The 226,561-nt window shown below is 61.7% G+C and carries 206 protein-coding genes, 1 tRNA gene, 1 other RNA gene and 2 pseudogenes (1 of these 210 cut by a window edge); 95 read left to right on the top strand and 115 right to left on the bottom strand.

All coding sequences use genetic code 11. The annotated features are described in order from the left end of the window. Nucleotides 1-609: the 3' portion of a GNAT family N-acetyltransferase gene (locus tag U5G49_RS18900; protein ID WP_193444323.1), read on the top strand. Its footprint begins 87 nt before the window's first position; 609 of the gene's 696 nt are visible here — the last part of the coding sequence; its start codon lies beyond the left edge, outside the window; the stop codon is at nt 607-609. Continuing rightward, nucleotides 606-812 (top strand): hypothetical protein, encoded by a 207-nt coding sequence (locus U5G49_RS18895; RefSeq protein WP_017962148.1) that lies wholly within the window; start codon nt 606-608, stop codon nt 810-812. The genes U5G49_RS18900 and U5G49_RS18895 overlap by 4 nt, the downstream gene beginning before the upstream one ends. Nucleotides 813-869: 57 nt before the next feature. Here U5G49_RS18895 and U5G49_RS18890 read toward each other — a convergent pair whose 3' ends face one another. The 3 genes from U5G49_RS18890 to U5G49_RS18880 form a co-directional block, all read right to left on the bottom strand. Further along, nucleotides 870-1,946, bottom strand: coding sequence for a nickel/cobalt transporter (locus U5G49_RS18890; RefSeq protein WP_018243605.1), 1,077 nt, complete (start codon nt 1,944-1,946; stop codon nt 870-872). Further along, nucleotides 1,940-2,581 (bottom strand): DUF1007 family protein, encoded by a 642-nt coding sequence (locus U5G49_RS18885; protein ID WP_018446031.1) that lies wholly within the window; start codon nt 2,579-2,581, stop codon nt 1,940-1,942. The genes U5G49_RS18890 and U5G49_RS18885 overlap by 7 nt, the downstream gene beginning before the upstream one ends. Nucleotides 2,582-2,751: 170 nt before the next feature. Next, the gene (locus U5G49_RS18880) at nt 2,752-3,645 is read right to left on the bottom strand and encodes a LysR family transcriptional regulator (RefSeq protein ID WP_171377090.1); all 894 of its coding nucleotides are present in this window, start codon (nt 3,643-3,645) and stop codon (nt 2,752-2,754) included. A 527-nt stretch (nt 3,646-4,172) separates the two neighbouring features. Between U5G49_RS18880 and odc2 the strand changes: the two genes are divergently transcribed. From odc2 to U5G49_RS18860, 4 genes are all read left to right on the top strand, one after another. After that, entirely contained in the window at nt 4,173-5,306 is a 1,134-nt protein-coding gene (odc2, locus tag U5G49_RS18875; RefSeq protein ID WP_018517632.1) for an ornithine/lysine decarboxylase, read from the top strand. A gap of 94 nt (nt 5,307-5,400) precedes the next feature. Then, entirely contained in the window at nt 5,401-5,991 is a 591-nt protein-coding gene (locus U5G49_RS18870; protein WP_020051676.1) for a GNAT family N-acetyltransferase, read from the top strand. A gap of 228 nt (nt 5,992-6,219) precedes the next feature. Next, nucleotides 6,220-7,248, top strand: a complete 1,029-nt coding sequence (locus tag U5G49_RS18865; protein ID WP_193444364.1) for a serine hydrolase domain-containing protein — start codon at nt 6,220-6,222, stop codon at nt 7,246-7,248. A 161-nt stretch (nt 7,249-7,409) separates the two neighbouring features. Further along, the gene (locus U5G49_RS18860) at nt 7,410-8,567 is read left to right on the top strand and encodes a GGDEF domain-containing protein (protein WP_193444322.1); all 1,158 of its coding nucleotides are present in this window, start codon (nt 7,410-7,412) and stop codon (nt 8,565-8,567) included. Nucleotides 8,568-8,598: 31 nt separating this feature from the next. Here U5G49_RS18860 and cysE read toward each other — a convergent pair whose 3' ends face one another. From cysE to U5G49_RS18835, 5 genes are all read right to left on the bottom strand, one after another. Next, nucleotides 8,599-9,414 (bottom strand): serine O-acetyltransferase, encoded by an 816-nt coding sequence (gene cysE, locus U5G49_RS18855; protein ID WP_193444321.1) that lies wholly within the window; start codon nt 9,412-9,414, stop codon nt 8,599-8,601. A 96-nt stretch (nt 9,415-9,510) separates the two neighbouring features. Further along, entirely contained in the window at nt 9,511-10,008 is a 498-nt protein-coding gene (locus U5G49_RS18850; protein WP_193444320.1) for a GNAT family N-acetyltransferase, read from the bottom strand. A 15-nt stretch (nt 10,009-10,023) separates the two neighbouring features. Further along, entirely contained in the window at nt 10,024-11,013 is a 990-nt protein-coding gene (locus tag U5G49_RS18845; RefSeq protein ID WP_018243596.1) for a WD40 repeat domain-containing protein, read from the bottom strand. After that, nucleotides 11,013-12,125, bottom strand: a complete 1,113-nt coding sequence (locus tag U5G49_RS18840; protein ID WP_018243595.1) for a CobW family GTP-binding protein — start codon at nt 12,123-12,125, stop codon at nt 11,013-11,015. The genes U5G49_RS18845 and U5G49_RS18840 overlap by 1 nt, the downstream gene beginning before the upstream one ends. A 148-nt stretch (nt 12,126-12,273) precedes the next feature. After that, nucleotides 12,274-13,062: a creatininase family protein gene (locus tag U5G49_RS18835; RefSeq protein ID WP_112905185.1), complete on the bottom strand. Its 789-nt coding sequence runs from the start codon at nt 13,060-13,062 to the stop codon at nt 12,274-12,276. Nucleotides 13,063-13,147: 85 nt separating this feature from the next. Between U5G49_RS18835 and U5G49_RS18830 the strand changes: the two genes are divergently transcribed. The 3 genes from U5G49_RS18830 (at nt 13,148) to U5G49_RS18820 (ending at nt 15,786) form a co-directional block, all read left to right on the top strand. Then, complete coding sequence (locus U5G49_RS18830) at nt 13,148-13,660, top strand: MarR family winged helix-turn-helix transcriptional regulator (RefSeq protein WP_018243593.1); 513 nt, start codon at nt 13,148-13,150, stop codon at nt 13,658-13,660. 117 nt (nt 13,661-13,777) lie between these two features. After that, nucleotides 13,778-14,800 (top strand): LacI family DNA-binding transcriptional regulator, encoded by a 1,023-nt coding sequence (locus U5G49_RS18825; RefSeq protein ID WP_003542973.1) that lies wholly within the window; start codon nt 13,778-13,780, stop codon nt 14,798-14,800. Between the two features lie 29 nt (nt 14,801-14,829). Beyond that, a complete protein-coding gene (locus U5G49_RS18820; RefSeq protein ID WP_112905183.1) occupies nt 14,830-15,786 on the top strand; it encodes a 2-hydroxyacid dehydrogenase in 957 nt (318 codons plus the stop codon). Between the two features lie 69 nt (nt 15,787-15,855). Here U5G49_RS18820 and U5G49_RS18815 read toward each other — a convergent pair whose 3' ends face one another. Then, on the bottom strand, nt 15,856-16,635 hold the full coding sequence (locus tag U5G49_RS18815) for a gamma-glutamyl-gamma-aminobutyrate hydrolase family protein (RefSeq protein WP_193444319.1): 780 nt from the start codon (nt 16,633-16,635) through the stop codon (nt 15,856-15,858). Nucleotides 16,636-16,927: 292 nt separating this feature from the next. On the opposite strand from U5G49_RS18815, the gene U5G49_RS18810 reads away from it, so the two are divergent. Next, a complete protein-coding gene (locus U5G49_RS18810) occupies nt 16,928-18,034 on the top strand; it encodes a TRAP transporter substrate-binding protein (RefSeq protein WP_193444318.1) in 1,107 nt (368 codons plus the stop codon). Nucleotides 18,035-18,118: 84 nt separating this feature from the next. Here the strand turns inward: U5G49_RS18810 and U5G49_RS18805 are convergent, their stop codons facing one another. Further along, the gene (locus U5G49_RS18805) at nt 18,119-19,612 is read right to left on the bottom strand and encodes a TRAP transporter large permease (protein ID WP_112905177.1); all 1,494 of its coding nucleotides are present in this window, start codon (nt 19,610-19,612) and stop codon (nt 18,119-18,121) included. 21 nt (nt 19,613-19,633) lie between these two features. Beyond that, nucleotides 19,634-20,173: a TRAP transporter small permease subunit gene (locus tag U5G49_RS18800; protein ID WP_193444317.1), complete on the bottom strand. Its 540-nt coding sequence runs from the start codon at nt 20,171-20,173 to the stop codon at nt 19,634-19,636. 328 nt (nt 20,174-20,501) lie between these two features. On the opposite strand from U5G49_RS18800, the gene U5G49_RS18795 reads away from it, so the two are divergent. The 6 genes from U5G49_RS18795 to U5G49_RS18770 all read left to right on the top strand — a co-directional run bounded on the left by U5G49_RS18795 (nt 20,502) and on the right by U5G49_RS18770 (nt 27,272). Next, nucleotides 20,502-22,805 carry a putative bifunctional diguanylate cyclase/phosphodiesterase gene (locus U5G49_RS18795; RefSeq protein ID WP_193444316.1) on the top strand — a complete coding sequence of 768 codons (2,304 nt, stop codon included), beginning with the start codon at nt 20,502-20,504 and terminating at the stop codon, nt 22,803-22,805. A gap of 142 nt (nt 22,806-22,947) precedes the next feature. Further along, nucleotides 22,948-23,700 carry an N-acyl amino acid synthase FeeM domain-containing protein gene (locus tag U5G49_RS18790; RefSeq protein WP_003542957.1) on the top strand — a complete coding sequence of 251 codons (753 nt, stop codon included), beginning with the start codon at nt 22,948-22,950 and terminating at the stop codon, nt 23,698-23,700. Between the two features lie 244 nt (nt 23,701-23,944). Next, complete coding sequence (locus tag U5G49_RS18785; RefSeq protein ID WP_018243586.1) at nt 23,945-24,169, top strand: aa3-type cytochrome c oxidase subunit IV; 225 nt, start codon at nt 23,945-23,947, stop codon at nt 24,167-24,169. Nucleotides 24,170-24,324: 155 nt separating this feature from the next. Next, nucleotides 24,325-25,473, top strand: a complete 1,149-nt coding sequence (locus tag U5G49_RS18780; RefSeq protein ID WP_193444315.1) for a Re/Si-specific NAD(P)(+) transhydrogenase subunit alpha — start codon at nt 24,325-24,327, stop codon at nt 25,471-25,473. Continuing rightward, on the top strand, nt 25,473-25,871 hold the full coding sequence (locus tag U5G49_RS18775; protein WP_003542949.1) for a proton-translocating transhydrogenase family protein: 399 nt from the start codon (nt 25,473-25,475) through the stop codon (nt 25,869-25,871). The genes U5G49_RS18780 and U5G49_RS18775 overlap by 1 nt, the downstream gene beginning before the upstream one ends. Before the next feature lie 6 nt (nt 25,872-25,877). Then, the gene (locus U5G49_RS18770; protein WP_018243584.1) at nt 25,878-27,272 is read left to right on the top strand and encodes an NAD(P)(+) transhydrogenase (Re/Si-specific) subunit beta; all 1,395 of its coding nucleotides are present in this window, start codon (nt 25,878-25,880) and stop codon (nt 27,270-27,272) included. A gap of 88 nt (nt 27,273-27,360) precedes the next feature. On the opposite strand, the gene U5G49_RS18765 is transcribed toward U5G49_RS18770, so the two are convergent. From U5G49_RS18765 to U5G49_RS18745, 5 genes are all read right to left on the bottom strand, one after another. After that, the gene (locus tag U5G49_RS18765) at nt 27,361-27,843 is read right to left on the bottom strand and encodes a DUF992 domain-containing protein (RefSeq protein WP_193444314.1); all 483 of its coding nucleotides are present in this window, start codon (nt 27,841-27,843) and stop codon (nt 27,361-27,363) included. Between the two features lie 100 nt (nt 27,844-27,943). Beyond that, nucleotides 27,944-29,599 (bottom strand): sensor histidine kinase, encoded by a 1,656-nt coding sequence (locus U5G49_RS18760; protein WP_193444313.1) that lies wholly within the window; start codon nt 29,597-29,599, stop codon nt 27,944-27,946. Between the two features lie 447 nt (nt 29,600-30,046). Beyond that, a complete protein-coding gene (locus U5G49_RS18755; protein WP_018446048.1) occupies nt 30,047-30,916 on the bottom strand; it encodes a tetratricopeptide repeat protein in 870 nt (289 codons plus the stop codon). A gap of 134 nt (nt 30,917-31,050) precedes the next feature. Further along, the gene (gene rpsU, locus U5G49_RS18750; protein WP_003585885.1) at nt 31,051-31,263 is read right to left on the bottom strand and encodes a 30S ribosomal protein S21; all 213 of its coding nucleotides are present in this window, start codon (nt 31,261-31,263) and stop codon (nt 31,051-31,053) included. Between the two features lie 178 nt (nt 31,264-31,441). Continuing rightward, nucleotides 31,442-33,043, bottom strand: coding sequence for an adenylate/guanylate cyclase domain-containing protein (locus tag U5G49_RS18745; RefSeq protein ID WP_193444312.1), 1,602 nt, complete (start codon nt 33,041-33,043; stop codon nt 31,442-31,444). Between the two features lie 275 nt (nt 33,044-33,318). Between U5G49_RS18745 and U5G49_RS18740 the strand changes: the two genes are divergently transcribed. After that, nucleotides 33,319-35,490 carry a CHASE2 domain-containing protein gene (locus U5G49_RS18740; RefSeq protein ID WP_193444311.1) on the top strand — a complete coding sequence of 724 codons (2,172 nt, stop codon included), beginning with the start codon at nt 33,319-33,321 and terminating at the stop codon, nt 35,488-35,490. Between the two features lie 5 nt (nt 35,491-35,495). Here the strand turns inward: U5G49_RS18740 and U5G49_RS18735 are convergent, their stop codons facing one another. After that, nucleotides 35,496-36,512 (bottom strand): FecR family protein, encoded by a 1,017-nt coding sequence (locus U5G49_RS18735; RefSeq protein ID WP_193444310.1) that lies wholly within the window; start codon nt 36,510-36,512, stop codon nt 35,496-35,498. Nucleotides 36,513-36,764: 252 nt separating this feature from the next. Between U5G49_RS18735 and U5G49_RS18730 the strand changes: the two genes are divergently transcribed. The 6 genes from U5G49_RS18730 to U5G49_RS18705 are packed head-to-tail and all read left to right on the top strand — an operon-like array spanning nt 36,765 to nt 42,747. Next, nucleotides 36,765-38,018 carry a sarcosine oxidase subunit beta family protein gene (locus tag U5G49_RS18730; RefSeq protein ID WP_193444309.1) on the top strand — a complete coding sequence of 418 codons (1,254 nt, stop codon included), beginning with the start codon at nt 36,765-36,767 and terminating at the stop codon, nt 38,016-38,018. Then, a complete protein-coding gene (locus U5G49_RS18725) occupies nt 38,018-38,419 on the top strand; it encodes a hypothetical protein (protein ID WP_018243576.1) in 402 nt (133 codons plus the stop codon). The genes U5G49_RS18730 and U5G49_RS18725 overlap by 1 nt, the downstream gene beginning before the upstream one ends. 12 nt (nt 38,420-38,431) lie before the next feature. Next, entirely contained in the window at nt 38,432-38,773 is a 342-nt protein-coding gene (locus tag U5G49_RS18720) for a sarcosine oxidase subunit delta (RefSeq protein WP_018243575.1), read from the top strand. Continuing rightward, complete coding sequence (locus U5G49_RS18715; protein WP_193444308.1) at nt 38,770-41,763, top strand: sarcosine oxidase subunit alpha; 2,994 nt, start codon at nt 38,770-38,772, stop codon at nt 41,761-41,763. Before U5G49_RS18720 ends, U5G49_RS18715 begins: the two co-directional genes overlap by 4 nt. Next, nucleotides 41,756-42,304 carry a sarcosine oxidase subunit gamma gene (locus U5G49_RS18710; protein WP_130653059.1) on the top strand — a complete coding sequence of 183 codons (549 nt, stop codon included), beginning with the start codon at nt 41,756-41,758 and terminating at the stop codon, nt 42,302-42,304. Before U5G49_RS18715 ends, U5G49_RS18710 begins: the two co-directional genes overlap by 8 nt. Nucleotides 42,305-42,348: 44 nt before the next feature. Further along, on the top strand, nt 42,349-42,747 hold the full coding sequence (locus U5G49_RS18705; RefSeq protein WP_028733969.1) for a VOC family protein: 399 nt from the start codon (nt 42,349-42,351) through the stop codon (nt 42,745-42,747). Between the two features lie 15 nt (nt 42,748-42,762). Here U5G49_RS18705 and U5G49_RS18700 read toward each other — a convergent pair whose 3' ends face one another. From U5G49_RS18700 to U5G49_RS18635, 14 genes are all read right to left on the bottom strand, one after another. Further along, a complete protein-coding gene (locus tag U5G49_RS18700) occupies nt 42,763-43,251 on the bottom strand; it encodes a MaoC family dehydratase (protein WP_018446055.1) in 489 nt (162 codons plus the stop codon). Between the two features lie 90 nt (nt 43,252-43,341). Beyond that, the gene (gene glgX / locus U5G49_RS18695) at nt 43,342-45,321 is read right to left on the bottom strand and encodes a glycogen debranching protein GlgX (protein ID WP_193444307.1); all 1,980 of its coding nucleotides are present in this window, start codon (nt 45,319-45,321) and stop codon (nt 43,342-43,344) included. A 12-nt stretch (nt 45,322-45,333) separates the two neighbouring features. Continuing rightward, nucleotides 45,334-46,965: an alpha-D-glucose phosphate-specific phosphoglucomutase gene (locus U5G49_RS18690; RefSeq protein ID WP_018243570.1), complete on the bottom strand. Its 1,632-nt coding sequence runs from the start codon at nt 46,963-46,965 to the stop codon at nt 45,334-45,336. Nucleotides 46,966-46,971: 6 nt separating this feature from the next. Continuing rightward, on the bottom strand, nt 46,972-48,414 hold the full coding sequence (gene glgA / locus U5G49_RS18685; protein ID WP_193444306.1) for a glycogen synthase GlgA: 1,443 nt from the start codon (nt 48,412-48,414) through the stop codon (nt 46,972-46,974). 3 nt (nt 48,415-48,417) lie between these two features. Beyond that, complete coding sequence (glgC, locus tag U5G49_RS18680; RefSeq protein ID WP_193444305.1) at nt 48,418-49,680, bottom strand: glucose-1-phosphate adenylyltransferase; 1,263 nt, start codon at nt 49,678-49,680, stop codon at nt 48,418-48,420. 19 nt (nt 49,681-49,699) lie between these two features. After that, complete coding sequence (gene glgB / locus U5G49_RS18675; protein ID WP_193444304.1) at nt 49,700-51,907, bottom strand: 1,4-alpha-glucan branching protein GlgB; 2,208 nt, start codon at nt 51,905-51,907, stop codon at nt 49,700-49,702. Continuing rightward, nucleotides 51,904-54,366 (bottom strand): glycogen/starch/alpha-glucan phosphorylase, encoded by a 2,463-nt coding sequence (locus U5G49_RS18670; protein WP_193444303.1) that lies wholly within the window; start codon nt 54,364-54,366, stop codon nt 51,904-51,906. Before U5G49_RS18670 ends, glgB begins: the two co-directional genes overlap by 4 nt. A gap of 277 nt (nt 54,367-54,643) precedes the next feature. Continuing rightward, nucleotides 54,644-55,870 (bottom strand): TadE/TadG family type IV pilus assembly protein, encoded by a 1,227-nt coding sequence (locus U5G49_RS18665; RefSeq protein WP_193444363.1) that lies wholly within the window; start codon nt 55,868-55,870, stop codon nt 54,644-54,646. Between the two features lie 115 nt (nt 55,871-55,985). Then, nucleotides 55,986-56,864 (bottom strand): transglutaminase family protein, encoded by an 879-nt coding sequence (locus U5G49_RS18660; protein WP_115157645.1) that lies wholly within the window; start codon nt 56,862-56,864, stop codon nt 55,986-55,988. A gap of 5 nt (nt 56,865-56,869) precedes the next feature. Next, nucleotides 56,870-59,287, bottom strand: a complete 2,418-nt coding sequence (locus tag U5G49_RS18655) for a circularly permuted type 2 ATP-grasp protein (RefSeq protein ID WP_193444302.1) — start codon at nt 59,285-59,287, stop codon at nt 56,870-56,872. Between the two features lie 39 nt (nt 59,288-59,326). Continuing rightward, complete coding sequence (locus U5G49_RS18650) at nt 59,327-62,653, bottom strand: transglutaminase family protein (protein WP_193444301.1); 3,327 nt, start codon at nt 62,651-62,653, stop codon at nt 59,327-59,329. 103 nt (nt 62,654-62,756) lie between these two features. Beyond that, nucleotides 62,757-64,139, bottom strand: coding sequence for a sensor histidine kinase (locus U5G49_RS18645; protein WP_065278067.1), 1,383 nt, complete (start codon nt 64,137-64,139; stop codon nt 62,757-62,759). Beyond that, nucleotides 64,136-64,813, bottom strand: coding sequence for a response regulator (locus tag U5G49_RS18640; RefSeq protein ID WP_003542898.1), 678 nt, complete (start codon nt 64,811-64,813; stop codon nt 64,136-64,138). The genes U5G49_RS18645 and U5G49_RS18640 overlap by 4 nt, the downstream gene beginning before the upstream one ends. Before the next feature lie 97 nt (nt 64,814-64,910). Next, nucleotides 64,911-66,779, bottom strand: a complete 1,869-nt coding sequence (locus U5G49_RS18635; RefSeq protein WP_018243560.1) for an adenylate/guanylate cyclase domain-containing protein — start codon at nt 66,777-66,779, stop codon at nt 64,911-64,913. A gap of 426 nt (nt 66,780-67,205) precedes the next feature. Between U5G49_RS18635 and U5G49_RS18630 the strand changes: the two genes are divergently transcribed. From U5G49_RS18630 to U5G49_RS18600, 7 genes are all read left to right on the top strand, one after another. Continuing rightward, nucleotides 67,206-68,078: an ornithine carbamoyltransferase gene (locus U5G49_RS18630; protein WP_193444362.1), complete on the top strand. Its 873-nt coding sequence runs from the start codon at nt 67,206-67,208 to the stop codon at nt 68,076-68,078. A gap of 191 nt (nt 68,079-68,269) precedes the next feature. After that, a complete protein-coding gene (locus U5G49_RS18625; RefSeq protein ID WP_193444300.1) occupies nt 68,270-68,782 on the top strand; it encodes a GNAT family N-acetyltransferase in 513 nt (170 codons plus the stop codon). Between the two features lie 94 nt (nt 68,783-68,876). After that, nucleotides 68,877-69,923: an ABC transporter substrate-binding protein gene (locus U5G49_RS18620; RefSeq protein ID WP_018446068.1), complete on the top strand. Its 1,047-nt coding sequence runs from the start codon at nt 68,877-68,879 to the stop codon at nt 69,921-69,923. 382 nt (nt 69,924-70,305) lie between these two features. Next, on the top strand, nt 70,306-71,250 hold the full coding sequence (locus U5G49_RS18615) for a Bug family tripartite tricarboxylate transporter substrate binding protein (protein WP_018243556.1): 945 nt from the start codon (nt 70,306-70,308) through the stop codon (nt 71,248-71,250). Next, entirely contained in the window at nt 71,247-71,738 is a 492-nt protein-coding gene (locus U5G49_RS18610) for a tripartite tricarboxylate transporter TctB family protein (protein WP_193444299.1), read from the top strand. Before U5G49_RS18615 ends, U5G49_RS18610 begins: the two co-directional genes overlap by 4 nt. 88 nt (nt 71,739-71,826) lie before the next feature. Next, nucleotides 71,827-73,344 carry a tripartite tricarboxylate transporter permease gene (locus tag U5G49_RS18605; RefSeq protein WP_018243554.1) on the top strand — a complete coding sequence of 506 codons (1,518 nt, stop codon included), beginning with the start codon at nt 71,827-71,829 and terminating at the stop codon, nt 73,342-73,344. Between the two features lie 260 nt (nt 73,345-73,604). Next, nucleotides 73,605-73,775 (top strand): hypothetical protein, encoded by a 171-nt coding sequence (locus U5G49_RS18600; RefSeq protein WP_018243553.1) that lies wholly within the window; start codon nt 73,605-73,607, stop codon nt 73,773-73,775. Nucleotides 73,776-73,869: 94 nt separating this feature from the next. Here U5G49_RS18600 and U5G49_RS18595 read toward each other — a convergent pair whose 3' ends face one another. After that, a complete protein-coding gene (locus U5G49_RS18595; protein ID WP_018243552.1) occupies nt 73,870-74,961 on the bottom strand; it encodes a DUF475 domain-containing protein in 1,092 nt (363 codons plus the stop codon). A gap of 354 nt (nt 74,962-75,315) precedes the next feature. Between U5G49_RS18595 and U5G49_RS18590 the strand changes: the two genes are divergently transcribed. After that, nucleotides 75,316-75,546, top strand: a complete 231-nt coding sequence (locus tag U5G49_RS18590; protein WP_018243551.1) for a hypothetical protein — start codon at nt 75,316-75,318, stop codon at nt 75,544-75,546. Nucleotides 75,547-75,605: 59 nt separating this feature from the next. Then, nucleotides 75,606-75,788 carry a hypothetical protein gene (locus U5G49_RS18585; RefSeq protein ID WP_018243550.1) on the top strand — a complete coding sequence of 61 codons (183 nt, stop codon included), beginning with the start codon at nt 75,606-75,608 and terminating at the stop codon, nt 75,786-75,788. A gap of 56 nt (nt 75,789-75,844) precedes the next feature. On the opposite strand, the gene U5G49_RS18580 is transcribed toward U5G49_RS18585, so the two are convergent. Continuing rightward, on the bottom strand, nt 75,845-76,357 hold the full coding sequence (locus U5G49_RS18580; RefSeq protein WP_018243549.1) for an MgtC/SapB family protein: 513 nt from the start codon (nt 76,355-76,357) through the stop codon (nt 75,845-75,847). Nucleotides 76,358-76,591: 234 nt separating this feature from the next. On the opposite strand from U5G49_RS18580, the gene U5G49_RS18575 reads away from it, so the two are divergent. Next, nucleotides 76,592-77,317 carry a hypothetical protein gene (locus U5G49_RS18575; RefSeq protein WP_026188526.1) on the top strand — a complete coding sequence of 242 codons (726 nt, stop codon included), beginning with the start codon at nt 76,592-76,594 and terminating at the stop codon, nt 77,315-77,317. 156 nt (nt 77,318-77,473) lie between these two features. On the opposite strand, the gene U5G49_RS18570 is transcribed toward U5G49_RS18575, so the two are convergent. The 5 genes from U5G49_RS18570 to cpdR1 all read right to left on the bottom strand — a co-directional run bounded on the left by U5G49_RS18570 (nt 77,474) and on the right by cpdR1 (nt 80,914). Beyond that, entirely contained in the window at nt 77,474-77,968 is a 495-nt protein-coding gene (locus U5G49_RS18570) for a hypothetical protein (protein ID WP_020572931.1), read from the bottom strand. Between the two features lie 443 nt (nt 77,969-78,411). Continuing rightward, entirely contained in the window at nt 78,412-79,455 is a 1,044-nt protein-coding gene (locus U5G49_RS18565) for a porin (protein WP_018243546.1), read from the bottom strand. Between the two features lie 554 nt (nt 79,456-80,009). Beyond that, nucleotides 80,010-80,204 (bottom strand): hypothetical protein, encoded by a 195-nt coding sequence (locus U5G49_RS18560; protein ID WP_018243545.1) that lies wholly within the window; start codon nt 80,202-80,204, stop codon nt 80,010-80,012. A gap of 188 nt (nt 80,205-80,392) precedes the next feature. Then, nucleotides 80,393-80,467, bottom strand: a tRNA-Val gene (locus U5G49_RS18555). 84 nt (nt 80,468-80,551) lie between these two features. Next, nucleotides 80,552-80,914, bottom strand: coding sequence for a response regulator CpdR1 (gene cpdR1 / locus U5G49_RS18550; RefSeq protein WP_003542883.1), 363 nt, complete (start codon nt 80,912-80,914; stop codon nt 80,552-80,554). 187 nt (nt 80,915-81,101) lie between these two features. Between cpdR1 and U5G49_RS18545 the strand changes: the two genes are divergently transcribed. Further along, nucleotides 81,102-81,983 (top strand): N-formylglutamate amidohydrolase, encoded by an 882-nt coding sequence (locus U5G49_RS18545; protein WP_193444298.1) that lies wholly within the window; start codon nt 81,102-81,104, stop codon nt 81,981-81,983. A 276-nt stretch (nt 81,984-82,259) separates the two neighbouring features. After that, the gene (gene hisN, locus U5G49_RS18540; protein WP_018243544.1) at nt 82,260-83,033 is read left to right on the top strand and encodes a histidinol-phosphatase; all 774 of its coding nucleotides are present in this window, start codon (nt 82,260-82,262) and stop codon (nt 83,031-83,033) included. 39 nt (nt 83,034-83,072) lie between these two features. Here hisN and U5G49_RS18535 read toward each other — a convergent pair whose 3' ends face one another. After that, on the bottom strand, nt 83,073-84,047 hold the full coding sequence (locus U5G49_RS18535; protein WP_018243543.1) for an alpha/beta fold hydrolase: 975 nt from the start codon (nt 84,045-84,047) through the stop codon (nt 83,073-83,075). A gap of 426 nt (nt 84,048-84,473) precedes the next feature. Between U5G49_RS18535 and U5G49_RS18530 the strand changes: the two genes are divergently transcribed. Further along, on the top strand, nt 84,474-84,944 hold the full coding sequence (locus tag U5G49_RS18530; protein WP_018243541.1) for an Hsp20 family protein: 471 nt from the start codon (nt 84,474-84,476) through the stop codon (nt 84,942-84,944). Nucleotides 84,945-85,107: 163 nt separating this feature from the next. On the opposite strand, the gene U5G49_RS18525 is transcribed toward U5G49_RS18530, so the two are convergent. Continuing rightward, a complete protein-coding gene (locus tag U5G49_RS18525; RefSeq protein WP_018243540.1) occupies nt 85,108-86,157 on the bottom strand; it encodes a bile acid:sodium symporter family protein in 1,050 nt (349 codons plus the stop codon). Nucleotides 86,158-86,202: 45 nt separating this feature from the next. On the opposite strand from U5G49_RS18525, the gene U5G49_RS18520 reads away from it, so the two are divergent. Beyond that, nucleotides 86,203-87,057 (top strand): LysR substrate-binding domain-containing protein, encoded by an 855-nt coding sequence (locus tag U5G49_RS18520; RefSeq protein ID WP_018243539.1) that lies wholly within the window; start codon nt 86,203-86,205, stop codon nt 87,055-87,057. A 55-nt stretch (nt 87,058-87,112) separates the two neighbouring features. Here the strand turns inward: U5G49_RS18520 and U5G49_RS18515 are convergent, their stop codons facing one another. Next, complete coding sequence (locus U5G49_RS18515; protein ID WP_193444297.1) at nt 87,113-88,165, bottom strand: threonine aldolase family protein; 1,053 nt, start codon at nt 88,163-88,165, stop codon at nt 87,113-87,115. A gap of 538 nt (nt 88,166-88,703) precedes the next feature. On the opposite strand from U5G49_RS18515, the gene gltB reads away from it, so the two are divergent. From gltB to U5G49_RS18500, 3 genes are all read left to right on the top strand, one after another. After that, nucleotides 88,704-93,428, top strand: a complete 4,725-nt coding sequence (gltB, locus tag U5G49_RS18510) for a glutamate synthase large subunit (RefSeq protein WP_193444296.1) — start codon at nt 88,704-88,706, stop codon at nt 93,426-93,428. Between the two features lie 227 nt (nt 93,429-93,655). Continuing rightward, entirely contained in the window at nt 93,656-95,110 is a 1,455-nt protein-coding gene (locus U5G49_RS18505) for a glutamate synthase subunit beta (protein WP_026188524.1), read from the top strand. Nucleotides 95,111-95,378: 268 nt separating this feature from the next. Continuing rightward, nucleotides 95,379-96,011, top strand: coding sequence for a hypothetical protein (locus U5G49_RS18500; protein ID WP_018243535.1), 633 nt, complete (start codon nt 95,379-95,381; stop codon nt 96,009-96,011). A gap of 37 nt (nt 96,012-96,048) precedes the next feature. On the opposite strand, the gene U5G49_RS18495 is transcribed toward U5G49_RS18500, so the two are convergent. Both U5G49_RS18495 and U5G49_RS18490 read right to left on the bottom strand, forming a co-directional pair. Further along, nucleotides 96,049-97,281, bottom strand: a complete 1,233-nt coding sequence (locus tag U5G49_RS18495; RefSeq protein ID WP_018243534.1) for an SGNH/GDSL hydrolase family protein — start codon at nt 97,279-97,281, stop codon at nt 96,049-96,051. A gap of 174 nt (nt 97,282-97,455) precedes the next feature. Further along, a complete protein-coding gene (locus U5G49_RS18490) occupies nt 97,456-98,679 on the bottom strand; it encodes a lytic murein transglycosylase (protein WP_018243533.1) in 1,224 nt (407 codons plus the stop codon). A 204-nt stretch (nt 98,680-98,883) separates the two neighbouring features. Between U5G49_RS18490 and galU the strand changes: the two genes are divergently transcribed. Beyond that, nucleotides 98,884-99,771: a UTP--glucose-1-phosphate uridylyltransferase GalU gene (gene galU, locus U5G49_RS18485; RefSeq protein ID WP_018072820.1), complete on the top strand. Its 888-nt coding sequence runs from the start codon at nt 98,884-98,886 to the stop codon at nt 99,769-99,771. A 71-nt stretch (nt 99,772-99,842) separates the two neighbouring features. Here galU and U5G49_RS18480 read toward each other — a convergent pair whose 3' ends face one another. Next, nucleotides 99,843-101,381, bottom strand: coding sequence for an outer membrane beta-barrel protein (locus tag U5G49_RS18480; RefSeq protein ID WP_193444295.1), 1,539 nt, complete (start codon nt 101,379-101,381; stop codon nt 99,843-99,845). 143 nt (nt 101,382-101,524) lie between these two features. Between U5G49_RS18480 and U5G49_RS18475 the strand changes: the two genes are divergently transcribed. Further along, nucleotides 101,525-102,520 (top strand): KpsF/GutQ family sugar-phosphate isomerase, encoded by a 996-nt coding sequence (locus U5G49_RS18475; protein WP_018243531.1) that lies wholly within the window; start codon nt 101,525-101,527, stop codon nt 102,518-102,520. Nucleotides 102,521-102,534: 14 nt separating this feature from the next. On the opposite strand, the gene U5G49_RS18470 is transcribed toward U5G49_RS18475, so the two are convergent. The 12 genes from U5G49_RS18470 to U5G49_RS18415 form a co-directional block, all read right to left on the bottom strand. Next, entirely contained in the window at nt 102,535-102,990 is a 456-nt protein-coding gene (locus U5G49_RS18470; protein ID WP_018243530.1) for an NfeD family protein, read from the bottom strand. Nucleotides 102,991-102,993: 3 nt separating this feature from the next. Next, a complete protein-coding gene (locus tag U5G49_RS18465) occupies nt 102,994-104,034 on the bottom strand; it encodes an SPFH domain-containing protein (protein WP_003542866.1) in 1,041 nt (346 codons plus the stop codon). Between the two features lie 285 nt (nt 104,035-104,319). Continuing rightward, nucleotides 104,320-105,354, bottom strand: coding sequence for a ferrochelatase (hemH, locus tag U5G49_RS18460; RefSeq protein ID WP_018243529.1), 1,035 nt, complete (start codon nt 105,352-105,354; stop codon nt 104,320-104,322). 125 nt (nt 105,355-105,479) lie between these two features. Beyond that, on the bottom strand, nt 105,480-107,441 hold the full coding sequence (locus U5G49_RS18455; RefSeq protein WP_193444294.1) for a bifunctional metallophosphatase/5'-nucleotidase: 1,962 nt from the start codon (nt 107,439-107,441) through the stop codon (nt 105,480-105,482). Nucleotides 107,442-107,616: 175 nt separating this feature from the next. After that, entirely contained in the window at nt 107,617-107,937 is a 321-nt protein-coding gene (locus tag U5G49_RS18450) for a hypothetical protein (RefSeq protein ID WP_193444293.1), read from the bottom strand. A 27-nt stretch (nt 107,938-107,964) separates the two neighbouring features. Beyond that, entirely contained in the window at nt 107,965-108,333 is a 369-nt protein-coding gene (gene omp10, locus U5G49_RS18445; RefSeq protein WP_018243526.1) for an outer membrane lipoprotein Omp10, read from the bottom strand. Between the two features lie 171 nt (nt 108,334-108,504). Then, on the bottom strand, nt 108,505-109,956 hold the full coding sequence (locus U5G49_RS18440; RefSeq protein ID WP_018243525.1) for a homospermidine synthase: 1,452 nt from the start codon (nt 109,954-109,956) through the stop codon (nt 108,505-108,507). Between the two features lie 195 nt (nt 109,957-110,151). After that, nucleotides 110,152-110,517 carry a nuclear transport factor 2 family protein gene (locus tag U5G49_RS18435; RefSeq protein WP_193444292.1) on the bottom strand — a complete coding sequence of 122 codons (366 nt, stop codon included), beginning with the start codon at nt 110,515-110,517 and terminating at the stop codon, nt 110,152-110,154. A gap of 17 nt (nt 110,518-110,534) precedes the next feature. After that, nucleotides 110,535-110,819 carry a YciI family protein gene (locus U5G49_RS18430; RefSeq protein WP_018243523.1) on the bottom strand — a complete coding sequence of 95 codons (285 nt, stop codon included), beginning with the start codon at nt 110,817-110,819 and terminating at the stop codon, nt 110,535-110,537. A gap of 2 nt (nt 110,820-110,821) precedes the next feature. Further along, nucleotides 110,822-111,451: an aminotransferase class IV family protein gene (locus tag U5G49_RS18425; RefSeq protein WP_166480830.1), complete on the bottom strand. Its 630-nt coding sequence runs from the start codon at nt 111,449-111,451 to the stop codon at nt 110,822-110,824. After that, nucleotides 111,448-112,608, bottom strand: coding sequence for an aminodeoxychorismate synthase component I (locus U5G49_RS18420; protein ID WP_193444291.1), 1,161 nt, complete (start codon nt 112,606-112,608; stop codon nt 111,448-111,450). Before U5G49_RS18420 ends, U5G49_RS18425 begins: the two co-directional genes overlap by 4 nt. A gap of 92 nt (nt 112,609-112,700) precedes the next feature. Beyond that, nucleotides 112,701-114,557 (bottom strand): M3 family oligoendopeptidase, encoded by a 1,857-nt coding sequence (locus tag U5G49_RS18415; protein ID WP_018445975.1) that lies wholly within the window; start codon nt 114,555-114,557, stop codon nt 112,701-112,703. Nucleotides 114,558-114,867: 310 nt separating this feature from the next. On the opposite strand from U5G49_RS18415, the gene U5G49_RS18410 reads away from it, so the two are divergent. After that, nucleotides 114,868-116,412 carry a sigma-54-dependent transcriptional regulator gene (locus tag U5G49_RS18410; protein ID WP_018243519.1) on the top strand — a complete coding sequence of 515 codons (1,545 nt, stop codon included), beginning with the start codon at nt 114,868-114,870 and terminating at the stop codon, nt 116,410-116,412. A 178-nt stretch (nt 116,413-116,590) separates the two neighbouring features. Then, a complete protein-coding gene (locus U5G49_RS18405; RefSeq protein WP_193444290.1) occupies nt 116,591-118,438 on the top strand; it encodes a DUF882 domain-containing protein in 1,848 nt (615 codons plus the stop codon). A 160-nt stretch (nt 118,439-118,598) separates the two neighbouring features. Here the strand turns inward: U5G49_RS18405 and U5G49_RS18400 are convergent, their stop codons facing one another. From U5G49_RS18400 to U5G49_RS18390, 3 genes are all read right to left on the bottom strand, one after another. Then, nucleotides 118,599-118,862, bottom strand: a complete 264-nt coding sequence (locus U5G49_RS18400; RefSeq protein WP_008533181.1) for a DUF2312 domain-containing protein — start codon at nt 118,860-118,862, stop codon at nt 118,599-118,601. Between the two features lie 91 nt (nt 118,863-118,953). After that, entirely contained in the window at nt 118,954-119,259 is a 306-nt protein-coding gene (locus U5G49_RS18395; RefSeq protein ID WP_003582233.1) for a DUF1244 domain-containing protein, read from the bottom strand. Between the two features lie 15 nt (nt 119,260-119,274). Continuing rightward, nucleotides 119,275-120,063 carry an N-formylglutamate amidohydrolase gene (locus U5G49_RS18390; protein WP_193444361.1) on the bottom strand — a complete coding sequence of 263 codons (789 nt, stop codon included), beginning with the start codon at nt 120,061-120,063 and terminating at the stop codon, nt 119,275-119,277. 201 nt (nt 120,064-120,264) lie between these two features. On the opposite strand from U5G49_RS18390, the gene U5G49_RS18385 reads away from it, so the two are divergent. The 3 genes from U5G49_RS18385 (at nt 120,265) to U5G49_RS18375 (ending at nt 122,964) form a co-directional block, all read left to right on the top strand. Next, on the top strand, nt 120,265-120,750 hold the full coding sequence (locus tag U5G49_RS18385; RefSeq protein ID WP_017967841.1) for a DUF1036 domain-containing protein: 486 nt from the start codon (nt 120,265-120,267) through the stop codon (nt 120,748-120,750). Further along, complete coding sequence (gene pyk, locus U5G49_RS18380; RefSeq protein WP_018243516.1) at nt 120,750-122,189, top strand: pyruvate kinase; 1,440 nt, start codon at nt 120,750-120,752, stop codon at nt 122,187-122,189. The genes U5G49_RS18385 and pyk overlap by 1 nt, the downstream gene beginning before the upstream one ends. Nucleotides 122,190-122,328: 139 nt before the next feature. Then, complete coding sequence (locus U5G49_RS18375) at nt 122,329-122,964, top strand: LysE family translocator (protein WP_193444289.1); 636 nt, start codon at nt 122,329-122,331, stop codon at nt 122,962-122,964. Between the two features lie 2 nt (nt 122,965-122,966). Here the strand turns inward: U5G49_RS18375 and U5G49_RS18370 are convergent, their stop codons facing one another. From U5G49_RS18370 to U5G49_RS18360, 3 genes are read right to left on the bottom strand one after another with little or no spacing between them, the layout of a single operon-like run. Next, nucleotides 122,967-123,524: a DUF4865 family protein gene (locus U5G49_RS18370; protein ID WP_193444288.1), complete on the bottom strand. Its 558-nt coding sequence runs from the start codon at nt 123,522-123,524 to the stop codon at nt 122,967-122,969. Continuing rightward, nucleotides 123,521-123,925, bottom strand: a complete 405-nt coding sequence (locus tag U5G49_RS18365; RefSeq protein ID WP_193444287.1) for a cupin domain-containing protein — start codon at nt 123,923-123,925, stop codon at nt 123,521-123,523. Before U5G49_RS18365 ends, U5G49_RS18370 begins: the two co-directional genes overlap by 4 nt. Further along, on the bottom strand, nt 123,922-124,341 hold the full coding sequence (locus U5G49_RS18360) for a tautomerase family protein (protein ID WP_193444286.1): 420 nt from the start codon (nt 124,339-124,341) through the stop codon (nt 123,922-123,924). Before U5G49_RS18360 ends, U5G49_RS18365 begins: the two co-directional genes overlap by 4 nt. 117 nt (nt 124,342-124,458) lie before the next feature. On the opposite strand from U5G49_RS18360, the gene U5G49_RS18355 reads away from it, so the two are divergent. Together U5G49_RS18355 and U5G49_RS18350 are read left to right on the top strand one after the other, a co-directional pair. Next, complete coding sequence (locus U5G49_RS18355; protein ID WP_193444285.1) at nt 124,459-125,355, top strand: LysR substrate-binding domain-containing protein; 897 nt, start codon at nt 124,459-124,461, stop codon at nt 125,353-125,355. 229 nt (nt 125,356-125,584) lie between these two features. Further along, a complete protein-coding gene (locus U5G49_RS18350; RefSeq protein ID WP_193444284.1) occupies nt 125,585-126,391 on the top strand; it encodes a phytanoyl-CoA dioxygenase family protein in 807 nt (268 codons plus the stop codon). Nucleotides 126,392-126,429: 38 nt separating this feature from the next. Here U5G49_RS18350 and U5G49_RS18345 read toward each other — a convergent pair whose 3' ends face one another. Continuing rightward, the gene (locus U5G49_RS18345; RefSeq protein WP_130759001.1) at nt 126,430-127,374 is read right to left on the bottom strand and encodes a GlxA family transcriptional regulator; all 945 of its coding nucleotides are present in this window, start codon (nt 127,372-127,374) and stop codon (nt 126,430-126,432) included. Between the two features lie 116 nt (nt 127,375-127,490). Between U5G49_RS18345 and U5G49_RS18340 the strand changes: the two genes are divergently transcribed. Next, nucleotides 127,491-128,288 carry an SDR family NAD(P)-dependent oxidoreductase gene (locus tag U5G49_RS18340; RefSeq protein ID WP_018445963.1) on the top strand — a complete coding sequence of 266 codons (798 nt, stop codon included), beginning with the start codon at nt 127,491-127,493 and terminating at the stop codon, nt 128,286-128,288. A gap of 84 nt (nt 128,289-128,372) precedes the next feature. Here U5G49_RS18340 and U5G49_RS18335 read toward each other — a convergent pair whose 3' ends face one another. The 3 genes from U5G49_RS18335 to U5G49_RS18325 all read right to left on the bottom strand — a co-directional run bounded on the left by U5G49_RS18335 (nt 128,373) and on the right by U5G49_RS18325 (nt 132,234). After that, nucleotides 128,373-129,347 carry a threonine ammonia-lyase gene (locus tag U5G49_RS18335; RefSeq protein ID WP_193444283.1) on the bottom strand — a complete coding sequence of 325 codons (975 nt, stop codon included), beginning with the start codon at nt 129,345-129,347 and terminating at the stop codon, nt 128,373-128,375. Nucleotides 129,348-129,503: 156 nt separating this feature from the next. Continuing rightward, nucleotides 129,504-131,240, bottom strand: a complete 1,737-nt coding sequence (gene ggt, locus U5G49_RS18330) for a gamma-glutamyltransferase (protein WP_193444282.1) — start codon at nt 131,238-131,240, stop codon at nt 129,504-129,506. A gap of 136 nt (nt 131,241-131,376) precedes the next feature. Next, nucleotides 131,377-132,234 carry a helix-turn-helix transcriptional regulator gene (locus U5G49_RS18325; protein ID WP_130758999.1) on the bottom strand — a complete coding sequence of 286 codons (858 nt, stop codon included), beginning with the start codon at nt 132,232-132,234 and terminating at the stop codon, nt 131,377-131,379. A 116-nt stretch (nt 132,235-132,350) separates the two neighbouring features. Here U5G49_RS18325 and U5G49_RS18320 point away from each other — a divergent pair, with 116 nt between their 5' ends. Next, nucleotides 132,351-133,067 (top strand): SDR family oxidoreductase, encoded by a 717-nt coding sequence (locus U5G49_RS18320; RefSeq protein WP_193444281.1) that lies wholly within the window; start codon nt 132,351-132,353, stop codon nt 133,065-133,067. 58 nt (nt 133,068-133,125) lie between these two features. Here U5G49_RS18320 and U5G49_RS18315 read toward each other — a convergent pair whose 3' ends face one another. From U5G49_RS18315 to U5G49_RS18290, 6 genes are all read right to left on the bottom strand, one after another. After that, on the bottom strand, nt 133,126-134,181 hold the full coding sequence (locus U5G49_RS18315; RefSeq protein ID WP_193444280.1) for an alpha/beta fold hydrolase: 1,056 nt from the start codon (nt 134,179-134,181) through the stop codon (nt 133,126-133,128). A 192-nt stretch (nt 134,182-134,373) separates the two neighbouring features. Continuing rightward, nucleotides 134,374-135,009, bottom strand: coding sequence for a tetratricopeptide repeat protein (locus tag U5G49_RS18310; protein ID WP_193444279.1), 636 nt, complete (start codon nt 135,007-135,009; stop codon nt 134,374-134,376). A 111-nt stretch (nt 135,010-135,120) separates the two neighbouring features. Further along, nucleotides 135,121-135,246, bottom strand: coding sequence for a type B 50S ribosomal protein L36 (ykgO, locus tag U5G49_RS18305; RefSeq protein WP_003566454.1), 126 nt, complete (start codon nt 135,244-135,246; stop codon nt 135,121-135,123). Between the two features lie 164 nt (nt 135,247-135,410). Then, nucleotides 135,411-136,487, bottom strand: a complete 1,077-nt coding sequence (locus U5G49_RS18300; RefSeq protein ID WP_193444278.1) for a 5-(carboxyamino)imidazole ribonucleotide synthase — start codon at nt 136,485-136,487, stop codon at nt 135,411-135,413. Next, nucleotides 136,484-136,978, bottom strand: coding sequence for a 5-(carboxyamino)imidazole ribonucleotide mutase (gene purE, locus U5G49_RS18295; protein ID WP_011653459.1), 495 nt, complete (start codon nt 136,976-136,978; stop codon nt 136,484-136,486). Before purE ends, U5G49_RS18300 begins: the two co-directional genes overlap by 4 nt. A gap of 18 nt (nt 136,979-136,996) precedes the next feature. Further along, the gene (locus U5G49_RS18290) at nt 136,997-137,200 is read right to left on the bottom strand and encodes a YdcH family protein (protein ID WP_017968168.1); all 204 of its coding nucleotides are present in this window, start codon (nt 137,198-137,200) and stop codon (nt 136,997-136,999) included. A gap of 228 nt (nt 137,201-137,428) precedes the next feature. On the opposite strand from U5G49_RS18290, the gene U5G49_RS18285 reads away from it, so the two are divergent. Beyond that, nucleotides 137,429-137,602, top strand: a complete 174-nt coding sequence (locus tag U5G49_RS18285) for a YdcH family protein (protein WP_003542831.1) — start codon at nt 137,429-137,431, stop codon at nt 137,600-137,602. Between the two features lie 206 nt (nt 137,603-137,808). Here U5G49_RS18285 and U5G49_RS18280 read toward each other — a convergent pair whose 3' ends face one another. Together U5G49_RS18280 and U5G49_RS18275 are read right to left on the bottom strand one after the other, a co-directional pair. Then, nucleotides 137,809-138,069 carry an ArsR/SmtB family transcription factor gene (locus U5G49_RS18280; RefSeq protein ID WP_003542830.1) on the bottom strand — a complete coding sequence of 87 codons (261 nt, stop codon included), beginning with the start codon at nt 138,067-138,069 and terminating at the stop codon, nt 137,809-137,811. 181 nt (nt 138,070-138,250) lie between these two features. Next, entirely contained in the window at nt 138,251-139,015 is a 765-nt protein-coding gene (locus U5G49_RS18275) for a sulfite exporter TauE/SafE family protein (RefSeq protein WP_018243500.1), read from the bottom strand. A gap of 107 nt (nt 139,016-139,122) precedes the next feature. Between U5G49_RS18275 and U5G49_RS18270 the strand changes: the two genes are divergently transcribed. Both U5G49_RS18270 and U5G49_RS18265 read left to right on the top strand, forming a co-directional pair. Further along, nucleotides 139,123-139,776 (top strand): thiamine phosphate synthase, encoded by a 654-nt coding sequence (locus U5G49_RS18270; RefSeq protein ID WP_018243499.1) that lies wholly within the window; start codon nt 139,123-139,125, stop codon nt 139,774-139,776. Between the two features lie 10 nt (nt 139,777-139,786). Then, nucleotides 139,787-140,869 carry a tetratricopeptide repeat protein gene (locus U5G49_RS18265; protein WP_193444277.1) on the top strand — a complete coding sequence of 361 codons (1,083 nt, stop codon included), beginning with the start codon at nt 139,787-139,789 and terminating at the stop codon, nt 140,867-140,869. Between the two features lie 15 nt (nt 140,870-140,884). Here the strand turns inward: U5G49_RS18265 and U5G49_RS18260 are convergent, their stop codons facing one another. Continuing rightward, on the bottom strand, nt 140,885-142,627 hold the full coding sequence (locus tag U5G49_RS18260) for a chemotaxis protein (protein WP_130717798.1): 1,743 nt from the start codon (nt 142,625-142,627) through the stop codon (nt 140,885-140,887). A 339-nt stretch (nt 142,628-142,966) separates the two neighbouring features. On the opposite strand from U5G49_RS18260, the gene U5G49_RS18255 reads away from it, so the two are divergent. The 10 genes from U5G49_RS18255 to U5G49_RS18210 all read left to right on the top strand — a co-directional run bounded on the left by U5G49_RS18255 (nt 142,967) and on the right by U5G49_RS18210 (nt 154,613). Further along, the gene (locus U5G49_RS18255; protein ID WP_193444276.1) at nt 142,967-143,296 is read left to right on the top strand and encodes an STAS domain-containing protein; all 330 of its coding nucleotides are present in this window, start codon (nt 142,967-142,969) and stop codon (nt 143,294-143,296) included. Further along, nucleotides 143,293-143,661, top strand: a complete 369-nt coding sequence (locus U5G49_RS18250; protein ID WP_003552634.1) for a response regulator — start codon at nt 143,293-143,295, stop codon at nt 143,659-143,661. Before U5G49_RS18255 ends, U5G49_RS18250 begins: the two co-directional genes overlap by 4 nt. After that, nucleotides 143,658-145,697: a chemotaxis protein CheA gene (locus U5G49_RS18245; RefSeq protein ID WP_193444275.1), complete on the top strand. Its 2,040-nt coding sequence runs from the start codon at nt 143,658-143,660 to the stop codon at nt 145,695-145,697. The genes U5G49_RS18250 and U5G49_RS18245 overlap by 4 nt, the downstream gene beginning before the upstream one ends. Further along, complete coding sequence (locus U5G49_RS18240) at nt 145,694-146,206, top strand: chemotaxis protein CheW (protein ID WP_193444274.1); 513 nt, start codon at nt 145,694-145,696, stop codon at nt 146,204-146,206. Before U5G49_RS18245 ends, U5G49_RS18240 begins: the two co-directional genes overlap by 4 nt. A gap of 33 nt (nt 146,207-146,239) precedes the next feature. After that, nucleotides 146,240-147,946, top strand: a complete 1,707-nt coding sequence (locus tag U5G49_RS18235) for a methyl-accepting chemotaxis protein (protein ID WP_193444273.1) — start codon at nt 146,240-146,242, stop codon at nt 147,944-147,946. A 247-nt stretch (nt 147,947-148,193) separates the two neighbouring features. Beyond that, complete coding sequence (locus U5G49_RS18230) at nt 148,194-150,116, top strand: HAMP domain-containing methyl-accepting chemotaxis protein (protein WP_193444272.1); 1,923 nt, start codon at nt 148,194-148,196, stop codon at nt 150,114-150,116. A gap of 163 nt (nt 150,117-150,279) precedes the next feature. After that, nucleotides 150,280-152,088 (top strand): methyl-accepting chemotaxis protein, encoded by a 1,809-nt coding sequence (locus U5G49_RS18225; RefSeq protein ID WP_193444271.1) that lies wholly within the window; start codon nt 150,280-150,282, stop codon nt 152,086-152,088. Next, on the top strand, nt 152,085-152,567 hold the full coding sequence (locus U5G49_RS18220; protein WP_018072866.1) for a chemotaxis protein CheW: 483 nt from the start codon (nt 152,085-152,087) through the stop codon (nt 152,565-152,567). The genes U5G49_RS18225 and U5G49_RS18220 overlap by 4 nt, the downstream gene beginning before the upstream one ends. Before the next feature lie 30 nt (nt 152,568-152,597). Then, a complete protein-coding gene (locus U5G49_RS18215) occupies nt 152,598-153,455 on the top strand; it encodes a CheR family methyltransferase (protein ID WP_047622707.1) in 858 nt (285 codons plus the stop codon). A gap of 60 nt (nt 153,456-153,515) precedes the next feature. After that, on the top strand, nt 153,516-154,613 hold the full coding sequence (locus U5G49_RS18210; RefSeq protein ID WP_047622706.1) for a protein-glutamate methylesterase/protein-glutamine glutaminase: 1,098 nt from the start codon (nt 153,516-153,518) through the stop codon (nt 154,611-154,613). 107 nt (nt 154,614-154,720) lie between these two features. Here the strand turns inward: U5G49_RS18210 and U5G49_RS18205 are convergent, their stop codons facing one another. Together U5G49_RS18205 and U5G49_RS18200 are read right to left on the bottom strand one after the other, a co-directional pair. Then, nucleotides 154,721-155,461, bottom strand: coding sequence for a 3-oxoacyl-ACP reductase family protein (locus U5G49_RS18205; RefSeq protein ID WP_193444270.1), 741 nt, complete (start codon nt 155,459-155,461; stop codon nt 154,721-154,723). 72 nt (nt 155,462-155,533) lie between these two features. Beyond that, the gene (locus tag U5G49_RS18200) at nt 155,534-156,112 is read right to left on the bottom strand and encodes a TetR/AcrR family transcriptional regulator (protein ID WP_193444269.1); all 579 of its coding nucleotides are present in this window, start codon (nt 156,110-156,112) and stop codon (nt 155,534-155,536) included. Between the two features lie 218 nt (nt 156,113-156,330). Here U5G49_RS18200 and U5G49_RS18195 point away from each other — a divergent pair, with 218 nt between their 5' ends. The 3 genes from U5G49_RS18195 to U5G49_RS18185 all read left to right on the top strand — a co-directional run bounded on the left by U5G49_RS18195 (nt 156,331) and on the right by U5G49_RS18185 (nt 159,381). Then, nucleotides 156,331-157,131, top strand: coding sequence for an inositol monophosphatase family protein (locus tag U5G49_RS18195; RefSeq protein ID WP_018243486.1), 801 nt, complete (start codon nt 156,331-156,333; stop codon nt 157,129-157,131). A gap of 111 nt (nt 157,132-157,242) precedes the next feature. After that, on the top strand, nt 157,243-158,346 hold the full coding sequence (locus tag U5G49_RS18190; protein ID WP_028733512.1) for a MotA/TolQ/ExbB proton channel family protein: 1,104 nt from the start codon (nt 157,243-157,245) through the stop codon (nt 158,344-158,346). 3 nt (nt 158,347-158,349) lie between these two features. Further along, the gene (locus U5G49_RS18185; RefSeq protein ID WP_193444268.1) at nt 158,350-159,381 is read left to right on the top strand and encodes a peptidoglycan -binding protein; all 1,032 of its coding nucleotides are present in this window, start codon (nt 158,350-158,352) and stop codon (nt 159,379-159,381) included. A gap of 84 nt (nt 159,382-159,465) precedes the next feature. Here U5G49_RS18185 and U5G49_RS18180 read toward each other — a convergent pair whose 3' ends face one another. The 5 genes from U5G49_RS18180 to U5G49_RS18160 all read right to left on the bottom strand — a co-directional run bounded on the left by U5G49_RS18180 (nt 159,466) and on the right by U5G49_RS18160 (nt 164,759). Next, nucleotides 159,466-160,731 (bottom strand): RNA polymerase sigma factor, encoded by a 1,266-nt coding sequence (locus U5G49_RS18180; protein WP_193444267.1) that lies wholly within the window; start codon nt 160,729-160,731, stop codon nt 159,466-159,468. A 7-nt stretch (nt 160,732-160,738) separates the two neighbouring features. Further along, nucleotides 160,739-161,077, bottom strand: a complete 339-nt coding sequence (locus tag U5G49_RS18175) for a YciI family protein (RefSeq protein WP_026188521.1) — start codon at nt 161,075-161,077, stop codon at nt 160,739-160,741. 267 nt (nt 161,078-161,344) lie between these two features. After that, nucleotides 161,345-161,533, bottom strand: a complete 189-nt coding sequence (locus U5G49_RS18170) for a YegP family protein (protein ID WP_017968150.1) — start codon at nt 161,531-161,533, stop codon at nt 161,345-161,347. 287 nt (nt 161,534-161,820) lie between these two features. Beyond that, entirely contained in the window at nt 161,821-162,813 is a 993-nt protein-coding gene (locus U5G49_RS18165) for a Bug family tripartite tricarboxylate transporter substrate binding protein (protein WP_166480846.1), read from the bottom strand. Between the two features lie 143 nt (nt 162,814-162,956). After that, nucleotides 162,957-164,759 carry an ABC transporter transmembrane domain-containing protein gene (locus U5G49_RS18160; protein WP_193444266.1) on the bottom strand — a complete coding sequence of 601 codons (1,803 nt, stop codon included), beginning with the start codon at nt 164,757-164,759 and terminating at the stop codon, nt 162,957-162,959. Nucleotides 164,760-164,952: 193 nt separating this feature from the next. On the opposite strand from U5G49_RS18160, the gene rpmE reads away from it, so the two are divergent. Continuing rightward, the gene (gene rpmE, locus U5G49_RS18155) at nt 164,953-165,174 is read left to right on the top strand and encodes a 50S ribosomal protein L31 (protein ID WP_003542805.1); all 222 of its coding nucleotides are present in this window, start codon (nt 164,953-164,955) and stop codon (nt 165,172-165,174) included. A gap of 188 nt (nt 165,175-165,362) precedes the next feature. Here the strand turns inward: rpmE and rcdA are convergent, their stop codons facing one another. From rcdA to U5G49_RS18140, 3 genes are all read right to left on the bottom strand, one after another. After that, a complete protein-coding gene (gene rcdA, locus U5G49_RS18150; protein ID WP_018243478.1) occupies nt 165,363-165,878 on the bottom strand; it encodes a protease adaptor protein RcdA in 516 nt (171 codons plus the stop codon). Between the two features lie 391 nt (nt 165,879-166,269). After that, on the bottom strand, nt 166,270-166,461 hold the full coding sequence (locus U5G49_RS18145; protein WP_018243477.1) for a DUF1192 domain-containing protein: 192 nt from the start codon (nt 166,459-166,461) through the stop codon (nt 166,270-166,272). A gap of 86 nt (nt 166,462-166,547) precedes the next feature. After that, nucleotides 166,548-167,846 (bottom strand): MFS transporter, encoded by a 1,299-nt coding sequence (locus tag U5G49_RS18140; RefSeq protein ID WP_018445941.1) that lies wholly within the window; start codon nt 167,844-167,846, stop codon nt 166,548-166,550. A 173-nt stretch (nt 167,847-168,019) separates the two neighbouring features. On the opposite strand from U5G49_RS18140, the gene U5G49_RS18135 reads away from it, so the two are divergent. Next, entirely contained in the window at nt 168,020-168,184 is a 165-nt protein-coding gene (locus U5G49_RS18135; RefSeq protein ID WP_018243475.1) for a hypothetical protein, read from the top strand. Between the two features lie 45 nt (nt 168,185-168,229). On the opposite strand, the gene U5G49_RS18130 is transcribed toward U5G49_RS18135, so the two are convergent. The 8 genes from U5G49_RS18130 to tkt all read right to left on the bottom strand — a co-directional run bounded on the left by U5G49_RS18130 (nt 168,230) and on the right by tkt (nt 178,378). Then, entirely contained in the window at nt 168,230-169,153 is a 924-nt protein-coding gene (locus U5G49_RS18130) for a PhzF family phenazine biosynthesis protein (protein WP_193444265.1), read from the bottom strand. A 157-nt stretch (nt 169,154-169,310) separates the two neighbouring features. Next, nucleotides 169,311-170,336, bottom strand: coding sequence for a class I fructose-bisphosphate aldolase (locus U5G49_RS18125; protein ID WP_018243473.1), 1,026 nt, complete (start codon nt 170,334-170,336; stop codon nt 169,311-169,313). A gap of 224 nt (nt 170,337-170,560) precedes the next feature. Next, nucleotides 170,561-171,763, bottom strand: coding sequence for a phosphoglycerate kinase (locus U5G49_RS18120; protein ID WP_193444264.1), 1,203 nt, complete (start codon nt 171,761-171,763; stop codon nt 170,561-170,563). 70 nt (nt 171,764-171,833) lie between these two features. Next, nucleotides 171,834-173,708, bottom strand: coding sequence for a potassium/proton antiporter (locus U5G49_RS18115; protein WP_193444263.1), 1,875 nt, complete (start codon nt 173,706-173,708; stop codon nt 171,834-171,836). Nucleotides 173,709-174,199: 491 nt separating this feature from the next. Next, nucleotides 174,200-174,379 carry a hypothetical protein gene (locus U5G49_RS18110; protein ID WP_018445937.1) on the bottom strand — a complete coding sequence of 60 codons (180 nt, stop codon included), beginning with the start codon at nt 174,377-174,379 and terminating at the stop codon, nt 174,200-174,202. Nucleotides 174,380-174,645: 266 nt separating this feature from the next. Then, nucleotides 174,646-174,960 carry a hypothetical protein gene (locus U5G49_RS18105; RefSeq protein WP_018243469.1) on the bottom strand — a complete coding sequence of 105 codons (315 nt, stop codon included), beginning with the start codon at nt 174,958-174,960 and terminating at the stop codon, nt 174,646-174,648. Nucleotides 174,961-175,311: 351 nt separating this feature from the next. Then, nucleotides 175,312-176,322: a type I glyceraldehyde-3-phosphate dehydrogenase gene (gene gap, locus U5G49_RS18100; protein WP_026188518.1), complete on the bottom strand. Its 1,011-nt coding sequence runs from the start codon at nt 176,320-176,322 to the stop codon at nt 175,312-175,314. An 82-nt stretch (nt 176,323-176,404) separates the two neighbouring features. After that, a complete protein-coding gene (gene tkt / locus U5G49_RS18095) occupies nt 176,405-178,378 on the bottom strand; it encodes a transketolase (RefSeq protein WP_113543669.1) in 1,974 nt (657 codons plus the stop codon). 333 nt (nt 178,379-178,711) lie between these two features. Here tkt and U5G49_RS18090 point away from each other — a divergent pair, with 333 nt between their 5' ends. The 3 genes from U5G49_RS18090 (at nt 178,712) to ssrS (ending at nt 179,608) form a co-directional block, all read left to right on the top strand. After that, nucleotides 178,712-178,987, top strand: a complete 276-nt coding sequence (locus tag U5G49_RS18090; protein WP_012758879.1) for a DUF4164 domain-containing protein — start codon at nt 178,712-178,714, stop codon at nt 178,985-178,987. A 15-nt stretch (nt 178,988-179,002) separates the two neighbouring features. Continuing rightward, the gene (locus U5G49_RS18085; RefSeq protein WP_018243466.1) at nt 179,003-179,380 is read left to right on the top strand and encodes a cell division protein ZapA; all 378 of its coding nucleotides are present in this window, start codon (nt 179,003-179,005) and stop codon (nt 179,378-179,380) included. 69 nt (nt 179,381-179,449) lie between these two features. Beyond that, nucleotides 179,450-179,608: non-coding RNA, 6S RNA (ssrS, locus tag U5G49_RS18080), on the top strand. A gap of 81 nt (nt 179,609-179,689) precedes the next feature. On the opposite strand, the pseudogene U5G49_RS18075 reads toward ssrS, so the two are convergent. The 4 genes and pseudogenes from U5G49_RS18075 to U5G49_RS18060 form a co-directional block, all read right to left on the bottom strand. Continuing rightward, nucleotides 179,690-179,986: pseudogene (locus U5G49_RS18075) on the bottom strand (esterase-like activity of phytase family protein); the annotation flags it as partial. Between the two features lie 123 nt (nt 179,987-180,109). Continuing rightward, entirely contained in the window at nt 180,110-181,093 is a 984-nt protein-coding gene (locus tag U5G49_RS18070; RefSeq protein ID WP_166480849.1) for an NAD-dependent epimerase/dehydratase family protein, read from the bottom strand. A 97-nt stretch (nt 181,094-181,190) separates the two neighbouring features. After that, nucleotides 181,191-181,726 (bottom strand): annotated as a pseudogene (locus U5G49_RS18065) (helix-turn-helix transcriptional regulator). Nucleotides 181,727-181,802: 76 nt separating this feature from the next. Beyond that, on the bottom strand, nt 181,803-182,135 hold the full coding sequence (locus tag U5G49_RS18060) for an ArsR/SmtB family transcription factor (RefSeq protein WP_112904944.1): 333 nt from the start codon (nt 182,133-182,135) through the stop codon (nt 181,803-181,805). 70 nt (nt 182,136-182,205) lie between these two features. Here U5G49_RS18060 and U5G49_RS18055 point away from each other — a divergent pair, with 70 nt between their 5' ends. The 3 genes from U5G49_RS18055 (at nt 182,206) to U5G49_RS18045 (ending at nt 186,175) form a co-directional block, all read left to right on the top strand. Then, nucleotides 182,206-182,688 (top strand): SRPBCC domain-containing protein, encoded by a 483-nt coding sequence (locus U5G49_RS18055; RefSeq protein WP_130758973.1) that lies wholly within the window; start codon nt 182,206-182,208, stop codon nt 182,686-182,688. 135 nt (nt 182,689-182,823) lie between these two features. Beyond that, nucleotides 182,824-183,855 (top strand): phosphogluconate dehydrogenase (NAD(+)-dependent, decarboxylating), encoded by a 1,032-nt coding sequence (gnd, locus tag U5G49_RS18050; protein WP_018243460.1) that lies wholly within the window; start codon nt 182,824-182,826, stop codon nt 183,853-183,855. Nucleotides 183,856-184,063: 208 nt separating this feature from the next. Then, nucleotides 184,064-186,175: a mechanosensitive ion channel family protein gene (locus U5G49_RS18045; protein WP_193444262.1), complete on the top strand. Its 2,112-nt coding sequence runs from the start codon at nt 184,064-184,066 to the stop codon at nt 186,173-186,175. A 6-nt stretch (nt 186,176-186,181) separates the two neighbouring features. Here the strand turns inward: U5G49_RS18045 and U5G49_RS18040 are convergent, their stop codons facing one another. Further along, entirely contained in the window at nt 186,182-186,559 is a 378-nt protein-coding gene (locus U5G49_RS18040) for a DoxX family protein (RefSeq protein ID WP_018445930.1), read from the bottom strand. Between the two features lie 236 nt (nt 186,560-186,795). On the opposite strand from U5G49_RS18040, the gene mprF reads away from it, so the two are divergent. Together mprF and U5G49_RS18030 are read left to right on the top strand one after the other, a co-directional pair. Continuing rightward, on the top strand, nt 186,796-189,399 hold the full coding sequence (mprF, locus tag U5G49_RS18035) for a bifunctional lysylphosphatidylglycerol flippase/synthetase MprF (RefSeq protein ID WP_193444261.1): 2,604 nt from the start codon (nt 186,796-186,798) through the stop codon (nt 189,397-189,399). Then, a complete protein-coding gene (locus U5G49_RS18030; protein WP_018243456.1) occupies nt 189,396-190,778 on the top strand; it encodes a virulence factor family protein in 1,383 nt (460 codons plus the stop codon). The genes mprF and U5G49_RS18030 overlap by 4 nt, the downstream gene beginning before the upstream one ends. 50 nt (nt 190,779-190,828) lie before the next feature. Here U5G49_RS18030 and U5G49_RS18025 read toward each other — a convergent pair whose 3' ends face one another. The 8 genes from U5G49_RS18025 to ruvC form a co-directional block, all read right to left on the bottom strand. Further along, the gene (locus U5G49_RS18025) at nt 190,829-191,392 is read right to left on the bottom strand and encodes a DinB family protein (protein ID WP_193444260.1); all 564 of its coding nucleotides are present in this window, start codon (nt 191,390-191,392) and stop codon (nt 190,829-190,831) included. 91 nt (nt 191,393-191,483) lie between these two features. Continuing rightward, a complete protein-coding gene (locus U5G49_RS18020; protein ID WP_018243454.1) occupies nt 191,484-191,996 on the bottom strand; it encodes an NUDIX hydrolase in 513 nt (170 codons plus the stop codon). Nucleotides 191,997-192,003: 7 nt separating this feature from the next. Beyond that, the gene (locus U5G49_RS18015) at nt 192,004-192,906 is read right to left on the bottom strand and encodes a metallophosphoesterase (protein WP_018445924.1); all 903 of its coding nucleotides are present in this window, start codon (nt 192,904-192,906) and stop codon (nt 192,004-192,006) included. After that, the gene (gene ruvB, locus U5G49_RS18010; protein WP_017968121.1) at nt 192,907-193,947 is read right to left on the bottom strand and encodes a Holliday junction branch migration DNA helicase RuvB; all 1,041 of its coding nucleotides are present in this window, start codon (nt 193,945-193,947) and stop codon (nt 192,907-192,909) included. Beyond that, nucleotides 193,944-194,342 (bottom strand): PIN domain-containing protein, encoded by a 399-nt coding sequence (locus tag U5G49_RS18005; protein ID WP_017968120.1) that lies wholly within the window; start codon nt 194,340-194,342, stop codon nt 193,944-193,946. The genes ruvB and U5G49_RS18005 overlap by 4 nt, the downstream gene beginning before the upstream one ends. Next, a complete protein-coding gene (locus tag U5G49_RS18000; RefSeq protein ID WP_018445922.1) occupies nt 194,339-194,599 on the bottom strand; it encodes an AbrB/MazE/SpoVT family DNA-binding domain-containing protein in 261 nt (86 codons plus the stop codon). The genes U5G49_RS18005 and U5G49_RS18000 overlap by 4 nt, the downstream gene beginning before the upstream one ends. 54 nt (nt 194,600-194,653) lie before the next feature. Further along, nucleotides 194,654-195,268: a Holliday junction branch migration protein RuvA gene (gene ruvA / locus U5G49_RS17995; RefSeq protein ID WP_018243450.1), complete on the bottom strand. Its 615-nt coding sequence runs from the start codon at nt 195,266-195,268 to the stop codon at nt 194,654-194,656. Between the two features lie 41 nt (nt 195,269-195,309). Next, nucleotides 195,310-195,819 (bottom strand): crossover junction endodeoxyribonuclease RuvC, encoded by a 510-nt coding sequence (ruvC, locus tag U5G49_RS17990; protein ID WP_018243449.1) that lies wholly within the window; start codon nt 195,817-195,819, stop codon nt 195,310-195,312. Between the two features lie 244 nt (nt 195,820-196,063). Between ruvC and U5G49_RS17985 the strand changes: the two genes are divergently transcribed. Both U5G49_RS17985 and U5G49_RS17980 read left to right on the top strand, forming a co-directional pair. Next, entirely contained in the window at nt 196,064-198,379 is a 2,316-nt protein-coding gene (locus U5G49_RS17985; protein WP_193444259.1) for a methyl-accepting chemotaxis protein, read from the top strand. Between the two features lie 125 nt (nt 198,380-198,504). Beyond that, nucleotides 198,505-199,506: an LLM class flavin-dependent oxidoreductase gene (locus U5G49_RS17980; protein WP_168298776.1), complete on the top strand. Its 1,002-nt coding sequence runs from the start codon at nt 198,505-198,507 to the stop codon at nt 199,504-199,506. Between the two features lie 209 nt (nt 199,507-199,715). Here the strand turns inward: U5G49_RS17980 and U5G49_RS17975 are convergent, their stop codons facing one another. Further along, complete coding sequence (locus U5G49_RS17975) at nt 199,716-200,462, bottom strand: YebC/PmpR family DNA-binding transcriptional regulator (protein ID WP_193444258.1); 747 nt, start codon at nt 200,460-200,462, stop codon at nt 199,716-199,718. Nucleotides 200,463-200,603: 141 nt separating this feature from the next. Between U5G49_RS17975 and U5G49_RS17970 the strand changes: the two genes are divergently transcribed. Then, complete coding sequence (locus U5G49_RS17970) at nt 200,604-201,107, top strand: pyridoxamine 5'-phosphate oxidase family protein (protein WP_018445919.1); 504 nt, start codon at nt 200,604-200,606, stop codon at nt 201,105-201,107. Nucleotides 201,108-201,243: 136 nt separating this feature from the next. On the opposite strand, the gene U5G49_RS17965 is transcribed toward U5G49_RS17970, so the two are convergent. The 7 genes from U5G49_RS17965 to U5G49_RS17935 all read right to left on the bottom strand — a co-directional run bounded on the left by U5G49_RS17965 (nt 201,244) and on the right by U5G49_RS17935 (nt 207,532). Then, nucleotides 201,244-202,086, bottom strand: coding sequence for an MBL fold metallo-hydrolase (locus U5G49_RS17965; protein WP_168298778.1), 843 nt, complete (start codon nt 202,084-202,086; stop codon nt 201,244-201,246). A gap of 162 nt (nt 202,087-202,248) precedes the next feature. Beyond that, the gene (locus U5G49_RS17960; RefSeq protein ID WP_011653409.1) at nt 202,249-203,073 is read right to left on the bottom strand and encodes a TIGR00282 family metallophosphoesterase; all 825 of its coding nucleotides are present in this window, start codon (nt 203,071-203,073) and stop codon (nt 202,249-202,251) included. Between the two features lie 3 nt (nt 203,074-203,076). Then, nucleotides 203,077-203,664, bottom strand: a complete 588-nt coding sequence (locus U5G49_RS17955; RefSeq protein ID WP_028733490.1) for a 5-formyltetrahydrofolate cyclo-ligase — start codon at nt 203,662-203,664, stop codon at nt 203,077-203,079. A gap of 119 nt (nt 203,665-203,783) precedes the next feature. Continuing rightward, nucleotides 203,784-204,491 carry an AAA family ATPase gene (locus U5G49_RS17950; protein WP_193444257.1) on the bottom strand — a complete coding sequence of 236 codons (708 nt, stop codon included), beginning with the start codon at nt 204,489-204,491 and terminating at the stop codon, nt 203,784-203,786. Nucleotides 204,492-204,550: 59 nt separating this feature from the next. Continuing rightward, complete coding sequence (locus U5G49_RS17945) at nt 204,551-205,468, bottom strand: NAD-dependent epimerase/dehydratase family protein (protein ID WP_193444256.1); 918 nt, start codon at nt 205,466-205,468, stop codon at nt 204,551-204,553. After that, entirely contained in the window at nt 205,465-206,301 is an 837-nt protein-coding gene (locus tag U5G49_RS17940; RefSeq protein WP_193444255.1) for a glycosyltransferase, read from the bottom strand. Before U5G49_RS17940 ends, U5G49_RS17945 begins: the two co-directional genes overlap by 4 nt. A gap of 10 nt (nt 206,302-206,311) precedes the next feature. Next, nucleotides 206,312-207,532, bottom strand: coding sequence for an NAD-dependent epimerase/dehydratase family protein (locus U5G49_RS17935; protein WP_018243439.1), 1,221 nt, complete (start codon nt 207,530-207,532; stop codon nt 206,312-206,314). A gap of 119 nt (nt 207,533-207,651) precedes the next feature. On the opposite strand from U5G49_RS17935, the gene ybgC reads away from it, so the two are divergent. From ybgC to serA, 14 genes are all read left to right on the top strand, one after another. Beyond that, a complete protein-coding gene (ybgC, locus tag U5G49_RS17930; RefSeq protein ID WP_018243438.1) occupies nt 207,652-208,107 on the top strand; it encodes a tol-pal system-associated acyl-CoA thioesterase in 456 nt (151 codons plus the stop codon). Nucleotides 208,108-208,482: 375 nt separating this feature from the next. Beyond that, entirely contained in the window at nt 208,483-209,202 is a 720-nt protein-coding gene (gene tolQ, locus U5G49_RS17925) for a protein TolQ (RefSeq protein WP_003542733.1), read from the top strand. 18 nt (nt 209,203-209,220) lie between these two features. Next, the gene (tolR, locus tag U5G49_RS17920) at nt 209,221-209,673 is read left to right on the top strand and encodes a protein TolR (RefSeq protein WP_193444254.1); all 453 of its coding nucleotides are present in this window, start codon (nt 209,221-209,223) and stop codon (nt 209,671-209,673) included. 8 nt (nt 209,674-209,681) lie between these two features. Continuing rightward, nucleotides 209,682-210,818 (top strand): hypothetical protein, encoded by a 1,137-nt coding sequence (locus U5G49_RS17915; RefSeq protein ID WP_112904920.1) that lies wholly within the window; start codon nt 209,682-209,684, stop codon nt 210,816-210,818. Between the two features lie 21 nt (nt 210,819-210,839). Next, nucleotides 210,840-212,150 (top strand): Tol-Pal system beta propeller repeat protein TolB, encoded by a 1,311-nt coding sequence (tolB, locus tag U5G49_RS17910; protein ID WP_026188517.1) that lies wholly within the window; start codon nt 210,840-210,842, stop codon nt 212,148-212,150. A gap of 153 nt (nt 212,151-212,303) precedes the next feature. Beyond that, nucleotides 212,304-212,837 carry a peptidoglycan-associated lipoprotein Pal gene (gene pal, locus U5G49_RS17905; protein WP_018243435.1) on the top strand — a complete coding sequence of 178 codons (534 nt, stop codon included), beginning with the start codon at nt 212,304-212,306 and terminating at the stop codon, nt 212,835-212,837. A gap of 162 nt (nt 212,838-212,999) precedes the next feature. Further along, complete coding sequence (gene ybgF / locus U5G49_RS17900) at nt 213,000-213,989, top strand: tol-pal system protein YbgF (protein ID WP_130717742.1); 990 nt, start codon at nt 213,000-213,002, stop codon at nt 213,987-213,989. An 11-nt stretch (nt 213,990-214,000) separates the two neighbouring features. After that, nucleotides 214,001-215,404 carry a tRNA lysidine(34) synthetase TilS gene (tilS, locus tag U5G49_RS17895; RefSeq protein ID WP_193444253.1) on the top strand — a complete coding sequence of 468 codons (1,404 nt, stop codon included), beginning with the start codon at nt 214,001-214,003 and terminating at the stop codon, nt 215,402-215,404. 96 nt (nt 215,405-215,500) lie between these two features. Beyond that, nucleotides 215,501-217,432 (top strand): ATP-dependent zinc metalloprotease FtsH, encoded by a 1,932-nt coding sequence (gene ftsH, locus U5G49_RS17890; RefSeq protein ID WP_017989342.1) that lies wholly within the window; start codon nt 215,501-215,503, stop codon nt 217,430-217,432. A gap of 241 nt (nt 217,433-217,673) precedes the next feature. Next, the gene (gene glmM / locus U5G49_RS17885; protein WP_193444252.1) at nt 217,674-219,026 is read left to right on the top strand and encodes a phosphoglucosamine mutase; all 1,353 of its coding nucleotides are present in this window, start codon (nt 217,674-217,676) and stop codon (nt 219,024-219,026) included. Between the two features lie 307 nt (nt 219,027-219,333). Beyond that, on the top strand, nt 219,334-219,573 hold the full coding sequence (locus tag U5G49_RS17880; protein WP_018243432.1) for a hypothetical protein: 240 nt from the start codon (nt 219,334-219,336) through the stop codon (nt 219,571-219,573). Between the two features lie 297 nt (nt 219,574-219,870). Next, nucleotides 219,871-220,707, top strand: a complete 837-nt coding sequence (locus tag U5G49_RS17875) for an outer membrane protein (RefSeq protein ID WP_032980655.1) — start codon at nt 219,871-219,873, stop codon at nt 220,705-220,707. 190 nt (nt 220,708-220,897) lie between these two features. Further along, entirely contained in the window at nt 220,898-222,076 is a 1,179-nt protein-coding gene (locus U5G49_RS17870; protein WP_047622671.1) for a phosphoserine transaminase, read from the top strand. 83 nt (nt 222,077-222,159) lie between these two features. After that, complete coding sequence (serA, locus tag U5G49_RS17865; RefSeq protein WP_003542699.1) at nt 222,160-223,755, top strand: phosphoglycerate dehydrogenase; 1,596 nt, start codon at nt 222,160-222,162, stop codon at nt 223,753-223,755. A 157-nt stretch (nt 223,756-223,912) separates the two neighbouring features. Here serA and U5G49_RS17860 read toward each other — a convergent pair whose 3' ends face one another. After that, entirely contained in the window at nt 223,913-224,176 is a 264-nt protein-coding gene (locus U5G49_RS17860) for a hypothetical protein (protein WP_018068984.1), read from the bottom strand. Between the two features lie 163 nt (nt 224,177-224,339). Between U5G49_RS17860 and U5G49_RS17855 the strand changes: the two genes are divergently transcribed. Continuing rightward, nucleotides 224,340-226,493 (top strand): putative bifunctional diguanylate cyclase/phosphodiesterase, encoded by a 2,154-nt coding sequence (locus U5G49_RS17855; protein ID WP_193444251.1) that lies wholly within the window; start codon nt 224,340-224,342, stop codon nt 226,491-226,493. The last annotated feature ends 68 nt before the right edge of the window (nt 226,494-226,561 follow it).

The following is a 226,561-nucleotide window of genomic DNA, read 5'->3' as shown; positions in this document are numbered from 1 at the left end:
CGCGCCGAACATCTTGAGGCGCTGTGGGATGGGCTTGGCGGCATGGGCATCAATCCGCTGCTTCTCTATTTCGCGCAGGACGACTTCTCCGGTATCGACGATTTCGCCAGCTGGCTGGAAACCGTCAACACCAAGTCCGGCTGGCTCACCCATATCTTCCGCGACAATGCCACCGGCAAGATTGTGGGCATGGCGAATTACATGCGCGCCGACCCGGCAAACGGCGTCGTCGAGATCGGCGGGGTGGCACATGGGCCTGAGATGAAGCGGTCGCCGCTTTCGACCGAGGCGCATTATCTGATGGCCAAGCATGTCTTCGAGGATCTCCGCTACCGCCGCTACGAATGGAAATGCGACAATAAGAATGACGCGAGCAAGACGACGGCCGCCCGTTACGGCTTCAGCTTCGAAGGCATCTTCCGCCAGCACATGATCTCCAAGCATCGCAACCGCGACACCGCATGGTTCTCGATGATCGACAGTGAATGGCCGCTGATCAACGATGCCTTCGAAGCCTGGCTTTCGCCTGAGAATTTCGATGCCGAGGGCAACCAGATCCGCCGCCTGCAGGACATCCGCGTCGATCTTGAAAAGGAAAGGCTGGTATGAGCCCGGAAAGCCGCTCGCAGGCGACCGCCGCTGGCATCATCCTGCTTAGCGCCGCCCTCGTCATCTATTTCCTGCCGACCATCGTGCTGTGGATCGGCAATTTCTCGCCGACGCTGGCGATCGTCGTCGGCGTCTGCCTGATCATGGCGTTTTTCGCAGTTTTCTGGCTGCGGGCGCGCTACCAGCGCAGCCGGGGGAAATAAGTCTACAGCATTGCGCAATTGCGGACGCAAAACCGCTGCGCACTTGTGCTGGAATTGTTACCCCTGCAGCGAGGCCCCGAGCAGCAGGGCGCCCATCAGCATGACGAGCACGGCGCCGAGGATTTCGATGGCGTTGCCGATCCAGATCGAGGCGGTCGAGCCGCGTCCGGAGAGGCGGACGGCCGCACTCTTGGCGGTGACGGCAAGTGTGGCAAGCAGGGAAACGGTGATCGCCGTGCCGAGCGACATGGCGGCGACCGAAAGCACGCCGCCGAGATAGAGCCCGTTGAGCAGCGAGAAGGTCATGACCAGCAATGCGCCGGAGCAGGGGCGCAGTCCGACGGCCACGATCGCCGACCAGGCCTCGCGGGCGCTGAACCTGTCGCCGGCGAGCAGGGACGGATCAGGCACATGGGCATTGCCGCAGGTCTCACAGACCATGCCGGGAACGAAGGTGTGGCCGGCTTCCACAGCCTGCGCCTTGCCGTTGAAGGCATAGGCCTGGCGTTCGGCGGCATTGTCCTTCCAGTCGAGCATCATGCTGACCGGACCGGCCGGCGTCGCCATCAGCCGGCGGCGCGGCATGTTGCCCACCAGCGACCGCAGTTTGCGGAACAGCAGCCAGCCGCCGAAGAGGATGACCATGACGAAGCTTGAGATCTCCATCGCGTGGGTCGCCGCCGTCAACGTAATGCCGGTGCCGCGCAGCACCAGCCAGGCGCCTCCGACCAGCGCCACCGCCATCACGCCCTGGACGAAGGCCGAAATGAAGGAAATCACCACGCCGCGCTTCAGCTCCACCTCGTTGGCGATCATGTAGGAGGAGATGACCGCCTTGCCGTGGCCCGGGCCGGCGGCATGGAAGACGCCATAGGCGAAAGAGAGGCCGATCAGCGATGCCAGCTGCCAGGGGTCTTGGCGCATTGCCTTCAAGGCACCGGTCAGCGCCCGGTAGAAAGCTTGCTGCTCGTAATTGACGTAGAGAAATAGTGGCGCAAACGGCCCGCCAGTCGGCTGGAAGCTCGGCTCCGCCGTGCCGATGCCAAGCGGCGATTGCGCATGAGCGAGGCTTGCAGCCGTCACCAGCGCAAGGGTCGCAGCGGAAAGGATGAGGGGCAGGCGTTTCGTCAGCATGTGACCTCCAGCCGGGTGGCGAAGAGTTTGGACATGTTGGTGCCGGTGGGATCGTTGAAGAAGGCGTCCGTCAGCGACTGTTTGTTTTGCGAGATCACCTCGTCGGCATCCGGCCGCACCACCTGATGTTTGCAGGCCTTGAAGCCGTCTCCGACGATCGCAAGCTCGTTGTCTGTCGGAAAATCGATCGAGGTGTAGAGCGTCGGATCGTAGACGCCGAAGGTGAGCCTGCCCTTCAGCGGCATCTTTTCCACCGGCTTTACCGCGAAGAACATCAGCAGCTGGCCATCCTTGTAGTCGACATGGATGATGTCGGGCTTCTGGACGGTGATGTTTTTCCCGTTGATCGTCAGGTTCATGTAGTAGTCGTAATCAGCAAGCGACTTCTTGACCGTGTTGCCGACGTCGGTCAGCTCGTTCGGCTCCAGCTTCAGGTCGGTGTTCTTGTCGAAATCCATGACCACGGAGGACGAAAAGACCTCGTCGAAGCGCCAGACGTTGCGCAGTTCCTCGACACTGCCGTCCTTGCCGGCCACGACTTCGAGACGCGCCTCCACGAAGATGTGCGGATGAGCAAAGGCGGCGGTCGGCGCCAGCGAAAGAAGTGCGGCGATTAGTATCTTCGAATGTCTCATCTATCTCGCTGCCCTGTTCGCTGCCCCTGACTTCTTGCCAGAAATTGGGACGGAATTGGGACCGGGCTCGGCATCGGTTTCGCGGGGCCGGATGTTGATGCAGGGCGGAATGTCGCATCGCTTCGCAAGGGCACTGCGCTAAAGCACGTCACACTTTTGCGCGACATGCTCTACGGATGCTTCTTGAACCAGTTGTGCAGGTAGTCGACGAAGATCCTTACCTTGGCCGGCAGGTAGCGCCGGTGTGGATAGACGGCATAAATGCCGCGGTCGGTCGGGATGTAATCGTTGAACAGCGTGACCAGTTCGCCGCTCTCGATCGGCTTGCGGGCGATGAAATCCGGGATGAAGGCTATGCCGATGCCGGCGAGTGCTGCGCGTAATGTTGCATGCGGACTGTTGACCTCTATCGGTCCGGATACGGCGACGGCGAACGAGGTGTTGTCGGGATTGTGGAAGCGGATGCTCGCCTGGGTGCGCGCGTTGGTGTCGACGATGAAGGGGACGTTGGAAAGGTCCGTCGGATGCTCGAGGTTGGGATGACGCTCGAGAAACTCGGGGGTGGCGCAGATATGGATGCGGAAATCCGAGATCTTACGGGCGATCATGCCGGAATCTTCGAGCTTGGTGATGCGGATCGCCACGTCGAAGCCTTCCTCGATCAGATCGACGAACCGGTCATCGGCGGCGATCTCCAGCGAAAGGTCCGGATTCTCCTTGGCGAAATCGATCAGCGACTGGCCGACATCGGCATCAACGAAGGTGCGCGGCACGGAAATGCGCAGCCGTCCTTTGAGCTGTGCATTGTTCTCACGCACGAGATCGGCGAGGTTGTCGATCTCCTTTAAGATATCGGAGGCGGTGCGGTAATAGGTATGGCCGGCTTCGGTCATGGAGAATTGTCGGGTGGTGCGGTTGAGCAGCAGGGCGCCGAGCTCATCCTCCAGTTCGCGCACATATTTGGAGAGCAGCGCCTTTGAGCGGCCGGTGCGTCTTGCCGCGGCGGAGAAGCCTTCGGCCTCGACGACATCGATGAAGGCACGTATGCGGGTCAAGGTATCCATGGCACCCCTCAGGCTGTTTCGGAATGTTGAACAAATTGGCTCGTCTTGTTCAATTATTTTTTTAGCCCGAGATCAAAAAATCGCTTGATTATGAAGGCGAATATTCTTATTTCCCACTCAGCCCAAAGTCGCACGTGCCCATGGGTGTCCGCCGAACCCTCGAATTGGTGAGGAAATCGGTAAGGTACCTGGAATTAACCCCTCCAGTCGCTATTCCGGCCAACCGGAAAATGCGAGGACGCCTGAAGCAACGACGGTGCGGGCCTTTTTGTTCTCTCCCTGCTTTCCATCAGCGGGGGTTACTGAAGAGGCACACCATCATTGCCGGAAGTGCGGTTGGGACTCTCCCTCCAATCCATGGCAGACAAAGCCGAACTTACACCGCACCGCGGCGTTGGTTCACCATCCGCGCATCGAGCGCTTGCTATGGTTCCGGGGTCTCCACCGGCTGGTTCCAATGCGAGCTATCGTATGCCCTTTGTCCTCCGGTTCATGCCGGAGCTCTGGAATTGGAAGAGGGAATCGATATGACCACCCAGCGCATCCGCGACTTTCTCGCAACCCGACGTCCCGATGGTCCCTGCCTTGTGGTTGACCTCGACGTCGTTCGCGACAATTTCCACGCCTTCCGTCACGCTATGCCGGACAGCGCCATCTATTACGCCGTGAAGGCCAACCCGGCTCCGGAAGTGCTCAAGCTGCTCGCAGGCCTCGGCTCCAATTTCGATTGCGCATCCGTTGCCGAAATCGAAATGGCGCTCGAAGCCGGTGCGACCGCCGCCCGTATCTCCTACGGCAACACGATCAAGAAGGAACGTGACGTTGCCCGCGCGCATGCGCTCGGCGTCAGCCTCTTTGCGGTCGACAGCCACGAGGAAGTCGAGAAGATCTCGCGCGCCGCTCCCGGCGCCCGTGTCTTCTGCCGTGTGCTCACGGATGGTGAAGGCGCTGAATGGCCGCTGTCGCGCAAGTTCGGCTGCGTCCCGCAGATGGCTGTCGACGTTCTCGTCTACGCCCATCAGCTTGGCCTGCAGTCCTATGGCGTCTCGTTCCATGTCGGTTCGCAGATGACCAAGGTCGATGCCTGGGATTCGGCACTCGCCGATGCCAAGCGCGTCTTTGTATCGCTTGCCAAGCAGGGCATCCACCTGCAGATGGTCAACATGGGCGGCGGCTTCCCGACCAAGTACCTGCGTGACGTTCCGTCCGCAGAAGCTTACGGCAAGTCGATCTACCAGGCGCTGCGCACGCATTTTGGCAACCAGATCCCGCAGACGATCATCGAGCCGGGCCGCGGCATGGTCGGCAATGCCGGTGTGATCAAGGCGGAAGTCGTGCTGATTTCGAAGAAGTCGGACAATGACGATGCCCGTTGGGTATTCCTCGACATCGGCAAATTCGGCGGTCTCGCCGAGACGATGGACGAAGCCATCCGCTATCCGATCCGCACGGATCACGACGGCGACGAGATGGAGCCCTGCGTCATCGCCGGCCCGACCTGCGATTCGGCAGACGTGCTCTACGAGAAGAACCTCTATCCGCTGCCGATCTCCCTTTCGATCGGCGACGAGGTCCTGATCGAAGGCACCGGCGCCTATACGACGACCTATTCGGCGGTCGCTTTCAACGGTTTCGATCCGCTGAAGGCCTACATCATCTAAGGTCGTTTCCGCCGGCCCCGTAACCAATCGGGGCGGCAACTTCACAATTTTCTTTCATCGCCGCTGAAAACGGTATTGGGTACGGGAGGCCAAGATGGCCGCTGTTCTTGATTCTGTCCGCGCATTCTTTGCGCCTACCACTTTCGCCATCGACGCCGAAAATCCCTCGGATGTCGTTGCGCGTGAAAACCTGCTCGACCGCGTCATGGGTCCGGATCGCCGCAAGAAGTCGTCGGAGAAGATCCGCCGCAACCGCGTTCCGGCCGAGGGCCTTGCGCTCGTGGCGCGCGACCGCGACGGCCATGTCATTGGCTCGGTGCGCCTCTGGAACATCGAGGCCGGCGTCAATGACGAAGGCACGCCGATCAACGCGCTGCTGCTTGGACCGCTCGCCGTTGCGCCGCATCAGGGCGGCAAGGGCATCGGCTCGGCGCTGATGCGCGCGGCGATTCTTGAAGCGAAGAAGCGTGGGCACGGCGCCGTCCTGCTCGTCGGTGATGCTGCCTATTACGAGCGCTTCGGCTTCTTTGCGGAAAAGGCTCGCCATCTTGTCATGCCGGGTCCGTTCGAACGTTCGCGCTTTCTTGCGCTCGAGCTCACGGAAGGCTGGCTTGACGGCGCGGCCGGCATGATCGTCCCCTCGGGACGCATGCTGGCCAGCGCGCCGGTTCGCCGCGCAGCCTGAGCTGTGCCGATCGGCCGGTCGGGGTTGGGAATCTTTCCCTCCTGGCCGGCAATGTCCGCGCCGCTTGACCATGGAGGCAGGCGGGCCTGTCGTGGTTGCGGCGCGGATTGTCTTTTGATGGGTGCGCGGCTGTGGTCAGCTGGGTAAGCGTCGCACGCGGAAACACAATCGCGTGAAAAGTGGCGCCGGCACGCGAACAAATCGCTGCGATATCCTATCTTGCGTCGCATGATCCGCCTTCTTTCCCTTCTGCTTTTCTTCTACCTGCCGCTTGCCGCAACGGGGCCGGCGACTGCTCAGAGCACGGCTTCCGGCGTCGGCGGGCTTGGCCCGCGTCTCGATCGCGCGGCGAGCGACCCCGCGATGAGGCCTCTCAAGACGGTGATTGTCGCCCGTGACGGACGCGTGCTCGGCGAACGTGGGTTCCATGGTCATTCGCCCTCGGAATCGACCAATATCAAATCCGCCTCGAAGTCGATCATCTCGGCGCTGGTCGGTATCGCCATCGATAAGGGCCTGCTGAAGGGGCCGGATCAGAAGATCGCGCCGATCCTGAAGACCGATCTCCCGGTAACGCCCGACCCGCGCATCAACGACATCACCATCGGCAATCTTCTCTCCATGCAGGCTGGGCTCGATCGCATGTCGGGGGCGAACTACGGCCGCTGGGTCTCCTCGCGCAACTGGGTGCGCTTTGCGCTGTCTCAGCCTTTCGTCGATCAGCCCGGTGGCGAGATGCTCTATTCCACCGCATCCACACATCTGCTGTCGGCCATTCTCACCAAGGTCGGCCGGCGGCCGACGCTGGTGTTGGCGCGTGAATGGCTCGGCCCGGTCGACGGTTTCCGCATCGGTGCATGGGAACGCGATCCGCAGGGCATCTATCTCGGCGGCAACCAGATGGCGATGAGCGCCCGGTCGCTGCTTGCCTTCGGCGAACTTTACCGCAACGGCGGCAAGACCGCCGACGGCCGCCAGATCGTCCCTGCCGACTGGATCTCCCAGTCGTGGCAGCAACGCACCAACTCGCGCTTCTCGGGCGATGAATATGGCTATGGCTGGTTCACGCGGCAGATCGGCGGCGAGCAGGTGCATTTCGCCTGGGGTTATGGCGGGCAGATGCTCTATATCGTGCCGTCGCTCGATCTCACCGTCGTCATGACCTCGGAAGAGAGCGGTCCATCTGCCCGAAACGGCTACAAGGACTTGCTGCACGATCTGTTGGCGGACATTATCGGCGAGGTGCGGGCCGCCTGACGACAGTGCCGCGCGTCTGCAGACGCGCAAAGGACGCTGTAACGCTTGAATTGCTGCATTATGCCGCAGGAAAACCTCGCGATCGTTAAATTCTTAGCGAAGCGCCCAATCAAACCGCAAAACGCTTCCTGTAAATTCCGCAAGAATTTCGGGAAAGCGCCATGCTGCTGGATCTCAGGACAATCTATTTCATTGTTGCCGTGAGTTGTTTCGTGCTGGGCATCCTCCAGCTTGCTGCCTATGCGACCGGCCGCTTCGAGAGGTGGCCGCTTTGGTGGGGTTTGAGCAACCTTCTTGTCGGCGTCGGGTCCTTCCTCGTCGCGTTGCGCAATCTCGTTCCCTACTCCGTCTCGATCGACGGCGGCAATATCGTCACCATCGCCGGCTACATGCTGATGTTCTTTGCCGTGCGGGTGTTTTCGGGGCGGGCGCTCGACCAACGCACTTTCTGGCTTGCCATCTTTCTCGTCAGCGTTCCTGTCGTCCTCATCGTCAGCGATCCATCGGCAGTCTCGGCGAGGCTCCTCTACGTCTCCGTCATCTGCTGCCTCTGCGATCTTGCCGTCGCAAGGGAGGCAATCAGCATTGTCCGGCGCGAGAAGCTGTATTCGGCAGCCCTGCTTGTCGGCCTCTATATTTGCACTGCGGCGATCTTTGCGATTCGCAGCATTCTCGCGGCGACCGGTGAGATCGGTGGGCCGGATCCTTTCGGCGGTAGTGCAATTCACAGCTGGATGGCGGTATCGGCGGTCGCGTTCATCATGCTTCGCAGCATGGCGATGGTGCTGATGGCTGCCGAGCGCAGCCGAAATCAGCTGACGGAACTCGCTCACCACGATCCGCTGACCGGCGCCCTCAATCGCGGTGGCCTTGCCCAACATCTGCCGGCTCTCGGTTCCCAGCCGGTATCGTTGCTGATCATCGATATCGACCATTTCAAGCAACTGAACGACAGGCATGGCCATGCCGCCGGCGACGATATTCTGCGGCTTTTCGCCAGTGTTTCGAGAAGCATCATGCGCTCCGACGACCTGCTTGCCCGTCAAGGTGGGGATGAGTTCCTGGCGGTGCTGAAAAATGTTTCCCGGGAGGATGCAGTGGCGATTGCCGAGCGCATTCGTCTCGCCTTCGCCGCCGCCGTCCTGCAGCGGCCGGATCTGGTAGTCTTTCCGACGCTGAGCATCGGCGTTGCCGCGCGTGCGGAAAGCGGCGGAGATTTTGAACGGCTGGTGCAGAAGGCGGACGAGGCGCTCTATCGTTCGAAGCGCGAGGGCCGCAACCGGGTCGAAGCCTTCGGGGAGAATCAGCAGGCAGCGTAGGAACGGGGCGCGCGCCTATCTCAGCGCGTGCCTAGATATTCTGGTCCATCGTTTCGGCCGGGATCTCGTCCGCGCGGTGGACGCGCACAAGCGTTGCCGGCACGCCGGCGACCGTGCAATGCGTGGGAACCGATTTGAGCACGACGCTGCCGGCCGCGACTTTGCTGAAGGCGCCGATTTCGATATTGCCAAGGATCTTGGCGCCCGCGCCGATCATCACGCCGTGGCGGATCTTCGGGTGGCGGTCGCCGGTCTCCTTGCCGGTGCCGCCGAGCGTGACGTTCTGCAGGATGGACACTTCATCCTCGATGACAGCCGTTTCGCCGATGACGATGCCCGAACCGTGGTCGAGCATGATGGACGCGCCGATCCGTGCCGCCGGATGGATATCCGGGCCAAAGACCAGCGAAACGAGATTGGCGAGCCAACTGGCGATCTCCGGACGGCCGGAGACCCAGAGCGCATGGGCGATACGATGCGTCTGTAGCGCATGAAAGCCCTTAAGATTGAGAAGCGCGTGCAGAAATGTCGTGCAGGCCGGATCGCGCTCGCGCACGGCGATGAGATCGGCCTCGACCTTCCGCATGATATCGCCACCAAGTGTGGACAGGATGAGATCGAACAGATCACCGGTTTCCACCTGCGCCACGGAGAGCCGCGCGGCAAGCACGCGGGCGATGATCTCATCGTTGCCAGCGCTGTCCGTTACCTGGGCGGCAAGCAGCTGCTGCAATATCGGCTCGCGTGCGGCAAGCTCAACGGCCTCGGCGCGGATCACGGTCCAGACGGATGCGTCGCCCAAAGTCTGCGGTTGTTCGGTCAAACCGAGGCCGGTCGATTTCGACATTCCCGTTTCCTCCGTCAGCCACGGCAGCGCAAAGCGTTTCCCGCGCGTGGTTTATGTTTCGCCCGGGCCAGGCATTTGGCAAGCCCCGATTATAGTCTAGCCGTCCGACGGTTGCAGGTCAGGTGTCCGCTCCGGAAGCCGGCGCCAGTGATAGAGCACATCCGGCTCCCGTTCTTCGTTGTCGGCGCCATCGGTCTCCTCTTCGGCGGTAAAGCCGTGCCGTTGGTAGAACGCACGAGCGCCCGCATTGTGCTGGAACGTCCAGAGCCTGATCTCGTCCATCTCTTCCTTGGCGCAGCCAAGAAGCAAGGAGCCAATGCCCATGCCCTGAAAGTCGGGAAGAACGTAAAGCTGCTCTATCCAGTTGTCGCCATAGGCGATGACACCGACGAACCGGTTGCCCATGGCAGCGCCGAGGATCGAGCAGTTCGGCAGCAGATGCATGCGCCAGTACTGCTCCTCTTCCTCGGGTGTATGCAGATCCGGTAGCCAGGGCAGCCGCTGCCACAGGGCGACACGTCTGATTTCAGCTGCGGCTTGCATGTGGTCGGCCGTCAGCGCCACGATTTCGGGTTCCGTCAGGGCGTCGTCCATTACCGGCAGCGGGGCTCAGGCCGAAATATCGATGACGCCGCAGTCGCCGGCTTCGGAGCCGAAGGCGAGCAGCTTGCCGTTTTTGCTCCAGCTCATCGCCGTGATCGCGCCCTTGCCAGGTCGGCGCAGCAGCGCTTCCTTGCTGTCGGCGATGCGCACCGCCAAGATCATGCCATCGATGAAGCCGATGGCGAGGATATCCTCGAGCGGATGGAACTTCACCGCGGTCGCCATGATATTGGCGCGAGTGCCGAGCTCCAGCGGCGCCTTGCCCATCGGACCGTCCTTGCCCTGGAAGGGCCAGACGATTGCCGCAGGCGCACCTGAAGAGGCGAGCCACTTGCCCTTGACCGACCAGGAGAGCGATTTCACCTTGGAGGGGTAGCCGGTCATGCGCATGTGGCGGGCTTCGGTGCCGGGCTTGATGTCGAGCTTCCAGCCGTGCAGTGCGTTTTCCTGCATCGAGGTGACGAGAAAATTACCATCAGGCGAGAAGGTGACGCCGGTATGCGCACCCTTCCATTCAAGATCGACCGGCTTGGCGTTCATGCCGATCCAATGCAGCGACACACCGTTGTAGCGCGCCGCCGCGATGCGCAGACCTTTCGGCGCAAAGGCAAGGCCTTCAACCGTGCGCTCCTCGGGGAATTCCTTGGTCGTGCCGTCGGCAAGGCGCACGAGCGAACTCTTGCCGTAGGAATAGGCAACGGCACCCTGCGGGCCGGCTGCGACTTGCGAAATCCACTTGCGAGGCGCGGTCGCGATTTCGCTGACGCTGCCGTCGGCGGCAATGCGCAGCACCTTACCGTCCTCGCCGCCCGAGATCAGGCTCTCGCTGTAGGGATCACGAATGGCGGTGAGCATGCCCTGATGGGCTTCGGAAACCCTGTCGCCGCCATCCAGCCGGTGGAATGTGCCGTTTGCGCTTGCGAAGAAGGGAACATCACCTAAAAATTCGACGGCCAGAACGTGGCCGTCGAGATCAAGCGGTGCAACTGTCGGCATCAGGCGGCTGCCCCGCAGGCCTTGAAGGAGGCTTCGAGCTTCTCGCGGTCGAGTTCGCGGCCGATGAAGACGAGACGGCTCTCGTGCTTTTCGCCTTCCTTCCACGGACGCTGGTGATCACCCTCGATGATCATGTGCACGCCCTGAACGACGTAACGCTCGGGATCGTCCTTGAAGGCGATGATGCCCTTGAGACGCAGAATATTCGGCCCCTGCGTCTGGGTGATCTTCTGGATCCAGGGGAAGAAGCGCTCCGGGTTCATCTCGCCGCCGCGCAGCGACACCGACTGCACCGTCACATCGTGAATCGCCGACATCGCGCCATGTTGATGGGCGCCATGGTGATGATGGTCGTGGCCGTGGTCATCATGCTGATGACCGTGATGATCATGGTCATGATGGTGGTGGTCATGATCGCAATCGGGGCCGCAGACATGGTCGTCATGGCCCTGCTCGAGGAAATGCGGATCGTTTTCGAGTGCACGTTCCAGGTTGAAGGCGCCCTGATCGAGCACGCGGGCGAGATCGACGCCGGAGCGGCTGGTCTTATAGACGCGGGCAGCCGGGTTGATGGCGCGGACGATATCCTCGATCACATCAAGTTCTTCCGGGGTCACCAGGTCGCTCTTGTTGATGATGACGACGTCGGCGAAGGCGATCTGGTCTTCGGCCTCGCGGCTGTCCTTCAGGCGCAGCGGCAGATGCTTGGCATCGACGAGGGCGACGACGGCATCGAGCTCGGTCTTGGCGCGTACATCGTCATCCATGAAGAAGGTCTGGGCGACCGGCACCGGATCGGCAAGGCCCGTCGTTTCGACGATGATGCCATCGAAGCGGCCAGGACGGCGCATCAGGCCTTCGACGACGCGGATCAGGTCGCCGCGCACCGTGCAGCAGACGCAGCCATTGTTCATCTCATAGATTTCCTCGTCCGACTCGACGATCAGGTCGTTGTCGATGCCGATTTCGCCGAATTCATTGACGATGACCGCATATTTCTTGCCGTGATTTTCGGAGAGAATGCGGTTGAGCAACGTCGTCTTGCCGGCGCCGAGATAACCGGTGAGCACGGTAACGGGAATAGGCTTCAGGGTGGAGATCGCGTCGGTCATGAGAACCTCTAGGATTAGGCGTGCGGCCGAGCGGCTTGGGATCGGCTGCTTGAACGGTTGGTCTCATATAATGGCTTGAGCGTGGCAGTTCAAAGGGTTTTATAATGTTATAAGATCACATCGTTTGCGCGGCGCAGACGAGCCGTATTTACCGCAGCTGAGTGATGTCGAATGCATCGACATCACTGAGCAGTTCCACCAATCCTTTGACCGCATGCGCGATCAGTGCCTCACCCTTTTGCGCCGTCGCAGCCGCGGCGTTGCCCGCCACGCCTTTCGTGTTGAGATCCGACATCTTCCAGCCGAAGGCGTGCGGCCCGTAGGCGCGCAGATGCTTGAAGCGCCCGGCGAATTCCGTCTGTCGCGAGGGAAAGTCCGCCGCCTTCGCCATATCAACCTTGTCGGGATGAAGCGCCAGCATCACCGAGGTCTCGATATCGCCGCCATGAATGCCGATCGCCTTTTCCTCCGACGTGATCACGCCATCCGGCACGCCGAAGCGGGTCCAGCTCGTTGCCACCGCCAGCATGGCAAAGCGGACCCGCGCCTCGGTCGCGACGATTGATATGACGGACGAATTGCCGCCATGGGCATTCAGCATCACGAATTTACGGATGCCCTGCTTCGCCAGGCCTTCGGCGATGCCGAGCCAGCGGTTTACCGCTTCGTCGAAGGCAAGCGTCTTCGTTCCTTCAACGTCCATATGCTCTATGGAATAGCCGATGGCTTCGGCGGGCAGGAAGGTGACCGGCAGGCCGGCGGGCAAGGCTATCTTCAATCGCCCGGCAATGCCTTCGGCAATCAGCGTGTCGGTTTCGAAGGGCAGGTGAGGGCCGTGCTGTTCATGGGCGCCGAGCGGCAGCACGGCGATCAAGCGGCGCCCGTCAGGTGCAAAGGCCGGGTTGCCGTCCTCGAAGCGCGGCGAAGGTGTCATCATCCGGTCGTTACCTCTTGTTTATGACGAGTTCCTGCGCAATGTCATATCGCAGCGGCGTCGGGGCTTAAAGATCAAAGGGATGGCTATGGGAAAGAAGCGCAAGGACGGCAAAAAGAACAAGTCCAAGAAGAAGGACCAGACCGAGTATACGCTCGTCGATCTCTCCCCGGCTCTGACCCAGGCGGCGCGTTCCATGCGGACGGTGCTGTCGCGCAACCTGCTGGAAAGCGGCCTTTATGCCGGCCAGGATGGTGTCATTCTGTTGCTTGCCGAGAGCGATGGTATGACGGCCGGCGGCCTTGCCCAGAAGCTCGGCGTCAAGGCGCCGACGATGACGCGCACGATCGGCCGCATGGAGGCGCAGGGCTTTCTCGAGCGCAAGCCCGATGCCGAGGATGCACGCCTGACCAAGGTCTACCTCACCGACCTCGGCCGTGGCAGTGTGCAGGGGATCGAGATGGCGGCTTCGGCCTGCGACATGCTGGCGACGCAGGAGTTCTCCGAGAAGGAAATTCGCAATCTCGTCCGTCTGCTGAAGGCGATCGATGCCAATCTGCAAGCCGAAGCCATTCATATCGAAGAACCGGACGAAGACTGAAATTTCCCCGAAAGACGAATTGCTTCCACCGATTAAATCTTTTAATTAAACATTTTAAGGGCCGCGCCGGTTTGACGGCGGGGTCTTGCTGCTTACGTGCTGCCTGGAGGAGGACACGTGGTCCAGAAGATCAAGCTTTCGACTATTGCCGAAACGCTCGGCATTTCAACGGCGACCGTATCGCTAGCCTTACGCGACAGTCCGCTCGTCGCCGGCAATACCCGGGAGAAGATCAAGGAGCAGGCGCGCGCGCTCGGCTATATCTACAATCGCCGTGCCGCCAGTCTTCGCACCTCGCGCTCCGGCATCATCGGCGTCGTCGTGCACGACATCATGAACCCCTTCTATGGGGAGATCCTGAAGGCGATCGAAAGCGAGCTCGACCGCAGCCGCCACACCTTCATCCTTTCCAACCATTACGACAATGTCGAGAAGCAGCGCACCTTCATCGAGACGCTCCTGCAGCTCGGCGGCGACGGCGTCATCATGTCGCCGGCGATCGGTACGCCGCCTGAGGACGTGCAGCTGGCGGAAGACAACGGCATGCCGGCGATCCTCGTCGCTCGCTCGATGGAAGGGCAGGACCTGCCGACCTATCGCGGCGACGACAGCTATGGCATCTCGCTTGCCACCAACCACCTGATCGGTCTCGGTCATCGCTCGATCGCCATGATCGGCGGCACGGACCAGACATCCACCGGCCGCGATCGCTACCAGGGTTATGTCAACTCGCTGCGCAAGGCCGGCATCGAGGTCGATCCGAACTTGCGTATTCCCGGTCCGCGCTCGAAGCAGGGCGGTTTCGAGGCTGCAGTGCATTTCCTTTCGCTGCCGCAGAAGCCGACCGCAGCCGTCTGCTGGAACGATCTCGTGGCCATCGGCCTGATGAACGGCATTGCACGCGCCGGGCTAGTGCCGGGACGCGATATTTCCGTCACCGGTTATGACGATCTCGAGGAGGCCTCGATCGCCACCCCAGCGCTGACGACCGTCTGGAACGGTCAGGCCGAGGTCGGGCGCCTGGCCGCCCGGGCGCTGCTCGATCGCCTTGCCGGCAGTCATGAGCCTGATGGCATGCATCTGATCAAGCCGGAAATGCGCATTCGCCAGTCCACCAGTCCCCATCGGCCCCGCGCCTGAACCACGACCGCCATCCAAGAGGAAAAGCCATGTCCCGCATCGCCATTCTCGTTCCTGGGAAGATACATGAGCGTGTTCTCGAAAGGCTGAAGGATCGTTTTGAGATTATTGCCGTCGCACGCGAGGAGAAGCTTGCGCTGGACGGCGAGACCGCCGGCCGCATCCGCGGCGTCGCCGTTTCCGGCTCCTTCCCGGGCGCCTGGATGGAGCAGCTGCCGCATGCTGAAGTGATCGCCAATTTCGGTGTCGGTTATGACGGCGTCGACGTGAAACACGCTGCCGAAAGAGGCATCGTCGTCACCAATACGCCTGATGTGCTGAACGACGAGGTCGCCGATACGGCGATCGGCCTGCTACTGAACACGGTCCGCGAATTGCCGCGGGCCGAAGCCTGGCTGCGTGCGGGCAACTGGAAGCCGGGCACGGCCTATCCGCTGTCGCGCTTCTCGCTCAAGGGCCGCCATGTCGGGCTCTACGGCCTTGGCCGCATCGGGCTCGAAATCGCCAAGCGGCTGGAGCCGTTCAAGGTGAAGATCAGTTATCACACGCGTTCGCGCCATGCCGACGTGTCCTACGATTATCACCCGACGTTGAAGGGGCTGGCGGAAGCGGTGGACACGCTGATCGCGATCGTTCCGAAGACGCCGCAGACTCACAAGACGATCAATGCGGATATTTTGGCAGTACTCGGCCCTAACGGCATTCTCGTCAATGTCGGCCGTGGCTGGACAGTGGACGAAGGCGCGCTGAGTGCCGCTCTTGCCTCCGGCGCGCTCGGGGCAGCCGGCCTCGACGTCTTCTATGAAGAGCCGACAGTACCGGCCGACCTGCTGGAACCGACCAATGCCGTGCTGCTGCCGCATGTCGCCTCCGCATCCGTGCCGACGCGCAATGCGATGGCCGATCTCGTCGCCGACAATCTCATTGCCTGGTTCGAGAAGGGTGCGGCTTTGACGCCGGTGCCGGAGACGCCGCAGAAGGCTTAGGCGCGGGTTGGTTCGGCGGACGATGCTTGCTGCCAAGCAACAGACATAGCGCTTCGCGGGCGCCTGGAATCAGGCGATCGCCTGCGCGGAGATGACCGGCATCTTGGCAGCGGCATAGGCGCGGACGGCGTCGCCGAAAGCGGCGAACAGCTGGTTCGAGGACTTGTCGGTTTCAGCCCAGTATTCCGGATGCCATTGCACGCCGACGGCGAAAGCCTTGGCGTCGATAACGGAAACGGCCTCCACCGTGCCGTCCTCGGCGATCGCTTCCACCTGCAGGCGTGGGGCGGTTCTGGCGATTGCCTGGCGATGCAGGGAATTCACGCGAATCTCGCCCGGACCGAGAATGCCTGCGATGCAGGAACCTTCCTTGACGTGGACGGTCTGGCGAATGGCGTACATGCCGTCCCGGTCGACGCCTTCCGGCCGGCGATGGTCCCAGATGCCGGGCTGCTCCTGGATCTCGCTTGCCAGCGAGCCGCCGAGGGCGACATTCAGCTCCTGGATGCCGCGGCAGATGGCGAGCAGCGGGATGGCGCGGTCGACGGCGCGGCGGATGAGCGGCAGGCTGGTGGCGTCGCGGGCGGGGTCGAAGGGGCCGTCCTTGTCATTCGCCTCGGCACCGTAGAGGGAGGGATGAACATTGCTGGCCGAACCCGAGACCAGCAGGCCGTCGACGCGGTCGAGGATCGCGTCGGTATCGTAGCCCTCCTCGAAAGCGGGGATGATGAAGGCCATGACACCGGATGCGTTTAATGCGGCGCGCAGATATTGATGCTGCACGGCATGCCAGGTCACGCCGTCGAAGCTACGGATATCGGCAGGAATGGCAACGATCGGTTTCGTCATATCAGCCCCGGTCAAAATCTTTATTCTTGTCGTTTCTTCCGCCTGAACGGCCGTCAAGTCAACGCTTGGCTGTATCAGGCGGCCAAATTGCGACGGAAGCGGCGCTCTGCCTTTCCGGTTTACCGCTAAGCCGCTGATTCTGATGGATACGTGCGCGTTGCCTTATTGCCGTCTTGATGCCAAAGGCTAATAGACTAAAGCTTGAATCGCGGCTTGCGCCATGCTTAGCTTTGCCCTGCTGCGGGTAGGGGTGAGATTGGCCGCGCAGTGTCATCTATATGGGAGGTTTTTGATGGATCGTCGTTCGTTTTTCAAGAAGGCGGGAACCGCCAGCGCCGGTGCGGTTGCCGCAACGGCATTGGCAGCGCCTGCGATCGCGCAGGACAATCCGAAGATCGCGTGGCGCATGACGTCGTCGTTTCCGAAGAGCTTGGATACGATCTATGGCGGAGCCGAGGATATCGCCAAGCATGTTGCCGCCGCGACGGATGGCAATTTCACGATCCAGCCCTTCGCGGCCGGTGAAATCGTGCCCGGCCTGCAGGCCGTCGATGCCGTTGCCGCCGGTACGGTTGAGGCAGCCCACACCACTTCCTATTATTTTGTCGGCAAGGACCCTACCTATGCCATCGGAACGGCCATTCCGTTCGGGCTGAACAGCCGCCTGACCAATGCCTGGTACTATGAAGGCAACGGCAATAAGCTGATGAACGAATTTTATGCCACACAGGGCATGTATGCGCTGCCGGCAGGCAATACCGGTGCGCAGATGGGCGGCTGGTTCCGCAAGGAAATCAACACGCTCGATGACCTCAAGGGTGTCAAGATGCGCATTGCCGGTCTCGCCGGCCGCGTCATGGAGAAGGTCGGCGTCATCCCGCAGCAGATCGCCGGCGGCGACATCTATCCGGCGCTGGAAAAAGGCACGATCGATGCGGCGGAATTCGTCGGCCCCTATGATGACCTGAAGCTCGGCTTCCACAAGGTGGCGAAGTACTACTATTATCCGGGCTGGTGGGAAGGTGGCCCGACGGTGCATGGGTTCTTCAATCTCGAAAAATGGAGCAGCCTGCCCAAGCATTATCAGGCAGCGCTGACCGACGCCTGCGCTTTCGCCAACACCAACATGCTGGCGAAGTACGACACGAAGAACCCGACCGCGCTGAAGCAGCTGGTCGCAGAAGGCGCGACGCTGCGCCCGTTCAGTCAGGAGATCATGGAAGCCTGCTTCCAGGCGGCGACGGGCATCTACAGCGAAATTTCGGGCACGAACCAGTATTTCAAGAAGATCTACGACGACCAGACCGCCTTCAAGCGGGATGCCTATCTCTGGATGCAGCTGTCGGAATACACCTTCGATACGTTCATGATGATCCAGCAGCGGGCCGGGAAGCTTTAAGGCTTTCCGCCGGCAGGCTCGGGGCTTCAGACGAATGCGATACCAGAACCCCGGATTTCCGTCCGGGGTTTTGTTTTTGCTGGACTATTTTGCCGGTGGCGGCGGTGCTCCCGGCAGGCCGTTCAGTGGCGGCAGGGTCAGGCCAGGGATCTGCGGTGAGCCATTGCCGCCGCCGCCCATCGGCGGCAGGCCGAGCTGGCCGCCGAAGCCCGGGACTTCGATCTTGATCGAGTTCGGGTCGACCTTCGGACCGTGATCCAGCCAATAGGTTACCGATTGCGGCCAGAAGATCACGATCGCCACCAGGATCAGCTGCATGCCGACCCAGGGGAGGGCACCCATGTAAATATCCGAGGTCTTGACGTCCTTGCTGGCGATCGATCGCAGGTAGAAGAGCGCGAAGCCGAAGGGCGGGTGCATGAAGCTCGTCTGCATGTTGACGCAGATCAGGACGCCGAACCAGATCAGGTCGATGCCGAGACTGGAGGCGACCGGTGCGAGCATCGGGATGACGATGAAGGCGATCTCGAAGAAATCGAGGAAGAAGGCGAGCACGAAGATGAAGATGTTGACGAAGATAAGGAAGCCGACCGGGCCGCCGGGAATGCCCGACAGCATATGCTCGATCCAGCGCGAGCCGTCCATGCCCTGGAAAACCAGGCTGAAACAGGTGGAGCCGATCAGGATCATCACCACCATGGAGGTGATGTGCGTGGTCGATGCCATGGCCTCGCGGATCAGCGGCCAGGTGAGGCGCCGGTTCATGGCGGCAAGCAGCATCGCGCCGACGACACCGAGCGCGCCTGCCTCTGTCGGCGTCGCAAGGCCCATGAAGATCGTGCCGAGCACCAGGAAGATCAGGACGATCGAGGGCACCATGCCCATCAGCACTTTCACGAGCAGCGCCCAGTTGAAGTCGCCGCGCACCTCCTTCGGCAGCGGCGGCATCGATTTCGGCCTGATGATCGACAACACCAGGATGAAGAGCACGAAGATCGTCACCTGCAGGATCGAGGGGCCGATCGCGCCGAGATACATGTCACCGACCGACCTGCCGAGCTGATCGGCAAGAACGACGAGCACCAGCGAGGGCGGGATCACCTGGGTGATCGTGCCCGAGGCGGCGATGACGCCGGTGGCAAGGCGCGGATTGTAGCCATAGCGCAGCATGATCGGCAGCGAGATCACCCCCATGGTGATGACGGAGGCGGCTACCGTTCCGGTGATCGCGCCCAGCACGGCGCCGACGAGGATGACGGCATAGGCGAGGCCGCCGGGAATGCCGCCGAAGAGTTTGCCGGTGCCTTCGAGCAGATCCTCGGCAAGCCCGCAGCGCTCCAGTATCGCGCCCATGAAGGTGAAGAAGGGGATGGCGAGCAGGAGGTCGTTGGAAAGGATGCCGAAGAAGCGCAGCGGCAGAGCCTGCAGGAAGACTTCGCCGAAATGGCCGGTGACGATGCCGATAATGCCGAAAAACAGGCCGACGGCGGCCAGCGAAAAGGCGACCGGAAAGCCGTAGAGCATGAAGATGACCATGCCCAGGAACATGGCCGGCGGGATGATGCCGAAATCAAACAAGTCCGTTTCTCCCAGCCCGCGCTACTGCAGCGGTTTTTCGTATTTTGTATCGATGCTGATATGGCCGGTAACGGCTGCGATCCGCTTGATCAGTTCGGAAACCCCCTGAAGGGAAAGCAGCGCGAAGCCGGCGACGAGGATCAGCTTGACGGGCCATCGGATGAGCCCGCCGGCGTTGCCCGATATTTCTCCCTGCTGGTAGGACAGTGCGAAGAACGGCCAGCAGATCCAGGTGAGGAAGACGCATGCGGGAAGGAGGAAGAGGATGAGGCCGACGATGTCGATCCAGATCTTCGCCCTGTCGGAAACCGAACCATAGATCAGGTCGACGCGGACATGCTCGTTGTTGCGCAACGCATGCGAGGCGCCGAGCATGACGACGAAGGCGAAGAGATACCACTGGATCTCGAGCCAGCCGTTCGAACTGTAGTTGAAGGCATAGCGGACGATGGCGTTTCCGGCGCTGATCAGACAGCAGAACAGCACCATATATTCGGAAATTTTGCCTAGGAACTGACTGATCGAATCGATCAGCCGGCTTGCTGCCAGAAGTACCGACATTCGCCTCCCCTGTTCTTGTCCTGCCGGTTTTCCGGCAGCTTTTCCCTCTTGCAATCGATGTAGACCACGGCCTTTGAAATTGGAAGGATAAATGCCTCGCGTTGGAGTATAGTCTTAGATGCACCGGCCCCGCGCTATGGCCATCAAATATTTCGACAACCCAGGCGTGGATAAATTATTTCAATAATCTCGCCAGTAGGCTGTATTAACGCGCGTGAGCTGTGCGGTTCATCCTATGGTTTTAGAAAATTTGACCAAATGTTTGATTCCATTGAAATCAATTTTTAAAGGGTTGGGCTTAGAATTCCCGCGCACAGGGAAAGTGTGGATGAAGCCAGATAACCCGAACAGGGTCCCTTTAGATGTGTATCTGTCGTTTGTGAGTTCCCTTTCCGGGAACCGCATGACGCTGCTTGCTGGCGTGATCGTGCATGTTGCGACCTGCCTTGCCGTTGCTGCCAAGACGCAGTCCTTCGTCTACATCCTGCTGTCGGTCGCCTTCCTCCTGGTCTTCTGCGTTCGCATGGTCGTCTTCCGGCAGTTCGATCGCGTCGACAAGGAGAGCCTGTCGCACGTCGGGATCGAGCGTTGGGAAAGGATCCTGGTTGCGGGTGCGGCCTGCACCACCGCACTGCTTGGCATCGCCAGCGGATACGCCATCTTCGTGGTCCACGATTCCTTTGCGGAACTTGCCTGCATTGCCGTCACTATGGCGACCATGGTTTCCGTTGTCGGCCGCAATTACGGTTCGCGCCTGGCGGTCGACCTCCAGACCTTCTCCTGCTGTCTGCCGATGATCGTCTGCAGCCTGTTGGCGCTGGATTTCTATCGTGGCCTGCTGTCGATCTTCCTCATTCCGTTCTGGCTGACGACGCGGGCCATGGCGAACGGCGTGCGCGAGTTCCTCTATGAGAATGTCATCGCGCGCCGGGAAATCACCATCATCGCCGACCGCTTCGACACGGCGCTCAACAACATGCCGCATGGCCTGGTCATGGTCGATGCCGAAAACCGTATTCAGGTCGTCAATCGGAAGGCCTGCGAGCTTCTGAAGATCGGTGCGCCGGAGCGGTTGAAGGATCGCGAACTTGGCGCCGTGCTGCGCTACGGTGCGCGCTACAGCTTCATGGACGCCTCGCAGCCGGAGCTTATTCTGCGCCAGCTCACCCAGGTCGCCGAAGGCAACCTATCGCGGACGCTCATTCATTTCCCCGAGGGCCTGTCGCTCGAATTCTCGGCCAGCCGAAGGGCCGACGGCGGGGCCGTGTTGATCTTCGAGGACGTGTCGAGCCGGGTGAAGGCCGAGCAGAAGATCATGCACATGGTCCGCTTCGATGCGCTGACCGGCCTGCCGAACCGCGAATATTTCGGCCAGCTGGTGCAGGAGTATCTCGCCAAACATCAAAGGAAGTCCGGGCCGCTCGGCTTCATGGTCCTCGATATCGACGAATTCAAACATGTCAACGACATGCGCGGCCACGTTACGGGCGACCACCTGCTCTGCGCCATCGCCGCCCGCATCAAGCAGGCCTCCGGCAACGCCATCCTCGGCCGGTTGATGGGAGACCAGTTCATCCTGTTCTTCCCGCATGCCAAGGAACCGGCTTCGCTCGACGTCGAGATCCGCCGCGTGCACGCCGCAATCCAGGGCAATTACGCGGTCGACGAGCTGACCTTCCTGGTTTCGCTCAGCGCCGGCTACGCGATTCTCGAAAGTGCCGCGTTTGCGATGGATGAATGGAGCGTCAAGGCGGATCTGGCGCTGTTTGAAAGCAAGTCGCGCTTCAAGGGCGGCATATCAGGCTTCGAGCGGGAGATGGATGGCCGCTATATCGAGCAGCAGAAGCTGAAGGCGGATCTGCGCGAGGCTGTCTCGGCGCAGGCGTTGCATCTCGCCTTCCAGCCGATGTTCCGGTCCGACGGATCGCGGATCGAATGCGCCGAGGCGTTGGCGCGCTGGGTTCATCCGGAGAAGGGCTCGATCCCGCCCGACGTCTTCATCCGGCTCGCCGAGGATATGGGCATCATCTCCGACATCACCCGCTTCGTCCTGTTCAAGGCGTGCAGCGAATGCATGAACTGGCCCGAACATATCGCCGTCTCGGTCAATCTCTCGGCGCGGGATCTGCGCGATGCCGATATTCTTTCGGTGGTCGCCGAAGCACTTGCCCATTCCGGCCTCGACGCAGCGCGGCTGCATCTCGAAGTCACCGAAAGCTGCCTGATCGACGAGCCGGCGGCCGTGCGCGCCATCCTGGCGGAGCTCAGGGCCCGCGGCATCACCATCGCTATCGACGATTTCGGTACCGGCTTCTCCAGCCTCAGCTATCTCGACACGCTGCCGCTCGATATCGTCAAGATCGATCGCTCCTTCGTGCGCAACATCGTCGAGGATAGCCGCCGCCTGAAGCTGCTGCGCGGCACGGTCCATCTCGCCCGCGAACTGGGCCTGAAGATCGTCATCGAAGGCGTCGAAACCGAGGAACAGCTCGCACTGCTCAACAAGCACCGCAGCGCCGATCTTGTTCAGGGCTACGTTTTCTCGCCGCCCGTGCCTTCCCAGAATATCCCGCTGTTGCAACACGGCATCGGCCGCCGCGTCGTGCAACGCCGCCGCAGCAAGGTCGCCTGAGCGGTCTCAACGGACAGTTTTCCCCCTGAAGAGCGCGTTCCGCGTTAACCTTAACGATTTAAAAACGGCCGAAATTATCGGATTTCCTTGCCTAAATGTTGCTGGCGTATGATTAATGATCCGTTAACGAGCGGATCGAGAAATGTCAGAGACACTGTTCAAGCGTAGTGATTTCAGCACAAAAATTTTGGAAGTTTTGGATCATGTCGAGTATCGCCGCGTCGAAAGCAGCGAAGACATGGAGCAGGTAGAACGGTTGCGCTACAAGGCCTATAAGGCCCATGACGTGCTGGCGCTCGCCCCGAAAGGGCTGCTGGACGACAGCGATTTCGACAGCCACGCCTATATCTTCGGTCTGTATTATTATGGGGAACTGGTCAGTACGATCCGGGTTCATTATGTGACACCGGAACATCGTCTCAGTCAGTCCGGTGGCGCCTTTCCCGAGGCGATGGATGAACTTCTGGATGCGGGGCTGACCTTGATCGATCCGGCGCGTTTCGCAGCCGACCCCGAACTCACCGCCGATCTGCCGTGGGTTCCCTATCTGACGCTAAGGCCCACCATCGTGGCGGCGGCGTATTTCCGTGCCGACCGCGTTCTTCAGTTCGTTCGGCCGCCGCATGCGGCCTTCTACAAGCGGGTCTTTTATGCCGATACGGTCGTGCCCGGCCGGCTGGCGAAAAATTACGGGATCGACATGACGCTGATGGCGACGAATGTGATCGAGGTCGGACGAAAGCTGCTGACGCGCTATCCCTTCTTCATCTCCAGCGCCAGCGAGCAGCGCATGATGTTTTCGCGCAATCCCAACGACACCTTGCCGCCGCTCACCATCATTCCGACGGCGCGTTTCGTGCCGCAAGGCGAACTCGGCACCGACCTGCCGCTGTAATTTGCCCTCGTCCCCGACGGCGAGACGATCTTCGCCGGCGCAAATGAGGTGGACGACGGACGCAGGCGATATCGGCCGTCCTCAGGTCATATTCCGGGCCTCTGACATGGCGGTTGCCACACGCGCCTGCGGCATTCTCATGCATTGCGCTTTCGCCTGTCATTGTGTAATCCCTGCACGTAGGGATTTCCCTCGCCTAGAGGGAAATTAGGCAGCGCAGAGGCATTTCAGGGAGACGATATTTATGGCCGAACATCATACCGGACCGGTCGAGACCGGCGCGCCGATGGATTACAAAGAACATGAAAAGACCTACGACATGTTCATCGCCGGCGCGAAATACGGCTCGATGCTTCTCATCGTCCTCCTGCTTGCGATGACCGCCGGTTTCTTCGGCGGCGCCGGCCTTCTTGGCGGCCTCTTCGTCTTCATCATTCTTCTCGCCGCCGGCATCTTCCTGTTCCGCTGACCGCGTGGATTCAGAGGGTCAGAGCGTCCTTTGTGCGTCCGAAAGGACGCGCGGCGCTCTGAGGGGAGGAGAGCTTCTCCGAAGCTTTGTGAATTAGATGCTTGGCCCGCGCAGGGGAGCCTGCGGCGGTCTGGCTGACCCGGAGGAGGGGGCAGTTGGGCAATATCGTTTTCGTTGCAAGGGAAATCACGGGCGAGGAGACACGTGTCGCCGCCTCCCCCGAGACCGTGAAGAAGATGAAGAGTTTCGGCTTCGACGTCATCGTCGAAGCCGGTGCTGGTGCAGCTTCACGCATTCCGGACGGAGAATTCGAGACCGCGGGTGCCAGGATCGGCAGTTTTGCGGATGCAGCCTCCGCCGACGTGGTGCTGAAGGTGCGCCGGCCCAGCGGATCGGAAATCTCCGGCTATAAAAGCGGCGCGGTCATCATCGCCATCATGGATCCCTACGGCAATGACGAAGCGATCGCGGCTTTGGCAAGCGCGGGGCTTTCGGCTTTCGCGATGGAACTGATGCCGCGCATTACCCGCGCCCAGTCTATGGATGTACTTTCGTCCCAGGCCAATCTCGCCGGTTACCAGGCCGTCATCGAGGCGGCGGCGGTTTATGACCGCGCCATGCCGATGATGATGACGGCGGCCGGCACCGTGCCGGCCGCCAAGGTCTTCGTCATGGGCGCCGGCGTCGCGGGTCTTCAGGCGATCGCGACCGCGCGCCGCCTCGGCGCGGCGGTCTCGGCCACTGACGTTCGGCCCGCCGCCAAGGAGCAGGTCGCCTCGCTGGGCGCCAAGTTCATCGCCGTCGAGGACGAGGAGTTCAAGGCGGCGGAAACGGCCGGCGGCTATGCCAAGGAAATGTCCGCCGACTATCAGGCGAAGCAGGCGGCTCTGGTTGCCGAACACATCGCCAAGCAGGATATCGTCATCACCACCGCGCTGATCCCCGGTCGTGCGGCGCCGCGGCTCGTTTCGCACACCATGCTCGCCTCCATGAAATCAGGTGCGGTCGCCGTCGACCTTGCGGTCGAGCGCGGCGGCAATATCGAGGGTGTCGTCCCCGGCGAGATCGCCGATATCGAAGGCGTCAGGGTGATCGGTTTCGCCAACATGCCGGGCCGGGTTGCGGCCAGCGCCTCGGCGCTCTACGCCAAGAACCTCGTCACCTTCCTCGAGACCATGGTCAACAAGGAAACCCGGAGCGTCGTCGTCAATCTCGACGACGAGCTGGTCAAGGCGACGATGCTGACCTATGCCGGCGACGTGGTTCATCCCGCCTTCGGCGGCGCGAAGAAGGGAGACATCTGATGGCCAGTGAAGCAATGGACAGAGCGCTGGAGCAGCTCGACCAGGCGGTGACCGCCGTCATCACGGCGGCGGCCCAGGCACCGGAAGCGGCAAGTGCTGCGACCGGCGGGGCGATCGATCCCTTCGTCTTCCAGCTCGCCATCTTCGTATTGTCGATCTTCGTCGGCTATTACGTCGTGTGGTCGGTGACGCCGGCGCTGCATACGCCGCTGATGGCCGTCACCAATGCGATCTCCTCCGTCATCGTCGTCGGCGCGCTCCTGGCGGTCGGCATCTCGACCAGCGGGCTTGCGACCGGTTTCGGCTTCGTGGCTCTCGTGCTCGTCTCGGTGAACATCTTCGGCGGCTTCCTCGTCACGCAGCGGATGCTTTCGATGTACCGCAAGAAGGACCGGTGAGGACTGATGACCAATATCGCAGCCTTCCTCTACCTCGTCTCCGGCGTGCTCTTCATCCTGGCGCTGCGCGGCCTGTCGCATCCGGCCACCAGCCGCAAGGGCAATCTCTACGGCATGATCGGCATGGGGATCGCGATCCTGACGACGCTGGTGCTGGCGACCCCGAATTTCGGCGGCTTCGTGCTGATCATCCTTGGCCTTGCCATCGGCGGCAGCGTCGGCGCCTATGTCGCCCGCACCATCCCCATGACCTCGATGCCGCAGCTCGTCGCGGGTTTCCATTCGCTGGTCGGCCTTGCCGCCGTGTTGGTCGCGGCCTCCGCGCTCTACACGCCTGCTTCCTTCGGCATCGGCGAGATCGGCCACATCCACACCGAGGCGCGCATCGAGATGGCGCTCGGCGTGGCAATCGGAGCGCTGACCTTCACCGGCTCGATCATCGCCTTCCTGAAGCTTGACGGACGCATGTCCGGCAAGCCGATCCTGCTGCCCTATCGGCATGTGATCAATGCCAGCCTGCTGGTGCTGATCGTGCTCTTCATCATCGGGCTTGCCGTCACTGAAAGCCATTTCGACTTCTGGGCCGTCGTGGCGCTGTCGCTGGCGCTCGGCGTTCTGCTGATCGTGCCGATCGGCGGGGCCGATATGCCGGTCGTCGTCTCGATGCTGAATTCCTATTCAGGCTGGGCCGCGGCCGGCATCGGCTTCACGCTCGGCAATCTGGCGCTGATCATCACGGGCGCGCTCGTCGGTTCTTCCGGCGCGATCCTCTCCTACATCATGTGCAAGGGTATGAACCGTTCCTTCGTCTCCGTCATCCTCGGCGGTTTCGGCGGCGAGACGGCGTCTGGCGGACCTGACACATCAGATAGGACGGTCAAGCTCGGCTCGGCCGAGGATGCGGCTTATCTGATGGCAAACGCATCGAAGGTTATCATCGTGCCGGGATATGGCATGGCGGTCGCCCAGGCCCAGCATGCGCTGCGCGAGCTCGCCGACAATCTCAAGAAGAACGGCGTCGAGGTGAAATATGCGATCCACCCCGTGGCGGGCCGCATGCCCGGCCACATGAACGTGTTGCTCGCCGAAGCGAATGTTCCCTATGACGAGGTTTTCGAGCTCGAGGACATCAACTCGGAATTCGCCCAGGCCGACGTCGCCTATGTCATCGGTGCCAACGACGTCACCAATCCGGCGGCGCGCGACGACAAGACCTCGCCGATCTACGGCATGCCGATCCTCGACGTCGACCGGGCAAAGACCTGCCTCTTCGTCAAGCGCTCGCTCGGCTCGGGTTATGCCGGCATCGACAATACGCTGTTCTACAAGGATGGTACGATGATGCTGCTCGGTGACGCGAAGAAGATGACCGAGGATATCAACAAGGCGATCGCGCACTGATCGACGCAGATACAGCCGCCCTTCGGGCGGCTGTTTGATTCATGCGGCAGGCCACTGCTGTCTGCCTTGGCCGGGCCGGACGCTTTCGTCAGGTCTCCCCCGGCACGAGCGTCATCTTTTCGACGCCGATCGCGAGGTTCAGGCCTTCCTGAGCCTGGACGTTCAATGGCTGCAGCATGAAGGCCTTGTTATTGCCGCCGGCGATGACCTTGGCGCCGGCCCCTGCACCGATGCTCGCATCGGCACCGATCCCGTAATATTCGCCGGCAAGGGCGAATTGCGGAATATCCGTCCCGGTCTTTGCCAGCACCTGCCAGATCATGACGCTCTTGCCGGTCTGACCGATATCGAGGCCGAATTTCTCGATTTTGCCGGCATAGACCGCCTTGGCGCCGCCAGCCGCCGGCGTATAGGTGCAGATGAGGTTCTTCTGCGAGGTGACGATCAGACCTTGGCCGCCATCCGATCCGCAGACAAGACGGCCAAGCGCGACATAGTTTTCCGCGCCCGCCGGGCTCCCCCAGGCAGCGGCCGCCAGTGCCGCGGCTGCGATCATCGTTTGCTTGAACATGGTCTTTCTCCTTTGGAACGACCTGTCCGAAACGGGTGGAGGTAGCGAATGTTCCGGGCGCGGATTCAAACTTAGCGCGTCTGAAGAGACGCGCGGCGCTCTATTCCCGCTCCAGCGTGGCGCGCTGCGCCGTCAGCACCCATAACAGGCCTTCGGGCCGGAAATCGATCTCAACCGTGCCGCGAAAGGCGGAGGCGGCATGGGCTTTGATAACGGTCGTGCCGAAGCCCGAGCGCGATGGCTGCTCGGTGACCGGCGGGCCGCCTTGCTCTTCCCAGGTGAAGCGGAGCAGGGCATCCGGCTTGTCTTCGTCCTTGACGTCGCGCCATGCGAAGCGGACCCGACCTTGCGGTACGGAAAGCGCACCGTATTTCACTGAATTGGTGGCGAGTTCATGCAAGGCGAGGCCGAGATTCTGCACGGCATCCGGCTTTAGCACGAAGTCTTTACCGCTGATGTCGATCTGCTCGCGCGATTGCGGGAAGGCCTGCAGATGGATATCGACGACCCGTCGCAGCGACACGCCTCCCCATTGTTCGCTGGTCAGGAGCTCGATCGAACGCACCAAACCCTCGAGCCGGTCGGCGACGGCGGCGCGAAAGGACTCGACGCTGTCGGACTGCTTGGCGAGCTGGCGCATCATTGCCTGGGCAAGCGTCAGAAGATTCTTGGTGCGGTGGACGAGCTCATGCATGACGAAACGCAGCCGGTCCTCGGTCTGGCTACGATCGAAAGAGGCATTCGAAAGGGCAATCGCCACCTGGTTCGCCTCGATGACGCTGGTGTCGACTGGCGAGACGATATGGCCTTCGCCCATGCGGTTCGCCATGTCGGCGATATCGCGGATGGTGGTGCGCACCTGTCTTGCGACGGCATAAGCGCCTAGCACGGCGACGAGCACCAGTGCCACGCCGCCGATGATGAGGAAACGCCAGGTGCTGAGGATCGACGCCTGGGCGATCGGTCCCCAGATCACCGTCTTCCACGACCAACCGGGAATTTGGGCATAACCGAGGAGCATGTGCGGCAGGATTGTCTCGTCTTGGAAGACGCCGCGGGACACGGTGAGCGCCGGCAGAATGCGCGGGTCGAAGGGCGTGCCGGGTTCGAGGTTGGCAGGGCCGGTGGCCGCGACGACGTGGCCGCTCTCATCTATGACGGCGGCCGACCAGCCGGGCGCAAGGCCCTCGGTGGTCACGAGCTTGCCAAGATCCTTGGCGTCCTGCGTGATGATAAGGGCCGCGACCGGATCATTCTTCCGTGGCAGGGTGACGTTATAGACCCATTCGCCACTGGTCCGGCCGCGAAAGACGTCTGATGCCTCGATGCGACCGGAAGCCATGACCGCTTCGAGGGCTGTCATGTTCGCCGTCTTGCCAAGCGGCGTGCCGAACGCCCGGCGCGTGTTCAGCAACTGCTGGCCCGTGCGGTCGACGGCGATGACGAAAAGCGTATTGTCTCTGAGGGCCGTTTCCGTGCGCTCGTGGAAGGAGGCGAGATTGCCGTTTTCAAGTTCCGGCGAACTTGAAAGCAGCCGCAGGGTCGTCGCCATATCCTGAAGCTGGCGGTCGATGATGCGTGAAAGGGCAAGCGCATCCTGGGCCGTCTCGCGCTTCAGCGTCGAACGCTGGTTGTCCTCCAGCTGTAGCAGAAGCAGCGCCACGAAGGCGAAGATCGGCAGTGCGATCGCCACCGCCATGGCGACGAGGTAGGTTCCGATCGAGGCTTTCGGAAAGAACAGCGCGACGATCTTCATCTGTCGCAATTCAAAGTGTTACGGCGTCCTTTGCGCGTCTGAAAAGACGCGTCGCGCTGTAATACGCGTGGCCCGCAACGGGTTTCGCTTGCGGCCAGGAAAGCACAGATCCGCATCTCTCGCAAACCGCCCCCAAACGTTTTCGACCGCTCGATAGCGGGCTATCGAAGCAGGTCCATGTTAGGGGGAGCAAGAGCAGGTTGCAACATACTATGACAGGCCATCGACGACGACGGACGCTTTTCGGCGTCTCGTCTTAATGGCGGTGCGGTCGCCTTTGCGCCACGTCGCTTCCACCGCCTGGCGTGGCACGATGTCACCTCGATGATATCCAGAGCCGGAAGATTCGATTGAATCATCAGGACCTTTGCCGGCGTCCGATGGGTGGTGCGACCGGCAGGTGGCGGTTGCGGGCCGCCCGATGCTCAGGGCCGCCCAATCATATCTTTAGCCGGCTGGGGCGACGCCGACGCGGGCAAGGCCGTCGCGAGCCGGCTGGTATTTGGGGTCGAGGCCGATCGCGTGGCGATAGGAGCGGGCGGCCTTTGCCTTGTCGCCGCGGCGTTCGTAGACGAGCGCCTGGTTGGCCCAAGATTCGGCGATGTTGCCGTTGAGCTCGATTGCATGGTTGAAATCGGCAAAGGCGTTGTCGTCGTCGTTCAGCGCGATGTAGGAAATGCCGCGGCCATTATAGGGCTCGGGTGAATTCGGCGCGAGCGAGATCGCTTTCGAGAAATCGTCGATCGCCTTATCCTGCTGATTACGCTTCTGATAGATCAGGCCACGATTATGATAGGCGCGGCCATCGGTGGTGCCGAGCTGGATCGCCTTGTCGAAGTCGTTGAAAGCCTGATCGTCCTGGCCGGCCATCCGGTAGACATTGCCGCGACCGATATAGGCGACGTCGTAGCTCGGATTGATCTGCAGGGCGGCATTGTAGTCGCCAATCGCCTGGGCCTGCTGGCCCATATTGCGATAGACGAGAGCACGGTTGGCGTAAGCCTGGAAAAACCGCGGATTGATCTGCAGCGCCGTGTTGAAATCGTTCAAAGCCGGGCGGAACTGGCCGGCGCGGCCATAGGCGGAACCACGGACGTTGTAACCTTCCGGGTCCCTCGGATTGGCGTTGATAACCGCCGTCAGGGAAGCGATATTCTCTTCCGAACCCTGCGCCTTATCGATGCGGATCACGGCATCCGAGGTATTGGTCGTCTCGCAGCCGGCGAGGCCGAACATTGCCGCCAGCGCCAAAGCGGGCAGGAATGCCGTTTTCTGCAAGCGCAAAGCGCGGGACGGATTGAAGGTGTTGACAGCCATTCGGGCTCGCTTTCCCCATGCGGCATATCCGGTGCGCGGATATGCGATCTTCAGCGGCAAACTAAAAAAGCGGCGGCGAACCCATCGCCCCCGCCACAATGCATCTGAAAACGTCGAAAAAACGACGGAAACGCTCAGCGTGCAACCAGACCTTCGCGCTGGGCGCGCTTACGGGCCAGCTTGCGAACGCGACGAACGGCTTCGGCCTTCTCGCGAGCACGCTTCTGCGACGGCTTCTCGTAGTAGTCGCGCATCTTCATTTCGCGGAAAATGCCTTCGCGCTGCATCTTCTTCTTGAGAGCGCGGAGAGCCTGATCAACATTGTTATCGCGGACAAGTACCTGCACGAGAATCACGTTCCTTTGGTTGGTTGATGCCGGAGGCGGCGCAGCGGCCAGAGGCAAAACAATAACGTTCGCGCGGCCGGGGCCTTGCGATTGGTGATGCGAAATAGCAGATCGGGTACGGGAAGTCTAGACGGGATATGGGCGGCGGCGGAAAAATCACGCTTCGCCTGATATCCGGTCATGATCGGGCCGGTTCGGGCGCAGCTTCATCCAGCACGGCAATTGCCTCCTTGAGAGCGGTTCTGACCCGTAGGCGGTCGGCAGGCTCCAGCCGGCTCATATCCAGATGCAGGTCAAGGCCCGAGAGGTGCTCGCTGAGAACGCGGCTCTTGTGATCCGTACCGAGGGTCAGCCCATCCACCGCATAGGGCACGATCTCGCGCTGTATGCCCTTCATCGTGATCGGCGGCAAGGGATGGGCGTCGACGATTTCGTTCACCAGCGCATAGGTTTCGTAGCTGATGACGATCTCTCCTCCCTGGGCGATCGATTGCAGCCGGGCTGCGAGATTGGCCTCCGCCCCGATGATCGTATAGTCCATGCGGTCGCTGCTGCCGAAATTGCCGACGTTGCAATAACCGCTGTTGATTCCCATGCGGACGACGAAAGGCTCTTCGGTGCCGTTTCTGCGCCATCTGTCCTTGAGTTCGCCGAGACGGCGCTGCATGTCGACGGCCATGCGCAAACACGCTTTCGCGTCCTCCTCCGGCCCCTCGGTTTCGGGATCGCCGAAGAAGACCAGCATCGCGTCGCCGATGAACTTGTCCACCGTGCCGCCATGCTCCAGGGCAATGTTCGACATCTCGGTCAGATATTCGTTGAGCATCTCCGTCAGGGCTTCAGGCTGCAGACGCTCTGTGGTCGCCGTGAAATCCTTGATGTCGGAGAAGAAGATCGTCAGACGCTTGCGCTCGGTATGGACGACCACGTCCTTCTGCCCGGAGAATATGCTCTTGTAGATCTGCGGTGAGAGATAGCGCGAGATCTTCAGGGAAACGCTGGCGAGGAATTCGTTCGCCGCTTCCAGATCCCGGTTGGCGCTGTGGATGGTGCGCGTCTGCTGCCGCTGGAGCACAATGAAGCTGATGCCGATGAAGGCGACGAAAAGGAAATAGCAAAGCAGGTATTTGAAGGCGAAGACGTTGCTCGCATAGGGCTGCCGGATGATGACTTCCTGAATGCCGCGCACATCGCCCACCTTCCAATCGGTCTTCGGGCTTTCGGGATGGCTATTGTGGCAGGCAACGCAGGCCTGGCCCATGACGACAGGGGTGATGAGCCGCAAGGTATCGGTCAATCCGACACGGGTGAGGTCGTTCAGCGTCTGCTGCGGATTGGCGCGCAAGGCAGCGAGCGCATTCTTTTCGAAGTCGTCGAGCTCGTGGGATGCGCGGCTTTTGAACGGCAGGTCGGAGACGAAACGGTAGGTGATATTGGCCTGCTGCTCCTTGATGACGTCGCCGAGCTCCAGGGAAAGCGTGGCCGGCAGCGGGATGGCGCCTGGAATATTCGCATAATTGTGAGAGACGACCGTGCCCTCAGTCGTGCCGTTGGCGTGAGCGGCCAGAACGCGCCCCACGACATTCGTGGAATAATAGGAGCGGATGCTCGATATCAGCGAGCTCATATCGCGGGCCTGGCGGCGCAGGGTATTTCCCGAGAGATCGCTGATATCAAGCCAGACGGCGAGCGGCAGGCCTGCGAGCATTGCCAGCACGACGACAATCAGCCAATAGCCGCTGCGACGCGCGGCGGTTTCGGAAATCACGGCGACCTTCATTCTTCTCTCGAAAAAGCATCCGATTTTCGATCGTTACAAGAACATTTCGCCGCGCACCGGGCAAGGTCGAAGCCTCGTCGTCCAGCCAAAAGCCGGGTGAAAACTGGAGGCGTAGCCGTATTCATGGCGCTTCTCCGCCGCCCGGCGGAGGTGACCGAAAGGAGAGTGCCCCGGAACGTAGGTGCGAATGGCATTTGGATGGAAAGCGGCGTAGCCTGTCCGCCGGCAGGTGCGGGTCGCCCTGCCGGCCGTGGGAGGGGACACCCGGTGAGATCATGACGCGCGCGCAGCAAATCGGTGTCGTTCTCGGTCTGGCGATCGTGACTGCGCTTACGATCCTTCGAGCAAGTGATCCCGGGATCTTCAAGTTGATCCGCGGCGTGACCTTCGACGAGTATCAGCGGCTGGTTCCCAGGACCTTCGAGCCGATGCCGGTCCGCGTGATCGACATCGACGAGACTTCGCTGCACGAATTCGGCCAATGGCCATGGCCGCGGGACCGGATGGCGCTGCTGGTGGACCGGCTTTCGGAAATGGGCGCCTCGGCCATCGCCTTCGATATTCTCTTCGCCGAGCCGGACCGGCTGTCGCCGCGCAATGTCGTTCGCGAGGTCGCCGGGGTCGAGCCTTCCCTTGCCGAGAAACTGCCTGACAACGACGAGATATTCGCCCGTGCAATTGCCGAAAAGCCCGTCGTGCTCGGCTTTGGACTTTCCAACGAGGGCAATTACCGGCCGCCGGTCAAGGCGGGTTTCGCCTTCACCGGCGAAAGCCCCGTCTCGGCCCCCCCCTATCTCGGTGCTTCGACGCCGTTGCGGCCGCAGTTGGAAGCCAATGCGGCGGGGCTCGGTCATATCAGCCTCAATCCCGGCAATCCCTCGCCGGTGGTACGGGCGGTCCCACTGTTCCTGACCGACGGCGGGCAGCTCTATCCGAATCTCGCGATCGAAGCGCTGCGTGTCGCACAGGGGGCATCGACCTATGTGCTATCAGGCGCACCCGATCGCGCCGGCATCATGACATCGGTAAAGATCGGGGATTTCGTCGTGCCGCTGACGGCGGCGGGTGAGCTTTGGCTCTATGTCACCCCCGACCGGGCGGAGCGTTATATATCCGCCCGGCAGGTGCTTGCGGCCGAAGGGGCCTCTCCAGATGTCGCCGCCGCCGTCGCCGGCAGCATCGTCTTCGTCGGTACATCGGCGGCCGGCCTGCAGGACATCCGCGTCACCGCGCTCGGCGAGAACGTTCCCGGCGTTTCGCTGCATGCGCAGGCCGTCGAGCAGATCCTCTCGGGCCGCTTTCTCTCGCGGCCCGACTGGGCGGACGGGCTGGAAATCCTGATGATCGCCGTGCTCGGATGCCTGCTCGTCGGGGTGACGACCTTCGTCAGTCCGGCCGTCGCGCTAGCCTGCGGCCTGCTGATCACAGCCATGGCGCTGGTGGCGTCCTGGCTCTCGTTTCTTTATGCGGGGCTTCTCCTCGATCCCCTGGCTCCGATCATCAGCGGATCGATCACCCATTTCGCCTCGACCTCGTTCCGGATCCTGGTGATCGACCGGGAGCGGCGCGAGGTGCGGCGCGCCTTCGGGCATTATCTTTCCCCGTCGCTGCTCCATCGCATCGAGCATTCCCGCGACGCGTTGCGCCTCGGCGGAGACGATCGCGAGCTGACGGTCATGTTCGTCGATGTCAGGAGCTTTACCGAGATCAGCGAGCGGCTGGCGCCGACTGCCGTGGTCGCGTTCCTGAATACCTTGCTCGATGCGTTGAGCCGCCATGTGGTGGCCAATGAAGGCACGCTCGACAAGTTCATCGGCGATTCGATCATGGCGTTCTGGAATGCACCCGTCGATGTGGCGGATCATGAAATCAAGGCCGTTCGCGCAGCGCTTGCCATGCGTGAAACGCTGGCCGAACTGAACGCCGGCGACGCCTTCGGCTTCGGGCCTGGACAGCAAGTCGGCATCGGCATCGGCATCCATACCGGTCTCGCCTGTGTCGGCAACATGGGCGCCAAGACCCGCTTCAACTATTCGGCGGTCGGCGATGCCGTCAATGTCGCGGCGCGCCTGGAGTCGTGCTGCAAGGAGGTGGGCTTCGATATCCTCATATCAGACAGCACGGCGAGATCGGTGCAGGGAATGGCGCTGATCGAGGCCGGCGCCATCCCGCTCAAGGGAAAGAGTAGCCGAACGCAGATTCTCGCCGTTGTCGGCGACGAGCGCGTCGCAGCCTCCGCGGAGTTCGCCGCGCTTACGGTCGTTCACGAGCAGCTGACGCAGGCGCTGCATTCGCATTCGAAAAACACGCGCAAGCTTATCGGCACGGCAAAGCTCAGGGCGGCGCAGGTGATCGGCGGGCTGGCGGAATTCTACCAGCGGATATCCGGCAGAAGCGATCACTTCCGCGAGGTGCCGGATGGCTTCGAGAAGAGCGTCGCCGATTGACGGCATCAGCGGTTGCGATTGAAATTCCGGCCTCTGTCGTGGTTCCGGTCCCCATCACGATCGCGATCCTTGTCATGATCGCGGTCACGGTCACGATCTCGATGATGCCCTTTATCGTGATAGTCGTGATCATCGTGCTGATCGTGATGTTCATGCCGGCCACGGCCATCATGCTTGTCGGGTTTATCCGGTTTGTCGTGATGCGGCTTGTCAGGCTTGTCAGGCGTGGCCGGCCGCTCCTTCTGCGGCTCGGCCTGCCGCTGCGGCGGATCTTGCCTCTGCGGACTGGGTGCCGGCGCCGGATCGCGAGGAGGCGGGGGGCGGTTTCTGTCTTTTCTTTCCGGCGCGACGGAGGCCATATTGCAGCCGCCGAGCATGCCGATGCCGCCGGCAAGCCGCTGATTGCCGGAGAGGAAGGGGAGGGCGCGCTGATTTCCGAGCGTCTCGAGGATGCTGGGATCGACCCGGCGTGCTGCCGACATATCGCCGTTCGGCTTGGCCACCACGCAATCGCAGCGCTGCTGCAACTGCCGGCAGCCGCCCGGACCGCAGAAGCGGGCTGCGCCGTTCAGCAGCACGACGGCGGTCGTGCCATCCGGGCCGACGTAGAAATCGAAAGCGGTGCCGCGTACGCCGATCGTGCCGGCCGGCGTCAGGATCTGGTAGGCCGAAGAATTGGAAGTGCCGCTGACCCAGCGGAATGTACCCTTTGCCGCCCTGATGGTGAGTTTCTTGACCGATTGGGAATCATCGAAGACATATTTGTCGATGACGACCGACGAACCCCAGCCGACCGCAAGCTTCGTGCCGTCACGAAACAGGAACTGGCCAAGCCCGGATTGCGATGTCTTGATGCGCTCGTTGCGATGGACGCTGGTGTCGACCTCGATCGGGCCGCTCTGTCCCGTCACCTCTGTCTTGATGACGACAGCCTGGCCGACCGGCTCGGCGGCGGGTGCCGGCGATGCGCTGCTTAACGCGATGCAAAGCGTCGCGACTGATACTGAGCGCCAACCCCACATGATACACGTACCCCGGAACACGCGATTGTTAACATTTTAGCAATTGCTTGTCTTCTAACCCTATTGGGTTAGGTCGCCGGCCGACGGTTAGCGGAAATGCCGCGGCTTCTGTCTTCCGCTTGAAGCGGCATTCTCTTCGGCGTGTCGAAACCAAAGCTCTCGCGCGTCGCAAAAGAACCGTTGTGCCGCATTTGGATTTGCGATTTGTATGAGCGCGGAGAACAAGCCCTTTCCCGAAGGAGAAGAAGGCGGATGCGGAAATATTCGGTTTTTGCCGTGGCACGGGAGGCCCTTCGTGGCCACAAGGGTTGGGAGAAGCAGTGGACTTCGCCTGAGCCACGCGCCGAATACGACGTCGTCATCATCGGTGCCGGCGGCCACGGGCTGGGTGCTGCCTACTATCTCGCCAAGGAGCACGGCATCACCAATGTGGCGGTGATCGAGAAGGGTTGGCTCGGCGGCGGCAATACCGGGCGCAACACCACCATCATCCGCTCGAACTATCTCTACGAAGAGAGCATGCACATCTACGAGCATTCGATGAAGCTCTGGGAGGGGCTTTCCCAGGAGCTCAACTACAATGTGATGTATTCGCCGCGCGGCGTGATGATGCTCTCGCACAATATTCACGACCAGCAATCCTTCAAGCGGCATATCCATGCCAACCGGCTCTACGGCATCGACAATGAATGGCTGACACCGGAGCAGGCGAAGGCCTATTGTCCGCCGCTCGATATCTCGGCCAGCGCGCGCTACCCGATCAACGGGGCGGCACTGCAGCGGCGGGGCGGTACGGCGCGGCACGACGCCGTTGCCTGGGGTTATGCGCGGGCGGCTTCAGACCGCGGCGTGCACATCATTCAGAATTGCGAAGTGACCGGTATCCGGCGCGGTCCGGACGGACGGGTGACCGGGGTCGAGACCTCGCGTGGCTTCATCGGCGCCGGGAAGGTGGCGGTGTCGGCGGCTGGCCATACGACCACTGTCATGCAGATGGCTGGCGTGCGCGTGCCGCTGCAATCGAGCCCGCTACAGGCGCTGGTTTCCGAACCACTGAAGCCAATCTTTCCCTGCGTCGTCATGTCGAACACGGTGCATGCCTATATCTCCCAGTCCGACAAGGGAGAACTCGTCATCGGTGCCGGCACCGACCAGTATAATTCCTATTCCCAGACCGGCGGGCTGCAGATCATCACGCACACGCTCGACGCCATCTGCGAGCTCTTCCCGATGTTCCGGCGCGTCAAGATGATGCGGCAATGGGGCGGCATCGTCGACAATACGCCGGATCGTTCGGCGATCCAGTCGAAGACGCCGGTTCCCGGGCTCTACGTCAATTGCGGCTGGGGTACAGGCGGCTTCAAGGCGACGCCGGGCTCGGCCAATCTCTTCGCGCATCTGATTGCCCGCGACGAGCCGCACAAGTTCAATGCCGGCTTGACGCTGGACCGTTTCCGCAGCGGCCGGCTGATCGACGAAGCGGCAGCGGCGGCGGTGGCGCACTGATGTGGACGGCGGCTCTCCTCGCAATCGGGATCGACGGCGCGGCCATGCCGGCTGGTGACGTCTTTCCCGGCGCCGAGGATTTCCGCCTGCAGAAGATCCACAGGGCTGCCGGCGAAAGCGAGTGGCCCTTCGTCGCCGAGAGCGGCACGCTGCTTTGCGCGATGATCCTGCGCAAACCAGCCGTCTATTTCGTGCCTGAGGTCGGCGGAACGCCGGGACGTGCCTTCGTGATCGACAACGATATCGCCAAGATGGCTTTTGCGAATATCGGCATGACCGATGTGCTGGAGCCCTACGACAATTTCGAACAGCTTCTCAAGCGCCTCATTCCCTACGTGACGATGGGAAAGCGTCTCTGCAATCAACCTCCGGGAACCAATGTTTCCGGATCGGAACTCTAAGACGGGTAACACATGCTGCTGATCTATTGCCCCTACTGTCAGGAAGAGCGCTCCGAGCTCGAATTCCGTGGCGCAGGTGACGCGCATATCGCGCGGCCCACCGACATCGCCTCGATCTCGGACGAGGAATTCGAGGCCTATTTCTTCCTGCGCGACAATCCGAAGGGGCTGATCTTCGAACGCTGGCGGCACATTCACGGCTGCGGGCGCTTCTTCAATGCGGCGCGCGATACGGTGACCGACAAGTTCATCATGACCTACAAGGCGGGTCAGCCGAAGCCTGAGATCGGCGCGGCGGCCCAGCAGCATGGGCCCGTCGAAACATATGAAGCCGTGGAAGGAGAGGCGCAATGAGCGGCGTGAACCGTATCGCCGGCAAGGGGCGCCTGACACCGGCCAGAACCGCGCGCTTCAGCTTCGACGGCAAGAGCTATACGGCGCTCGAAGGTGATACCGTCGCCTCGGCGCTGATTGCCAACGGTGTGCATCTCGTCGGCCGTTCGTTCAAATATCACCGGGCCCGCGGTATTCTGTCTGCAGGGGCCGAAGAGCCGAACGCGCTGATCGACGTCGCACGCGATACGGCGCGCAAGCAGCCTAACGTGCGCGCCACCGTGCAGGAAGTTTTTGACGGCATGATCGTCAACTCGCAGAACCGCTGGCCCTCGCTTGCCTTCGATGTCGGCGCGGTCAACAATCTGATGTCGCCGTTCTTCGCCGCCGGCTTCTACTACAAGACATTCATGTGGCCGCGCGCCGCCTGGAAACACGTGTACGAACCGCTCATCCGTCGTGCCGCCGGCCTCGGCGTCGCGCCGACGGAGGAGGATCCGGACCATTATGCCAGCCGCTATGCCCATTGCGACGTGCTGGTGGTCGGCGCCGGCGTGGCCGGGCTTTCGGCGGCGCTGGCCGCCGCCGAGACCGGTGCCCGGGTGATGCTTTGCGACGAGCAGGCGGAAGCGGGCGGGGCGTTGCGTTATGATACCGGCGTGACGATCGACGGACAGGACGGCAATAGCTGGGCACAGAAGGCCGTGGCGCGGCTGGAGGCGATGGACAATGTCGAAGTGCTGGTCCGCACGACCGCTTTCGGCTACTACAACCACAATTTCGTCGGTCTTGCCGAGCGCGTCACCGATCATGTCGCCAAGCCTTCCCGTGATCTGCCGCGCGAGCGGCTTTGGCAGGTCCGAGCAAAGCGCGTGATCCTCGCCACCGGCGCGATCGAGCGTCACATGGTGTTTCCGAACAACGACCGGCCGGGCATCATGCTGGCCTCAGCGGGGCGGATGTATCTCAATCATTACGGCGTCGCGGTCGGGGCCAAGGTCGGCATCTACACGGCGCACGACTCGGCCTATGAGGCGGCCTTCGATCTGAAGCGGGCTGGTGTTTCGATCGCCGCCATCGTCGATAGCAGGCAGGCGCCGGGAGCGGCGGTGCTGGCCGAGGCCCGTGCACTCGGTATTGATGTTCTGGCCGGCCAATCGGTCGTCAACACGGCCGGGCGGCTGCGCATCTCCTCGATGACGGTGGCGCGCAACGGCGGAGGTTCGCCGCGCAAGATCACGGTCGATGCGCTGCTGGTTTCGGCCGGCTGGACGCCGTCGGTCCATCTCTTCTCGCAGTCGCGCGGCAAAGTGGCCTTCGATGCCGAAAGCCAGCGATTCCTGCCCGGCTCCTATGCCCAGGACTGCCTCTCGGTCGGCGCCTGCAACGGCACCGACGACCTGCAGCGGACGATCGAAGAGTCGCTTGCCGCCGGAGAGCTGATGGCGCAGGCCACCGGCAGAAGCAGCGGTGAGAAGATCGCAATTTCGGCCGAGCAAGCCTATGACTGGACGGGCGGCATGATCGGTGCTGCCGAAGGCGCCGGGCCGAAGACCAACGCCAAGGCCTTCATCGATTTCCAGCATGACGTCTGCGCCAAGGATATCCGCCTTGCCGTGCGCGAGGGCATGCATTCGATCGAGCATATCAAGCGTTTCACGACCAACGGCATGGCCTCGGACCAGGGCAAGCTCTCCAACATGCATGGCCTGGCGATTGCGGCCGAAATGCTCGGCAAGGAAATCCCGCAGGTCGGACTCACCACTTTCCGCGCGCCCTATACGCCGGTCACCTACGGTACGCTGATCGGCCATTCGCGCGGAGAACTGTTCGACCCGACACGCAAGACGCCGCTGCACGATTGGGAAGAAGCGCATGGCGCGGTCTTCGAGGATGTCGGCAACTGGAAGCGTGCCTGGTTCTATCCGAGTGCCGGCGAGAGCATGCACCAGGCGGTGGCTCGCGAATGCCGGACAGCACGCGAGGCGGCCGGTATCTTCGACGCCTCGACGCTCGGCAAGATCGAGGTGGTGGGGCCGGATGCGGCGGAATTCCTCAACCTGATCTACACCAATGCCTGGGACACGCTGAAGCCCGGCAAGGCCCGCTACGGCATCATGACTCGCGAGGATGGCTTCGTCTATGACGACGGTGTTGTCGGACGCCTGGCAAACGACCGTTTTCATGTGACGACGACGACCGGCGGCGCGCCGCGCGTTCTGCATCACATGGAAGATTACCTGCAGACGGAATTCCCGCATCTGAAGGTATGGCTGACCTCGGTGACCGAACAATGGGCTGTCATCGCCGTGCAGGGGCCGAAGGCGCGCGAGATCGTCGCGCCGCTGGTCGAAGGGCTCGATCTTTCGAACGAGGCATTCCCGCATATGAGCGTTGCCGAGTGCACGGTCTGCGGCGTGCCGGCGCGGCTCTTCCGCGTCTCCTTCACCGGCGAAACCGGTTTCGAAATCAATGTGCCGGCCGATTACGGCCAGTCGGTACTCGAAGCGGTCTGGGCCAATGCCGAACCGCTCGGCGCCTGCGTCTACGGCACGGAGACGATGCACGTTCTTCGCGCCGAGAAAGGCTACATCATCGTCGGGCAGGATACGGATGGGACCGTAACTCCCGATGATGCCGGACTTTCTTGGGCGGTTTCGAAGAAAAAGACGGATTTCGTCGGTATTCGCGGGTTGAAGCGGCCGGATCTCGTCAAGGACGGGCGCAAGCAGCTCGTCGGCCTCGTCACCAAGGACCCGAAGCTGGTGCTCGAAGAAGGCGCGCAGATTGTCGCAAGCCCGAACGAGCCGAAGCCGATGACCATGCTCGGCCACGTCACATCTGCCTATTGGTCGGAAAATTGCGGCAGGTCGATCGCCTTTGCGCTCGTCGCCGGCGGCCGGGCGCGGATGGGCGAGACGCTCTATGTACCGATGCCGGACAGGACGATCGCCGTCGAGGTGACGGATCTGGTGTTCTTTGACAAGGAAGGGGGCCGCATCCATGGCTGATGTCGCAATTCGCAAACCGGCGCTTGCCGGACGTCTCGGCGGCTCCGCAACGGTGCGGCTGACGACCGCTCCCACTGCCAGCCGGGTGGCGCTACGCGCGCCGGCGGAATCGCTCTCGGCACTTTCCTCGGCACTGGGCCTGACGTTGCCGGATGCCCCGAAGACATCCGGCCGGGCCGGCGCCCGATCGGCGCTCTGGATTGGGCCGGACGAGTGGCTGGTGATCGACGAGGCCAGTGCCGATCTGATGGCAACACTTTCGGGTGTCGGCACGCTGCATTCGGCGACCGACGTTTCCCACCGCAATCTCGCGATCATCGTCTCGGGACCGGGTGCTGAGGCGACGCTTTCGGCCGGCTGCCCGCAGGATCTGTCGCTTTCTTCCTTTCCGGTCGGGGCTGCATCGCGCACCGTTTTCGGCAAGGCGGAAATTGTGCTTTTCCGCACGGAAGAAGACACGTTCCGGGTGGAATGCTGGCGGTCGTTTTCGGATTATGTCTTCGGGCTGCTGAACGAGGCGGCTGAAGACGTGAGGCACTGAGCCTCAGCGAATCGCCGGCGTGCGCTCATTTAAGAGGTAAACGAATGCTGCACCATGCCTCGCTCGGCGTTTCCGATATCGAGCGGTCGGCGGCATTTTACGATGCTGCCCTTGCCGCGCTCGGTTATATCAGGGTCTGGGACGATATCAGGCCGGGGCAAACAGGGCAGGCAATCGGCTACGGCCTTCCCGGCGGCGGGGACAAACTGGCGATCAAGCATCGTCCGGACGGCCAGCGTGCGCCTGGCCCGGGTTTTCATCTGGCGTTTGCCGCGCCGAGCCGCCAGGCAGTCGATCAGTTTTATGCGGTGGCAATCGCGCAAGGCGGCAGTGACAATGGCCGTCCCGGCCTGCGGCCCCATTACGGTGAGCACTATTATGCGGCGTTCGTCATGGATCCCGACGGACACGCGCTCGAAGCCGTGTTCAATTCGGCCGAGTAACAAAAGCAGTTTTGCTCAAACGTCGTCGGGACGGTCCTTCGGGTCGAATTGGATGATGGTGATCCACTTTGCTGTCAGCGCCGGCTTCTTCTCGTTTTCGATCTCGATCGTGACGTCATAGGTGGTCATCAGCATGCCGGCGCCGCGGAAGCGGGCTTCGGCGAGCAGGAAGCGGCCGCGGACGCGGGCGCCGCTTTTCACCGGCGTCATGAAGCGGACGCGGTCGAAGCCGTAATTGATGCCGAGGGTCTGCTCGCGCACTTTCGGCAGACAGTTGTAGTTCATCGTCGACAGCAGAGACAGTGTCAGGAAGCCATGGGCGATGGTTCCTCCGAAGGGACTCTCGGCCGCCGCTCGCTCAGGATCGACGTGGATGAACTGATGGTCGTCAGTCGCCGACGCGAAGGCGTCGATCATCGTCTGGTCCACGGTAACCCAATCCGAAAGGCCCGTTTCCATACCGATCAATCCCCGCACGTCGGAGAGTGAAATTTCCGTGACCATGAATTCCTCGTGAAACAAGCCGCTGCGGCAAAGCCTTATCGTGCATTTGTGACGATTGCGACAACGATTTGGGTGAGGGAGGGGAGGCGGTCAATTTTCTACGAAAAAGGCGACGGAGCGTGGCTCGACGGTTACGGGGCCAGTAGTTTTCTTTGCTCCATCCGACGTCAACTGGCGCCAGCCCGGTTCGCCCGTAGAGGGAAGCGTGAAAAATTGGCGGTTCCCCGAGCGGTTGAAAAGCACGCCAAGCCGGGTCTGCCTGCCGCGCGCGGAGCGGTCGCCGGTCGATAGTAACATTCCGAGGGTGGAAAGCGACGGCGTCTCCCATTCGGCAACGGTCATCGGCTCGCCGGAAAGCGAAATCCATTCGACATCGCCATTTCCCGCCAGGAAGCCCATTTCGGAAAAGACGGTGAAGCGGCGACGCAACCCTACAACGAAGGCAGTATGGGCGATGAGACCCTCGTCCAACGCCTTCCAGTCCAGCCAGGTGATCTCGTTGTCCTGGCAATAGGCGTTGTTGTTGCCGTGCTGACTGCGGCCGCCCTCGTCGCCCGCCGTCAGCATGATGCTGCCGCGGGTGGCAAAAAGCGTCGATATCAGCGCCATCACATCATCCCGGCGACGCTTGCGGATCGTCGGGTAGACGGTTTCTCCCTCGACGCCGTTGTTCCAGGAGTGGTTCTCATTATGGCCGTCACGATTGTGTTCGCCGTTGGCGTCGTTGTGCTTTCCGGCATAGGAGACGAGATCGATCAGCGTGAAGCCGTCATGGGCGGCGAGGAAATTGACGCTGCGCGTTTCCTTGCCGTCGTTGCGGGAGAAAATGTCGGAGGAGCCGGCGAGTGCGGTTGCCAGCGAGCCGGTCTTCCAATCGTCTCCGCGCCAGTAGCAGCGCAGGTCGTCGCGAACCCGGTCGTTCCATTCAAGGAAGGGCAGCGGGAAATTGCCGAGCTGGTAACCGCCCGGGCCGATATCCCAGGGTTCGGCGATCATGATCCGGTCGGCCAGCACATCGTCGGCCAGGATCGCGGCAAGTGTTCCGCCGTCGCGCTCGAAGCCTGTCGCGGTGCGTCCGAGCACTGGGGCGAGATCGAAACGAAAACCGTCGATGCCGGCGTTGAGCACAAAGTGGCGCAGACTGTCAATGACGAGGCGGCGCACCTTAGGATGATCGCAGGCGAGCGTGTTGCCGGTGCCTGTGTCGTTGACGAGTTCGCCCGGCCAATTCTGGGCGTGGCGATAATAATGCAGGTTGTCGAGGCCGCGCAATGACAGCGTCGCGCCGTACCGGTCGCTCTCGCCGGTATGGTTGAAGACGAGGTCGAGGATGACGCCGATGCCTTCGACATGGAGAGCCGCGACGGTCTCGCGCAGCTCGGTCATGCCGCCGGGGACGAGCCGGGGATCGAGCGCCATGAAGGCAACGGGATTGTAGCCCCAGCCGTTGGCAAGGCCGAGCGGCGGCAGGTGGCGTTCATCGATCCAGGCGGTTATCGGCATCAGTTCGACGGCATCGACACCGATCCGCTTCAGATGCGCGATGACGGAGGGATGGGCAAGCGCTGCGACCGTGCCGCGCTGGGCCTCCGGCACATCGGGATGGAGAATGGTGAAGGGCCGCACCGCCACCTCATAGATAAAGCCGCCCGGTTTGAAGAGCGGCTTGCTGATCGCGGCTGGGGTATCGGTGGTGACGATCGCCTTCGGCATCAGATCTTGGCTGTCCTCGCCATAGATGCCGAGGCGGGGATCATAGCGGAACGGCCTATCGATCTCCTTGGCGTAGGGATCGATCAGCAGTTTGGAAGGATCGTACCAGAGGCCGTTATCAGGGGCGTAGATACCGTCGGCGCGATAGCCGTAGCGAGCCCCGGCCTTCAATCCGTCGACAAACAGACGATGGATGTGGTTGCTGTCGCGCGCCATCGGCAGGCGCGCGAATTCTCTGTTGCCGTCATCCTCGAAGAGGCAGAGTTCGATCTGTGCGGCATGATGCGACCACACGGCAAATTCGACGCCGGTCTCGAAGACGATCGCGCCGGCTTGCGCCGAACTGCTTCCCCGCATGTTCCCCCCGGATCAGGTGATCACGGTTGGCGCGTCGCGTCCCGTGCGTTCCCGAATGCTGGCAATGCTTTCGGCGGCCGCGATCAGATCGGCGAGCGCTTCCTGCGTTTCGATGTTGTGGCGAGTCGAATCCGGCTCGTAGCGCTCGATATAAACACGCAAGGTTGCGCCAGACGTGCCGGTGCCGGACAGACGGAAGACGACGCGGGAGCCGCCCTCGAAGAGCACGCGGATACCCTGATGTTCGCTCACCGATTTGTCGATCGGGTCGTGATAGGCGAAGTCGTCGGCCTTCTCGACCTTCAGGTTGCCGAAGCTCTTGCCGGGCAGGGTGGAAAGCTGGCTGCGCAGATTGTCCACCAGGCCGTTTGCGGCATCGGTGTCGAGGCCTTCGTAGTCGTGGCGTGAATAATAGTTGCGGCCGTAGGTCTGCCAGTGCTGGGTGACGATATCGGCGACGCTCTCGCCACGCACGGCAAGAATGTTCAGCCATAGCAGCACGGCCCAGAGGCCATCCTTTTCGCGGACGTGACTGGAGCCGGTACCGGAGCTTTCCTCACCACAGATCGTCGCCATGCCGGCGTCGAGCAGGTTGCCGAAGAACTTCCAGCCGGTCGGCGTTTCATACATGCCGATGCCGCGCTTTTCGGCGACACGGTCGGCAGCACCCGATGTCGGCATCGAGCGGGCGATGCCGGCAAGGCCGCCCGAATAGCCTGGGGCGAGATTGGCATTGGCGGCAAGGATCGCCAGGCTGTCGGAAGGGGTGACAAAGATGCCGCGGCCGATGATGAGGTTGCGGTCGCCGTCGCCGTCGGAAGCGGCGCCAAAATCGGGCGCGTCATCGCCCATCATCTCATCGAAGAGTTCCTTGCAGTGAACCGGGTTCGGATCGGGATGATGGCCGCCGAAATCCGGCAGCGGCATGAAGTTGCGCACCGAGCCCGAGGGAGCGCCGAGACGATTTTCGAAGATTTCCTTGGCATAGGGACCGGTGACGGCGCTCATCCCATCGAAGGCAATGCGGAAGCCGAGGCTGATCAGATTGCGGATGGCACCGAAATCGAACAGCTCTTCCATCAGCGCGGCATAGTCCTCGACCGGGTCGATGACCGAGAGGATCGTGCCGCCGGGAAGCTCGTCCTTGCCGATGCGGTCGAGATTGACGTCTGCGAAATCAGCAATCTTGTAGCTGTCGATCGTCTTGGAGCGCGCATAGATCGCGTCGGTGATCTTTTCCGGCGCCGGGCCGCCATTGTTGATGTTGTATTTGATGCCGAAGTCTTCGGTCGGTCCGCCGGGATTGTGGCTGGCGGAGAGGATGATGCCGCCGAAAGCCTTGTACTTGCGGATGATGTGGGAAGCGGCCGGCGTCGACAGGATGCCGCCCTTGCCGACCATGACCTTGCCGAAGCCATTGGCGGCGGCCATCTTGACCGCCTTCTGGATGACCTCGCGATTGTAGTAGCGTCCGTCGCCGCCGATGACGAGGCACTTGCCCTGATAGCCTTCCAGCGAATCGAAGATCGACTGGATGAAGTTCTCCGCATAGTTCGGCTGTTGGAAGACCGGAACCTTCTTGCGCAGGCCCGACGTGCCGGGCTTCTGGTCCAGATAGGGCGTGGTGGGGACGGACTTGATCATTTTAGTTCACATGCCTTTCGAGACGAGGCTTGAATAGAGGGCAGCGTAGCGTTCGGCGCTCTTCTCCCAGGAGACATCCGATTTCATGCCCTGCTTTTGCAATTGGGTCCAGAGTTTTCGGTCCTGATAAAAATGCATCGCACGGCGGATTGCCTGTAGCATGCCTGTTTCGGTTACGGGCGCAAATTGTATGCCGGTTGCGACTTTCGCCGCAAGTGCGGCGTGATTGGCGTCGATCACCGTGTCATTCAAACCGCCGGTGCGGGCGACGATCGGCACGCAGCCGTAACGCAGGCCGTAAAGCTGGGTCAGGCCGCAGGGTTCGAAGCGCGAGGGGATGATGATCGCATCGCAGCCGGCCTGCATCAGGTGCGACATCGGCTCGTTATAGCCGATCGAGACGCCGATGCGGCCGGGATGGCGGCTGGCGGAGGCGAGCAGCGCGCCTTCAAGTGCAGCTTCGCCGGAGCCGAGCACGACGAGCTTGCCGCCCATGGCGACGATCTCATCGGCGACATTGGCGACGATATCCATGCCCTTCTGCCAGGTGAGACGGCTGATGACACAGAAGATCGGGGCGTCGTCATTGTCGAGGCCGAAGAATTCGGCGATCGAGCGACGGTTCTCCTCGCGGTTCTTCAGCGTCGTCGGGCCGTAATGGGTGTGGACGACAGGATCGGTCGCCGGGTTCCAGATATCGGTGTCGATGCCGTTGACGATGCCATGCAGATCGTCGATGCGGCCGGCGATGACGCCCTCCAGCCCCATGCCGAATTCCGACGTCAGAATCTCATCGGCATAGGTCGGGCTGACCGTCGTGATCGCATGCGCAGTCTTGAGGCCGCCTTTGAGGAAGCCGACAGTGCCGTAATATTCGATGCTTTCGGTGGCGAAGGCATGGGCAGGCAGGCGCAGGCCGGGAAAGATCTCGGAACCGAACTGGCCCTGGAAGGCGATGTTGTGGACGGTCAGCACGCTCGGAAGTTCCAGCGTCGGATAATAGCGCATATAAACCGACGTCAGCGCCGCCTGCCAGTCGTGGGTGTGGACGAGATCCGGCCGCCAGCCGGGCAGCAGGCCGGCGGCGATCTCGGAGGCAGCGAGCGACAGGGCGGCGAACCGACGCCAGTTATCGGGATAGTCCTTGCCGAGCGGATCGAGATAGGGCCCGCCCGGCCTGTCGTAATAGGCCGGCGCATCGAGGACGAGCACATCGAGGCCCTCGTGCTGGACCTCGAGCACGGTCGCCCGCTCACCGAGCAGGTCGGGGAATTCGAGCCTGACGACCGGGTCGCGAATGACCTTCATGACGGCGGGATAGCCGGGCAGAAGGGTCTTGGTCTCGACCCCGAAGGCTTTCAGAGCAATCGGCAGGGCGCCGGACACATCGGCCAGACCCCCTGTCTTGATCAAAGGGAAGACTTCGGACGAAACCGAAAGAACTTTCATAAGTTAGACATCCAGCTTGTCGATCATCGGTTGGGTGATCAGGCAGATGCCGCTTTCCGTCCGCCGGAAGCGCTTGGCATCGAGCTCGGGATCCTCGCCGACGACCAGACCTTCCGGAATGACGACGCCATGGTCGATCACCACATTCTTGAGCTGCGCCCGCCGCCCGATCTTCACGTTCGGCAGGATGACTGCCCCTTCCATCTTGGAGAAGGAGTTGGCCCTGACACCCGTGAAGAGCAGGCTGTTGTTGAGCATGGCGCCCGAGATGATGCAATCGCCTGACACAACGGAGGAGGTGGCCGAGCCGCGGCGGTCCTCGTCGTCATGGACGAATTTCGCCGGCGGGGTGATCTCGGCATAGGTCCAGATCGGCCAGGACTTGTCGTAGATATCAAGCTCCGGAACGATCGCCGTCAGGTCGATATTGGCTTGCCAATAGGCGTCGATCGTGCCGACGTCGCGCCAGTAGGGTTCGTGCTCGAAATCCGAACGGACGCAGGACTTGGCGAAGCGGTGAGCGACCGCCTTACCGTTGTTGACGATATAGGGGATAATATCCTTGCCGAAGTCGCGGCTCGAGGTCGGGTCGGCGGCGTCGCGGCGTAGCGCATCGAGCAGGAACTTGGTGTGGAAGACGTAGATGCCCATCGAGGCGAGAGCGAAATCCGGCTTGTCGGGAATGGGCGGCGGATCGGCCGGTTTCTCGACGAAGGCGATGATCTCGTCCTTGTCGTTGACATGCATGACGCCGAAGCCGACCGCTTCCATGCGCGGCACTTCCAGGCAGCCGATGGTGACGTCGGCGCCGGAATCGACGTGCTGCTGCAGCATCCATTCATAGTCCATCTTATAGACGTGGTCGCCCGCAAGAATGACCATGTATTCGACGCCGTAATCCTGGATGATGTCGATGTTCTGATAGACGGCGTCGGCCGTGCCCTCGTACCATTGCGTCTCGGAGACGCGCTGGCTGGCGGGCAGGATATCGAAGCTCTCGTTGCGCTCAGGGCGGAAGAAGTTCCAGCCGCGCTGCATGTGACGGATCAGCGAGTGCGCCTTGTATTGCGTCGCGACGCCAATGCGGCGGATGCCGGAATTCAGGGCGTTCGACAGGGCGAAATCGATGATGCGGGCCTTGCCGCCAAAATAGACGGCCGGCTTGGCACGCCGGTCGGTGAGTTCCTTGAGACGGCTTCCCCTACCGCCCGCCAGGACATAAGCCATTGCATCGCGGGCAAGTGGCTGAACGCGTTTTTCTACCATTTTCTCCTCCCACCAGTCACTAATTTTCAGGTTCAAGCATGATTGTCGCCAAGGGCGGCAAGGTAATCGAGCAGGTGATGTTGCCGCCGGCATCGACGGCCTGCACGCGCCCGCCGTTGCCCTTGCCGCTGCCGCCGTAAATGTCGGCATCGGTGTTCAGGATTTCCCGCCAGCGGCCTGCGGACGGCAGGCGGATCGAGTAGTTCTCGCGGTAGACAGGGGTGAAATTGGTGATGACGGCGACCGGCTTCTGGCCCGGCGCCTTGCGCAGCCAGGCAAAGACGGAATTCTGGTGGTCGTCGGCGACCAGCCATTCGAAACCTTCGCCCTCGCAGTCACGCTCATGCAGTGCAGGCTTGCTGCGATAGGTGAAATTGAGGTCGCGCACCAGGCGCCGCATGCCCTCGTGCATGCGATACTGAAGCAGGTTCCAGTCGAGCGACTTCTCCTCGCTCCACTCGCTCCACTGGGCGAATTCCTGGCCCATGAACAACAGCTTCTTGCCGGGATAGCCCCACATATAGGCGTAGTAGGCGCGCAGATTGGCGAATTTCTGCCAGTCGTCGCCCGGCATTTTGGCGATCAGCGAGCCTTTTCCGTGAACAACCTCGTCATGCGAGAGCGGCAAGACGAAATTTTCCGAATAGGCGTAGAGCAGGCCGAAGGTGAGCTCGTTGTGGTGGTGCCCGCGGTAGATTGGATCGCGGCTCATGTAGCTCAGCGTATCGTGCATGAAGCCCATATTCCACTTGAAGCCGAAGCCGAGGCCGCCTTCATGCACGGGCTGCGAGACCTTCGGCCAGGAGGTCGATTCCTCGGCAATGGTCATGACGTTGGAATGATTGCCGTAGAGGCGGATGTTGAGATCCTGCAGAAAACGGACCGCTTCGAGGTTCTCGTTGCCGCCATATTCGTTCGGGATCCATTCGCCGTGCTTGCGGGAATAATCAAGGTAGAGCATCGAGGCGACGGCATCGACACGCAGACCATCGAGATGGAATTTTTCGGCCCAGTAGAGCGCGTTGTTGACGAGATAGGAAACGACCTCGGTGCGGCCGAAATTGTAGATCGCCGTGCTCCAGTCCGGGTGGAAGCCCTTGCGCGGGTCTTCGTGCTCGTAGAGTGCCGTGCCGTCGAACCAGCCGAGACCGTGCTCGTCGGTCGGGAAGTGCGCCGGCACCCAGTCGAGGATGACGCCGATGCCGACTTTGTGGCAGCCATTGACGAAACGGGCGAAACCTTCCGGCTCGCCGAAACGAGCGGTCGGCGCGTAGAGGCCGGTCGTCTGGTAACCCCAGGAGGGATCGTAGGGGTACTCGGTGATCGGCAGGAATTCGATATGGGTGAAGCCCATGTCGGCACAATAAGGGATGAGGCTGGAGGCGAGTTCGTCCCAGGACAGCATCGTGCCGTCCTGCCGGCGTTGCCAGGAGGCGGCATGGACCTCGTAGATCGAGATCGGCTGGCGGCGCTTGTCAGTCTCGCGCCAGTGCTTCAGATGGGCCTCGTCTTCCCACTCCTGGACCAGTTCGGCGGCGGCGATGGAGGCGGTCTTCGGTCGGAGCTCGCTGCGCCGCGCGAAGGGATCGGCCTTCAGCGGCAGCAATACGCCGTCCTGGCCGCGGATCTCGAACTTGTAGGCGACGCCGATCGGTACGTCAGGGGCAAAGATTTCCCAGATGCCGCTATCGGAGCGGAAGCGCATCACGTGGCGACGGCCGTCCCAATTGTTGAAATCGCCAACGACGGAAACGCGCTGTGCGTTCGGCGCCCAGACGGCGAAATGGATGCCTTGGGCGCCGTCATGCTTGATGAGGTGGGCGCCCATCTTGTCGAACAGCCGCAGATGCGAGCCCTCGCGGGCGAAATAATCGTCCATCGGTCCGAGCACCGGACCGAAACTGTAGGGATCAGTGACTGCCCATTCGGCATCGCCGCGCCGGGCACGGTAACGCACCGGCTGGAGCTTCGTGAGGGAAACCGGGCCGGCAAAGACGCCGTCAACATGAAGCTGTTTCAGCTCGCCGATGACGCTGCCGTCGAGCGTCATGGCGGTCACCTCCTCCGCGCCCGGAATAAAGCACCGGGCGACGAAGGCGTCGTCGGCCTGGTGGACACCCAGGACGGCAAAGGGATTGGAATGCGAGCCGGCAAGGATCGCCGTGATTTCATCTGCCGAAATTTCCCAGGAAAGCTTTACTTCAGGGACGGTCTTCGGCGTTTTCATCCGGCTCTCCAGATTTCGTCTGCATATTGCCTGATGGTACGGTCGGAAGAGAACCAGCCCATCCGCGCCGTATTGTTGATTGTCTTGGTGTACCAGGCGGACTGGTTGGTCCAGATCTGGTCGACTTCCCGCTGGGCCTGGGCATAGGCGTCGAAGTCGGCAGCGACCATGAACCAGTCATGCGAATAGATGCCGTCGATCAGCGCCGTATAGCGATTGCGGTCATCGGGCGAGAAGACGCCGGAACCGATAGCGGCAAGCGCCTGGGCGAGTTCGCGCGATCCCTCGATGATGGCGCGGGGATTGTGGCCATCACTGCGGACCTTCGACACCTCGTCGGCCTTGAGGCCGAAGATGACGATGTTGTCCTCGCCTACATTGTCGCGCATCTCGACATTGGCGCCATCGAGCGTGCCGATCGTCAGCGCGCCATTGAGGCCGAACTTCATGTTGCCCGTGCCGGACGCTTCCATGCCGGCGGTCGAGATCTGCTCCGAGAGGTCGGCGGCCGGAACCATGACTTCGGCGAGCGAGACGTTGTAGTTCGGCACGAAGACGATTTTCAGCAGGCCGCGTACCGACGGATCGTTGTTGATCGTGCGGGAGACGTCGTTGATCAGCTTGATGATGAGCTTGGCATTGTAATAACTTGGCGCCGCCTTGCCGGCGAAGAGTTTTACGCGCGGCACCCAGTCGAGCTCGGGATGCGAGCGGATCTGGTCGTAGAGCGCGACGGCCTCGATGATGTTCAGTAGCTGGCGCTTGTATTCGTGGATACGCTTGATCTGGATATCGAACATCGCCGACGGATCGAGCTTCACACCCATGCGGCTGGCGACGAGGTTGGAGAGTGCCACCTTGTTGGCGCGCTTTACCGCTGCGAACTTCTGCTGGAAAGCCGGATCGGAGGAATGCACGTCGAGCGCGCGTAGCTTCTCGGCATCATCGAGAAATTCGTCGCCGATCGCCTCGCGGATCAGGCTGGTGAGGCCGGGATTGCACTGCTGCAGCCAGCGGCGCGGCGTGATGCCGTTGGTCTTGTTGTTGATGCGGTCAGGATAGAGCTTGTGCAGGTCGGCGAAGACGGTGACCTTCATCAGGTCGGTGTGCAGCGCGGAAACGCCATTGATCGAATGCGAGCCAACGAAAGCGAGGTTGCCCATGCGCACACGGCGGTCGCCGCTTTCATCGATCAGCGAGATCGAGCGGATTTCCCCATCGGAGAAGTTCTTGCCCTTGCGGGCATCGATCAGGATCTTGGCATTGATCGCATAGATGATCTGCATGTGGCGCGGCAGCAGACGCTCGAACAGCGGTACTGCCCAGCTTTCCAGCGCTTCGGGCAGAAGCGTGTGGTTGGTGTAGGAGAAGGTATGGCGGGTGATTTCCCAGGCTTGATCGAAGTCCATGCCATGCACGTCACAGAGCAGGCGCACGAGTTCGGCAACCGAGACGGCGGGGTGGGTGTCGTTCAGCTGGATCGCCACCTTGTCCGGCAGCGAGGTGAAATCGTCATATTGCTGCAGATGGCGGCGCAGGATGTCCTGCAGCGAGGCCGACGAGAAGAAGAATTCCTGGCGCAGGCGCAGTTCCTGGCCGGCCGGGGTGGCGTCGGCAGGATAGAGAACCCGGGTCAGGCTTTCGGCCTTGTTGCTTTCGCGGAGCGCGCCAATGTGGTCGCCGGCGTTGAAGGCATCGAGCAGGATCGGATCGATCGGTTGCGCCGACCAGAGGCGCAGCGTGTTGACGCGCTTGCCGCGCCAGCCGACGGCCGGCGTGTCGAAGGCGGCGGCGATGACGCGCTCGGCCGGTTTCCAGACGTAGCGCGGCTGGTCGTCATGGGTCGTGATGAATTCGACGGCGCCGCCGAAGCCGATTTCATAGGAGCTTTCGCGGCGCTCGAATTCCCAGGGATTGCCATGGGCCAGCCAGTTTTCCGGCAGTTCCACCTGCCAGCCGTCGGCCAACTGCTGGCGGAAGAGGCCGTGAACATAGCGGATGCCATAGCCATAGGCCGGAACGTCGACCGTCGCCATGCTCTCCATGAAACAGGCAGCCAGACGGCCGAGGCCGCCGTTGCCGAGTGCGGCATCCGGCTCCAGGCCGGCAATGACGTTGACGTCGACGCCCAGCGAGGCGAGCGCATCGCGCACCTCCTCCATCAGGCCGAGGTTGGAAACGGCGTCGCGCATCAGGCGGCCGATCAGGAATTCAAGAGAAAGATAATAGACGCGCTTGGCGCCGGTCGCATAAACCTCGCGAGTGGATGCCATCCACCTGTCGATGATGCGGTCGCGCACCACCAGGATCGTCGCCGTCAGCCAGTCATGCGGCTTTGCCACCTTGGCATCCTTGCCGATGCGGTAGGTCAGACGTTCGATGATTTCTTCAGCGAGAATTTCCGGCCTTGAACTGCGAGGGGCGGGGGATGGGATGATCGGCTTGGAAACAGTGTTCATCGTTAGGTCTCGCCAATTTTAATTTTGTTTCAGGATGTTATGCCTGATTCAATCAATTTGTCGCTTGCGCAGCCGACAGTTTATGCATCGTTACTAAGCACTTGCAACAAAGGATTTGGGCAAACGAAAAAATTGCGAAACCTTCATATTCACACGGGTTGAGGGGGTTGTTTTCAATCGCTTTTCTCGATCTGATGGGCCGAACGAGGATAACGAAAAGCCGCTCCGGTTTGTTCCGGAGCGGCTATTTTGTTCGGCTTTTCGCCGGGACCGATCGTCAGTTCGTCAGGCGCGTCAGCTGTGCGGAGGCTTTCGCGCCGATCGCTTGAAAAGCGGCCAGGAGGTCTTCCATCTTTTCCGCCTGGAAATAATGCGCGTCATCGGAGGCGCAGTAATGCAGCAGCGCCTGCCCCCCCGCGGGTGCCATGAAGGCGATCGTATAGATTTCGATGCCCTTGGATTTGGCGTCGTCGCACGTCTTCTTGGTCGCGGTGTCGTAAGAACGGCCGCCGCTGCTATCATTGTTATTGTCGCCGTCTGTCATAAAAACGATGTACTTCTTGGGCACTTGCCCTGTCTTCTGCTGGTGGGCGGCGTCTTCGGCGTCATTGCCCGCGGCGTTCTTGGCGGTGAGAGACGTGTAAGCCGTGTTCACTGCGCCGCTTGAATTCGTGCCACCTCCCGACTGAAGCGCGTTGACATAGCTCGTGACAGCGGTGGTTCCCCAAGCGAGCTTGCTCGCCGTGTACTCAACGAGATCGTAGGATACCGCGCCTGTGCGTACATATTCGGCATTGGGATCCGCGCTATTGAGCTGATCAAAAAGATTGCCGGCAGCGAGCTTCAGTGCTTCTATTTTTGTATAATAACGCGTACGCGTGCCGGTGCAGGTGTCGTAGATTGTCGTCTTACCGTTTTGGTTGAGGTGAGGGTTGCATTTATAGGTGTATGATTCCGTCATGACGGTGGCGGTAGGTTCTCCCATTGACCCCGATTTATCGAGTGCGAGGAACATAGAGATCGAGCCTTGGGTCTGTGAATGCCCGCCGACCGTCGTGCCAGAGGTCGAGAGATGCTGCGTCTTGAAGCCGACCGCCTGCATCAGCGGGTTGACCGTAAGGTCGTAACTCGGTGAAACCGTCACCTGATAGGATGTCGACTTGCCCGATGTCGTTGTCTGGACACTGACTCTCGTCGTGTCCTTGATATCGGTGCCGCTCTGCAGGTAGTTCGCCATTTGCCCGGCAACGAAATTCTGCGCAAAGGCCTCGGCCTGCGACGTTTGGATCGTGCCGTTCGCTAGCGCGGTAGCGGTTGCGAGCGCCGCCGAATCCGCGGCCTCCTGCAATTGCTGCTTCGAGAGCAGCATATCGCCCACCTGGATCGCCATGCCGGCCGCCCCAAAAAGGACGGGCAGCAGGATCGCCGTCATAATGCCGAAATTGCCGCCGCGGTCGCCAAGCATGCGACGCAGGCAGGGAGTCTGTAGAAAGGAGGTGCTCATCATGTTCACCCAACTGGAGGCCCTGTGAGGTGATATTAGGCACGCCCCTCCTTTCCGCTGTCCTTACGGCGTCAATAGAATTTTAACGAATCGTCGGATTTTTCCAGTTTTGGGATTATTTCAGGGGGATCACGTCGACCGCCTGGACGGCGCGTTGGCCGCCATAGCTTTTCAATACGCCGATGACGGGAACGACGTCGGAATAGTCGCGGCCATAGGCGACGACGATGTGGTCCGTGCCGGCGGGGATGTTGTTGGTCGGATCGAGCTCGATCCAGCCGATCGTCTCACCGCACCAGATCCTGACCCAGGCATGCATGGCGTCCGCTCCTTCCAGCCGTTCCTTGCCGGGGGGTGGGATGGTGCGCAGGAAACCGGAGACGTAGCCGGCCGGAATGCCGAGGCTTCTAAGCGCCAGGATCATGATATGGGTGAAATCCTGGCAGACGCCGCGCTTCAACTTGAACGCCTCGAGCGGCGTCGTGTCCACCGTCGTCGCGTCGGGGTCGTAGGTGAAATCCTTGTTGATGCGGGCACAGAGCGCATGGGCGATCTGCATCGCCGTCAGCTCAGGCATGGCACAGCTTCGTGCATAGTCGGCGATCTCGCGCGCTTGGGTCAGGCGCGGGCTATCGCCAAGGAAATGGTGCGGCGAATCCGGCGCCAACGACCAGATGCCTGATATCTCTTCCGGCAAGTCGGCAAGCAATGGCGAGAAATCGGCGGCGATCGGCTGGCTTTCCACCTGCACGCGGGCTTGCATGCGAATGTCGAGCGTCTCGTGCGGCGCGCGCAGCATGAAGGATGTGGTGGGATGATGGAAGAAATCGACGAAATGTGACTGCTCGTCCGGCGTCGGCGAGATGGTGATCGAGCCGGCGACCAGGCGCTGCCGGTTGGGCAGCGACAGCGGCATCAGGCGCATGACGTGGCGGGCGCCGGAGGCCGGCACGTCGTAGCTGTAACCCATGTGGAGGGAGAGATCGTAGAGCATCGCCGTCACCCGAGATAGGTCTGGGCGAGCAGATCGGAAAGCTGCTCCAATTCGCGCTCGAGCCGTTGATAGACTTCGACCCCCATGCCCTCCGGCGTCATCACCGCCAGGCCGGAATGGAGCCGCATCGCCTCGCGGTAGAAGGGCGACATCTGGCCGTTGATCAGGGCATTCGGCAGTTGCTCGACCTCGTGGTGGATCTCGTTCACCTGGAAGAGGACCGAGCGGGGGTTCAGGGGGTCGAGCGCCAAGAGGTCCGTGACGGTCAGCCGCGCCGTGTTGACGTTGTAGCGGCGGCGGTGGGTCATGACGCTGTCGCCGATCTCCAGCAGCATGTCGAGGGCGCCGTCGGGCGCTTCGGGGCCGGACATGTGGCCGAGCAGGCGCGTCATGTGCAGGCCACGCTCGATATAGCGGCCGAGCGAGAGGAAGCGCCAGCCGGTGAAGCGGTACATGTTCTCGTGCACGAGGCCGGCGAAGCCCGCGAGTTTACGCAGAAGGATCGTCATCGCATGGCTGGCATCGTCGCCGGCAGCGACGGTGACGTGAAAGCGGCGGGCGGTCTTGGCGAGATCGTTGAGTGCCAGCCAGCCGTCCGGCGAGAAACGGTCGCGGATGTTGCTCGCCGAATAAACGGCGCTGTCGATGTTGCGCAAAAGCGTTTCCGGCACGGCCTCGGCGGTATCGATATCGACGGCCGTGAGATACTCGGAGACATCGGCGAGCAGCGGTTGGTTCGGATCGGCAGCTTCGGCGTAACGCGCATGCCAGGCGCGCAGGATGCGCAGCGCCCCTTCGGCGCGTTCGATGTAGCGGCCGAGCCAGAACAGATTATCGGCTGCCCGGCTCGGCAGGCTGCCCGGCATGTTGCGGGTGAAGCTGCCCTCGGCCGGCAGCAGCGTGTGGCGCTCGACCGGCTTGTCACTGACGATCCAGACGTCGGCGGCCGCTCCGCCCGACTGCATGGCGATGGCTGCGACATCGGCGCCGGAGCCGATGCGGGCAAACCCGCCGGGCATGATCTGCCAGCCATTTGCGGTGCGGGCGGCGAAGACGCGCAGCGACATCGGCCGCGGCACGAGTTTGCCGTCAACCCAGGCCGGCGTCGTCGACAGCGTGACGACCTCCTGGCCGACCAGTTTCGGGCCATCCGAACTCAGCCAGTCGGTGATGGAATCCCTGGCGGTGGCACGCAGCGAGGAGCCGAGCACGGATTCGCCGTTGTCGTCGAAGAAGGGCGCCCGGGAATAGGCCGGGCCGATGACCATCTTCTCGATATTCTTTGCGACGTGCTCACGCTCTTCCTTCTGGCCGCACCACCAGGTGGCGATCGAGGGCAGTTGCAGATCCTCCCCCAGCAGACGGTGGCAGATGGTCGGCATGAAGGCCAGAAGCGCCCGGGTTTCGAGAACGCCGGTGCCGAGCGCATTGACGATGGTGACGCTTTCGGCGCGCAGCGCTTCCACCAGGCCGGGCGTGCCGATATGCGAATTCTGGTTTAGCTCCAGCGGGTCGGCAAAGGCCGAATCGAGACGGCGCCAGAGCACGCCGATCGGCTTCAGACCGGCGACGGTGCGCACCATGACGCGGCCCTTGACGACGGTCAGGTCCTCGCCCTCGAGCAGCATGAAGCCGAGATAGCGGGCGATGTAAGCGTGCTCGTAGTAGGTCTCGTTGGCGGGGCCGGGCGTCAGCACGGCAATGCGGTCGTCGCCCGAATGTTTCATGCCCTGAAGCGCGTCGCGGAAGGCACCGAAGAAGGAGGCGAGACGGTGGACCGGGGTTTCGGCGTAGATATCCGAGAAGGCCCGGGTTGTCGCGACGCGGCTTTCCAGCGCGAAACCGGCGCCTGAGGGCGCCTGCGTCCTGTCGGCCAGCACCCACCAGTTGCCGTCAGGTCCGCGGCCGATCTCGAAGGCGCAGAAATGCAGATAATGGCCGGAGCCTGGCCGGATGCCGGCGAGCGGGCGCTGGAATTCGGGATTGGCGGCCATCAGCGCCGGCGGCAGCACGCCTTCCTCCACCAGTCGGTTGTCGCCGTAGATATCGGCAACGATCGCCTCCAGCAGGTCGGCGCGCTGGACGAGGCCTGCCGACAACGTCTTCCATTCGCGCTCGTCGATCAGCACCGGGATATGCGAGATCGGCCAGGCGCGTTCGCCGGTGCCCTTGCTGCCATAGGCGCGGTAGAAGACCCCGGCATCCCTGAGGTAGCGGTCGGCGCGGGCGAAACGCTCGGCGAGATCCTTTTCCGGCATCGTGCTCAGATGCGAGAGGAAACGCTGCCAGACCGGGCGGACCGCGCCTTTGTTGTCGACCATCTCGTCAGCGGAACCAGGAAGCGGCGCATAGTCGAAGGCCGCACCCTTGCCGATGCGGTCCTCTGCCTCTCCCCTGCGCTCCGCTGCCGGCCTCTTACCCATCAAAACTCAAGCCCTAACCCCCGGCCTCAACCTTCGGCCTTAAATTCCGGCGGGCCGCCTCAAATCCAGCGTCAGCGGGAATTCAAGCGAACCCGTCTCGGCGCGCGGGATATAACCGCCCGCCGTATGTCCCCACGGCTCGAAGCGGGCGAGCCGCCTTGCTTCCGCCTCGTTGCCATTGACCGGGAAGGTGTCATAGGTCCGGCCGCCCGGATGGGCAACATGATAGATGCAGCCGCCGATCGAACGCTTCGACCATGTATCATAAATGTCAAAGGTCAAAGGTGTGTTGATCGGCAGGACGGGATGCAGGCCGGAGGACGGTTGCCATGCCTTGTAGCGGACGCCGGCCACCGCCACGCCGGCGGTGCCGGTCGGCGTCAGCGGCAGCGTGCGGCCATTGCAGGTGACGGTATAACGCGCGGTATTGCTGCTTTCGAGCCGCACCTGAAGGCGCTCGACGGAGCTGTCGACGTAGCGGACGGTACCGCCCGGCGCGCCTTCCTCGCCCATGACATGCCAAGGCTCCAGCGCCTGGCGCAGTTCCAGCTTCGAGCCCTCATATTCGACTTCGCCGCAGAAGGGGAAGCGGAATTCGAGCTGGGCCTTGAACCATTCCGGGCTGACTTCGAAGCCATTTTCACGAAGGTCGGCAAGCACGTCGAGGAAATCGGCCCAGACGAAATGCGGCAGCATGAAACGGTCATGCAGGGTCGTACCCCAGCGGACGAATTTGCCGTCGACCGGGTTGACCCAGAAGCGGGCGATCAGCGCGCGCACCAGCAATTGCTGGGCAAGCGACATGCGTGCGTTCGGCGGCATCTCGAAGCCGCGGAACTCGATGAGGCCGAGCCGTCCGGTCGGGCCGTCGGGTGAGAACAGCTTGTCGATGCAGATCTCGGCACGGTGGGTGTTGCCGGTGACGTCGGTCAACAGATTGCGGAACAGGCGGTCGACGAGCCAGGGCAGCGGCTGCTGGCCGCGGCCGGGAGCGGCGATCTGCGCCATGGCGATTTCCAGCTCGTAGAGGCTGTCGTGACGAGCCTCGTCGATGCGCGGCGCCTGGCTGGTCGGGCCGATGAACATGCCGGAGAAGAGGTAGGAGAGCGAGGGATGGCGCTGCCAGTGGAGGACGACGCTCTTCAAGAGATCGGGACGTCGCAGGAAGGGGCTGTTGTTCGGATTGGCGCTGCCGACGACGACATGGTTGCCGCCGCCGGTGCCGGTGTGGCGACCATCGATCATGAACTTGTCGGCGCCGAGCCGGGTGGCGCGCGCCTCTTCGTAAATCGCCGTGGTGATGTCGACGCAGTCCTTCCAGTTCGAGGCTGGATGAATATTGACCTCGATGACGCCGGGATCCGGGGCGACACGAATGACGTTGATGCGTTCGTCCTGCGGCGGCGGGTAACCTTCGATGTGGACCGGAAGCTTGAGTTCGGCGGCGGCGTTTTCGGCAGCCGCGATCAGCTCGAGATAATCCTCGATGCGCTCGACCGGCGGCATGAAGACGCAGAGCCTGCCGTCGCGCGGCTCGACCGACATGGCGGTGCGCACGGCGCCGCGGAGTTCGCCGAGCGTCTGTTCGATGCGGCCGCGATTGCTCTCATCGGCATGGAAAGAGGCTTCCGGCATGGCCCGGCCGGCCGGTACGAAGACATCTGGCAGCGGTCCGCGCGGGATCGTCGGATCGGCGGGGTGGATATAGGGATAACGCGCCGGGGGGACATAGGGCAGCGTGCCGAGCGGCAGGCGATAACCGATCGGGCTGTCGCCCGGGACTAGGAAGATCTTGCCGCGGCGGGTGCGCCATTTCTCGCTGATCCAGACTCGGCCTTCCGCTGCCTTGGCGTTCCATGCCTGGACCGGAAGGACGTAACCGGTCGCGACGGTGAGGCCGCGGGCGAAGACGCGGGCGATGCGGTTGCGTTCCTCGGGATCCTTCAGCTTCGAATTTGCCGGATCGACATTTTCGGGAAGGTTGCCTTCCTTGATGATCCAGTCGGCCGGATCCTCATAGGCCGGCTGCACCATCTCAGGTTTGATCGCCAGTTCCTTTGCGATCGCCGTCAGGAGTTTCTCGGCATCTTCGGCGGTGACGCCGGTATCCTTGCCTTCGGCGGCGACAAGATCGAGGTTCTGCCAGACCGGCTTGCCGTCGCGACGCCAGTAGAGCGAGAAGGTCCAGCGCGGCAGGCTTTCGCCCGGATACCATTTGCCCTGGCCGTAATGCAGGAAACCGCCGGGGGCGAAACGTTCTTGCAGCTTGCGGATCAGGATGTCGGCCTTTTCGCGCTTGGTCGGGCCGACTGCTGCCGTGTTCCATTCCTCCGACTGGAAATCGTCGATCGAGACGAAGGTCGGCTCGCCGCCCATCGTCAGATGCACGTCCTCGGCTTCGAGGACACGATCGACCTTCTCGCCGAGTTCGTTGAGCTCCTCCCAGCTTTCATCGGAGAAGGGCTTGGTAATGCGCGGGTGCTCGGCGACGCGCGAGACCTTCATGTCGAAGGCGAATTCGGTTTCGGCCTCGCCGAAATAACCGCCGGAAATCGGAGCGGCGTTGCGATAATGCGGCGTTGCGGCAAGCGGGATGTGGCTTTCGCCGGTCAGCAGGCCGGACGTCGGATCGAGGCCAACCCAGCCGGCGCCGGGCAGATAGACCTCTGCCCAAGCGTGCAGATCGGTGAAATCGACTTCGGTGCCGGAGGGGCCGTCGAGCGCCTTCAGGTCCGGCGTCAGCTGAATGAGATAACCGGAGACGAAGCGGGCGGCGAGGCCGAGATGGCGAAGGATCTGGACGAGCAGCCAGCTGGTGTCGCGGCAAGAGCCCTTGGCGCTTTCCAGCGTTTCCTCCGGCGTCTGCACGCCGGTTTCCATGCGGATGACATAGCCGATCTGCCGCTGCAGGCGGGCATTCAGGCCGACGATCATATCGACCGTCGGCTGGTCGGGCGACCAGTCGAGCGTCGGCAGCAGCGCCTTCAGGCGCGGACCGGCCGGCTCCGGCGTCATGTAGATCGACAGATCCTCCTGGATCGTTTCAGGGTATCCGAAGGGCCACTTGGTCGCCTCTTCCTCGACGAAGAAGTCGAAGGGATTGTAGACCGTCATGTCAGCGACGAGATCGACCTCGATCTTGAACTCCGTCACCGGATCCGGAAAGACATAGCGGGCAAGGTAATTGCCGTAGGGGTCCTGCTGCAGGTTGACGAAATGGTTGGAGGGCGTGACCTTCAGCGAATGGCTGAGCACCCGTGTCTTCGAATGCGAGGCAGGTTTCAGCCGGATGATCTGTGGGCCGAGGCGGACCGGCTTGTCATAGGTGTAATGCGTCAGATGATAGATGCTGGCTTTGATCGACATATTTCTCTTTTTATCCGGCGCGCATCGTCGTGCGGCTTGCTGTTCCCGAAAATCAGTGTGTGCAATGCAGCGAAAGAAAGCAAGGCGGAAAGGTCGGCGGCTCTTACGCCGCCTTGGCAAAGGTGACGGCCGCCTTCAGGCCTTTTCCATCTGCGCCCGGCTCCAGGGTCAGGTCGGCGTTGAAAAGATTGGCGATTTCTTCGACGATCGGCAGGCCGAGGCCGGCACCGGGCGCACCGGACTCATTGCCGCGCGAAAAACGCCGGCGCACCGCCTCCAGCTTCTCGCGCGGAATACCGGGGCCATTGTCCTCGACTTCGAGGCGGATCGTCTCTGACGCGGCGATAATACGGACGGTGACCTCAGCTCCCTTGCCGGCATAGGCGATGGCATTGCCGGCAAGGTTGCGCAGCATTTCGCCGATCAGCAGCGGCTCGGCGCGGACCATCGCCGGGCTTTCGCCCTCGAAGCCGAGATCGATGCCGGCGACGGCGGCCGTCGGGATCTGTTCGCCGGTAATTTCCTGAGCGATGGCGGCAAGATCGATGGCGGAGGCGGTCAATGCCTCCTTGGCGGTGGCGGCGTCGATCTTGGCCATCAGGAGAAGCTGGGCGAGGATGCGTTCGGCATGTGCCACCGCCTGGTCGCCCTTCAGTGCCGCCGCCTGCGCCTCATCAAGCGAGCCGGCGCGGGCGGAAAGGGCAAGCTGGGTGCGGATGATCGCCAGCGGCGTGCGCAACTGATGGCTGGCATTGCCGGTGAAATGGCGCAGCGCATCGAGCGCCGATTGCAGGCGGACCATGAAGGAATTCACCGTATCGACCAGCGGCTCGACCTCGCTCGGCACGGTCTGCTTAATCGGATGAAGGTCATCAGGGCTGCGTTCGCCGATAGCGTCGCCGAGCTTGTAGAGCGGACGAAGTGCCACCGTGACCGAGATCCAGACGATGACGGCGGCGCCTGCGATCATGAAGGCGAGGCGGAGTGCGGAGCGGACGAGGATCGCCTGCGCCAACTGCCGGCGGGCAATGGTGGTTTCGGCGACCGTCACCACGAAGGGCACGGAGCGGATGCCTGTCGAGGCGGAGCGTTCGAGTGTGGCGACGCGGATCGGCTCGCCGCGGAAGGTGTCGTCGGCAAAGGCTGCGCCATCGCCGGGCGTCTTCTTCAGAACCGGCAGGGACTGGTAGCCGGTGATGAATTTGCCCGGCGGGCCGTCGACGCGGTAGAAGACACGATCCTGCGCGGCCGAGGTCAGCATTTCAAGCGCGACATAGGGGATATCGACCTGCAGCGTGCCGTCTTCGGCGACGACGACGCGCTCGGCGATTGCCAGCGCTGAGCCGGCGAGCACGCGGTCGGAGACGATGTTCGAGGTCTGGACCGCCTCGCGATAGGTATCGGCGAGCGCCAGCGTGCCGATGACGGCTGTCGAGACGAGCAGCCAGAAGAGCAGCCGGCGCCTGAGGGAATAGGCGGCTTTCATGAGGCCTCGGGCAGCTTGTCGAGATAATAGCCGATGCCGCGTGCGGTCTTCACGGTCAGGCCGTGCGGCGAGAGGCGCTTTCGCAGGCGGCTGACATATTGCTCGATGGCGTTTGCGGAAATGTCGTCGTCGAAGGCGGTCAGCGATTGAATGATAGCCTCCTTGGCGACGACCTTGCCGGCCCGCATGAAGAGAATTTCGAGCAGGCCGAGCTCGCGGGCGGGAATATCGAGCGGCGTGGCGCCTGATGAAAAGGTGCGGGAATTGAGATCGAAGGAGATGCCGCCGAAGCCGACTGTCGCCGAGCGCAGCCCGGCCTGGCGGCGCAGCAGCACGCGCACGCGGGCCTCGAATTCGGCAATATCGAAAGGCTTGATCAGATAATCGTCAGCGCCGAGATCGAGCCCCTTCACCCGCTCTTCCGGCGTGCCGCGCGCGGTCAGGATGAGGACGGCCGCCTGGTTTTGCCGGGCGCGCATGGCGCGCAGCACGTCGAGCCCGTCCATCTCGGGCAGGTTGAGGTCGAGGATCACCAGATCGAAATTTTCCGCGGCGATGACCGCATTGGCAGACGCCCCATCATGGACGACATCGACGGCATGACCCGTGCCGCGCAAGATCGCCGACAGGCCGTCGGCCAGCGCGATATTGTCTTCGGTGAGCAGGATGCGCACGGATGTTTCCCCTGTTTTTCAAAGGAGATTACAGAGGTGGCGGAGCGATGTCACAGCGATTTTGAAGATTCGGTGAACGGCCGGGAAAGGCTCGATTTCAGCTCCCGGTTCTTTCGATCCGCTCGCGCTGTGTCATCGCGGCGGCGAGGAGTTTCCGGAAGCGGGGATCGTCGCGGATGTTGTCGAGGTCGGAATCATTGTTGAACCATTTGATATGATAGACGGAGCTGTTCGGCAGCAGCCTCTCAAGAAGGTCGATCGACTGGTCGACATCGCCGAGGACGGAATAGACGCAGGCGAGATTATACTGCGCGACGATGTCATCGGGATCGATGGCGATCGCGCGGGCAGCCCAGTCGCGTGCCCTCGCCGCGTCGCCGAGATGGGCAAGCGCCAGCGCGCCGCGATGGGCCGGGCCGGAATTTTCCGGATTGAGGTTCAGGGCGCGTTCGGCGCGCAGTAGGCCGAGGCTCGCCCAGTTTTCCGTGTCCACCATACGGCCGAGCGAGCGGTAGGCGGACATCAGATGGATCGGTGAGACATAGTCATCCGGCCGGATTTCGGCAGCGCGGGTGAAATATTGAACGGATTCAGCAAAGTTACCCCGCATGAAGAAGAACCGGGCATAGTGGAAATTCGCCTCGAAGAGGTTCGGGTCGAGCGCCAGGGCACGTTCGAAGGCCGCCGCCGCCCTATCATCATAACCGCTCTGATGTAGGGCCAGGCCGTGCGAGGCATGGGCCTCGGGGAGGTCGGGATCAAGCGCCAGGGCACGAGCGCTCATGTCGAGGATGCGCCGCAGCGGCACGTCATCAGGAGCCCAATCGCGGATCGCCGCGTCGCAATCGGCAATGCCGGCATAGGCGCGAGCATAATCCGGGTCGAGCTCGACCGCCTTGCAGAACATGCGCCTTGCGAGCTGGAGATAGGATTTGGTCCAGGTGTGGGAGAGCTGGCGGCCCCTGAGATAATAGGTGTAGGCCTCGACATTGGCGGTCGGCTCCGTCGCGATCGCCTTCTTCTCTTCCGGCAACAGACGCACCTTCAACTGGCCGACGATCGCATGGGTGATCTCGTCCTGGATGGCGAAGATGTCGGTCATGTCGCGGTCGTAACGCTCGGCCCAGAGATGGTCGCCATTGGCGGTGTCGATCAGCTGGCCGGAAATGCGCACACGATTGCCGGAGATGCGGACGCTTCCCTCGAGCACGTAGCGCACGCCAAGCTCCTGGGCGAGCCGCTTCACCTTCACCGATATGCCCTTGTAGGTGAAGATGGTATTGCGCGGCACGACGTGCAGGCTGGAGATCTTGGAGAGATCGGTGATGATGTCTTCGGTAATGCCGTCGGAGAAGTAATCCTGATCTGCATCACCGCTCATATTGGTGAAGGGCAGTACCGCGATGAAGCAGGTATTGCGGTTCTGCGCCACCAATCTGGCGGAGGTGGGCGGCGCCAAGCTGACGGTATAGACCTGAACGGGCTGCCTGATGTTCTTCAGCATATGTTCGCCGATGAATTCGAAGCCGAGATTGAGGCGTGAGCCGACCTGATCGCGCACCGAGGCCGACACGGCGATGCCGCCCGGCGCTGCGATACGTTCAAGCCTGGCGGCGAGATTGACGCCATCTCCGAATATGTCGCCGTTCTCAACCACGACGTCGCCGAGATTGATGCCGATGCGGAATTCGACGCGCTCGTCCTTGGGCACGTTCTCGTTGCGGGCGGCCATGCTGCGCTGGATTTCGGCGGCGCAGGCGACCGCGTTCACCACGCTCTGGAATTCGGCAAGAATGCCGTCGCCGGTGAGTTTGACGATCCGGCCCTTGTAGTCTGAAATACGAATATCGACCAGCTCGCAGCGATGGCGGTTCAGCGCCTGCAACGTGCCGGATTCATCGATGCCCATCAGTCGGCTGTAGCCGACGACATCCGCAGCGAGAATAGCGCTCAGTCGTCGTTCCATGACCCCTCCCATGGATCTTCCCAGATTAGTCTAGCTTTTTATAGAGTTTTTGTCGCGTAGAGTCGTCCCCCGAATAAGAAATTCGGGTGGTTTCGACGTTTTTAATACGGCAGCGCGACCATATAACGTCGTCGATCTTCATCAATACTCTAAATGGGTGAAGGATGGAGCCAGCCTCTAATCCTTTGTGATGAAAAGGGGATTCTAATCGGGAAAGCGGGAGTGTTCTGCTTTGGTCGATGCTTCCGGGATCGGCATCATTAAACCTATCGCGGATCGATTTAAGGCTTGAGCCGGACGCAGGGCATGGCTTGGAAGACGAATCGCGAGGTATCCAACGCGGTATGCAATGTGATTCGCGGTTGCTTCGGCGATTGCCGTGAGGCCAGCGAAGGGTATTGTGGCGACGTTTCATGCCTGACGGAGATTTTAGATGACAGGTTCGGCCCGGAATTTCTGGAGTTTCATGATATTCCGAAGGCCGGGCTTCGATCGATTGTCGCTCGCGCCGGCGAGCTCGCCGAAGCCTGGGATGAGCGTGCGATGCCGCAGAACCTTGCGGGAAAACGCGTCGCGCTGATTGTCGACGACGGCGGCTGGCGCAATACGACCGCCTTCGATCTCGGCATCCAGGCGATGGGTGGTATCTGCGTGCATGTGCCGATCGGCTTCAATACCAGGGAGGAAACCGGCGATCTCTCGGGTTATCTCGGCAACTGGTTCGACATGCTGGTGATCCGCACGAAGGAGCTTGCGACATTGAAGGCGGTGGCGGCAGCCTCGCCGGTGCCTGTCATCAATGCGCGCACACGCTCCAACCATCCCTGCGAGACGCTCGGCGACCTTGCCTATATCAAGAGCCGGCGCGGCTCGATCGACGGGCTGAAGGTCGTTGGCGTGGCGGCGGACGCAAATATCCTCCGCTCCTGGGCCGAAGCGTCGATCGTATTGCCGATCGAGGTGGTGCAGGTCTATCCCGAACGCTGGCACATCTGTGACGCCGCGCTGTTCAACGGGCGCTTCCGCGTGAGTAGCGATATGGGCGAGCTATCGGATGCCGATGTCGTCATCACCGATTCATCGGGCGATGGCCCCTCGGACGCACTCGCCAGCTATCGGATCGGGACCGACGTGCTCGATCGTTTGCGGGAGGATGCGATCTTCCTGCCGTGCCCGCCGGTGACGCGCGGTCAGGAGGTGACGGCCGAAGCGATGGAGCATCCGCTCTGCCAAAGCCGCGCCGCCAAGGCCTTTCTGCTGCATGCGCAGAATGCACTGATGGAGTGGGTCGCCGCCTAGAGCGGTTCAGCTTTAAGGGAAGCGCAGAACCGCTCTAGCCTTTTGTTTTTACGCAATTCCCGGCAAAACCGCTTCGCGCTTTGCCTCGGAAAACCGCTTCGCACTTTTCCTGGAATTGCTCTAATCCGGCCTTCGATCTCCACTGCGCAACAGGTTCGTGATAGAAGGGCGGGGATCGGGAGGTTGGGCGGATGGGAGAGTTGACGATCGAACTCGCGGAAATCCCGACGGAGGTTGCCGCGGTGCGGGATCTCTGCCGATCATTCCGGCAATGGCTCTATGACAACTACCCCCAGCATCGGCCGGTAGTCGATCTCTATTACAATCCGCAAAAATTCGAGGCGTTGCTCGCCGGCCTGCCGCAGATTCACGAAAGGCCGAAGGGTGCAATCTTCCTGGCGCGGCTTGATGGAGAGCCTGTTGGCTGCGTCATGCATCAAGAGCAGGCGCCGGGCATTGCCGAGATGAAAAGGCTTTTCGTCTCGGCGGCGGCACGCGGTCGCGGTGTCGCTGCGGCACTCTGCGAGGCATCGATGGCAAAGGCAAAAGCCGATGGTTATTTCTCGATGCGGCTCGATACCGGCATTCTGCAGACGGCAGCGCAGGGGCTCTATCGCCGCCTCGGCTTTCGCGAACGGGATGCCTATTATCCCGTCCCGCCGGAACTCGAGCAGATCCTGCTCTTCTTCGAGCGCGATCTCTGATCCCGCAAAACAGGCACGGGGCCACCGTCTGGCCGGTGCCCTTGCTCCTCCCGGCGCGCTCGGGCATTGTTGCTGCATGAGGAGAGTTTTCATCTTGCTGCTGGCGCTCTGGCCGGGCTTTGCCCTGGCCGATCAGGTGTTCTATCCGGCAAAATCCGGCAATGCCGATGCGCCGGTACTGACGGTTTACTCCTCGCTCGACGAGCCGTTGGCGCAGCCGATGATCCGGGGTTTCCTGGAGGCCAATCCCGATGTCGCAGTCAAATACGAGGACATGCTGACTGGCGACATCTACGACCGGATCGTCAAGGAGACGGATGCCGGCAAGAAGACGGCGGATTTTGCCTTTTCCTCGGCGATGGACCTGCAGGTGAAGCTTTCCAACGACGGATATGCGCAGGTCAGCAACCTGCCGATGAGCGCTGCATGGCCGAAATGGGCGAACTGGCGCAACACCGCCTATGCGCTCACCTTCGAGCCGGCGGTGTTCGTCTATCACAAGCCGAGCTTTGCACATGAGCCGGTGCCGAGCTCGCGGGCTGAATTCGTCGATTATCTGAAACGCAAGGGCAACGAGGTCTATGGGCGGATCGGTACCTACGATATCGAGCGCTCCGGCGTCGGCTTTCTTTTCATGGCGCGCGACCAGGAACAGTTCGGCGACATCTGGTCGGTGATCGGGGCGATGGGGGCTGCCGGCGTCAAGCTTTATTCAACGAGTTCGGCGATTCTCGAACGTGTTGCCGACGGGCGCTTCGTGCTCGGCTACAATATTCTCGGTTCCTATGCGGCCGACTGGGCCTCGCGGTATCCCGATGTCGGCATCGTGCTGCCGAAGGATTATACCGTGGTGATGTCGCGGATCGGGCTGGTGCCGCAGGCGGCCGCCGAGCCGGAGCTCGGGAGGCGCTATCTCACCTTCTTCATGTCGAGGGAAGGGCAGACGATCCTGGCGCGCGAGCTGCAGATTCCAGCCGTGAGCCCCGAGGTCGCGGGGGAGAATACCGCCAATACGCTGCAGGAACTGCTCGGCGCCCAACTTCGGCCGGTGCCGGTCAGTCCCGGGCTGATGGTCTATCTCGATCAGGTGAAGCGGGCGCGGCTGATCGCGCACTGGAACGAGGTTCTGCGGATGCAGTGAAGCGTCAGCTTTCGGCGGGCTGGCCCTGCTTACAGAGCTTTGGGTTGCTGCGCCCGTAGCTTTCGTCGGATGAGGCTCACGGCCATGCTTCGCGGCGGCCAGTGGTGCTGGCCATGCGGCAGCGAAGAACCGGAATGAGACCGCCGTCCGCAGCCAATTACGGCAAAAAAGTGTCCTGTCCTTCTGGATATCTCGCCGATGTCAGCTAAATGACAGCTTGTTGTGGTCGCTTTGGCTACTTCTTCTCCGTGGAGGCGGAGAGCTGAAGCCTTGGGAGGTATTTCGCTCGTCATTCAGGACCCTTGCGTCCGCTGGCCTGCCCATTCCTCCCGATTCCCAGAGAACAACAGGCGGTCTGCTCAGCCGCCACGGAGGACACATCGTGAAGCATACGTTCATCGCAACTCTTCTTGCCGCGACTATCGCGCTGCCGGCCTATGCGGCCGATTACACCATCATCGCGCCGGCCGCTCCCGGCGGCGGCTGGGACCAGACGGCTCGTTCGCTGCAGACCGCGCTGCAACAGGAGAAGATCTCCGGCAACGTGCAGGTCCAGAACGTCCCCGGCGCCGGCGGCACCATCGGCCTTGCGCAGTTCAGCAGCCAGGCTGCCGGCAACCCGAATTCGCTGATCGTCGGCGGCTATGTCATGGTCGGCGCGATCCTCACCAACAAGTCGCCGGTGACGCTCAAAGATGTCACGCCGATTGCCCGTCTGACCGGCGAGTATGAGGCCGTCGTTGTTCCTGCCGCGTCCGAGATCAAGACGATGGCCGATCTGGTCGCGGCGCTGAAGAAGGATCCGGGTGCGGTTTCCTGGGGTGGCGGTTCTGCCGGCGGCACCGACCACATCACCGTCGGCTTGATCGCCAAGGCTTCCGGCGTCGATCCGACCAAGATCAACTATGTCGCCTTCTCCGGCGGCGGTGAAGCCCTCGCCGCCATTCTCGGTGGCCAGGTCACGGCCGGCGTGTCGAGCTATAGCGAGTTCGAATCGCAGGTGAAGTCGGGCACGCTCCGTCTTCTCGCCGTATCCAGCGATAAGCGTATCGACGGCGTTGATGCCCCGACGCTGAAGGAAGCCGGCACCGACGTCACCATCCAGAACTGGCGCATGGTCGCCGCAGCCCCCGGCCTGTCGGCCGAGCAGGTGGCAAGCGTCACTGCCGATTTCGAGAAGCTGCACAGCTCCGCAACCTGGCAGGAAACCCTGAAGACCAAGGGCTGGGCCGACACCTATCTCTCCGGCGATGCCTTCAAGGCGCAGCTCGAGAAGGATGTCTCCGCCACTGAAGGCATTCTCAAAGATATCGGACTTGTTCAATGAGCGAGGATAACACCTCCTCGGCAACCGAGCGTCGCCCTGATTGGGCGGCGTTCATCATTGCCGTTTTCCTCTTCGTCGTCGCCGGTGTGATGGCCTGGGATGCCTTGCATCTGAAAACGATTGCGCAATACGACCGCATCGGTCCGGCAACAGTACCTCAAGTGGTGGCGTTCGGCCTCTTCTGTCTCGGGATCTGGACTGCCTTCGAAGCCTGGCGCGGCGATTTTCCCGAACGTGACCGGCAGGAAGTGGCGCCCGTCATCTGGATCGTCGCCGGTCTTGCCGGCCAGATGCTGCTTTTGCGCGCCGCCGGCTTCTCGATCGCGACCGGCATCCTCTTCGCGCTGACGGCACGCGGCTTCGGCAAGCGTAAGCTCTGGATCTCGCTGCCGCTGGGCATCGTCCTTAGCTTCGTCGTCTGGGCGATCTTCTCGCAGCTGCTGCAATTGACGCTGCCGGCCGGCCCGCTCGAACATCTGTTCTTCTGACCGCGCGGACGCGCTGTCAGCTCTTTTGATTTTGCGCGGCGCCTGACCCCGAAATCGGACGGTCGGGAACGCCGCTTGGGACACCAAGATGAGCACATTCGAATTCCTATGGCAGGGTATCCTGGTTGCGATGCAGCCGATGAACCTGGTTTATGCGCTGGTCGGCGTGACGCTCGGCACCGCCGTCGGCGTGCTTCCCGGCATCGGCCCGGCACTCACCGTGGCGCTGCTGTTGCCCGTCACCTACAAACTCGATCCCGGCGGCTCGCTGATCATGTTCGCCGGCATCTATTACGGCGGCATGTATGGCGGTTCGACGACCTCGATCCTGCTCAACACGCCGGGTGAAAGCGCCTCGATCGTCACCGCGCTCGAGGGCAACAAGATGGCGCGCGCCGGGCGCGGCGGACCGGCGCTGGCGACGGCGGCGATCGGCTCCTTCGTCGCCGGCCTGATTGCGACGCTCGGGCTTGCCTTCATCGCTCCCTATATCGTCAAGCTGGCGCTGGTCTTCGGGCCGCGCGAATATTTCGCACTGATGGTGCTTGCCTTCGTCACCGTCTCCTCGGCCTTCGGCGACTCCGCCTTGCGGGGCCTGACCTCGCTGTTCATCGGCTTTGCGCTCGCCATGGTCGGCATCGACCAGCAGACAGGGCAGGCGCGACTTTCCTTCGGCATCCCGGACCTGCTCGACGGTGTCGAGGTGACGACGCTTGCCGTGGCGATGTTTGCGATCGGCGAGACGCTTTATATCGCCGCGCAGGGCAACCGGATCGCGGAGAAGGTCGAGGCGGTCAAGGGTTCGCTCTGGATGACCGCTGAGGACTGGGCGCGTTCGTGGAAGCCCTGGCTGCGCGGCACGCTGATCGGTTTCCCGATCGGCGCGATGCCGGCGGGCGGCGCCGAAATCGGCACGTTCCTCTCCTATGCGACCGAAAAGCGGCTGGCGAAAAACCCGGAAGAGTTCGGCCATGGCGCAATCGAAGGCGTGGCCGGTCCCGAGGCGGCGAACAACGCCTCGGCCGCCGGCACGCTGGTGCCGCTTCTGACACTCGGCCTGCCGACGACGGCGACGGCGGCGATCATGCTCGCCGGCTTCCAGCAATACGGCTTGCAGCCGGGGCCGCTGCTGTTTGCCACCAATCCGCAGCTCGTCTGGGGACTGATCGCCAGCCTGCTCATCGCCAATGCGATGCTTTTGGTGCTGAACCTGCCGATGATCGGGCTCTGGGTGCGGTTGCTGACCATTCCAAAGCCGTGGCTCTATGCCGGCATCCTGCTGTTTGCGACGCTTGGGACAATCGGCGCCAATCCATCCGTGTTCGAGCTCGGCATGCTGCTCACTTTTGGCCTGCTCGGCTATGTGATGCGGCTCTTCGGCTATCCGATCGCGCCTACCGTCGTCGGCCTGATCCTCGGGCCGCTTGCCGAACAGCAGCTGCGCCGGGCGCTGGCGATCAGCCAGGGCGATGTGACGACGCTGGTGATGTCGCCGATCGCGGCGGGTCTGCTCATCGTTGCAGCCGCCGCCTTCCTCATCCCGCTGATTCTGCGGCTGCGTGGCAGGGGCCAGGTGCTGTCGCAACTGGCGGCAAACGAAGACTAGCGCATCGGCCCGAAATCGGAATCGATTTTCGGAAAGCACGATGCGCAGATTTCAAAATGAGATCGTCCTTTGTGCGTCCGAAAGGACGCACGGCGCTCTAAGAAGAAAAAGACGACCCACCCCCTCCCTCGAGGCCGGCCATGGAGACATGTGCCGGCCTGCTGTTTTTTGCATGGCTGAGGTGATTTTCTGAGCATTGTGGAGGTCTGTGCGCGATGCCATCTATGAGTGGTCAATCATAGAGCAAAAGGAAAAGGACAATGTCCGCACTCCGCAATTCAATCCGTACGGGTTTCTTTGGCCGCGCATTCGCCGTCCTTGGTGCTGCAAACGCGGTCAGCGCCGCCGTTGAAGCAGGCCGTCGCCCGCGTGCCGGCGACCTCAGGGAGCTCGGTATCGACCCAGCCTCCTTCGGTCAGGTCTCCCGCTAACACCTGCAAGCCATGCATGAATGAATTAGCCCGCAACCGGATGGTCGCGGGCTTTATTTTTATCCCTATGGGTGCCGCCCAGCGGCTTGCATTGTCAGGCGTGAAGTTCCTCCTGCCGGGCGACGTGACCCTCGACCTTTTCGCGCCTGTTGTGGCGGATGGATGACCAGAGGGACAGGCCGATCAGCGCCGCGCCGCCGAGGCCGGTGATGACTTCGGGGATGTGCACCATCGTCTGCGCATACATGATCACCGAGAGGATCAGGATGGCGTAGAAGGCGCCATGTTCGAGATAGCGGTATTCGGCAAGCGTTCCCTTCTCCACCAGCATGATCGTCATCGAGCGCACGTACATGGCGCCGATGCCAAGGCCGATGGCGATGACGAAGAGGTTCTGCGTCAGCGCGAAGGCGCCGATGACGCCATCGAAGGAGAAGCTGGCGTCCAGCACCTCCAGATAGATGAAGGCGCCGAGGCCGCCCTTGGCGGCAGCACTCATCGTCTGCTGCGAGGCATCGAGCAGCCCGCCGACCACCTCGACCGCGAGGAAGGTAAGCAGGCCGTAGATGGCGCAATGGACGAAGACGGTGGCTTCCTCGCCGCCGATCAGCCAGGAGAAAACCAGCATCAGCGCCAACACGAAGGCGATCTCAATACCCTTGATGGTGGCGGAACGTGCCATCATCTTTTCAAGACCGCCAATCCAGTGCACCTGCTTCTCGTGATTGAAGAAGTAGTTGAGCCCGACCATCATCAGGAAGGTGCCGCCGAAGGCTGCGATCGGCAGATGCGCGTCGTTCATGATGCGGGCATATTCGGCCGGCTCGCGGGCGGCAAGCACCAGAGCATCCCAGGGGCCGATCTGGGCCGCGATCGCGACGATCGCCAGCGGGAAGACGATGCGCATGCCGAAGACGGCGATGATGATGCCCCAGGTGAGGAAGCGCTTCTGCCAGACCGGCGTCATCTCCTTCAGCTTGTTGGCGTTGACGATGGCATTGTCGAAGGAAAGCGATATCTCCAGCACTGCAAGCACCGTGCAGATGAAGAAGACGGTTGCCATGCCGCCGATGGTGCCCGTCGTCTGCCAGCCGAGCACGGCGCCGAGAACGAGGCCGAGGGCAGTAACGATGAAAGCCCAGCGGAAATAGCTGAGCGAAGATTTATGGGTCACGGACTGGTTCATGGCCGCACCTCGCGGCCGCAAATCGCATTGAAGAGGGGTGATATATTGGAAAAACGCGACATGCCATAACGGGCATGCGGGTCAGGCATGGTGAGCTTGTTCATCGATGAAAAATCCGCCGGCTAAGCTGCAGGCGGTACCGACATCACGAGAGCGCCGTAAAAACTCTCGCCAGAGGGGCCCGGCACCAAAGTTCCCCCGTCAGCCGATGTCTGGGAGGCTGCAGGATAGGCTCTAGGTAATGAGCTTCCCGGGCCAGTCAAGGCCGACAGGCATATCGAGATTGGGTAATTTTTTTTGGAACCATCCTGATGCCCGTCCGTTAGGCACTGTTGAGCTTAAAAAAGGAGGCCGATGATGCACACTTCGACCCATGTTCCCGACAAGCGCACGGAGGCGTCCGACCGCATGAAGCGGGCGAAGCCAAACCGCATGCAGAAGGCGCAGGTGCTGCCGCCGCATCATGTCGATCTGACCCTGACGCCCGGCGTCTATCACGACATTCACGTGCCCGCCCATGTTACCGGCGCAGACCTTTCCAAGGGTGGTCCCGACATTAAAGGCAATGCTGACACCAAGAAATAACGGATATTCCGGAGGCCTCTTTGGCGCTGACGGTAGATTTAAAACAGGGTGAGAAACATATGACGATCAACTTTGTGCCCCGCGAGATCTTCATCCGGCACGAAAGTGAATGGCAGGCCGTACGCGAGGCGGCGGACGAGCGCATCAATATCGGCATCGGCGAACGCCAGAAGCCGCTTTCGTCCATCGGCGGTACGGCATCGGTTGGGAAAAACGATCCTTCGGCCGCACGCTCCGAATGACCAGCAGACAGTCACGCTGATACGAACGCCCGGCATGATGCCGGGCGTTTTGTTTTCTATTGATGGTCATCCCGATCGATACGCTGTCCGGAGTTAAAGCCGAATCGTTGCTCGAGCTTACCGAAAGCGAAGAGCACACAGATGGCGGCGAGCGTCGTGAAGAAGGCGATCGGCCAATAGCCGAAGCCCATGGCGAGGCCGATCGCGCCGGAGAGCCACATGCCAGCGCCCGTCGTCAGCCCGTGCACCCGACCTCTGGCAAAGACGATCATGCCGGCGGCAAGGAAAGCGACGCCGGCGGTTACGGCTTCGATGACACGCAGCGGATCGATACGCACCTGCTCGTCATCGGCGAAACCCGGCATGTGCACGGCCTCGATCGAGATGATGGCAAAGAGGGCCGCGGCAAGACTGATCAGAATATGGGTGCGGAAGCCTGCCGGGCGGTCGCGTGCCTCGCGCTCGAAGCCGATCAGTGCGCCGAAGACGATGGCGCCGAGCAGACGGGCGAAGATGACCGGATAGTGGATGCGCGACGCCGGTATCATGTCGGCGATGATGAGATCCATGGATTTTTCCCCTAGAATAGATGGAATTTTTCGCTGGCTAACGTGTAAGCGCGGAATTTGTTCAGCTTTTTCCTCGTCGTGTGTTTCAGGCGCCGCACAGGCCCCGCCGGTGCGCCCCGGCGCTTTCCTGTCATTGGAGGAAAAGATCGCCGAACCAGGCATCATCCTGTCGCCGCGCCAACCTTTCGGAAAGGATTGGGCAGCGATAATCCCGGCCTCACGGGAATCGGACAGATGGCCAAGACAGCGACACGCGGCCGCCGCAAGGCGCCGGCCAGAGGAAAGAGCAAAGCGCGCAGCAGCGGTGGCGGATTGCTGCCCTGGGCGGTGATCGGCATTGCCGCGATCGGTGGCATCGTCGCTCACGACCATTGGAAGAGCATCCAGCCGATGCTTGCAAGGCAATCGGCGCCGATCACGCGGGAAACGGCGGAGCCGAAACCCCTCGTCAGGAAGGACGTGCCTCCGAAGCAGGTGGCGCTTGCCGCACCCATGCCGAAAGCCGTATCGCCGGTGCCACAGTCGCAGCCGCTGCCGCCGGCCGCGATCCCGACGCCGATGATCCAGCCGATAAAAGCAGTGCCGTCCCCGGCCTCTCCTGCCGTTTCGGAAACCGGGAGGGTCGCTTTCGGCTATTGCGGGCAGGGCGCCCATATCAATTGCGTCGGCGATGGCGGCGTGTTCTGGTACAAGGGCGAGAAGATCGTGATCGCCGACATGGCAAGCCCTGTCGTCGACCAGGCCCGCTGTGACGGCGAACGCAGGGTGGCCTTTGCCGCCAAGTCACGGCTGCTGGCACTTCTGAACGCTGGACCCTTCACGATGAATGCCGCGGGCAAGACCGAGTCCTCAGGCGCACCGCGCGTCGTCTCGCGCGACGGGCGCTCTTTCGGCGCGCAACTGATCAATGAGGGACTGGCACGCAAGCCGGGGGCTGCCGGTAGCGCCTGGTGCGCCTGACGGCAATTCAAAATGCTACAGCGTCCTTTGCGCGTCTGAAAAGACGCGCGGCGCTGTAGAGCATTTCCATTCTCGAATGCACGGAAACGCTCTCGCTTTGTTTTCAGGCGATTCCCGACGCAAAACCGCTGCGCAGTTTTGCTGGAGTTGCTCTGGCTATTTGCCTTTTTTCACCAGCTTGCCGCCGGTGCGGAAGCTGCCGGTGAAGGAGGAATCCTTGCTTTCTGCGGTGCATTCGATCGCAATCGGCTTACCGGCATAGGGATTGCCGAAGGTGCAGAAGCCGGCAACCTTGACCTCCCCGGTCATCTTGTTGCCGACACCCGTGGTGACGAGGCTGAGCGGCAGGCGGGCATTGCCGTTGGAGGCGGGCTTGATGCCGCCGCCGTCGCCCTGGAAGCCGAGCGCCTTGCCATCCGAAGTGAAGATGAAGGTCACCAGGCCATTGACCAGGGTGACGCTGGCAAGCTCGTTCTTGCAGCCCTTGGTGGCGTCGAACTTGGCGACAACAAGCTTGGCGCATTTGCCGGAAAGCGTGATGACGCCAGGCGCGCCGGGAAAAGTCTCGGCGGGTGCGGCTGGCGCGGCAGAGGCCGGCAAGGCGAAGGCAGCGGAAAAAATTGCGGCGGCGGCACGCGCGGATAACTTCATTTCGATCTCAAAACCCCATGTCCTGTCGAGGCGAATCACCACCTCATGCTCGGTTCGCCATGGCATGGCTCTGTGTCCGAATTTGGCTCCGTTATTCCAGAGGCACAAAAATTTCGTCGGCCGCCGGGCGGGCTCGGCGATCGGCGGCAGGTGAGTCAAAAGTTGGTTGAGCCTGCTGGTTACAGGGTCCAGCAATGACATAGGCTGCCGGACATCGGCAACGAACCGATGTGACACGACCGTAGCAAGGCGCTCATCGCGCGCCTGCCATCTTGGACGCACTTCTGGTCAAGGGGAATGGGCCCAGGCAGGGAAGTCCAGGCCCATTCTTTCCCGATCGGAGGTCAGTCAGATCAGGAATTTGTAGCTGCCGGTCCAGAGCATGATGCCGAAAAGTATGAGCGGTTTTCGGACGACATCCTGTTCTAGCCGGCAGCCTTTTGTCAGAACGCGCGCTGCAGGCGGAAATAGCCCGAGGTTACGTCTTCAGCATTGTCCGGATCGAGGTACTGAACCGAAACCTTTGCCGAGAGGTTTTCAACGATCTGGTAGTCGATCGTTACGCCGGCCTTCCAGGCGTTAACGTCGTCGTTGAACTCGCCAGCAGTGATGCCGTAATTGTCGTAGTACTGAACGGCCGGGGTGATCTTCAGCTTGTCGGTCGCCTTGATTGCGTATTCAGCAGCGATGGCCCACTCAGCCTTGTTGTAATAGGCGTTCGGGTTGGTCGCGTAGACGACTGCGAGGCCGAGCGTGCCCGGACCGACAGCAACCGTACCCATAGCGCGGACGGCACCTTCTTCGTTGTCGGTGTCGTAACCAGCAGTGATCTGGTAGCTGAATGCTCCAGCCTTGCCCCCGAGACCGACTGCAACGCCGAAGTTGTTAGCGGTTTCGCCATCATAGAACGGGCTGTCTTCCAGCTCGTCGACGCTGATGCCAGCGTAGAAGGCGTCGGTTTCGTACTGATAACGGATAGAGTTGTGCAGCGTTACCGGAGAACCGATATCGTCCGTTTCGCCGGAGAGACCATCGTCCCACCAGGAGTAAAAGAGACCAGCGCGGAAACCTGCGATGTCGATGTAAGCAGAGTCCAGCTGGGCCTTCTGGGCAGAAGCGTTGTCAGCATTGAACTGCATGACGATGACGCCGGTCAGCGGACCATATTCGGTGTCGCTCTTGGCCGTAAACTGAACCTGACCACGCGTACGGGCATCCCAGTCCGAGTCGTTGGCGACAGAACCACCGCCGGCGGCGCCGATCGAGCTGGCGTGCGGAGCCACGTCAACCTGGAAACGGACGTAACCGTTGATCTTGAGGCAGGTTTCGGTGCCCGGGATGTAGAAGTAGCCGGTGCCGTAGGCGTCGCAGACGCGAACGTATTCAACCGGTTCCGGTTCGGCAGCAACGATAGCGTCAGCTGCCTGAGCGCCGGGTACTGCTGCAAGTGCAGCAGCGGAGCCGAGAAGAAGGCTCTTGATGTTCATGGAATAACCTCCAGTTCAGATGCAAGAGGATGAAGACCGTCTGCGCTCGGCAGTCCCTACGTGTCTTCACCCCGTGTGACCGAAGCGGCACCTTTTTGGGTCGGTGCCTGCCTCGCCGCGGAAGTTACATAGGGGATGTTGCACTGCAACGACATTGTCGATCGTGACAGCAGGCTGTCACTGCTATGTTGCTGAAATCACACGCATTTTGTCATACACCCGTCATCTGTCCGTCACAAAGCTCGCGCTTCCGAATGCTTGAGCAACGAGGGGCTGAACTTCGGCAACGGTATGCAATTGATGATCGCGTGAGCACGTCCTCATATGCGAAAACGCCATCGCTGCAATCTGCACGAATCGGACAAAGCCGAACAATGCCCCAGGACATACCGATGTCGGGCCACAGCTTCTCACCGGCAGTGATCGGTGACTGGCGAATGTCGCCTCGACGGGAAGCAACGAAGACGCGCTTTTGCTGGAACTGCTCAATTTGCCCTCTTTCACCAGCTTGCCGCCGGTCGCTCGGGCGTCGAACGGGGAGAGCAGTCGTCTCGCTAGGGATTTTTGAAATCGTCCCAGAGGATCGCTACCCCAGCCGCGAGGATCGTGATCGGAATTAGCCAAAGCTTGATGCTAATGGGTTCGACGACATGAAACTGCATATAACCGAAACCGAGGAGGCCAGCCCCAGCCAGGGCGAGGCCGAGGATTATGGATATCGCTTTACGTGTCCGCGTCCTTTGCGTCATACGTCCTCCTATTTCCCGCGTGTGGGGGCTATCCCACAGCCATTGAAATCCGGCCCCCGGATCATGGTCGCGGACCAATCACGTACAAGCCCTCGCTGCGCAAAGTGCTGGATCTCGATCGCGTGCCAGGTTCAGGAAACAGAAAATCCCCAAGGCGGGGATTTGTCAACGATGTCAGGGAGATCGGATGGTGGGCGTGACAGGGATTGAACCTGTGACCCCTACGATGTCAACGTAGTGCTCTCCCGCTGAGCTACACGCCCATCCGATGGCGGCGCATAGATCACAAAACCTTCGGAGCCGTCAATAGGCTTTTTTCAGTTTTGTGACGCGCCGCCCGGCAAGCCTTACGCGGCAAGCATCTTGTTGACCTCATCGACGAGATCGCGCAGGTGAAAAGGCTTCGAAAGGACCTTGGCATCCTTCGGCGCCTTCGAATCAGGGTTGAGCGCCACGGCGGCAAAACCGGTGATGAACATCACCTTCAGGTCGGGGTCGAGCTCGGTGGCGCGTCGCGCCAGCTCGATGCCGTCCATCTCGGGCATGACGATATCGGTCAGCAGCAGGGAAAACGGCTCCTCGCGCAGCCGGTCATAGGCGCTGGCGCCATTGTCATAGGAAAGGACCTTGTAGCCGGCCTTTTCGAGCGCTTTCACCAGGAAGCGGCGCATGTCGTTGTCGTCTTCGGCGAGAAGTATCTTCTGAGTCATCAATCCAGACCGCGATCCATAGGTTTTTGGTGGGCTGCCAGCCGTTTACACTAGTCTTTACCCGGTAAACAACCGGTGAATTGTCTGTGCGTGACCGCCATCCCTCCTACATAGTATGGACTTGCGGCCGGGCAACTGGCAACATGGGCCAAGCAGTCAGTTCATGACATGGTAAAGAGGGCCGAAAGTGCCGGAAATACGCGAATACGAGCTTTTTGAGGTCCATGAGCCCGTGTCGCAGACCATTCCTTTCGTCTACAACTCCCCCCATAGCGGCCGCATTTATCCACCGGAATTTATCGCTCAGTCCAGGCTTGAGGGCATCGCCATCCGCCGTTCCGAGGATCACTATGTCGACGAGCTCTTCGGCTCGGCCGTCGCACTCGGCGCGCCGCTGCTGGCAGCCAACTTTCCGCGCGCCTATCTCGACGTCAATCGCGAGCCTTATGAGCTCGATCCGCGGATGTTCGACGGGTTGCTGCCGCCCTATGCCAATGTCAATTCGCTCAGGGTCGCCGGCGGGCTCGGCACCATTCCGCGCATCGTCGCCGAGAACATGGAGATCTATGCGCGGCGCCTGCCGGTGCAGGAGGGGCTCGACCGCGTCGAAGCGGTCTACAAGCCCTATCATGCGGCGCTTCGACGGCTGATCGCGCGAACGCATGTGCAGTTCGGCTTCGGCGTGCTGATCGACTGCCACTCGATGCCCGGCAATGTGCGCGTCGCCGGCAGCACTGCGCGACCTGATTTCATCATCGGTGATCGCTACGGCACCAGCGCTTCGGCCGAACTTTCGCGCGCTGCCATCGCCATCCTGGAGGAAATGGGTTTTGCTGCGATCCGCAACAAACCCTATGCCGGCGGCTTCATCACCGAACATTACGGCCGGCCTTCGCGCGGACTGCACGCGCTGCAGATCGAGGTGAACCGGGCGATCTACGTCGATGAGCTGACTCTGCAGAAACGCGAGGATTTCGCTGCGGTGGCTGATGCGGTCACGGACTTCATGCAGCAGATGGCGGAATATGTTGAGAAATTTGCCGGTGAGCGGGCGCTGGCCGCCGAATAGATCTCTTTTTCGATGTCGCTGACGTCTGGCCTTCGTCTTCCCGGCCAAAAAAAACCGCGCTTGTGAGCGCGGCTAAGTCTAGGGAGGAAACACCCAAGGAGGGTATTTACAGTCAGAAGACTGTATGGAGACGCTACTATTGCATTGCACAAATGTCAAGCAATATATTGCGCTGCGATATCTTTGGGCAGTTAGAGCCAAATTGCCTGCTGCGTTTGCATTCCCATTGCTTTTCGCTATGAAAAGCGCCACTCCCGCCAGCCAAACGGATCCATCATGTTTCCTGACCGTTCGTTTTTCAACCGCCTGGCGGAAGCCGCCCGAGCCGAGACGCTGCCGCGCTTCCGCTCCGGCCTCGATGTCACGAACAAGCTTTCCTCCGGTTTCGATCCGGTGACGGAAGGTGACCGGGCGGCCGAACTCGCCATCCGGGCGCTGATCGAGGAGAGTTTCCCCGGCCACGGCATTCTCGGCGAGGAACATGGCAATGTCGGGCTCGACCGCGAATATGTCTGGGTGATCGATCCGATCGACGGCACGCGTGCCTTCATCTCCGGTGTGCCGGTGTGGGGAACGCTGATCGGCCTGCAGAGGGATGGCAGGGCGATCATGGGCATGATCGAGCAACCCTTTACCGGCGAGCGCTATTTCGCCGACCAGAACGGCTCGATCTATACCGGGCCGGAGGGCGAGCGGCGGCTGGCGACGCGCCAGTGTGATGCGCTTTCGAACGCCATCCTGTTCACCACCTCGCCGCATCTCTTTGTCGGCGAGGAGATGGAGAAATACCGCGAGATCGAGAGCCAGGTGCGGCTCTTCCGCTACGGCTGCGACTGCTATGCCTATGCGTTGCTTGCCGCCGGCCATATCGATCTCGTCATCGAAAACAGTCTGAAACCCTATGACGTCGGCGGCATCATTCCCGTCATCGAGGGGGCAGGCGGCATCATCACCACCTGGGACGGCGGACGGCCTGAGAACGGCGGCTCGATCATCGCCGCCGGCAGCCGGGCGGTCTACGAACAGGCGATCGCCGTTCTGCAGCGGTGATCCCGCCGTGCTGATTCCGCGGTCAGCAATGCTGGCCGGTCATGTGCCGAGGGCGGCGACTTCTTGGTTTTCTTCGGCATCGCTGCCGGGAATGAAGGCGTGGAAGGCCGCAAGGGCGGCAGCGCGGTAGATATCGCGCTCCTGGAAGATCTCGTGGCGGGCGCCGTTGATCGGCACCAGCTGGCCGGCGCGGAAATAACGCGAAAGCCGCTCCTGCGCCGTGTAGGGCACGACACCGTCACGCGTCGGGGCGATGACGATGGTCGGGATGGTGATGGAAAAGAGATGGTAGGGCGAGGTGACCCGGTCCATCGTGCGAAAGGCCTCGATCAGCCAGCGGGCCGTCGGCGGCCCGAGCGTCAGTTCCGGATGAGCCCTCATCATCGCAACATTGCGCTCGAACCGGTGTTCGTCCGAGGTCAGCGGATTGTCGCTGAAGTTCGGCTCCTTCAGTTTCGAGGTCAGCGGCAGAAAACCAAGGCCGAGGGCCGTCAGCGTGCCTGCAAGAGCGCGGATGACGCGAGGCGAGACCGATTGGCCGGTCAGGCCGATAAAGGGCGCCGACAGCACCATGCGATCGATACGGGTGGTGAGATAGGGCGCGGCCGACAGCGCAATCAGGCCGCCTGTGGAATGCGCGAGCAGATAGAAGGGCAGGCGGGTATCCGGCAACACCACCCTTTCGAGGAAGGTGTCGAGATCACGCTCGTAATCGACGAAGCGGCGAATGTGGCCGTGGTTGCGGCTCTTCAGCAGCCGCGGCGAACCGCCCTGGCCGCGCATATCGAAGGTCGCGACCCAGAGGCCTTTGGCCGTCAGGTCGCGGATCGTCTCGAAATATTTCTCGATATATTCGTTGCGGCCATGCAGGATGACGACCGTGCCCTTGGCGACCAGAGCGCTCGAGCGGAAGACGGCGTAACGCAGCTGGTGGCCGTCATGGGTTTCGAAGAACCCCTCCGTGCGGTTTTCCGGGGCGGGATTGTCGGGCGTCGAATAGAGAACCTGATCCATGACTTTGCCAATGCGCCGCTGCTGACTGCTTCGCCTTCAGGGATAGCGCACGGCATCCGGATTGGAAAGCGGTGGCGCTCGCAAGGCCGGCTGGAGGAAAAGGGCCGGCAGGAGCATGAGGGTGCTCGCGGCCGGCCGAAGTTGAGGCTGAAGAAGAAGGGACGGATGCACTTCAGCCATCGGGACCAGATTCACCCGACGCGGAAATTTCTAGGCGAATGTGCCTGAACGCGCTCCGAACCGGTCGTTCATGCGGGGTTCACGGGCTGATCAAGGCGATTCCGAAAAGGTCTTGAACTCCTCGAATCCCATCACCATCTCCTTTCTGCGGGTGCCGAACAGGGCCCGCGCAACCGTCCCAAGGCCGCCAAAGATGGGGTCTCAGGGGCACTTCATCGCAACACGTCGCTTCCACAGGAGGACATCATGCGTCACGTAGACTTCTCTCCCCTTTATCGTTCGACCGTCGGTTTCGACCGGCTCTTCACCATGCTCGACAGCCTTGCCCAGCCGGAGCAGGCGCAGACCTATCCGCCCTATAATATCGAGCGCACCGGTGAAAACACCTATCGCATCACCATGGCGGTTGCCGGTTTCGACGAGACCGAACTTTCGATCGAAGCCCATGCCCATGTCCTGTCCGTGAAGGGTGAAAAGAACGAGGAACCTGCCGAAAGCGGCGAATTCCTCTACCGCGGCATTGCCAAGCGCGCCTTCGAGCGCCGCTTCCAGCTTGCCGACCATGTCGAGGTGATCGCCGCTTCGCTGAAGAACGGCCTGCTGCACATCGACCTTCTGCGAAATATTCCCGAGGCCATGAAGCCCCGCAAGATTACGATTGCTGCAGAACCGGTCGAGGCTCCGAAAGCCATCGAAGCGCAGATCATCAACGGCTAATCAGATCCTTATCGGATAAAATGAACGGCGCTCCTATGGGGCGCCGTTTTTTGTTTCGGCTTGAAGCGCGTCGCGATCTTTCAGATTCGCTCATCGCGCTTTAGCTCTTATTTTTACGCATGTCGTTGTCGCAAAACCGCTGCACAGTTTTGCGCGACATGCTTCATGCCGGGCTGGCGGCTTCGTCGATTTCCTTGTCCGTTGCACGGCGGGCCGCGGCGGCGGCGTATTTCTGGGCGATGACGGCGCAGACCATCAGCTGGATCTGGTGGAACAGCATCAGCGGCAGCACGATCGCGCCGATCGACTGGCCGGCGAAGATGACGTTCGCCATCGGTACGCCGCTCGCGAGGCTCTTCTTCGAGCCGCAGAAGGTGATGGTGATCTCGTCGGCCTTGTTGAAGCCCAGCCAGCGGCTGCCGAACATCGTCAGCACCAGGACAATCGCCAGCAAAACCATGTCGGCGACGATGACGACGGCGATATCGGCGATCGAAAAGGTGTGCCACAGGCCCTCGACGACCGCCGTGCTGAAGGCGAGATAGACGACCATCAGGATCGAGCCGCGGTCGACAGGCATCAGGATCTTCTTCTTGGCGCGGATCCAGTCGCCGATCCAGGGCTGCAGGATCTGGCCGACAATGAAGGGGGCAAGCAGCTGCAGCAGGATCTGCTCTAATGCATCGAAGGAGAAGCCGCCATGGCCGCCGACGGAAAACAGCAGGCCGACGAGCAGCGGTGTCAGGAACATGCCGAAAATGTTGGATGCCGAGGCCGAGCAGATGGCGGCCGGTACGTTGCCGCCCGCCATCGAGGTGAAGGCAATCGACGACTGCACCGTCGACGGCAGCACGCAGAGGAAGAGGATGCCGAGATAAAGCGGCTGCGGCAGGATCGTGTCGGGGATCAGCCCGAGCGCCATGCCGAGCAGCGGGAAAATGCCGAAGGTGGTCAGCAGGATGACGAGATGCAGGCGCCAGTGCAGCAGGCCTGATATGACGACGTCGCGCGACAGGCGCGCGCCATGCAGGAAGAACAGCAGCGCGATGGCAAGGTCAGTGGCGATACCGAAATAATCCGCGAATGTGCCGCTTGCCGGCAGCAGCGACGCGAGGATGACGGTGCAGACGAGCAGGATGGTGAATGTATCGGGCAGAAAGCGGCGCATGGCGATCTCGCGGCGTGATAAAACAGTCATTGTTCTGTCGTCCATTATGATCCAGGATGCAAGGAATAACAGTTATCGAGAATATGGATCATGCTGGACCTTTCGCAATTGCGCAGTTTCGTCGCCGTCGAGCAGATGGGCAGTTTCACGCTCGCCGCAGAAAGGCTCGGCCTCGGGCAGTCGACGGTCAGCCAGCACATCCAGCGGCTGGAGACGGCGCTCGGGCGCAGGCTGCTGGCGCGCGACACCCATAAGGTGATGTTGACCGGCGATGGCGAGGCACTGCTGTCGCATGCGCGCGCCATGCTTTCGATCGAGGGGCAGGTGCAGTCGCTGTTTAAGAGCAACAGCCTGCGCGGCAGTCTGCGGCTCGGCGTATCGGAGGATTTCGTCACCAGCCAGCTGCCGGCGGTGCTGGAGGATTTCGTGCGTTCGCATCCATCGGTCGACCTGGAACTGACGGTTGCGCTTTCCGGTGTGCTTTACGAGATGCAGGACAATGGCGAGATCGATCTGGTGCTCGCCAAGCGTCGGCTCGGCGATGCGCGCGGAAAACTCGTCTATCGCGAGCCGCTCGTCTGGCTGGCGCGCGATCCCGAGCGCGTGCTCGCCTCAGGGCCTCTGCCGCTGATCGCCTTTCCGCCGCCGAGCGTCACACGGGTGATCGCGCTCGAAGCGCTCGGGCGAAACGGGGTGCCGTGGCGGATCGTCTGCACCTGCGGCAGCCTGAGCGGGTTGACGGCAGCGGCGCGAGCCGGGATGGGCGTGCTGGTGCAGCCGCGCAGCATGGCACCATCGGGCCTGAAGGAGATCGCTGCGGGAAAACTTCCGGTGCTGGAGGACGTGGAATTCGTGCTGGTGCCGCGTAAGGGAGCGGACCAGGCACTGGTTTCAGCACTGTCGGAGGATATTCTGCAAAAGGTGAGGGGACTGAGGTCGGCGTGAATCCTTGCCCGTCACCGAAAGGCCTGCCGGGCCGGCAGGCCTTTCCGGCAGGCGATCAGGCGGCCAGGCACTTCAAGAAGCCATCGACATCCGCTTCGGTGGTCGCGAAGCTGGAGACGAGGCGGATCAGGGTTTCGCTTTCGGAAACGAGTTCGGGCGTTGCCGCCGGGACCGGCCACTCGTAAAATTTGGCCCCCTTTTCCTCCGCAATTTTTGCGGCACTTTTGCTGACCACAGCAAAGACTTCGTTGGATGCGGTCGGCCAGGCCAGGCGAGCCGAGTTGCTCGTGCCGATGCCGGCGCGCAGCCTGTCGGCCATGCCGTTCGAATGACGGGCGAGATCGAGCCAGAGACCGTCTTCGAAATAGGCATCGAACTGGGCGGCGATGAAACGCGATTTGGAGAAAAGCTGGGCGGCGCGCTTGCGGATGAACGGCATTTCCCGGGCTTGATCCGGATTGAAGATGATGATCGCTTCGGCACACCAGCAGCCGTTCTTGGTGCCGCCGAAGGACAGCATGTCGACGCCGCGCCTCCAGGTCATTTCGGCCGGGGTGGCGCCGAGTGCGACCAGGGCGTTGGCGAAGCGGGCGCCATCCATGTGGAGCGGCAGATTGCGCTTCCTTGATATGGCGGCGATCTCGCCGATCTCCGGCAGGGAATAGACGGTGCCGATCTCGGTCGCCTGGGTGATGGTCACGGCGCTGGCGCGGCCGTGATGGACGGCGTCCTCGGGAAAGCTTGCGATCTTTGCCGAAAGTTTTGCCGGGTCGATCTTGCCGGCTTCGCCGTCAACGGCAACGAGACGGGCGGCACCGGAGAAAAATTCCGGTGCACCGCATTCATCCTCGATCACATGGGCTTCCGAATGGCAGAAGGTGATGCCGCCGGGGCGCTGGACGCTTGCCAGCGACAGCGAGTTGGCGGCCGTGCCGGTAGCGACGAAGAAGATCGAAACCTCACGCTCGAAGATCTCGGAAAAACGGGCTTCGACCTTTCTGTCGAGATCGCCGGCGCCATAGGCGGCGGCAAAGCCGGTCGATTCCGTCAGCAGACGTTCGGCAATGGATTTGTGGGCGCCGGCCCAGTTATCGGAAGCAAAGAACATGTGGGGAAACCGTGAGAAAGGAAGGGGGTGGCAAGTCCGCAGCGGACATTACGCCAAAGCTTCACAGGATCAAGGTTGTCGCCCGCGACACATCACGGAAATTGAACTACGCAATTAATAAACAAAATGATACGGCATAACGTAATTTTCTTTCGTCATGGCCGCTACCCAGGCAATCTTCCGTCGCAAATTGACGTTTTTTGACGGAGCGCTCTTGCAGAGCCGAATGCTTTCTGGCATAGAACTGATGAATTAGGACAGTGTTGCTGTCCTATTTTGGCCTTTATGACCGAAGAGGCGCCGAAAGCCCTGGAACAGAACGGCTTTCACGCTATAGTTCTTCCGAGCGTCAAGCCTCAAGGGCGGCGCGCGGAGGCGAATGGCAGGCGCGGAACGCGACGGTTTGCTTTCCTTTAAAGCAGATGTCTGCGGCCGATCTTCACAATGCAACAGCGCTGTCATGCGCCGAACCTATCTTCGGGTTGCGGCGCGGGACGAAAAGCCGCCCGCGGCCCCGCGGGCTTCGACAGGAGGAAAGATGATGACGAAGACGCCATCCATGGAAGTTGACCGGTTTGCTGCTGCAGAGCTGCGCGCGACGGCCAATATGTCCAAATCCGCCTCCGGCCTGCCGAAGAAACAGGGCCTCTACGATCCGCGCAACGAACATGATGCCTGCGGCGTCGGCTTCGTCGCGCATATGAAGGGCCAGAAGTCACACCAGATCGTCAAGGATGGCCTTTTCATCCTTGAAAACCTGACGCATCGCGGCGCCGTCGGCGCCGATCCGCTGATGGGTGACGGCGCCGGCATCCTGGTGCAGATCCCCGACCGTTTCTTCCGCGAGGAGATGGCCGAGCAGGGCATCACCCTGCCGCCGGTCGGCGAATATGGCGTCGGCCATATCTTCATGCCGCGCGATGAAAAGCAGATCGAGCACTTCAAGAAGGTGATCAAGGACGTCATCACCGAGGAAGGTCAGGCCTTCATCGGCTTCCGCGACGTGCCCGTCGACAATTCCTCGCTCTCCAAGGCGCCGGCCATTGCCGCAACCGAGCCGCATCATGTGCAGGTCTTCATCGGCGCCGGCGAGGATGCCGAAAACAACGACGAGTTCGAGCGTCGGCTGTTCACGCTGCGCAAGGTCATCTCCAACCGCATCTATGACGAGTTCGACGGCGAGGAGAGCAATTTCTATCCGGTGTCGCTGTCGTCGGCGACGGTGGTCTACAAGGGCATGTTCCTGGCCTATCAGGTCGGCGTCTATTACAAGGACCTGTCGGATCCGCGCTTCGAAAGCGCGGTCGCCCTGGTGCACCAGCGCTTCTCGACCAACACCTTCCCGTCGTGGAAGCTCGCGCATCCTTACCGCATGGTCGCCCATAACGGCGAGATCAACACGCTGCGCGGCAACGTCAACTGGATGGCGGCGCGCCAGGCATCGGTCTCCTCGCCGCTGTTCGGCGAGGACATCTCCAAGCTCTGGCCGATCTCCTACGAGGGGCAGTCAGACACGGCCTGCTTCGACAACGCACTCGAATTCCTGGTGCGCGGCGGTTATTCGATGGCGCATGCCGTGATGATGCTGATCCCGGAGGCCTGGGCCGGCAATCAGTCGATGGCCGCAGAACGCAAGGCCTTCTACGAATATCATGCGGCGCTGATGGAGCCCTGGGATGGGCCGGCTGCCGTTGCCTTCACCGACGGCAAGCAGATCGGCGCGACGCTCGACCGCAACGGCTTGCGGCCGGCGCGCTACCTCGTCACCGATGACGACCGCGTCATCATGGCGTCCGAAGCCGGCGTGTTGCCGGTTCCGGAGGAGAAGATCATCCAGAAGTGGCGCCTGCAGCCGGGCAAGATGCTGCTGATCGACATGGAAGAAGGCCGCATCATCTCCGACGACGAGGTGAAGTCGCAGCTTGCGACGGCGCATCCCTATCGCAGCTGGCTCAACCGCACCCAGCTCATCCTCGAAGACCTGAAGCCGGTGGAGCCGCGGGCGCTGCGCCGCGACGTGTCGCTGCTCGACCGCCAGCAGGCCTTCGGCTACACGCTCGAGGATACACGCATCCTGATGTCGCCGATGGCGACGACGGGCCAGGAGGCGATTGGCTCGATGGGCACGGATACGCCGATCTCGGCGATGTCGGAAAAGCCGAAGCTGCTCTACACCTATTTCAAGCAGAACTTCGCGCAGGTGACCAATCCGCCGATCGACCCGATCCGCGAGGAACTGGTCATGAGCCTGGTTTCCTTCATCGGGCCGCGGCCGAATATTCTCGACCACGAGGGCGCGGCGAACGCCAAGCGGCTCGAGGTTCGCCAGCCGATCCTGACCAATGGCGATCTCGAGAAGATCCGTTCGATCGGCCATACGGAAGATCGTTTCGACACCAAGACGCTCGATTTCACCTATGATATCGAGCGTGGCGCCGAAGGCATGCCCGAGATGCTCGACCGGCTCTGCGAGCGCGCGGAAGCGGCGGTCAAGGGCGGCTACAACATCATCGTGCTCTCCGATCGTCAGATCGGGCCGGACCGGATCGCCATTCCGGCACTGCTGGCGACGGCTGCCGTGCACCATCACCTGATCCGCAAGGGGCTTCGCACCTCGGTCGGTCTCGTTGTCGAGACCGGCGAACCGCGCGAGGTCCATCATTTCTGCCTGCTCGCCGGCTACGGCGCCGAGGCGATCAACCCCTATCTCGCCTTCGACACGCTGCTCGACATGCATGCCAAGGGCGAATTCCCGAAGGAAGTGGATGCTTCCGAAGTTGTCTACCGCTACATCAAGGCAGTCGGCAAAGGCATCCTCAAGGTCATGTCGAAGATGGGCATCTCGACCTACCAGTCCTATTGCGGCGCGCAGATCTTCGATGCGATCGGCCTGCAGTCGGAACTGATCGACAAGTATTTCTTCGGAACCGCGACGATGATCGAAGGCGTCGGCCTCGAGGCGATCGCCGCGGAAACCGTCGCTCGCCATAACGCTGCCTTCGGCACCGATCCGCTTCTTGCCACGACGCTCGACATCGGCGGCGAATATGCCTACCGCATGCGCGGCGAAAGCCATGCCTGGACGCCGGATGCGGTCGCCGCCCTTCAGCATGCCGTGCGCGGCAATGCCGAGGATCGCTACCGCGAATTCGCCGATATGGTGAACAATTCGGCGCTGCGCATGAACACGATCCGCGGGCTCTTCAAGATGAAGAGCGCCGAGGCGATTGGCCGCAAGCCGATATCGATCGACGAGGTCGAGCCGGCGGCCGATATCGTCAGGCGTTTCTCGACGGGGGCGATGTCCTTCGGCTCGATCTCCAGGGAGGCGCATACGACACTGGCGATCGCCATGAACCGGATCGGCGGCAAGTCGAACACCGGCGAGGGCGGCGAGGAATCCGACCGCTACATGCCGCTGGCCGATGGTTCGATGAACCCGGAACGTTCGGCGATCAAGCAGATCGCGTCGGGCCGCTTCGGGGTGACCACCGAATATCTCGTCAATGCCGACGTGCTGCAGATCAAGGTGGCGCAAGGCGCCAAGCCTGGCGAAGGCGGTCAGCTGCCGGGCCATAAGGTTGACGCGACCGTTGCCAAGACCCGCCATTCGACACCGGGTGTCGGCCTGATTTCGCCGCCGCCGCACCACGACATCTATTCCATCGAAGATCTGGCGCAGCTGATCTACGATCTGAAGAACGTCAACCCGACCGCCGATGTTTCGGTCAAGCTCGTCTCTGAAGTCGGCGTCGGCACGGTTGCCGCCGGTGTGGCCAAGGCACGCGCCGACCACATCACGGTCGCCGGCTTCGACGGCGGCACGGGTGCGTCGCCGCTGACGTCGCTCAAACATGCTGGCAGCCCTTGGGAAATCGGACTTGCCGAAACCCAGCAGACGCTGGTGCTGAACGGGCTGCGCTCGCGCGTCGCCCTGCAGGTGGACGGCGGGCTGAAGACCGGCCGCGACGTCATTATCGGGGCGCTGCTTGGAGCCGACGAGTTCGGCTTTGCCACCGCGCCGCTGATTGCCGCCGGCTGCATCATGATGCGCAAGTGCCATCTCAACACCTGTCCGGTGGGTGTGGCGACCCAGGATCCGGTGCTGCGCAAGCGCTTCAAGGGCGCGCCGGAGCACGTCATCAACTATTTCTTCTTCGTCGCCAACGAAGTGCGCGAAATCCTCGCCTCACTCGGGTTCACCCGGCTTGACGAGATCATCGGCGCCTCGGAGCTTCTGGAGAAGGACGAGATGCTGAACCACTGGAAGGCGAAGGGCCTCGATTTCAGCCGTATCTTCCACAAGGTCGACGCTCCCAAGGAAGAGACCTTCTGGACGAGCCGGCAGAAGCACCCGATCGACGACATTCTCGACCGCGTGCTGATCGAGCAGGCGCAGCCCGCACTGACGGCCAAGACGCCCGTCGCCTTCGAGGTCGGCATCAAGAACGTCGACCGGTCGGCGGGAGCAATGCTTTCCGGCGAGGTCGCCAAGCGCTTCCGCCATCGCGGACTGAAGGAAGACACGATCAATGTGACGCTTCGCGGCACGGCGGGGCAGAGCTTCGGCGCCTTCCTGGCGCGCGGCGTCACTTTCAACCTGATCGGCGACGGCAACGACTATGTCGGCAAGGGCCTTTCAGGCGGCAAGATCATCATCCGGCCGCCGGAGAATTCGAGGATCGTGGCCGAGGACTCGATCATCGTCGGCAACACCGTGCTTTATGGTGCGACCGAGGGCGAATGCTATTTCCGCGGTGTGGCAGGCGAACGTTTCGCCGTGCGCAATTCGGGCGCGATCGCCATCGTCGAGGGTGTCGGCGACCATGGCTGCGAATACATGACCGGTGGCGTTGTCGTCGTGCTTGGCGCCACGGGCCGCAACTTCGCGGCCGGCATGTCCGGCGGTGTCGCCTACGTGCTCGATGAGACCGGCGATTTCGCCAGCCGCTGCAACATGGCGATGGTCGAGCTCGAGCCGGTGCCCGAGGAGGACGACATGCTGGAGAAGCTGCATCATCACGGTGGTGACCTCATGCACAAGGGACGCGTCGACGTCTCTGGCGACATGACGCGCCATGACGAGGAGCGCCTCTACCAACTGATCTCCAACCATCTGCACTATACGGGCTCGGCCCGCGCCACGCAGATCCTCGACAACTGGGCCGACTACCGTCCGAAGTTCCGCAAGGTCATGCCGGTCGAATACCGTCGGGCGCTCGAGGAAATGGAGCGCAGCCGGATGGGCATCGCCGCAGAATGAATTGCACCGGGACATCCGTCACCAGCTGACTGCAGGTGACGGATGACGAAAATATCTCAATGACCCGTGACGATCATACCGACGGCGAAGGCTGTTCAGATCGCACGGATGTCTTGCAGGGGATATGGTCCAATGACGGTCAAGACAAGCAACTTGCCCCGGGTACCGGGACTGACGATAGACAGATTGGCTGCGGTGAGGCGGTCATGAGGGTAAGGGACGAAAACATGGGTAAGGTAACAGGGTTTCTGGAAATCGACCGGCAGGTGGCGAAATACCAGCCGGCGTCGGATCGTATCCGCCATTTCCGCGAGTTCACGATCCCGATGTCGGACCCGGAAGTGCAGAAACAGGCCGCGCGCTGCATGGACTGTGGCATCCCCTATTGCCACGGCCCGACCGGTTGCCCTGTTCACAACCAGATTCCCGATTGGAACGACCTCGTCTACAACAACAACTGGGAAGCGGCGATCCAGAACCTGCATTCCACCAACAACTTCCCCGAGTTTACCGGTCGCGTCTGCCCGGCGCCCTGCGAGGAAGCCTGCACGTTGAATCTCGAGGATGCGCCGGTTGCCATCAAGACGGTCGAACAGGCGATCGCCGACAAGGCCTATGAGCTCGGCTTCATCCGGCCGCAGCCGGCGACGGTCCATACCGGCAAGAAGGTCGCCGTCATCGGCTCCGGCCCCGCCGGCATGGCGGCTGCCCAGCAGCTCGGCCGCGCCGGCCATGAGGTGCATCTCTATGAGCGCGAGACCAAGCCGGGCGGCCTGCTGCGCTACGGCATTCCCGATTTCAAGATGGAGAAGAACTTCATCGACCGCCGCGTCGAACAGATGAAGGGCGAGGGCGTCACCTTCCATTGCGGCGTCAATGTCGGCGTCGACGTCAAGGTCGAGCAGTTGCTTGCCGATCACGACGCCGTTCTTTACTGCGGCGGCTCCGAGACGCCGCGTGAGGCGGGCATTCCGGGCACCGACCTTGCGGGCGTGCATGATGCGATGCCCTATCTGGTGCAGCAAAACCGCCGCGTCGGGCGGGAGAACATCGACAGCGTCGGCTGGCCGTCGGACCCGATCCTTGCCGGCGCCAAACATATCGTCGTCGTCGGCGGCGGCGATACGGCTTCGGACTGCGTCGGCACGGCCTTCCGCCAGGGAGCCGTCAAGGTCACACAGCTCGACATTCGGCCGCAGCCGCCGGAGAAGGAAGACAAGCTTGCCGTCTGGCCCTTCTGGGCGACGAAGATGCGAACCTCCTCCTCACAGGCCGAGGGTGCCGTCCGTGAATTCCAGGTGGCGACTCTTGAATTTGTCGGCGAAGACGGTGTGCTCACCGGCGTCAAGTGCTGCGAGGTCGACGAACGCCGGCGGCCGGTTCCAGGTACGGAATTCGTCATCCGGGCCGATCTCGCCTTCATCGCCATCGGTTTCCGCGGGCCGTTCACCGGCAGCGTGCTGAAGGAGCTGGAGGGCAAGCTGACGCTCAACACCGACAAGCGCGGCTCGACCAACGTCGTCGCCAACGATCGCGACTACAAGACTTCGGTCGACAAGTTCTGGACGGCGGGTGACGTGCGCCGCGGCCAGTCGCTGGTGGTCTGGGCGATCCGTGAAGGCCGCCAGGCAGCGCGCGCCATCGACGAGGAATTGATGGGTTCGACCGTTCTGCCGAACTGACCGTCGGCCGCACACCTTCCCGAAGACCACGAACTCCGCCCCTCCGGCGGAGTTTTTTCATGGTGCGCCGCGCTGTAGTGCGACGGCTTGACGCGGAGGCTGTGCGCCGCAAGCCTCAGGCAATGCCTGGAAGCGAGATTTTTCGCCGGACGCGGGCTCAGGAGGAGCCGGCGGCGACCGAAGCGGAGATGCCCCGCCGTTTTGGCCGTAACGCATTTCACCATCGGCCGCGGCGTGAGACCGCGAATGATCGACAAGGACATTTCCAATGGTTTCCGCACTTGACAGCACGCGGCTGGTTTCGGCCCAATATGCTCTGAAAAACCTCCGCGGCTCCGACGACAGCTCGCAGGACACGCAGAGTTCGTCGGCCGCCAGCATTCTGAGCAGCTACGGGCTCGATCCGAGTTCTGCCTCGCTTCTTTCCAACCAGGCCCTTTCCGGGCTGCTCGACACGCTTTCGGCCCAGAGCGACACGTCTGATGAGTCCGACACGACGGGTGATAGCGCCGACGTAACCAGCGCCTCCTTCATGTCGATGCTGAAGCAGCAGCTGCAGGATGCGGCTGCGGCCGAAGGCGAGAGCGGCAAGGCGCACGACATGCTGGCTGCCCTGGAAGCGGGCACGCTCACCATCACCGATCCGACGCAGGGTGTGTCGGTCAACGCCTGGGATGTCGATGATCCCGATGAGGCGGACACTGAGAGCAAGGCCGGCAAGGAGATTGATGTCAGCGGCTGGAGCGACTTCCTCGATGCGCATCTGGAGCGCGGCTCCGACGGCGCCTTCGTCAAGGAAAACGGCAGCTATGTCGACCAGACGAACGACAGCAACGCCTTCTTCGGCCTGATCGGACAGAACTACTATTATCTGAGCTGGCCGCAGGCGACGGCGAAGTAGACGGGACGAAGCGGAGGGCCGCCTCGCGCGGTCTCTTTTATTTGACCGAGACTTCGGCCGGCGCCTTTGCCACAGGCAGGCGGTAATCATCGACGCGGCCGGGAGGTGCGGGCGTCATTTCGCCCTGCTCGACCAGGAGGTCGCGCGGCGACCGCGTCAAAGCCATAGGCGGCGGCCTGGCGCCGAGAAGCTCGGCGCCGCCATCGAGATCGGGATCGGAGAGGCTGATCGGCACGGTATGTTCGACCGGATTGTCGGGAAGGCCGAGACCGGGCAGATTGCTGGAGTCGAGGCGGACCAGATCGGGGCTTGCCTGCGTGCCGAGAAGGCGCCGGGCCGGTTTTTCCACATAGAAGGCAAGTTTGCGCCGGCCGGCCTGGGTAAGATTGATGCCATCAGAAGTGCGCAGGCGTACCTGCTGGCCGTTCACATCCGAGCCGGTGACGATGAAGTTGCCGTTTTCGTCGACGAAACCATCCCAGATATCGACGAATTCGCCGCCGATGCTTTCGACCTGGTTGCGGTAGAGCTGGTTCATCTGGACGGCATCGGCCGTCATCGAATCGGATTCGAAGGCAGGAAGGCCGACCCAAAGCAGCGGGATCTTGCGGCCGGTGACCTCCTTGCCGAAAGAAAGGACACGGCGGCGGTATTCGGTGAACCAGCCATCGGTGCGGAATTTCTCCTTGGCGGTGTCGGTCACCATCTGCTGGCGGTCGTTGGCGCCGATCATGACAACGACCATTGCCGGCTTCAGCTCGTCGATCATCTTCGGCAGCTGTTCCGGCCAGTCGTAATAATCGTCGCGGACAAGGCCTGAGGAGACGTTGCCGCGGGCTTCGACGACGACGCCTGGCGAGGTCTCGAAGGCGGCGGTGAGGCCGTCGCCGAGGCCGCTGGCCAGGAAATCGCCGACGATCAGGATCGTTCGGGCGTCACCGAGCTTCTGCACCGCCGGCTCCTCTTCGACGGTCCGCAAGGGTGGCGCGGTGCGGGTATTGACCACGGCCTTCGGTGGCGGTGGGCGCTTGCGCTGCTGGCGCCTCGGCTGCTGGACATCAGGGGCTTGCGGCGCATCGTCGAGATAGCGTCGGCCGAGGAAAAAATCGAGGATCGAACGGCGCTGATAGCGCTGCTCCTGGGCTTCGGCGACATGCACCGGCGCAAGAGCGCCAAGGCATAGCGAAGCCGCCGCCAAGGCGAGCACGAGCCAACGGATTGGGGTGCGATCAGTTTTCTTCGTCATGGGCAGTTCCGCATCTGCCGGCATCTTGCACGCAGGGTAGGCCAGCGTCCACTCCCGCTACTATCTAGGTCACGGTTCGGCCTGTTGTAGAGCATCATGCCGAAAAGTGTGTGGGGTTTTCGGGCGGTATCATGCCCTACTTCGTTGATCGAAATGCGGGTTGAGATTTCCGGCCGGTCCGGCCGGGATCATCCCGATCTAGCGGCGCAGTGCGTTCAGAAGCGGCAACGAGGGCTCACCGTCCGGCTGCATGCCGATGCGCGACTGGACGGCTGATATTGCCGCCTTCGAACCCGACCCGAAATTGCCGTCGACCTCGCCATTGTAATAGCCGAGCGTCTTCAGACGGGTCTGCAGCTCGAATTTCTCGGTGATATCAAGGGCGCCGTCCGGGCGCGGCCAGCGCTGTTGCATGCCGCCGTAGCCGGCGATCTGGTCGGCCAGCAAGCCGACGGCGAGCGCGTAGCTATCCGAGGCATTGTAGTTCTTGATGGTGAAGAAGTTGGCGGTCATCAGGAAGCCCGGGCCACTGGGCCCGGCCGGCATCTTCAGCATGGCTTTGGTGGCGCTCTCGCGGAAGGCCTTGCCGTTCGGGCGCGTCAGGCCGAGTGCCGCCCATTGGGCCAACGTATGGGTCTTGCCGGCCTGCTTGGCGACTGCGGCGGGAACGACGACCTCGTAGCCCCAGGTCTTGCCGGTGTCCCAGCCGTTCTTCATCAGGAGATTGGCCGAGGTCGCCAGCGCGTCGGGGACCGAATTCCAGATGTCGCGGTGGCCGTTGCCGTCGGCATCGACGGCATAAAGCAGGTAGCTTGTCGGAATGAACTGGGTGTGGCCCATGGCGCCGGCCCAGGAGCCGGTCATCTCGCGTGCCGGCACATCGCCGTTCTGCAGGATCTTCAGTGCCGCGACCAGCTGCTTCTTGGCGAATTTGGCGCGGCTCGGATCGGCGTAGGCAAGCGTTGCCAGGGCGCGCGGCACGTAGTGCAGCCGGTCGTCCTTGTCGAGAACCGCGCCATAATTCGATTCCATCGACCAGATGGCCAGCAGAATGGTCTTGTCGACGCCGAAACGCTGCTCGATCGCAGCGAGCGTCCTTGCATGCTTGGCAGCCATCTCGCGGCCGATCTTGACGGTATAGGGGTTGACGCGGGAATCGACATAGTCCCAGATCTTCGAGGTGAATTCCGGCTGGTAGGCGGCCTTTTCGAGCACGGTCGGATCGGGCTCGCTCACCCCGGAAAAGGCCTTTTGATAAGTTGCCTTACTGATGCCACTCTGAGCGGCAGTTTGGTAAAAATCCGCGATCCATTTCTGGAAGCGGGAATCAGCTTTCGCGTTGTCGGGGACCAGTGCCACCTGGGCAGCGACAATGAGGGCGAGAGCAAGACCACGAAGGGAGTTTTTGTGATTCTGGGTCATCGACAGTCGTATCCGTCATCTTCAGTTTCTGGTGCAGCGGGACATCCTATCCGCCCAGACCCGAGACTACAGGAACGGAGTCAACAAAATCTTTACCATGGCGATCCGCTGCGGTCACCATTTGCAAAACAGTAGCAATTCTATACTAGTTAAAGCTAAAAAGCTCTATTTCCAAAGCGATGTGATCGAAGCAGGAGGCCGGGTGTGGCTCAACACAACAAAGTTCGTAAAGCAGTATTTCCGGTTGCCGGGTTGGGAACGCGATTCCTGCCGGCGACAAAGGCTGTTCCGAAGGAAATGTTGACCGTCGTCGACAAGCCAATCATTCAATATGTCGTCGATGAGGCGATCGAGGCCGGGATCGAACATCTGGTCTTCGTCACCGGACGCAACAAGCACGTCATTGAAGATTATTTCGACATCCATTTCGAGTTGGAACAGACGCTGCGCGAGCGCGCCAAGAAGGCTGAAATCACCCTTCTCGCCCAGCAATTGCCGAAGGCCGGCACGGTGAGCTTCACCCGTCAGCAGGAGCCGCTCGGCCTCGGCCATGCGGTCTGGTGCGCCCGCGAGATCGTCGGCGACGAACCCTTCGCACTGCTGCTGCCCGATATGATCATGAAGGGCGACAAGGGCTGCATGAAGGGCATGATCGACCTCTACGGCCAGAGCGGCGGCAATATCATCGCCGTCGAGGAATGCGCGCCCGACCAAGCGCATAAATACGGCATCGTCGGCGTTGGCGAGGCGATCGGCGACGGTTTCCGTATCACCGGCATGGTGGAAAAGCCCGCCAAGGGGACTGCGCCTTCCAACTTCTTCATCAACGGCCGCTACATCCTGCAGCCGGAGATCTTCAAGATCCTCGAAACCCAGGAGCGCGGCGCCGGCAACGAGATCCAGCTTACCGACGGCATGCTAAAGCTGCTGAAGGAACAGGATTTCGCCGGTTACCACTTCCGCGGCGCGACCTACGACTGCGGCGCCAAGGACGGTTTCATCCTGGCAAACGTCGCCTTCGCCCTCGAACGCGCCGATATCCGCCCCTCCGTCGAAGGCGGCTTCAGGGAACTGCTTGCCGGCCTGAAATAAGTTGTAGATTCAATGTAATAGAGCGCCGCGTGTCCCAACAGATACGCGGCGCTCTATTTTGGTCGTCATTCTTAGCGTTTCAGCTTGAGACCGACGCCGGCTCGCCATTGCTGCGAATCGCTTCCTTCCTTGCGCGTCGTCAGCTCGTAGCCGAGTGTGCTGGTGAGATCGAGATAGCGGTTGATGTTCCAGGTAAGGCCGGTCGCAGCGGTATAGACGAGCTCGTCGTTGATGGTGCTATCCGTCGGATAATCGCGCCATATTACGCCACCGATCATCGTGCCGACCAGATTGTCGCGCAACTGGTGGGTGACCGTCGTCGTCAGCGCGTGCGAAACGTAGCCGCTTTCGCCCGCCGTGGTCGAGGGCTGGATGCTCGTCTGCAGGTCGAGGTTGACATCGGTGCCGCGGATCGGCGACCAGAGCAGGCTTGCATCGAGTGTGGCCGTATCGATCGAGGATAGCCGGCTGTCTTCGAAATCCGCCATCTCGTAGCCGACACCGACTTCGCCCTTCAGCTTTTCACCGAGATCGACCTCGACGCCGGCCTTGGCGCCGTAGCTATGGCCCGAACGCTCGTAGCCGGCGGAGTCTTGCGTTTCGTCATAGACCGTGCGGCCGATGTTGGCCTCGATGAAGGGGATGAGCGCGGGTGACAGTTCGTAGCCCACACGGCCACGCAACGTGCCCGTCGTCTGATTGCGGTCGCTGAGGGAGACGGTCGTGCCGTTCGAGAGTTTAGCGTCCGAATAGATCGAGCGTGTCAGCGCAAGTGCAGTCGTGCCGCGCAGGATGCCAAAATCGCGCTGGACGGAGGCGCCGGCCGAAAATTCCTGGACGTCCGACTGCTGCGCGGCGTTGGCGATGGCGTCGGGATCGTCCGTATCCTCGCGGTAGAAATTATAGCCAGCGGTCAGGTGCGCGGTCGTATCGTCGGGAAGATCCAGCCTGAGGTCGCTGTTGAGCTTGAAGGAAGGCTGTTCCTCACCCTCGCCGCTGACATTCTTCTGCCAGGCGCCTTCCGAGGTCACGGTCAACTGATGCCGGCCCCAGTCCGAGGTCAGGGTCGCTGCCGCATCGGTTTCGAGAAAGGCGCGCCGCTGCGTCGTATTGTCGTCCTTGGTGGTCTCGGTGTTGATGCTCTGGGTGACGCTCGGGCGGAGCACAAACGTGCCGATCGGGATTCCCGGCGTTTCCTCTGTCGAGGCGCCTTCGGCAGCCCTGCGGCGCGGCAGTGCCTCATCGACCGGCGCTTCACGGGTGTTCAGCCGGCGGATGTCCTCGTCGAGGATGGAGCCGGTAATGTCGTCGCCGGCTTGGGCATCCGGTACGGCGGGCCGCTGCTGGGCACCGTCCGCGTTCGCAGTCGCGCCGTTTGCCGCAGGAGTGGCGGTATCGTCGGTCTCGTCATCGAAACCGGCGGCGGATGCCGCATTGTTGGTGGCGTGGTTGTCCTGAGAGGTGGCGGAGCGGCTGTTTGCGGGCTGCGAGGCGGACTGCGCGAAGGCTGCCGTCTGGCTGAGAAGCAGGCCAGTGAGCACGGCAAATGAGACGGCACAGCTCATGGCGCGGAGCGGCGTCACACTGCTCGTCTGTTTTGGCTGGCCCATGCAATTCGCGCCTGACATGCTTTCGGTTCTTACCCAAAGGTAAAGCCTTGTGGTTAACCATTCGTTGCCGGCGGCCGGCGCTGTTCACAATTCGGAAAGACTGCGGGGTGGACTTGGAAAGTGAAAAGGTCTAACGCAACTTCATGATCAGAAGAGCGATAAACCTCGTTGAAAACAGCGTGCTCGAGTCGGCAAAACGCACGGTAGAGACCGAAAGACGCGGTCTTGAAGCGCTCGAACAGGCCTTTGACGATGGCTTGGCCGGTCCTTTCACACGGGCCGTCGAAGTCATCGGCGACATCTCCGGACGCGTGATCGTCACCGGCGTCGGCAAGAGCGGGCATATCGGCGCCAAGCTGGCGGCGACATTTGCCTCAACGGGAACGCCTGCCTTTTTCGTGCATGCGGCGGAGGCCAATCACGGCGATCTCGGCATGATCGCGCGCGACGACGTCGTCTTGGCGATTTCCAAAGGTGGCGAGAGCGCCGAGCTCAAGAGTATCATTTCCTTCACGCGGCGCTTCTCCATTCCGCTGATCGCGATCACCTGCAGCGAAGGGTCCTCGCTGGCGACCGCCGCCGATATCGTCCTGCTGATGCCGAACGAGCAGGAGGCCTGCCCGAATGGGCTGGCGCCGACGACCTCGACGCTGATGCAGCTTGCAATCGGCGACGCGCTGGCGGTGGCGCTGTTGGAGGCGCGCGGCTTTACCGCTACGGATTTCCACGTCTTCCATCCCGGCGGCAAGCTGGGTGCGAGCCTGATGCATGTCGCCGATGTCATGCATACCGGCGAGCGGCTGCCGCTCGTTGCCAAGGGCACACCGATGCCGGAGGCGATCACCGTGCTGTCGCGCAAGCATTTCGGCTGCGTCGGGGTGCTGGATGAAGATGGGCGGCTCTGCGGCATCGTCACCGAAGGCGACATGGCGCGCAATCTCACGCGCAATCTTTCAGAGCTTGATGTCGACGACATCATGACGCGGACGCCGAAGACGGTGAAGCCGACGGTGCTGGCGACGGCAGCGCTGGCGCTGCTCAACCAGCATCACATCGGCGCGCTGATCGTCATCGACGACGACCGCCGGCCGGTCGGGCTGGTGCACTTCCACGACCTGCTGCGGATCGGCGTCGCCTGATCAGGCTCGTTCGATCAGACGGGCTCGACTCTGAGGTCGCGGCCATTGCTCGAGACCACCTTCACCTGCGTTCCGACGGGCAGGTCGGGTCCCATCACCTGCCATAGTGTATCGTCGAGGCGGATTCGGCCGCGGCCCTCGCGGATCGGTTCGTGCAGGGTGGCGGTGCGGCCGACGAGGCTTGCGCCGCGCTGATTGAGGAAGGGCTCGTCGGTCGTGGCATTGCGCAGCGTCAGCCGGCGGCCGGCGAAGGTCGTGGCAACGGCGAGAAGCGCAAAAAGAATCGCCTGCAACTCCCAGACCCAGAAGGCGCTGTCCCAGAAGAGTAGCGATAGCGCGCCGACGATCAAGGCGGCAAGGCCGATCCAGACCAGGAAGAAGCCGGGAACAATCATCTCGGCGGCAAGCAGCACGAGCCCTGCGACCCACCAACTCCATGGACCGAGTTCGGTGACGATCTTCGCCAGCATGGCTTATCGCTCCTGCTCGGGATTGAAAGGATTGGGGGTCGACGGATTGATCGGCGGCGTCGAGCGTGCCGGTGCGGGGCGCGGGCGCGGCGGCACGGGTAGTGGCGTCGACGGGCTGCTGCCGGCATCGCCGAAGACTTCGCGGGCAATGGCGCCAATGCCGCCGAGCGAGCTTAGGATGGAAGACGCTTCCATCGGCATCATCACGATCTTGGAATTGGGCGCCGAACCGATCGAGGTCAGCGCTTCGGTGTATTTCTGCGCGACGAAATAGTTGATCGCCTGGATGTCGCCGGCGGCGATCGCCTCGGAGACCATCTTCGTTGCCTTGGCTTCGGCCTCGGCTAGACGTTCGCGGGCTTCGGCGTTGCGAAAGGCGGCCTCGCGCTGGCCTTCGGCCTGGAGAATGGCGGATTGTTTGGCACCTTCGGCCCTGAGGATCTGCGCGTTGCGCGAGCCTTCGGCCTCCAGCACCTGCGCCCTCTTCTCGCGCTCGGCCTTCATCTGGCGGGCCATCGCATCAACGAGGTCGCGCGGCGGCTGGATGTCCTTGATCTCGACACGGGTGACCTTGATGCCCCAGGGATGCACGGCTTCGTCGACGACACGCAGCAGCCGGTCGTTGATCGCATCACGGTTGGAGAGCAGTTCGTCGAGATCCATCGAACCCATGACCGAGCGGATGTTGGTCATGGTGAGATTGAGGATGGCGTTTTCGAGGTTGGAGACCTGATAGGCGGCCTGGGCAGCATTCAGCACCTGATAGAAAGAGACGGCATCGGCCGAAACCGAGGCATTATCCTTGGTGATCACCTCCTGGGTCGGCACGTTCAGCACCTGTTCCATCACGTTCAACTTGGCGCCGACACGCTCGATGAAGGGGGTGATGAGGTTGAGGCCAGGCTCCAGCGTGCGGGTATAACGCCCGAAGCGCTCGATCGTATAGCGGTAGCCCTGCGGCACGGTCTTGATCCCGGCAAAGAGCACTAGGATAACGAAGATGACCAGCACGATCACGACGATGTCGAAGCCGCCGAACAGCATGAAAATTCCTCCTATCGGCGCATGCGCGCCTGCCCAACTCATGTGGTGAGTTAGCACGTTATTTGCGAGGAAGAAATGAGGGCGCAACCGCCCGGGCTGCAAGTGAAAAGGAGGTTCCGTTTCGGTTAATTCATTAGGCGGTTGCTAAAGCGCATCGCGATCTTTCAGATTCGCTCCCGCGCTTTATGTCTTTGTTTCTACGCATTTGGTTATCGCAAAACCGCTGCACAGTTTTGCGCGACATGCTTTAGCTCCTCGTCCGACGCCGCTTTCTGAATGGGGCTCTCAGACCCAGCCCTGCAATTCGCGACGGACGACCTTTTCCAGCACCTTCATGCCGTCCTCGCCGTCGTTGAGGCAGGGAATATGCGCGAACTTATCGCCGCCGTTCTCATGGAAGGAATGGGCCGCCTGCTCGGCGATTTCCTCCAGCGTCTCCAGACAGTCGGAGACGAAGCCGGGATTGATGACGGCGATGCGCTTGACGCCGTCCTTGGCGAGCTTCTCCACCGTCTTGTCGGTATAGGGCTGTAGCCATTCCTCCGGCCCGAAGCGGGATTGGAAGGTGACCATGAAGTTTTCCTTGGTCAGCCCGAGCCGCTCGCGCAGCAGCCGGCCGGTCTTCTGGCATTGACAGTAGTAGGGGTCGCCCTGTTTGAAATAGGACATTGGAATGCCGTGGAAGGAGGCGAGCAGCATCTCCGGCTTCCAGTCGAGGGTCGAAAGATGCCTCTCGACCGACGTGGCGAGCGCCTCGATATAGGTCTCGTCGTCATGATAGGCGGGAACGGTGCGTAGCGCCGGCTGCCAGCGCATCGAGAGCAGCTTCTGGAAGGCCTTGTCGTTGACGGTGGCGGTCGTCGCCGCCGCATATTGCGGATAAAGCGGGAAGAGCACGATACGGTCGCAACCCTCTTCTTTCAGCGCGTCGATGCGCGAGGCAATCGACGGGGTGCCGTAGCGCATCGCCCAATCGACCTTGACGTTATCAAGATCCTTCAGGCGCGCGGCCATCAGCTCCGACTGATTGCGGGTGTAGGTGCGTAGATAACTTTCGTTCTTCTCCTTGTTCCAGATCAGCTCATAGGCCTTGCCGACCTTCTGCGGGCGGGTGTTGAGGACGATGCCGAACAGGATCGGATACCACTTCCAGGGCGACCATTCGATTACGCGGCGATCGGTGAGGAATTCCCTGAGATAGCGGCGCATCGAGGTATAGTCGGTGCCATCAGGCGTGCCGAGATTGACCAGCAGGACACCGACCTTGCCTGACTTGACGGCCGGATGGTCCGCCGGGCGGAGTGAAATATCTGCTGTCATTCTGGTCCCAAAGCTCTTTCTGTCTCTTCGGCTCATACGCAGCCTAGAGATCGTGGTTCACCCTATAGAAACAAAAACCGGCCCGGGAAACCCCGGGCCGGCCAGTGACATCGGGACAAATCGTCTTACTTGGCAGGGACCTCGATCTCCTTGCCGACTGTCAGGTGCCGCGGGTTCGGCTTGCCGTTCGCATCCGAGAGCTTCCGCCACAACGTGCCGTCGCCATAGAAGGTCACGGCGAGATCCCAGAAGGTGTCGCCCGCGGCGATGACGTGGGTAGAAGGCGTCGTTGCGGCAGGTGCGGAGGCTGCCGGCGCGGGGACCGGTGCTGCTGGTGCCGGGGCAGCAGGTGTGGGTGCAGCGGGTGCGGGAGCCGGCTCCGTGGACGGAGCAGGCGCGGCCGGTGCAGGGGTGGGTTCGGTGGAGGGGGCCGGAGCAGCCGGTGCAGGCGCAGGCTCGGAAGCGGAAGGAGCGGGCGCTGCCTGCGCCAGTTCCGTGACGCGGCCATCCGTGTATGGCTTGTAAGGCGAATGCGCGGCGACGTATTCGGCGGTCACATCTGCAAGATCCGGGCCGAAATCATAGGCGTTCTGGCCTTCCTTAAAGATCGAATAACCGTCGCCGCCGGCCCGCATGAAGTTGTTGGTCGCGACCTTGTAGGTCTTGGCCGGATCGATCGCAGCGAAATTGTCGCCGTCCTTCACCTGCACATCGCTGACACGGCTGCCGACGGGCTTCGACTGGTCGAAGGAGAATTTGAGGCCGGCGACCTGGGGGAAACGGCCGGCGCCCTGGTCGATCTGGCTGACGCCGTTTTCGAGCGCCTTGACGACGTTTGCGCCGGTCAGCTCAAACGTGGCGAGCGTGTTCTGGAACGGCAGGACGGTGATGACCTCGCCCTGGGTGACCTCGCCGCCATCGATTGAAGCACGCAGGCCGCCGCCGTTCTGAACGGCGATGGTGACGCCCTGATTCTTGGTGCGATCGAGCATGGCATCGGCCACCAGATTGCCCATCGAGCATTCCTTGACGCGGCAGACCTTGCGGTCGCCTTCGATCGGGCTTTCGGAAGAGCCGATCACCTTCTTGCGCAATTCCTCGATCGGCTTTGCCAGTTCGGCAATGCGGGTGATGACGGCCGGATCGGGCGTAAAGGTGGAATCGATCAGGATCGGATCGCCCTTGGCATCCTTGACGACGCCGCTATCGTCGAAATTGACGACGAGGTCGCCGAGATACTTGCTGTAGGAGGCGGCCTGGACGACCGGCACTTTATAGCCGCCGGGATTGTCGACCATCGTCGGGTAGGGGCCTTCGGCCTTGGGGTCGGTGTTGGAGAGCAGGCTGTGGGAATGGCCGCCGACGACGATATCGACATCCGGGATCTTGGCGATCAGGGCGAGATCGCGGGGATAACCGACATGGGTCAGCGCGATGATCTTGTTGACGCCCTGGCTCTTCAGATCCTGAACGGCTGAAGTAATGGCCTGGACGTCATCGGCGATCGTCACGTTCGGGCCGGGGGAGGAAAGCTCTGCCGTATCATTGGTGACGGCGCCGACGATGCCGATCTTCTGGCCACCAACATCGAGCACCAGCGAGGGCTTGATGCGGTCGCCGAGCTTGGAGGCGGCTGTCGCCTTGACATTCGCCGTCACGACGGGGAACTGCACCTTGTCGAGGAAGGTCGCAAGCCCATCCTCGCTGTCGTCGAATTCATGATTGCCGACGGTCATGGCGTCGAACTTCATCAGGTTCAGGAATTCGGCTTCGGCCGCTCCCTTGTAGGTCGTGTAGAAGAGCGAGCCCTGGAAATTGTCGCCGGCATTGAGGAGGAGGACATTCTTGCCCGATAGCGCCTGACGACGCTGGTCGATCGCGGTCTTCAGGCGGGCGGCGCCGCCGAAGCATTCCTTCTTGCCTTCCTCCTCTGCCGAGCAGGTGGAGTCGAACTTGTTGATCGATTCGATGCGTGAATGGAAATCGTTGATATGAAGAATATTGAGTTCGTAATCCGCAAAGGCGGCGCCCGCGCTCAGCGCCAGCATGGACGCGGTCAAAAGACCGAAGCTGAAAGACTTCGTCATCCCTGTTCTCCTGATTGAGGCGAAGAATCCCCCTTGATCCTCGCCGATCCCTTTCATCGTGCGCCGGGGCGGTTTCCCGGCGTGCGGATGTTCCATCAGACGATGCACAACCGCAAGAGAAAGCTGGGCCAGGCTGGGCGCTTTCCAAGGGGGCAGGGCAAAAAAGCCGGGTTGCTTATCCCCGGCATTCGCCGTCGGCGGCGTTTCGATAGAGTTCGTGCACGGCCTCTGCAATATTCGGAACTGCAGCGAGTGCTATGACCAAGCAGAGAAGGGAAACAAGGCGATGAAAGCGCTGGCCGGCCCGATAGGCAAGGAGCGCACCTGCGCCGTAGATCAGGACGGCAGGCACGGCGAAGATCAACGCCTGCAGCGGCCCGTCGCAATCGGGAGCGGCGATGCCCTGGGCACGATAGACGTTGGCCGGCAAGACGACCGCAAGTGCCGCAAGCGGCATTGCGAGCAGCAGGATGAGATAAGAGGCGAAGGCCCGCATGGTGTGCTTAGCCTATCACCTCATTTTTCAGCCGCGGCGGGAAAGCGTGAATTGTGCGCCGGAATCGGAGGTGCAATTGAGCTGGCTCGGGTTGACGAGGGCGCAATTGACCTTGGACTGGGTCTTGCGCACCAGCGAAGTCATGTTGATCTCCACCAGGGTCGGTGAGGTATTGATATAGGTACCCGAGGCAAGAAGCTGGTTGCTGTCGGTCGTGCGGGTGGTGAAAGTACCGCCCTGGAAGGTGGAAACGATGCCGTTCGGATCGCTCCAGTTGCCTTCGACGCCGGTAGCGGCGGGCGCGGTTGCAACCGGCAGACGGCGCGGCTCTGATGAAACGCAGGCGGCAAGAGCGGCCGCTGCACCGACAAGAACGAGACCAGTTCTGATTTTCATAAGGCTTCTCCCGGCGAATCGGCGCGGCGGACACCCGCCAACTTCGGGCAAAACATGGCGCGCGCCCGGCATGAAGGCAAGCCTTGGAAGGGCAGCGGGCGGCATTTAGACAGCCGGCGTTACAAAAATGCCCGCCTTGTGGCGGGCATTGTCAAAGTCGTGCAGGCGATCTCAGCGAACGAGAATGTTCCTGAACTGCCACGGATCCTTGGTGTCGATATCCTCGGGGAAGAGGCCCGGACGGCCGTCGAGCGGGGTCCAGTCGGTGTAGTGGCCCTCGACCGGGCCGAGATAGGGCATCTGCACTTCGAGGCAGCGCTTGTAATCGATCTCGTCGGCTTCGACGATGCCGGCATTCGGGTTTTCCAGCGCCCAGACCATGCCGGCGAGGACGGCTGATGTGACCTGCAGGCCCGTGGCGTTCTGGTAGGGCGCGATGCGGCGGGTTTCTTCCAGCGACAGGCGCGAGCCATACCAGTAGGCATTCTTCTCATGGCCGTAGAGCAGGACGCCGAGTTCGTCGATGCCGTCCTCCAGCTCGTCCTCATCAAGAACGTGGTGGACCGGCTGCGGCGTGCCGCCATTGCCGAACATCTCATGCAGCGAGAGCACGGCGTCGTTAGCCGGATGGTAGGCATAGTGGCAGGTCGGGCGGAAGGTCACTTCGCCGTCCTTGTCGCGGACCGTGAAAAAGTCGGCGATCGAGATCGACTCATTGTGGGTGACGAGGAAGCCATATTGCGGGCCGGGCGTCGGGCACCAGGTCCGCACGCGGGTGTTGGCGCCCGGCTGTTCCAGGTAGATCGCCGCCTTGTTGCCCTTCTTGTGCTTCTTGGCGTTCTTCGGCATCCATTCTTCATGCGTGCCCCAGCCGAGTTCGGCCGGCTGCAGGCCTTCAGAAATGAAGCCTTCGACCGACCAGGTGTTCCAGAAGACGTTGAGCGGCTTCGGATGCTTGGTACGCTGGGTATCGCGCTCGGCGATGTGGACGCCCTTGACGCCGAGCTTCTTCATCAGCTTTGCCCAGCCTTCGCGATCGTGCTGGTCCGGTTCCTCGAATTTGAGGCCGGTATCGTTGGCAAGGTTGACGAGCGCCTGCTTGACGAACCAGGAGACCATGCCCGGATTGGCGCCGCAGGTGGAGACGGCGGTGGCGCCGCCCGGGTTCTTCGCCTTTTCCTTGCGCATGGTTTCGCGCAGCGCATAGTTGGTGCGGTCGGCATTGCTCATGCCCTTGTCGAAATAGAAGCCGAGCCAGGGTTCGACGACGGTGTCGATATAGGGAACGTCGAGTTTGCGGCAGAGCTTGATGATGTCGAGCGAGGAGGTGTCGACCGAGAGGTTGACGCAGAAACCCTGGCCTTCGCCTTCCGTCAGCAGCGGCTTCAGCAGTTCCTTATAGTTGTCCTTGGTGACATATTCCTTGATATGGCGAACGCCGTGCTTCTTCAGGATCTCCATGTCGGAAGGCTCTTCACGCGGGTCAATGACGACCATCCGGCTCTTGTCGAATTTGAAATGGCGCTCGATCAGGGGCAATGTGCCGCGACCGATGGAGCCAAAGCCGATCATCACGATCGGACCGGTAATTTCGGCATATACCGGATAATTCTGTTCCGTCATTCTTTTCTCCTGTACAAGGGGACGAAGGCGTTCAGCCAGAGAATTGTTTTGAAATTGCCGCAGAGAGTGCGAGGTGACCGGCTCTAACCATAAAACGACGTCACAATAAAGAGCATTGAGGGGGAAAGGCCAAATATCGAGCGGCGATAGAGGCCGGCGAAGCCGTCCTGGGATCGGCAGCCAGCATGGCTTGGCTTAACCGATGACGGTGCCCTGGTGGAAGAGCATGCGCCAATGCCCATCCTCTTCCAGCCGCCAGACGGAACTGCGCAGCGTTTGCCTTTCGCTTTCGTCGACGTCCGTGTAAATGGCGCGATAGGTGACGAGCGCGATATGCTCGGCAAGTCTTTGGGTTTCGAAATGCTCGCCGCGTGACGTTCCCGTCCGATGCTCGGCCAAAAGAGCGGGCACGATCATATCGAAGGTATAGAGCCGTCCGGAACTGCCGATTTCCCGGAAATCGCGAGAGAGCAGCGCAGTCAGCATCTCCCGCGAGGCGCGAACCGATGGGTCGAAGAGTTTTTCCTCGAGTTCTTTCAGATGGGCGGCGAGATCATCCACAATCGACTCCTGCAAATTCAGCGCTTCAGGATTTCCAGTCCTTCGACCGCCGTCGTCACGGCTAGCTCGGTGATTTCGTATTCGGCGACGCCGTGGATGGTGAAGGGATCGGTGGCGACATAGGCCTCGACCGCGGCGCGATCGCCGATTGCGAGGATGACACCGCCGGTGCGCGGCACCTTGCGGCCGGAGGCGAGAAACCAGCCCTTGGCATACCCCTCCTTCACCCAGGCCATGTGCGGCTCCATGTGCCTGTCGGCTTCATCGTTGGATTTTACATAGGTGAGCGAGAGAATGAACATGGTCAGTTCCTGACGAGGTTTGCGCGGATCAGGCCGCGCAGCGAGTTGCCGATATAAAGCGTGCCGGCATCGAGATCGGCAAGCGCGAGGCGGCCGACGCGGGCCTGGCGCCGGCAGATGAGCTCGGTGCGCAGCACACCGGCGAGCAGGCCGCAGGAGATGGGCGGGGTGCGCAGGATGCCGGTTCCGTCGTCCAGGAAGATCGAGGTAATGGTACCCTCGCAGACTTCGCCGCGCTCGTTCAAAAGGATGACCTCATCGGCCTCATCAGGCTGATATTCGGCCCGCGCGGCCTCGTAGACGGCGCGGCGCGTGGTCTTGACGCGCAGCAGCCTGTCGGCGGAATTCAGACGGGTTTCGGCGAGGCGGGCGATCCAGGTCGTATCGGGCGCCAGCGGGAGGAAGGCGGCGCTCGTCACCTCGATCCGGCCTTGCGCATCGAAGGTCAGGCGGATGCGCAGCGGACCGGCAGCACCTGCAACGGCTTCGTCGAGCTTGGCCGCCGCCTCGATCGGCTGCGGGAAGCCAAGGCGACGGGCGGAGCGGGACAGCCGGGCGAGATGCAGCCGCAGCCGAATGAAGCCCTCGCCTGGCTGCCAGCGCAGCGTCTCGATCAGCGAAAAATCGATCATCGCGCAATCCATTGGTCGCCGACGGCGAAGCGGGCCTTGAGCAGGCATTCCTCATATTCGGCCTCGGCGGTGGAATCGAAGACGATGCCGCCGCCGACATTGAAGACGGCCCTGCCGCCCTCAAAAAGCGTGATGGTGCGGATGGCGACGGAAAAACGCATGGCGCCGGTGGGCGAGATCATGCCGATCGCGCCGCAATAGGCGTCGCGTGGGACATCCTCGAGCGCATGGAGAATTTCCATTGCCCGCATCTTCGGCGCGCCGGTGATCGAACCGCAGGGGAAGAGCGCGGAGAAGATGTCATGGATCGAAAGATCGGGGCGGAGCCTTGCCTGCACATGGCTCACCATCTGGTGGACGGTCGGATAGGTCTCGATGTCGAAGAGCTTCGGGACGTCAAGCGTGCCGACCTCGGTGATGCGGGAGATATCGTTGCGCAGGAGATCGACGATCATGCGGTTTTCCGCTTGCGTCTTGATATCGCGGCGCATGGCCTCGATGATTTCGGCATCCTCGGCGGCAGTCGTGCCACGTTTTGCCGTGCCCTTCATCGGATGGGTCTCGATCCAGCCCTCTTCATCGGTGCGGAAGAAAAGTTCGGGCGACCGTGAAAGGATGACCGGACCGCCGAGATCGACCAGCGCGCCGTATTTGACCGGCTGGCGTTCGATCAGCGACCAGAAGGCGGCACGGGGATCACCGTTCCAGCGGGCCTCGACCGGCATGGTGAGGTTCGCCTGATAGGCGTCGCCGAGCCGCAGGTGCTTATGGAGGCGGTCGAAGCGCTCCTTATATACAGGGAAATCCCAGGCGGCTTTCGGAGCGGTGAGGAATTCCTCGTTTTCGGGGCGCTGTTTTGGTTGGGCAAGCGGATGTGTATCCGGCTGTGGAGCGTCGAACACACCGAAACAGAGCAGCGGGGTTTCGCGATGCTCCCCGGTGAAGGGAGCGAGTTTTTCTTCGAAGAGGTATCCGGCCTCGTAGGCCATGTAGCCGGCAAGCCATTTGCCTGCGGTCTTGGCCTGCTCCATCCTGATAAGGCCTGCAAAGAACTCCGCGCGCGTCCTGCCAAGGATGATCTCTGCCGGCTCGGCGAAAAGCATCACCTGTCCGGTCGCGTCGTCGCGGAACAGAATATAGGGTTGGGTTTCGGCCATCGGCGTCTTTTCTTGGAGTGCGATCTACCTGGTCCGCCAGCCGGCGCCTCTCCCCGCTTGCGGGAAGAGGTTTGGCGTGGGGACAGGGCTGATCAGGCTGCTCGGTCCAACGCTTCCAGCTCGTCGATCAGCCCTTCGATCATCGACAGGCCCTGGCTCCAGAACGACGGATCGGTGGCGTCGAGGCCGAAAGGCTTCAGCAGTTCCGAGTGATGTTTGGTGCCGCCGGCCCTCAGCAGTTCGAAATACTTCTCCTGGAAGCCCTTCTCGGCCTTCTGGTAGACGGCATAGAGCGAATTCACCAGGCAATCGCCGAAGGCATAGGCGTAGACATAGAAGGGCGAATGGATGAAGTGGGGGATATAGGCCCAATAGGTCTCATATCCCTCGGAAATGCTGATCGCCGGCCCAAGGCTTTCCGATTGAACAGAGAGCCAGAGTTCACCGATGTCGTCAGCTGTGAGTTCACCTGATTTGCGGGCGGTGTGGAGCTTGCGCTCGAATTCGTAGAAGGCGATCTGGCGCACGACCGTGTTGATCATGTCCTCGACCTTCTGCGCGAGCATCGCCTTGCGCTCGCGCGTGTCGGTGGTCTTTTGCAGAAGCGCGCGGAAGGTCAGCATCTCGCCGAAGACGGAAGCGGTTTCGGCAAGCGTCAGCGGCGTCTGGCACATCAGCGCCCCTTGCGCGCCGGCGAGAACCTGATGCACGCCGTGCCCGAGTTCGTGGGCGAGCGTCATCACGTCGCGCGGCTTGCCCATATAATTGACGAGCACATAAGGATGGGCCGAGGGAACCGTCGGATGGGCGAAGGCGCCGGGCGCCTTGCCGGGACGGACCGGGGCGTCGATCCACTGTTCGTCGAAGAAGCGCCTGGCGATATCAGCCATCTCCGGGGCGAAATTGCCGTAGGCCGAAAGCACCGTGTCCTTCGCCTCCGGCCAGGAGATGATGGCGCTGGAGGTTTCCGGAAGGGGCGCGTTGCGGTCCCAGAAATTCATCTGTTCCATGCCGAGCCATTTCGCCTTCATCTTGTAATAGCGATGCGAAAGGCGGGGATAGGCTTCGCGGACGGCCGCGGCCAGCGCATCGACGACCTCGCGCTCGACGCGGTTTGCCAAGTGGCGGCTGTCGGCGATGTCCTCGAAGCCGCGCCAGCGGTCGGCGATCTCCTTGTCCTTGGCAAGCGTGTTGGTGATCAGCGTGAAGGTGCGGATATTCGCCTTGAAGGTTTCGGCGAGCGCCATGGCTGCCTTGCGTCGCGCCTCAGGATCCTTTTCCTGCAGCCTGTTCAGCGCCACTTCGAGCGGCACTTTCTCGCCATCGATGTCGTAGCGAAGTTCCGCCATGGTTTCGTCGAAGAGGCGGTTGAAGGCGGCGGCCGATGTCATCGACTTCTCGAGGAAAAGCTGTTCCAGCCTGTCGTCGAGCTGGTAGGGCTTGTCCTTCCTGAGGTCGAGCAGCCAAGGACGATAATGCCCGGCGGCGGGATCATTCGCCATGCAGGCGTCGATCACCGCGTCGTCGATGCGGTTCAGTTCCAGCGCGAAAAACAGGAGATGGCCGGAAAATTCGGTTATCTTGGCCTGTACGTCGCCGTAGAGCTTGCCGTTTATCGGGTTGGTGGTGTCGGAGAAATAGGTGAGGCCGGCAAAGGAGCCGAGGCGGCCGATGATGTCGTCCAGCGCCTCATATTCCTTCAGGGCCGCGCCGATGCCCTCAGCGCCGGTCTTCGTCGCCGCCTCAGTGAGTTTGCCCTTCCACTTTTCTTCAAAGGCGATTGCGGCCTTGCCGGCCTTTTCCATGTCGGCGACGAAGGCGGTGGAGGTAGCGGAGGGATAAAGATCCTGCAGCTTCCAGACCGGCAGATCGCCGAGCGCCGGGTCGGCGGCCCCAGCCGGTGCTGCTGCCGACAAATGAAGGCCGGCATGCGGGAGCGTGATTTTCATGGGCGCAATTCCTCTCCACTTTCATAACAGGTCTGATTGTCTAGCGCATCGGCCCGAAAATCGGAATCGATTTTCGGAAAGCATGATGCGTTGATTGAAAGTGTTACAGCGACCTTTGCGCGTCTGAAAGACGCGCGGCGCTGTCAGCGTGCCAAGGCCCGGCATCGCGGGGCTTTCGGTGCATGAAAAGGCTCGCTTCGGCACGAAAACGACCCGTTGCAATTGTTAAAATGCAATTGTTTCTCAAAACTGGATGTTCAAGCCTTCCTGTCAGAGTGCGCTTTATGGTTTCGCATGAAGTGAGGCGACAATGACCGGTTACAATGAGCTCAAGGGAGCAGGGCAAATCCTCGTGGTCGAAGACGACCCCGTGCAGCGCCGCCTGCTCAAGAACGCAATCGAGCGTCACGGCCATGTCGTGCACCAGGCGGAAAACGGCCGCATCGGCCTGGAAATGGTCAAACGCGACAGCGGCCTTTTCAATGTCATCGTGCTCGACCTGATGATGCCGGAGATGACCGGCCTCGAATTCCTCGACGCGCTTCACGAATTCGGCACGCAGATCCCCGTCATCGTGCAGACGGGGCAGGGCGGCATCGAGACTGTGGTGCAGGCGATGCGCGCCGGCGCCTTCGATTTCGTCGTCAAGCCGGTCTCGCCCGAACGCATCGCCACGTCGATCTCGAACGCGATGAAGCTCGACCAGCGCGAGGTGAAGGCGCGGGCCGGACGCCGGTCGCGCTCAGGCTCCGTCGGCTTCGACGATATCGTCTCGGCAAGCCCGGCGATGCTCCGGGTTATCGATCTTGCTCAGCGAGCGGCTCAGTCCAACATCCCCGTCGTGCTCGAAGGCGAATCCGGCGTCGGCAAGGAGCTGGTGGCGCGCGCCATCCAGTCTGGCGGAGACCGCTCGAACAAGCCCTTCGTTACCGTCAATTGCGGGGCGATCCCGCATAATCTGGTCGAGAGCATTCTCTTCGGTCACGAGAAGGGCGCGTTTACCGGCGCGACCGAGCGCCACATCGGCAAATTCATGGAAGCCGACGGCGGCACCATCTTCCTCGACGAGATCGGCGACCTGCCGCTCGAGGTGCAGGTGAAGCTCTTGCGTGCCGTGCAGCAGGGCGAGATCGAGACCGTCGGTGCACGCACCGCACACAAAGTCAATGTCCGACTGATCTCGGCGACCAACAAGGATCTGATCGAGGAGGTCAAGAACGGCCATTTCCGCGAGGATCTCTATTATCGCCTCAACGTCTTCCCGATCACCATTCCGGCGCTGCGCAAACGCAAGGAAGACATTCCGCATCTGGTGCGCGTCTTTGCCGACCGCTTCTCCAGCGAGCAGAAGAGTGGCCGCCGCATGACGGTGAATGCCGGCACGCTGGCTTTGCTGACCGCCTATGACTGGCCGGGCAATATCCGACAGCTCGAAAACGCGATCTTCCGCGCGGTCGTTCTGGCCGAAGGGCCGGAGCTGACCGAGGCTGATTTCCCGCAGATCGCTGCCCAGCTTCCGGAATATGACGTGGTGGATCATCTGGCGCTCGTTGCCGACAATACCGGCCTCGATCCCGACAATGGCTATGGCGAGGACTTCAGGGCGTCGATGTCGGGAGAGGTGCACCACCGCCTGTCCGAAGTATCGGAAAACGCGATCGCCAGCGTCAATCCTGCCGGAGACGTGCGTAGGCTTGCCGATGTCGAGGAGGAACTTATCCGATTCGCACTCAAATTCTATCGCGGACAGATGAGTCAAGTAGCGCGCAAGCTTGGCATCGGCCGATCCACACTCTATCGCAAGCTCAAGGATTACGGCATAGACCCTGACAATCCCCAGAAAGATGCGGCTTAAGCGCTTTTCGTTAAGATTAAGGCAACCACGTTTTGTTACTAGTCATAAACCACTTGTTAGTGGTGCGTTCACTATGTAAAGAAAAGGTTGATCATGTGTGGCATTTTTGCCATCGTGTGACCGCATTTGACAGTCATCTGAGACAGTACGGGACATTGTCTGTCTGACGGGGATCGAGTTGCCGAATCTGAATGGGAATTCCAAGCCTTCGCGCTTGAGCTGGCGTTTGTTGTGCGCCGACATTTGCGGAAAGGCAATAAGGACGGTAGCGGCCGCCCTTCTTGCGCTCGCGGTTTCCTCACCGGTATTCGTTGGTACGCCTTCGCAGGCAGCGGGCGACACCCGCAGTCTCAAGCTCTATTTCATTCATACCGGCGAAAAAGCCGTCATCACCTACAAGCGTAATGGCAAGTTCGACCCCAAGGGTCTGGAGCAGCTGAACCGCTTCCTGCGCGACTGGCGCAAGAACCAGCCGACGAAGATGGATCCGCGCCTGTTCGACCTGATCTGGGAAGTCTATCGCCAGAGCGGTTCGAGGGACTACATCAACGTCGTCTGCGGTTTCCGCTCGCCGGGAACCAACGAGATGCTGCGCGGCCGCTCGCGCAATTCCGGTGTCGCCGAAAAAAGCCAGCATATGCTTGGCAAGGCGATGGACTTCTTCATTCCCGACGTCAAGCTGGCGACGTTGCGCGGCATCGGCATGAAGATGCAGGTCGGCGGCGTCGGCTTCTATCCGAAGTCGGGCTCGCCCTTCGTGCATATGGATGTCGGCGGCGTTCGCGCCTGGCCGCGCATGAGCCGCGACGAGCTTGTCCGGCTTTTCCCGAACGGCAACACCATTCATATTCCGGCTGACGGCAAGCCGCTGCCGGGCTACCAGCAGGCGATGGCCGATTATAAGCGCCGCGCCAGCGGCACGCAGATCCAGATCGCCAGCGCATCCGAATCGGAATCGCCGAAGCACAAGACGCTGTTTGAAGCGCTCTTTGGCGGCGGAGCGGACGAGCAGGAAGACGAGTCGGACGATTCCACGCCTGTTGCAGTTGCCAAGGCGACGCCGCCGAAGGCCGAGCCCGCCCCGGCCGAGCCGCAGCCGACCGAGGTCGCCGATCTGAATGCGCCGGTGCCGCAGGTTCGACCGGCATTCAGCAACCAGCCGGCAGGCAGCGAAGTGGCGAGTGCGCTCGTCGCGCCGCCTTCGGGTAATGCTGCCCAGCAGGCTCTTGCGGCGGCCCTTCCGGCCGATCAGGCTCAGCCGCAGCAGTTCGCCGATCTTAGCGCCTACAGCATTCCGGTTCCCTCGCTTCTCGGCCCGCGCCGCGCGCCTGGCGACGCCGAGGTCGCGTCGACCGATCCCGTGCTGACGGGCGCGAATGGACTGCCGGTTCCGACGCCGATCGAACGCCCTTCCGTTGCCGAGAACCTTCTTGCCGCGGCCGATGCCGATCCGGAAGCAGAGGCCGACGAAGCCGATCAGGACGTACTGTCTCCTGCCGTGGCCGATGCGCTCGACCAGCAGCGGAACGAAAGGGAAAGCCAGATCGCATCGAAGGCGCCGCCGGTCACGGTGGAGCAGGCGATCAACGCTGCGATGACGCAAAAGACGCCTGCCGCAAAGCCGCCGCTCGAGCTCGCAGCATTGGCACCGATGACCAAATCGGCAAGCTTTGGCGACAGCTTCGACGAACCGGCGGCCGAAAGCGCCGTGGCGCAGGGGCTTCCCGCCAAGGGTGGTCGCCCGACGCAGAAGGAAGCCGCGGCAGCGGATGCCAGCCGCACGACGGTACGCACCGAGCCGAAGCTGACGGAAAAGATGATCTCGCAGTGGGCGCTCACCAATGCTCGCCTGGAAATGGCCTCCAAGCAGGTCAAGGCGCCGCGGTTCGTCAGCCAGACGATGCGGGCTCAGCCGACCGCCGTCTATGCCGAGGGCTTCAACATCAAGACCGCTTCGGTCGACCCGGCCCGCTTCAGCGGCACGGCTGTAAACTTCATGGAAGTGCGCAAGTTCAACACGAACTGAGCCTGCCGATTACGGAATTTCGAAACCGCCGGCGCGATCCGGCGGTTTTTCTTTTTGCTATTTCGATCCGGCAAGGTGGCCGCTTGGGCAAGCGTGTTCTACGCAAAAGAAAAGCCGCCGAAAGGCTCGGCGGCTTGTCGATATCGGCGATGTCGGTGGATCAGCCTTCCGGCGGCGCCTCGATCATACCGAGCGCGTGCAGGTAGGTGTCGAGAATTGCTTCCTCTTCCATGCGCTCCTGCTCGTCCTTCTTGCGCAGCGCCACGACCTTCTTCAGGATCTTGGTATCGAAGCCCATTCCCTTGGCTTCGCCATAGACGTCCTTGATGTCGTCGGCGATGGTCTTCTTTTCTTCTTCCAGCCGTTCAATGCGCTCGATGAAAGCGCGAAGCTGATCGCGGGCGACGCCATGAGCATCAGACATCGTGTTCTCCTGATTTTTCGGTGATCAATTTTGGATGCCAGTGACTGCCGCGAAGCGGCGTCGTGGTCAAGCCTGTTCGCGGCCAGCCAAGCTATTTGTGTGGATTGTTCAGTTCAAAAGCAGCCTTTTGCACAGGCGAGGCCTCGTTCTGGTGAAGATTCTTCCAGTCCTCATAGGGCATGCCATAGACCATCTCGCGCGATTCGTCCCTGGTCACCGGGACACCTTCGGCCTCGGCGGCTTCGCGATACCAGTTCGACAGGCAGTTGCGGCAGAAGCCGGCCAGATTCATCAGATCGATGTTCTGAACGTCGCTGCGTTCGCGAAGATGTGCGACGAGGCGGCGGAAGGCGGCAGCTTCGAATTCGGTCTGTTGTTCCTTGCTGAGCGCGGTCATCTTGCTTCCTTTCTTTTAATAGGGGCCGGTGCGCGACAGGTGAACGTCGTATCCGTGCAAGGCGGGATCGGCATTCATCGCCGCAAAGATCGGCGCCAAGCGTTCGGCCCATGCCGATATGCCGGTCTCGTCTGCGATCAGATCCTGGCGCACCTCGAGCAGCGCATGCGGAATGCCGGTGATCATGCAGTGACGGTACATGGTATCGCCCTTCAGCGCGCCGTCATAGGGTTCGTTGTCGCCGACGGCGAGATCGGGATCGGCGCGCAGCATGTCGAGCAGCGGGCCGACGGCGCGATGGTCGCTATCCCAGAGCACGGCGGCGTGCCAGGGACGGGGAATGCCTTTCCAGGCCGGCGTGAAGGAGTGCAGCGACAGCACCAGCGGCGCCCTGCCGGTGGCATTCGCCACTCTGTCGATCGTGGCGGCCACGGCGTCGTGATAGGGGCGATGGAAGGTTTCGATGCGGTAGTCCCATTCCTGCGGCGTGATCGGATGATTGCCTGATATGACGGCGCCGTCTGAAATTTTCATGATCAGCGTCGGATCGTCTTCGCCGCGGTTCGGGTCGATCAGTAGGCGCGAAAAGCCGCCGAGCACGGCGGGAACGTCGAGTTTTGCCGAAAGCTGCCGCGTCAGGCCCTCGATACCGATGTCATAGGCAATGTGGCGGGCGAAGGCCGCGTCGGGCAGTCCGAGCCTGCCATATCGCGCGGGAAGGCGGTTCATCGCGTGATCTGCGAGGATCACCATGCCTTTGTCATGTTTACCGGATAGGATTTCGAAAGATTGGAAGTCGTCCATCAGGGAATTGCCGTTCGTCATTGCGCCGCCGGGCGCAGTGATCGCATGCGCCTGCGGCAGGTTCAAGCGCGGCAGGTGGGGAGAGGTTGAGCCCGACCCTCGACGGGTGGTTATGAAAGGAAATATAATCGATTAGCATTGCGTTGACTTTCGCTTGACGGCGGCGCAAGAAGACACGGATACGAATAACCGTGGAGCTATTTGGGAGCCGTGTTGATCCAAGCCGCGCCAAGTTTCCTCACGCGGTCCGGACCGCTGGTCCGTCTCGCTCTGTTCGCTCTTGCAGCCGCCATGCCGTTTTTCATTGCAGACGCCGCACGCGCCGATTTTCGCGTCTGCAACGGAACACAGAATCTCGTCGGCGTCGCGATCGGATACCGGGCCAAGGATGGCTGGGTGACGGAGGGCTGGTGGCAGGTGCCGGCAACGACCTGCGCCACGCTGATCGAGGGAGAATTGCAGTCGCGCTATTACTACCTCTACGCAGAGGACGCCGCCCGGGGAGGACGATGGACGGGTGACGTGCAGATGTGCGTGGCGGAAAACGAATTCAAAATCACGGGTGTGCAGGATTGTTATGCCCGCGGTTACCAGAAGATGGGATTCAAGGAATATGATACGGGCCGCCAGGGTAGCTGGATGGTTCAGCTCTCCGACACCCCAGGGACGCAAGAAAGCCAGAATTGATGAAGCGTAATCGCAAAGTTAAAATCCTCGCCACCCTCGGGCCAGCCTCCTCCGAGGAATCGATGATCGAGAAGCTGCACCAGGCCGGTGCCGATGTCTTCCGCATCAATATGAGCCATGCGAGCCACGACCTGATGCGTACGCTTATCCAGCGCATTCGCTCGGTCGAGGCGCGCTCCGGCCGGCCGATCGGCATTCTCGCCGACCTGCAGGGACCGAAACTGCGTGTCGGCAAGTTCGTCGACAGCAAGGTGGACCTGAAGCCCGGCCAGACCTTCACGCTCGACAACAACGAAGCGCTCGGCGACCAGAACCGCGTCTATCTGCCGCACCCCGAGATCCTCGAGTCGGTGCAGCCCGGCCACCGTCTGCTGATCGATGATGGCAAGCTCGCCCTGCGCGCAGAAAAATGCGACGGCAAGAGCATCGTCACCACTGTTATTTCAGGCACGCGCATCTCCGACCGCAAGGGCGTCAGCCTTCCCGACACGTTGCTCGGCGTCGGCGCATTGACGGATAAGGACCGCGCCGACCTCGATGCGGTGCTCGCCACCGACGATGTCGACTGGGTGGCGCTTTCCTTCGTCCAGCGTCCCGACGACCTTGCCGAAGTGCGCAAGATCGCCCGTGGCCGTGTCGGCCTGATGTCGAAGATCGAAAAGCCGCAGGCTCTCGAGCGCATCGAGGAAATCATCGAGCTTTCCGACGCATTGATGGTCGCCCGCGGCGATCTCGGCGTCGAAATGCCGCTGGAATCGGTTCCCGGCATCCAGAAGCAGCTGATCCGTGCCTGCCGCCGTTCGGGCAAGCCGGTGGTCGTCGCCACGCAGATGCTGGAATCGATGATCTCAGCGCCAGTGCCGACACGTGCCGAAGTTTCCGACGTCGCGACCGCCGTCTTCGAAGGTGCGGATGCCGTCATGCTCTCGGCCGAGTCGGCCTCGGGCGACTATCCCGTCGAAGCTGTCGCGACGATGGCGTCGATTGCCACTGCCATCGAGCGCGAGCCGCATTATCCCGGCATCATCTATGCCCAGCGTGCCCAGCCGGAAGCGACCGGTGCCGATGCAATCTCGCTTGCTGCCCGTCAGATCGCCGAGACGCTTAAGCTGTCGGCGATCGTCTGTTACACTTCGTCGGGTACGACAGGCCTTCGCGCCTCGCGTGAGCGTCCGCAGGTGCCGATCCTGGCGCTGTCGCCGATCATCAAGACGGCACGCCGCCTTGCCGTCGTCTGGGGCCTGCATTGCGTGGTCACCCATGACGCGACCGATCTCGACGACATGGTCAACCGCGCTTGCCGCATCGTCGCGGACGAAGGCTTCGGCAAGCCGGGCGATCGCATCATCATCTCGGCCGGCGTGCCGCTCGGCACGCCCGGTGCCACCAACATGATCCGCATTGCCTATATCGGCTCCGACGGCCAGAGCGGCGTCTGATCCAATCGTATGCCTTCGAAAGCCCGCTGCCTGAAGAGGCGGCGGGCTTTTTCGTTGACGGGTCGGCATTGCCAAGCTTGGCGGCGCATGCAAGTTTCGGTCCCTGGAGCAGGACATGCTCTGGGTTCGGAGGAGCATCATGGATATCGTCACGCTTCTGGCTTTTGTAGCCGTTTCTTTTGTCGGCATCGCGACGCCGGGGCCAACGGTGCTGCTTGCGCTGACCAATGGTTCTCGGCATGGCCTGCGCCGCGCAGTTGCCGGCATGATCGGCGCGGTGCTGTCCGATTTCGTGCTGATCGGCGCCGTCGCGATCGGACTCGGTGCGCTGCTCGCTGCGTCGGAATTCTGGTTCTCGATGCTGAAAGGGGCAGGTGCTGCCTATCTCGCCTTTCTCGGCATCATGCTGCTGCGTTCGAAGGGCACGATCGATGCGGCGTTGAAGTCCGGAGCGCCTGCGGGTGCGACTTCGCCCTTCTCGATCGGGCTGAAGAGTTTCATGGTCGCGGCGACCAATCCGAAGGGCTACTTGTTCTTTTCGGCCTTCCTGCCGCAGTTCATCGACCCGAGCCTGCCGCAGGCAACGCAATATGCGCTGCTTGCGCTGGTCTTTGCCGTGCTCGATTTCCTCATCATGTTCGGCTACGCCTTCTTCGGTTCGCAGGCGGTACGGTTCCTCAAGACCTCAGGCGCCATGTGGCTGGAGCGGGCCTGCGGTGGCGCGCTACTGGCGCTTGCCGGCTCGCTGGCATTGTATCGCCGGGCAACCGTCTGAGTTCAGGGTCGAGCCAGGGATAGGTGGCCGAGGCGATAGGCCTGCGTGTGCTCGCCGATCTCGGGAATTTCTCGCCACAGTCTGAAGCGCACCCGCGTCCAGGTGGTCGGTTCGAAGCCGGAGACGGAGGCGAGCGCGTCGCCTGTCGCAACGTCGGCACCAGCCTGCGCGCTTTCGGCGCGGCGGATATCGGCGAGCGGCGCATAAGGCTCTGTCTGCAGGACATCGCGTGTGGCGAACTTGGCTGAGGCGATATCAGCTGAGATTTCTGCCTGCCAGACGATCCAAGTCCTCACCTGTGGCCAGCCGAAGGCGCTGGTGAGAGCCTCGAAACCTGGGCCGCAGAGGAAGTCGCTTGCTCCTTCCGGCCTCTGCCAGAGATAGAAGGGCGCATAGAGATTGTCGTGGCTGCCGAACTCTCCCTTGCGGGCGCTGAGATAGGCTTTGAAACCGAGATTGGGAAAGCCGTCGAGCAACGGACCCTTGTCGCGGATGCGGCGGTCGATGATCGACATGTCGTAGTCGGCGGGCAGGGTGAAGCTGTACTGCATGGTGATCATGACTGTCCCTCCACCGGTTGCAGCCATTCGACGACGCTGCCGTTTTCCGTCGGCTGGACGCTGATATAGCTGAAGGGGCCGTCATCGGCGGCGCCATGCCAGTGACGCTCGCCGGGCGCAAACCAGACGGCATCGCCGGCGCGCAATGCTTCGATCGGGCCGCCGTCATTCTGCGCCAACCCATGGCCCGAAAGCACATAGAGCAACTGGCCTCTGGGATGCGTGTGCCAGCGGGTGATGGTGCCGGGATCGAACGCGGCGCGCATTGCGGTGTTCTCGCCATCGGCGCGGCCTTCGAGCAGCATCTCGAGCCAGAAGGGCGCAGTCGCGACGCCCTCCGGCGAGCGGATTGCCTTGCCGGGGCGCCTGATGGTCATGGCCTTCGGGTTCGAAGCGCTCATTGCCGGCCTCCAGCCACACGAAGCCGCCAGTCTGGGTCGGTCATCTGGGCAATGCCGTCGCCGAAGGACCAGTCTTCCGGCGCGCTGGTGCTGATGACGATCATCACATCCTCAGGCCGGAGGCCCGGCGATTGCGCCAAGAGATCGGCGAGCCGCCGATAGAGCGCCGCCTTCATCTCGCCGGTGCGAGGCCTGCCGATGGTGATCGAGATATAGACGAAATCGTTCGAGCGCGGGCCGGCGAGATAGCTGCGATCGAAGATCAGCTCGTTGTCGTCATGCTGATGAATGGCCTGGAAGCGGTCGTTTTCGGGCACGTCGAAGGTCTCGACCAGGGCGCGCTGGATGTTGTCGGCCAGCGCCATGAGGTAGTCCGGCGACTTGCCTCTGCGAAGGGAAATGCGAACGAAGGGCATCGGGATCTCCATGGTCCAGGCCGTCCGTCGGCCTTGACAGCTGAACCATTGCACGGCACGATGATGCCGAAAATCAGAATTTTAAGAACTAATGATCCTGAAATATGGGATTATGTAATGCGACGGACGATCTTCGATCTCGATGTGCTTCGAACCTTTTCGACCGGCATGGAACTCGGCAATTTCGCCAAGGCGGCCGAGCGGCTCGGGCGTTCGACCTCGGCAGTGAGTGCGCAGCTGAAGAAGCTGGAGGAACAGGCGGGCACGCCGATCTTCCGCAAGGTGGGTCGCGGGCTGGCGCTGACCGATGCCGGCGAGACGATGCTCGGTTATGCCAGGCGGCTGCTGGAGCTCAACGACGAGGCGGCTGCGGCCGTGCACAGCGTCGAACTGGAAGGCTGGGTGCGGCTCGGCCTGCAGGAGGATTTCGGTGAGACCCTGCTGCCTGATGTGCTCGGCCGCTTTGCGCGCGCCCATCCGAAGGTCCGGATCGAAGCGCGGGTGGTGCGCAATGCCGAACTGCTCGAGCGCGTCACATCAGGCAAGCTCGATCTGGCGCTCGCCTGGAGCGATGGCACGCTGACGGCGCATTGCGAGCGGATCGGCGAAGTGCCGATGCGCTGGATCGGGCCTGCCGAGGGCCAGCCCGGCTGGCAAGCCGCAAGCGGCGAGCCGATGCCGCTTGCCTCGCTGGAGGCACCGTGCCTGTTGCGCAGTGCAGCGACCAAGGCGCTTGATGAGGCCGGCATCTCCTGGCGGCTCGCCTTCGTCAGTCCCAGTCTCGGCGGTCTCTGGGCCGCGACTGCGGCAGGCCTCGGTCTCACCATCCGCACGCCGATCGGCCTGCCGGCGAAGGTCCGCCCATTGGCGCCGGAGACGATCGGTCTGCCTGATTTGCCGACACTCGGCCTGGTCCTGCATCGGGCGGAAGCCGAACCGCAGCCGGCTGCGGCCCGGCTCGCCGAGCTCGTGCTTCAGTCGGTGCATGCCGCGCTGCGCGAGGTGTTGGCCTGACATCTCCGCATTGACCCCTCGGGCGCAAGCCTGTAGCCTCGATCCGCTATGAAGACGTTCACCCTCAATATCGCTTCGGTCTTCTTCTTGAGCCTCTAAGGCTCTGCCTTCGGGCATCAGAAGATGCGGCCGCTGACCAGCCTTCGTGGCTGGTGCGTTGCCGTGGATGTAACCACCCTGCGTCTGGCCAAGGAAAGAGCCGGCAGGTTTGGCGATAGAGAGATATTTCATGACATCAGATATTTACCCGCCGGCACTGAGTGCTGCGCAGATCGAGCGATTCATCGAGGACGGTTTCGTCAGGATCGACGACGCTTTTCCCCCCGCATTGGCCGAGGAAGCCCGTGCCATCATGTGGCGTGACATTCCCTTCGCCGCGGATGATCCAAGCACGTGGGCGCAGCCCGTCGTGCGACTTGCCGGCTATGGCGGCGGGCCGTTTGAGAAAGCCGTCAACACGCCGGTATTGCATTCGGCCTTCGACCAGCTCGTCGGCACCGGTCGCTGGGAGCCGCGCAATGGACTTGGCAGTTTTCCGGTGCGCTTCCCCCATTCCGATGATCCCGGTGATGCCGGCTGGCATGTCGACCTCAGCTTTCCCGGCGAGGGTTCCGATCCAAACGAGCAGCGGGATTTTTCTGCCTGGCGGGTGAACATCACCTCGCGCGGGCGGGCGTTGCTGATGCTTTTCCTGTTCTCGGATGTCGGAGAGGAGGACGCGCCGACCCGCATCCGCGTCGGTTCGCACAAGGATATCGCACGCCTCCTGGCACCAGCGGGCGAGGCGGGAATGGCGTACCTCTGGCTGGAGCATGTGGGGGAGGACCGGCCGCTGGCGTTAGCGACGGGCCCGGCTGGCACGGTCTATCTGTGCCATCCGTTCGTCATCCATGCAGCGCAGATGCATCGCGGCAGGCAGCCGCGCTTCATGGCGCAGCCCGGCCTTGCGGCTTCTGAACCTCTCCGGCTCGAACGGGAGGACGGCGCCTATTCGCCGGTCGAGATCGCGATCCGCCGGGCGCTTCAGCAACAGTAGCGAGGACAGAAAGCACCCAGCCGTCGCAGGCTGGGTGCTCACATCTGCAGTTCCTGCTGGGCGTTGCGGCGTATTGCCTGCGGCGGCTGGCCAAAGGCGCGCAGGAAAGCGCGGCGCATACGCTCGCGGTCGGCAAAGCCGGTCTCGTCGGCGACGACGTCAATCGGATGGCGGCTCTGCTCCATCATCAGCCGGGCGGCTTCGAGCCTGAGATTTTCCACGGCCTTGGCCGGTGACTGCCCGGTTTCGGCGCGGAAAGCTCGGCTGAATTGACGGGGGCTGAGATGGGCGGCTTCCGCCAGTTCTTCGACCGAAAGCTGCGATTTCAGATTGCCGCGGGCAAAGTCGAGCGCCTTCTGGATGCGGTCGGATTTCGGTTCCAGCTCCAGCAGCGCGGAAAATTGCGACTGGCCGCCGGAACGGCGGTGATAGACGACAAGCATTCGGGCCACGGCGCGGGCGACTTCAATGCCGTGGTCCTTCTCGACCATGGCGAGTGCCAGATCGATCCCGGCCGTCATGCCGGCCGATGTCCAGACCGAACCGTCGATGATGAAGATGCGATCCTCTTCCACCTTGATCTTTGGGTAACGCGCCTTCATTTGGCGGGCGAGATACCAATGCGTCGTCGCGCGCCGGCCGTCGAGAATGCCGGCTTCGGCGAGGAAGAAGGTGCCGGTGCAAATCGAAGCGATGCGGCGAGAGGCGCCAAGAGCCGCGCGAATGAAGCCGCTTTCGCCGGGGCTTGGCAACGCAATGCCGGGTGCGCCGGTGACAATCAGCGTATCGAATCCGGGATCGCCGAAGGGCTCGGTCTCGATCGTCATGCCGAGCGAGGTGCGCAGCGACCCCCCGGCTTCCGAGAGGTAGCGGATGTCGTAGACCTTCTCGCGGAAATGCAGATTGGTGAATTCGAAGGCCGACACGGCCGCCAGGCCCATGATCTGGAAGCCGGGATAGAGCAGGAAAGCGATGGTCTGCATGGCTAAGCTCCTATGTCCTAAAAGGTGGTATATATGACATTCAGGACGCTGACAATCCGGAGTATGACTCTCCTCAAGTGCAGGGCAGACGCCGGCGCAATTGAAGGAGATGGATCATGACACAGGAATACAAGGGTACTGCGCTGGTAACCGGCGCATCCTCGGGCATCGGCGCAGTCTATGCGCACAGGCTGGCAAAGCAGGGTTACGACCTGATCATCGTTGCCCGTAACGGCGAGCGGCTGAAGGCCTTGGCAAGCGGGCTGACTGAGGAGACGGGCAGGGCGGTCGAGACCGTTGTGGCTGACCTCGGCAACACGGCCGACCTCGCCCGTGTCGAAGGCGTGCTGAAGCAAGACCGGAGCATCACGCTTCTGGTCAACAATGCCGGCGTCGGCGGAACGGCGCCGCTGCTCGCCGCCGATGTCGACAAGATGCAGAAGATGATCGAACTCAACGTCACGGCGCTGATGCGGCTGACGTATGCCGCCGTTCCCGGTTTCGTTGCCCGTGGCGGTGGCACGATCATTAACATTGCTTCCATCGTGGCGATTGCGCCAGAGCGCCTGAACGGCGTCTATGGCGCCACGAAAGCGTTCGTGCTCGCCTTCAGCCAGTCGCTGAAGCATGAGCTTGCGGAGAAGAACATCCGTATCCAGGCCGTGCTACCGGGGGCCACGGCGACGGAATTCTGGGGCATTGCCGGCACGCCGATAGAGCATCTGCCGAACGAGATCGTAATGTCGGCCGAAGACATGGTCGATGCATCGCTCGCCGGCCTTAAGCAAGGTGAGTTCGCAACGATTCCGGCGCTTGAGGATGCAGGCTTGCTGTCGGCCTACGAGCAGGCGCGCCAGGCATTGATGCCCAACCTGTCCCGCAGCATGCCGGCCAAGCGTTACAAGCTGGCATGATGGTGTGCTGACGAAAACCATCCGCGGCATATGCTGCGGATGGCCCAAGAGCGTTGACGGCATTTGCGGCCGATTGCGCGCTGTCTAGCCGAACCGTTCGAGCGCCATGGCGAAGATATCGGCATCGACATTTCCACCCGAGGTGACGGCGACGATCGTGTCGCTTTCCAGCGCCTCGCCGTGGAAAAGGGCGGCGGCGAGCGCCACGGCGCCGCCAGGCTCGACGACGATCTTCAACCGCGTGAAGGCGAGCGCCATGGCGCGTAGCGCCTCCTCGTCGGTGACAACGATGCCAGGGCCCGCGAGGCGCTTGAGGATCGGGAAGGTGATGTTGCCCGGCTGCGGGGTAACGATCGCATCGCAGATCGAGCCTGACACCGTCGCGTTGCGTTCGATCTTGCCGGAGGCGAGCGAGCGGGTGGTGTCGTCGAAATCCTTGGGCTCGCAGGGGCGGACACGAAAGCCGGGGGAACTGGCTTCAAGGGCGAGCGCGATGCCGGAGGTCAATCCGCCGCCGCCGCAGGGAACGAGGACTTCGGCGGATGTAACGCCTTCCTCCCCAGCCTGCTCAGAGATTTCGAGGCCGGTCGTGCCCTGGCCGGCGATGACAAGCGGTTCGTCGAAGGGCTTGATCAGTGTCAGGCCGCGCTCGGCCGAAAGCCTCGCGCCGATCTCGTCGCGATCCTCGTTGACGCGGTCGTAGAGCACCACTTCACCACCGAAGGCACGGGTGTTGGCGATCTTCAGCTTCGGCGCATCGCTTGGCATGATGATGACGGAGGGGATATTGTGCAGCTTGGCAGCAAGCGCAACGCCCTGGGCGTGGTTGCCGGAGGAGAAGGCGATGACGCCCTTCGAGCGTACCGCAGCATCAAGGCCGGAGACGGCCGACCAGCCGCCGCGAAACTTGAATGAGCCGGAATGCTGCAGACATTCGGCTTTCACGAACAGACGCCGGCCGGCGATCTCATCGAGGAAAGGGGAGGAGAGAAGCGGCGTGCGCCTTGCATGACCGCGCAGACGGGCGCGAGCTGCGACAATCATTTCAATGCTGGCCATTCGGGAATCTTTCTGCTTGCGGGTTCGCCCATGCATAGGGCGCGGCAAGCCAATTGTGAACGGCGACTTTGTCACGGTGACATGAATGGTGCCACCGCTGCTTCTCGAACCGCGTTGCGCTTCCGCTGACTGTTTGATCGGGCGATCCCCGAAGCGTCAGTAGCCGCTTGCCGACCCTTCCGCTGCGCGGCTATCCATTGCGCCGTTGTAGCGGGCGCCGCCGCCTTTCGCGATGGCGGCAAGGCTTTTGCCGCCGACGAGGATGCCGGCGGCCTGGCCCCATTGCGGCGCGTCATTGCCGCCATCGAAGCTGTAGCCCATGGCGGCGAGCGTCTTTTCGGTATCGGGCGAAAGCGCATAGGGTTCGAGAAAGACCTTGTCGGGCTGCCATTGGTGGTGGAGACGCGGGGCGTTGACCGCCTGGCTGATATCCATGCCGAAATCGACGACATTGAGGATCGCTTCCAACGTGATGGTGATGATGCGCGAGCCGCCGGGGCTGCCGATCACCATGAAGGGCTTGCCGTCCCGGGTGACGATCGTCGGGCTCATCGAGGAGAGCGGCGTCTTCTTCGGCGCGATGGCATTGGCTTCGCCCTGCACCAGTCCGTAGAGGTTCGGCACGCCGGGCTTGGAGGTGAAATCGTCCATCTCGTTGTTGAGCAGGATGCCCGTGCCGGGTGCCACGACGCCGGCGCCGAAGGAGCCGTTCAGCGTATAGGTGACGGCGACCGCATTGCCCTCGTCGTCGATGATCGAATAATGCGTCGTCTCGGTGCTTTCCTTGCCGCCGAGCGGTTTGAGGTTCGCCGAGGTGCCAGACCTGTAGGGGTCGATCTTGGCGGCAGTCTCCAAGGCATATTTCTTGTCGAGAAGCTTGGCGACCGGGTTCTCGACAAAATCGGGATCGCCGAGTGCTGCATTGCGGTCGACATAGGCATAGCGCATCGCCTCGACCATGAGGTGCACGGTTTCGGCCGAGTTATAGCCGAGATAGGAGAGCGGATAGCCTTCCAGAACGTTGAGGATCTCGCAGATGATGACGCCGCCGGAGGAAGGTGGCGGCGAGGAGATGATGTCGTAGCCGCGGTAATTGCACTCGATCGGCTTCAATTCGCGCACAGCATATTGCTCGAAATCCTCCTTGGCAAGGATGCCGCCTTTGGCCTGGCTCGCCTTGACGATCGCCTCAGCGGGCGCGGCCCTGTAGAAGGCATCGGAGCCTTTTTCGGAGATGCCTGCCAGGACCGAAGCAAGGTCCGGCTGCTGGAGTTTTTCGCCGGATGCATAGGGTTTGCCGTCCGGTTTCAGAAATATCTTTGCCGCCGCCTCATCCTTGGCGAGGCGCTTGGCGTTGCCGGCGAAACTTGCGGCGTCGCCCTGTTCCAGGGTGAAACCCTCTTTGGCGAAGCGAAGTGCCGGCGCGATCAGATCCTGGCGCGATTTGGTGCCGTATTTCTCGCGCGCGGTCTCGAAGCCCATGACGGAGCCCGGCACGCCGACCGAGAGATAACCGTCGAGGCTGGCGCGTGGCACGATATCGCCCTTGGCATCGAGATACATGGTCTTCGTTGCGGCTAGCGGTGCGCGTTCGCGAAAATCGAGGAAAGTCTTCGTGCCGTCCTTCAGGCGGATGGTCATGAAGCCGCCGCCGCCGAGATTGCCGGCCGCGGGATAGACTACTGCCAATGCATAGCCTACGGCAACTGCCGCATCGACGGCGTTGCCGCCGCTTTTCAGCACCTCGACACCGACATCGGTCGCCAGATGCTGGGCGGTGACGACCATGCCGTGCTCGGCTTCTACGGGCGCAGGCGAGGCGGCGAAAGCCGAGGTAAGGCTCAGCGACAATGCTGATATGACGGAGATCGTCCCGATATGCAGGCGGCCCATGATTTCCCCTCCTATGGACAATGATGAAAAAACATATGGGGCTGCGACAGCCTGAGGCAATGCAAAGGGTTGGCTTTAAAGCATGTCGCGCAAAAGTGTGCAGCGGCTTTGCGACGACGATATGCGAAAACAAAACTTAAAGCGTGAGGAGTTCGGCGAGTTTCCGGTTGGTGTCATCGTGATCGAGCGGCGTATAGACGATGAGCTTCATCTCCGGCCGGCTCGTCAGTGTCAGGCCGGTATGCTCGAAGGACATGCGGCCCTTGAGGGGATGGTTGATGCGCTTTATGCCGGACAGCGGATTGACGACCTCGTGGCGCTGCCACCAATCACGAAATTCAGCGCTTGCCTGTTTCAGTAGCGCGATCAGCCGCTCGAAATCCGGATCGCCGGCATAACGCGCGCTGTCGGCGCGAAACATCGCCAGCGAGACGCGGGCAACCGCCTCCCAGTCGACGAGCAGCTTGCGATGCGCGGGGTCGGCAAAGAGGCGATGCATGGTATTGCGCTCGTCGCGGTCGAGCGTGTCGTAACCGCCGAACAGCACCTCGGCGGCACGGTTCCACGCGAGCACGTCCCACCGGCGGCCAAGTACATAAGCCGGTTGGTGGGTCAGGTTAGCGAGCATGCGCTGCAGCGGCTCGTCGACGCATTCGAGTGCGGATGAGACTGCCTGCGGCGCTTGGCGATTGTTGAGGGTGAAGAGATGTCGGCGCTCGGCCTCGTCGAGGCGCAGCGCATCGGCAAGGGCGTTGAGCACCTGCATGGAGGGCCTGATGTCGCGGCCCTGTTCCAGCCAGGTGTACCAGGTGGTGCCGACGCCGGCGAGCATGGCGAGCTCCTCACGCCGGAGACCCGGCGTGCGCCGGCGAAACCCCTCCGGCAAACCGACCTCGGAGGGCGTCAGCCGTTCGCGACGGGAGCGCAGGAAGGCTGCGAATTCACGGCGGCGGGCTTCGAATGTGTCGGATCTCTGGTCCATGGCAGGAATCATATCAGTATTGATACCAGGATAAAACCGGAACTGTTTGCCGTTTCCGGGCCGCGCATGATGCCGGTGTCGCAGGTGGTTGAAGCGTCTGCGGCTCGATCAATTCAAGGAGCAGCATCATGTCTTTGCAGCATGTGGTCGTCATCGGCGGTTCTTCCGGCATCGGCCTTGCCACGGCGAAATTACTTTTGAAACAGGGTTACACGGTCACCATTGCGGGCCGCGACGGCGAAAAGCTTGCCGCGGCGACGGCATCGCTCGAGGGCGAGCGGCGCAGCCTCGTGATCGATGCGGCGGAGCTTTCTGGCCTTGGGGAGGCTTTTGCCGGGATCGGCGCATTCGGTCATCTCGTGCTGGCGATGGGCAGCGGTCACGGCGCCGGACCCTTCGCGACGCTCGACATGGCGGATCTGCTTGCCGGGTTTCAGACCAAGCTCATTCCGCATGCCGCGACAGCCCAGGCAGCACTGCCGCTGCTGCAGCCGGGCGGCAGCATCACCTTCGTTTCGGCAGTCAGCGCGCAGGGAGCGATGCCTGGCACGGCTGGACTTGCGGCCGTCAATGCCGGCATCGAGGCGATGGTGCCGGTGCTTGCCACCGAGTTGAAGCCGCTGCGTGTCAACGGCGTTTCACCTGGGGTCGTCGATACGCCGTGGTGGAGTTTCCTGCCGCCGGAGCAGCGCGGCAGCGTTTTTGCGGATTTCGCCGGCCGCACGCCGGTCGGTCGTGTCGGCAGGCCGGAGGATATTGCAGAGGCGATCGCCTTCCTGATCGGAAATGGCTTCATGAGCGGCCATGTCATCACCTGCGACGGCGGTGTGCGTCTCAGCGCTTGAAGCAGCATTCAGGCGGACCGCCGACGGTCTCGCGGGCCGGAAATCCAAGCCGGAGAGGTCATGCGCCATGCAGGGCGCCTGGCCCCAACGACGGCACGGTTACGACCGTCCGATTGTGTGATGCGGCGGCAAGTCTCTCCTCGGCCCTGCGGGCAACCGCCTGCAGGTCGAGCGGCTTGCCGGCGATTTTTTCCATGGCGGCGATGGCGACATCGGTCGCGAGATAATCCGGCTTGTGGCCGACGCCGCTGACGGTGATGAGTTCGGAGCCTGATATATCGCGGGCAAGGCCGCGCGAGTGCAAGTGTTCCCAGACGATCTCGTCGCTGTCGCCGGTTATGATGACGGTCGGCGCGGTGATCTGCGAATAGAGCAGCGACTGCTCCTTCACATAGGCGAGCAGCATTTTGAAATCGGCGGCGTTGTTTTGGAAGGCGCCGGGGCGCAATACGAGCGACGGACCGGTTTTTTCGATGTAGTCGGCCGGGCGCGGATTAGGGCGGAAGACGTTCCGCGTGCCGCGCTCCAGCCGGCTCAGCCCGAGTGGCACGACGATCGCATGGTTGAAGAGCCAGCCGACAATCGGCACCGTCGCCACGTGATAGTACCAGTCGATGCCGCCCGGCCAGGGATGGGTGGCGGGCGCGAGGAAGAGCAGGCCTGATGTCTTGTCAGGATGGCGCAGGCCGAAGGCGGCGGTGATCGCGCCGCCGAAGGAATGGCCGACAATGATCGCCTTTTCGATGCCGCGCTTTTCCATCAGCCTGGCGATCGCATCGGCCTGGCCGGAGGGGACGGCATTCTCGGGGCCGCCGCGCTCGGAATAACCATGGCCGGGACGATCGACGAACAGCATTTCTGCCCGGCCTTCGAGTGCGGCGCGGAAGGCGACGACCTGATCGAGCAGATTGCCGCTGGCGCCGTGAATGAAGACCAGTGCCGGCAGATCCGCATTTTGGGGACGCTCGATGTGGACGGCATTCATGCGGTAGCCGCCGACATCCGTCAGTTCGCCGATATTCGGATAAGCCTGTTCGAATTGCCGCGCCTTATAAGTGGAGTAACCGATGGCGGCGGCGAGTGGGGCGAGAAGAGCGGAAACTTCTGCAAGCATGATCTCAACGAGCGATAATTGCGGGATGACCTGCAGGCGGACAAACCGCTACATCGTTCCCTCTAGATTCTAAAGCGCGTCGCGCTCAGGTCTTTGTTTTACGCATGTCGTTATCGCAAACCGCTGCACACTTTTGCACGACATGCTTTAAATTGCGCGGCGCGATCCAACGTCAAGATATCAGCCTGGGAATCAGGTGCGATTGCCGGCGAGTTTTTCCGCCAGCGTGTTGACCTGTTCCTGCGCGGTGCGTTCGGCGGGGTAGACATCGAGAAAACGCTCCCAAGCCTTCAAGGTCAGCTGGTCGTTGCCGGAATTGCTGAGAATCGCTGCCATGCCGGAGAGCGCGCCGAAATGGCGCGGCTCAAGATCGAGCACACGTTTGATGTCGGACATCGACTTGCGGTAATTGCCCATGACGAAATTCAGCGTGGCGCGGCGGTTCCAGCTTTCGGCATAATCGGGTTTCAGCGCGATCGCCTCATCGAGGAAATCAAGGGCAGCGGGATTGCGCTTTTCCTCGATCGCCTTGTCGGCCCACTGCATCAGCAGATTGACGGTGGCACTGCCGGAATCGTTCCATTCCATGCGGATTTCATTGGCGATGCCGCTGGCCTTGTCGGGGTCGCGTTCACGCTTCAACTGGCTGAAGAGTTGGTCGAGGTGCTGCTTGGGTGAACCGTTGACATCCGTCTGTTCGACGATGACATCCTTTTTCGTCGCGGCAGCCGACTGTTCCGCGGCGGCGGCCGGAAAGGGGGAGGTGAGCAGGATGAGGGCGAGCGGCAGTGCCGCTGACGTCAAAGCAAAAAAGCGCATGGCGGACATATTAGCCCGCCAACGCCGAAGATCAAACAAATTTGACGTGATCGCTGCAGCGACCCACCAGATATATCTACCGGCGCAACCTGCGCGGCGAGGCGATCCGGACGCGCGAAATCAGCCCTGACGAGCCTTGAAGCGCGGGTTCAGCTTGTTGATGATGTAGATGCGGCCCTTGCGGCGAACCAGACGGTTGTCACGGTGACGAGCCTTAAGCGACTTGAGCGAATTCTTGATCTTCATTTTTCTGATCCGCGATCTCTATGGGGGAATTCACATTCGCCCGTATCTTTAACAATCAAAAGCGCGCCATCGGGCGCGCTGTTTAGGTGGGGGAGCAGATACCTCGTCACCTTTTCCGTGTCAACCACATGAAGGTGTTTTTCCCAAGGCACAAGGGTGTTTTCTCAGGCCAAAACCAGCGATTTCGGCGTCAAGGTGGTGACATGACCCATCTTGCGGCCGGGGCGCCACTCGGTCTTGCCATAGAGATGAACCAGCGTGTCGGGGCGCCGCAACCAGTCGGGAACGGCAAGGATATCGTCGCCGATCAGGTTCTGCAGGATGCAGTCGGAATGCCGTTCGGCACTGCCAAGCGGCAGGCCGGCGACGGCCCGGATATGCTGCTCGAACTGGCTGACGACGCAGGCGGCTTCCGTCCAGTGACCGGAGTTGTGCACACGCGGCGCCATCTCGTTGGCGATCAGGCCGCCATCGGCAAGCACGAAGAATTCGATGCCGATGACGCCGACATAGTTCAACGCGGCAAGGATCTTTTCGGCCGATCGGCGCGCCGAGTCCGCCGTCGCTGCAGAGATCGCGGCGGGAACCGTCGAGGTATGGAGGATGCCGTTGCGGTGCACGTTCTCGGCGGGATCGAAGCAGACGACCGTCCCGTCGGTGGCGCGCGCGGCGATGATCGAGACCTCGCGCTCGAAAGCGACGAAACTTTCGAGGATGAGCGGCACGCCGCCGAGTGCGGCATAGGCGCCCTCCGGGCTGTCGGCGGCCGAGCGGAAAACCTTCTGGCCCTTGCCGTCATAACCGAGACGCCGGGTCTTCAGCACGCCCTGGCCGCCGAAATCCTTCAGTGCCGTCTCGAGATCGGCCTGGCTGTCGATCGCGTGGAAGCGGGCGGTTGATATGCCGCAGTCATTGAGAAAGCGCTTTTCGACGAGGCGGTCCTGGGCGGCTTCCAGCGCCTTCGGCGGCGGATAAACCGACACGGTCGCCGAGAGCCTTTCGGCGGCCGCGACGGGCACGTTTTCGAATTCGTAGGTGACGACATCGCAGATATCGGCGAGTTCGGCCAGTGCCGCGGGATCGTCGTAGGCGGCGGTAATCTGCCGGTTGGCGAGCTGGGCGGCCGGGCAGTCCGGCTGCGGCTCGAGGATGACCGTGCGAAAATTCAACCGGGCGGCGGCAATCGCCAGCATGCGGCCGAGCTGGCCGCCGCCGATAATGCCGATCGTTCTTGCCGTCATAGGTCGTCCATCGGGTATTCCGCGACGGCAGCACTCTGGCGCTCGCGCCATTCGTCGAGCCGGTCGGCGATTTCTTCGTCGGAAAGCGCAAGCACGGCGGCGGCGAGAAGGGCGGCGTTGACCGCGCCGGCCTTGCCGATGGCAAGCGTGCCCACAGGAATACCGGCCGGCATCTGCACGATGGAAAGGAGGCTGTCCTGGCCGGACAGGGCTTTCGACTGGACCGGCACGCCGAAAACCGGCAGCGGTGTCATCGCGGCGGTCATGCCCGGCAGGTGGGCAGCGCCGCCGGCGCCGGCGATGATTACCTTGAAGCCCTCCGCACGTGCGCCCTTGGCGAAATTGACCAATCGGTCCACTGTGCGGTGCGCCGAAATGATGCGCGCATCATAAGGGATCTCAAGCGCCTCCAGCGTGTCGGCGGCGTTTTTCATGGTCTCCCAGTCGGACTGGCTGCCCATGATGATGGCAACGGGTGGTCTGTCTGTCATCGTTGCTGCTATTCCCTTTCAGGCGATGATGTCAGGGATGATCTGATCTTCCAGCTTGGAGAGCCTGTCCTTGATGACGAGCTTTTTCTTTTTCATACGCTGGATCCGCAGAGCATCGCATCCGGTCTGGATCATGGCGTTGATCGCGGCATCGAAATCCTCGTGCTCCTGACGCAGACGCGCCACCGTGAGCCTGATTTCCGCCTGTTCCTGATCGGCCATATGCATTCCCCGTTACCGTCCCTGGACCTTGTCCGATCTGCCGATGATTTCCGCAAGCTCCTATCACCAAATACAGGTAACGGCTAGTTAGTCTTGATCATGAAATTGCCATCCAGTCTCCATCTTTTGGCCTTCGACAAGCCTTCAAAAATATGTCACAGTCCGGCCGTTGACACCTTGATCCCCGACGATGATGGCCGGGGAGGGTAAAGAGGAAGGAAGGGTCATATGACTGTTCAAGCTCATCTTGAGTCACTCCAGAAAAAGCATGTTGCTCTCGAGGAGGAGTTGCACGCGCTCAGAACATCTCCCTCTATTTCCGATACGGAACTTGCCGAATGCAAGCGCCGCAAGCTGCGCATCAAGGACGAGATTCAGCGTCTTAAGTCATCCGTCCACTAATCTTCCCAAGGGTCGCCGGGCGATCATCTTGCGCAACAAGGTAAATCCATCCATTCCGCCAAAAATTAGCAAGAACCGGTGATTTGACACCAGATTTGCGCCAGTCCGATGCATCCGGCATCGTGGCTGGCGCTTTTGGGTCCGCCACGTCTCACATCGCGTTCTTATGATTTGCATCGTATCCCCAGATCTTATGGGGACCTGCCTCAGGCCCAGAACTGATCCAGCCACAAATTGAGCTTGTCGAAGCCGCGGTTGTTGACCGTATAGATACGTTTGGTGCCTTCCGAGGTCACGGAGACGAGATTGCTGTCGAGTAGCGCCTTCAGATGCTGCGAAACAGCAGGGCGGCTGATCGGCAGGCCCTCGGCGAGCTCATTGACCGTCCGTGGCGCGCGACGCAATTCCTCCAGCAGAAACCGCCGGTTCGGATCGGCAATCGCAGAGAAAGGGTCCGTGTTCGACATGGCAGGAACGCTACGTCAAACCGGCCGCGCCAGCAAGGAAATTGTGCATTGCAGCGTGCCGCGGTTTCCAAAGCGCATCGCGATCTTTCAGATTCGCGCCTTGCGCTTTAGGTCTTTGTTTTTAAGCATGTCGTTATCGCAAATCCGCTGCACAGTTTTGCGCGACATGCTTTAGTGGTTCCTACCAGCCAAGGCCCTCGCGCACGATCAGGAAGGCGGCGATCAGCGCCATTGCATACATGAAGGGATAGAAGATCTGTGGCCTCATGCGGCGCACGCACCAGGCGCCGGCAATGGTGGCGAGCGGGGCAAAGGGTAGAAGCGTCGCGGAGGTCGCAAGGTTCTGGGTGTCGAGCTGGCCGAGTGCAAAATAGGGGATCAGCTTGATGGCGTTAAGGATCGCGAAGAAGCGCACGCTGGTGCCGGTATATTCGCGCGGCTGCAGTTTGAGCGGCAGGGCATAGATCTGGAAGGGCGCACCGCCGGCATGGGCGACGAAGCTGCCGTAACCGGAAAATGTGCCCCAGAGGCTGGCAGCCACCGGCCGCTGGCCGCGCGGTGGGATCACCTTGCCGGCGCCGGGTCCGAAATTGTTCCAGAAATAGCGCAGGCAGAAGAGGATGGTCACCGCGCCGATGACGATGCGCAGCATGTTGCCCGGAACCAGGGCCGAGGTCGCCCAGCCCAGCGCGATACCGAAGACGGCGCCCGGCAGCATGATCTTCAGCGTCGCCCAGTCGCCATGTTTGCGCCAGATGACGAGCGAGATCATGTCCATGAAGACCAGGATCGGCAGCAGGATGGCCGCCGCCTCGACCGGCGAGACGACGAGGGCGAGGAAGGGCAGGCCGATCAGCGACAAAGCGTCGCCCATGCCGCCCTTTGCGAGCCCCACCAGCAGAACGGCGGGCACGGCGGCGTAATAGAATGACAAATCCTGCGGCATGCTTTCGACGTCCTCCTCTTGCAAGCCTCGTCTAACGGAACTACTCACACAAAACGAGTGCGGATCCCTCATTTCGAAGGGGAATTCGCCGGAAACGGAAAGACCTCATGACCGAACCGGAAAATCGCTGCCGCCTTGTGCTCATCGTGCCTGATATCGCCGATGCCGATGAACAGGCAAAGATCGTCGCCGATGCGCTGAAGGGCGGCGATGTCGCCTCGGTGATCGTGCCGCAATACGGGCTCGACGACGGCACCTTCCAGAAACATGCCGAAAAGCTGGTGCCATTGATCCAGAATGCTGGAGCAGCCGCGCTGATTGCAGGTGACAGCCGTGTCGCAGGCCGGGCAAAGGCCGATGGCCTGCACCTTTCCAGCAATGCCGAGGCGCTTTCGGAAGCGATCGACAAACATGCGCCGAAGCTGATCGTCGGCGGTGGCAACGCGGCCGACCGGCACCATGCGCTGGAGATCGGCGAAGTCAGGCCGGACTATATCTTCTTCGGCAAGCTTGATGGCGACATCAAGCCGGAGGCGCATCCGAAGAACCTTGCGCTCGGCGAATGGTGGGCCTCGATGATCGAGATTCCCTGCATCGTCATGGGCGGCACTGATCCGGCCTCGGCGCTCGCCGTCGCCGAGACTGGTGCGGAGTTCGTGGCGCTGCGGCTGGCGGTCTTTGGTGAGCCCGGCCGGGCGCCGTCGGTCGTTGCCGAAATCAACGCGTTGCTTGACGAAAAAGCGCCACGGTTTGAGGATTGAAATCGCGCTCATGCCGATCCTGCCCGCCCGCCCTTTGAAATATATCCTTGCCAGCGTGACCGCCCTCGTTGCGGCCGGGCCGAATGCCGCCCTGGCGCAGGCGCCGGACAGCGTCATCAGCCAGCCGGGTACAGCGCCGGCTTCGACCTTCCGCACGGACCGGCCCTCCGCCTCGGACGTCGGGCCCTCCGATGGCGTCGGCGTGTTCGACCGCATGGGCGCGAAGTTGCCGGATCTGCCGCCGGAGAAGGATTACAAGGGGCCGATCGACGAAGCTTACGGCGCCTTCCAACGCGGTTATTACCTGACGGCAATGGACAAGGCGCTGCCGCGCGCCCAGCTCGGCGATCCGGCGGCGCAGACGTTGATCGGCGAAATCCTCTCGCAGGGTCTCGGCGTCAAGAAGGACGTGAAGAATGCTGCCTTTTGGTACGGCAAGGCGGCCGAGGGCGGCGATGCGGCGGCCATGTTCAAATATGCGCTGATCCTGATGGAAGGCGAGGGCGTGCCGCGTGACAAGGTCAAGGCCGACGACTACATGCGCAAGGCGGCCGAGGGCGGCAATCCTTCGGCGGAATTCAACTGGGCGCAGCTGCTGGTCGCCGACAATCCCGGCGAGAAGGGACTGAAGCTCGCGCTGTCGTTCTACGAGAAATCGGCCGAGCAGGGCATTGCCGATTCGCAATATGCCGTGGCGCAGATCTATGCGACCCTGAAGGACTTGCCGGAGGAAAAGAAAAAGCTTGCCCGCGAGTGGATGGCACGTGCAGCGCGCGCCGGTTTCGACACGGCCCAGCTCGATCTCGGCATCTGGCTGGTCAACGGCGTCGGTGGGCCGAAGGATTACGTCAAGGGTTTCGAATGGCTGAAACTTGCCGCCAATGGCGGCAACGTCGTCGCGCAGAACAAGCTCGCCCATCTCTATATCAATGCGATCGGCACGCCGCCCAATCCGGTCGAGGCGGCGAAGTGGTACGTGCTGTCGCGCCGGGCCGGGCTTGCCGATCCGTCGCTCGAGGATTTCTATCTCGGCATTGAGGACGATCAGCAGAAGGCGGCGATCGAGGCCGCCAACAAGTTCCGGCGGCGATAGCGACCGTATCCCAACTTAGAAAAGCGCATCGGCGAAGAGGTCTTCATCGTTTTCGGCTTTGGCGGTCTCGGCCGGGGCGGGGGTGGTGTCCTCGCTTGCCGGGATGATGTCGCGATGAATGTTGCGCTCCTGGACCATCGTGTAGTGCTTGAAGATCTTGCGGTCGAGCGGCGCGATCGTTTCTGCGAGATCGGAGATATCGGCGACCTCAGTGCCGGCGACGCCTTCGAGCAGATCGGCGCAGCCGGCAAGGACTTCACCGAGATCATGCTGGAAATCGAGTTTGCCGATCAGCAGGCTGATCTTGGTGGCGACCTCGCGACCGTTCTCGGCGAGCACCTTCAATTCGTTTTCCATCACGTTGGCTGCAGAGCGGATGTTGCCGACGGCCGACGTCAGGCTTTCTCCCAGGCTGCCGGCTCCGGCATCCGTGGCGGGGGCGACGCGCCCGGCTGCGGCTTCGAGCGCCGGCAGGCCGTTGACGATGGCGTCGGCGGAATCATCGAGCTTGCCGGCGAAGATGCGCAGTTCGGCGGTGACGACGTTGATCGACTTGCCTTCCTCGCCGAGGCGGCTGCAGCGCAGGTTGGTATTCAAAGCCATATAGTGAATGTCGGTCTTGACGGCGCGGATGTTGCCGATCGCTTCGGAGAGCTTGGCGGCCGTGCCGATCGTCGACTGGCTCACCTGATCGGCCTGGCGGCTTGCCGTGTCGACCTGCTTGACGATTTCGTGGGCGGCCGAAACGCTGGATTCCAGCGCGCGCATGAAGTTGCCGCCGGCCTCGCCGCTCTGACCGCTCATCTGATCGCGCAGCTTGAGGATCTCTCGCATGTCGTGGTCGAAACTCGCGATCGTCTTGACGACGTTCTCAGAATCCCGCTGGAAATTTGCGCACATGTCGCTCATCTGCGCTGCGGTCAGGTGGTGAATGACGTTCTGGAGGCGCTGGCGCGCGCCGGCGTCGAGGCTGGCGCCATCCTCGCCGGCAAAGAAATCCTCAAGCAGCGAAAAGGTGGCCTGCACATGCTCGATACGCTGGCGGGTGATATCGCCGATCTGCAGGGCAGACAGCGTCGAGGCGACCTTGCTCTGGACGGCGCGCGCAATCGCGCCGACCTCGCGGGCGATGACGCCGAGATCCTTGCGATGTTCGGCGATCTTGGCGGCATCATCGCGCAGGGCTCCGGCGACGGCCGGAACGGTATCGGCATAACCCTTGGAAACGCTGGCGCCAAAGGAGGTGGCGAGCTTGACCTCCTTATCGAGACTGTCGAGATGCGTGGCGAAACGGTTGACCTCATCGGTGCCGGAATAGATGCGCTCCAGGATCTCCTGGGCGAAGCCGGCGAATTCGGCAAGGCCGGCACCGGTGATCTTCACAGTCACGGCGAAGGTTCTGAGATAACGCATCGTCTCCTGCATGTCGGAGACGTGCTTGCGCAGCTCCCTGCCGGTATGCGCCAGCGAGACGAGCGCCTGCTGGCGGTTTTCCTCGGTGACCGGCAGCGCCGTCAAGCTCTCGACCGTGGCGCGAAGATCGGCGCTGGTGTCGCTCGCATCCTTGTTGTCGAGCGTCGTGGTGACACTCTCGAGCGAGTTCAACAGACGGTTGAGGACATCCATCACCGACAACAGCACGGTGCCGCCTTCGAGGAACCGTTCCTCGACTTGGCCGCGGGCGGATTCCAGGGTCTGGCTGATGTCCCGTCCTGATGTGTAGGCTGCAGCGTTCGGTGATACCAGAGCGTGTGCCACTTTTATACCTTTTCTTAAAATCCAGGCAATTCAACTCTATTTTTACGGGCAGGATGGAAACGTCCGGTAAACGCGCCGGACTCGCCAGCGTTGTGATTAACGAAAGATGTCGATGGCGTGTCGCTGAAAGCCTAACGCTCGACTTGATGATTCAACATATTGTTTTTATTTTATTTATTTCTAAATTTTGAGAAAAAAATACAACTTATCCCGGATGAGAATTGGGAGTCGCGGAACGCGCTAGACGGCAGTTTCCTACAACCGCTGTTTACCCTGCATTAACGCTGCCGTGAGAGTCCTTTTAGGGTCGTCAAGTATTTTCTGGCCCAGGAGGCTGCATTGGATTCTCAGAAACAATATTACGAATCTATAAATTTGCCGGACGTGCTCAGCATTCGTAACGTGAGCGAACTATATTCCAAGTTTAATGATGCATTTCATAGTCGCGATACAATCATCGTCAGCATTCCAGAAGGTGCGGAAGCGGATCTGAGTTTCGTTCAACTTATCGAATCCTCGCGCCACCAAGCAAAATCCAAGGGAAAGACGTTCAAGCTTTCTTCGCCGGCCAATGGATCGGTCTTGAAGGTACTTGAGCGCGCAGGTTTCATCGAATCCTTCGATCAAGAAGACGCAAATTTCTGGTTGCATAAAGAGGTGACGTTATGAGTGCAAATATCCTGACCGTCGACGATTCCGCCAGCATTCGTTTGACCACCAAGGTCACGCTGACCAATGCCGGCTATAGCGTCACCGAGGCGGTCAATGGGGCAGAGGGCCTCGCGACCGCCAAGGGCAGCAGCTTCGATCTGATCGTGACCGATCTCAACATGCCTGTCATGGACGGGCTGACGATGATCGAGGAACTGCGCAAGCTGCCGGCGCAGGCCGGCGTTCCGATCATCTTCCTGACGACGGAATCGGACGCCGATCTCAAGGCGCGCGCCAAGGCCGCCGGCGCGACGGGCTGGCTGACCAAGCCGTTCGACCCGGAAAGTCTGGTGAAGATCGTGAAGAAGGTTCTCGGACGATGAGTACACTCGATCCGGTCGCCGTATTCCGCACGGAAGCTGCCGAATGCCTCGAAGCGATCGAGGCCGGTCTTCTCGACCTGACCCACCAGCTCGACAACAAGGATCTGGTCGACGCCGTGTTCCGCGGGCTCCACACGCTCAAGGGCTCCGGCGCGATGTTCGGTTTCGAGGCGCTCGCCGCCTTCACCCATCATTGCGAAACAGCCTTCGACCGCGTCCGCAAGGGCGAGGTCGCGGCGACCAGTGAACTCGTCGCCGCCGTTCTCGCCGCCCAGGACCATATGCGTGCCCTCGTCGACCAGCCGGATGCCGATCACGGCGATACCGGGAATAAGCTTCTGGCGCAGCTGCAGGCTGCCGTCGGTGGCAAGCAAGCGGCGGCTGCAGCAGCGCCCGCCGCTGTTCCCCCGCCCGCGGCCGTGCTCGACGCACCGGCGAAGATGAAGAACAGCTGGCGCATCCGCTTCAGCCTGCCCGCCAATTCGATGGCCAACGGCACCAACCCGCTCGGCCTGCTGGACGAGCTGCGCGATCTCGGCGAATGCAGCGTGCGCGCCAACACCTCGGCCATTCCGGCCCTCGACGATCTGGTTCCGACGGAGCTCCATATTTCCTGGGACGTGACGCTGACCAGCGAGCAGGATCGTTCAGCGATCGACGACGTTTTCATCTTTGTGCTCGATGACATGGAACTCAGCGTCGAGGAGATCAGTGATACGGCAGCGGCAACCGCCGCTCCGGTCGAGGAAAGGGCTGCCCCTGTCCCCGTCGCCGCAACATCGACCGCCGTCCCGGAATTCCGTCCAGTCGAGGCGGTTCCCGCCAAGCGCGAGGCGCCCGCCGTCGTCAGCCAGGCAAAGGCGGCCGAGAATGTCCGCGTTCCGGCCGAACGTCTCGATGAGCTGATGGACCGCGTCGGCGAGCTCGTCATCGCGCAGTCGCGCCTCAGCCAGCTCGCCAGCGCCAGCACCGATATCGCGCTGCGTTCCGTTTCGGAAGAAATCGAACGCCTGTCCGGCGAATTGCGCGACACGATGATGGTGCTGCGCATGGTGCCGGTCGCCACCCTCTTCTCCCGCTTCCGCCGCCTCGTCCACGATCTCGCCCGCGAGACCGGCAAGGTGATCGAGCTGGTGACGGAGGGCGAGAGCACCGAAGTCGACAAGACGGTCATCGAGCGTCTGGCCGATCCGCTGGTGCATCTGGTGCGCAACTCGATTGATCATGGCCTCGAAACGCCCGCCGAACGGCTTGCCTCCGGCAAGACCGAAGCCGGGACGGTGACGCTTTCGGCCCGCCAGGCCGGCGGCGAGGTGATCATCTCGATCAAGGACGACGGCCGCGGCATCAATCGTGACCGGGTTCGCGCCAAGGCCGAATCCTCCGGCCTTATCCAGCCCGGCCAGCCGCTTTCCGACTCAGAGCTGCTGCAGCTGATCTTCGCCCCCGGCTTCTCGACGGCAGCAGCTATCACCAATCTGTCCGGCCGCGGCGTCGGCATGGACGTGGTCAAGAAGACGGTCGAAGCCCTCCGCGGCGCAATCGACATCGTCAGCATGCCGGGACAGGGTTCGGAAGTGTCGCTGCGCATCCCGCTGACGCTCGCCATCATCGACGGCCTGCTGGTGCGCGTCGGTTCCGGCCGCTACGTCATCCCACTTTCGGCGGTCGAGGAATGCCTCGAACTGTCGCTCGAGGAAGATCTCCGCTCGCGCGGCCGCAGCTTCATCTCGCTGCGCGACAGCCTGGTGCCGTTCCTGCGCCTGCGCGACCTCTTCCGCACCGGCACCAAGCCCGATGTGCATCAGAAGGTCGTCGTCATCTCGACCGGCACGGAGCGCGTAGGCCTCGTCGTTGACCAGATCATCGGCGACCACCAGACGGTCATCAAGTCGATGTCGAAGCTGCACAATAACGTCGCGACCTTCTCGGGCGCCACCATTCTCGGCGACGGCAGCGTCGCTCTCATTCTCGACGTCGGGCACCTGGTTGCCGCGGGTCAACAACAGGAGGCGCAATTGCGTGTAGCAGGATGAGCGCAACAGCAGCAACGGCCGAACGATTCGACAATCACTGGAGCTATGCCGAGGAAGTCGAGGTCCTGACCTTTGATCTCAATGGCGAAACCTTCGCACTTGAAGCGGTCATCGTCCAGGAGATCCTGGACCTGCTTCCTGAGACCGCGGTGCCGGGCAGCCAGCCCTTCGTCGCCAGCGTCATCAACTTTCGCGGCAAGGTCATTCCGCTCGCCGATCTGCGTCTCGCCTTCGGGATGGAAGCGGCAGAGGCGACGATCGACAGCCGCATCATCGTCATCGAGATCGATCTGCAGGGCGAGCAGACGCTCGTCGGCCTCAGAACTGACAAGGTGAACGAGGTGACGACACTTGCAAAGTCCGCGAGCGAGGCACCGCCGAGCATCGGCATGCGCTGGCGCGCCGATTACGTCAACTGCTTGGTGAAGAGGGGCGGAGAATTCATCATTCTCCCTAATCTGCAGGCGATTTTTTCATCGAGGCACGACGCGGCTGGAGCCGCCAATTGACGCTGGATGAATTCAACGAGGGGTTTGGGGACCATGCGACTGACAATCAAGACGAAACTGGTGACCGCGTTCACCTTCATCATTGTAATGCTCGTGGGCACTGCCGCTTACGGTGTCTTCAGCCTTGGATCGCTGAACGACACGATCGATAAGCTTCTCGCCGGCCCGGCTGCCCGCCTGGATTTCGCGCAGCAGATCAACATCGCTCAGCTCGAGGCGATCCGCCAGCAGAAGAACCTGCTCACCGCCCGCAGCGCAGACGAGACGGCCGGGGCAATCGCCAAGGGCAATCAGGCTCGCAAGGAATTCGCCGACGCCTTCAGCCAGGTGTTGGCGCTGGCAACGGAAGAAGGCAAGGCGCGTTGGGCCCGCATCGCCGAACTTTCCAAGACCTTCAATGGAGCCGACGATCAGATCCGCGAATATGTGAAGGCCGGCAATGCCGAAGGCGCAAATGCCATCTCCGTCACGACGGCGCGCGCCGCTGCCAACGACATCGACTCGACGCTCAGCGAGATCCTGGCACTTGAAAAGCAGCGCATGAAGGCTGCTGACGACGGCGCCGAAGCGCAATACACGACGACGCGCACAATGATGGTTGCGGTCGCCGCGGTCGCCCTGCTGATTGCTGCCTTTACCGCCTTCTGGATCGCCAGCACGATCAGCAAGGGCCTCAGCCGTGCCAACACCGTGGTTCGCGAAGTGTCGGAAGGCGATCTGACAAAGATGGCCGATATCACCAGCCATGACGAAATCGGCGAACTTCTAGGCAACGTCAACACGATGATCGAACGCCTGCGCGGCGTCGTCGCCGACGCACTGTCGGCCGCCGAAAACGTCTCTTCCGGCAGCCAGCAGCTTTCGGCAAGCTCGGAACAGGTCTCGCAGGGTGCTACCGAACAGGCGGCTTCGGCCGAAGAGGCTTCCGCCTCGATGGAAGAGATGGCCGCCAACATCAAGCAGAACGCCGACAATGCGGCGCAGACCGAAAAAATCGCCCGCCAGTCGGCCAAGGATGCGGAAGCTAGCGGTGAAGCGGTGACGCGCGCCGTCGACGCTATGCGCACGATCGCCCAGAAGATCGGCATCGTCCAGGAAATCGCCCGCCAGACCGATCTACTCGCCCTCAACGCCGCCGTCGAAGCGGCACGCGCCGGCGAGCACGGCAAGGGTTTTGCGGTCGTCGCTTCGGAGGTGCGCAAACTTGCCGAACGCAGCCAATCGGCTGCCGCCGAAATCAGCTCGATGTCGAGCGACACGGTCAAGGCTGCCGCCGATGCCGGCGACATGCTCGGCCGGCTGGTGCCCGACATTCGCAAAACGGCGGAACTGGTCTCCGAGATCAGCGCCGCCTGCCGCGAACAGGATATCGGCGCCTCGCAGATCAATGAAGCGATCCAGCAGCTCGACAAGGTGACGCAGCAGAATGCCGGCGCCTCCGAGCAGATGTCGGCAACCTCGGAGGAACTCGCCTCCCAGGCCGAAGAGCTGCAGACGTCGATCGCCTTCTTCAAGGTCGATACGGCAGGCAGCGCGCGGTCCGGCGCCAACAAAGCGCAGCCAAAAGCTTCCGCCAAGGTGAAGGCCCCGGCCACTGTCCGCAAGGCTGCCCCGCAGGCCCATAGCCAAGGCCGCGCCCAGACGATTTCGGCTCAGCAGCAGCGTCTCAAAGGCTTTGCTCTCGATATGTCGATGGGTGGTCCGGATGCCAGCGATGACGATTTCAGGGAGAGCGCATAAGCGCTCCCCGGGGGAAGCGCTTATGCGCCTTCGCCGCAAACTGATCCCTCGGGCTGCTCCGGCGGCCCGAGACGGGAATATCCCCCAACGCATGTAGGCGTTGGCGCTGCGATCGATAGATGTCCGGCTGCCGGGAAGTGAATGTAGTCGCTTTCCCCCTTTTCAGACACATCACTTTCAAGCTCGACGTCCCGCCGATGGGACGCGTTTCTATCCATTCGTTTTGACCGCATAGAGGGGGTACCACATGCGTTTCACCATCAAGCTCAAGCTGGGGCTTGCCTTCGGCATCATGACATTGCTGTTGATTGGCATCGCCATCTACGGAAGCATGAGCCTCGGCACCTTGAATGACGCCAGCGGCAAGATGATCGACGGGCCGATGCGCCGCCTGGAACTGGCACTGACCGCCAATGTCGCCGAAGTCAACGCCATACGCGCTCAGAAGAACGCACTGCTTTCCACGGATCCCGACAGCGCTGCCGGTTTCTACAAGGAGGCCGACCAGAACTTGCAGGCCATGTTTGAGGCCGTCGATGCCGGCCACGCCATCGCTTCGCCGGAAGGAAAACCCTATTGGGAAAAGCTGCAGACGATCGGCGCGAAATTCCGCGACAGATCCGCCGAGCTGCAGCAGCTTGACGCCAGGGGCGATCAAGCCGGCGCACTGGCGCTGTCGCTCGGCGACCTGCGCACGATGACCAACGACATGGGTGACGCGATTGCCGCACTCATCGAGATCCAGCGCAAGGGCATGAAGACGACCGATCAGTCGAACACCGATCTTTATAACTCGACCAAGCTGATCCTCAGCACTGCTTCCGGCATCGCCGTGCTTGTGGCGCTCGGTGCTGCATTGTGGATCATGCTCGGAATCAACAACGGCCTGAGGAAAATCACGACCGTCGCAAATGCCGTCGCAATCGGTGACCTTAACCAGACGGTCGATGTCAAGACCAATGACGAGATCAAGGACCTCATCAATACGGTCAACTGCATGACTGCCAATCTGCGCACCACGGCAGCTCTTGCCGATCAGATTGCCATGGGCGACCTCAGCACAGATGCCAAGCCGCTCTCGGATAAGGATACGCTCGGCATCGCGATGCAGAGCATGATCTCCAACCTGCGGACCACCGCCGGCATCGCCGATCAGATCGCAAACGGCGACCTGACGGTGTCTCCAAAGCCGCTCTCCGACAAGGATGCGCTGGGCCTCGCGCTCGAACAGATGGTCGAGCGGCTGCGCGGCGTCGTCGCCGATGCGATCTCCGCCGCCGAGAACGTCTCCTCCGGCAGCCAGGAACTTTCGGCAAGCTCGGAGCAGGTGTCGCAGGGCGCCACCGAACAGGCCGCTTCCGCCGAAGAGGCTTCCGCCTCGATGGAAGAGATGGCCGCCAACATCAAGCAGAACGCCGACAACGCTGCCCAGACCGAAAAGATCGCCCGCCAGTCGGCCAAGGATGCGGAAGCCAGCGGCGAGGCGGTTTCCCGCGCTGTCGAAGCCATGCGCACGATCGCCCAGAAGATCGGCATCGTCCAGGAAATCGCCCGCCAGACCGATCTTCTGGCTCTCAACGCCGCCGTCGAAGCTGCTCGTGCGGGTGAACACGGCAAGGGTTTTGCGGTCGTCGCATCTGAAGTGCGCAAACTTGCCGAACGCAGCCAGTCGGCTGCTGCCGAGATCAGTGCCATGTCGAGCGATACCGTGACGGCGGCCCAGGATGCAGGCGACATGCTCGGCCGGCTGGTGCCCGACATTCGCAAAACGGCCGAACTGGTCTCCGAGATCAGCGCCGCCTGCCGCGAACAGGATATCGGTGCTGCCCAGATCAACGAGGCGATCCAGCAGCTCGACAAGGTGACGCAGCAGAATGCCGGCGCCTCCGAGCAGATGTCGGCGACCTCCGAGGAACTCGCCTCCCAGGCCGAAGAGCTGCAGACGTCGATCGCCTTCTTCAAGGTCGATACGGCGGGTGGGCGCCGCGAGCGCGCGCCGGCTGTAAAACTCACCGCCCGCAGCCGGGCCTCGGCCGCACCGCGCAAACCGGTCAGCAAGGCGCCGGCCAATACGATCGCTGGTCAGCAGGCCCGCGTGAAGGGGTTTGCCCTCGACATGTCGATGGGCGGTCCCGATACGGCCGATGACGATTTCAGGGAGAGCGCATAAGCGCTCCCCGGGGGAAAGCGCATGACCGCTCCCCGTTCGCAATTGTCGTGGGCCAATCAGGATGGCCCGCGACGCACGCTTCGCCTACCGGAATGTCTTCGCTGCATGATGCCGCGCCCCCTGGTCCACATTTATTGCTTCGCTCTCGGAGAGGTATATTGAGATGCGTATTACGATTAAACTTAAGCTCGCAGCCGCATTCGGCTTTGTCATATTGTTGCTGGTGGGCAGCGCGGTCTATGGAATCATCAGCCTCAGTTCCCTGAACGATGCTGTCGGCAACCTTATTTCGGGTCCGGCAAAGAGGCTGGAACTGGCTCTAGAGGCAAAGACTTCGGAGCTTAATGCTGTTCGCTGGCAGAAGAATGCCCTTCTGGAAATGGATCCGGAAGTAGCCAGGAAGGACTACCAGAATTCGGCGAAGAGCCTGGATGAAATGGTAGTTTTCGCCACGGGCGGCCAACAGCTCGCAACTGCCGAGGGCAAGCCCACCTGGGACAGGCTGGTCGAGTTGGCCAAACGCTTCAGTGAGGGGTCCAACAAAGTCGCCTCTATCCAGGAAAGTGGCGACAGGGCAGCGGCAGCGGCGCTTTCGTCCGGAGAGGTTCGCGCTCTCGTCATGGAACTCGAAGATGTTTTCGAGACGCTCGTCACGCTTCAGCAGAAGTCGATGACGCAAGCCGATAACGATACAGACATTCTTTATAGTTCGACGAAAAACATGCTGATCGGCATCGCTATCGGGGCTTCCGTCATCGCGTTCGCTGCTGCGCTGTGGATCGCGCTCGGTGTCAACAGCGGCCTGCGCAAGATCATGAACGTTGCCAGCGCCGTCGCCATCGGTGACCTGAACCAGAAGATCGAGATCAAGAGCAACGACGAGATCAAGGATCTGGTCAACACGATCAACGTCATGACGGACAATCTTCGCAGCACTGCTGAGATCGCCAACCAGATCGCGAACGGCGACCTGACGGTGTCTCCGAAGCCGCTTTCGGAGAAGGACACGCTCGGCATTGCCCTCGAACAGATGGTTGAGCGCCTGCGTGGCGTCGTCTCCGATGCGGCTGCTGCCGCAGAAAATGTCTCGGCCGGCAGCCAGGAACTGTCCTCGAGCTCCGAGCAGGTGTCGCAGGGCGCCACCGAACAGGCGGCTTCGGCCGAAGAGGCTTCCGCCTCCATGGAAGAGATGGCCGCCAACATCAAGCAGAATGCCGATAACGCCGCCCAGACCGAGAAGATCGCCCGTCAGTCGGCCAAGGACGCGGAAGCCAGTGGTGACGCGGTGACGCGCGCCGTACAGGCGATGCGAACCATTGCCGAGAAGATCGGCATCGTCCAGGAAATCGCCCGCCAGACCGATCTGTTGGCGCTCAACGCTGCCGTCGAAGCGGCGCGCGCCGGGGAACACGGCAAGGGGTTTGCGGTCGTCGCCTCGGAAGTGCGCAAGCTTGCCGAACGCAGCCAGTCGGCTGCTGCCGAAATCAGCTCTATGTCGGGCGATACGGTCAAGGCCGCTCAGGAGGCCGGCGACATGCTCGGCCGGCTGGTGCCCGACATCCGCAAGACGGCGGAACTGGTCTCCGAGATCAGCGCCGCATGCCGCGAACAGGATGTCGGCGCCTCGCAGATCAACGAGGCGATCCAGCAGCTCGACAAGGTGACGCAGCAGAATGCCGGTGCTTCCGAGCAGATGTCGGCGACCTCGGAAGAGCTCGCGACCCAAGCGGAAGAGCTGCAGGCTTCGATTGCCTTCTTCAAGGTCGATACAGCAAGCAATCGCCAGTCCCGCACGCCGGCCGCCAAGGTCTCGGTCCGCAGTCCGGCACGGGCCGCCGGTCGCACGCCCAGCACCAGGAAGCCGGCTGCCAACAGCGTTGCCGGCCAGCAGGCGCGGGTAAAAGGCTTCGCTCTCGATCTCTCCATGGGCGGTCCCGACGATGGGGACGCCGAATTCAAGGAAAGCGCATGATCATGGCCACGACATCCCTGGAAGCGCAATTCGTGACCTTCAGCCTCGGCGAGGAGATTTTCGCCGTGCCGGTTGAGGTCGTACGGGAAATCCTTGACTATGCGGAAGCTTTCAAGATTCCGAATGGTCCAGACTATCTGCTCGGCCTGCGCGACGTGCGCGGGCAGGGCGTGCCGACGATCGATCTTCGATTGAAGCTCGGCATGACGAAGACCGTGCCGACGCCGCATACGCGCGTGCTCGTCCTCGACGTGCCGATGGAAAGCCGGCTCCTGACCCTCGGCCTCGTCGCCGACCGCGTCTTCGAGGTCACGCCGTTCCGGCGCGAGCAGATCGAGGCGGCGCCTGACATCGGCGTGCGCTGGCGCTCGGACTATATCGCCGGCGTCGTTCGCCGTGAAAACGGCTTCGTCGTCATCATCGATCTTGCACGGTTGCTGTCGCGCGAGGACGCCTCGGCACTGCAATCGGCGGCCTGACCCGCGCATCAACTCGGAGTACTGCGTTCTATGAGTATGGCAGCAGCGGTGGAAACCCAATTGCCGGGCGACCGGATCAGCAAGCGCAATTTCGACAAGCTTGCCCGGTTCATCTACGATTACAGCGGCATCAAGATGCCGCCGACCAAGCTGACGATGCTCGAAGGGCGGCTGAGGCGCCGCCTTCGCGCAACCAACCATGCCACCTTCGACGATTATTGCGACTTCCTGTTCAATCATGACGGGCTCGACCAGGAAACCGTCTACCTGATCGACGTGGTGACGACGAATAAGACCGACTTCTTCCGCGAAGCCAAGCATTTCGACTATCTGCAGACGGTAGCGCTGCCAACGATCGCCAATAGCGGCGTTCGGACCATCCGCACCTGGAGCTCTGCCTGCTCGACGGGAGCCGAGCCCTACACGATGGCGATGGTACTGGCTGAATTCACCGAAGGCCGCAACGACATCTCCTACAGCGTTCTGGCCACCGACCTTTCCACCGACGTGTTGCAGACGGCGCGCCGCGGCATCTACCCGGAAGACCTCATCGCGCCCGTGCCGCGCGACCTGCAGCGTAAATACGTGCTGACGGCCAAGCAGCCGGATCGGCGGGAGGTGCGCATCACGCCGAAACTGCGCAGCAAGATTGGTTTTGCCCGCATGAACCTGATGGACGAGAAATACCAGATCGGCGAGGCGATGAACGTCATCTTCTGCCGCAACGTGCTAATCTACTTCGACAAGCAGACTCAGGCCGGCGTGCTCAACCGCCTCTGTGATTGCCTGGCGAAGGGCGGCTACATGTTCATCGGCCATTCTGAATCGATCACCGGCTTCGATCTGCCGTTGAAGCAGGTCTCGAATACGGTGTTTCAGCGTATCTAAGCGCATGGCGTCATCCCAAAACCGCTGCGCACTTCTGGACGGCATGCATTAGGGGCATTCATGGCTAAGAAAATCCGCGTTCTCATCATCGACGATTCCGCCAGCGTCCGCCAGACGCTGACCCACGTGCTGGAGCAGGATCCCGATATCGAGATCATGGCGGTCGCATCCGACCCCTTCATGGCGGCGCGGAAGCTGCAGGAGGAGATCCCCGATGTCATCACGCTCGATGTGGAGATGCCGCGCATGGATGGCATTACCTTCCTGCGCAAGCTGATGGCGCAGCGGCCGATCCCTGTCGTGATGTGTTCGTCGCTGACGGAGGCGGGTTCGGAGACGCTGATCCAGGCGCTGGAGGCCGGTGCGGTCGACGTCATTCTGAAATCGAAGATCGGGGCCGCCGACAGCCTTGCCGACGATGCGATGCGTATTCGCGAAGTCGTCAAGAGCGCCTCGCATGCACGGCTTTCCAATGTCCGCCGCGCCGCCGGAACCATCCGTTCCGCTTCAGCGGAGGGGCCAGCCAAGAAACTGACGGCGGATGTGATGCTGCCGCCACCGACGGGGCGGGCCATGGCGAAGACGACGGAGATGGTCGTCTGCGTCGGAGCTTCCACCGGCGGCACCGAAGCACTGCGCGAGTTCCTGGAAGAACTGCCGGCCAATGCGCCTGGCATGGTGATCGTCCAGCACATGCCGGAGAAATTCACCGCCGCCTTCGCCAAGCGGCTGAACGGGCTCTGTGAGGTAGAGGTCAAGGAAGCCGTCGATGGCGATCCGGTGTTGCGCGGCCATGTCTTGATCGCGCCAGGTGACAAGCACATGCTGCTCGAGCGCCAGGGTGCGCGCTACTATGTGAGCGTGAAGACCGGGCCGCTGGTGTCGCGACACCGGCCTTCCGTCGACGTGCTCTTCCGCTCGGCGGCGCGCTCGGCCGGCTCGAATGCCATGGGCATCATCATGACAGGCATGGGCGACGACGGTGCGCGCGGCATGCTGGAAATGCACCAGGCCGGCGCCTACACGGTGGCGCAGGACGAGGCGAGTTCCGTTGTTTTCGGCATGCCGAAGGAGGCGATCGCCAAAGGCGGCGTCGACCGGGTCCTGCCGCTCGATCAGATCGCTCGCGAAGTGCTGATGACACAACAGAAGTTTTAGGACCTGTTTGAACTGGACGGGATCGAAGCCGGCGGTATCGCAGGATGCCGCCGACTTTTATTGTAGCTTTTATTGTAGCCTTTATTGTATCCCTCTAGGTTCTGTATTCAGGCGAGATAACCGCCGTCGATCGTCAGGCTGGCGCCGGTGACGAAGGCGGCCTCGGCACGGGCGAGATAGGCGGCGAGGCCGGCGATCTCGCGGTCCTCACCCAGGCGGCCAAGCGCCATCAACGGCTTGAGGCGCTCATGATCGTCCTCATTGGGGTTCATGTCGGTCGCCGTCGGGCCGGGCTGGATGTTGTTGACGGTGATGCCGCGTGGGCCGAGATCGCGAGCGAGGCCGCGGGTCATCGAGGCGATCGCGCCTTTCGTCATGCTATAGACCGAGGAGGTCGGAAAGCCGCTGCGATCGGCGGTGACGCTGCCGATGGTGATGACGCGGCCGCCTTCCTTCATGTGTCTTGCCGCTGCCTGGATGCCGACGAAGGCAGCGCGGACGTTGACGGCGAACATCCGGTCGAAATCTTCGAGCGAATAGTCGTCGAGCGGGTTGAGGATGAGAATGCCGGCATTGCTGACGAGAATGTCGAGACCGCCAAAATGCCCGGCTGTCAGCGCGACGGCATCCTGTACGGCCTTCGCATCGGCACTGTCGGCCCGGATCGCCAGCGTCCTGCCTCCAGCAGCCTCCAGCTCGGCGACGATCGCCTTCGCCTTGTGCTCCGAGCTGGAATAGGTGAAGGCGACGGCGGCGCCGTCAGCGGCGAGCCTTCGGACGATGGCGGCACCGATGCCGCGCGAGCCGCCGGTGACGAGGGCGATCTTGGTGGAAAGGGATTGAGACATGCAGGTTTCCTTTGTTTTTGGATTGATCAGTCTAGAATTGGCCGTGGAAAGGCCGGTTCGGAGTTATCCTCGTCAGCGGAGGCTTCTGATTGCCATGCGTGCGATACCGCGGAGCGTCCCGGGTGGGACGCCGTTTCGGGCGCTGACTTTCATCCCCGACAGGGCAGCGCCGAGAAACGGGATGGCGTCGGCGATATCGATCTCTGTTGCGAGATCTCCGGTCCTGCGAGCCTCTGCGAGAAGGCTCTCGATCGCCGCGTGAAGCGCGTGGCCGGCGCTGTCGGTAAGAGCTGCGATCTCGGCATCGGTACGGCCGAATTCACAGATGGCGCTGACACCGAGGCAGCCGCGCCGCGCCTCGGCAGCGGGACGCGAGGCGAAAGCGACAAGAGCACCTTCCAGCGCCTCGATCGGCCGGTTTTCGCGGCGAAGATCGGCGATGATCTTATCGATGCTCTCCACATTGTAGCGCTTCAGCGCTTCCAGATAGAGACCGCGCTTGTCGCCGAAGGTGTCGTACATGCTTTGCCGGCTGATCTTCATCGCCGTCAGCAATTGCTCGGTCGAGGTGCCTTCATAGCCATGCTCGGAAAATACGCCGATGGCGGCATGAAGGGCGGTGTCGCGATCGAATTCCTTGTGTCGTGCCATGAACAGGCTTCTACTCTTATTGGACTGATCTGTCCAGAATAAAATGAATGGTTTCCGCCGCCGCAGGGCAGCCATGCGCGCCTCCCCTTGAAATTTCCCTGATTTTGTGGTCTTGAGGCCGCCAATCTTCGCAGCGCTGCCTGTCATGCATGTTCAGGGACACTTCCCGCCCCTGGCAGCGCGCGCGCCCCGTATCAGTCCCAAGGAAAAATGCGCCGATGGCCCGTTCAGCTCTTCTCAATGTCATGGTTCAGGCTGCCCTCAAGGCAGGAAAGTCGCTGGGACGTGATTTCGGCGAAGTGCAGAACCTGCAGGTGTCCGTGAAAGGACCGGGTGACTTCGTTTCCACCGCCGACCGCAAGGCCGAAAAGATCGTCAGGGAAGAGCTGCTCAAGGCGCGTCCGACCTATGGCTTCCTCGGCGAGGAAAGCGAGGAAATCAAGGGCACCGACGGCGCGCATCGCTGGATCGTCGACCCGCTCGACGGCACGACGAACTTCTTGCACGGCATCCCGGCCTTTGCTGTCTCGATCGCGCTCGAACGCAACGGCGAGATCGTTGCCGCCGTCGTTTTCAATCCGGCAACCGACGAGCTTTATACCGCCGAACGCGGGGGCGGCGCCTTCCTGAACGACCGACGCCTGCGCGTCGCCGCGCGTCGCGCGCTGTCGGATTGCGTCATCGGCTGCGGTGTGCCGGCGCTCGGCAAGCGCAATCACGGCAAGTTCCTGGTCGAGCTTCGCCACGTGATGGGCGAAGTGGCGGGCATCCGCCGTCTGGGTTCGCCGACGCTCGATCTTGCCTATGTCGCTGCCGGGCGGTTCGACGGTTTCTGGGAAGCGGAGCTTGCGCCGTGGGACATGGCTGCCGGCATCCTGCTCATCCGCGAAGCCGGCGGTTTCGCCACCGACTGGGACGGTGGCGCGACGATGCTGGAGAGCGGCGCGATCGTCGCCGGCAACGAGATCATCCACAAGGCGCTGATCGAAGTCGTCAAGCGGCCGGTTCCGGCCAAGTGACCGAACGAAAATCTGGCTGTTGTAAAGTCACGGTTTTCGCCCCGGCATACTTCAATTCGGCACAATGTTGCTCTAGTCTCCGCCAGCAATGACTCCGGAGGCAGCGACCCTATGGAAAATGTGAATGTGGCGGAGATCGGCTCCACCGAAAAGACGGCTGGCACTTATGCCAACAGGCTTTCGAGTCCCATGCCCTTCCTCTGGACGATGCTGCTTTTCCTCGTCATCGTCGGCTTTATCGCCGCCATCCTCTTCCGGCAGACGCAGACCGCCTTCATGCACAATCCGGGCCTCAACGGCCTGATCGTCGGGGTTCTCGCGGTCGGAATCATCCTTGTTTTCAACCATGTACTGGCGCTTCGCCCTGAGGTGCGCTGGTTTAATTCGTTCCGCGCCGCCGGCAGCGCCGACAAGGTGAACCGCAATCCGCGGCTGCTTGCGCCAATGCGGGCGCTGCTCGGCAGCCGCAAGTCCTCAGTGGCGCTGTCGACGACGGCGCTGCGCTCGATCCTCGATTCGATCGCTACCCGCCTCGACGAATCGCGCGATGTTTCACGCTACCTGATCGGCCTCTTGGTCTTCCTCGGCCTGCTCGGCACCTTCTGGGGCCTCATCGGCACGATCAGTTCGATCAGCATTGTCATTCAGTCCCTCGATGCCGGCTCGAACGGCACCGGAGACGTGCTCTCGGCGCTGAAGGAAGGGCTTTCCACGCCGCTTTCCGGCATGGGCCAGGCCTTCTCCTCCTCGCTGCTCGGCCTTTCCGGTTCGCTCATTCTTGGCTTCCTCGACCTGCAGGCAGGCCGCGCGCAAAACCGCTTCTACATGGAGCTGGAAAACTGGCTTTCCTCGGTCACGGATGTCGGCTCCGATCTTGCCCCGGCTCTCGAGGCCGTATCCGGCGGCTCCTCGGACGACATGCGCGCGCTCTCCGATTATCTGCGCAAGGTCTCCGAAGAGGGCGGCGCCGGCAGCCAGCGCTCCGTCGCCGCCATGGCGAGCCTTGCCGAAGGTATTCAGGGCCTCGTCAAGAACATGCGCAACGAGCAGCAGATGCTGCGTGACTGGATCGAGGCACAGCAGGACGAGGCGAAGGCAATGCGCCGCACGCTCGACCGGCTTGCCGAGCGCATCGGCGTGCAGGAGCGCGTAGGGGAGAGGGGCGAGCGCATGCGCGACCGCGCCAGCCAGACAGAAAAGAGCGAGGGCAAGTAAGCTATGGCTCTTGCCCGCAACCGGCGCCGCGAACGCACGGTGGATTATTGGCCGGGCTTCGTCGATGCGCTGTCGACGCTGCTCATCTCAATCATGTTCCTGCTGACGGTCTTCGTCGTCGGGCAGTTCATCCTCAGCCGCGAAATCACCGGACGCGATGAGGTGCTCAATCGCCTGAACAGCCAGATCAACGAGCTGACGCAGCTTCTCGCGCTCGAAAAGGGTAGCAACCAAGATCTCCAGGATTCTGTCGCCAACCTGCAGGCCTCGCTTGCCAGCGCCGAAGGCGACCGTTCGCGGCTGCAGGCGCTGCTGAATGCCGGTTCGGGCGGTCAGAATGCGGCGCAGAAGCGGATCGGCTCGATGACGCAGGAGCTTGACGAGCAGAAGCAGGTGAGCGAACGGGCGCTCAGCCAGGTCGAACTGCTGAACCAGCAGATATCAGCGCTTCGCAGCCAGATCGCCGCCGTCGAAGCTGCTCTTCAGGCGTCGGAGGAGAAAGACCGGGTCTCGCAGACCAAGATCGCCGACCTCGGCAGCCGCCTCAACGTGGCGCTCGCCGCGCGCGTGCAGGAGCTGAACCGCTACCGTTCCGACTTCTTCGGCCGTCTGCGCGAGATCCTCTCGGACCGAGAGAATATCCGCATCGTCGGCGACCGGTTCGTCTTCCAGTCGGAAGTGCTGTTTCCGTCGGGCGGCGCCGATCTCAACCCGGAGGGGCAGACCGAAATGGCGAAGCTTGCCGCCGCCCTCCTCGATCTCGCCAAGGAAATTCCGCCGGAGATCAATTGGGTGCTGCGCGTCGATGGCCATACCGACAATGTGCCGCTTGCCGGAACGGGCCGCTATCGCGACAATTGGGAGCTCTCCTCGGCGCGCGCGATTTCGGTCGTCAAGTTTCTGATTGCACAGGGCGTGCCGGCCGATCGGCTGGTTGCCGCCGGCTTCGGCGAGTTCCAGCCGATCGCGCCAGGCGATACGCCGGATGCGCACTCTACCAATCGCCGCATCGAGCTGAAGCTGACCGAGAAATGATTACAGCGCCGCGCGTCTTTTCAGACGCGCAATGGACGCTGTAACACTTTGAATTGCTGCATAATTCCCTAAATCGATTCCGATTTAGGGAATTATGCAGTGGCCCGACATTCCCTGCTGCGCGCCCTTCAGGCGGCCGGCGAGGAAATCGCGCACGGCGGGGCTGTCGCTGAGGCCGATCGCTGTCATATAGGCATCGGCTGCCGCGGTATCATCGCCGGCCTGGGTCAGGAGAAAGGCACGCACGGCCCAGTAGGGCTGGTAGCTTGCGACGTCGCGCGGATCGAGCCGGTCGAGCCCTTCCAGCCCGGCAGCGGCGCTCAAGGCCCTGCTGATCACCGCAGCTTGGCTGACGCGTGCACCCAGCGTCGGCGTCATCATCACCAGCGCCGCGTAGAGTGTCGTCAGCGCCTGCCAGTCGGTCGTACCTGACAGCCGGCGCGCCGCATGCACGGACTGGATCGCCGCCTGACACTGGAAGGGGCCGAAACGGTCGAAGCCGCCGGCCTTGCGCAACAGTGCATCCGCCTCGGCAATCATGATCGCGTTCCACGCGGCCATATCCTGCTCGTCCAGCGGCACATATCGGCCGCTACCGTCGCGCCGGGCGCTGCGGCGAGCTTCGCAATGAAGCATCAAGGAGAGCAGCCCGACCGCTTCCGGTTCGTCCGGCAGCACCGCCAGAAGCGCGCGGCCGAGCCAGATCGCCTCACCGGCAAGTGAAGGGTGTTCGTCCTCTCCGTCGAGACCGTCCCAGCCGAGACCGTAAGCCGCGTAGATCGCCGAGAGCACCGCTGCAAGCCGCTCCGGCAAGGTGGGGCGAGGCGGGACGGCGAAGGGAATGCCGGCATCGCGGATCTTTACCTTGGCCCGCACCAGCCGCTGGCTCATCGCCTCAGGTGAGACGACGAAGGTCCGCGCGATAGTCTTTGCCTCGATGCCGAGAACGGTCTGCAGCATCAGCGCCGTATGCACGGAGCGGTCGATGGCGGGATGGGTGCAGGCGAAGAGCAGCTTCAGCCGCTCATCGGGAAAGATGGCGTTGCCGGCCTCGTTCATGCGTTCCTCCGCCTCCTCAAAGGCGATCGATATCGTCGTTTGCGCATTGGCCTCGACAGTGCGATGGCGGGCCGCCTGCATGAGATTGCGGCGGGCGGCAACCAGCAGCCAGGCTTCCGGATTGCCGGGAATGCCGCGCTCCGGCCAGACGCGAAGCGCCGAAGCCAGCGCTTCCGACAATGCGTCCTCTGCTGCCGCCACGTCGCGCGAGCGGGCGGTGAGGAAGGCGATCAGCTTGCCGTAGGACTGACGCGCCACCTTTTCGGCAGCGCGTCCGGCATCGGGCGGCATTACCGCCTCACATCTGCAAGCGCGGACGCACCTCGACCGAACCCTTGTCGGAGATCGGGACGCGGGTCGCCCATTCGAGTGCTGTATCGATGTCGGGGACGTCGATCAGATAGAAGCCGCCGAGCTGTTCCTTGCCTTCCGGATAAGGCCCGTCCTGAACATCGTGTTCCTCGCCTTTGCGGCGCACGATCGTGCCGGTTTCCGGGCCTGTCAGCCCGGCGCCGCCGGTCATGATCCCTGCCTGAGCGAGCGCCTTGCTGTAGGCGACCCAGCCGTCGCGATAAGCGGGATCGCCGCGGCGGGCGAAATCCTCGGCGGCCTCGCGAATGATGAGAGCATATTGCATGGAAAACTCCTGATCTCGTTGTTGCGTTGATCTGGGCATGCCGATAGCGGGGATCGAGATCCCGAAAATCGTCAAGCCCGGCGGAGCGGCGCGGCCGTTCCGAAACAATGAGGCGCGACCACCGGTCGTTTCGACATGGCTTTCAAAAAAATATGCGAAAAAGAAAAAGGGCACCGAAAATCGCAAGCGGGCCGGGCTCAAGGGCGCCGGCGCTGCTCAAGGGTGCGAAAGGGCAGGGCGGCAATCACGCCGCCGCTGCCGGTCTGCTCAGGACTCGGCCTTCGTCTGGTCGACGACCTCGGCGCTTGGCGTGTTCTTCTTGATGGATTCGATGGCACTCATGGCGGACGCCTTCGCCTTGTAGCCCTCAGACGAGAACATAGCTTCCCCGTTCGATGCCTTGAAGCGGAAGCGGAACTCGCCGGCCTTATCCTTATAGACTTCGAATTTATACATAGATGTCTCCCGAAATCCCAAAACGCTGAATTGCAACCATCAGCTTAGCGGAGGCTAGATCAAAATGGCGAGCTTTTCCACTGCCTTAATCAGGATTGGGTTGCTTAGCGTCCAATTGTCACCGTTTCCATTGGACGCAAGCGAATGAGGGCGCCAGCGGCTATGCCCCGAGAACAGGATGATTTTAGGCCGGGTCGGCCTAAACTCTGAATCCTGTTCTAAGTTAAATAGTGAGAGCATGATGTCGTCCGAAAACCGCTCACACTTTTCGGCATCGTGCTCCGGCATCACTCCATCTGGATGTTGGCGCCCTTGACGACCGGTCCCCATTTGGCGAGTTCGGCCTTCACATGGGTGGCGAGTTCCTCCGGCGTCGAGCCGACGATGGTGGCGCTGAATTCCTTCATGCGTTCAGCGACGGCAGGGTCGGCAAGCGCCTTTTTAGCCGAGGCGTTGAGGCGTATCACCGCTTCGTTCGGCGTCTTGGCAGGGGCGAAAAGCGCGTTCCAGGTATAGGTCTCGTAACCTGGAATGCCTGACTCGGCGATCGTGGGCACATCGGGGAAGGAGGGCGCGCGCTCGGCCGTGGTCACCGCCAGCGCCCGCAGGGTGCCAGCCTTGATGTGGCTCGACGACGAGGGCAGGTTGTCGAACATGATTGGCACCTGGTTGCCGATGACGTCGTTCAATGCCGGGCCGGCGCCTTTATAGGGAATGTGCTGCATGCTGACGCCGGCCATGGACTTGAAGAGCTCTCCGGAAAGATGCAGCGGCGTGCCGTTGCCCGATGAGGCGTAGCTGTATTTATCGGGCTCGGCTTTCAGCAGGGCGATCAGCTCCTGCACGGTCTTCGCCGGCAATTCCGGATTGACGACCAGCACATTCGGCACGACGACGAGCAGCGAGATCGGCGCGAAATCCTTCTCGGGATCGTAGGGGGTCGATTTGAGGATCAGCGGATTGAGGGCGTGGGTCGCCACCGTGCCCATCAGGATGGTGTAACCGTCCGGTTCGGCGCGGGCGACGTTACCGGCGCCGAGATTGCCGCCGGCGCCGGCGACGTTCTGGACGATCACCTGCTGGCCGAGATCCTCTGACATCTTCTGCGCGACGATGCGGGCGACGACATCGGTCGAGCCGCCGGCCGCGAAGGGCACGACCATGGTGATCGCGCGATCGGGAAAATCCGCAGCAGTGGCAGACGCACCGACGGCAAGGGCCGCAAGCACACCGAAACCGAGCGCAAGGCCCGTACGTCGCGTCATATCGGAAAGTGCCATTCCTATCTCCTCCCAAGGATTTCAGCAGCCATATCCCCACCCCGGGGAATGAAGAGGTTAGGGCAGAACGCGCGAAAGACAACTGCGGGGAGGCGCAGCGGGTTCAGACTTTAGTCGTTGTTGGTGGGAGAAGTGCGCGCCGGCTATTTCGCCGCAGCGAGCACATCCTCGTTGGCGGCGTCGAATTGCAGTCGCGCCAGCCGGGCATAGATGCCGCCATGGCGGATCAGGCTCTGATGCGTGCCCTCCTCGACGACGCGGCCCTGATCCATGACGAGAATGCGGTCGGCCTTCAGCACGGTTGCCAGGCGATGGGCGATAACGAGCGTCGTGCGGCCGTCCACCAGGCCGTCGAGCGCCTTCTGCACCAGCGTCTCGCTTTCGGCGTCAAGCGCTGAGGTCGCTTCGTCGAGCAGCAGCACGGAGGCGTTCTTCAGGATGGCGCGGGCAATGGCGATGCGCTGGCGCTGGCCGCCGGAGAGCATGATGCCGCGTTCGCCGACCTCGGTCTCGTAACCCTGGTCCAGCCGGGCGATGAATTCGTCGGCCTGCGCGGCAAGGGCTGCGGCGCGGACCTCGTCACGCGAGGCGCCGCGGCGGCCGAAGGCGATGTTGTCATGGATCGAGGCGGCAAAGATGGTGACATCCTGCGGCACGATGGCGATGCGCTGGCGCAGTTCGTCGGGCGTCGTCAGCTGCGCGTCGACGCCATCGATCGTCACGCTGCCCTGCTGCGGATCGTAGAAGCGCAGCAATAGCGAAAAGACGGTGCTCTTGCCGGCACCGGAAGGGCCGACGATGGCGACCGTCTCGCCTGGCGTGATGGCGAAGCTTAAGCCATGCAGTGCCGATTTTCCGGGGCGCGAGGGATAGGCGAAATGCACACCGGAAAATTCGACGCGACCACGGCTGGGCGAAGGAAGAGCCTGCGGGCTGGCGGGGGCTGTGATCGGCGAGACTTCGTCGAGAAGTTCGGTCAGCCGGTCGGCAGCACCGGCTGCCTGCGAAAGTTCGCCCCAGACCTCCGACAGCGCGCCCAGCGACCCGGCGGAGATGACGGCATAGAGCAGGAACTGGCCGAGCGTGCCGGCCGAGAGCGTGCCAGCAAGCACGCTATGGGCGCCGACCCAGAGCACGGCGACGACGCTGCCGAAGATCAGCGTGATGGCGATCCCCGTCAGCAGCGCGCGCGAGCGGATCGCGGCGCGGGCGGCCTCGTAGGCGGATTCGACGGCGGTGCCGTAACGCGTCGCTGCTGCATCCTCGCCGTTGAAGGCCTGGACGGTGCGGGTCGCGGCGATCGTCTCGTTGGCGAAGGCGGAGGCATCGGCGAGCGTATCCTGGGCGGCGCGCGAACGTTTGCGCACCGAGCGGCCGAAGGCGACGAGCGGGAAGACAATCAGCGGGATCGCTCCGATGACGAGGCTCGAAAGCTTCGGCGAGGTGACGATCATCATGCCCATGGCGCCAATACAGAGGATGAGGTTCCTGAGCGCCACCGAGGCGGTGGCGCCGACGGCCGACTTGATCTGTGTCGTATCGGCGGTCAGGCGCGAGACGATCTCGCCGGACTGGTTGACGTCGAAGAAGGAGGGCGACAGCCTCGTCACATGGGAAAAGACATCGCGGCGAAGATCGGCGACGATGCGCTCGCCGATGGTGATGACGAAATAATAACGCAGCGCGCTTGCGACCGCGAGCACGACGGCCATGACCATCAGCATGGCGAAGTAGCTGTTGATGAAGCGGCCGTCCGACTGGGTGAAGCCGTGATCGATCATGCGACGCACGGCGAGCGGCAGCGCCAGCGAAGTGATCGCGGCAAGCGCCAGCGACATCAGCGCACCGGCCACCATGCCGCGATAACGCATGACGTAGGGCGTCAGCCTGCCGAGCGGCTGTAGCGACCGCCTTTTGTTTTCCTCAGCCCGTGCCTGCTCTGCCAAATCGTCTCCGATCGCCCGCAGGACCCGCGCAATGCGGCCTGTAGGCTCTTGTTATCTAGGCGTCCTTCATGTATAGGCACCGCATCCTAATGGGAAGCCGTAGCCATCACGACTGCGGCTTCATTTATTCAATCGGTTCGTTGGCCGCAACTGCATGCGGCAAATTGAACTCCGGTATCGCAGGAAGATTGTTATGAAGGCAGGCATCCATCCCGAATATCACATGATCAAGGTAGTCATGACCGATGGCACCGAATACGAAACCCGCTCGACCTGGGGTTCGGAGGGCGCTGTCATGAACCTCGAGATCGATTCCAAGTCGCATCCGGCCTGGACCGGCGGCAACCAGCAGCTCATGGACCGCGGTGGCCGCGTCTCCAAGTTCAACAAGCGTTTCGGCGGTCTCGGCCTCTAATCGCTTTTGCTCGATGGAATTCGAAGAGAGCCCGGTTTCGCCGGGCTTTTTTGCGTTTGCAATGGCTTACAGCGCCGCGCGTCTTTTCAGACGCGCCAAGGACGCTGTCGGAATGGTGGTGTTCAGCGGCAAACAAAAAACCGGCCGCGTAAGATGCAGCCGGTTTGTATCGAATTCTTGCGGATCGGTCAGTTGTTGCCGAAGGCGGTCTGCAGCAGGGAAAGCTGGGCCTGGACGCTGTTCTGATTATCATGAATGATCACCGCTTCGGACGGGCGGTAGATCTCGCGATCGAGCAGGGCGATACGGTTCTGCAGACGCAGCGAGCGTTCGACGAGGTCGCGGAAGGATTCCGGCAGGTCACCCCAGCCGGGTGCGGCGCGGTCGACGTTGAAGCCGTCGAGGCGAACCTTGTTCTTCTCAGCGAGCACTTGGTCACGGGACATTTCGCCATTGTTGACGGCGCGCTGCAACAGCAGCCAGGAGGCCATCTGCATCAGGCGGGTGGTCAGGCGCATCGATTCCGCGGCGTAGAGAACCGAGGCCATCCGCGGCAGAACCTTGGAGGCGGCGCGGCCCTGGCCGTCGAGGTAGGCGGCAGTCTCTTCGACCAGCGACATGCCTTCCGCGTAAAGTGCCTTGAACTGCGAGGATGCAGCGGCGCGGCCTGCAAAACTGATCGTGTTCAACCCAACTTCCGACATCGCAATAGTCCCTGTTTGCACGCAGCTACATATATTCAGGTAACGCCGGCACCGACGGAAAAGTTTCCAGGCCGGGTCTTTATGACTTTAAGATGGTATCATTAGCCCAAATGCGCAAGCCGTTTCTTAAGAAAGGGTTAATCTCCACAGTTTCGTGGAAGTGCGCCGGCCATAGGAAAAAGAAGAGCCGCAAACGCGGCTCTCAAGGTAAAACAGGGAGAAAAATCAGACCAATTCACCGCTTGGAAAACTGTCTGAGATCCAGAGAAAATCCGGATGAATATAGTAATATCTTATAAAGCTTAATATTTTATTAACATTGTGCCGAATTAAGACTTGAGGCGGGTAATTTTATCCGCCTATAGCCTTGTTTTTTGGGGTTTTTAGCGGATTACGAGCGGAAGAAGCTTTCCGCCGCCTGCCGCCCGGAGGCCTTGCGACCGGCCTCGGCCTCGAGACGGGCGATCTCCGTCTTCAGCAATTCCACCCGCGCCTTCAACTCGTCGACCGAAAGCATGGAGAGATCGGCGCCGATCTCGTGGGCGACTTTCTTCTGCGGCCGGTCATCATCGATGAAGCTCATGGTTCGTCCTCCGTTTGCCAATGCTCTATAGTTTTTCCACGCAATTCCGGACGCAAAACCGCCGCGCACTTTTTGCTGGAATGGCTCTAGCCGAACTTTACCGCAGGATCGCCGCTTTCGGGAGACTTTCCGGTTTCAGGAGATTTGCCGGTGCCGCGATCGGCAAGCGACATGCTTTGCGGTGTCAGCATCGGCGAGGTGCCGGTCGGGATCGTCGTGTAGGCGTCGCGGTCGCTGGCCGGGACGGCGGCGCGGATCCGGCTTCTGATGATGGCGTAGACGGTGATCAGCACATGGGCGATGGCGGTGACGAGGAAAAGCGCATGTGGGGTGATCGCCGACATGACCGGGCCGCCGATCGTCGGGCCGATCACCGTGCCGATGCCGTAGAGCAGTAGCAGGCCACCGGAGACCTTGACGAAATCCTCCGACGCCGCGAAGTCGTTGGCGTGGGCAACGGCGATCGGATAGAGCGTATTTGCCACCGCGCCGTAAAGGACAACGAGCCCGATCAGCAAGCCGGCGGACGTCGGGTGGAGCAGAAAGATCAGCAGGCCCGCAACGGCGGCGATGCCGGACATGGCGGCGAGCACATAGCGCCGGTCAATGCGATCGGAAAGCCGGCCGGCCGGCAGTTGCATCACGGCGCCGGCGAAGATGGTGGCGCTCATCATGATGGCGATGCTGGTGTCGGAGAGGCCGGCGCCGGCGCCGAAGACGGCGCCGAGCGTGCCGTAGGCACCATTGGCGATGCCGACGAGCAGGATGCCGAGGCAGGAGACCGGCGAGTTGCGATAGAGCGCAGGCAGGTCGAGGCGCACCGCCTTCAGCGGCTGCGGCGAAGCGGCGGTCGAAAGCGTCGTCGGCAGCATGGCGATGCAATAGAAGATGCCGCAGATCATGAACAGCACCGGCGTGCGCACATCCTCGAGCGGGATCATCATCTGGCCGCCGACAACGCCGAGCAGTGTGATGCCGATATAGAGGGAGAAGATCGCGCCGCGGCTCTCGTTGCTGGCGCGCTCGTTCAGCCAGCTTTCGATGATCATCGACGTGCCGGCGGTGGAGAAGCCTGTGACGGCCCGCAGAACCACCCACCAGACCGGATGGATGATGATGCCGCTGACCAGCGCGATGATGGCGATGATCGAGATGAAGCCGGAGAAGGCGCGCACATGGCCGACACGGCGCACCAATTTCGGTGCCACCAGGCAGCCGATGACAAAGCCTCCAGCCCATGACGTGCCGAGCAGGCCGAGCGTCGTCGTGGCGTAGCCTTCGAGATTGCCGCGCACAGGAAGCAGGATGCCCTGCAGGCCATTGCCCATGAAAAGGAAGAGCGTACCAAAGAGCAGCGCGGCGACGGACAGCAGATTTCTCTTCATTTCCCCAGACTCGGTCTTAGCGATTTGCAATGGACATAAGGCAGGACCTGCGTCAGCCCAGCCTCAAGATGATTGATTGTGCCCCGGAATGTCTTTACGGCGTGTCGAGATCCTCTTGTTCGCGCGGAAAAATGTCCGTCCTGTGACATTCCGAAAAACGGAAAAAATAAAGCATGACAAAGCTGATAGCCTTGCTGCTCATCCTTGCCATGGCGATACAGCTGATCAAGCCGCTCGGGCTTCCCGGCCTCCGACGGCGGATGGATTTCTGGAAGATCGCGCTGATCGCTTTCGGCGTCTGGGCAGTGGCTCTGCTTTCACGCGACTTCATGATGTAGCCCCTGGATTACGCATAACCGGGGGCGACGACCCCACCGGGATCGTCAGTCCTGCAAGCTTATTTCTCCGCACATGACGGAAACGCAGCCTCCGGAGATGACGACATCGCTGACGATGCCGCCGGACTTCGCGACATCAAGGGTGATGACGCTGCGGCGGCCCATTTCGACGCCCTGTTCAATGGTGATGCGGGCGTTCATATCGGCCTCCGGCGCAAGTGAGACGAGATAGGCGCCAAGCGCCGCAGACCCGCTGCCCGTTGCCGGATCTTCGGGCACGTTATCGAGCGGCGCGAACATGCGGGCGCGGATATTCCATGGATTTTCGGCTGTCCTCACATAGAGGAAGAGCGAGAAGTCGTGGCCGCTCGTCGCCTGGCGGCCGGCAGCTGCCTGAAACCCGGCAAGGTTCGGGCGGGCGGCGGCCAGCGCTTGGAGCCCGTTCAGCTCTGCAATGGCGAAGTTCAGGCCGACCGAGGCGAAGACCGGGGCATGGGTGGTGCTGACGATGACGCCAGGGTCGAGCGAGACGCAGCCGGCGACGGTTTCCTCGGCAATGATATCGCCGATCGCCAGCGGCTGCGGTGCGCGGATGGCGGCAGCAGCAACCTTTCCGCCGCTGCGTTTCAGGCTGACTTCGACGACGCCAGCCTTTTCCTCGAAGCGCAGCGTATCGCCGACCGGCTTGCCGAAGATCTCCGCCTGCTGGCCGAGCACATAGGCGGTGCCGACGTTCGGGTGGCCGGCGAAGGGTATTTCCATTGTCGGCGTGAAGATGCGCACGCGGGCGGAATTCTGAGTGTCTTCCGGCGGCAGGACGAATGTGACTTCGGAATAGTTGAACTCGGTGGCGATCTTTTGCATCGCCGCATCGCTCAGACCTCGCGCATCGGAAATGACGGCAAGCGGATTGCCCTCGAAGCGAGTGGAGGTGAAAACATCGACGGTGACGTAGGAGAGGGTGTTCATGGCGGCTCCTGTTGTGGCAGGCCGCTATGAGTAATCACGGTTTTTCGCGGAACGAAGCGGTTTCTTGTCGCCGTGACAATGGGAGGAAGGGGAGAGGGACGGGGCAGGGGCGGCTACACTGCTTTTGCCGCCCCTGCCCAGTCCTAAGCGTTAATAATCACGCGGCCTTTTCCAGGTCCTTCTTCCAGTTACCCTTGGCAGCGAGGCTGTTCATCTCGGCGCGGTGGGTGAATTCGCGCTGGCCGGCGGCGACGTTTTCCTGCTTGCCGCTCCAGGCCTTGAGCGCGCTGTCCTGCAGGGCGCGGCCGTAGGAGAAGGTGACGAACCAGGGCAGGCCGCCGGTGGCATTGATCGCCGAAAGGTGGGCTGTTGCTTCTTCGGTCGTCTGGCCACCGGAGAGGAAGGCGATGCCGGGAACGGCTGATGGAACGGTCGCCTTCAACACCTTGACAGTGCGTTCGGCAACTTCCGCGACCGAGGCCTTGCGGGCGTTCTTGCCGTCGATCACCATGTTCGGCTTCAGGATCATGCCTTCGAGGTTGACGCGGGCATCGGCGAGTTCCTCGAAGACGATGCGCAGCGTGAACTCGGTTACTTCGGCGCAGCGGTCGATATTGTGGTCGCCCGGTTTGCCGTCCATCAGGCATTCCGGCTCGACGATCGGAACGATCCCGGCCTCCTGGCAAAGTGCGGCATAACGAGCAAGCGCCTGAGCGTTGGCGCGGACGGAACCGCGGGTCGGCAAGGTCGACGAGATGGCGATGACGCCGCGCCACTTGGCGAAGCGGGCGCCGGCTTCATAATATCTGGCAAGTCGCTCGCCGAGGCCATCGAGGCCTTCGGTGATGGTTTCAGCGGGATATTTGGCCATCGGCTTGGCGCCGGTATCGACCTTGATGCCGGGAATGGCGCCGGCAGCGCGGATGATATCGACGAAAGGCGTGCCGTCCGCGGCCTTCTGGAACAGGGTCTCTTCGAAGAGGATGACGCCGGAGATATATTTCTTCATCGCTTCGTCGGAGCGGAAGAGCATTTCGCGATAGTCGCGCCGGCTGGTTTCGGTCGATTCGAGGTTGATCGCGTCGAAACGCTTCTTGATGGTGGAGGTCGATTCATCGGCGGCGAGCAGTCCCCGGCCGCCCGTAACCATCTGCACTGCAATGTCTTCCACTCGTTCGCTCATTTCGTTCTCTCCACAACAATAAACATCGGCACTTCAGGAATATAGAACGCGGATAACAGAAGTTTATAGGGAGGAAAATGGAAGGCTAAGTCATTGAAACGATTGAATTCAATTCAATCGTTTGAAAGTTGGGATTTTTTTCGTCCTCTGAGCAAAAGACCGCGGAAGCTTCTTTTCTTCCGCGGTCTATCCACATGTAAAATCTGCGAAATCAGTCTTGCGGATTATTTTGCAGCGTTGAGGACCGCGACGCCGGGAAGCTCTTTGCCTTCCATCCATTCGAGGAAGGCGCCGCCGGCGGTCGAAACATAGGTGAAATCGTCGGCAACGCCGGCATGGTTGAGCGCCGAGACCGTATCGCCGCCGCCGGCAACGGAGGTGAGCTTGACGGCCGCAGTACGCCCCGCAGCGTATTTCGCGGCAGCGACGGTTGCGGCATCGAAGGGTTCGATCTCGAAGGCGCCGAGCGGGCCGTTCCAGACCAGGGTTGCGGCGCGCTCGATCCAGGCGTTAATGGCCTCGACGGATTTCGGGCCGACATCGAGCACCATGGCGTCGGCGGGAATGGCGTTGATATCGACCGTCTCGTTGGCGGCGCCTGCCTTGAACTCGCGGGCGATCACGCCATCCTCCGGCAGGATGATGGCGCAGCCGGCGGTGGCGGCCTCGATCATGATCTGCTTGGCGGTTTCGGCGAGATCATGTTCGCAGAGCGACTTGCCGACATTGGTGCCGCGAGCGGCGATGAAGGTATTGGCCATGCCGCCGCCGATGACGAGCGCATCGACCTTCTTCACGAGGTTCATCAAGAGGTCGATCTTGGTGGAGACCTTGGCGCCGCCGACGATCGCGACAACAGGGCGAGCCGGATCGCCGAGACCCTTTTCCAGCGCCTCCAGCTCGGCCTGCATGGTGCGGCCGGCATAGGCCGGCAGGTGGTGGGCAAGCCCCTCGGTCGAGGCATGGGCGCGGTGGGCGGCCGAGAAGGCGTCGTTGACATAAATATCGCCGTTGGCGGCAAGCGCCTTGGTGAAGTCGGGGTCGTTCTTTTCCTCGCCTTTGTGGAAGCGGGTGTTTTCCAGAAGCAGGATATCGCCGTCATTCATCGCAGCAACGGCGGAGGCGGCGGCCTCGCCAATGCAATCGGAGGCCGTCAGCACGGCATGATCAAGCACTTCCTCGACGGAAGGGGCGATCAGCGACAGCGACAGCTCCGGCGAAGGGCCATCCTTCGGCCGGCCAAAATGAGCCAGCAGGATCACCTTGGCACCCTTTTCGGACAATTCCAGGATCGTTGGCGCCACACGCTCGATGCGCGTCGTATCGGTGACCTTGCCGTCTTTCACCGGGACGTTGAGGTCGACGCGGACGAGAACGCGCTTGCCGCGGATGTCGGAAAGATCGTCGAGGGTCTTGAAAGAAGGCATGGGGAGGATCCTGTCGTGGTTGGCGAAAGTTGCGCCGAACATAGCAAGGATCATTCGAGACGCAAGGCGTTCAACGGCCGTTTTCGCGTGTGCCTTCGTCGCGTCCGGCCGGCGCTTTCGGCGTGCTTTCGGAGGCCTTGGTTTCCCGGTTCCGGCGTCCGTTCAGTCGGTCGCGGATGCGCTGGGTGATGTCCTTGAGATTGATGAAGATCGGCAGCGTAATTGCCGGTTCGACTGCTTCGAGCGACATGCCGATGGAGGTGATGTGGTCGTGTTCGTCGAGATCGCGGACGATGAGGATGATCGAGCCGAGGCGGACGCGGTCGGCATAATCGGCCTTGCCGCCGAGGCGCTGCCGCATCAATTCGGCGATCGTCAGGCCCTTTTCGGATTCGTTGAGCAGGCCCGGGCCATAGGCGGCGTCGAGATCGGCGGCGGGGCGGGCGGGGGAGAGCGCGAAGGCTCCGAAGAATTCGGCATCGTCGTCATCCACCGGCGCCCGGCTGGCGAAGAGACGGTCGAGCAGCCGGGAATAGCTCGGCACGATGAAGAGGTAGACAAGATCGTGCTCGCGCAGCCGCCCGGCATATTGGTAGCGCATCGACTTGCCGTCGCGGATGACGAGCGAGGGTGTCGCCCAGCGCGGAATACGCTCGCCGCGCAGCACCGGGCTATCCTTGATGACGCGGTAGGAGAGCAACTCGTGGTTAGCCGCCCCAGGCAGGTCGACCTCGACCTTGTCGACGGCGCCGATGCGCGGCGGAATGATCAGCCCGAGCTTCTTGGCGACGGGCTTGATCGTCCAGCCCTGGAGAAGCAACGAGACCAGCACGATGATGAAGGCGGTGTTGAAATAGATCTGGCCGTTCTCAAGCCCGCCGAGGATCGGCATGATGGCAAGCAGGATGGAGACGGCGCCGCGCAGGCCGACCCAAGCAACGAAGCCGATTTCCTGCTGGGTATAATCGAAAGGAAGCAGTGACAGCCAGACTGCCAACGGTCGGGCGACGAAGATCAGGAACAGAGCGAGCAGGATAGCGGGCACGATGATGACAGGAAATTGCGACGGCGTGGCGAGCAGGCCGAGCACCAGGAACATGATGATCTGCGCCAACCAGGTCATGCCGTCCTGGAAGCGTTTGATAGTTCCGATCGCCTGCATCTTGCGGTTCCCGGCGTAGATGCCGGCGACATAGACGGCGAGGAAGCCGCTGCCGCCGACCGCGCCGGTGAAGGAGAAGACGAGAAGAGCGAGCGCCAGCACGAAGATCGGCGTCAGGCCGCGATCGGTATCGAGCTTGCTGACGATCAGCACGATCATCATGCCGCCGAGCAGGCCGAGAATGACGCCGAGGCCCATCTGCTGCACGAACATGGCGAGCATGCCGATATTGATGCCGGCGTAACGCTCGCCGCTCGCCAGCACCTCGACAAGGGCGATGGTGAGGAAGATCGCCATCGGATCATTGGTGCCGGATTCCACTTCCAGCGTCGAGCGCACCTTGTCGCGGATGTTGATGCCGCCGATGCGCAGCAGGAAGAAGACGGCGGCGGCATCCGTCGATGCGACGATCGAGCCGAGCAGCAGACCTTCCAGCCAGGTGAAATTCAACAGCCACATGGCGGCCAAAGCAAAGAGCGAGGCAGTGATCAGCACACCGACGGAGGCGAGCGCCAGAGAGGGCACGGCCGCCAGCCGAAAGGCCTGCATCGGCGTGCCAAAGCCGGAATCGAAGAGGATCACGGCCAGCGCAATGGAACCGAGAATATAGGCAAGGTAATTGTTGCTGAACTCGATGCCGAGGCCATCGACGCCGGCCGCAAGGCCGATCATCAGGAAGAGCAGCAGCAGGGGGGCGCCGAAACGGAAGGCTAGCAGGCTCGAAAAAGCGGCAAGAAGCACGAGCGCCGTCGAGACCAGCACCACGATATAGAACGCTTCCATGCCCACCCCTTTCCATCGACTGCTTCGCGAACACAGCCGCCCCGGCCGATCCGCCCTATTTCAAACCCTCCCTCACGCGCGATCCATCAGTAAACGGCAAAACGTCAGAGAAGGGTAGGCCTTGCGGCTTAACCTCGTCGCGATGCTGCTTCATGCTGCTGAACGGCTGCCGGACGGCCAACCGACACGGAATGCTACGGGAGAAACTCTCTATAAAGAATGTATAGGAAAATCAGGCGAGAGCAGGGCAAAAGAGACAGGCACGGATTTTTCCTGCCGGTATCTGCGAATGGCAACAGGATAAGACACGCTCCTCCTTTCACGCGGCCCGTTTGCCTTGTCCAATGACGGGACGAATGGATTGCAGGCGCGGATGCGGAGAGTTGGGAAAATGAACGCGGAGATTTTTCGATATCGGGTAGGACATACCGGCGGCCCAGCGAGAGCAGCCGGCTGTCGTCTTGTGCCGGAAGCGACCGGCACTTGCTCTGCTATCCCAACACTGCCTGAAGCATGACGATGGCAAGAAACGAGAGGCCAATGAACGCGGCAACCCAGATGACCAGACGATTAGCCTTTGCCAGCACGGCGGGTCTGACGTCCCGCTTGGGGTGAAATCGCTGCCGCCGTTTGAGGGTGGTGTGGGACAAGCGTTTTTGTGCCTCTACCATTTATCACCTCCACTTGGCTCATTTTAGCCATTGTGCAGCGCTGTGCATTTCCTCAATCTAGCACGCTTGGCCAGCGGATTGCCAACCCGTGATCCATCCTTGCGGCCAGGGAATTCGTCGACGATGGTTTCGCGCAGGGACGCCTATCGAATTCGAACCCGAGGCCGCCTCAACTGCGCCGCCATCCTGTCCTGCGAACGGCGGCGCCATATCGAACCCGTCGCTTCGATATGACGTCGAAACCGGAAAAAGATGCGGATCGGCGGTCAGTCTTCTGTGTCCTCGCCCTCGTCGGTCAGATCCGCGACCGGGACCAGGAACACGACGAACTCGTCCTCGATGGTCCGTTCGGGATCGTCGTCGAATTCATAGGCGTGCTCGACTTCGCTTGCTTCCTCGGTGGTCGCCTTGCGCAAGCTCAGGGCCGCTTTGCGGTCCCACAGGGGCTTGCCTTCGGATTCCAGGATGGTCAGATCGTCGCGAAAGTCTTCCGCCTCGAAGAAATGCGTCGCTTCCTCGTGATTTTCCGAGCGAAAACTGGCAACGGCGCGGCCGGCGATTTCAACGGTAAAGTAATCCATCCATCTCTCTCATTTTCATGCGGACGACAGTGCTGCCGCACGGTATTAGCGTGGCCGCGCCTGGCCGGTGGCCAATGCGCGAGGAAACTGGGCATTTCGAATGTCCAGGGTGATGTATTCTAGCAGATCTCATCCGGGCGATGGACGAAAAGATGCCGGAGCGGTTCAGCTTCTCATCGAAGCGCAGAACCGCTCCAACTTTTTGTTTTTACGCAACTCCGGACGGAAAACCGCTTCGCACTTTTCCTGGAGTTGCTCTGGTGCGGGGAAGGCCGGTTTTGTTCGGAAGGCATGGCAACAAAAAGCGGCCCGGTTTCCCGGGCCGCTTGCATGTCGATGCCTGAAGAGCGCTCAGATGAGCTTGGCGAAAGCGACTGCCGTGTCGGACATGCGGCTGGAGAAGCCCCACTCGTTGTCGTACCAGGACAGGACGCGCACGAAGCTGCCTTCCATGACCTTGGTCTGATCGGTTGCGAAGATCGAGGAGTGGCTGTCGTGGTTGAAGTCACGGGAGACGAGCGGCTCGTCGGTGTAGCCGAGGATGCCCTTCAGCTTGCCGTTTGCAGCAGCCTGGATGGCTTCGTTGATTTCGCCAACGCTGGTCGCCTTCTTGGCGACGAACTTGAAGTCGACGACGGAAACGTTCGGGGTCGGAACGCGGATCGAGGTGCCGTCGAGCTTGCCCTTCAGATGCGGCAGAACGAGGCCGACTGCCTTGGCAGCACCCGTCGAGGTCGGGATCATGGAAAGGGCGGCCGCGCGGGCGCGATACAGGTCCTTGTGCATCGTGTCGAGCGTCGGCTGGTCACCGGTGTAGGAGTGGATGGTCGTCATGAAGCCGTGGTCGATGCCGACGGCGTCGTCGAGAACCTTCACGACCGGCACCAGGCAGTTGGTGGTGCAGGACGCGTTGGAGATGACCAAGTGCTCCTTGGTGAGCTGGTCATGGTTGACGCCGAAGACAACCGTCAGGTCAGCGCCATCGGCGGGCGCCGAGACGATGACGCGCTTGGCACCAGCCGTCAGGTGGGCGGCAGCCTTGTCGCGGGCGGTGAAGATGCCGGTGCATTCCATCGCGATGTCGACCCCGAGTTCGCGGTGCGGAAGCGTTGCCGGATCCTTGATCGCCGTGACCTTGATCGGCTTGCCGTTGCCGACGATGATCGAGTCGCCCTCGACCTTCACCGTTGCCGGGAAGCGGCCGTGGATCGAGTCGTAGCGCAGCAGGTGGGCGTTGGTTTCAACCGGGCCGAGATCGTTGATGGCGACGACTTCGATGTCGGTGCGGCCGGATTCGACGATGGCGCGAAGGACGTTGCGGCCGATGCGGCCGAAACCGTTGATGGCAACCTTGACTGTCATGTTCATTCACTCCCGATAGAGTAGGGCCCGATAGGTGAGGGCCTGGAATTGAGGAGATGGAGAGCGCCTCAAGGCGCTCTCATTAAAGCTTTGCTTCCGCGGCCGCAACGACGGCGTCGGCGGTGATGCCGAAATGCTTGTAGACTTCCTTGACCGGGCCGGAAGCGCCGAAGCTCTTCATGCCGATGAAAGTGCCTTCCGGTCCGATGAACGCATCCCAGCCTTCGCGAACGGCGGCTTCGACGGCAATCTTGACCGGCGAGTTGCCGAGGATTTGCTTGCGATAGGCTTCCGGCTGCTCGAAGAACAGTTCCGTGCAGGGAACCGATACGACGCGGACGGTGACGCCCTTGGCTTCGAGTGCCGTACGAGCCGCAACGGCGATTTCGACTTCGGAGCCGGAGGCGAAGATCGTCACCTTGGCGTCGGCATTGCCGGCGAGCACATAGGCGCCCTGTTCGCAAAGGTTCTTCTCGCTGTATTCGGTGCGAGCCGCCGTCAGGTTCTGACGCGTCAGAGCAAGGCCTGAAGGACGGTTGTGCGTCTTGATGGCGATCTGCCAGCATTCCGCCGTTTCCGTGGCGTCGGCCGGACGGAAGACCATCAGATTCGGGATGGCGCGCAGACCGGCGAGCTGTTCGACGGGCTGGTGCGTCGGGCCGTCTTCGCCGACGCCGATCGAGTCATGCGTCAGGACGTGAATGACGCGGATGCCCATCAGCGACGCAAGGCGGATCGGCGGGCGGCAATAATCCGAGAAGATCAGGAAGCCGCCGCTGTAGGGGATGAGGCCGCCATGGAGCGCAATGCCGTTCATGGCAGACGCCATGCCATGCTCGCGGATGCCCCAATGCATGTAACGACCGGCGAAATCCGTCGGGGTGATCGAATGCATCTGGCTGGTCTTGGTGTTGTTCGACGGAGTCAGGTCGGCGGAGCCGCCGAGCGTTTCCGGCAGGAAGCCGTTGATGACCTCGAGCGCGTCTTCCGAAGCCTTGCGGGTCGCAACCGTCGGCTTGGTCTCGGCGAGCTTCTTCTTGTATGCGCTGATCGCGGCGTCGAAGCCTTCCGGCAGCTCGCCTGCCATGCGGCGGGTGAACTCGGCCCTGGCCGGAGCTTTGGCGAGGCCGTCTTCCCAGGACTTGACGAGCTTGACGGAGCGGGCGCCGGCTGCACGCCAGCTGTCAAGGACATCAGACGGGATGACGAAGGCTTCGGCTTCCCAGTTCAGCGCCTTGCGGGTGGCAGCGATTTCCTCGGCGCCGAGCGGGTTGCCGTGGACCTTGTGGGTGCCCTGCTTGTTCGGGGCGCCAAAGCCGATGATCGTCTTGCAGGCGATGAAGGTCGGGCGGTCGGACTTGTGGGCAGCTTCGATCGCGTCGGCGATGGCGGCCTGATCGTGACCGTCGATCTCGATCGTGTTCCAGTGAACGGCCTTGAAGCGGGCGATCTGATCGGTGGAATCCGACAGCGACACGGCGCCGTCGATGGTGATCGAGTTGTTGTCCCAGAACAGAACGAGCTTGTTGAGCTTCAGGTGGCCGGCGAGCGCGATGGCTTCATGGCTGATGCCCTCCATCAGGCAGCCGTCGCCGCAGATCGCATAGGTATAGTGATCCTGGAGATCGGAGCCGAATTCCTCGCGCAGCTTGCGTTCGGCAATCGCCATGCCGACGGAATTGGCAATACCCTGGCCGAGCGGACCGGTGGTCGTTTCGATGCCGGTCGCGTGACCATATTCCGGATGGCCGGCGGTCTTCGAGCCGAGCTGACGGAACTGCTTCAGATCTTCGATCGTCATGTCAGGATAGCCGGTCAGATACAGCACCGAGTAGAGCAGCATCGAGCCATGGCCGGCCGACAGCACGAAGCGATCGCGGTTCGGCCAGTGCGGCTTCTTCGGATCGAACTTCAGATATTTGGTGAACAGGACCGTTGCCACGTCAGCCATGCCCATCGGCATGCCCGGGTGGCCGGAGTTCGCCTTTTCAACGGCGTCCATGGCGAGAAAACGGATCGCATTCGCCATCCGGTCGTGTTGTTCGGGAGAGGTCATGGCTTTTCCGCAAGTTCCGGGTGTCGGGGGATGGCCTCGAGCCTCCAAGACCATCGAGTGAAAGCGGCAGAGACATAGCAGTTGGGACGGGCAAGTCAATAAATGGCGGGCCAAATCCGGGCGGGCAGCGGCGATTTTTGACATTTGATCGCGCGATTGTACAAATGACGAATTTGATGCGACGAGCATGTGGAAAACGCTCATCCACAGGATAGGCTGGCGGACAAGTGACAGGATTTATTGACGGGCCGTCGGCGAGCTGCATATCCTTTTGAAATCACAGGATCGGCGCGGCGTGCCGATTCGCGGATCCTGCGCGGGAATCGGAAAGACATGATGCCCACAGGCAAAACCATGGAAGCAGCGCTCAACGAATTGAGACAGGCGATTTCGAGCCTCGAAAACGCCGTCGACATGCGCGTCGAGCGGCAGCGCGAGCAGGGCGAGATCGAGGGCGAGGTGCGGCGCGTGCATGCCGACCGCTCCCGGCTGGCGCAGGAGCTCGATCAGGCCGAATTCCGCGCCAACCGGCTGGAAGAGGTCAATCGCGAAGTATCGCGGCGGCTGGTGACGGCGATGGAAACGATCCGCGCAGTTCTGGATCGCTGATAGAAAGAGTTTGGCATGGCGCAGGTGACGGTAACGATCGACGGCAAGGCCTATCGCATGGCCTGCGAGGAAGGGCAGGAGGATCACCTGACCGATCTCGCCACCCGTTTCGACCGCTATGTCGGCCATCTCAAGGACCAGTTCGGCGAAATCGGTGATCTCAGGATCACCGTCATGGCCGGCATCATGATCGTGGACGAGATTGCCGAGCTGACGCGCCGCGTGGCCGGATTGGAATCCGAGCTCGAGTCGCTACGCGGCAATCGCGATACGGTGCTTGCCGCGACCGCCCGGACCGAAGAAAATCTTGCGGCAGCGCTGAGCGAGGTGTCGAGCCGCATCCGCGGCATCACCGACAAGCTGAATGGCCGGTCCGCCCCGGAACTCAATTGATCTCAATTAAATAGGGGCGGCCTTCCGTCGCCACTGGCGCGTCAGCGCAAACAACCTTATATATCGCCATGCGGTCTGCGCCTCTCGACAGGAACCACAATCCCTGGGGCCATACTCGATCCAAAGGGAGCTGTCCCTGGCCAGGCCCGTGGGCCTGGACACACGGCGCCCACCTACGTTTGTAGGCACCCAGGATCGTAAACATCCATCGGTGGTCGTGGATCGCACCCTTCCCTTTTATCGTCGGCCGGGATCCCGGATATGGCGGGCGAACGCGCGGCTTCCGCGTCCGCCCTTGTCAGTGCGCGACTACTTCTTCAGACCTGGAAGGGTGACCTGAAAGACCTGGAACATGGTGTCGACGTCGGCACCGCCGTCCGCCTTGTAGGCTGCACCCACCCGGAAACCATCCTGCGTCAAGAAGTCATTGTCATTGGCGACGAACAGGAAGTAGTCGTCCGGCAGGTTCGGGTCGAGAACGCTCGCAAGCCCCATGGCTTCCCATTTTTCCGACAGATTGTTCTTGTCGTTCGGCGCGCCGTTGTGCAGGCCGAAGCGGGCAAGCTCGGCCTTGTCGTTGAGGTCGATGAAGGGTGTCAGCGTCGCCCCATATCCCCGGCAGACGGTCTATGACGGGATCATGATATCTGGATGACACTTACTTCTCAGTGAAAGTGTCGTGCTGAAGAGGATCTCAGCTTTCGGCTATCCGCATTCCAGCTCGCTGCTCTATCCGACCGGATAGGGCCCTTCGGCAAAGATTTCGTCGTGGTAGCCTTTGGAGCCGATATCCAGTGCCAAGGGGCTTCGCCATTCCCTGTCGTCGCGCAGGCAATCGAGCACGAAACGGAAATCATATCGCGGCTGCCAGCCGAGTTCCCGCCTTGCGCGTTCGTTGACATAGACACGGTCGAGCGCCGGAAACATTTTCCAGCCGCGTGACGCGTAGAGGGCGCCTGCACCCGGGAACAGCCGTTCGACGACATGGGGCGCGTTATGCCTGATCGCGGCAAGATCGCTCGCCGAAAACGGCGTCGTGGCGGAGACGATGTAGCGGCCAAAGCCGATTGCCGGCGCCTTTTCCAGCGCCAGCAGATGGGCGCCGACCACATCGCTGATGTCGACGCGGCGGTGAAGAAGCTCGTTGGCCTGGGCATTCTCCGCCGAATATCTGTTGCGAATGGCGGGGTCGTCGTCGTTTTCGGGAAAGAAACGCGACGTCCTGAGTATGACCACCGGCAGGCCGGATTTGCGGGCAAAGAGTTCGCACAGGCCTTCGGCGGCGAGTTTCGTTACGCCGTAGATGTTTTTTGCGACGGGAAGCACGTCCTCAGTCACCCATGCCGCCGGTTCTCCGGCAACCGGCGTCAATGCCGCGCCGAAGGTGCTGGTGGTGCTGGTGAAGACAAAGCTCGCGACGCCTGCGGCGGTCGCCTCTTCGAGCAGGTGCAGAGTGCCGGCGATATTGGTGTCGAGGAAATCGTAGTTGCCGTGGGTCGCTACATGCGGCTTGTGCAGCGTCGCGGCATGGATGACGTGGCTGATGCCTGACATCGCCTGCCGGACGAAGGCGCGATCACTGATCGAGCCGACCATATCGGTGAAAGCCGAGGGCTTGATATCGATGCCGCGCACCCAGCGGCTTTCCGCCCGCAGGGTTCGCATCAGCGCCTCGCCGAGATGGCCGGCACTTCCCGTCACCAGTATCGTCATCACATCGTCTCCTGACCGTTCGGCGGCGGACGCTATAAAGACTAAGGTTTCCAGACAACGCATAAATTATGCATGGGAATGCAGGAAAGCTGCAGGCTCAGCCGATGGTCGTGACGAGACGGCCGGCGCTGCCATCGGAAAGCATGATCCTTTCCCAGGTCACGCGGCCGGCGGCGATCGGCAGCAGAGCATTGCCGTTGGCGCCGGTATCGAGGGTCAGCGACGAGAGCTTACCCGTGTGCCAACCGTGCTCCTCCAGCGACTGCTCGCGGCGGCGATCTCGGCGGAGGCGTAGGAGAACAGAGAACGGCCGAGAAAGGCGCCGAGCGGCGCCCGCCACTCCGCCTGCCGCGGGCGGGAGGCGGAGAGCAGTCGGTGGGTGCGGTCGCAGATCAGATGCACCGGCCGGACGGAATCCTCGACCAGCCGCTTCAGCGCCGCATCGACTGCTGCATGTCGCGGCGAGGCGAAAATCCGTTCCAGCTTGACCGCCGTTTCGGGTGATAGGGCGAGCTGATCGCGCTCCCAGCGTGAGATCGTCGCTTGGTTGACGCCGAGGAGCTCGGCGAGATGTCCTTGCTTCATGCTGCGCAGCAGCCGCATGCGGCGTATGCCGGCTCCCGATATCGTCATCCGTCTGATCCCGTGCCGTTTTTGCCAGCATAAGGCTTCGGCGGACCGGGCGGCAAGGCGGTTTGACGCCGGGTCATTATTCGGGCTGACCTTCCAGGTCGCCTTTCAGCCGGTCGAGGATAGAGAGCGCATGGCCGGCATAGGCGCTGATCCAGCGGTCATAGATATGCTTGATCGGCAGGCTGTTCAGGTGGTTCCAGCGCTCGCGGCCCTCCTTCCTGGCGATGACCAGGTCGGCCTCCTCCAGCACCTTCAGATGCTGCATCACCGTGCAGCGGTCCATCTGCGGAAACATCTCGCAGAGGGTCCCTGTGGTTCGGGGGGCATCCTTGAGCAGATCGAGGATTTCGCGGCGGCGATGATGCGCCAGCGCCTTGAAGACGGGATCGTCGGTTGATTCGCTTGACATGTTATGTTTTTATAACATAATGAAGCCAAGTACAACGGAAACAACCACAATGGAGAAGAGGAGAAGTGTCATGTCTCTCGGAATCCGCGTTTCCGGCCGCATCGGCCGCCCCGTCGCAGAGGTGTTCGATGCCGTCGTCAATCCGAAGAAGCTCAGCAGCTATTTCACCACGATTGGCGGGGCGAGCGCGCCGCTCGTGAAGGGCACGACGGTGACCTGGTGGAAGGATGCGCCGGTCGAGGTGGTCGAACTGGTGCCGGAAAGTCGCATCGTGCTGCGCTGGGATGGCGGCACCGGCGAGGACGAAGCAAGGTACAAGACGCTGGTCGAGATGAACTTCAAGCCGTTGGAAGACGGCGGCACCTTGGTGACCATTGCCGAGACCGGCTGGCGCGAAGACAATGCAGGCCGGCGCGGCACCTATCTCAACTGCGAAGGCTGGACGCAGATGCTTTGCTGCATGAAGGCTTTTGTCGAATATGGCATCAATCTGCGCGAGGGCATGTTCCTCAGCGAAATGAAGGGTGAGCCGGCCAGCGCGCCGGACATTTGACAGGACGTCGGTCTCAAGGAGGTCAGTGGCGCAATCGTCGCATTCGCCAATATCACCGAGACTTCGCTTGCCTGTCACACTGCGGGTGCTAATTTCCGGATTCGATACTTCATTTCGGTTTCCAGGAGATTCATTATGCAGCTTGGCATGGTTGGTTTGGGCCGCATGGGCAATTATATGGTCCAGCGCTTGATGCGAGGCGGTCACGAATGCGTCGTCTACGACGCCAGGCCGGAAAGCGTTGCCGAGCTCGCAGGCCTCGGTGCGACCGGCAGTGCTTCGCTCCAGGAATTCGTCTCGAAGCTCACCCATCCACGCGCCATCTGGCTGATGCTGCCGGCGGCGATCGTCGACAAGGTGCTGGCGAGCCTGGTGCCGCTGCTTGAGAATGGCGATATCGTCATTGACGGCGGAAACTCTTATTACCATGACGACATCCGCCGCGGCGCCGACCTCATCACCAAGGGCATCCACTATGTCGATGTCGGCACAAGCGGCGGCGTCTTCGGCCTCGAGCGCGGCTATTGCCTGATGATCGGCGGCGAGAAGGGTATCGTCGAACACCTTTCCCCGATCTTCGCGACGCTGGCACCCGGCGTCGGCAAGACGGAAGCCTCGCCGAACCGGAGCGTTGAAGCGGCTGCGGCCAGCACCGCGGAGCAGGGTTACCTGCATTGCGGTCCGCATGGCGCCGGTCATTTCGTCAAGATGGTGCATAACGGCATCGAATATGGCCTGATGGCCGCCTATGCCGAAGGCATCAACATCCTGAAACACGCCAATATCGGCGCAGCCTCGCATGAGACCGATGCGGAAACCGCGCCGCTCGCCCATCCGGAACATTTCCAATACGACTTCAACCTTCAGGATGTCGCCGAAGTCTGGCGCCGCGGCAGCGTCATCACCTCCTGGCTGCTCGATCTCACGGCCGATGCGCTGCATGCTGACCCCGCACTATCGAAATATGCCGGCCGCGTTTCGGACAGCGGCGAAGGCCGCTGGACGATCATGGCGGCAATCGACGAAAGCGTGCCGACGCCGGTGCTGAGCGCTGCGCTCTACGGTCGCTTCTCCTCGCGCGACAATGACGAATTCGCCAACAAGGTGCTGTCGGCGATGCGTGCGGGCTTCGGCGGCCACGTGGAAAAACCGGCCGCGAAATCCTGAAGGCAAGCGACTTCACTCACCGTTCCGACAAAGCCGTCATCCTGACGTAGCGAGCGCAGTGCTTCGTTTCGAGGAGGCGGCGACGTTTGCCTTTACTAGCCATCGGTATGGTTTCCCTACTGCTTGCTGGCGGCAACGGTCGCGAGTATCCATTGCAAAATGTCGGCGCTGCTTTGCACAAGCGACCGACATTTCATTGGAGGCGGTCATGGAGCGTGGCATGGCAGGGGGCCTGAAGGCCGTCATATCAGGCATACTGGCATTGCTTGCGTTTTTTTCGGCGGTTTCGCCTGTCTTTTCCCAGACGCCACCGGCGCAAGTGCCGGCCGCGGCCGCCCCGCCGGCCGAAGTGCGTCAGATGATGGAGCTCATGCAGACTCCTCAGGTCAAACAATGGATGTCGACGCAAATGGCGACGGTGCCCGCGAGCGATTCGGCGGCCAGCGACCAGATGTCGGTGCTGTCAGGTCTGCTCCAGCACGCTCGCCGGCACGTCTCGATGGTCTCCGACGCGGCGATGACGCTGCCCTCGCAGGTCGGCCATGCTTCCTCGCTGTTCTTCGGTGAAATCGCCGCCACCGGATGGTCGCGCATGGTGGCGCAGTTTCTGGCGATTTTCCTGCTCGGCACCATCGTCGAGCGCATTGCCCGCTATGCCTTCCGCCGCCGCCGTCAGGCGGCGCAGATGGCGGGCATGCATCTCGCCCCGCGCGTCATACCGGCGCTGATCTTCGCAGTGGCGACGGCGCTTGCTCTTCTCAGCGTCAGTTGGCCGACGGTCAGCCAGAGCATCGCGATCGTTTGCGTTGTCGCGCTTGTGGTCCAGCGCTTCACGATTTGTCTCGGCGGCGTACTGGTCGATCTCATCGGGCTTGCGCGGGTGGAGGAAGAACGGCAGGGTATCACTGATCCGATCATGCCGGCGCGCGCGGTTGCATTCTTCTGGTATCGGCGCTGTGCGACTTTCGTCATCTATTTCATTTTCGGCTGGGCGGTGATCCAGTCGATGGAGCCGCTCGGTTATTCCCCGAGTGTGCGGCTCCTCGTCGGCTACATCCTGGGCATCGGCCTGCTGCTGATCGCCATCGAGGCGGTCTGGTCGCGGCCGCACAAGGACGAGAAGCGTGGTCACGGGACCTCCTGGGCGCTCACCGTCTATTTCCTGTTGCTCTGGGGTCTCTGGGTCGCAGGCTTCAACTGGCTGCTCTGGCTCGGCATTTACGTGCTGCTGCTGCCGCGCGTGCTTGCCGTCTCGACGATTGCGGTAAAATCGCTGCAGCAGACCGAAGCGAGCTTCCTTGCCACGCGCCGCATTGCAGCCGTGCTGCTCGACCGCGGCGTGCGGGCGCTGATCATTGCCGTTGCCGCCATCTGGCTTGGGCATATGCTCGGCGTCGGCGCCGATACCATGGCCGCGGGCGAAACGATGATCGACAAGATCGCCCGCGGCGTGATCGGCGGCATCGTCATCCTGCTTGCCGCCGATCTGCTCTGGCATGTCATCAAGGCCTATATCGACGGCAAACTGCTCGATTCATCCGTAGATGGCGGAGCAACGGATGAGGAAAAGGCCAAACGCGCGCGGATACAGACGCTGCTGCCGATCTTCCGCAATATTCTCGCCGTCGTGATCGCCGTCATTGCCGTTCTGATGGTGCTCTCCGGCCTCGGTATCGAGATCGGGCCGCTGATCGCCGGCGCCGGTGTCGTCGGCGTCGCAGTCGGTTTCGGCGCGCAGACGATCGTCAAAGACGTCATCAGCGGCATGTTCTATCTCTGGGACGATGCCTTCCGCATCGGCGAATATATCGAAAGCGGCAGCCACAAGGGCGTGGTCGAGGCCTTCAGCCTACGCTCGGTGAAGCTCAGGCATCATCGCGGGCCGCTGACGACGGTACCCTTCGGTGAACTCGGCGCAGTGAAGAACCTCAATCGCGACTGGACGATCGACAAGATCAGCCTCAACGTCAAATACGACACCGATCTCGTCAAGGCGAAGAAGGTGATCAAGCAGATCGGGCAGACGCTGCTCGAAAATCCGGAATTCGGTCCTCATATCATCGAGACGCTGAAGATGAAGGGTGTCGAGCAGTTCGGCGAATTCGCGATCGAAATCCGGCTGTCGATGATGACGAAGCCTGGCGAGCAATTCGTCATCCGCCGCAATGCGCTGGCGATGATCCGCAATGCCTTCCAGGAAAACGGTATCGAATTCGCCGTGCCGACGGTGCAGGTGGCAGGCGATCGCGACGCGGAGGTGGATGCTGCCGTCGCGCGCTACGCCGCCCATGCGCGGGCGGGCGGCGAGCCGGCGGCGTGAACCGCCTCACATCGCGCCGGCGGCTGCGATCAGCAGGCCGCCGATGATCGCCATGTTGGTTTTCCAGGTATTGATCGCGCTGTCGCGTGCCGTTCCCTGCATGTCCCAGAAATTCAGCAGCATGACGGTGGCGGCCAGCGTGAAGATGATGAGACCGAATGCCGCTGCCGCGACAAAAAGGCCGAGCATCAGCAGGATGCCGGCGACGATCTGGAATATGCTGCCCAAGACCAGCACCCATTTTGCAAAAGGAACGCCGCGGGTTTCGATCGCCTCGGTCAGCGGTACGATAACGAAAAAATGATGAATGCCGCCAGCGACATAGAGGCCGCCCAGCAGCAGACGTCCGACGGCAAGCATCACGAAGGCCGGACCATCCTGCATATCGAACCATTCTCCCGCGTCTCAATTCTCCGTCGAGCGCAAGGCTCTTCCGAAGCTTACTAAAATGCAATGCGCCGCGACGCCTGCCAGCGCAAATTCGCCCCAATTGAGGATGATGGAGGCGCAGGCGGCGGGGCTGGGGTAGCGGCGGCATGGCTTCATAGAGCTTATATGCCTCGCATGTTACGTCTTTCGAAATGATTCCCGCCAAGCTGGAAGTTGCAGCAGGGTACGAGATGTCGGGGCACGGCAATTTGGAAGAGATGGAAGAAACGGACGGGTTTTCTTTTCGCGGGCTTTTCAGGCGTTACAGAACGCCGTTGATGGCAGCCGCGTCACTGGTGGTCTTCTGCCTCGTCGGTTACGCGATTATGCAGCTTACCAACGAGGTGCGTTATGACGACGTCGTCGGTGCGCTGGCGGCGACCAGGCCGAGCGCGGTCCTGCTTGCGCTGTTCTTCACGGCGCTCAGTTTCCTCTCGCTGATCTTCTACGATCTCAACGCCATCGAGTACATCGGCAAGAAGCTGCCCTTTCCGCATGTGGCGCTGACGGCGTTCAGCGCCTATGCCGTCGGCAATACTGCCGGTTTCGGTGCGCTTTCGGGCGGCGCGATCCGCTACCGCGCCTATACGCGCCTCGGGCTCTCGCCGGAGGATATCGGCCGAATCATCGCCTTCGTCACGCTGTCCTTCGGACTGGGTCTTGCGGGCGTCGCGGCGATCGCCCTCATCGTCATCGCCGACGAAATCGGCCCGCTCGTCGGCGTGAGCCCCTTCCTTCTGCGGCTGATCGCCGGTTCGATCGTCGCCATTCTGGGCGCGGTGATGATTATCGGCCGTGACGGGCGTGTGCTCGATCTTGGCCCCGTCGCAATCCGCTTGCCGGATTCGCGTACCTGGTCGCGCCAGTTCCTCGTGACCGCCTTCGATATCGCCGCCTCGGCGTCGGTGCTCTACGTGCTGCTGCCGCAGACGGCAATCGGCTGGCCGGTCTTCCTCGCCGTCTATGCGATCGCCGTCGGTCTCGGCGTGCTCAGCCATGTTCCGGCCGGGCTCGGCGTGTTCGAGACCGTGATCATCGCCTCGCTCGGCAGCGCGGTGAACATCGATGCCGTGCTCGGATCGCTGGTGCTCTACAGGCTGGTCTACCATGTGCTGCCGCTGTTGATCGCCGTGCTCGCGGTCTCGGCGGCGGAGCTGCGTCGTTTCGTCGACCATCCGGCCGCCTCCAGTATGCGACGTATCGGCGGGCGACTGATGCCGCAGCTGCTGTCGGCTCTCGCGCTGCTGCTCGGCGTCATGCTGGTGTTTTCGAGCGTCACGCCGACGCCGGACCAGAACCTCGAATTCCTCTCCAACTATCTGCCGCTGCCGATGGTCGAAGGGGCACATTTCCTCTCCAGCCTGCTGGGGCTGGCGCTCGTCGTCGCCGCGCGCGGCCTCGGCCAGCGGCTCGACGGCGCCTGGTGGGTGGCCGTGTTCTCGGCGCTTGCTGCGTTGACTTTGTCGCTGCTGAAGGCGATCGCGCTCGTCGAAGCCACTTTTCTCGCCTTCCTCATCTTCGGGCTCTTCGTCAGCCGCCGGCTCTTTACCCGCCAGGCCTCGCTGCTCAACCAGGCGCTGACTGCGTCCTGGTTGATGGCGATCGCCGTGATCGTCGTCGGCGCCGTCGTCATCCTGCTCTTCGTCTATCGCGACGTCGAATACAGCAACCAGCTCTGGTGGCAGTTCGAATTTACGGCCGAAGCGCCGCGCGGGCTGCGCGCCGTACTCGGCATCACCATCATCTCGTCGGCGATCGCCGTCTTCAGCCTGCTCCGGCCGGCGAGCTTCCGGCCGGAGCAGGCGACGGACGAGGCGCTGGTGCGTGCCGTCGAGATCGTCATGAAGCAGGGCAACGCCGATGCCAATCTGGTGCGCATGGGCGACAAGAGCATCATGTTTTCGGAAAACGGCGACGCCTTCATCATGTATGGCCGGCAGGGCCGCTCCTGGATCGCGCTGTTCGATCCGGTCGGCGACCATCGCGCCGTGCAGGAACTCGTCTGGCGTTTCGTCGAAGCGGCGCGTGCCGCCGGCTGCCGGGCCGTGTTCTACCAGATATCGCCGGCGTTGCTGTCCCATTGCGCCGATGCGGGCCTTCGCGCCTTCAAGCTCGGCGAACTGGCGGTGGCCGATCTCAGGACCTTCGAGATGAAGGGCGGCAAATGGGCGAACCTTCGCCAGACGGCAAGCCGCGCCCAGCGCGACGGGCTGGAATTCGCCGTCGTCGAACCGCAGGACGTGTCTTCCGTCATCGATGATCTAGCCGCCGTTTCGACGGCCTGGCTCGAGCTTCACAATGCCAAGGAAAAGGGCTTCTCGCTCGGCGCCTTCGATTCCGATTATGTCTCCTCGCAGCCGGTCGGCATCCTGAAAAAGGACGGCAGGATCGTCGCCTTCGCCAATATCCTCGTGACCGAATCCAGACAGGAGGGCACGATCGATCTCATGCGCTTCTCGCCGGACGCGCCGAAAGGCTCGATGGATTTTCTCTTCGTGCAGATCATGGAATATCTGCGAGGGCAGGGTTTTACCCACTTCAATCTCGGCATGGCGCCGCTCTCCGGCATGTCGAAACGCGAGGCGGCGCCCGTCTGGGACCGCATCGGCAGCACCGTCTTCGAACACGGCGAGCGCTTCTATAACTTCAAAGGCCTTCGGGCATTCAAATCCAAGTTTCATCCGCACTGGCAACCGCGCTATCTTGCGGTCTCCGGAGGGGGCAATCCGATGATCGCGTTGATGGACGCGACATTTCTGATTGGGGGCGGATTGAAAGGGGTAGTGAGAAAATGATCAGGACAATCCTTCTTGCCACGGCATGCGCCTGCATGCTCGCGGCCGCACCCGCTGATGCCGCCGAGGAAACCACGCAAAGCTTCGAAACCGGGCTCATCCCGTCGCCGCACATCTTCCTGCCGGAAGGGGAGGTGAAGGGCACGGTGATGCTGATCTCGGATGCCGCCGGCTGGGGCGACTATGAGAAGGCCGAAGCCGACAGGTTGGTCGCCGAAGGCGCCGTCGTCATCGGCGTCGACTTTCCATCCTATATCCAGGCGCTCAGCCGGTACGACGTCAGCCTCAACGACGGCTGTGTCTACATGGTGTCGGACATCGAATCGCTCAGCCAGCAGGTGCAGCGCGCGACCGGCAACAACGCCTATCACCTGCCAATCGTCGCCGGCATCGGCGAGGGCGGGGCCTTGGCGCTGGCGATCGCCGCGCAAACGCCGGATGCGACGATCGGCCAGACACTTGCCGTTAATCCGGTCGCCGGCATTCCGCTTGCCCAGGCGCTTTGCACGCCGGCGTCCAAGCAAGTGGTCGGCGAACGCACCGTATATGGCCTCAGCGACGGCGTCCTGCCGGACCCGATCATTACCGTCTTCACGCCTGATGCCAACAAGGATGGCCGGGCACATGCCGAGGCGCTGAAGAAGGCCCATGACGCGATCGAGATCCGCGACTCCACCGACGATGCGCAGACGGCGTTTGCCGATACCCTCGACGATCTCGTCACTGCCTCCGGCGCCTTCGGCAACCCGCTTGGCCTGCCGCTGGCTGTGCTCGAGGCAACGCCCGCCTTCGATACGATGGCGGTGATCTATTCTGGCGACGGCGGCTGGCGCGACATCGACAAGGAGGTCGGCGGCACGCTGCAGAAGGAAGGTATTCCGGTCGTCGGCGTCGATTCGCTCCACTATTTCTGGTCGGAGCGCAAGCCGGAGGAGACCGCCGCCGATCTTTCGAAGATCATCGATTTCTACCGCAAGCAGTGGAAGGTGAAGCATGTGCTGCTCGTCGGTTATTCCTTCGGTGCCGATGTCGTGCCCGCCACCTACCAGCTCCTCAAGCCAGCCGAAAAGTCGGCGGTGGCGCAATTGTCGCTGCTGTCGCTTTCGCACGAAGTCGACTACGTCATCTCCGTTCTCGGCTGGCTTGGCCAGAAGACGGAAGGCGCGGGAGGCGATCCCGTCGGCGACCTGAAGAACATCGATCCGAAGCTCGTGCAATGCATCTACGGCAAGGACGACGATGACGATGTCGCCTGTCCGGCGCTGAAAGATAGCGGCGCCGAGGTCATCGAACTGCCCGGCGATCATCACTTCGACGAGAATTACGACCTTCTCACGAAGACGATCATCGACGGGTTGAAGAGACGGCTGCAGGACTAAAGCGCAGCGCGTCCGATAGGACGCGCTAAGGACGCTTTAACACTTTGAAATCAGCGCATCAGCGTTTCTTCGTTCCAGCCGAGCGCGGTGAGTTCCGTGCCACGATACCGCGCATCGTCGGCAACGATGAATTCGTCGAGTTGCGGCGGAGCGACGCTGGTGCCGGAGAGCATAGCATGCACCTGGCCGCGATGATGGGTCTGATGCTGGAAGAGGTGGCCGAGCACGTCTTCCATCCGCTCTTCTTGGATGCGGGCGCGGCGATGGAGGCTGATGGTTGAGGTGAGCCTCTGCGGCGTCAGGGCCTCGCAAAGTGCCACCAGGCGCTGATCGACCTTCGCCTGTGCTTCTGCCAGCGAGGAAACGTCATCGAATGGTTCGTCGGCCTCGAAGGCCTTGAGCCCGAGCGTGCCGCCTTCCAGACCGTCGACATAGAACCAGTCAACCGTGATGATATGGTTCAAGGTTTCCTTGATCGAGGGGAAGAAGCTTGTGCGCGGCGCTTCGAATTCGCCGGGCTTCAATGTCGCGCAGGCCTGAAGCAGCCGGCGGTTGGCAAGGGCGTTGTTATAGGCAAGTTTGCGGAATGGCCTGACAGGATCGAAGGTCGGCATCGGCGCATCTCCTCTTTAAGCGCTTTTGGCTACAGCGCCGCGCGCCTTTTGAGGCGCGCAAAGGACGCTGTAACACCTTGAATTGCTTGCATCAGTTCTTGTCATCGAGATCGCCGTCCCGCCAGACGAGATGACGTGGCGCAATGGGCAGGCTCTCGATTTCATCGGCGATGAAATAGGGCGGGATGTCGAGTGTGGTCAGGGCACTACGCGTTGCCGGCACCCATTTGAATTCGAGATAGTTGTCTCCGTCCTCGATCCGATGGATGATTTCGCCCGGCCGGAAGGGGAATTCCGCCGGGATGTCCATCAGATAATACAGGCCGAGTTCATGCCAGTCGCGCTGTTCGTAGTGGAAAAAATTCTCGACGATCCACAGCAGGCGGAAGACAGTGACTTCGACGCCCAGTTCCTCCACCATCTCTCGTTTGAGCGTTTCCTCCGACGTCTCGCCGATTTCCGCCCTGCCGCCTGGAAAGGTCCAGAAGGGTTCATGCACGGCGCGATGGACGAGCACGTGGCCATCGCGAAAGCCGAGGCCGGCGATGCGATAGTTGAAACGCTCAGCGCCCGCATTCAGGCGGATGAGAGTGCGCTTGGTCATGCCATTCTTATCCAAGATCGATCACGACAATTTCCGGCGGCACGCCGAAGCGGACCGGTGCAATCGAGCAGCCGAGGCCACCGGAAACGATGATATTACGCCCCTCCTCGATCATATGGCCATAGGCGTAGCGATTGCCGTATCGCGAGGGCACGATCGGTGAACGGCCGAGGAGACGGATCTGTCCGCCATGGGTGTGGCCCGATAGCGTCAGCGAGACGCGCTCGGGCACACGCGGAAAGATATCGGGTTCATGGGCAAGCAGGATGACCGGCGCATCGTCCGTCACCTGAGCCATCGTTCCCTCCAGATCGTCGAGGCCGAGCATCTGCGTGCGGCCCCACTTCCGGCCCGGCAGCAGCGCCAGCTGATCTTCGAGGCCTGCGAGCCAAAACCCGCGGCCATCCTTTTCGAGCCGTACGGCGCGGTTGCCATAGACCGGGATGCCCACGTCGGCGAGGGCTCGGTGTCCGAATGTTTCCATCCCGCCGTTCTTCTGGGCGGTCCTGTCCTCCCACCAATCGTGGTTGCCCATGATCGCATGGACGCCGAGAGGGGCCTGCAAGGTGGCGAGCGCCTTCGACCATTGGCTCGAATGCACGTACTGCGTCACCATGTTCATACCCGCAGCGTAATCGCCAAGCAGGACGGTAACGTCGCCTTCGAGTTCATTCGCCTTGTGGCAGATCGCGGCAATGCGGCTTGCCGACATCCAGGGTTCACAGGCATGGAGATCGGCGAGCGCGACGACGCGCAGCTTGAGCCCTGGCGTCCATCCCGGCGGCGTCAGCTGGTAGTGGGTGATGGCGAGACGCGCGAGCGGTTCATAAGCGAAGGCATAACCACCGAGCGACACGACGCCTGCGACACTGCCGCCGAGAACCTTGAAAAATCCGCGGCGGGTGATCACTCAATTGTCCTCCTGGAACAGCCGGAACTGCGCAGCCTCCATATCCTTAGGTGGTTGCATTCCCAGATGTTTCCACGCGATTGCGGTCAGAACACGGCCGCGTGGCGTGCGCTGAATGAAACCCTGCTGGATCATGTAGGGCTCGATGATGTCCTCGATCGCGTCGCGCGGCTCGGAAAGGCCGGCGGCAATGGTTTCGATGCCGACCGGGCCGCCGCCGAAATTGACAGCGATCATGTTGAGGTAACGTTTGTCGAGCTGGTCGAAGCCGACATTGTCGACCAGCAGGCGGGTCAGCGCCTCGTCGGCGATCTCGCGGGTGACGGCCTCTGCCCTTGCCACCTCGGCAAAGTCGCGCACACGCCGCAACAGCCGGCCGGCGATGCGCGGGGTGCCACGGGCGCGTCTTGCGATCTCGCGGGCGCCCTCCTCGGTGATCGGCAGGTTCATCAGCCGCGCGCCTCGGCGCACGATCAGTTCCAGCTCCTCGACGGTGTAGAAGCTCAGGCGCACCGGAATGCCAAAGCGGTCGCGCAGCGGCGTCGTCAACAGGCCAAGGCGGGTGGTGGCCGCCACCAGCGTGAATTTCGACAGGTCGATCTTCACCGAGCGAGCCGCAGGGCCTTCCCCGATGATGAGGTCGAGCTGGAAATCCTCCATGGCCGGATAGAGGATTTCCTCGACGGCGGGGTTGAGGCGATGGATCTCGTCGATGAAGAGCACGTCGCGCTCCTCGAGATTGGTGAGCAGGGCAGCGAGGTCGCCGGCCTTGGCGATCACCGGGCCCGACGTCGAGCGGAAGTTGACGCCGAGCTCTTTGGCCATGATCTGCGCCAGCGTCGTCTTGCCGAGGCCTGGCGGACCGACGAAGAGCACATGGTCCAGCGCTTCGCCTCGGTTTTTCGCCGCCTCGATGAAGACCTTGAGATTGGCGCGCGCTTCCGCCTGGCCGGTGAACTCGTCCAGCGATTGCGGGCGCAACGTGATATCAAGGTCTTCGCCCCGCTTTTCCGGCGATATCAGGCGGGCGGATTCGCTCATGTCAAAAGTTCCATTCCAGGTATGGTTTTTGCGGCTTGGGCATCGAATGTCCTGGTTGTCACGCAGCCCGCATCACGATTACGAAGGGCGATGAAGACATCTGCAAATTCTGCATTTGTCCGCACCATGATTGCGAGCGTCTCCTCGACTACTCTTTCATCTTCAAGGATCAGGTCGGCCGAGTCCAACAAGTCCGAAATCGCCTCCATGATCTGTTCTCTCTTCAGCTTGATCCGTTGTCTCAAGAACCAGGCGCATTCCATCAGCGTGATGCAACTGATATAGCCGGGTGCCGTATCGGACAGGCTCGCGAAGAGCGTTGTGACCTTCTCCGTCTGGACGACATCGTCCTTCAGGAGGAAGCGCAGCATAATATTGGTGTCGAGGCCAATCATCTTGCACTAGTCGCGTGATCGGCGATGGCTTCCCCAATCGCCTCGTCCATTTCCGTCAAAGTGATCGTCGGTCGGTTCGGATCGTGAAACTTGCCTGCAAGGTCGATGGCGCGTTTGTTCTTGGCTTTCATGATGATTTCGCCATCGCGATTGATGTAGCGGATCCTGTCGCCGGACTTCAGATTCAGCAATTCACGAACTTCAGCCGGAATTGTTGTCTGGCCCTTCGATGTCATCGTACCGTAGTAGATATTCATGCGGATCTCCTTACCATTCAAGTTTAGTAAGGAATTGCGATATATTCAAGGAAATCACCGCGCCAGCTCTTTCAATCCCAGCCTGATCAGTTTGGCGCTGTCGGCGCCATCGCCCGCCGCCTTCATTGCCGCGGCAACCGCATTCGCGGCCTGGTCGCGGGAATAGCCGAGGTTGGTCAGTGCGGACACCGCATCGGCGACGGGTGCTGCCGCGACGCCTTCACCGAGTTCCTGCTTGAGAGCGATATTGATCGCTTCGCCGGCAAAGGCCGGCGCCCGGTTCTTGAGCTCGGTGACAAGACGCATCGCCACTTTCGGACCGACGCCCGGCGCACGCGAGACGGCGGCGCGGTCCTGCAGGGCGATCGCATTGGCGAGTTCGCCTGGCGTCAACGTCGAGAGCACGGCGAGCGCCACCTTGGCGCCGACGCCCTGGACGCTCTGGAGCAGGTTGAACCATTCCCGCTCCAGCGCGGTCATGAAGCCGAAGAGCCTCAGCTGGTCCTCACGCACATAGGTTTCGATAAACAGCACGCAGGCCTCGCCGGCCGAGCCGAGCTTGGACAGGGTGCGGGCCGAGCAATGGGCGACGTAGCAGACGCCGTGCACATCGACGAGCACATAGTCTTCGCCGATCTCGTCTATGGTGCCTTTCAGCTTGCCGATCATGGGTCGGGTCTCTCAGCAGATGGGAACAAGTCAAGTATAGATTAACCGGCCAGTGCCTGGCGCATCCGGTTGCTGCCGCGATTGTGCGCATGGCAGATGGCGATCGCCAAGGCGTCGGCGGCGTCGTCGCCCTTGAATTCGACTTTCGGCATCAGGATCTTCAACATCATATGGATCTGGTGCTTTTCGCCATGGCCGACACCGATGACGGCCTTCTTGACGGCGTTCGGGGCATATTCGGAGACCGGCAGCCCGGCACGTGCCGGCACCAGCATGGCGATGCCACGGGCCTGGCCAAGCTTCAGGGTTGCCACCGCATCCTTGTTGACGAAGGTCTGTTCGACGGCGGCTTCATCCGGCTTATAGCTGTGGACCATCTCCGCCAGGCCGTCGTGCAGCTGGCAGAGACGGGAGGCAAGGTCCATGTCTCCATCAGAGGTCACGGTTCCAGATGCCACAAACCGCAGGGAATTGCCTGATGTGTCGATCACTCCCCAGCCGGTGCGACGAAGCCCGGGATCGATGCCGACGATGCGAATCGTATTTTGCATGGTTCAACCTATAGCGATTGCGAAATAAGTGCCATCGATATGTGAACAAAACAAAAACGTTCCTGAATTTCGGCCCTGCCATTTACCGCGAATTAAAACAGATGCCTGAATTCTAGTCATCGAATACGAGAGGGGCTTCTTTTGGCAAAGAGTTAAGCCTCCGATGTTCTGTTTACAGGTCAGTAGATCAGGCATGCGCTGCGTGCCCGCGCTGGCAGGCGCGTTCAGAAGGGGTTCGTTGTACATGGCTCAGAGATTTCAGTCCCTGTCCTTCAAGGTCATCGTCACGTTCATTCTGATGACCGTGCTGTCCATCGCGGTCATCGATGTGCTTGCCTATTTCGCCAGCAGCCGCATTTCCGACGAGCAGGCGCTGAAGGCCAAGGAAAGTGTGCTGATTTTTCGCGGCGACATGCTGCAGGACCAGCTGACGCAGCTTGAAAACCAAGCAAATTCCATCGCGCGCATCGAGGCGCTGCAGATGTCGATCACCAATCTGAAGAGCGGCTGGAAGACCATCGAGAAGACCGCGGGCGATGCCCGCGCCGAACTGAAGAAGGTTTTCATAGCAGGCAACCCCAACCCCGCCGACCAGCGCGAGAAGCTCATCAAGCCGGAAGGGCCGAGCGGCTTTTATTATTCGAGCCACGAGAAGACGCAGGGCGAAGTCGCCCGCGACCTCGAGGATACCGCCTTCAGCGATCTGCTGATTGTCGATCTCGAGGGCACCGTTCTCTATTCCTATAAGAAGGAAGACGACTTCGCCGAGAACCTGAAGTCGGATGCCTGGAAGGGGACCGGCGCCGGCATCGCATTCGCCAAGGCGATCGAGAATACCGCCAAGGCGACCGATGATGCAGCGCCGACAGGCTTTTCCGGCCTTCGTGTCGATGCCGGCAGCGGCAAGCCGGCGATCTTTTATGCCGTGCCGATCGTCAAGCTTGGAGCGGCCAAGGGCGTCATTCTCTTCAAGGTGCGCGACGAGATCGTCACCGGCATCCTCGCCAAGGGCATCGTCCAGGGCAGCACGGCGCGGGCGGCGATCGTCTCCGGCGATGGCTCCGCCGTCGGCCTCGACGCGAGCGGCAAGCTTGCGACGCTCGATACGACGCCCTTCACCTTCATCAAGAGCGCGCTTGCCAGTTCGGCGATGACGGTTGCCGATTTCAGCCGGGCGGACGGCGCGGCCCGCGCCTATGTCCGCGGTATCGACTATCGTGGCGACCGTTTCCTCGTGGTAGAGAGCGTGCTTCTGAGCGAGCTCAATGCCGGCTCGATCGAGATCGCCACCCTGCTGACGATGATTGGCGTCGGCGTGCTTGTCGTCATGGCGATCGCGACCGGGCTCGTCACCAATTTCCTGTTTTCGCCGCTTGCGCGGCTTGCCGGCGTCACCCGCGATGTCGCCGACGGCAAGCTCGACAGCGAGATCGGCAGCCTGAACCGCAAGGACGAGATCGGCACGATGGCCAACGCGCTCGACCGCTTCCGCCACTCGCTGATCGAAAGCCGCGAGCTCGAAGCTGCCAGCGAAGAGACCCGCCTGCAGGCCGAGCACGACCGCCAGCAGAATCTGGCCGAGCGTGAGGCCGAGGCCAAGACGCTGCAGCAGGTGGTCGAGGCGATTGACGAGGGCCTGCATCATCTGGCGAACGGCGATCTCGCCTACCAGATCGATACGCGCTTCCCGAACGAGCTCGAAAGCCTGCGGGTCAATTTCAACGAGGCGCTGGCGACGCTCAGCGAAACCATGACGGCAATCGGCGGCAACTCCATGGCGGTGCGCGCCGGCTCCGAGGAGATGCGCACCGGCGCCGACGAGCTTGCCGGGCGCACCGAGCGCCAGGCCGGCTCGATCACCGAGACGGCAAATGCGATCAGCGCCATCACCCAGTCGGTCCGCCGGCAGATCGAGCGAGCCGAACAGGCCGAGCGCATCGCCCGCGACGCCAAGAAGGAGACGACGGGTTCCGGCCAGATCATGCGCGAGACGATCGCGGCGATGGAGGCAATCCAGGCCTCCTCGCGCCAGATCAACACGATCATCTCGGTCATTGACGACATCGCCTTCCAGACCAACCTCCTGGCCCTCAATGCCGGTGTCGAGGCAGCGCGCGCCGGTGAATCCGGCAAGGGCTTCGCCGTCGTCGCCATGGAAGTACGCGAGCTGGCCCAGCGCTCATCGAGTGCGGCCAAGGAGATCTCCAGCCTGCTGCAGAAATCGACGCATGAGGTCGAAAGTGGCGTTACGCTTGTGGAAAAAGCGGGCGTTGCGCTGACGGGCATCGGCGCCCATGTCGAGGCGATCAATGGGCAGATCAACGAGATCATGGGTGCGACCCGCGAGGAGGCCAATACGCTGCGTGAGATCAATAGCGCCGTCGCAGAACTCGACACGATGACGCAACAGAACGCCTCGATGGTCGAGGAGACGACGGCGGCGATCCACCGGCTGGCGACGGAAGCCCTGGAAATGGACCGCCAGCTCGACAATTTCACGCTACCGCATAGCCATCACAAGCAGAGCGCCGAGGTGCATGTGCTGCGCCGTCAGCGGTAAGCCACACCTTTCCACATTGCATAAGGGTCGCGCTCGCGCGGCCTTTTTTGTTGCGTCCATGGTTTGGAATGGCGCCGGCGCGAACCTACATAGACGGCATCGTCCAACTGCCCGGCAGGTTTCCCATGGTCCCCTTCTCCATACTCGACCTTTCCCCCGTTGCCGAAGGCAGCACCGTGCACCAGTCCCTCAAGGCCTCGGCGCGAATGGCTGTGAAGGCCGAGGAGTTCGGTTACAAGCGCTTCTGGCTTGCTGAACATCACGGCATGCCGGGGATCGCCAGCGCTGCCACATCAGTCGTCATCGGCCATGTCGGGGCCGCGACAAAGCGCATCCGCATCGGCTCCGGCGGCATCATGCTGCCCAATCACTCGCCGCTCGTCATCGCCGAGCAGTTCGGTACGCTGGAGGCACTCTTCCCCGGCCGTATCGATCTCGGCCTCGGGCGCGCGCCGGGAACCGACATGCGCACGGCACAGGCGCTGCGGCGCAACCTCGAGGCCGGTGCAAACAGCTTCCCGAACGACGTGGTGGAGCTGCAGCAACTCCTCGATACGCCGGTCGAGAACCAGGCGATCCTCGCAGTTCCCGGCAATGGTTCACATATCCCGATCTGGCTGCTCGGCTCCAGTCTCTACAGCGCCCAGCTCGCCGCCATGCTCGGGCTTCCCTATGCCTTCGCCTCGCATTTCGCGCCCGACATGCTGCTCGATGCGATCGCGATCTACCGTGACCGCTTCCAGCCCTCGGCGACGCTCGACAAGCCGCATGTGATGGTCGGCGTCATGGGGGCGGTGGCGGCGACGGACGAGGAGGCGCGGTACCATTTCACCTCCGCCCAGCAGCAATTCGTCAATCTGCGCCGCAATGTCCGCGGCCCGTTCCCACGTCCGGTGGCCGATATGGGGGATTTCTGGTCGCCGATGGAGAAGATGAATGTCGAACACACGCTCCGTTATGCCGTTGTAGGCTCGCCGAAGACGGCGGAGGCGAAACTGGCGGAGTTTCTACAGGAAACACAGGCCGACGAGGTGATCATCTCGATGCCGATCCACGACATTGAGGCGCGGCTGACATCGGTGGAACTATTCGCAGGGCTGGGGAGCTTTATGCGAGCCGCCGCTTAGAACAGGATGATTTTAGACCGGGTCGGCCTAAAATCTGAATCCTGTTCTACATTATATATCAGAGCATGATGTCGTCCGAAAACCGCCCACACTTTTCGGCATCATGCTCTAGGATCTACGCAAGGAGCACTCTGACGGCGCCACCTTTCCGGTAAGAAAAAACCCGGCGTTGCAGCCGGGTTTTTATTTTTGACATCTGCCTGAGGAGATCAGGCCGAGAGCTTCGCCAGCACTTCTTCCGAGACTTCGAAGTTGGAATAGACGTTCTGCACGTCGTCATCGTCTTCCAGGCTGTCGATGAGCTTCATCAGTGACTGGGCTTTTTCCTCGTCCACCGGCACGTTGTTCTGGGCGCGCCAGACGGCCTTGACGGTTTCGGCTTCGCCGAGGCTCGATTCCAGCGCTTTCGCCACTTCGCCGAGGGCTTCGAAGCCGCAGGTGATGTAGTGGCCGTCTTCGTCGGTCTCGACGTCGTCGGCGCCAGCTTCGATTGCGGCTTCTATCACCTTGTCGGCATCGCCGACGGAAAGCTTGTAGGTGATTTCGCCGACATGGTCGAAGGAGAAGGAAACGGAACCGGTTTCGCCGAGAGCGCCGCCGGCCTTGGTGAAGCTCGAGCGGACGTTGGAGGCGGTGCGGTTGCGGTTGTCGGTCAGAGCCTCGACGATGATCGCCGTGCCACCGGGGCCGTAGCCCTCATAGCGGACTTCGTCATAATTTTCGCCGTCGGCGCCGGCTGCCTTCTTGATGGCGCGGTCGATATTGTCCTTCGGCATGGACTGGGCCTTGGCGTTCTGGATCGCCAGGCGAAGGCGGGCGTTCATCGTCGGGTCGGGCAGGCCGGCCTTGGCGGCAACGGTGATTTCGCGCGCAAGCTTGGAGAACATTTTCGACCGCACGGCATCCTGACGGCCTTTGCGGTGCATGATGTTTTTAAACTGTGAATGGCCAGCCATGGCACCCCTGTTCACGTCTCATTGTTCGGAATGGGCCGCCTTATAAGAGCGAAACGGCACCCGTTCAAGGAAAAAGCAGTTCGGAACAAAGGCGAGGGGATGACGTTTCAATCGAACTCCATCCAACGGAAAGGAACGGTCATGGCAAGTCTCAGCGAGGCGCAGGAACATCCAGCACGTCAGCTCTGGGATCAGGTCAACGATGTCCATGCCGGCATGCTCGGAATTTCCGGACTGGATATGCACATGCAGCCGATGGCGCCGCATGCCGATCCCACCACCAACACCATCTGGTTCTACACCAAGACCGATGCCGATATCGTGCGCGCCATCAAGCCCGGCAGCCGCGCGCATTTCTGTGTCGTCGGTAAGGATCACGACTATCACGCCTGCCTCGCCGGTGTGATTGAGGTGCATCCTGACCCTTCCAAGATCGAGGAATACTGGAGCTCGATCGTCGCAGCCTGGTATGACGGCGGCAAAAAGGACCCCAAGCTCACCATGCTGTCCCTCCATGTCGACGATGCGGAGATCTGGGTTTCCACAGGCAACAAGCTGAAATTCGGCTGGGAGATCGCCAAGGCCAATCTCGACGATGACAAGATGCCGGATGTCGGAATCAAGCGTCACCTGCAGTTCGCTTGACGCGCAGTGCCACTGCATAATTCCTTAAATCGGAATCGATTTAAGGATAAAATTATGCAGCAATTCAAAGTGCTACAGCGTCCTTTGCGCGTCTGAAAAGACGCGCGGCGCTGTAGAAGGAAAACCGCCGAGCCTTTTACTGCACGCCCTTCAGCACATAGATCAGCGGCTTTTTCGGCAGAGTGCGCATGGAGACGGTGATACTGGCATCGGGCGCATTGGCGACGTCGAAATCCTTGCCGAACATCGAGACGAAGGCCTCGACTGGCGGGCCGCGTCGGTGCATCGGCAGGATCAACGACGAGCGTAGCCGCTTGATGACGCGGCTCATGCTGTCGGCGCCCATCGTCAGCCCACCGTCAACGGGGACCATGACGACGTCGAGGCGGCCGATCTCGGTATAATGGGCATCCGTCAGCTCGTAGTGCAGGTGGCCGAGATGGCCGATGCACAGGCCGGCGATCTCGAAGATAAATATGGAGTTGCCGTTCTCATGCGCGCCGCCGAGGCCGTAGCTGAAGCGGATATCCGTCGTAACGTTGCGGATATAGGCATCGCCGACGACGAGATTGATGTTGGCCTTTTCGCCCGGAATGTCGCTCCACCCATGCAGCACGTGCTTGATGCCGGGATCGGGGGTCAGGGTATAGTGGGTCGTGTGCGCTTTGTTCATGGTCACGACATCGGGCATCGTCGCCGGCCTGTACCAGCCATTATAGTCTGTCGCGATGACGATGCCGCCCGGGGTCTCGATCTCGAAGGTGGAATGGCCGAGGAAGGTCAGTTTGACGTCCTCGCCCTCGGAGACGGCAGGCATCAGCGGGGCGCCGGAAAAGCTTGCTAAGGTCGCCTTGGGGATGGTTTGCGCGATCGCCTGGCACTGGCTGACCGGCGGCCGCTGCTCTTGTGCCGCGGCAAGATCGGGCGCGGCGAAGGCCGCAAGGGATGCGATAGCGAGGATAAGATATTGCGGCTTCATGCCACTCCTCCGGCGCTCTATCACCTTCAACCGGCGCATAACCCGGAAAATCGATTCCGATTTAGGGTTATACCCGAGTGGCGGGGAGGATGCGGCATGAGGCCGCAGGGGTCCAGACGGCGGGTTCTCACAATTGCGTGTTGGACGGCCGCCCGTCGCCTATTACCGCCAGAACTCCGGCACCGTCTCAGCCAGCCGCGGCCCGAGTCGGAGCGGCGCGATCTTTTCTGCAAGTCCTGTCGTATCCGAGATCTCCACGCCGACGCCGCAGATCGTCGCCGGTCCGTTCGCGGCTTCCATGCGGCCCTTCGGCATCTTGGAGATGAAGCGGTTGAGCGGCTCCTCCTTGTCCATGCCGAGAGAGGAGTCGTAGTCGCCGCACATGCCGGCATCCGACATATAGGCGGTGCCGCCGTTCAGGATCTGTGCGTCGGCCGTCGGTACATGCGTGTGGGTGCCGACGACGAAGCTGGCGCGGCCGTCGACGAAATGGCCGAAACACTGCTTCTCGCTGGTCGCCTCGGCATGGAAATCGAAGATGATCGCATCGGCCTGCTCCTTCAGCGGGCAGGCGTCGAGGATGACCTCCGCCGATTTGAAGGGGTCGTCGAGTTCGGGATGCATGAAGACCCGGCCCATGACGTTGGCGACGAGCACGCGCGCGCCGTTTCTGGCATAGAAAAGGCCGGAGCCACGGCCGGGCGTGCCTTGGGGATAGTTGGCGGGACGCAGGAACTGATCGTGCCGACCGGCAAAAGCGACGGCTTCCTTCTGGTCCCAGACGTGGTTGCCTGTCGTCACCACATCGGCGCCGGCATTGATCGTTTCCAGAAAGATGTCCTCAGTGATGCCGAAGCCGCCGGCGGCATTCTCGCCGTTGACGATGACGAAATCGAGCTTGAGGTCGGAAACAAGGCCGGGAAGACGGTCCCAGACCGCCGTGCGTCCCGTCTTGCCGACCATGTCACCCAGAAAAAGCAGCCGCATTCCCTATCCAATCCAAGAGGCAAAAAAGCGAAGGCCGCTTTCTGTCAGGATGGCATCCAGGCTTATGTCGTGCGGCTCAGCGGGCACATGTGCCACTTCCTGGCAGTCGAATGCAATGCCGATCAGCTTCGGATGCAGGCCTTTTTGCCTTAGCCGGCAGATGGCGCGGTCGTAGTGGCCGGCGCCGTAGCCGATGCGGTGGCCGCTGATATCGAAGGCTGAAAGCGGCACCAGCATGATCTCGGGATCAAGAATGGCGGCATCTGCGCCGGGGCCGACCGTGCCGAAACCGGTGTCGACGAGGGGCGCACCTTCCGCCAGCTCGCGAAAGACGATGGTCTGCCGGTCAAGGATCGCCGGCACGCAGAGCCGCGCACCGCGCACGGCAAAGCGCGCCATCAGCGGCCGGAGATCGGCTTCCGAACGGATCGGTAGGAAACCGGAGACGATCGTACCCAGCGCAAAACCGACGGCCTCGCCGGCATGTTCGGCCATTGCGAGGCTTTTGGAGGCGCGTTTCTCGGCGGGGATGGCGTCGCGTGCGGACAGCCGTTCGTTGCGCAGCTGCGCTTTCAATTCTTTCGCTGTCATTCGATCTGCCGGTTCTGAGAGATTTACCCGAGCATAGACGGCTGGATGTCCGATGAAAATGCCGGATGCGACGGTATCACGCGCGTTTCACGCCTCGTCCGCCTGGCGGCTGCGGATCGTCAGACGACGATGCTTGTCGGTATTGTCGTGGCGCCGATGGAGAAGCCTGCCATATCAAGAACGGCATTGGCTCCGGCCTGCCGGTCTTGCTGCCGCAACTCGCGCATCGCCTTTTCGAGCACTTGCTTGAGTTCGCGCACCACCGCCTTGAACTCTTCCATCGTTTCGCGATCATCGGCCGAAATGCCCGAAAATTTCGGGGCATCCTCAGCGACGCTCGCATAGGCGTTGCGGGCGTTGGTGGCGGCGTCCGGTTCCTGCGAGCCGGTCTCGCCGGCCGCAGTTTCTCCTGCGGTATCCGTCAGCGCCGCATCGGCCCCGCTGGTTGCGACGGCCGCAGCACCCGTGGCTGCATCCATCGAAACCGCTGTTGCCGGGCTGCCGGTTGCGACAGCCGATGCGAATTCGGAGGCGGCGGTGCCGACCTTGCGCGCTAGTTCGGCGGCCAGCCGGGCGACCACCTCAGGAGCCATGTTGGAGCTGCGCAGCATCTCCAACTGCTGCTTTGCCTCTTCGAGCTTGCGTTGCGCCTTCGCCTTGGCCTCGTCTCCCGAGTTCGCCAAGGTTTGGCGCATCTGCTGCAGCGCCTGGGTGGCGCGCTGCAGCTTCAGCACGCCTTGATCGGTCTCGCTGCCGGCGGCTGAAATGGCTGCCGTCGAAGACGTGCCGCGCAAGATGATGGAGGCAGACGTGGTTGCGACCTGCATGGACAATCCCCCGATTTTTAATTCGGGCCCCCGATTGCAAATCCGGGCATTCTGCAACGTCAGACTTGCGTGGACCTGTGTCTTGCGGATTTCGGCAGCGCAGCGGCCAACTGCTGCATCGTCTCCTCGAATAGAGGCGCTCCGCCCGGTGCCCAGCCGAGCGTGCGGATTTTCGCAGTGCTCATGGGATTGAGCGCAGCGTCATCGGCAGGGGCCGGCAGCGCGTGCCGACAGCCCGTCTCGCGGCGGATGGGCGAAAGGATGTCGCGCGTGTCGACTGACATGTCTGAGACGTTGAAGACCTCGCCGGAGATGCGGGTGCTTTCCGTCTCCAGCATCAGCCTTACCGCCCGACCGAGGTCGCGGCCGTGAACTTCCGTTCCCCGACGGGCAACAACCGGCCGGCCGGCGAGGTAATCGGCGATGAGGCCGTCCCATTTGTTCGGTGAGAGATCGCCATAGACGCCGGTTGCCCTCAAGCTTACGCCGGCAAAACCCGGCGTGGAGAGGTGGTCAAGCGCGCGTTCGGCATCGAGCTTGACCTGGCCGTAAAGTGTTTCAGGCTTGGCCAGCATCGTCTCCGTCAGTTCGGTTCCCTCGGGATGATCGCCATAGGCGGCGCGGCTGGACAGGAAGACGCAGCGGCGCGTGCCGGCGCGTTTGGCGGCTTCGAAAAGCCGGACGGTGCCGTCGAGGTTCAACCTGTGGAAGGTCTTCGGATCGTCGCCCTCGCCGCCACGATACTTGCCCGGAACATGGCTGAAGGCGGCGTGGACGAAGAAGTAGGCGTCGTCGAAGACGTCGATCTGATCCTTGTCGGGATCGAGCGAAAGCGCTGCGAACTCGACCGAGCGAGAGAAGAGGCGCGGCAGCGGCGCGCGGCGCCCGCCGACGATCACCTGATATCCGGCGGCCAGCAGTTCCTCGACGACATACCGGCCGACGAGACCCGTTCCACCCGATACCAGTACCTTCATGCTGCCCCTTCCGGATTGTCCAGCGCCGTGATCTCAGGCACATCGCCGCCATCGTGGAAACGGTGCCACAGATCGATCAAGGGTTGTAGTCGCGCTGCCTTGGGATGATCCTTTTCCCACGGTTTTTCATACTGGTAGTGCAGGATCGAAATGCTCTTCCAGTCCCAAAGCTCCGGCATGGTGAACCATACATATTGCAGCATGTTGAAATAAACCGGCAGGCCGTGCCAATCCGGGAAGAACGTCTCGAGAAAGGTCTGATCGGTGCGCCGCCAGAAGGCGTCCCGCCTGTCGAGCTTTTCGAGCATGTGCCGGAATGTGTCATGCGAGGGCGTCGCGACGAAGACACCGGAATTCATGCGGCGGAAGTCGGCGAGGCTTTCGTAGACATTGGGGGCGGCTGACAATTCCGGATAGAGGAATAGCCTGTCGACGTTCTTCAACACGAGGGCGTCGGCGTCGATGAAGACGCAGCGTTGGTATTCGACGAGCTGCCAGAGCCTGAGCTTGCAGAAATTGTCGAGCGGCGAATGGAAATCCGGTTTGCGACCCTTGGTGAAAGGAGCTGTCGAATGGAGCTGGCCACGCGCATGGCGTTCGTTGAAGGCGGCAGACAGCGGCAGGTGCTCGACCGCGATCAGCCGGCAGTCGAGTGCTTTCAGGGGCAAAAGGGCGGCCGCATCGACGCCGCCGGTGTGGAGAATGACGATGTCAGCCCCGGTGCCGGTTCGGCGCAAGGAGCGGGCAAGCGCGGTTGCGCCCATGGCGTAGTCGGCATTGGTGACGAGTGTGACATAGGCGAAACGGGCGGGTATGCCGCTGGCGCTCGTCATATTGCGGCGCTCACGAGACGGATTTCAGCCGCTTGCCCTCCGGATCGTGATTGATCGTCGCGGCGATGTCCTTGGTCCAGGCGGAGACGGCCGGAACGCGGGCGCGGTCGACGCGATAGGCGAATTTCTTGGCGACGTCGACGATTTCGCCGAGCAGGCCTGCTTCCAGCGTGATCGGGTCGAGGCCGAGATCGCGGAATTTTTCGTTCCGGACGATCAGCTCGTTCTCTGCGGCTTCCTTGCGCGGGTTGGGCAACCAGGCAATGTTGGCGCCGCTCATCCTGGCGATCATCTCGGCGAGGTCGCGCACCCGGTGGGTTTCCGTCATCTGGTTGAAGATCTCGACGCGGGCGCCGCGCGCCGGCGGATTTTTCAGCGCCAGCTCGATGCAGCGCACCGAATCCTGGATATGGATGAAGGCGCGGGTCTGGCCGCCGGTGCCGTGTACCGTCAGCGGATAGCCGATCGCCGCCTGGATGAGGAAGCGGTTCAGCACCGTGCCGTAATCGCCGTCGTAGTCGAAACGGTTGATCAGCTGCGCGTGGCGGCGCGTCTGCTCGGTATGCGTGCCCCAGACGATGCCCTGGTGCAGATCGGTGACCCTCAGGCCGTCATTCTTCGCATAGAACTGGAAGAGAAGCTGATCCAGGCACTTGGTCATGTGATAGATCGAGCCGGGATTGGAGGGATAGAGGATCTCCTGGTTGACGGTCTCCCCGCCTGAAGTTTCGATGCCGACCGGCAGGTAACCTTCGGGGATCGCCGCGCCGACCGTCGAATAGCCGTAGACGCCCATGGTGCCGAGATGGATGAGATGGGCATCGAGATTGAGTTCCGTCAGCGCGTTCAGCAGGTTGTGCGTGGCGCTGACATTGTTGTTGACGGTGTAGTTCTTGTGGCGGTCGCTCTTCATCGAATAGGGCGCGGCCCGCTGTTCGGCGAAATGGATGACGGCATCCGGGCGGTGTTCGGAAAGCCAGTTTTTCAGGAGTTCGTAATCCTTGGCGAGATCGATCAGATTGAAGTGGATGCGGCGTCCGGTTTCGGCATGCCAGATGCGGGTGCGCTCCTGGATCGAATCCATCGGGGTCAGCGACTGAACGCCAAGTTCGGTGTCGATCCAGCGGCGGGAGAGATTGTCGAGGATATGGATGTCGTGACCGGCATCGGAGAGATGCAACGAGGTTGGCCAACCAATGAACCCGTCTCCGCCCATAACCGCAATCTTCATCGCATCGTCTCCTGATTGGTCGCTCATTATCGGGAATAGTTAGGAATTGTGACAATCATTCAATGCTTGCCTGTCGGGAAGCGTTGCGCCAAACAGGGCACCTGAGTTTGGAGAAAATTATGACGGAACGCCCTTTTTCCATTTCGGGAGAGCTGACGGAAGCCGGACACCGCCTCGTTCAGCGGGTCTATTATGAAGATACTGACTTTTCCGGCCTGGTCTATCACGCCCGCTACCTGCATTTCCTGGAGCGCGGCCGTACCGATTATCTGCGCTGCCTCGGCGTCGAGCAGCGCGAACTCGTCAGCGCCGATGAGGAGGGCCTCGTTTTCGTTGTCCACCGCATGGAGATCGACTTCAAGAGCCCGGCGCGCATGGACGATGTGCTGACGATCCTGACACACACGGAGAAAGCCGGCGGCGCCAAGATGGTGCTCAATCAGCAGATCCGCTCGGGCGAGACGCTGCTGATCGCCGCCAAGGTGATCATCGCCGTCATCAACGCCCGGGGGCGGCCAAGGCGGTTGCCGGAAACACTGGCAGCGAAATTCCTGGAAGGCAGCATGCCGCTATAGGCCGAATTGCCAAAAAATCGGACCTTGTCAAAACTTGAACTTTATGTGAAGGAATTCCCGCGCCGCAGGATGAGCGCTCTTTCGGCAGCCGGACCTTGCTCCGGTCAAGTAATCCATGGAACGAAATCTTCCAAATACAGGCTTACTGTCACAGTCCGGCACTAACGATCTATTAACCATAATGGTGTCTTACTGGGAAAGTCGGAGTTTGTGCGGTGCACGCCTTCCTTTGACCAAATTTGACGGCAAGAAGGCGGAAGATGAGCTTGGAAGTTTGACCAGGGCTTTGGGCGGCGGCCGCCGGACACTTCTTGCGAGATCAGTTTGTGCCGCCCGGTCCAGCACCGGGCGTTTGGATTCGGGGATTTTGGATCAATGGAACAAGTAGGATTGGCAGCAGCAACGACGGACGTCAGCCTCTGGTCGCTTTTCATGCAGGCCGGCATCGTCGTCAAGCTCGTCATGCTCGGGCTTATCGCGGCCTCGGTGTGGACATGGGCTATCGTCATCGACAAATACCTGGCTTATGGCCGCGCACGGCGCCAGTTCGACAAGTTCGAGCAGGTGTTCTGGTCGGGCCAGTCGCTGGAAGAACTCTACCGCTCGCTGTCGGAACGCAACAATACCGGTCTGGCGGCGATCTTCGTGGCTGCCATGCGCGAGTGGAAGAAATCCTTCGAACGCGGCGCCCGCTCGCCGATCGGCCTGCAGATGCGTATCGACCGCGCAATGGACGTGACGCTCGCCCGTGAGACCGAATTTCTCGGCGCTCGCCTCGGATCGCTCGCGACCATCGGCTCGGCCGGTCCGTTCATCGGTCTGTTTGGCACGGTCGTCGGCATCATGACCTCGTTCCAGGCGATCGCCGGTTCGAAGTCGACCAACCTTGCGGTCGTCGCGCCCGGTATCGCCGAAGCGCTGCTTGCCACTGCGATCGGCCTCGTCGCCGCTATCCCGGCAGTTATCGCCTACAACAAGTTCTCTGCCGATGCCGGCAAGCTCTCGGGCCGAATGGAAGGTTTCGCGGATGAATTCTCCGCCATACTTTCGCGCCAGATCGACGAGAAACTGCAGCCGCGCGCTGCCGCTCAATAACCAACGGAGTATTCTCACATGGGTATGGCTGTTGGAGGCAATGGCGGAGGCGGCGGACGCCGCCGTCGCGGCGGTCGGAACAGGGCCGTGATTTCCGAAATCAACGTGACGCCGCTCGTCGACGTCATGCTGGTGCTTTTGATCATCTTCATGGTCGCGGCACCGATGATGACCGTCGGCGTGCCGATCGACCTGCCGGAAACGCAGGCCAAGGCGCTGAATTCCGAGACGCAGCCGATCACCATCTCCGTCAAGAACGACGGCGAGGTGTTCCTGCAGGAAACACCGATCCCGGCGACGGAGATCGCCGCCAAGCTCGAGGCGATCGCCACCACCGGTTATAACGAACGTATCTTCGTGCGCGGCGACGCAACAGCGCCCTACGGCGTCATCGCCGACGTCATGGCCCGTATTCAGGGTGCAGGCTTCAAGAATATCGGCCTGGTGACGCAGCAGAAGAAGGACCAATAGCGCGCAAAATGAAGGCCAGTGTCATCACATCTGCTGTTTTGCACGGCCTGGTGCTCACCTGGGCGATGGTGTCGCTTGGCGCTCCGGAATCCTTCAAGGTAGAGGATTTCGAGGCGATGCCGGTCGATCTCGTGCCGGTGGAGTCCATTACCCAGATGCAGCAAGGCGACAAGAAGGCTCCGAAGAAGGAGACTTCCGCGCCCGTGCCGACGACACGGCCGCCGATCGCACAGCCGGCCGAGAATGCCGGCGACAACAATGTCGACCTGAAGACGCCGCCGGTCCCGAACGCCAAGCCCAGCAATACTGAAGCGGCTGCCGCCAATTCGAGCGACAAGCCGATGCCGAAGATCGATCCTAAGCCGAATGACGTCAAGGAGATCGTCAAGGAGGAAACGGAAGTCGAGCAGCCGAAGGAGGTTGCTTCAATTCCGCCGCCGAAGCCTGTCGAAGTGACGCCGCCGAAGCCCGAGGAAAAACCGCCGGAAGAACAGGCCAAGCCGGAGGAGCCGCCGAAGCCCGATGCCGAGGCGCTGCCGGACAATGTACCGACGCCTGTCGCCAAGCCGCAGGTGAAGCCGCCGGAACCACAGAAGCCGGTCGAAAAGCCGCCGGAAAAGATGCAAGACCAGCCGAAGGCTGCCGAAAAGCCGACCGAAAAGAAGAAGGCTGATCAGAAGCAGGAGACGGCGAAATCGGCTTCGGCGATGAAGAGCGACTTCAATGCCGATGAGGTTGCGGCGTTGCTGAACAAGACCGATCCTTCAGCAGGCGGTGCCAAGCGCTCGACGCAGGAGGCATCGCTCGGTGCGAAGAAGAGCAATGGCGGCTCCAAGCTTTCGATGAGCGAGATGGATGCGCTGAAGAGTGCCATCGCCGGCAATTGGTCTGTCATTCCCGGCATGGAAGGCGTGGGCGATGTTCGCATCAAGGTGCATATGAATCTCGATCAGGACGGCAACATCGTCGGCGAACCGGAAGTCGAGGCGGTCGGTGGCGATAACGAATCCACGCGTCGGGCACTCGCCGGCGGCGCTTATCGCGCCATCATGAAATCGGCTCCTTTCTCGTCGCTTCCAAAAGACAAATACGATGCCTGGAGCGAAGTCGTCGTCAACTTCGATCCCAGCGATCTAGGAATCTAAATGCTGAAAGGCTTTTCCTCCATGAACAAGTGTTCCTTCTTCCGCGCCATCATGGTCGCTGCAGGCCTGATGACCGCTGCCGCGTTCGCGACGCCGGCGAACGCTCTCGTCGAGATCAATATCAATAAGGGCAACGTTCAGCCGTTGCCGATTGCGGTGACGGACTTCCTGCAGGGTGACATGGGGGCGCAGGTCTCGCAGGTCATCGCCGCCGACCTGCAGCGTTCTGGCCTGTTTGCTCCGATCAGCAAGACCGCCTTCATCGAGAAGATTGCGAATCCTGACGCTGCGCCACGTTTCGAGGACTGGAAGGTCATCAACGCTCAGGCGCTGGTCACCGGACGGGTTACCCAGGAAGCGGACGGCCGCCTTCGCGCCGAGTTCCGCCTCTGGGATACCTTTGCCGGACAGCAGATGACTGGTCAGCAGTTTTATACGCAGCCTGAGAACTGGCGGCGTGTCGCTCACATCATTGCCGATGCGATCTACAAGCAGATCACCGGCGAGGAAGGCTATTTCGACACTCGTGTCGTCTTTGTCTCCGAATCCGGCACCAAGCAGCAGCGCAAGCGCCAGCTGGCGATCATGGACCAGGACGGCTTCAACATCCGCATGCTGACCGATGGCAGCGATCTCGTTCTGACACCGCGCTTCTCGCCGAGCCGGCAGGAAGTCACCTACATGTCCTTTGCCAACCAGCAGCCGCGCGTCTACCTGCTGCAGCTTGAAACGGGGCAGCGCGAGGTCGTCGGCAACTTCCCCGGCATGACCTTCTCGCCGCGCTTTTCGCCGGACGGACAGAAGGTGATCATGAGCCTGCAGCAGGAAGGCAATTCCAACATCTATACGATGGACCTGCGCTCGCGCACGACGACGCGGTTGACCTCGACGGCGGCGATCGACACCTCGCCCTCCTATTCGCCGGATGGAGCGCGTGTCAGCTTCGAAAGCGACCGCGGCGGAAAGCCGCAGATCTACGTGATGAATGCCGATGGCTCCGGCCAGACCCGCATTTCCTTCGGCGACGGATCCTATTCGACGCCGGTTTGGTCGCCGCGCGGCGATCTCATCGCCTTCACCAAACAGGCCGGCGGCAAATTCTCGATCGGCGTGATGAAGCCGGATGGTTCGGGCGAACGCATCCTGACGACTGGCTTCCACAATGAGGGCCCGACCTGGGCGCCGAACGGCCGCGTCCTGATGTTCTTCCGCCAGGCGGCAGGGTCGGGCGGTCCGCAGCTCTATTCGATCGATCTGAGCGGTTACAACGAGCAGCTTGTGAAGACGCCGACCTACGGTTCCGACCCGGCCTGGTCACCGCTTCTGGAGTAGGCGATGCACTGCCGCCTTCATGTCGCCCCAAAGTCATGGAAACCGGGCGGCTACGGGACAAATCAGTAAATCGTTAACCATAATCTTTGAGGGGCGGTTAACCGAGTGCGGTTACTGTCCGGAAACCCTGATGAAATCGCAAGGAGACCGGCCATGAGCCGAATTCATACCCCGGCAATGAGCCGCATGCAGAATTTCGCCCGCAACCCCGTCATGATCGCGCTTATCGCCGGTCTCGCGCTCGCAAGCTGCGCCAAGAAGCCGCCGAACAGCGCCGGCGACCTCGGCCTCGGCACCGGTGCTGGTGGGGCTGCAACGCCGGGCTCTGCCCAGGACTTCACGGTCAATGTCGGCGACCGCATCTTCTTCGATACAGACTCCTCGTCGATCCGCGCCGATGCTTCGCAGACGCTCGACCGTCAGGCCCAGTGGCTCGCCCGCTACCCGAACTACCAGATCACCGTCGAAGGCCATGCCGACGAACGCGGCACGCGCGAATACAACCTCGCGCTCGGCGCCCGCCGTGCGGCTGCCGCCAAGGACTATCTCGCTTCGCGCGGCGTCCCGGCGCAGCGCCTGAAGACGATTTCCTACGGCAAGGAACGTCCGGTCGCCGTTTGCGACGATATTTCCTGCTGGTCGCAGAACCGCCGCGCGGTTACCGTGCTTGGCGGCGCCGGCATGTAATTGCCGAGCAACAATTCGCTTTTCGACGGGCGGTCCCATCAGGGGCCGCCTTTTCTTTTTGACCACACTTTGGCCAGACTCCGTTGCTTTTTGAAAGCAATTGGAAAAATCTCCTGTTCGTGCCATCGAGGTGCGAAGAATCACTGGGACAGGACGATACATATGAAGAAACTTGTCGTGGCAGGCATGCTGTGCCTCGCGGCTGTGACCGGAAGCGAACGAGCGGCCTATTCCGCCTCGTTCTTCGGGCTACATCTCGGCGGCCGATCCGCGGAAAACCAGGCGGCGCCGCCTGTTGTCAAGGTGCAGAGCGGCGACGCGGAGGTCCGCGTGCAGCAGCTCGAAGAACAGCTGCGGCAGTTGAACGGCCGGATCGAAGAGATGAGCTTTCAGCTTCTGCAGATGCAGGAGACGATCCGCAAACAGCAGGAAGACAATGAATTCCGCTTCCAGCAGCTCGAAAAGACGGGCGGCGCCGGAGGTGCCACCAAGGCTCCTGTCAAGAAGAGCGAGACCGATGCCGCTCCGGCCGCCTCCGGCGGCGACGACATCGCCAAGGTGATTCAAGCACCGCAGGGAGCCGAAACGGCTCCCTCCACCAGCGTGCCTGAGAATAGCGGTCTCGGCCAGCCGCCGAAGGAACTCGGCTCGATCGATTTCGATCAGAGCGGTAATCCGATCGGCGGAAGCGTCGACGAAAATGCCACAATCGGTTCCGGGCCGATTCCCGAGGCCAACACCAAAACGCCGCAGCAGACCGCCTCGCTCGGCAGCGAAGCCGACCAGTACAAGGCCGCCTATGGCCACGTGCTGTCCGGCGATTACAGCACGGCCGAACAGGAATTCACGCAGTATATCACCCGCTACCCGAGCAGCGCGCGGTCGGCGGACGCCAATTTCTGGCTCGGCGAAGCGCTTTATTCGCAGGGTAAGTACAATGAGGCGGCCAAGACCTTCCTCAATGCGCACCAGAAATACGGTACATCGGAAAAGGCGCCGGAAATGCTGCTGAAGCTCGGCATGTCGCTTGCCGCCCTCGACAATACCGAGACGGCCTGTGCGACACTGCGCGAAGTGTCGAAGCGTTATCCGAAGGCGTCGCGTGCCGTCATAAGCAAGGTTGCGAGCGAACAGAAGCGCCTCGCCTGCTAAGGTCTTCCGGAATGTCTCCGGAAGCAACATCGCCTCAACTGGCGATCCTCCAGTTTCTCACGTCGCTTCAAAGCCCTGCGCGCATTCTCGTCGCGATATCAGGCGGCAGCGATTCCATCGGCCTGCTTCTTCTTCTCGATCAAGCCGTAAAGGCCGTGCCCCATCTCAAGATTTCGCTTTGCGCTGCGACCGTCGATCATGCGTTGCGCGCCGGCTCCGCAGACGAGGCGCATGAAGTCGCAGCCCTCTGCGCATCGCTCGGCATTCCCCACACCATCATGATCTGGCAGGGCGACAAGCCGAAAACCGGCATCATGGCTGCGGCCCGAGAGGCACGTTATGGCTTGCTTGCGACCGCCGCCACAGACCTCAAAGCCGATCTCATCGTCACGGGGCATACACTCGACGACCAGCGCGAAACACTACAGATGCGGGGGATGCGAACAGAGCAGGTTTCGACCGGTATTGCAGATGCAGTGCTCTTTGACCGGCGTTTCTGGATTTTACGTCCGCTTCTTTTTTCCACCCGGGCGGATATCCGCGCTTTCCTGAAAGAGCGGGGCGTGCCGTGGATCGACGATCCCAGCAACGAGGACACGAAGTACGAGCGTGTGCGGATGCGCCGGCAGCTTTCGGCCGATGCAGGCATGACGAAGGATATCAGCGCGGCTTGGGAGGAGCGGCTGGCACTGTCGTCCAGAGGAGCCGAATGGCTGGATCGTCATTTCCGGCTTCACGGCGGCCTGCTCGGGCAGGTGATGCCTGACGGGTTGCGGCTGGATCGCGCAGTCCTCGACTATGCACTCGCCCGTCTGGCAGCCGTTTTCGGTGGGCAGCCGTTTGCGCCGGGGAGGGGGCATATGGAGCGTATCCTTGCATTTGCCACCGGCAGCAAGCCGGGACGGATCACCGCTGGCAGGGTCGTGTTCGACCTGCGGCGTGACGGGCTTTATCTGGCGCGCGAGAGCCGGGGGATATCGCCGCTGGCATTGCGGCCGGGCGAGGCCGGGGTTTGGGACGGCAGGTTTTATGCGCGCAATGGCTCGGTCGCATCAATTGAAATCCAAGCCGCTGCTGCACACGCGCAAGACACTTCACGCTTTATTGAGCCAATCACCGCGCAGACGCGCGGTGCCTGGATTCCGGTGACGAGCACAGGAATGAGGGAGTATATGCAGCGCCTTCCCAAGAGCGCATGGAAGCGCGCTATCGCTTCGGCGCCGGTGTTATCCGCCGAAGAGAGCCTTTTATCTGAGGAATCCGCCCGCATGGTCGAACTAACACCCTATTTCGCACCCTTCGACCGCTTTTTGACACGATTTGACTTCATCTTTGCCAATAGGCTTTCGGCGGTTTTCGCGACGGCGCCCTATGCGAGGCTGCCTTTAAGAAGTATTGACGGAAAAACCATCTGACTTGGGGGATCGCCTTGGCAACGGCACGGCGCAACCCTATGTTAGAAACGAATAAGACGGTCGCCATGAGGCGGCTGTTCCATGCTGGGGAGTTCAATGAACCCTAACTTACGTAATTTCGCCTTGTGGGCGATCATAGCGCTTCTGCTGATCGCCCTTTTCAGTATGTTTCAGACGGCGCCGGCGCAGACGGGCTCCCGCGAAATCCCTTATTCGCAGTTTCTGCGTGAGGTCGATGCGGGCCGCGTGAAGGATGTCGTGGTCACGGGCAACCGTCTCTCCGGAAGCTATGTTGAAAATGGCACCACCTTCCAGACCTATTCACCTGTGATCGACGACAGTCTGCTCGATCGCCTGCAGTCGAAGAATGTCCTGGTTTCCGCCCGTCCTGAAACGGACGGCTCTTCGGGTTTCCTCAGCTATCTCGGCACGCTTTTGCCGATGCTTCTGATTCTCGGCGTCTGGCTGTTCTTCATGCGGCAGATGCAAGGCGGCTCACGCGGCGCGATGGGCTTCGGCAAGTCCAAGGCCAAGCTTTTGACTGAAGCGCATGGCCGCGTGACTTTCGAAGACGTCGCCGGTGTCGACGAGGCCAAGCAGGATCTCGAGGAAATCGTCGAATTCCTGCGTGATCCGCAGAAGTTCCAGCGTCTTGGCGGCAAGATCCCGCGCGGCGTGCTGCTCGTCGGCCCTCCGGGCACCGGCAAGACGCTGCTCGCCCGCTCGGTCGCCGGCGAAGCCAATGTGCCCTTCTTCACCATTTCGGGCTCCGACTTCGTCGAAATGTTCGTCGGCGTCGGCGCAAGCCGCGTGCGCGATATGTTCGAGCAGGCGAAGAAGAACGCGCCCTGCATCATCTTCATCGACGAAATCGATGCCGTCGGCCGCCATCGCGGCGCCGGTCTCGGCGGCGGCAATGACGAACGCGAGCAGACGCTGAACCAACTGCTGGTCGAAATGGACGGCTTCGAGGCGAATGAAGGCGTGATCCTGATCGCCGCCACCAACCGCCCCGACGTGCTCGATCCTGCGCTGCTGCGTCCCGGCCGTTTCGACCGTCAGGTCGTCGTTCCGAACCCCGACATCGTCGGCCGCGAGCGTATCCTCAAGGTGCATGCGCGCAACGTTCCGCTGGCGCCGAATGTCGATCTCAAGATTCTCGCCCGCGGCACGCCCGGTTTCTCCGGCGCCGACCTGATGAACCTTGTCAACGAAGCCGCCCTGATGGCCGCCCGCCGCAATAAGCGCGTCGTCACCATGCAGGAATTCGAAGACGCCAAAGATAAGATCATGATGGGCGCCGAGCGCCGTTCTTCGGCGATGACCGAGGCGGAAAAGAAGCTCACCGCTTACCATGAGGCCGGTCACGCCATCACCGCGCTCAATGTCGCCGTCGCCGATCCACTGCACAAGGCGACGATCATTCCGCGCGGCCGTGCGCTCGGCATGGTCATGCAGCTTCCCGAGGGCGATCGCTACTCGATGAGCTACAAGTGGATGGTCTCGCGTCTTTGCATCATGATGGGCGGCCGCGTTGCCGAGGAGCTCACCTTCGGCAAAGAGAACATCACGTCGGGTGCCTCTTCCGACATCGAGCAGGCGACCAAACTTGCCCGCGCGATGGTCACGCAGTGGGGCTTCTCCGATCAGCTCGGTCAGGTCGCCTATGGCGAGAACCAGCAGGAGGTCTTCCTCGGCCATTCGGTTTCGCAGTCAAAGAATGTTTCGGAAGCAACCGCGCAGAAGATCGACAACGAAGTGCGCCGCCTGATCGACGAAGCCTATACCCAGGCCCGCACGATCCTGACGGAAAAGCACGACGAATTCGTCGCTCTTGCCGAAGGTCTGCTCGAATACGAGACGCTGACCGGCGAAGAGATCAAGGCGCTGATCCGCGGTGAAAAGCCTTCTCGCGATCTCGGTGATGATTCGCCGCCGAGCCGCGGCTCGGCCGTTCCGAAGGCCGGCGCACGGCCTGCCACCAAGGGTGACGAGCCCGAAGGCGGCCTCGAACCGCAGCCGCATTGAACAGCGGCACCAATCCGAACAAGGCCGGATTTCCGAAGTGGGGGATCCGGCCTTTTCTATTGGTAACGGGATATAATCATTTTTCTTGCTAATTTACGTGCTGATCGCCGCATTTTGTGGCATTCCGCTGAATTGAGGCAAGCATGAATCACGCTCGTGGATTGACGACGTTCCACTGAAGCCGGATTCGCTTGGAACGGTGCGCTGCCTTGAATGGCGCGCGGAAAGCGCAGGAGTGCAGATGAAAAGACGCTATTTCGGTACGGACGGCATTCGTGGCCAATCCAACGTCTTTCCGATGACGCCGGATCTCGCCATGCGGGTCGGCATTGCCGCCGGCACGATCTTCCGCCGTGGCAACCATCGCCATCGCGTCGTTATCGGCAAGGATACGCGCCTTTCCGGCTATATGCTTGAGAACGCCATGGTCGCGGGCTTCACGGCTGCCGGCCTCGACGCCTTCATTCTCGGCCCGATCCCGACACCAGCTGTTGCCATGCTGACGCGCTCGCTGCGCGCCGATCTCGGCGTGATGATCTCGGCGTCGCACAATCCTTACGAGGATAACGGCATCAAGCTCTTCGGTCCCGATGGCTACAAGCTTTCCGACGACATCGAGGCCGAGATCGAGGATCTGCTCGAAAAGGATCTGAATGCGCAGCTTGCCAAATCCGATGATATCGGCCGCGCCAAGCGCGTCGACGGGGTGCATGACCGCTATATCGAACATGCCAAGCGCACGCTGCCGCGCGACGTGACGCTGCAGGGTCTGAGGATCGCGATCGATTGCGCCAATGGTGCTGCCTACAAGGTGGCACCCGCCGTGCTCTGGGAGCTCGGCGCCGAGGTCGTCACCATCGGCAACGAGCCGAACGGCACCAACATCAATCTCAATTGCGGCTCCACCAGCCCCGTCGCGCTGCAGAAGAAGGTCGACGAGGTGCGCGCCGATATCGGCATAGCGCTCGATGGCGATGCCGACCGCGTCATCATCGTCGATGAAAACGGCTCGATCGTCGACGGCGACCAGCTGATGGCCGTTATCGCCGAGAGCTGGGCCGAGAGCCTGCAACTGCGCGGCAACGGTATCGTCGCCACCGTCATGTCCAATCTCGGCCTCGAACGCTTCCTCGACGAGCGCGGCATGGCGCTTGCCCGCACGCGGGTCGGCGACCGCTACGTCGTCGAGCATATGCGCCAGCACAATTACAATGTCGGCGGCGAGCAGTCCGGCCATATCGTGCTTTCGGATTACGGCACGACCGGCGACGGTCTCGTCGCGGCGCTGCAGATCCTGGCCGCGGTCAAGCGCACCGGCCGGACCGTCAGCGAGGTCTGCCGTCGCTTCGAGCCGGTGCCGCAGCTCCTGCGCAATGTCCGCATCAGTGGCGGCAAGCCGCTGGAGGATATCCAGGTGCAGAAGGCGATCGCCGATGCCGAAGCCGAACTGGCCAGGAACGGCCGCCTCGTCATCCGCCCTTCGGGCACCGAGCCGCTGATCCGCGTCATGGCCGAGGGCGACGACCGCGCCCAGATCGAGCGCATCGTCAACGAGCTGATCGGCACGATCTCGAACGTCCGGACCGCCGCCTGATTTTTTAGGGACGAAATTTCAAAAGCCGGTACGTAGGTGCCGGCTTTTTCGCTGTTGGCGCCTTCGGTTCGAAGATCCACTCCGGATGGACTTCCCGCCGAAACCGTTTCCGCCCTTCCGAAGACAACATGTCAATGAATTGCCAGCTTGGCTTCCGGTAGGGAGCAAGCGTCGGCAACTGCACCATGTCGGGCGCGGTGAACACTGAGGCGGCGTCCGCGGAAGTCTGCCGATATCTTTGGCGACAGCGCTGTCAACCGCCACACGCGGATGCTACACGGCGGCGTTTGCATTCAAAGGAAATATCATGAAAAAATTGGTGCGCCTGCTGCTGACGATCGCTCTCGCATTCGTCGTCTTTACTGGTTTCCGGTGGTATCGCTACATCAGCAACACCGACAGCCCTTACGATGAAATCGGCATCACGCTCAACAATGCCATGCCAGGCCCGATCAATGCCTGGGGCTGTGCTCAGCTGAAAACGACCTTTGGCACCTCCTTGCCACCGTACGGCTGCGCCGCCGAAAACGCGACGCAATGGAAGTAACAGCAGGATTCGCCGAGTGGAGCAGCCGATCCATCTGACGGCGAAGGAAACCGACTTAACCATTTGACAGCAGCGGACTTCATGGCGTTGCAGCTGGCGGTCTTCGGCAAGTGCGGCGGCTGCCAGCCTTCGGCCGACCTTCACCATGTCGAGGAACTTGCTGCCAATCTTTCTCTTAACGTTTCTTCCTATTTATAGTTAAGCAGCTTTTAACGTTTCCCATTCATTATCCATACGAAGCGTACCAGATTGGCAGCGACTGAGCCTGCCGACGCAACGGATTTTGGAGTGGGATCCATGAAAAGAAGCTTGTCCGGCATCTTCGCCGCATTGTTGATCGCGACAAACGCCTATTCCGCGGACCTCGCCCCTGCCGAGCCTATCCCGGAGCAGCCGCCTGAGGTGACGGTCACCGAAGCGACCGGCTGGTACCTGCGCGGCGATGTCGGCTATGCCTTCACCGATCTGCGCGGCGCCCGCTATTTCCAGGGCAGCAACGCAACGGAAGTCGATTTCGACGACGCCGATCTGGATGATGCATGGACCATCGGCGGCGGTGTCGGTTATCAGATCAACAGCTATCTGCGCACCGATCTGACCTTCGACTATCTCACCCAGGCGGATTTCAAGGGCTCGACAGTCGGGCAGTGCGGCTTTCCTCTGGTGGACTGCACCTCGAGCGACCGCTCCTCGCTGACAGCCTATACGCTGCTCGCCAACGCCTATGTCGATCTCGGCACCTACGGCTACGTCACGCCTTATGTCGGCGCCGGTATCGGTGGTTCCTATGTGAAATGGAAGAACCTGCGCAACGTCGCCTGCGCCGATGACGGCAGCTTCTGCGACGACCAGGTCACCCACGGCGGCAAGGGCAACTGGCGCTTCACCTACGCCCTCATGGCCGGCGCTTCGATCGACGTGACCTGCAACATCAAGGCCGATGTCGGCTACCGTTACCTGCATATCGATGGCGGCAACATGTTCGGCTATGCCGAAAATGGCGGCCCGGGCCGCGACAAGGGTCTCAGCGCCCACGAAGCTCGCGTCGGCGCCCGTTATCTCTTCGGCGGCTGCGCCCAGGCGAGCTATGAACCACCGCCGGAAATCCCGCTGCAGCAGCCTGTCTACAAGTAAATTTGATCGCCTGACACCAGAAGCCGCCCCCAACCGGGCGGCTTTTTGCATTGTGGCCGCCCTACCGCCCTGCGTCAAAATATGTTCCGCCCGCGACACTTCGATCTTGACTATGACGTGTCGGATCCATACACACGGCGGCGGGACACCCTTCCCCAACGAAGGGCTTTCTATCTGAGAGGATAGCATCATGGCGAAGACCGCAAAGCCGGACATCCGTCCGCACAATACCCATTTCTCTTCTGGCCCTTGCTCGAAGCGCCCCGGTTGGTCGCTCGAAGCCCTTTCCGACGCGGCCCTTGGCCGTTCGCACCGCGCGAAGGTCGGCAAGGCCAAGCTCAAGCAGGCCATCGACCTTACCCGTGAAATTCTTGAAGTGCCGGCGGATTACCGCATCGGCATCGTTCCGGCGTCCGACACCGGGGCCGTCGAAATGGCGCTCTGGTCGCTGCTCGGCGAACGTGGCGTCGACATGCTCGCCTGGGAAAGCTTCGGCGCCGGCTGGGTCACCGATGTCGTCAAGCAGCTGAAGCTCAAGGATGTGCGCAAGCTCGAAGCCGGTTACGGCGAGCTTCCCGATCTCTCCGCCGTCGATTTCGACCGCGACGTCGTCTTCACCTGGAACGGCACAACCTCGGGCGTGCGCGTTCCGAATGCCGATTTCATCCCGGCCGACCGCAAGGGCCTGACGATCTGCGACGCCACTTCGGCGGCTTTCGCACAGGAACTCGATTTCGCCAAGCTCGATGTCGTCACCTTCTCCTGGCAGAAGGTTCTGGGCGGCGAGGGTGCGCACGGCGTCATCATTCTTTCGCCGCGCGCCGTCGAGCGTCTGGTCACCTACACGCCGGCCTGGCCGCTGCCGAAAATCTTCCGCATGACCTCGGGCGGCAAGCTGACGGAAGGCATCTTCCAGGGCGAGACGATCAACACGCCGTCGATGCTCTGCGTCGAGGACTATATCGATGCGCTTGTCTGGGCCAAGCAACTCGGCGGCCTCAAGGGGCTGATCGCGCGTGCCGATGCCAATGCCAAGGTCATCCACGATTTCGTTGCGGCAAACGACTGGATCGCCAATCTCGCCGTCAAGGCGGAAACGGCCTCCAACACCTCCGTTTGCCTGAAGATCGTCGACAAGGACATCGCAGCCCTCGATGACGACGGCCAGGCGAATTTCGCCAAGGGTCTGGTCGGCCTCCTGGAAAAGGAAGGTGTCGCCTATGACGTCGGCCATTACCGCGACGCGCCGTCCGGCCTGCGCATCTGGGCCGGCGCCACGATCGAGGCATCCGACATGCAGAAGCTGATGCCCTGGCTTTCCTGGGCCTTCGAGACGCAGAAGGCGCAGCTTAATCAGGCTGCCGCCTGAGGTGATCGCATCCGGCTCCGCCATAGGGCGGAGCCCAGCATTCCTGATTCATTCATCGCTGAACACTTTTGAAGGAGGCCCTTATGGCACCTCGCGTTCTCGTATCCGACGAATTGTCGGAAACCGCCGTCCAGATCTTCCGCGACCGCGGCGTCGAAGTCGATTTCGAACCGCAGCTCGGCAAGGACAAAGACCGTCTGCTCGAAGTCATCGGCAAGTATGATGGCCTGGCCATCCGCTCTGCCACCAAGGTGACGGAAAAGATCATCGAGGGGGCGACGAACCTCAAGGTCGTCGGCCGTGCCGGCATCGGCGTCGACAATGTCGATATCCCGGCCGCCTCGCGCCGCGGGATCATCGTCATGAACACGCCCTTCGGCAACTCGATCACGACAGCCGAACACGCGATCGCGCTGATGTTCGCCGTCGCCCGCCAGCTTCCGGCAGCCGATACCTCGACGCAGGCCGGCAAGTGGGAGAAGTCGAAGTTCATGGGCGTCGAGATCACCGGCAAGACGCTCGGCGTCATCGGCGCCGGCAATATCGGCTCGATCGTCTGTGCCCGCGCCATCGGCCTCAAGATGCACGTCGTCGCTTACGATCCGTTCCTGTCCAAGGAGCGCGCCGAGGAGATGGGCGTCACCAAAGTCGAACTTGAAGAGCTTTTCGCCAGGGCCGATTTCATCACGCTGCATGTGCCGATGACCGACAAGACGCGCGGCATCCTCAACAAGGAAGCGCTGGCAAAGACCAAGCCCGGCGTGCGCATCATCAACTGCGCCCGCGGTGGCCTGGTCGATGAGGCAGCGCTTGCCGAAGCAATCAAGTCGGGCCATGTCGCGGGTGCCGCCTTCGACGTGTTCGAGGTCGAGCCCGCCAAGGAAAGCCCGCTCTTCGGCCTGCCGAACGTCGTCTGCACGCCGCATCTCGGTGCCTCGACGACCGAGGCGCAGGAGAACGTCGCTTTGCAGGTGGCCGAACAGATGGCGGACTACCTCGTCAATGGTGCAGTCTCCAACGCCATCAACATGCCGTCGATCACGGCCGAGGAAGCGCCGATCCTGAAGCCCTTCATCCGCCTTGCCGATGTTCTCGGCGCCTTCGTCGGCCAGGTCACCGAAGAGCCGATCAAGGAAATCGAAATCCTCTATGACGGCATCACCGCCAACATGAACACGCGGGCGCTGACAAGTGCTGTTCTCGCCGGCCTCATCCGTCCGCAGGTCGCCGACGTCAACATGGTTTCGGCGCCGATCATGATCAAGGAAAAGGGCATCGTGCTTTCCGAGGTCAAGCGCGACAAAACCGGCGTCTTCGACGGCTACATCAAGCTGACGGTCACGACCGAAAGCATGACGCGCTCGGTCGCCGGCACGGTGTTTTCGGACGGCAAGCCGCGCTTCATCCAGATCAAGGGTATCAACCTCGATGCCGATGTCGGCTCGCACATGATTTACATCACCAATACCGACGTTCCCGGCATGATCGGCTTCATCGGCACGACGCTTGGTGCTGCCGGCGTCAACATCGCCAACTTCCAGCTCGGCCGTGACAAGCAGGGCGGCGACGCCATAGCACTGCTCTATGTCGACGGTAAGGTTGATGACGCCGTGCTTGCTGAGTTGACCGCCCACCAGGCGGTTCGCCAGGCAAAGCCGCTGACCTTCAATATCGACTGAGTTTTTCCTCCCGAGGAAATGAAAAACCCGGCGCTGGAAACGGCGCCGGGTTTTTTCGTGTCAGGAACCGATGAATCTTAAAGCGCGTCGCGCTTTAAATCTTTTTTTGATGCATGTCGTGGTCCCAAAACCGATGCACACTTTTGGGCGACATGCATTAGTGGTGCCGGCGTTTCCGGCGGAGGATTTTGCCGAAACGGGCGACATCGTCTTCAGCCTTCGTGCGGTGAAGGAAGGCGAGCCTGCTGCCGTCGAGGCCCTGAAAGAATTCGTCCCAGGAAATCTCTTCCGGTTCCGAGGAAAAATCGACGCGGACGGTTTCGCTGTCCGGTGCGTTCTTGATTCGGGCGGGATGGCCTCCGCGCGCCTCGATCCAATGTCTGATTCTGCTGTAATCCGTCGTCGTGCCGAACCTGCCCATGAAACCCTCCTCAGCATTTCGAATGCGACATCGATCACCCGCAACGCACGATCGACGGAATTGTTCCAGGACGCCAAAATTATTTTATCGAGAGCCGAGATCGTGACAGCAGGCCGCCGCTTTGCACATTCTGAAGGCGGAAGCCTAAAGTTTAACCCTAAGTATGATTCTGATTTTATTTAACTTTTCTCGGTATATCCCTGGCATCGGCATCAACCGCACGCGAATTTCCATGGCCCCCTTGCAGAAGACCGAGCAGACCGAAGCATTAAACGACGACTTCCGGTCATTGTTTGCAACGCATCCGTCGCCGATGTGGGTCTATGATCCGGCATCGCTGCGCTTTCTTATCGTCAACGAGGCGGCGGCAGCACTTTACGGCTACGGCGCGGACGAATACCGGCGCATGACGGTTCTGGATATCCGCCCTGAGCATGAGCGGGAACGGATGGTCGACGCCGTCAGCGGCCGTACCGACATGGAAAAGGCGGAGCGTTGGGTTCACCTCAAGGCGAGCGGCGAGACCTTCGAAGTGCTGACCTATGGCCGAGAAGTGCGTTTCGAGGGCCGATCGGCAATCCTGGCGATCGTGCAGGACCGCACCGAGGTCAATGCCGCCAGACGCCAGATCAGCGATACGCGCTCGCTTCTCGACAGCATCGTCGACAACCTCCCGGTCGGCGTCTTCGTCAAGGACATGGAAGCGGACGGGCTTTACGTTCTCTTCAACGAGGCCTGCGGCGACATTGTGGGCATGAGGGCGGAGCACGTGGTCGGCCGAACCGACCGGGCGCTGTTTCCCCCCAGTCAGACAGACGCCTTCCGCGAGCAGGATCGCCGGGCCTTCGAAGCCAATACGGCGATCAGCTTCGAGGAGAGCATGCTGCGCGCAGATGGTGTGCCGCGCCTCCTGCGCACCGTCAAGCGCGCCCTGCCGACGCCGGAGGGCCAAGCGCCGCGTTATCTGCTCGGCATCTCGCAGGACGTGACGGAGGAGCGCGCCGTCGAGGCAAAGCTTGCCCATCTCGCCATGCATGATCCGCTCACCGGCCTGCCGAACCGGGCGGCATTTTCCAAGCACATCAACCGGCGGGCGGTCGAGGCGACCGCCGACAGCCCGATCGCATTGCTTTATATCGACGTCGATCACTTCAAGCATATCAACGACAGCAAGGGACATGCCGCCGGCGACGCGCTGCTTTGCCAAGTATCGGAGCGGCTGCTGCAGCTGGCGGAGGAGGGCGATCTCGTCGCCCGCCTCGGCGGCGACGAATTCGCCGTCGTACTGGAGCTCGACGAGCCGGAGCGGGCCGGGCGTTTTGCGCAACGGCTGCTCAAGGCGCTGAGCCGTGCCTTCGATCTCGACGGCGCCCGGGAGCATGTCACCTGCAGCATCGGCATCGCCTTGGCACCGGATCATGCCGGCGACGCGGACGTGCTGATGCGGCATGCGGATCTGGCGCTCTATGCCGCCAAGGAGAGCGGGCGGTCGACCTATCGCTTCTACGAGGCGGAGATGCGGCTTGCCGCCGAGCGCCGGCACGTGATGACCGCCGAACTGTGGGAGGCGCTGGAGAAGCGCCAGTTCGAACTGCACTACCAGCCGATCGTGCAGCTCGATAATGACGGCATCGGCGGCTTCGAGGCGCTGATCCGCTGGCGCCATCCCAAGCGTGGGCTGGTGGCGCCGATGGAATTCATTCCGCTCGCCGAGGAGACCGGCCTCATCGTGCCGATCGGCGACTGGGTGATCCGGGAAGCCTGCCGCGCGGCCGCCGGCTGGCCCGCGCATCTGAGGATCGCCGTTAATCTCTCCGTCAGCCAGTTTCGGCATGTGAGCCTGCTTTCGACCGTGGTCGCGGCGCTCGACGAGACGGGCCTCAATGCCGACCGGCTTGAAATCGAAATCACCGAGTCCGTATTCCTGACCGATGCCGACCAAAGCCTGCCGCGGCTGCGCGCATTGAAGGAGCTCGGTGTTCGCATCGCCATCGACGATTTCGGCACCGGTTATTCGTCGCTGAGCTATCTCAGGTCCTTCCCCTTCGACAAGATCAAGCTCGACCGTAGCTTCGTTTCGGGCATTGAGACGGATGCCGGCAATCTCGCCATCGTGCGCGCCGTCGTCGGCATCGGTTCCGGCTTCAACGCGACGACGCTGGCCGAAGGGATCGAGACGGAAGAGCAGTTGCAGAAGCTGCGCGCTGAAGGTTTCAGTGAGGTGCAGGGTTATCTGCTCGGCCGGCCGATGCCGCAGCACGAGGCAGAGGCGCTGATCCACGGCCGCGCTCTGAAGACGGCTTCGTCACGCAGTTAGAGTCGTTTAAGCGACAGCTGGGAGTGGCGTCCGGGGAAATGCGTGCCGCCGGATGCCATCAAGCATTC

The sequence above is a fragment of the Rhizobium indigoferae genome (assembly GCF_034554815.1).
Lineage (GTDB): Bacteria > Pseudomonadota > Alphaproteobacteria > Rhizobiales > Rhizobiaceae > Rhizobium > Rhizobium leguminosarum.
This window is presented reverse-complemented; position numbering and strand designations above follow the sequence as displayed.

What these genes read in the sequence shown, in the direction of transcription:
- U5G49_RS18895 (WP_017962148.1), top strand. Translation starts at nt 606, where the DNA reads ATGAGCCCGGAAAGCCGCTCGCAGGCGACCGCCGCTGGCATCATCCTG.
- U5G49_RS18890 (WP_018243605.1), bottom strand. Translation starts at nt 1,946, where the DNA reads ATGCTGACGAAACGCCTGCCCCTCATCCTTTCCGCTGCGACCCTTGCG.
- U5G49_RS18885 (WP_018446031.1), bottom strand. Translation starts at nt 2,581, where the DNA reads ATGAGACATTCGAAGATACTAATCGCCGCACTTCTTTCGCTGGCGCCG.
- U5G49_RS18880 (WP_171377090.1), bottom strand. Translation starts at nt 3,645, where the DNA reads ATGGATACCTTGACCCGCATACGTGCCTTCATCGATGTCGTCGAGGCC.
- odc2 (WP_018517632.1), top strand. Translation starts at nt 4,173, where the DNA reads ATGACCACCCAGCGCATCCGCGACTTTCTCGCAACCCGACGTCCCGAT.
- U5G49_RS18870 (WP_020051676.1), top strand. Translation starts at nt 5,401, where the DNA reads ATGGCCGCTGTTCTTGATTCTGTCCGCGCATTCTTTGCGCCTACCACT.
- U5G49_RS18865 (WP_193444364.1), top strand. Translation starts at nt 6,220, where the DNA reads ATGATCCGCCTTCTTTCCCTTCTGCTTTTCTTCTACCTGCCGCTTGCC.
- U5G49_RS18860 (WP_193444322.1), top strand. Translation starts at nt 7,410, where the DNA reads ATGCTGCTGGATCTCAGGACAATCTATTTCATTGTTGCCGTGAGTTGT.
- cysE (WP_193444321.1), bottom strand. Translation starts at nt 9,414, where the DNA reads ATGTCGAAATCGACCGGCCTCGGTTTGACCGAACAACCGCAGACTTTG.
- U5G49_RS18850 (WP_193444320.1), bottom strand. Translation starts at nt 10,008, where the DNA reads ATGGACGACGCCCTGACGGAACCCGAAATCGTGGCGCTGACGGCCGAC.
- U5G49_RS18845 (WP_018243596.1), bottom strand. Translation starts at nt 11,013, where the DNA reads ATGCCGACAGTTGCACCGCTTGATCTCGACGGCCACGTTCTGGCCGTC.
- U5G49_RS18840 (WP_018243595.1), bottom strand. Translation starts at nt 12,125, where the DNA reads ATGACCGACGCGATCTCCACCCTGAAGCCTATTCCCGTTACCGTGCTC.
- U5G49_RS18835 (WP_112905185.1), bottom strand. Translation starts at nt 13,062, where the DNA reads ATGATGACACCTTCGCCGCGCTTCGAGGACGGCAACCCGGCCTTTGCA.
- U5G49_RS18830 (WP_018243593.1), top strand. Translation starts at nt 13,148, where the DNA reads ATGGGAAAGAAGCGCAAGGACGGCAAAAAGAACAAGTCCAAGAAGAAG.
- U5G49_RS18820 (WP_112905183.1), top strand. Translation starts at nt 14,830, where the DNA reads ATGTCCCGCATCGCCATTCTCGTTCCTGGGAAGATACATGAGCGTGTT.
- U5G49_RS18815 (WP_193444319.1), bottom strand. Translation starts at nt 16,635, where the DNA reads ATGACGAAACCGATCGTTGCCATTCCTGCCGATATCCGTAGCTTCGAC.
- U5G49_RS18810 (WP_193444318.1), top strand. Translation starts at nt 16,928, where the DNA reads ATGGATCGTCGTTCGTTTTTCAAGAAGGCGGGAACCGCCAGCGCCGGT.
- U5G49_RS18800 (WP_193444317.1), bottom strand. Translation starts at nt 20,173, where the DNA reads ATGTCGGTACTTCTGGCAGCAAGCCGGCTGATCGATTCGATCAGTCAG.
- U5G49_RS18795 (WP_193444316.1), top strand. Translation starts at nt 20,502, where the DNA reads ATGAAGCCAGATAACCCGAACAGGGTCCCTTTAGATGTGTATCTGTCG.
- U5G49_RS18790 (WP_003542957.1), top strand. Translation starts at nt 22,948, where the DNA reads ATGTCAGAGACACTGTTCAAGCGTAGTGATTTCAGCACAAAAATTTTG.
- U5G49_RS18785 (WP_018243586.1), top strand. Translation starts at nt 23,945, where the DNA reads ATGGCCGAACATCATACCGGACCGGTCGAGACCGGCGCGCCGATGGAT.
- U5G49_RS18775 (WP_003542949.1), top strand. Translation starts at nt 25,473, where the DNA reads ATGGCCAGTGAAGCAATGGACAGAGCGCTGGAGCAGCTCGACCAGGCG.
- U5G49_RS18770 (WP_018243584.1), top strand. Translation starts at nt 25,878, where the DNA reads ATGACCAATATCGCAGCCTTCCTCTACCTCGTCTCCGGCGTGCTCTTC.
- U5G49_RS18765 (WP_193444314.1), bottom strand. Translation starts at nt 27,843, where the DNA reads ATGTTCAAGCAAACGATGATCGCAGCCGCGGCACTGGCGGCCGCTGCC.
- U5G49_RS18760 (WP_193444313.1), bottom strand. Translation starts at nt 29,599, where the DNA reads ATGAAGATCGTCGCGCTGTTCTTTCCGAAAGCCTCGATCGGAACCTAC.
- U5G49_RS18755 (WP_018446048.1), bottom strand. Translation starts at nt 30,916, where the DNA reads ATGGCTGTCAACACCTTCAATCCGTCCCGCGCTTTGCGCTTGCAGAAA.
- U5G49_RS18745 (WP_193444312.1), bottom strand. Translation starts at nt 33,043, where the DNA reads ATGAAGGTCGCCGTGATTTCCGAAACCGCCGCGCGTCGCAGCGGCTAT.
- U5G49_RS18740 (WP_193444311.1), top strand. Translation starts at nt 33,319, where the DNA reads ATGACGCGCGCGCAGCAAATCGGTGTCGTTCTCGGTCTGGCGATCGTG.
- U5G49_RS18735 (WP_193444310.1), bottom strand. Translation starts at nt 36,512, where the DNA reads ATGTGGGGTTGGCGCTCAGTATCAGTCGCGACGCTTTGCATCGCGTTA.
- U5G49_RS18730 (WP_193444309.1), top strand. Translation starts at nt 36,765, where the DNA reads ATGCGGAAATATTCGGTTTTTGCCGTGGCACGGGAGGCCCTTCGTGGC.
- U5G49_RS18725 (WP_018243576.1), top strand. Translation starts at nt 38,018, where the DNA reads ATGTGGACGGCGGCTCTCCTCGCAATCGGGATCGACGGCGCGGCCATG.
- U5G49_RS18720 (WP_018243575.1), top strand. Translation starts at nt 38,432, where the DNA reads ATGCTGCTGATCTATTGCCCCTACTGTCAGGAAGAGCGCTCCGAGCTC.
- U5G49_RS18715 (WP_193444308.1), top strand. Translation starts at nt 38,770, where the DNA reads ATGAGCGGCGTGAACCGTATCGCCGGCAAGGGGCGCCTGACACCGGCC.
- U5G49_RS18710 (WP_130653059.1), top strand. Translation starts at nt 41,756, where the DNA reads ATGGCTGATGTCGCAATTCGCAAACCGGCGCTTGCCGGACGTCTCGGC.
- U5G49_RS18705 (WP_028733969.1), top strand. Translation starts at nt 42,349, where the DNA reads ATGCTGCACCATGCCTCGCTCGGCGTTTCCGATATCGAGCGGTCGGCG.
- U5G49_RS18700 (WP_018446055.1), bottom strand. Translation starts at nt 43,251, where the DNA reads ATGGTCACGGAAATTTCACTCTCCGACGTGCGGGGATTGATCGGTATG.
- glgX (WP_193444307.1), bottom strand. Translation starts at nt 45,321, where the DNA reads ATGCGGGGAAGCAGTTCGGCGCAAGCCGGCGCGATCGTCTTCGAGACC.
- U5G49_RS18690 (WP_018243570.1), bottom strand. Translation starts at nt 46,965, where the DNA reads ATGATCAAGTCCGTCCCCACCACGCCCTATCTGGACCAGAAGCCCGGC.
- glgA (WP_193444306.1), bottom strand. Translation starts at nt 48,414, where the DNA reads ATGAAAGTTCTTTCGGTTTCGTCCGAAGTCTTCCCTTTGATCAAGACA.
- glgC (WP_193444305.1), bottom strand. Translation starts at nt 49,680, where the DNA reads ATGGTAGAAAAACGCGTTCAGCCACTTGCCCGCGATGCAATGGCTTAT.
- glgB (WP_193444304.1), bottom strand. Translation starts at nt 51,907, where the DNA reads ATGAAAACGCCGAAGACCGTCCCTGAAGTAAAGCTTTCCTGGGAAATT.
- U5G49_RS18670 (WP_193444303.1), bottom strand. Translation starts at nt 54,366, where the DNA reads ATGAACACTGTTTCCAAGCCGATCATCCCATCCCCCGCCCCTCGCAGT.
- U5G49_RS18665 (WP_193444363.1), bottom strand. Translation starts at nt 55,870, where the DNA reads ATGAGCACCTCCTTTCTACAGACTCCCTGCCTGCGTCGCATGCTTGGC.
- U5G49_RS18660 (WP_115157645.1), bottom strand. Translation starts at nt 56,864, where the DNA reads ATGCTCTACGATCTCTCCCTCCACATGGGTTACAGCTACGACGTGCCG.
- U5G49_RS18655 (WP_193444302.1), bottom strand. Translation starts at nt 59,287, where the DNA reads ATGGGTAAGAGGCCGGCAGCGGAGCGCAGGGGAGAGGCAGAGGACCGC.
- U5G49_RS18650 (WP_193444301.1), bottom strand. Translation starts at nt 62,653, where the DNA reads ATGTCGATCAAAGCCAGCATCTATCATCTGACGCATTACACCTATGAC.
- U5G49_RS18645 (WP_065278067.1), bottom strand. Translation starts at nt 64,139, where the DNA reads ATGAAAGCCGCCTATTCCCTCAGGCGCCGGCTGCTCTTCTGGCTGCTC.
- U5G49_RS18635 (WP_018243560.1), bottom strand. Translation starts at nt 66,779, where the DNA reads ATGGAACGACGACTGAGCGCTATTCTCGCTGCGGATGTCGTCGGCTAC.
- U5G49_RS18625 (WP_193444300.1), top strand. Translation starts at nt 68,270, where the DNA reads ATGGGAGAGTTGACGATCGAACTCGCGGAAATCCCGACGGAGGTTGCC.
- U5G49_RS18610 (WP_193444299.1), top strand. Translation starts at nt 71,247, where the DNA reads ATGAGCGAGGATAACACCTCCTCGGCAACCGAGCGTCGCCCTGATTGG.
- U5G49_RS18605 (WP_018243554.1), top strand. Translation starts at nt 71,827, where the DNA reads ATGAGCACATTCGAATTCCTATGGCAGGGTATCCTGGTTGCGATGCAG.
- U5G49_RS18600 (WP_018243553.1), top strand. Translation starts at nt 73,605, where the DNA reads ATGTCCGCACTCCGCAATTCAATCCGTACGGGTTTCTTTGGCCGCGCA.
- U5G49_RS18595 (WP_018243552.1), bottom strand. Translation starts at nt 74,961, where the DNA reads ATGAACCAGTCCGTGACCCATAAATCTTCGCTCAGCTATTTCCGCTGG.
- U5G49_RS18590 (WP_018243551.1), top strand. Translation starts at nt 75,316, where the DNA reads ATGATGCACACTTCGACCCATGTTCCCGACAAGCGCACGGAGGCGTCC.
- U5G49_RS18585 (WP_018243550.1), top strand. Translation starts at nt 75,606, where the DNA reads ATGACGATCAACTTTGTGCCCCGCGAGATCTTCATCCGGCACGAAAGT.
- U5G49_RS18580 (WP_018243549.1), bottom strand. Translation starts at nt 76,357, where the DNA reads ATGGATCTCATCATCGCCGACATGATACCGGCGTCGCGCATCCACTAT.
- U5G49_RS18575 (WP_026188526.1), top strand. Translation starts at nt 76,592, where the DNA reads ATGGCCAAGACAGCGACACGCGGCCGCCGCAAGGCGCCGGCCAGAGGA.
- U5G49_RS18570 (WP_020572931.1), bottom strand. Translation starts at nt 77,968, where the DNA reads ATGAAGTTATCCGCGCGTGCCGCCGCCGCAATTTTTTCCGCTGCCTTC.
- U5G49_RS18565 (WP_018243546.1), bottom strand. Translation starts at nt 79,455, where the DNA reads ATGAACATCAAGAGCCTTCTTCTCGGCTCCGCTGCTGCACTTGCAGCA.
- U5G49_RS18560 (WP_018243545.1), bottom strand. Translation starts at nt 80,204, where the DNA reads ATGACGCAAAGGACGCGGACACGTAAAGCGATATCCATAATCCTCGGC.
- cpdR1 (WP_003542883.1), bottom strand. Translation starts at nt 80,914, where the DNA reads ATGACTCAGAAGATACTTCTCGCCGAAGACGACAACGACATGCGCCGC.
- hisN (WP_018243544.1), top strand. Translation starts at nt 82,260, where the DNA reads ATGTTTCCTGACCGTTCGTTTTTCAACCGCCTGGCGGAAGCCGCCCGA.
- U5G49_RS18535 (WP_018243543.1), bottom strand. Translation starts at nt 84,047, where the DNA reads ATGGATCAGGTTCTCTATTCGACGCCCGACAATCCCGCCCCGGAAAAC.
- U5G49_RS18530 (WP_018243541.1), top strand. Translation starts at nt 84,474, where the DNA reads ATGCGTCACGTAGACTTCTCTCCCCTTTATCGTTCGACCGTCGGTTTC.
- U5G49_RS18525 (WP_018243540.1), bottom strand. Translation starts at nt 86,157, where the DNA reads ATGGACGACAGAACAATGACTGTTTTATCACGCCGCGAGATCGCCATG.
- U5G49_RS18520 (WP_018243539.1), top strand. Translation starts at nt 86,203, where the DNA reads ATGCTGGACCTTTCGCAATTGCGCAGTTTCGTCGCCGTCGAGCAGATG.
- U5G49_RS18515 (WP_193444297.1), bottom strand. Translation starts at nt 88,165, where the DNA reads ATGTTCTTTGCTTCCGATAACTGGGCCGGCGCCCACAAATCCATTGCC.
- gltB (WP_193444296.1), top strand. Translation starts at nt 88,704, where the DNA reads ATGATGACGAAGACGCCATCCATGGAAGTTGACCGGTTTGCTGCTGCA.
- U5G49_RS18505 (WP_026188524.1), top strand. Translation starts at nt 93,656, where the DNA reads ATGGGTAAGGTAACAGGGTTTCTGGAAATCGACCGGCAGGTGGCGAAA.
- U5G49_RS18500 (WP_018243535.1), top strand. Translation starts at nt 95,379, where the DNA reads ATGGTTTCCGCACTTGACAGCACGCGGCTGGTTTCGGCCCAATATGCT.
- U5G49_RS18495 (WP_018243534.1), bottom strand. Translation starts at nt 97,281, where the DNA reads ATGCCGGCAGATGCGGAACTGCCCATGACGAAGAAAACTGATCGCACC.
- U5G49_RS18490 (WP_018243533.1), bottom strand. Translation starts at nt 98,679, where the DNA reads ATGACCCAGAATCACAAAAACTCCCTTCGTGGTCTTGCTCTCGCCCTC.
- U5G49_RS18480 (WP_193444295.1), bottom strand. Translation starts at nt 101,381, where the DNA reads ATGGGCCAGCCAAAACAGACGAGCAGTGTGACGCCGCTCCGCGCCATG.
- U5G49_RS18475 (WP_018243531.1), top strand. Translation starts at nt 101,525, where the DNA reads ATGATCAGAAGAGCGATAAACCTCGTTGAAAACAGCGTGCTCGAGTCG.
- U5G49_RS18470 (WP_018243530.1), bottom strand. Translation starts at nt 102,990, where the DNA reads ATGCTGGCGAAGATCGTCACCGAACTCGGTCCATGGAGTTGGTGGGTC.
- U5G49_RS18465 (WP_003542866.1), bottom strand. Translation starts at nt 104,034, where the DNA reads ATGCTGTTCGGCGGCTTCGACATCGTCGTGATCGTGCTGGTCATCTTC.
- hemH (WP_018243529.1), bottom strand. Translation starts at nt 105,354, where the DNA reads ATGACAGCAGATATTTCACTCCGCCCGGCGGACCATCCGGCCGTCAAG.
- U5G49_RS18455 (WP_193444294.1), bottom strand. Translation starts at nt 107,441, where the DNA reads ATGACGAAGTCTTTCAGCTTCGGTCTTTTGACCGCGTCCATGCTGGCG.
- U5G49_RS18450 (WP_193444293.1), bottom strand. Translation starts at nt 107,937, where the DNA reads ATGCGGGCCTTCGCCTCTTATCTCATCCTGCTGCTCGCAATGCCGCTT.
- omp10 (WP_018243526.1), bottom strand. Translation starts at nt 108,333, where the DNA reads ATGAAAATCAGAACTGGTCTCGTTCTTGTCGGTGCAGCGGCCGCTCTT.
- U5G49_RS18440 (WP_018243525.1), bottom strand. Translation starts at nt 109,956, where the DNA reads ATGACGGAACAGAATTATCCGGTATATGCCGAAATTACCGGTCCGATC.
- U5G49_RS18430 (WP_018243523.1), bottom strand. Translation starts at nt 110,819, where the DNA reads ATGTTCATTCTCTCGCTCACCTATGTAAAATCCAACGATGAAGCCGAC.
- U5G49_RS18425 (WP_166480830.1), bottom strand. Translation starts at nt 111,451, where the DNA reads ATGATCGATTTTTCGCTGATCGAGACGCTGCGCTGGCAGCCAGGCGAG.
- U5G49_RS18420 (WP_193444291.1), bottom strand. Translation starts at nt 112,608, where the DNA reads ATGGCCGAAACCCAACCCTATATTCTGTTCCGCGACGACGCGACCGGA.
- U5G49_RS18415 (WP_018445975.1), bottom strand. Translation starts at nt 114,557, where the DNA reads ATGAAAATCACGCTCCCGCATGCCGGCCTTCATTTGTCGGCAGCAGCA.
- U5G49_RS18410 (WP_018243519.1), top strand. Translation starts at nt 114,868, where the DNA reads ATGACCGGTTACAATGAGCTCAAGGGAGCAGGGCAAATCCTCGTGGTC.
- U5G49_RS18400 (WP_008533181.1), bottom strand. Translation starts at nt 118,862, where the DNA reads ATGTCTGATGCTCATGGCGTCGCCCGCGATCAGCTTCGCGCTTTCATC.
- U5G49_RS18395 (WP_003582233.1), bottom strand. Translation starts at nt 119,259, where the DNA reads ATGACCGCGCTCAGCAAGGAACAACAGACCGAATTCGAAGCTGCCGCC.
- U5G49_RS18390 (WP_193444361.1), bottom strand. Translation starts at nt 120,063, where the DNA reads ATGGACGACTTCCAATCTTTCGAAATCCTATCCGGTAAACATGACAAA.
- pyk (WP_018243516.1), top strand. Translation starts at nt 120,750, where the DNA reads ATGAAGCGTAATCGCAAAGTTAAAATCCTCGCCACCCTCGGGCCAGCC.
- U5G49_RS18375 (WP_193444289.1), top strand. Translation starts at nt 122,329, where the DNA reads ATGGATATCGTCACGCTTCTGGCTTTTGTAGCCGTTTCTTTTGTCGGC.
- U5G49_RS18370 (WP_193444288.1), bottom strand. Translation starts at nt 123,524, where the DNA reads ATGATCACCATGCAGTACAGCTTCACCCTGCCCGCCGACTACGACATG.
- U5G49_RS18365 (WP_193444287.1), bottom strand. Translation starts at nt 123,925, where the DNA reads ATGAGCGCTTCGAACCCGAAGGCCATGACCATCAGGCGCCCCGGCAAG.
- U5G49_RS18360 (WP_193444286.1), bottom strand. Translation starts at nt 124,341, where the DNA reads ATGCCCTTCGTTCGCATTTCCCTTCGCAGAGGCAAGTCGCCGGACTAC.
- U5G49_RS18355 (WP_193444285.1), top strand. Translation starts at nt 124,459, where the DNA reads ATGCGACGGACGATCTTCGATCTCGATGTGCTTCGAACCTTTTCGACC.
- U5G49_RS18350 (WP_193444284.1), top strand. Translation starts at nt 125,585, where the DNA reads ATGACATCAGATATTTACCCGCCGGCACTGAGTGCTGCGCAGATCGAG.
- U5G49_RS18345 (WP_130759001.1), bottom strand. Translation starts at nt 127,374, where the DNA reads ATGCAGACCATCGCTTTCCTGCTCTATCCCGGCTTCCAGATCATGGGC.
- U5G49_RS18340 (WP_018445963.1), top strand. Translation starts at nt 127,491, where the DNA reads ATGACACAGGAATACAAGGGTACTGCGCTGGTAACCGGCGCATCCTCG.
- U5G49_RS18335 (WP_193444283.1), bottom strand. Translation starts at nt 129,347, where the DNA reads ATGGCCAGCATTGAAATGATTGTCGCAGCTCGCGCCCGTCTGCGCGGT.
- ggt (WP_193444282.1), bottom strand. Translation starts at nt 131,240, where the DNA reads ATGGGCCGCCTGCATATCGGGACGATCTCCGTCATATCAGCATTGTCG.
- U5G49_RS18325 (WP_130758999.1), bottom strand. Translation starts at nt 132,234, where the DNA reads ATGATTCCTGCCATGGACCAGAGATCCGACACATTCGAAGCCCGCCGC.
- U5G49_RS18320 (WP_193444281.1), top strand. Translation starts at nt 132,351, where the DNA reads ATGTCTTTGCAGCATGTGGTCGTCATCGGCGGTTCTTCCGGCATCGGC.
- U5G49_RS18315 (WP_193444280.1), bottom strand. Translation starts at nt 134,181, where the DNA reads ATGCTTGCAGAAGTTTCCGCTCTTCTCGCCCCACTCGCCGCCGCCATC.
- U5G49_RS18310 (WP_193444279.1), bottom strand. Translation starts at nt 135,009, where the DNA reads ATGTCCGCCATGCGCTTTTTTGCTTTGACGTCAGCGGCACTGCCGCTC.
- ykgO (WP_003566454.1), bottom strand. Translation starts at nt 135,246, where the DNA reads ATGAAGATCAAGAATTCGCTCAAGTCGCTTAAGGCTCGTCACCGTGAC.
- U5G49_RS18300 (WP_193444278.1), bottom strand. Translation starts at nt 136,487, where the DNA reads ATGACGGCAAGAACGATCGGCATTATCGGCGGCGGCCAGCTCGGCCGC.
- purE (WP_011653459.1), bottom strand. Translation starts at nt 136,978, where the DNA reads ATGACAGACAGACCACCCGTTGCCATCATCATGGGCAGCCAGTCCGAC.
- U5G49_RS18290 (WP_017968168.1), bottom strand. Translation starts at nt 137,200, where the DNA reads ATGGCCGATCAGGAACAGGCGGAAATCAGGCTCACGGTGGCGCGTCTG.
- U5G49_RS18285 (WP_003542831.1), top strand. Translation starts at nt 137,429, where the DNA reads ATGACTGTTCAAGCTCATCTTGAGTCACTCCAGAAAAAGCATGTTGCT.
- U5G49_RS18280 (WP_003542830.1), bottom strand. Translation starts at nt 138,069, where the DNA reads ATGTCGAACACGGACCCTTTCTCTGCGATTGCCGATCCGAACCGGCGG.
- U5G49_RS18275 (WP_018243500.1), bottom strand. Translation starts at nt 139,015, where the DNA reads ATGCCGCAGGATTTGTCATTCTATTACGCCGCCGTGCCCGCCGTTCTG.
- U5G49_RS18270 (WP_018243499.1), top strand. Translation starts at nt 139,123, where the DNA reads ATGACCGAACCGGAAAATCGCTGCCGCCTTGTGCTCATCGTGCCTGAT.
- U5G49_RS18265 (WP_193444277.1), top strand. Translation starts at nt 139,787, where the DNA reads ATGCCGATCCTGCCCGCCCGCCCTTTGAAATATATCCTTGCCAGCGTG.
- U5G49_RS18250 (WP_003552634.1), top strand. Translation starts at nt 143,293, where the DNA reads ATGAGTGCAAATATCCTGACCGTCGACGATTCCGCCAGCATTCGTTTG.
- U5G49_RS18245 (WP_193444275.1), top strand. Translation starts at nt 143,658, where the DNA reads ATGAGTACACTCGATCCGGTCGCCGTATTCCGCACGGAAGCTGCCGAA.
- U5G49_RS18240 (WP_193444274.1), top strand. Translation starts at nt 145,694, where the DNA reads ATGAGCGCAACAGCAGCAACGGCCGAACGATTCGACAATCACTGGAGC.
- U5G49_RS18235 (WP_193444273.1), top strand. Translation starts at nt 146,240, where the DNA reads ATGCGACTGACAATCAAGACGAAACTGGTGACCGCGTTCACCTTCATC.
- U5G49_RS18230 (WP_193444272.1), top strand. Translation starts at nt 148,194, where the DNA reads ATGCGTTTCACCATCAAGCTCAAGCTGGGGCTTGCCTTCGGCATCATG.
- U5G49_RS18225 (WP_193444271.1), top strand. Translation starts at nt 150,280, where the DNA reads ATGCGTATTACGATTAAACTTAAGCTCGCAGCCGCATTCGGCTTTGTC.
- U5G49_RS18220 (WP_018072866.1), top strand. Translation starts at nt 152,085, where the DNA reads ATGATCATGGCCACGACATCCCTGGAAGCGCAATTCGTGACCTTCAGC.
- U5G49_RS18215 (WP_047622707.1), top strand. Translation starts at nt 152,598, where the DNA reads ATGAGTATGGCAGCAGCGGTGGAAACCCAATTGCCGGGCGACCGGATC.
- U5G49_RS18210 (WP_047622706.1), top strand. Translation starts at nt 153,516, where the DNA reads ATGGCTAAGAAAATCCGCGTTCTCATCATCGACGATTCCGCCAGCGTC.
- U5G49_RS18205 (WP_193444270.1), bottom strand. Translation starts at nt 155,461, where the DNA reads ATGTCTCAATCCCTTTCCACCAAGATCGCCCTCGTCACCGGCGGCTCG.
- U5G49_RS18200 (WP_193444269.1), bottom strand. Translation starts at nt 156,112, where the DNA reads ATGGCACGACACAAGGAATTCGATCGCGACACCGCCCTTCATGCCGCC.
- U5G49_RS18195 (WP_018243486.1), top strand. Translation starts at nt 156,331, where the DNA reads ATGGCCCGTTCAGCTCTTCTCAATGTCATGGTTCAGGCTGCCCTCAAG.
- U5G49_RS18190 (WP_028733512.1), top strand. Translation starts at nt 157,243, where the DNA reads ATGGAAAATGTGAATGTGGCGGAGATCGGCTCCACCGAAAAGACGGCT.
- U5G49_RS18185 (WP_193444268.1), top strand. Translation starts at nt 158,350, where the DNA reads ATGGCTCTTGCCCGCAACCGGCGCCGCGAACGCACGGTGGATTATTGG.
- U5G49_RS18180 (WP_193444267.1), bottom strand. Translation starts at nt 160,731, where the DNA reads ATGCCGCCCGATGCCGGACGCGCTGCCGAAAAGGTGGCGCGTCAGTCC.
- U5G49_RS18175 (WP_026188521.1), bottom strand. Translation starts at nt 161,077, where the DNA reads ATGCAATATGCTCTCATCATTCGCGAGGCCGCCGAGGATTTCGCCCGC.
- U5G49_RS18170 (WP_017968150.1), bottom strand. Translation starts at nt 161,533, where the DNA reads ATGTATAAATTCGAAGTCTATAAGGATAAGGCCGGCGAGTTCCGCTTC.
- U5G49_RS18165 (WP_166480846.1), bottom strand. Translation starts at nt 162,813, where the DNA reads ATGGCACTTTCCGATATGACGCGACGTACGGGCCTTGCGCTCGGTTTC.
- rpmE (WP_003542805.1), top strand. Translation starts at nt 164,953, where the DNA reads ATGAAGGCAGGCATCCATCCCGAATATCACATGATCAAGGTAGTCATG.
- rcdA (WP_018243478.1), bottom strand. Translation starts at nt 165,878, where the DNA reads ATGTCGGAAGTTGGGTTGAACACGATCAGTTTTGCAGGCCGCGCCGCT.
- U5G49_RS18145 (WP_018243477.1), bottom strand. Translation starts at nt 166,461, where the DNA reads ATGAGCTTCATCGATGATGACCGGCCGCAGAAGAAAGTCGCCCACGAG.
- U5G49_RS18140 (WP_018445941.1), bottom strand. Translation starts at nt 167,846, where the DNA reads ATGAAGAGAAATCTGCTGTCCGTCGCCGCGCTGCTCTTTGGTACGCTC.
- U5G49_RS18135 (WP_018243475.1), top strand. Translation starts at nt 168,020, where the DNA reads ATGACAAAGCTGATAGCCTTGCTGCTCATCCTTGCCATGGCGATACAG.
- U5G49_RS18130 (WP_193444265.1), bottom strand. Translation starts at nt 169,153, where the DNA reads ATGAACACCCTCTCCTACGTCACCGTCGATGTTTTCACCTCCACTCGC.
- U5G49_RS18125 (WP_018243473.1), bottom strand. Translation starts at nt 170,336, where the DNA reads ATGAGCGAACGAGTGGAAGACATTGCAGTGCAGATGGTTACGGGCGGC.
- U5G49_RS18120 (WP_193444264.1), bottom strand. Translation starts at nt 171,763, where the DNA reads ATGCCTTCTTTCAAGACCCTCGACGATCTTTCCGACATCCGCGGCAAG.
- U5G49_RS18115 (WP_193444263.1), bottom strand. Translation starts at nt 173,708, where the DNA reads ATGGAAGCGTTCTATATCGTGGTGCTGGTCTCGACGGCGCTCGTGCTT.
- U5G49_RS18110 (WP_018445937.1), bottom strand. Translation starts at nt 174,379, where the DNA reads ATGGTAGAGGCACAAAAACGCTTGTCCCACACCACCCTCAAACGGCGG.
- U5G49_RS18105 (WP_018243469.1), bottom strand. Translation starts at nt 174,960, where the DNA reads ATGGATTACTTTACCGTTGAAATCGCCGGCCGCGCCGTTGCCAGTTTT.
- gap (WP_026188518.1), bottom strand. Translation starts at nt 176,322, where the DNA reads ATGACAGTCAAGGTTGCCATCAACGGTTTCGGCCGCATCGGCCGCAAC.
- tkt (WP_113543669.1), bottom strand. Translation starts at nt 178,378, where the DNA reads ATGACCTCTCCCGAACAACACGACCGGATGGCGAATGCGATCCGTTTT.
- U5G49_RS18090 (WP_012758879.1), top strand. Translation starts at nt 178,712, where the DNA reads ATGATGCCCACAGGCAAAACCATGGAAGCAGCGCTCAACGAATTGAGA.
- U5G49_RS18085 (WP_018243466.1), top strand. Translation starts at nt 179,003, where the DNA reads ATGGCGCAGGTGACGGTAACGATCGACGGCAAGGCCTATCGCATGGCC.
- U5G49_RS18070 (WP_166480849.1), bottom strand. Translation starts at nt 181,093, where the DNA reads ATGACGATACTGGTGACGGGAAGTGCCGGCCATCTCGGCGAGGCGCTG.
- U5G49_RS18060 (WP_112904944.1), bottom strand. Translation starts at nt 182,135, where the DNA reads ATGTCAAGCGAATCAACCGACGATCCCGTCTTCAAGGCGCTGGCGCAT.
- U5G49_RS18055 (WP_130758973.1), top strand. Translation starts at nt 182,206, where the DNA reads ATGTCTCTCGGAATCCGCGTTTCCGGCCGCATCGGCCGCCCCGTCGCA.
- gnd (WP_018243460.1), top strand. Translation starts at nt 182,824, where the DNA reads ATGCAGCTTGGCATGGTTGGTTTGGGCCGCATGGGCAATTATATGGTC.
- U5G49_RS18045 (WP_193444262.1), top strand. Translation starts at nt 184,064, where the DNA reads ATGGAGCGTGGCATGGCAGGGGGCCTGAAGGCCGTCATATCAGGCATA.
- U5G49_RS18040 (WP_018445930.1), bottom strand. Translation starts at nt 186,559, where the DNA reads ATGCAGGATGGTCCGGCCTTCGTGATGCTTGCCGTCGGACGTCTGCTG.
- mprF (WP_193444261.1), top strand. Translation starts at nt 186,796, where the DNA reads ATGTCGGGGCACGGCAATTTGGAAGAGATGGAAGAAACGGACGGGTTT.
- U5G49_RS18030 (WP_018243456.1), top strand. Translation starts at nt 189,396, where the DNA reads ATGATCAGGACAATCCTTCTTGCCACGGCATGCGCCTGCATGCTCGCG.
- U5G49_RS18025 (WP_193444260.1), bottom strand. Translation starts at nt 191,392, where the DNA reads ATGCCGACCTTCGATCCTGTCAGGCCATTCCGCAAACTTGCCTATAAC.
- U5G49_RS18020 (WP_018243454.1), bottom strand. Translation starts at nt 191,996, where the DNA reads ATGACCAAGCGCACTCTCATCCGCCTGAATGCGGGCGCTGAGCGTTTC.
- ruvB (WP_017968121.1), bottom strand. Translation starts at nt 193,947, where the DNA reads ATGAGCGAATCCGCCCGCCTGATATCGCCGGAAAAGCGGGGCGAAGAC.
- U5G49_RS18005 (WP_017968120.1), bottom strand. Translation starts at nt 194,342, where the DNA reads ATGATTGGCCTCGACACCAATATTATGCTGCGCTTCCTCCTGAAGGAC.
- U5G49_RS18000 (WP_018445922.1), bottom strand. Translation starts at nt 194,599, where the DNA reads ATGAATATCTACTACGGTACGATGACATCGAAGGGCCAGACAACAATT.
- ruvA (WP_018243450.1), bottom strand. Translation starts at nt 195,268, where the DNA reads ATGATCGGCAAGCTGAAAGGCACCATAGACGAGATCGGCGAAGACTAT.
- ruvC (WP_018243449.1), bottom strand. Translation starts at nt 195,819, where the DNA reads ATGCAAAATACGATTCGCATCGTCGGCATCGATCCCGGGCTTCGTCGC.
- U5G49_RS17985 (WP_193444259.1), top strand. Translation starts at nt 196,064, where the DNA reads ATGGCTCAGAGATTTCAGTCCCTGTCCTTCAAGGTCATCGTCACGTTC.
- U5G49_RS17980 (WP_168298776.1), top strand. Translation starts at nt 198,505, where the DNA reads ATGGTCCCCTTCTCCATACTCGACCTTTCCCCCGTTGCCGAAGGCAGC.
- U5G49_RS17975 (WP_193444258.1), bottom strand. Translation starts at nt 200,462, where the DNA reads ATGGCTGGCCATTCACAGTTTAAAAACATCATGCACCGCAAAGGCCGT.
- U5G49_RS17970 (WP_018445919.1), top strand. Translation starts at nt 200,604, where the DNA reads ATGGCAAGTCTCAGCGAGGCGCAGGAACATCCAGCACGTCAGCTCTGG.
- U5G49_RS17965 (WP_168298778.1), bottom strand. Translation starts at nt 202,086, where the DNA reads ATGAAGCCGCAATATCTTATCCTCGCTATCGCATCCCTTGCGGCCTTC.
- U5G49_RS17960 (WP_011653409.1), bottom strand. Translation starts at nt 203,073, where the DNA reads ATGCGGCTGCTTTTTCTGGGTGACATGGTCGGCAAGACGGGACGCACG.
- U5G49_RS17955 (WP_028733490.1), bottom strand. Translation starts at nt 203,664, where the DNA reads ATGACAGCGAAAGAATTGAAAGCGCAGCTGCGCAACGAACGGCTGTCC.
- U5G49_RS17950 (WP_193444257.1), bottom strand. Translation starts at nt 204,491, where the DNA reads ATGCAGGTCGCAACCACGTCTGCCTCCATCATCTTGCGCGGCACGTCT.
- U5G49_RS17945 (WP_193444256.1), bottom strand. Translation starts at nt 205,468, where the DNA reads ATGAAGGTACTGGTATCGGGTGGAACGGGTCTCGTCGGCCGGTATGTC.
- U5G49_RS17940 (WP_193444255.1), bottom strand. Translation starts at nt 206,301, where the DNA reads ATGACGAGCGCCAGCGGCATACCCGCCCGTTTCGCCTATGTCACACTC.
- U5G49_RS17935 (WP_018243439.1), bottom strand. Translation starts at nt 207,532, where the DNA reads ATGAAGATTGCGGTTATGGGCGGAGACGGGTTCATTGGTTGGCCAACC.
- ybgC (WP_018243438.1), top strand. Translation starts at nt 207,652, where the DNA reads ATGACGGAACGCCCTTTTTCCATTTCGGGAGAGCTGACGGAAGCCGGA.
- tolQ (WP_003542733.1), top strand. Translation starts at nt 208,483, where the DNA reads ATGGAACAAGTAGGATTGGCAGCAGCAACGACGGACGTCAGCCTCTGG.
- tolR (WP_193444254.1), top strand. Translation starts at nt 209,221, where the DNA reads ATGGGTATGGCTGTTGGAGGCAATGGCGGAGGCGGCGGACGCCGCCGT.
- U5G49_RS17915 (WP_112904920.1), top strand. Translation starts at nt 209,682, where the DNA reads ATGAAGGCCAGTGTCATCACATCTGCTGTTTTGCACGGCCTGGTGCTC.
- tolB (WP_026188517.1), top strand. Translation starts at nt 210,840, where the DNA reads ATGAACAAGTGTTCCTTCTTCCGCGCCATCATGGTCGCTGCAGGCCTG.
- pal (WP_018243435.1), top strand. Translation starts at nt 212,304, where the DNA reads ATGAGCCGAATTCATACCCCGGCAATGAGCCGCATGCAGAATTTCGCC.
- ybgF (WP_130717742.1), top strand. Translation starts at nt 213,000, where the DNA reads ATGAAGAAACTTGTCGTGGCAGGCATGCTGTGCCTCGCGGCTGTGACC.
- tilS (WP_193444253.1), top strand. Translation starts at nt 214,001, where the DNA reads ATGTCTCCGGAAGCAACATCGCCTCAACTGGCGATCCTCCAGTTTCTC.
- ftsH (WP_017989342.1), top strand. Translation starts at nt 215,501, where the DNA reads ATGAACCCTAACTTACGTAATTTCGCCTTGTGGGCGATCATAGCGCTT.
- glmM (WP_193444252.1), top strand. Translation starts at nt 217,674, where the DNA reads ATGAAAAGACGCTATTTCGGTACGGACGGCATTCGTGGCCAATCCAAC.
- U5G49_RS17880 (WP_018243432.1), top strand. Translation starts at nt 219,334, where the DNA reads ATGAAAAAATTGGTGCGCCTGCTGCTGACGATCGCTCTCGCATTCGTC.
- U5G49_RS17875 (WP_032980655.1), top strand. Translation starts at nt 219,871, where the DNA reads ATGAAAAGAAGCTTGTCCGGCATCTTCGCCGCATTGTTGATCGCGACA.
- U5G49_RS17870 (WP_047622671.1), top strand. Translation starts at nt 220,898, where the DNA reads ATGGCGAAGACCGCAAAGCCGGACATCCGTCCGCACAATACCCATTTC.
- serA (WP_003542699.1), top strand. Translation starts at nt 222,160, where the DNA reads ATGGCACCTCGCGTTCTCGTATCCGACGAATTGTCGGAAACCGCCGTC.
- U5G49_RS17860 (WP_018068984.1), bottom strand. Translation starts at nt 224,176, where the DNA reads ATGGGCAGGTTCGGCACGACGACGGATTACAGCAGAATCAGACATTGG.
- U5G49_RS17855 (WP_193444251.1), top strand. Translation starts at nt 224,340, where the DNA reads ATGATTCTGATTTTATTTAACTTTTCTCGGTATATCCCTGGCATCGGC.